At 65.0% G+C, this 230686-nt stretch carries 193 protein-coding genes, 1 tRNA gene and 5 pseudogenes (2 of these 199 running past the window's edge); 100 read left to right on the top strand and 99 right to left on the bottom strand.

Annotation, left to right across the window (positions count from 1 at the left end):
* The 3 genes from dnaN to rpsT form a co-directional block, all read right to left on the bottom strand.
* On the bottom strand, positions 1 to 889 hold the 5' portion of the coding sequence (gene dnaN, locus XI08_RS45865) for a DNA polymerase III subunit beta (RefSeq protein WP_011083651.1). It extends 230 nt beyond the left edge of the window; 889 of the gene's 1119 nt are visible here — the first part of the coding sequence; the start codon lies at positions 887 to 889; its stop codon lies off the left edge, out of view.
* Between the two features lie 258 nt (positions 890 to 1147).
* Positions 1148 to 2560, bottom strand: a complete 1413-nt coding sequence (gene dnaA / locus XI08_RS45860) for a chromosomal replication initiator protein DnaA (RefSeq protein ID WP_271579484.1) — start codon at positions 2558 to 2560, stop codon at positions 1148 to 1150.
* A gap of 1270 nt (positions 2561 to 3830) precedes the next feature.
* Positions 3831 to 4097, bottom strand: a complete 267-nt coding sequence (gene rpsT / locus XI08_RS45855; RefSeq protein ID WP_011083654.1) for a 30S ribosomal protein S20 — start codon at positions 4095 to 4097, stop codon at positions 3831 to 3833.
* 363 nt (positions 4098 to 4460) lie between these two features.
* On the opposite strand from rpsT, the gene XI08_RS45850 reads away from it, so the two are divergent.
* The 3 genes from XI08_RS45850 to XI08_RS45840 all read left to right on the top strand — a co-directional run bounded on the left by XI08_RS45850 (position 4461) and on the right by XI08_RS45840 (position 6465).
* On the top strand, positions 4461 to 4778 hold the full coding sequence (locus XI08_RS45850) for a hypothetical protein (protein WP_027542083.1): 318 nt from the start codon (positions 4461 to 4463) through the stop codon (positions 4776 to 4778).
* A gap of 145 nt (positions 4779 to 4923) precedes the next feature.
* Positions 4924 to 5580 (top strand): peptide-methionine (S)-S-oxide reductase MsrA, encoded by a 657-nt coding sequence (gene msrA, locus XI08_RS45845; RefSeq protein WP_271579483.1) that lies wholly within the window; start codon positions 4924 to 4926, stop codon positions 5578 to 5580.
* A 150-nt stretch (positions 5581 to 5730) separates the two neighbouring features.
* Complete coding sequence (locus XI08_RS45840; protein WP_027542085.1) at positions 5731 to 6465, top strand: polysaccharide biosynthesis/export family protein; 735 nt, start codon at positions 5731 to 5733, stop codon at positions 6463 to 6465.
* A 142-nt stretch (positions 6466 to 6607) separates the two neighbouring features.
* Here the strand turns inward: XI08_RS45840 and XI08_RS45835 are convergent, their stop codons facing one another.
* From XI08_RS45835 to XI08_RS45820, 4 genes are all read right to left on the bottom strand, one after another.
* Complete coding sequence (locus XI08_RS45835; RefSeq protein WP_271579482.1) at positions 6608 to 7090, bottom strand: hypothetical protein; 483 nt, start codon at positions 7088 to 7090, stop codon at positions 6608 to 6610.
* Between the two features lie 226 nt (positions 7091 to 7316).
* Positions 7317 to 7988 (bottom strand): dienelactone hydrolase family protein, encoded by a 672-nt coding sequence (locus tag XI08_RS45830; protein WP_271579481.1) that lies wholly within the window; start codon positions 7986 to 7988, stop codon positions 7317 to 7319.
* 171 nt (positions 7989 to 8159) lie between these two features.
* A complete protein-coding gene (locus XI08_RS45825; RefSeq protein ID WP_271579480.1) occupies positions 8160 to 8501 on the bottom strand; it encodes a hypothetical protein in 342 nt (113 codons plus the stop codon).
* A gap of 25 nt (positions 8502 to 8526) precedes the next feature.
* A complete protein-coding gene (locus XI08_RS45820; RefSeq protein WP_271579479.1) occupies positions 8527 to 9291 on the bottom strand; it encodes an alpha/beta fold hydrolase in 765 nt (254 codons plus the stop codon).
* A 360-nt stretch (positions 9292 to 9651) separates the two neighbouring features.
* On the opposite strand from XI08_RS45820, the gene XI08_RS45815 reads away from it, so the two are divergent.
* The 3 genes from XI08_RS45815 to XI08_RS45805 all read left to right on the top strand — a co-directional run bounded on the left by XI08_RS45815 (position 9652) and on the right by XI08_RS45805 (position 14012).
* Positions 9652 to 10143, top strand: a complete 492-nt coding sequence (locus XI08_RS45815; protein ID WP_135175104.1) for a (2Fe-2S)-binding protein — start codon at positions 9652 to 9654, stop codon at positions 10141 to 10143.
* A complete protein-coding gene (locus XI08_RS45810; protein ID WP_271579478.1) occupies positions 10140 to 12425 on the top strand; it encodes a xanthine dehydrogenase family protein molybdopterin-binding subunit in 2286 nt (761 codons plus the stop codon). The genes XI08_RS45815 and XI08_RS45810 overlap by 4 nt, the downstream gene beginning before the upstream one ends.
* Positions 12426 to 12917: 492 nt before the next feature.
* Positions 12918 to 14012, top strand: coding sequence for an HD-GYP domain-containing protein (locus XI08_RS45805; RefSeq protein WP_271579477.1), 1095 nt, complete (start codon positions 12918 to 12920; stop codon positions 14010 to 14012).
* A 189-nt stretch (positions 14013 to 14201) separates the two neighbouring features.
* Here XI08_RS45805 and XI08_RS45800 read toward each other — a convergent pair.
* Together XI08_RS45800 and XI08_RS45795 are read right to left on the bottom strand one after the other, a co-directional pair.
* A pseudogene (locus XI08_RS45800) lies at positions 14202 to 14492 on the bottom strand (AMP-binding enzyme); the annotation flags it as partial.
* A gap of 26 nt (positions 14493 to 14518) precedes the next feature.
* Positions 14519 to 14929, bottom strand: coding sequence for a VOC family protein (locus XI08_RS45795; RefSeq protein ID WP_027542094.1), 411 nt, complete (start codon positions 14927 to 14929; stop codon positions 14519 to 14521).
* A 126-nt stretch (positions 14930 to 15055) separates the two neighbouring features.
* On the opposite strand from XI08_RS45795, the gene XI08_RS45790 reads away from it, so the two are divergent.
* The 5 genes and pseudogenes from XI08_RS45790 (at position 15056) to XI08_RS45770 (ending at position 18100) form a co-directional block, all read left to right on the top strand.
* Positions 15056 to 16030 carry a Bug family tripartite tricarboxylate transporter substrate binding protein gene (locus XI08_RS45790; protein ID WP_271579476.1) on the top strand — a complete coding sequence of 325 codons (975 nt, stop codon included), beginning with the start codon at positions 15056 to 15058 and terminating at the stop codon, positions 16028 to 16030.
* Positions 16031 to 16190: 160 nt separating this feature from the next.
* Entirely contained in the window at positions 16191 to 16412 is a 222-nt protein-coding gene (locus XI08_RS45785) for a DUF3551 domain-containing protein (RefSeq protein WP_271579475.1), read from the top strand.
* A gap of 107 nt (positions 16413 to 16519) precedes the next feature.
* The gene (locus XI08_RS45780) at positions 16520 to 16996 is read left to right on the top strand and encodes an ArsR/SmtB family transcription factor (protein ID WP_271579474.1); all 477 of its coding nucleotides are present in this window, start codon (positions 16520 to 16522) and stop codon (positions 16994 to 16996) included.
* An 11-nt stretch (positions 16997 to 17007) separates the two neighbouring features.
* Positions 17008 to 17340, top strand: a pseudogene (locus XI08_RS45775) (SRPBCC family protein); the annotation flags it as partial.
* 22 nt (positions 17341 to 17362) lie between these two features.
* Entirely contained in the window at positions 17363 to 18100 is a 738-nt protein-coding gene (locus tag XI08_RS45770; protein ID WP_271579473.1) for a DUF899 domain-containing protein, read from the top strand.
* A 223-nt stretch (positions 18101 to 18323) separates the two neighbouring features.
* Here the strand turns inward: XI08_RS45770 and XI08_RS45765 are convergent.
* A pseudogene (locus XI08_RS45765) lies at positions 18324 to 19566 on the bottom strand (S1C family serine protease).
* Positions 19567 to 19759: 193 nt separating this feature from the next.
* Between XI08_RS45765 and XI08_RS45760 the strand changes: the two are divergent.
* The 5 genes from XI08_RS45760 to XI08_RS45740 all read left to right on the top strand — a co-directional run bounded on the left by XI08_RS45760 (position 19760) and on the right by XI08_RS45740 (position 22736).
* A complete protein-coding gene (locus XI08_RS45760) occupies positions 19760 to 20377 on the top strand; it encodes a hypothetical protein (RefSeq protein WP_027542100.1) in 618 nt (205 codons plus the stop codon).
* On the top strand, positions 20364 to 20738 hold the full coding sequence (locus tag XI08_RS45755) for a transcriptional regulator (RefSeq protein ID WP_271579472.1): 375 nt from the start codon (positions 20364 to 20366) through the stop codon (positions 20736 to 20738). The genes XI08_RS45760 and XI08_RS45755 overlap by 14 nt, the downstream gene beginning before the upstream one ends.
* Before the next feature lie 28 nt (positions 20739 to 20766).
* Complete coding sequence (locus XI08_RS45750; RefSeq protein ID WP_092190578.1) at positions 20767 to 21507, top strand: di-trans,poly-cis-decaprenylcistransferase; 741 nt, start codon at positions 20767 to 20769, stop codon at positions 21505 to 21507.
* Positions 21508 to 21628: 121 nt separating this feature from the next.
* Positions 21629 to 22165 carry a GNAT family N-acetyltransferase gene (locus XI08_RS45745; RefSeq protein WP_271579471.1) on the top strand — a complete coding sequence of 179 codons (537 nt, stop codon included), beginning with the start codon at positions 21629 to 21631 and terminating at the stop codon, positions 22163 to 22165.
* Between the two features lie 82 nt (positions 22166 to 22247).
* Entirely contained in the window at positions 22248 to 22736 is a 489-nt protein-coding gene (locus XI08_RS45740) for a Crp/Fnr family transcriptional regulator (protein ID WP_027542104.1), read from the top strand.
* Here XI08_RS45740 and XI08_RS45735 read toward each other — a convergent pair.
* A complete protein-coding gene (locus XI08_RS45735; RefSeq protein ID WP_271579470.1) occupies positions 22675 to 23502 on the bottom strand; it encodes a metallophosphoesterase family protein in 828 nt (275 codons plus the stop codon). The two genes, XI08_RS45740 and XI08_RS45735, sit on opposite strands and share 62 nt — an antisense overlap.
* Before the next feature lie 210 nt (positions 23503 to 23712).
* Between XI08_RS45735 and XI08_RS45730 the strand changes: the two genes are divergently transcribed.
* The 3 genes from XI08_RS45730 to XI08_RS45720 all read left to right on the top strand — a co-directional run bounded on the left by XI08_RS45730 (position 23713) and on the right by XI08_RS45720 (position 25230).
* Positions 23713 to 24411: a DNA-3-methyladenine glycosylase I gene (locus XI08_RS45730; RefSeq protein ID WP_271579502.1), complete on the top strand. Its 699-nt coding sequence runs from the start codon at positions 23713 to 23715 to the stop codon at positions 24409 to 24411.
* Between the two features lie 25 nt (positions 24412 to 24436).
* Positions 24437 to 24730: a DUF1330 domain-containing protein gene (locus XI08_RS45725; protein WP_271579469.1), complete on the top strand. Its 294-nt coding sequence runs from the start codon at positions 24437 to 24439 to the stop codon at positions 24728 to 24730.
* Positions 24731 to 24936: 206 nt separating this feature from the next.
* Complete coding sequence (locus XI08_RS45720; protein WP_027542108.1) at positions 24937 to 25230, top strand: hypothetical protein; 294 nt, start codon at positions 24937 to 24939, stop codon at positions 25228 to 25230.
* Between the two features lie 152 nt (positions 25231 to 25382).
* Here the strand turns inward: XI08_RS45720 and dinB are convergent, their stop codons facing one another.
* A complete protein-coding gene (dinB, locus tag XI08_RS45715; protein WP_271579468.1) occupies positions 25383 to 26483 on the bottom strand; it encodes a DNA polymerase IV in 1101 nt (366 codons plus the stop codon).
* Positions 26484 to 26657: 174 nt separating this feature from the next.
* On the opposite strand from dinB, the gene XI08_RS45710 reads away from it, so the two are divergent.
* Positions 26658 to 26867, top strand: coding sequence for a hypothetical protein (locus XI08_RS45710; protein WP_271579467.1), 210 nt, complete (start codon positions 26658 to 26660; stop codon positions 26865 to 26867).
* Between the two features lie 27 nt (positions 26868 to 26894).
* Here the strand turns inward: XI08_RS45710 and XI08_RS45705 are convergent.
* The 13 genes from XI08_RS45705 to XI08_RS45645 all read right to left on the bottom strand — a co-directional run bounded on the left by XI08_RS45705 (position 26895) and on the right by XI08_RS45645 (position 43855).
* A tRNA-Arg gene (locus tag XI08_RS45705) sits at positions 26895 to 26971 on the bottom strand.
* Between the two features lie 13 nt (positions 26972 to 26984).
* Positions 26985 to 27212, bottom strand: a complete 228-nt coding sequence (locus XI08_RS45700) for a hypothetical protein (protein ID WP_271579466.1) — start codon at positions 27210 to 27212, stop codon at positions 26985 to 26987.
* Between the two features lie 43 nt (positions 27213 to 27255).
* Positions 27256 to 30366, bottom strand: coding sequence for a bifunctional diguanylate cyclase/phosphodiesterase (locus XI08_RS45695; RefSeq protein ID WP_271579465.1), 3111 nt, complete (start codon positions 30364 to 30366; stop codon positions 27256 to 27258).
* 174 nt (positions 30367 to 30540) lie between these two features.
* On the bottom strand, positions 30541 to 31626 hold the full coding sequence (locus tag XI08_RS45690; RefSeq protein WP_271579464.1) for a branched-chain amino acid ABC transporter permease: 1086 nt from the start codon (positions 31624 to 31626) through the stop codon (positions 30541 to 30543).
* The gene (locus tag XI08_RS45685) at positions 31623 to 32633 is read right to left on the bottom strand and encodes a branched-chain amino acid ABC transporter permease (protein ID WP_271579463.1); all 1011 of its coding nucleotides are present in this window, start codon (positions 32631 to 32633) and stop codon (positions 31623 to 31625) included. Before XI08_RS45685 ends, XI08_RS45690 begins: the two co-directional genes overlap by 4 nt.
* Positions 32630 to 33352 carry a branched-chain amino acid ABC transporter ATP-binding protein gene (locus XI08_RS45680; RefSeq protein WP_027542115.1) on the bottom strand — a complete coding sequence of 241 codons (723 nt, stop codon included), beginning with the start codon at positions 33350 to 33352 and terminating at the stop codon, positions 32630 to 32632. Before XI08_RS45680 ends, XI08_RS45685 begins: the two co-directional genes overlap by 4 nt.
* Positions 33349 to 34113 (bottom strand): ABC transporter ATP-binding protein, encoded by a 765-nt coding sequence (locus XI08_RS45675; RefSeq protein ID WP_135175082.1) that lies wholly within the window; start codon positions 34111 to 34113, stop codon positions 33349 to 33351. The genes XI08_RS45680 and XI08_RS45675 overlap by 4 nt, the downstream gene beginning before the upstream one ends.
* Before the next feature lie 178 nt (positions 34114 to 34291).
* Positions 34292 to 35476 carry a substrate-binding domain-containing protein gene (locus XI08_RS45670; RefSeq protein WP_271579462.1) on the bottom strand — a complete coding sequence of 395 codons (1185 nt, stop codon included), beginning with the start codon at positions 35474 to 35476 and terminating at the stop codon, positions 34292 to 34294.
* 111 nt (positions 35477 to 35587) lie between these two features.
* Entirely contained in the window at positions 35588 to 37636 is a 2049-nt protein-coding gene (locus XI08_RS45665; RefSeq protein WP_271579461.1) for an acyl CoA:acetate/3-ketoacid CoA transferase, read from the bottom strand.
* 123 nt (positions 37637 to 37759) lie between these two features.
* Entirely contained in the window at positions 37760 to 39070 is a 1311-nt protein-coding gene (locus XI08_RS45660; protein ID WP_271579460.1) for an MFS transporter, read from the bottom strand.
* Between the two features lie 195 nt (positions 39071 to 39265).
* Complete coding sequence (locus XI08_RS45655) at positions 39266 to 40708, bottom strand: sigma-54 interaction domain-containing protein (protein WP_027542120.1); 1443 nt, start codon at positions 40706 to 40708, stop codon at positions 39266 to 39268.
* 234 nt (positions 40709 to 40942) lie between these two features.
* Positions 40943 to 42679, bottom strand: a complete 1737-nt coding sequence (locus tag XI08_RS45650) for a putative bifunctional diguanylate cyclase/phosphodiesterase (RefSeq protein ID WP_271579459.1) — start codon at positions 42677 to 42679, stop codon at positions 40943 to 40945.
* Between the two features lie 210 nt (positions 42680 to 42889).
* Entirely contained in the window at positions 42890 to 43855 is a 966-nt protein-coding gene (locus XI08_RS45645; RefSeq protein WP_135175076.1) for a sensor histidine kinase, read from the bottom strand.
* Positions 43856 to 44034: 179 nt separating this feature from the next.
* Here XI08_RS45645 and XI08_RS45640 point away from each other — a divergent pair, with 179 nt between their 5' ends.
* Positions 44035 to 44874, top strand: coding sequence for an SDR family NAD(P)-dependent oxidoreductase (locus XI08_RS45640; RefSeq protein ID WP_027542123.1), 840 nt, complete (start codon positions 44035 to 44037; stop codon positions 44872 to 44874).
* Between the two features lie 109 nt (positions 44875 to 44983).
* Here the strand turns inward: XI08_RS45640 and XI08_RS45635 are convergent, their stop codons facing one another.
* The 3 genes from XI08_RS45635 to sthA form a co-directional block, all read right to left on the bottom strand.
* On the bottom strand, positions 44984 to 46357 hold the full coding sequence (locus XI08_RS45635) for a cytochrome P450 (protein WP_271579458.1): 1374 nt from the start codon (positions 46355 to 46357) through the stop codon (positions 44984 to 44986).
* A gap of 244 nt (positions 46358 to 46601) precedes the next feature.
* Positions 46602 to 47837: an LLM class flavin-dependent oxidoreductase gene (locus tag XI08_RS45630; RefSeq protein WP_271579457.1), complete on the bottom strand. Its 1236-nt coding sequence runs from the start codon at positions 47835 to 47837 to the stop codon at positions 46602 to 46604.
* Positions 47838 to 48281: 444 nt separating this feature from the next.
* Positions 48282 to 49673 carry a Si-specific NAD(P)(+) transhydrogenase gene (sthA, locus tag XI08_RS45625; protein ID WP_271579456.1) on the bottom strand — a complete coding sequence of 464 codons (1392 nt, stop codon included), beginning with the start codon at positions 49671 to 49673 and terminating at the stop codon, positions 48282 to 48284.
* 159 nt (positions 49674 to 49832) lie between these two features.
* Between sthA and XI08_RS45620 the strand changes: the two genes are divergently transcribed.
* Together XI08_RS45620 and XI08_RS45615 are read left to right on the top strand one after the other, a co-directional pair.
* Entirely contained in the window at positions 49833 to 51245 is a 1413-nt protein-coding gene (locus tag XI08_RS45620; RefSeq protein ID WP_271579455.1) for an MFS transporter, read from the top strand.
* A gap of 129 nt (positions 51246 to 51374) precedes the next feature.
* Entirely contained in the window at positions 51375 to 52550 is a 1176-nt protein-coding gene (locus XI08_RS45615; RefSeq protein ID WP_271579454.1) for an extracellular catalytic domain type 1 short-chain-length polyhydroxyalkanoate depolymerase, read from the top strand.
* Between the two features lie 194 nt (positions 52551 to 52744).
* On the opposite strand, the gene XI08_RS45610 is transcribed toward XI08_RS45615, so the two are convergent.
* Entirely contained in the window at positions 52745 to 53047 is a 303-nt protein-coding gene (locus tag XI08_RS45610; protein ID WP_271579453.1) for a hypothetical protein, read from the bottom strand.
* Between the two features lie 200 nt (positions 53048 to 53247).
* On the opposite strand from XI08_RS45610, the gene XI08_RS45605 reads away from it, so the two are divergent.
* A complete protein-coding gene (locus tag XI08_RS45605) occupies positions 53248 to 53616 on the top strand; it encodes a winged helix-turn-helix transcriptional regulator (protein ID WP_271579452.1) in 369 nt (122 codons plus the stop codon).
* A gap of 4 nt (positions 53617 to 53620) precedes the next feature.
* Here the strand turns inward: XI08_RS45605 and XI08_RS45600 are convergent, their stop codons facing one another.
* Entirely contained in the window at positions 53621 to 54325 is a 705-nt protein-coding gene (locus XI08_RS45600) for an MBL fold metallo-hydrolase (protein ID WP_271579451.1), read from the bottom strand.
* Positions 54326 to 54496: 171 nt separating this feature from the next.
* Between XI08_RS45600 and XI08_RS45595 the strand changes: the two genes are divergently transcribed.
* Positions 54497 to 56098, top strand: coding sequence for an alpha-amylase family glycosyl hydrolase (locus tag XI08_RS45595; protein ID WP_271579450.1), 1602 nt, complete (start codon positions 54497 to 54499; stop codon positions 56096 to 56098).
* 171 nt (positions 56099 to 56269) lie between these two features.
* On the opposite strand, the gene XI08_RS45590 is transcribed toward XI08_RS45595, so the two are convergent.
* Complete coding sequence (locus tag XI08_RS45590) at positions 56270 to 57970, bottom strand: alpha-amylase family protein (protein ID WP_271579449.1); 1701 nt, start codon at positions 57968 to 57970, stop codon at positions 56270 to 56272.
* A 296-nt stretch (positions 57971 to 58266) separates the two neighbouring features.
* Here XI08_RS45590 and XI08_RS45585 point away from each other — a divergent pair, with 296 nt between their 5' ends.
* Positions 58267 to 58758 (top strand): MmcB family DNA repair protein, encoded by a 492-nt coding sequence (locus XI08_RS45585; RefSeq protein ID WP_027542133.1) that lies wholly within the window; start codon positions 58267 to 58269, stop codon positions 58756 to 58758.
* Between the two features lie 93 nt (positions 58759 to 58851).
* On the opposite strand, the gene XI08_RS45580 is transcribed toward XI08_RS45585, so the two are convergent.
* Together XI08_RS45580 and XI08_RS45575 are read right to left on the bottom strand one after the other, a co-directional pair.
* On the bottom strand, positions 58852 to 59406 hold the full coding sequence (locus XI08_RS45580) for an ActR/PrrA/RegA family redox response regulator transcription factor (protein ID WP_008141807.1): 555 nt from the start codon (positions 59404 to 59406) through the stop codon (positions 58852 to 58854).
* Between the two features lie 103 nt (positions 59407 to 59509).
* Positions 59510 to 60832 (bottom strand): ActS/PrrB/RegB family redox-sensitive histidine kinase, encoded by a 1323-nt coding sequence (locus XI08_RS45575; protein WP_271579448.1) that lies wholly within the window; start codon positions 60830 to 60832, stop codon positions 59510 to 59512.
* Between the two features lie 106 nt (positions 60833 to 60938).
* Here XI08_RS45575 and XI08_RS45570 point away from each other — a divergent pair, with 106 nt between their 5' ends.
* The 5 genes and pseudogenes from XI08_RS45570 to XI08_RS45550 all read left to right on the top strand — a co-directional run.
* Complete coding sequence (locus XI08_RS45570) at positions 60939 to 61742, top strand: ABC transporter ATP-binding protein (protein ID WP_027542135.1); 804 nt, start codon at positions 60939 to 60941, stop codon at positions 61740 to 61742.
* 109 nt (positions 61743 to 61851) lie between these two features.
* Entirely contained in the window at positions 61852 to 62670 is an 819-nt protein-coding gene (locus XI08_RS45565; protein WP_271579447.1) for an ABC transporter permease, read from the top strand.
* A 122-nt stretch (positions 62671 to 62792) separates the two neighbouring features.
* Positions 62793 to 64121, top strand: a complete 1329-nt coding sequence (locus XI08_RS45560) for a polyhydroxyalkanoate depolymerase (RefSeq protein ID WP_027542137.1) — start codon at positions 62793 to 62795, stop codon at positions 64119 to 64121.
* A 311-nt stretch (positions 64122 to 64432) separates the two neighbouring features.
* Entirely contained in the window at positions 64433 to 65272 is an 840-nt protein-coding gene (locus XI08_RS45555) for a M48 family metallopeptidase (protein ID WP_271579446.1), read from the top strand.
* Between the two features lie 195 nt (positions 65273 to 65467).
* Positions 65468 to 65695 (top strand): annotated as a pseudogene (locus XI08_RS45550) (IS481 family transposase); the annotation flags it as partial.
* Between the two features lie 291 nt (positions 65696 to 65986).
* Here the strand turns inward: XI08_RS45550 and XI08_RS45545 are convergent.
* Positions 65987 to 68200, bottom strand: coding sequence for a transglycosylase domain-containing protein (locus tag XI08_RS45545; protein WP_271579445.1), 2214 nt, complete (start codon positions 68198 to 68200; stop codon positions 65987 to 65989).
* Between the two features lie 180 nt (positions 68201 to 68380).
* Between XI08_RS45545 and XI08_RS45540 the strand changes: the two genes are divergently transcribed.
* A complete protein-coding gene (locus XI08_RS45540; protein ID WP_271579444.1) occupies positions 68381 to 68806 on the top strand; it encodes a DUF1330 domain-containing protein in 426 nt (141 codons plus the stop codon).
* 294 nt (positions 68807 to 69100) lie between these two features.
* On the opposite strand, the gene XI08_RS45535 is transcribed toward XI08_RS45540, so the two are convergent.
* A complete protein-coding gene (locus tag XI08_RS45535) occupies positions 69101 to 70327 on the bottom strand; it encodes an ABC transporter substrate-binding protein (protein ID WP_271579443.1) in 1227 nt (408 codons plus the stop codon).
* 161 nt (positions 70328 to 70488) lie between these two features.
* Positions 70489 to 70902, bottom strand: coding sequence for a DUF1304 domain-containing protein (locus tag XI08_RS45530; RefSeq protein WP_271579442.1), 414 nt, complete (start codon positions 70900 to 70902; stop codon positions 70489 to 70491).
* A gap of 38 nt (positions 70903 to 70940) precedes the next feature.
* On the opposite strand from XI08_RS45530, the gene XI08_RS45525 reads away from it, so the two are divergent.
* Positions 70941 to 71471 carry a methylated-DNA--[protein]-cysteine S-methyltransferase gene (locus tag XI08_RS45525; RefSeq protein WP_271579441.1) on the top strand — a complete coding sequence of 177 codons (531 nt, stop codon included), beginning with the start codon at positions 70941 to 70943 and terminating at the stop codon, positions 71469 to 71471.
* 161 nt (positions 71472 to 71632) lie between these two features.
* Here the strand turns inward: XI08_RS45525 and XI08_RS45520 are convergent, their stop codons facing one another.
* A complete protein-coding gene (locus XI08_RS45520) occupies positions 71633 to 74422 on the bottom strand; it encodes a [protein-PII] uridylyltransferase (RefSeq protein WP_271579440.1) in 2790 nt (929 codons plus the stop codon).
* Positions 74423 to 74610: 188 nt separating this feature from the next.
* Here XI08_RS45520 and XI08_RS45515 point away from each other — a divergent pair, with 188 nt between their 5' ends.
* The 7 genes from XI08_RS45515 to XI08_RS45485 all read left to right on the top strand — a co-directional run bounded on the left by XI08_RS45515 (position 74611) and on the right by XI08_RS45485 (position 81957).
* The gene (locus XI08_RS45515; RefSeq protein WP_271579439.1) at positions 74611 to 75582 is read left to right on the top strand and encodes an aliphatic sulfonate ABC transporter substrate-binding protein; all 972 of its coding nucleotides are present in this window, start codon (positions 74611 to 74613) and stop codon (positions 75580 to 75582) included.
* A 239-nt stretch (positions 75583 to 75821) separates the two neighbouring features.
* The gene (locus tag XI08_RS45510; protein ID WP_271579501.1) at positions 75822 to 76667 is read left to right on the top strand and encodes an ABC transporter permease; all 846 of its coding nucleotides are present in this window, start codon (positions 75822 to 75824) and stop codon (positions 76665 to 76667) included.
* Between the two features lie 4 nt (positions 76668 to 76671).
* A complete protein-coding gene (locus XI08_RS45505) occupies positions 76672 to 77457 on the top strand; it encodes an ABC transporter ATP-binding protein (RefSeq protein ID WP_271579438.1) in 786 nt (261 codons plus the stop codon).
* Positions 77458 to 77512: 55 nt separating this feature from the next.
* Entirely contained in the window at positions 77513 to 78022 is a 510-nt protein-coding gene (locus tag XI08_RS45500) for an OsmC family protein (protein ID WP_271579437.1), read from the top strand.
* A gap of 168 nt (positions 78023 to 78190) precedes the next feature.
* On the top strand, positions 78191 to 78988 hold the full coding sequence (locus XI08_RS45495; RefSeq protein ID WP_271579436.1) for a hypothetical protein: 798 nt from the start codon (positions 78191 to 78193) through the stop codon (positions 78986 to 78988).
* Between the two features lie 122 nt (positions 78989 to 79110).
* Positions 79111 to 79824: a GrlR family regulatory protein gene (locus XI08_RS45490; protein WP_333929687.1), complete on the top strand. Its 714-nt coding sequence runs from the start codon at positions 79111 to 79113 to the stop codon at positions 79822 to 79824.
* A gap of 456 nt (positions 79825 to 80280) precedes the next feature.
* Positions 80281 to 81957 (top strand): methyl-accepting chemotaxis protein, encoded by a 1677-nt coding sequence (locus XI08_RS45485; RefSeq protein ID WP_271579434.1) that lies wholly within the window; start codon positions 80281 to 80283, stop codon positions 81955 to 81957.
* A gap of 200 nt (positions 81958 to 82157) precedes the next feature.
* Here XI08_RS45485 and mutS read toward each other — a convergent pair whose 3' ends face one another.
* Positions 82158 to 84896 (bottom strand): DNA mismatch repair protein MutS, encoded by a 2739-nt coding sequence (gene mutS / locus XI08_RS45480; protein WP_271579433.1) that lies wholly within the window; start codon positions 84894 to 84896, stop codon positions 82158 to 82160.
* 216 nt (positions 84897 to 85112) lie between these two features.
* On the opposite strand from mutS, the gene pcaF reads away from it, so the two are divergent.
* The 6 genes from pcaF (at position 85113) to XI08_RS45450 (ending at position 91869) form a co-directional block, all read left to right on the top strand.
* On the top strand, positions 85113 to 86321 hold the full coding sequence (pcaF, locus tag XI08_RS45475) for a 3-oxoadipyl-CoA thiolase (protein WP_271579432.1): 1209 nt from the start codon (positions 85113 to 85115) through the stop codon (positions 86319 to 86321).
* Positions 86322 to 86438: 117 nt separating this feature from the next.
* Positions 86439 to 87332, top strand: a complete 894-nt coding sequence (locus tag XI08_RS45470; protein ID WP_271579431.1) for a dioxygenase family protein — start codon at positions 86439 to 86441, stop codon at positions 87330 to 87332.
* A gap of 127 nt (positions 87333 to 87459) precedes the next feature.
* Complete coding sequence (gene pcaH, locus XI08_RS45465) at positions 87460 to 88161, top strand: protocatechuate 3,4-dioxygenase subunit beta (RefSeq protein ID WP_027542156.1); 702 nt, start codon at positions 87460 to 87462, stop codon at positions 88159 to 88161.
* Entirely contained in the window at positions 88162 to 88764 is a 603-nt protein-coding gene (gene pcaG / locus XI08_RS45460) for a protocatechuate 3,4-dioxygenase subunit alpha (protein WP_271579430.1), read from the top strand.
* 271 nt (positions 88765 to 89035) lie between these two features.
* A complete protein-coding gene (locus XI08_RS45455; protein ID WP_271579429.1) occupies positions 89036 to 90727 on the top strand; it encodes a methyl-accepting chemotaxis protein in 1692 nt (563 codons plus the stop codon).
* 50 nt (positions 90728 to 90777) lie between these two features.
* Positions 90778 to 91869, top strand: coding sequence for a phosphotransferase (locus XI08_RS45450; protein WP_271579428.1), 1092 nt, complete (start codon positions 90778 to 90780; stop codon positions 91867 to 91869).
* Positions 91870 to 91943: 74 nt separating this feature from the next.
* Here the strand turns inward: XI08_RS45450 and XI08_RS45445 are convergent, their stop codons facing one another.
* From XI08_RS45445 to XI08_RS45435, 3 genes are read right to left on the bottom strand one after another with little or no spacing between them, the layout of a single operon-like run.
* Positions 91944 to 93500: an MDR family MFS transporter gene (locus tag XI08_RS45445; protein ID WP_271579427.1), complete on the bottom strand. Its 1557-nt coding sequence runs from the start codon at positions 93498 to 93500 to the stop codon at positions 91944 to 91946.
* A 42-nt stretch (positions 93501 to 93542) separates the two neighbouring features.
* On the bottom strand, positions 93543 to 94706 hold the full coding sequence (locus XI08_RS45440; protein ID WP_271579426.1) for an HlyD family secretion protein: 1164 nt from the start codon (positions 94704 to 94706) through the stop codon (positions 93543 to 93545).
* A complete protein-coding gene (locus XI08_RS45435; protein WP_027542162.1) occupies positions 94699 to 95181 on the bottom strand; it encodes a MarR family winged helix-turn-helix transcriptional regulator in 483 nt (160 codons plus the stop codon). The genes XI08_RS45440 and XI08_RS45435 overlap by 8 nt, the downstream gene beginning before the upstream one ends.
* 156 nt (positions 95182 to 95337) lie before the next feature.
* On the opposite strand from XI08_RS45435, the gene XI08_RS45430 reads away from it, so the two are divergent.
* From XI08_RS45430 to XI08_RS45405, 6 genes are all read left to right on the top strand, one after another.
* Positions 95338 to 95832, top strand: coding sequence for a Fur family transcriptional regulator (locus XI08_RS45430; protein ID WP_271579425.1), 495 nt, complete (start codon positions 95338 to 95340; stop codon positions 95830 to 95832).
* Positions 95833 to 95867: 35 nt separating this feature from the next.
* Positions 95868 to 96821 carry a DMT family transporter gene (locus tag XI08_RS45425; RefSeq protein WP_011083757.1) on the top strand — a complete coding sequence of 318 codons (954 nt, stop codon included), beginning with the start codon at positions 95868 to 95870 and terminating at the stop codon, positions 96819 to 96821.
* A gap of 12 nt (positions 96822 to 96833) precedes the next feature.
* A complete protein-coding gene (gene ispG, locus XI08_RS45420; RefSeq protein WP_271579424.1) occupies positions 96834 to 98117 on the top strand; it encodes a flavodoxin-dependent (E)-4-hydroxy-3-methylbut-2-enyl-diphosphate synthase in 1284 nt (427 codons plus the stop codon).
* A 191-nt stretch (positions 98118 to 98308) separates the two neighbouring features.
* Positions 98309 to 99205, top strand: a complete 897-nt coding sequence (locus XI08_RS45415) for a TauD/TfdA dioxygenase family protein (RefSeq protein WP_027542166.1) — start codon at positions 98309 to 98311, stop codon at positions 99203 to 99205.
* A 74-nt stretch (positions 99206 to 99279) separates the two neighbouring features.
* On the top strand, positions 99280 to 100617 hold the full coding sequence (locus XI08_RS45410; RefSeq protein WP_271579423.1) for a Rieske 2Fe-2S domain-containing protein: 1338 nt from the start codon (positions 99280 to 99282) through the stop codon (positions 100615 to 100617).
* Positions 100618 to 100620: 3 nt separating this feature from the next.
* Positions 100621 to 101448: an N-acetylmuramoyl-L-alanine amidase gene (locus tag XI08_RS45405; RefSeq protein ID WP_271579422.1), complete on the top strand. Its 828-nt coding sequence runs from the start codon at positions 100621 to 100623 to the stop codon at positions 101446 to 101448.
* 214 nt (positions 101449 to 101662) lie between these two features.
* Here the strand turns inward: XI08_RS45405 and XI08_RS45400 are convergent, their stop codons facing one another.
* The 3 genes from XI08_RS45400 to XI08_RS45390 all read right to left on the bottom strand — a co-directional run bounded on the left by XI08_RS45400 (position 101663) and on the right by XI08_RS45390 (position 104720).
* Positions 101663 to 103273 carry a Na+/H+ antiporter gene (locus tag XI08_RS45400; RefSeq protein WP_271579421.1) on the bottom strand — a complete coding sequence of 537 codons (1611 nt, stop codon included), beginning with the start codon at positions 103271 to 103273 and terminating at the stop codon, positions 101663 to 101665.
* Positions 103274 to 103318: 45 nt separating this feature from the next.
* Entirely contained in the window at positions 103319 to 104176 is an 858-nt protein-coding gene (gene bla / locus XI08_RS45395) for a class A beta-lactamase (protein WP_271579420.1), read from the bottom strand.
* A 169-nt stretch (positions 104177 to 104345) separates the two neighbouring features.
* Positions 104346 to 104720, bottom strand: a complete 375-nt coding sequence (locus XI08_RS45390; protein WP_027542171.1) for a nuclear transport factor 2 family protein — start codon at positions 104718 to 104720, stop codon at positions 104346 to 104348.
* A 93-nt stretch (positions 104721 to 104813) separates the two neighbouring features.
* On the opposite strand from XI08_RS45390, the gene XI08_RS45385 reads away from it, so the two are divergent.
* On the top strand, positions 104814 to 105242 hold the full coding sequence (locus tag XI08_RS45385; RefSeq protein WP_271579419.1) for a GFA family protein: 429 nt from the start codon (positions 104814 to 104816) through the stop codon (positions 105240 to 105242).
* 175 nt (positions 105243 to 105417) lie between these two features.
* Entirely contained in the window at positions 105418 to 107235 is a 1818-nt protein-coding gene (locus XI08_RS45380; RefSeq protein WP_271579418.1) for a caspase family protein, read from the top strand.
* A gap of 54 nt (positions 107236 to 107289) precedes the next feature.
* On the opposite strand, the gene XI08_RS45375 is transcribed toward XI08_RS45380, so the two are convergent.
* Positions 107290 to 107976: a DUF1345 domain-containing protein gene (locus tag XI08_RS45375; protein ID WP_135175037.1), complete on the bottom strand. Its 687-nt coding sequence runs from the start codon at positions 107974 to 107976 to the stop codon at positions 107290 to 107292.
* Positions 107977 to 107983: 7 nt separating this feature from the next.
* Positions 107984 to 108907, bottom strand: coding sequence for a polyprenyl synthetase family protein (locus XI08_RS45370; protein WP_027542175.1), 924 nt, complete (start codon positions 108905 to 108907; stop codon positions 107984 to 107986).
* Between the two features lie 161 nt (positions 108908 to 109068).
* On the opposite strand from XI08_RS45370, the gene mtgA reads away from it, so the two are divergent.
* From mtgA to XI08_RS45355, 3 genes are all read left to right on the top strand, one after another.
* Positions 109069 to 109743, top strand: a complete 675-nt coding sequence (mtgA, locus tag XI08_RS45365; protein WP_271579417.1) for a monofunctional biosynthetic peptidoglycan transglycosylase — start codon at positions 109069 to 109071, stop codon at positions 109741 to 109743.
* 168 nt (positions 109744 to 109911) lie between these two features.
* A complete protein-coding gene (gene rpmF / locus XI08_RS45360) occupies positions 109912 to 110094 on the top strand; it encodes a 50S ribosomal protein L32 (RefSeq protein WP_271579416.1) in 183 nt (60 codons plus the stop codon).
* 144 nt (positions 110095 to 110238) lie between these two features.
* Positions 110239 to 110892 carry a hypothetical protein gene (locus XI08_RS45355; RefSeq protein ID WP_271579415.1) on the top strand — a complete coding sequence of 218 codons (654 nt, stop codon included), beginning with the start codon at positions 110239 to 110241 and terminating at the stop codon, positions 110890 to 110892.
* 6 nt (positions 110893 to 110898) lie between these two features.
* On the opposite strand, the gene XI08_RS45350 is transcribed toward XI08_RS45355, so the two are convergent.
* Positions 110899 to 111159, bottom strand: coding sequence for a hypothetical protein (locus XI08_RS45350; RefSeq protein WP_027542178.1), 261 nt, complete (start codon positions 111157 to 111159; stop codon positions 110899 to 110901).
* 221 nt (positions 111160 to 111380) lie between these two features.
* Here XI08_RS45350 and XI08_RS45345 point away from each other — a divergent pair, with 221 nt between their 5' ends.
* Positions 111381 to 113069, top strand: a complete 1689-nt coding sequence (locus XI08_RS45345) for a bifunctional diguanylate cyclase/phosphodiesterase (protein ID WP_271579414.1) — start codon at positions 111381 to 111383, stop codon at positions 113067 to 113069.
* A gap of 253 nt (positions 113070 to 113322) precedes the next feature.
* On the opposite strand, the gene XI08_RS45340 is transcribed toward XI08_RS45345, so the two are convergent.
* Positions 113323 to 113691, bottom strand: coding sequence for an antibiotic biosynthesis monooxygenase family protein (locus tag XI08_RS45340; protein ID WP_271579413.1), 369 nt, complete (start codon positions 113689 to 113691; stop codon positions 113323 to 113325).
* A gap of 97 nt (positions 113692 to 113788) precedes the next feature.
* Between XI08_RS45340 and XI08_RS45335 the strand changes: the two genes are divergently transcribed.
* Complete coding sequence (locus tag XI08_RS45335) at positions 113789 to 114253, top strand: MarR family winged helix-turn-helix transcriptional regulator (protein WP_271579412.1); 465 nt, start codon at positions 113789 to 113791, stop codon at positions 114251 to 114253.
* On the opposite strand, the gene XI08_RS45330 is transcribed toward XI08_RS45335, so the two are convergent.
* The 7 genes from XI08_RS45330 to XI08_RS45300 all read right to left on the bottom strand — a co-directional run bounded on the left by XI08_RS45330 (position 114254) and on the right by XI08_RS45300 (position 123986).
* Positions 114254 to 115762 carry a tripartite tricarboxylate transporter permease gene (locus XI08_RS45330; RefSeq protein ID WP_271579411.1) on the bottom strand — a complete coding sequence of 503 codons (1509 nt, stop codon included), beginning with the start codon at positions 115760 to 115762 and terminating at the stop codon, positions 114254 to 114256.
* Positions 115763 to 115766: 4 nt separating this feature from the next.
* Positions 115767 to 116252, bottom strand: a complete 486-nt coding sequence (locus tag XI08_RS45325; RefSeq protein WP_271579410.1) for a tripartite tricarboxylate transporter TctB family protein — start codon at positions 116250 to 116252, stop codon at positions 115767 to 115769.
* A 163-nt stretch (positions 116253 to 116415) separates the two neighbouring features.
* Complete coding sequence (locus tag XI08_RS45320) at positions 116416 to 117393, bottom strand: tripartite tricarboxylate transporter substrate binding protein (protein ID WP_271579409.1); 978 nt, start codon at positions 117391 to 117393, stop codon at positions 116416 to 116418.
* Positions 117394 to 117597: 204 nt separating this feature from the next.
* Positions 117598 to 120465 (bottom strand): PAS-domain containing protein, encoded by a 2868-nt coding sequence (locus XI08_RS45315; protein ID WP_271579408.1) that lies wholly within the window; start codon positions 120463 to 120465, stop codon positions 117598 to 117600.
* A gap of 290 nt (positions 120466 to 120755) precedes the next feature.
* Entirely contained in the window at positions 120756 to 121631 is an 876-nt protein-coding gene (locus tag XI08_RS45310; protein ID WP_271579407.1) for an acyl-CoA acyltransferase, read from the bottom strand.
* 93 nt (positions 121632 to 121724) lie between these two features.
* Positions 121725 to 122705, bottom strand: a complete 981-nt coding sequence (locus XI08_RS45305; protein ID WP_271579406.1) for an amino acid--[acyl-carrier-protein] ligase — start codon at positions 122703 to 122705, stop codon at positions 121725 to 121727.
* A 63-nt stretch (positions 122706 to 122768) separates the two neighbouring features.
* Positions 122769 to 123986, bottom strand: coding sequence for an acyl-CoA dehydrogenase family protein (locus XI08_RS45300; protein ID WP_271579405.1), 1218 nt, complete (start codon positions 123984 to 123986; stop codon positions 122769 to 122771).
* A 353-nt stretch (positions 123987 to 124339) separates the two neighbouring features.
* On the opposite strand from XI08_RS45300, the gene XI08_RS45295 reads away from it, so the two are divergent.
* The 3 genes from XI08_RS45295 (at position 124340) to mtnA (ending at position 126881) form a co-directional block, all read left to right on the top strand.
* Entirely contained in the window at positions 124340 to 124612 is a 273-nt protein-coding gene (locus XI08_RS45295) for a phosphopantetheine-binding protein (protein WP_027542186.1), read from the top strand.
* 268 nt (positions 124613 to 124880) lie between these two features.
* Positions 124881 to 125756: an S-methyl-5'-thioadenosine phosphorylase gene (locus XI08_RS45290; protein ID WP_271579404.1), complete on the top strand. Its 876-nt coding sequence runs from the start codon at positions 124881 to 124883 to the stop codon at positions 125754 to 125756.
* Between the two features lie 18 nt (positions 125757 to 125774).
* Complete coding sequence (mtnA, locus tag XI08_RS45285; RefSeq protein ID WP_271579403.1) at positions 125775 to 126881, top strand: S-methyl-5-thioribose-1-phosphate isomerase; 1107 nt, start codon at positions 125775 to 125777, stop codon at positions 126879 to 126881.
* A gap of 115 nt (positions 126882 to 126996) precedes the next feature.
* Here mtnA and XI08_RS45280 read toward each other — a convergent pair whose 3' ends face one another.
* Complete coding sequence (locus XI08_RS45280) at positions 126997 to 127632, bottom strand: HAD-IA family hydrolase (protein WP_271579402.1); 636 nt, start codon at positions 127630 to 127632, stop codon at positions 126997 to 126999.
* 103 nt (positions 127633 to 127735) lie between these two features.
* Between XI08_RS45280 and XI08_RS45275 the strand changes: the two genes are divergently transcribed.
* Both XI08_RS45275 and XI08_RS45270 read left to right on the top strand, forming a co-directional pair.
* On the top strand, positions 127736 to 128494 hold the full coding sequence (locus tag XI08_RS45275) for a S1 family peptidase (RefSeq protein WP_271579401.1): 759 nt from the start codon (positions 127736 to 127738) through the stop codon (positions 128492 to 128494).
* Between the two features lie 124 nt (positions 128495 to 128618).
* Complete coding sequence (locus XI08_RS45270; RefSeq protein WP_271579400.1) at positions 128619 to 130121, top strand: flavin-containing monooxygenase; 1503 nt, start codon at positions 128619 to 128621, stop codon at positions 130119 to 130121.
* Positions 130122 to 130435: 314 nt separating this feature from the next.
* On the opposite strand, the gene XI08_RS45265 is transcribed toward XI08_RS45270, so the two are convergent.
* Positions 130436 to 131362, bottom strand: coding sequence for a response regulator (locus tag XI08_RS45265; protein ID WP_442869940.1), 927 nt, complete (start codon positions 131360 to 131362; stop codon positions 130436 to 130438).
* The gene (locus tag XI08_RS45260; RefSeq protein ID WP_271579399.1) at positions 131346 to 134717 is read right to left on the bottom strand and encodes a hybrid sensor histidine kinase/response regulator; all 3372 of its coding nucleotides are present in this window, start codon (positions 134715 to 134717) and stop codon (positions 131346 to 131348) included. The genes XI08_RS45265 and XI08_RS45260 overlap by 17 nt, the downstream gene beginning before the upstream one ends.
* A gap of 166 nt (positions 134718 to 134883) precedes the next feature.
* Here XI08_RS45260 and urtA point away from each other — a divergent pair, with 166 nt between their 5' ends.
* From urtA to XI08_RS45215, 9 genes are all read left to right on the top strand, one after another.
* Positions 134884 to 136143 (top strand): urea ABC transporter substrate-binding protein, encoded by a 1260-nt coding sequence (urtA, locus tag XI08_RS45255; RefSeq protein WP_027542194.1) that lies wholly within the window; start codon positions 134884 to 134886, stop codon positions 136141 to 136143.
* A gap of 147 nt (positions 136144 to 136290) precedes the next feature.
* The gene (gene urtB / locus XI08_RS45250) at positions 136291 to 137217 is read left to right on the top strand and encodes an urea ABC transporter permease subunit UrtB (protein ID WP_271579398.1); all 927 of its coding nucleotides are present in this window, start codon (positions 136291 to 136293) and stop codon (positions 137215 to 137217) included.
* 18 nt (positions 137218 to 137235) lie between these two features.
* Positions 137236 to 138378 (top strand): urea ABC transporter permease subunit UrtC, encoded by a 1143-nt coding sequence (urtC, locus tag XI08_RS45245; protein ID WP_271579397.1) that lies wholly within the window; start codon positions 137236 to 137238, stop codon positions 138376 to 138378.
* A gap of 10 nt (positions 138379 to 138388) precedes the next feature.
* Positions 138389 to 139144, top strand: a complete 756-nt coding sequence (urtD, locus tag XI08_RS45240; RefSeq protein WP_271579396.1) for an urea ABC transporter ATP-binding protein UrtD — start codon at positions 138389 to 138391, stop codon at positions 139142 to 139144.
* A gap of 10 nt (positions 139145 to 139154) precedes the next feature.
* Complete coding sequence (urtE, locus tag XI08_RS45235) at positions 139155 to 139844, top strand: urea ABC transporter ATP-binding subunit UrtE (RefSeq protein ID WP_271568163.1); 690 nt, start codon at positions 139155 to 139157, stop codon at positions 139842 to 139844.
* Positions 139845 to 139871: 27 nt separating this feature from the next.
* On the top strand, positions 139872 to 141101 hold the full coding sequence (fmdA, locus tag XI08_RS45230) for a formamidase (protein WP_271579395.1): 1230 nt from the start codon (positions 139872 to 139874) through the stop codon (positions 141099 to 141101).
* 92 nt (positions 141102 to 141193) lie between these two features.
* Positions 141194 to 141571, top strand: coding sequence for an FmdB family zinc ribbon protein (locus XI08_RS45225; protein WP_135179144.1), 378 nt, complete (start codon positions 141194 to 141196; stop codon positions 141569 to 141571).
* A gap of 45 nt (positions 141572 to 141616) precedes the next feature.
* Positions 141617 to 142657: an aliphatic amidase gene (locus XI08_RS45220; RefSeq protein WP_271579394.1), complete on the top strand. Its 1041-nt coding sequence runs from the start codon at positions 141617 to 141619 to the stop codon at positions 142655 to 142657.
* Positions 142658 to 143037: 380 nt separating this feature from the next.
* Positions 143038 to 146019, top strand: a complete 2982-nt coding sequence (locus XI08_RS45215) for an autotransporter outer membrane beta-barrel domain-containing protein (RefSeq protein ID WP_271579393.1) — start codon at positions 143038 to 143040, stop codon at positions 146017 to 146019.
* Between the two features lie 39 nt (positions 146020 to 146058).
* Here XI08_RS45215 and XI08_RS45210 read toward each other — a convergent pair whose 3' ends face one another.
* The 4 genes from XI08_RS45210 to XI08_RS45195 all read right to left on the bottom strand — a co-directional run bounded on the left by XI08_RS45210 (position 146059) and on the right by XI08_RS45195 (position 152568).
* On the bottom strand, positions 146059 to 146880 hold the full coding sequence (locus tag XI08_RS45210; protein WP_271579392.1) for an MlaD family protein: 822 nt from the start codon (positions 146878 to 146880) through the stop codon (positions 146059 to 146061).
* 206 nt (positions 146881 to 147086) lie between these two features.
* Positions 147087 to 149306, bottom strand: coding sequence for an acetate--CoA ligase family protein (locus XI08_RS45205; protein WP_271579391.1), 2220 nt, complete (start codon positions 149304 to 149306; stop codon positions 147087 to 147089).
* 257 nt (positions 149307 to 149563) lie between these two features.
* Positions 149564 to 150133 carry a class GN sortase gene (locus XI08_RS45200; RefSeq protein ID WP_271579390.1) on the bottom strand — a complete coding sequence of 190 codons (570 nt, stop codon included), beginning with the start codon at positions 150131 to 150133 and terminating at the stop codon, positions 149564 to 149566.
* A 173-nt stretch (positions 150134 to 150306) separates the two neighbouring features.
* Entirely contained in the window at positions 150307 to 152568 is a 2262-nt protein-coding gene (locus XI08_RS45195; RefSeq protein ID WP_271579389.1) for a marine proteobacterial sortase target protein, read from the bottom strand.
* A 186-nt stretch (positions 152569 to 152754) separates the two neighbouring features.
* On the opposite strand from XI08_RS45195, the gene XI08_RS45190 reads away from it, so the two are divergent.
* Complete coding sequence (locus XI08_RS45190) at positions 152755 to 153516, top strand: helix-turn-helix transcriptional regulator (protein ID WP_027542206.1); 762 nt, start codon at positions 152755 to 152757, stop codon at positions 153514 to 153516.
* 79 nt (positions 153517 to 153595) lie between these two features.
* On the opposite strand, the gene XI08_RS45185 is transcribed toward XI08_RS45190, so the two are convergent.
* Both XI08_RS45185 and XI08_RS45180 read right to left on the bottom strand, forming a co-directional pair.
* Positions 153596 to 154834 carry an ABC transporter substrate-binding protein gene (locus tag XI08_RS45185; protein ID WP_271579388.1) on the bottom strand — a complete coding sequence of 413 codons (1239 nt, stop codon included), beginning with the start codon at positions 154832 to 154834 and terminating at the stop codon, positions 153596 to 153598.
* 73 nt (positions 154835 to 154907) lie between these two features.
* Positions 154908 to 156458: an acyl-CoA synthetase gene (locus XI08_RS45180; protein ID WP_271579387.1), complete on the bottom strand. Its 1551-nt coding sequence runs from the start codon at positions 156456 to 156458 to the stop codon at positions 154908 to 154910.
* A gap of 265 nt (positions 156459 to 156723) precedes the next feature.
* Here XI08_RS45180 and XI08_RS45175 point away from each other — a divergent pair, with 265 nt between their 5' ends.
* The 7 genes from XI08_RS45175 to XI08_RS45145 all read left to right on the top strand — a co-directional run bounded on the left by XI08_RS45175 (position 156724) and on the right by XI08_RS45145 (position 165609).
* Positions 156724 to 157860: an acyl-CoA dehydrogenase family protein gene (locus XI08_RS45175; protein WP_271579386.1), complete on the top strand. Its 1137-nt coding sequence runs from the start codon at positions 156724 to 156726 to the stop codon at positions 157858 to 157860.
* A gap of 112 nt (positions 157861 to 157972) precedes the next feature.
* The gene (locus XI08_RS45170; RefSeq protein ID WP_271579385.1) at positions 157973 to 159139 is read left to right on the top strand and encodes an acyl-CoA dehydrogenase family protein; all 1167 of its coding nucleotides are present in this window, start codon (positions 157973 to 157975) and stop codon (positions 159137 to 159139) included.
* Positions 159136 to 159792 carry a glutathione S-transferase family protein gene (locus XI08_RS45165; protein ID WP_271579384.1) on the top strand — a complete coding sequence of 219 codons (657 nt, stop codon included), beginning with the start codon at positions 159136 to 159138 and terminating at the stop codon, positions 159790 to 159792. Before XI08_RS45170 ends, XI08_RS45165 begins: the two co-directional genes overlap by 4 nt.
* A 206-nt stretch (positions 159793 to 159998) precedes the next feature.
* Positions 159999 to 160799, top strand: a complete 801-nt coding sequence (locus XI08_RS45160) for an AraC family transcriptional regulator (RefSeq protein WP_271579383.1) — start codon at positions 159999 to 160001, stop codon at positions 160797 to 160799.
* Positions 160800 to 161033: 234 nt separating this feature from the next.
* Positions 161034 to 161900: a 3-keto-5-aminohexanoate cleavage protein gene (locus tag XI08_RS45155; protein ID WP_271579382.1), complete on the top strand. Its 867-nt coding sequence runs from the start codon at positions 161034 to 161036 to the stop codon at positions 161898 to 161900.
* A 119-nt stretch (positions 161901 to 162019) separates the two neighbouring features.
* On the top strand, positions 162020 to 163636 hold the full coding sequence (locus tag XI08_RS45150) for an acyl-CoA carboxylase subunit beta (protein ID WP_271579381.1): 1617 nt from the start codon (positions 162020 to 162022) through the stop codon (positions 163634 to 163636).
* Positions 163633 to 165609 (top strand): acetyl-CoA carboxylase biotin carboxylase subunit, encoded by a 1977-nt coding sequence (locus tag XI08_RS45145; RefSeq protein ID WP_271579380.1) that lies wholly within the window; start codon positions 163633 to 163635, stop codon positions 165607 to 165609. Before XI08_RS45150 ends, XI08_RS45145 begins: the two co-directional genes overlap by 4 nt.
* 196 nt (positions 165610 to 165805) lie before the next feature.
* Here the strand turns inward: XI08_RS45145 and XI08_RS45140 are convergent, their stop codons facing one another.
* From XI08_RS45140 to XI08_RS45110, 7 genes are all read right to left on the bottom strand, one after another.
* A complete protein-coding gene (locus XI08_RS45140) occupies positions 165806 to 166792 on the bottom strand; it encodes an ABC transporter ATP-binding protein (RefSeq protein ID WP_271579379.1) in 987 nt (328 codons plus the stop codon).
* Positions 166789 to 167796, bottom strand: a complete 1008-nt coding sequence (locus tag XI08_RS45135) for an ABC transporter ATP-binding protein (protein ID WP_271579378.1) — start codon at positions 167794 to 167796, stop codon at positions 166789 to 166791. The genes XI08_RS45140 and XI08_RS45135 overlap by 4 nt, the downstream gene beginning before the upstream one ends.
* On the bottom strand, positions 167796 to 168689 hold the full coding sequence (locus XI08_RS45130) for an ABC transporter permease (protein WP_271579377.1): 894 nt from the start codon (positions 168687 to 168689) through the stop codon (positions 167796 to 167798). Before XI08_RS45130 ends, XI08_RS45135 begins: the two co-directional genes overlap by 1 nt.
* An 83-nt stretch (positions 168690 to 168772) precedes the next feature.
* Positions 168773 to 169720 (bottom strand): ABC transporter permease, encoded by a 948-nt coding sequence (locus XI08_RS45125; RefSeq protein ID WP_271579376.1) that lies wholly within the window; start codon positions 169718 to 169720, stop codon positions 168773 to 168775.
* A 42-nt stretch (positions 169721 to 169762) separates the two neighbouring features.
* Complete coding sequence (locus tag XI08_RS45120; protein ID WP_271579375.1) at positions 169763 to 171361, bottom strand: ABC transporter substrate-binding protein; 1599 nt, start codon at positions 171359 to 171361, stop codon at positions 169763 to 169765.
* A gap of 364 nt (positions 171362 to 171725) precedes the next feature.
* The gene (locus XI08_RS45115) at positions 171726 to 173276 is read right to left on the bottom strand and encodes an AMP-binding protein (protein ID WP_271579374.1); all 1551 of its coding nucleotides are present in this window, start codon (positions 173274 to 173276) and stop codon (positions 171726 to 171728) included.
* A gap of 18 nt (positions 173277 to 173294) precedes the next feature.
* Positions 173295 to 174449 carry an iron-containing alcohol dehydrogenase gene (locus tag XI08_RS45110; protein WP_271579373.1) on the bottom strand — a complete coding sequence of 385 codons (1155 nt, stop codon included), beginning with the start codon at positions 174447 to 174449 and terminating at the stop codon, positions 173295 to 173297.
* A gap of 395 nt (positions 174450 to 174844) precedes the next feature.
* On the opposite strand from XI08_RS45110, the gene XI08_RS45105 reads away from it, so the two are divergent.
* The 3 genes from XI08_RS45105 to XI08_RS45095 all read left to right on the top strand — a co-directional run bounded on the left by XI08_RS45105 (position 174845) and on the right by XI08_RS45095 (position 180696).
* On the top strand, positions 174845 to 176062 hold the full coding sequence (locus XI08_RS45105) for an efflux RND transporter periplasmic adaptor subunit (RefSeq protein ID WP_271579372.1): 1218 nt from the start codon (positions 174845 to 174847) through the stop codon (positions 176060 to 176062).
* Positions 176059 to 179223 (top strand): efflux RND transporter permease subunit, encoded by a 3165-nt coding sequence (locus XI08_RS45100; protein ID WP_271579371.1) that lies wholly within the window; start codon positions 176059 to 176061, stop codon positions 179221 to 179223. The genes XI08_RS45105 and XI08_RS45100 overlap by 4 nt, the downstream gene beginning before the upstream one ends.
* Positions 179224 to 179502: 279 nt before the next feature.
* Positions 179503 to 180696 (top strand): ABC transporter substrate-binding protein, encoded by a 1194-nt coding sequence (locus XI08_RS45095; protein WP_271579370.1) that lies wholly within the window; start codon positions 179503 to 179505, stop codon positions 180694 to 180696.
* 182 nt (positions 180697 to 180878) lie between these two features.
* Here the strand turns inward: XI08_RS45095 and XI08_RS45090 are convergent, their stop codons facing one another.
* Genes XI08_RS45090 through XI08_RS45075 form a run of 4 tightly spaced genes read right to left on the bottom strand, consistent with a single transcriptional unit; the run spans position 180879 to position 185477 of the window.
* Positions 180879 to 181265 (bottom strand): MAPEG family protein, encoded by a 387-nt coding sequence (locus tag XI08_RS45090; protein WP_271579369.1) that lies wholly within the window; start codon positions 181263 to 181265, stop codon positions 180879 to 180881.
* Positions 181266 to 181292: 27 nt separating this feature from the next.
* Entirely contained in the window at positions 181293 to 182375 is a 1083-nt protein-coding gene (locus XI08_RS45085) for a lipocalin-like domain-containing protein (RefSeq protein ID WP_271579368.1), read from the bottom strand.
* Positions 182365 to 184827, bottom strand: a complete 2463-nt coding sequence (locus XI08_RS45080) for an ABC transporter permease (RefSeq protein WP_271579367.1) — start codon at positions 184825 to 184827, stop codon at positions 182365 to 182367. The genes XI08_RS45085 and XI08_RS45080 overlap by 11 nt, the downstream gene beginning before the upstream one ends.
* Positions 184824 to 185477, bottom strand: a complete 654-nt coding sequence (locus XI08_RS45075; RefSeq protein WP_271579366.1) for an ABC transporter ATP-binding protein — start codon at positions 185475 to 185477, stop codon at positions 184824 to 184826. Before XI08_RS45075 ends, XI08_RS45080 begins: the two co-directional genes overlap by 4 nt.
* A 143-nt stretch (positions 185478 to 185620) precedes the next feature.
* Here XI08_RS45075 and XI08_RS45070 point away from each other — a divergent pair, with 143 nt between their 5' ends.
* Entirely contained in the window at positions 185621 to 186955 is a 1335-nt protein-coding gene (locus tag XI08_RS45070; protein ID WP_271579365.1) for an MFS transporter, read from the top strand.
* Positions 186956 to 187167: 212 nt separating this feature from the next.
* Here XI08_RS45070 and XI08_RS45065 read toward each other — a convergent pair whose 3' ends face one another.
* From XI08_RS45065 to soxX, 11 genes are all read right to left on the bottom strand, one after another.
* Positions 187168 to 188886, bottom strand: a complete 1719-nt coding sequence (locus XI08_RS45065; RefSeq protein WP_271579364.1) for an N-acyl-D-amino-acid deacylase family protein — start codon at positions 188884 to 188886, stop codon at positions 187168 to 187170.
* Between the two features lie 190 nt (positions 188887 to 189076).
* Entirely contained in the window at positions 189077 to 190282 is a 1206-nt protein-coding gene (locus tag XI08_RS45060; RefSeq protein ID WP_271579363.1) for an MFS transporter, read from the bottom strand.
* A gap of 303 nt (positions 190283 to 190585) precedes the next feature.
* Positions 190586 to 190768 carry a hypothetical protein gene (locus tag XI08_RS45055; RefSeq protein WP_027542232.1) on the bottom strand — a complete coding sequence of 61 codons (183 nt, stop codon included), beginning with the start codon at positions 190766 to 190768 and terminating at the stop codon, positions 190586 to 190588.
* Between the two features lie 89 nt (positions 190769 to 190857).
* The gene (locus XI08_RS45050) at positions 190858 to 191895 is read right to left on the bottom strand and encodes an MBL fold metallo-hydrolase (protein ID WP_027542233.1); all 1038 of its coding nucleotides are present in this window, start codon (positions 191893 to 191895) and stop codon (positions 190858 to 190860) included.
* A 312-nt stretch (positions 191896 to 192207) separates the two neighbouring features.
* The gene (locus XI08_RS45045) at positions 192208 to 192666 is read right to left on the bottom strand and encodes a DsrE family protein (protein ID WP_271579362.1); all 459 of its coding nucleotides are present in this window, start codon (positions 192664 to 192666) and stop codon (positions 192208 to 192210) included.
* Entirely contained in the window at positions 192663 to 194414 is a 1752-nt protein-coding gene (gene soxB / locus XI08_RS45040) for a thiosulfohydrolase SoxB (RefSeq protein ID WP_271579361.1), read from the bottom strand. Before soxB ends, XI08_RS45045 begins: the two co-directional genes overlap by 4 nt.
* Positions 194415 to 194458: 44 nt before the next feature.
* Positions 194459 to 194764 carry a hypothetical protein gene (locus tag XI08_RS45035; protein WP_271579360.1) on the bottom strand — a complete coding sequence of 102 codons (306 nt, stop codon included), beginning with the start codon at positions 194762 to 194764 and terminating at the stop codon, positions 194459 to 194461.
* Positions 194761 to 195624: a sulfur oxidation c-type cytochrome SoxA gene (gene soxA / locus XI08_RS45030; RefSeq protein ID WP_271579359.1), complete on the bottom strand. Its 864-nt coding sequence runs from the start codon at positions 195622 to 195624 to the stop codon at positions 194761 to 194763. The genes XI08_RS45035 and soxA overlap by 4 nt, the downstream gene beginning before the upstream one ends.
* Entirely contained in the window at positions 195624 to 195935 is a 312-nt protein-coding gene (gene soxZ, locus XI08_RS45025; protein WP_271579358.1) for a thiosulfate oxidation carrier complex protein SoxZ, read from the bottom strand. Before soxZ ends, soxA begins: the two co-directional genes overlap by 1 nt.
* Positions 195936 to 195945: 10 nt before the next feature.
* Positions 195946 to 196437 carry a thiosulfate oxidation carrier protein SoxY gene (gene soxY, locus XI08_RS45020; RefSeq protein WP_271579357.1) on the bottom strand — a complete coding sequence of 164 codons (492 nt, stop codon included), beginning with the start codon at positions 196435 to 196437 and terminating at the stop codon, positions 195946 to 195948.
* Positions 196438 to 196462: 25 nt separating this feature from the next.
* Positions 196463 to 196816 carry a sulfur oxidation c-type cytochrome SoxX gene (gene soxX / locus XI08_RS45015; protein WP_271579356.1) on the bottom strand — a complete coding sequence of 118 codons (354 nt, stop codon included), beginning with the start codon at positions 196814 to 196816 and terminating at the stop codon, positions 196463 to 196465.
* Between the two features lie 246 nt (positions 196817 to 197062).
* Here soxX and XI08_RS45010 point away from each other — a divergent pair, with 246 nt between their 5' ends.
* Entirely contained in the window at positions 197063 to 197734 is a 672-nt protein-coding gene (locus XI08_RS45010) for a DUF938 domain-containing protein (protein ID WP_271579355.1), read from the top strand.
* A 242-nt stretch (positions 197735 to 197976) separates the two neighbouring features.
* Here the strand turns inward: XI08_RS45010 and XI08_RS45005 are convergent, their stop codons facing one another.
* Positions 197977 to 200049, bottom strand: coding sequence for a prolyl oligopeptidase family serine peptidase (locus tag XI08_RS45005; RefSeq protein ID WP_271579354.1), 2073 nt, complete (start codon positions 200047 to 200049; stop codon positions 197977 to 197979).
* A 198-nt stretch (positions 200050 to 200247) separates the two neighbouring features.
* Here XI08_RS45005 and XI08_RS45000 point away from each other — a divergent pair, with 198 nt between their 5' ends.
* Positions 200248 to 201495, top strand: a complete 1248-nt coding sequence (locus XI08_RS45000) for an MFS transporter (RefSeq protein WP_271579353.1) — start codon at positions 200248 to 200250, stop codon at positions 201493 to 201495.
* 211 nt (positions 201496 to 201706) lie between these two features.
* On the top strand, positions 201707 to 202945 hold the full coding sequence (locus XI08_RS44995) for an MFS transporter (RefSeq protein WP_271579352.1): 1239 nt from the start codon (positions 201707 to 201709) through the stop codon (positions 202943 to 202945).
* 130 nt (positions 202946 to 203075) lie between these two features.
* Here XI08_RS44995 and XI08_RS44990 read toward each other — a convergent pair whose 3' ends face one another.
* Entirely contained in the window at positions 203076 to 203570 is a 495-nt protein-coding gene (locus XI08_RS44990) for a VOC family protein (RefSeq protein WP_271579351.1), read from the bottom strand.
* A gap of 90 nt (positions 203571 to 203660) precedes the next feature.
* On the bottom strand, positions 203661 to 204206 hold the full coding sequence (locus XI08_RS44985) for a carboxymuconolactone decarboxylase family protein (RefSeq protein ID WP_271579350.1): 546 nt from the start codon (positions 204204 to 204206) through the stop codon (positions 203661 to 203663).
* 137 nt (positions 204207 to 204343) lie between these two features.
* Between XI08_RS44985 and XI08_RS44980 the strand changes: the two genes are divergently transcribed.
* Both XI08_RS44980 and XI08_RS44975 read left to right on the top strand, forming a co-directional pair.
* Entirely contained in the window at positions 204344 to 205543 is a 1200-nt protein-coding gene (locus tag XI08_RS44980; RefSeq protein ID WP_271579349.1) for an acyl-CoA dehydrogenase family protein, read from the top strand.
* A 150-nt stretch (positions 205544 to 205693) separates the two neighbouring features.
* Positions 205694 to 206833, top strand: a complete 1140-nt coding sequence (locus XI08_RS44975; RefSeq protein WP_092186297.1) for an acyl-CoA dehydrogenase family protein — start codon at positions 205694 to 205696, stop codon at positions 206831 to 206833.
* A gap of 611 nt (positions 206834 to 207444) precedes the next feature.
* Here the strand turns inward: XI08_RS44975 and XI08_RS44970 are convergent.
* The 10 genes from XI08_RS44970 to XI08_RS44925 all read right to left on the bottom strand — a co-directional run bounded on the left by XI08_RS44970 (position 207445) and on the right by XI08_RS44925 (position 218863).
* Positions 207445 to 208482: an amino acid ABC transporter substrate-binding protein gene (locus XI08_RS44970; RefSeq protein ID WP_271579348.1), complete on the bottom strand. Its 1038-nt coding sequence runs from the start codon at positions 208480 to 208482 to the stop codon at positions 207445 to 207447.
* A 113-nt stretch (positions 208483 to 208595) separates the two neighbouring features.
* The gene (locus XI08_RS44965; protein ID WP_092186300.1) at positions 208596 to 209189 is read right to left on the bottom strand and encodes a L,D-transpeptidase; all 594 of its coding nucleotides are present in this window, start codon (positions 209187 to 209189) and stop codon (positions 208596 to 208598) included.
* A gap of 385 nt (positions 209190 to 209574) precedes the next feature.
* On the bottom strand, positions 209575 to 210549 hold the full coding sequence (locus tag XI08_RS44960) for a hypothetical protein (RefSeq protein ID WP_271579347.1): 975 nt from the start codon (positions 210547 to 210549) through the stop codon (positions 209575 to 209577).
* Between the two features lie 103 nt (positions 210550 to 210652).
* Positions 210653 to 211216 carry a thioredoxin family protein gene (locus tag XI08_RS44955; protein ID WP_271579346.1) on the bottom strand — a complete coding sequence of 188 codons (564 nt, stop codon included), beginning with the start codon at positions 211214 to 211216 and terminating at the stop codon, positions 210653 to 210655.
* Positions 211217 to 211246: 30 nt separating this feature from the next.
* The gene (locus tag XI08_RS44950; RefSeq protein WP_271579345.1) at positions 211247 to 211945 is read right to left on the bottom strand and encodes a cytochrome c biogenesis CcdA family protein; all 699 of its coding nucleotides are present in this window, start codon (positions 211943 to 211945) and stop codon (positions 211247 to 211249) included.
* A 312-nt stretch (positions 211946 to 212257) separates the two neighbouring features.
* A complete protein-coding gene (locus tag XI08_RS44945; protein WP_271579344.1) occupies positions 212258 to 212869 on the bottom strand; it encodes a sigma-70 family RNA polymerase sigma factor in 612 nt (203 codons plus the stop codon).
* Between the two features lie 450 nt (positions 212870 to 213319).
* Positions 213320 to 214057 (bottom strand): response regulator, encoded by a 738-nt coding sequence (locus XI08_RS44940; RefSeq protein ID WP_271579343.1) that lies wholly within the window; start codon positions 214055 to 214057, stop codon positions 213320 to 213322.
* Positions 214058 to 214067: 10 nt separating this feature from the next.
* A complete protein-coding gene (locus tag XI08_RS44935) occupies positions 214068 to 215813 on the bottom strand; it encodes an ATP-binding response regulator (RefSeq protein ID WP_271579342.1) in 1746 nt (581 codons plus the stop codon).
* On the bottom strand, positions 215783 to 217861 hold the full coding sequence (locus XI08_RS44930; protein WP_271579341.1) for a sensor histidine kinase: 2079 nt from the start codon (positions 217859 to 217861) through the stop codon (positions 215783 to 215785). Before XI08_RS44930 ends, XI08_RS44935 begins: the two co-directional genes overlap by 31 nt.
* A gap of 6 nt (positions 217862 to 217867) precedes the next feature.
* Positions 217868 to 218863: a TRAP transporter substrate-binding protein gene (locus XI08_RS44925; RefSeq protein ID WP_025576603.1), complete on the bottom strand. Its 996-nt coding sequence runs from the start codon at positions 218861 to 218863 to the stop codon at positions 217868 to 217870.
* A gap of 188 nt (positions 218864 to 219051) precedes the next feature.
* On the opposite strand from XI08_RS44925, the gene ugpB reads away from it, so the two are divergent.
* The 10 genes and pseudogenes from ugpB to XI08_RS44875 form a co-directional block, all read left to right on the top strand.
* A complete protein-coding gene (gene ugpB, locus XI08_RS44920; RefSeq protein WP_271579340.1) occupies positions 219052 to 220392 on the top strand; it encodes a sn-glycerol-3-phosphate ABC transporter substrate-binding protein UgpB in 1341 nt (446 codons plus the stop codon).
* Positions 220393 to 220723: 331 nt separating this feature from the next.
* On the top strand, positions 220724 to 221755 hold the full coding sequence (locus XI08_RS44915) for a M4 family metallopeptidase (protein ID WP_271579339.1): 1032 nt from the start codon (positions 220724 to 220726) through the stop codon (positions 221753 to 221755).
* Between the two features lie 32 nt (positions 221756 to 221787).
* Entirely contained in the window at positions 221788 to 222063 is a 276-nt protein-coding gene (locus XI08_RS44910; protein WP_271579338.1) for a protealysin inhibitor emfourin, read from the top strand.
* A gap of 24 nt (positions 222064 to 222087) precedes the next feature.
* Positions 222088 to 223064 (top strand): annotated as a pseudogene (locus tag XI08_RS44905) (aminoglycoside phosphotransferase family protein).
* 404 nt (positions 223065 to 223468) lie between these two features.
* Positions 223469 to 225091: an ABC transporter substrate-binding protein gene (locus tag XI08_RS44900; RefSeq protein WP_271579337.1), complete on the top strand. Its 1623-nt coding sequence runs from the start codon at positions 223469 to 223471 to the stop codon at positions 225089 to 225091.
* A 239-nt stretch (positions 225092 to 225330) separates the two neighbouring features.
* Positions 225331 to 226344: an ABC transporter permease gene (locus XI08_RS44895; protein ID WP_027542264.1), complete on the top strand. Its 1014-nt coding sequence runs from the start codon at positions 225331 to 225333 to the stop codon at positions 226342 to 226344.
* Between the two features lie 62 nt (positions 226345 to 226406).
* On the top strand, positions 226407 to 227306 hold the full coding sequence (locus XI08_RS44890; RefSeq protein WP_271579336.1) for an ABC transporter permease: 900 nt from the start codon (positions 226407 to 226409) through the stop codon (positions 227304 to 227306).
* 130 nt (positions 227307 to 227436) lie between these two features.
* Positions 227437 to 229218 (top strand): dipeptide ABC transporter ATP-binding protein, encoded by a 1782-nt coding sequence (locus XI08_RS44885; RefSeq protein ID WP_271579335.1) that lies wholly within the window; start codon positions 227437 to 227439, stop codon positions 229216 to 229218.
* 17 nt (positions 229219 to 229235) lie between these two features.
* A complete protein-coding gene (locus XI08_RS44880; protein ID WP_271579334.1) occupies positions 229236 to 229415 on the top strand; it encodes a DUF4089 domain-containing protein in 180 nt (59 codons plus the stop codon).
* A 7-nt stretch (positions 229416 to 229422) separates the two neighbouring features.
* A protein-coding gene (locus XI08_RS44875; protein ID WP_271579333.1) for an AtzE family amidohydrolase crosses the window boundary here: on the top strand, positions 229423 to 230686 show its 5' portion. Its footprint extends 131 nt past the window's final position; only the first 1264 of its 1395 coding nucleotides appear in the window; the start codon lies at positions 229423 to 229425; its stop codon lies beyond the right edge, outside the window.

Here is a 230686-nt window from a genome sequence, read left to right as displayed (position 1 = left end):
CCAGCTTGCCCGGCGACAGCGACAGCTTCACCGCGCGGCCGCGCTCGCTCGAGATCGTGGAGACGCGGTCGACCGCGTTCTCGAAATCCTTCTTGTCGACGACGAGCTCCTTGTCGTTGCCTTGCGGGATGACGCGGCCGTAGTCGGGGAAGGTGCCGTCGATCAGTTTCGAGGTCAGCACGACGTTACCGATCGTAAAGCGGATCTTGGCCTGCGACAGCTCGATCGTCATCTCGGCTTCGGTGTCCTCGATCAGGCGCTGCACCTCGCCGACCGTCTTGCGCGGCACGATGACGCCGGGCATGCCGTCCGCGCCCTTGGGCTGGACCAGGTCGAGTTGGGCGAGGCGGTGGCCGTCGGTGGCGACGCCGCGCAGGGTCGCGGCCTTGGCGGTGCCGGCGGCGTGCAGATAGATGCCGTTGAGGTAATAGCGCGTCTCCTCGGTCGAGATCGCGAACTGGGTGCGGTCGATCAGCCGCTTGACGTCCTTGGCGGCGAGCGAGAACGAATGCGACATGTCGCCGGCGGCCAGATCCGGGAAATCATTCTCCGGCAGCGTCTGCAGCGTGAAGCGCGAGCGGCCGGCGCGGATCGCCAGCACGGCGCGGTCGCCGTCGGCCTCGAGCACGATCTGGGAGCCGTCCGGCAGCTTGCGCACGATGTCGTAGAACATGTGCGCCGGCACGGTGGTGGAGCCGGCGGTCGCGGTTTCCGCGGGCAGCGTTTCCGTCACCTCGAGGTCGAGGTCGGTCGCCTTCAGCGACAATTTCGCGTTCTCGGCCCGGACCAGCACGTTGCCGAGGATCGGAATCGTGTTGCGGCGCTCGACGACGCGGTGGACATGGCCCAGCGATTTCAGGAGTTGCGCGCGTTCGACCGTAACCTTCATTGCACTACTCGCCCGATCCCCAAGGAAACCCACGTTGAAAAGCCGGGCGGCCGAAAAGCGCGCCTCGGCACCGAAGACCCCGACAGGCCGGGGTTTCCAGCCGATATGACCAAAGCCGTCAGGGTCGCGCAAGGTGGCGCGGATGGCCCCCGGATTCAAGGGATCGGGGGGCAGTTCCCCACGATTTACAGCCCAAAACGAAGCCGCCGCCCTGGCTTGGCCGGGGCGGCGGGAGAATGGCAGGAGAAGCCTAGGCGTTTATTCCTGAAGCTGGCGCTTCAGCGACTCGACTTCCTCCGACAGCGCGGTGTCCTTGGAGACCAGCGCCTCGATCTTGCGCACGGCGTGCAGCACCGTGGTGTGGTCGCGTCCACCGAAGCGGCGGCCGATTTCGGGCAGCGAGCGCAGGGTCAGCGTCTTGGCAAGGTACATCGCCACCTGGCGCGGGCGGACCACGTTGGCGGTGCGGCGCGAGGACAAGAGGTCGGAGCGGCTGACATTATACTGCCGCGCCACCACGCGCTGGATGTCCTCGATCTTGATCCGCTTCGGCTCCTGCGGCCGGACCAGGTCGCGCACCTCGCGCTCGGCCATCTCCAGCGTCACCGGCTGGTTGTTGAGCTTGGAGTGCGCCAGCAGCCGGTTGATCGCGCCTTCGAGGTCGCGGCCGTTATGGGTGATGGTGCGGGCGAGATAATGCAGCACCTCCTCCGGCACGTCGAACGTCGCATGATGGGCGCGGGCGGCGGCGACGCGCGACTTGAGGATGCCGTGGCGCAGCTCCTCGCCGAGCGAGCCCATCTCGACCACGAGGCCGCCGGCCAGCCGCGAGCGTACGCGGTCGTCCAGGCTCTCGAGATCGGACGGCGGACGGTCGGCCGCGATCACGACCTGGCGGCCGGCGTCGATCAGCGCGTTCAGCGTGTGACAGAACTCCGCCTGCGTCGACTTGCCTTGAAGGAACTGGAGATCGTCGATCACCAGCACGTCGATGCCGCGCAGCGCTTCCTTGAAGGCGAGCGCCGTCTGCGTCTTCAGCGCGGCGACGAAGCCGTACATGAATTTTTCGGCCGTGAGATACAGCACCTTGCGCTCGTTGCCGGAATTGCCGGCCCAGGTCACCGCCTGGAGCAGATGCGTCTTGCCGAGACCGACGCCGGCATGGATGTAGAGCGGGTTGAACATGACGGGATCGCCGCGGCGCCCCTCGGCGACCTGGCGCGCGGCCGCATGGGCCAGCGTGTTGGAGCGGCCGACGACGAAGCTCGCAAAGGTTAGGCGCGGATCGAGCGGCGAGCCGCCGAGCGCGTCATGATTGGCTGAGACCGGCGCGGTCGCGGTCGAGCGCAGCTCCGGCGCCGGCGCACGGCGTGTTTCGACCGGCGCTGGAGCTTCCTTCGGCTGCACGACCGGGCGCACCGCGGAGCGAACGGTGAGATCGATGCGATGCACTTCCGGCATCTCGGCCTGCCAGCACGACAGCACGCGCTCGGCATAATGGGCCTGGATCCAGCTCTTCAGGAAGCGCGTGGGAACCGAGAGCCGCACGCTCTCATCCTGCACGTCTTCGAGATCCATGCGCGCAAACCAGCTCGTATAGACGTCTTCGCCCACGTTCGAGCGCAGCCGACTCTTCACGCGTGACCAGCGATCCTGTTCCGATGTGTTCATCGTCAAAAACTTCTCTTGAGAGATATAGTTGCGTTGTGAGCGCCATGCAGGGTTCCTGCCATAGGGTTCCTGGCATGGCGCGACCTCAAAGCGAGTCCATCGTCAGGCATGGCTCGACCGTTCGGCGAGAACGCCGCGTCCGATCAGCGATGTCAGAGATGGAGGGGTCGCGAGGTCAGCGCGTACTCGGCGCTCCGTCACACGCGGGAGGCTGGATGTCCGACGGATTTAGAACGGCGTCGTTGGAATGGAAAACTTGTTTCAATACCGCGTTCTGTCCGTAAGACATGATACCTCCCCGTCCTGCCGTGATTGCTCACGGCAAGGTCCTGCGTGTCCTGAAGACACCCGCGGCCAAAGTCGCCGATGTCCTGCCCGTCTGCACTGTTCGTTCGCCCGGCTTCGCCAATCACGCCTGTCGTTGGTAGCTCAAGATGTCTCTCGTTTGCGCTTGGATCTCGCTTGGAGACATTCAGACAAAGAACTACCATTCCCATGTTGCTATGGGTTTTGAACCGACAATCGCTTGTTGAAGCGTCGCCAACGTGCACACCGCCGCCGATTTGCACGCTCGCCCCGTTTCCAAAACCGCGCTGGTCTCAAGATCGTGGGCGCCGCGAACGACTTAAGGAATACACTAAGCGGAAAGACTCGCAACGAAATTGATTCACACTTGAGGCATCAAAAAACTTGACCAGCGTTAACGCCGCGCGCGACTTGTGCACAGGCTCGTGAGCAAGTTTTTGGATTCGTGCACAGAATCGAAAATGCACCGCGTCATGTGACAAATCCCCGTCACCGCCAAAAATTTTTTACAAAAGCGTCACGCGCACGACGTGCAAACGAATTTTCCAAATGCTTGTGATCGCTATGTCGATAAGTGATTAGCGAGCCATCGTTTTTTGAGTCTCGTTTCACAGGGTAACTCCACCGCGAGATGCGTTCCGGTGAAACTACGGTGTGCAGAACCTGGCGCGCGTGCAGATGCGAGTTAGCCCTGCCTCGCAAAGGTTTTTCGCACTGCACTGAAAGTTTCCGCTGTTGCAACATCACCCGCCAACAAGACTGCAGGTAAAATTACGGAAGGCATCATAGTGCGGAGATGCAGATCCTCCAATCGAAGATTGGCGCGGCGCGCGACTGCTTGCGTGAATATGACAGGCAGCAAAAAGCCCGGCGCGAGGCCGGGCTGATTGACGAACGCGATGTCGAGCGGATCAACCGATCGAATGATTGCAACCAGATCGCTTGGCGAAGCTGGTTCGCGAAGTTACTTCGCGAGCTTGGCGATCTGCGCGGTGAGCCGCGAGACTTTGCGGCTGGCATTGTTCTTGTGAATGATGTTGCGCTGGGCGGCGCGCATCAAGGCGGGCTCGGCATTGGCCAGCGCCTTCACGGCGGCGGCGCGGTCGCCGGTCTTGATGGCTTCCTCGACGTTGCGCACGGCGCCGCGCATCTGGGTGCGGCGCGACTTGTTGACGGCGGTGCGGCGGGCGATCTTGCGCGTCGCTTTCTTGGCGGAGGTGGTATTGGCCATGGTCTCAATGTCCTTTGCGGGTACCGGTCGCGTCTTGGTCGGGTAGCGCCGGCTTGCTTGACCGCGTAATCGACGCTCGGATTTAGGGTGTTCGGTTCAAGGCTGTTCCCGGAACACGAGGCCTCAAAGAGCCTGCAACTGCTCAAAGAACAGCGGCGGCAGGATTGCGCCCGCCGCCAGTTGGCGCCCTTATAGAGAGGGTCTTTGGCACCGTCAACGCTTTCAAGGCTTGGAAAACCGGCCCCGGGGCGGCCTGGATGGGTGCCGTAACGCCCTGAAGAGGTTGAATTTCTGCCGCCTTGCGGCTATTGGCTGGCGGCGTTTCTTTAGGTCCGCCGATTGGACGACCATATAAGGTGAGGCATGATCCGCGGCTTTTTCCGACTGATTGGGCTGTTGCTGCTCGCCGGCGGGTTCATTTTCATGGTCTATGACGGCGCCCGCTGGGTGGCCGACCAGACCCTCAAATTCACCCGGTTCGGCCAGTTCTGGAACGACATCAATCAGGCCAGCCAGTCGGCGTTCCGGACCTGGGTCGAGGCCAAGGCGCCCTGGCTCTGGACCTCGGTGATCCGCCTCGTGCTGGACCAGCCGGTGTTCGCCGTCCTCGGCATTGTCGGCATCCTGCTGATGATCCTGTTCCGCCCGCGCAAGCCGCTGATCGGCTATTCGCGGGACTGAACGCCGCACATCAGGGCGCCGTAACAGGGCTGCCCCTTCGCGCGTAAATGCCTATATTCCCACCTGATCGCGAGCACGCCGCCTGAGCGCCTGGCTTATCGAGTTGGCTCACGCGACGGACAGCTCGTTCCTCGGAGATCCGTCCATGCTGTTCATGCGCAAGACCACCGCATTGCCGAGCGCAACTGAGGCGCTGCCGGGCCGTGCGCAGGCCATCCCGACCGCGACCACTCATTTCGTCAACGGCAGCAAGTTGCAGCCGCCTTATCCCGCCGGCCTCGAGCAGGCGGTGTTCGGGCTCGGCTGCTTCTGGGGCGCCGAGCGCAAGTTCTGGGAGCTTGGCGATGGCGTTTACACCACCGCCGTCGGCTACGCCGGCGGCCACACGCCGAATCCGACCTACGAGGAGACCTGTTCGGGACGCACCGGCCACACTGAAGTGGTGCTGGTCGTGTTCGATCCGAAGAAGATCTCCTACGAGAAGCTCTTGAAGACGTTCTGGGAGAACCACAACCCGACGCAGGGCATGCGCCAGGGCAATGACGTCGGCACGCAGTACCGCAGCGCAATCTACACTTACTCGGATGCGCAGAGGAAACCGGCCGACGAGTCGAAGGCGCTCTATCAGAAGGCGCTCGCAGCCAAGGGCCTCGGTGCCATCACCACCGAGATCGCGCCCGCCGGCGCATTCTATTTCGCCGAGGACTACCATCAGCAATATCTGGCCAAGAATCCCGCCGGCTATTGCGGCCTCGGCGGCACCGGCGTGTCCTGCTCGATCGGCGTCGGCGTGAGCGCGTAGGCTAACTACAGGCTCCTCATGGCCGCGCTTGTCCCGGCCATGACGGAGTGTGCGGCTGCCATCGCGTTCGCATCGCCGCACCCCGTTCAACGCTTTATTAACCATAACCGGTGCATCACTGGGGCCGTCTCGTTTCGAGGGATAGGTCCGGTGCCGGTTGCACGCGCGTTTCGATGGTCGATCTTGGCAGCGTCCCTGGCAGCGTCCGCCGCGCTTGCCCTTGGCGGCTGCATGCAGACCGCCGGTCCCGTCGCGGTGATGCAGCCGCGTGCCGATCTCGATTCCATGGCCTATGGCCAGCCCTACAACGCACCGCAGCCGGTTGTCGTCGCCGACAGTGGTGGCGCCGTCGGGGCGCTGCGCAATTCCTTTGCCTCCGCGCCTGCGCCGATGCCGGTCGGCTACGCCGCGCCGGCCCGCTATGACGCCTCCTACCATCTCGATGCCGGCGACAAGCTGCGCGTCGTGGTCTACGGCCAGGAAGGTCTCACCAACAGCTACGCGATCGATGCCGGCGGTTCCATCACCATGCCGCTGATCGGCGCGGTGCCGGCGCGTGGCCGCACCACGGCGGGTCTCGCCGGTGAAATCGCCGCGCGTCTGCGCAACGGCTACATCCGCGAGCCTTCGGTCGCCGTCGAGATCGAAGCCTATCGCCCGTTCTTCATTCTCGGCGAAGTCACAGCGCCCGGCCAATATCCTTACGTGCCGAACATGACGGTCGAGAGCGCCGTCGCGATCGCCGGCGGCTTCTCGCCCCGCGCCAAGCGCGACGTCGTCACCGTGACGCACACCGAAGCCGGCGGCGCCATGCGCGCCGTGGTTCCGCTCGGCACGCCGTTGGCACCGGGCGACACCGTGTTCGTCGGCGAGCGCTGGTTCTAGCTCTCTCTCGTCATTCCGGGGCGCGCGTAGCGCGAACCCGGAATCCATTCCGCCACCATTTCTGACGCACGATGGATTCCGGGCCTGCGCCTATCGGCGCATCCCGGAATGACAGCAGGGATGATGTCGGCGACCTCGCGACCTATCTCCTGAAATCCAGCCGCCCGTTCGGAAAACATCCGTCGATGCGTGTCGCATCGACCACGCGCCCGATCCACGGCCGCGTGATCGCAGGATTGGTCAGGTTGATGTACTTGCCGACGAGGCGGCCCGCGTCCTCGCGCGCAGCGTCGATCAGCCCGTGCCGGCGGCCGTTGTCCCAGTCGAAGCGCAGATAGATCCGGTTCCTCGCGACGCGAATTTCCGCGCGGCCCTGCTTCCATGTCTCCGGCGCATCGCCGGCAATGGTCGGATCGGCACCGCCGTTCCAGCGACTGGCCCAGATGCCCTCGAGTGGGTCGATCGATGTTGGAATGGACGCCCAATGCCCCGCATTGACGTCGGCGCCATCGCCGGCGAGCGTTGCGGTTGCGGCATAATCCATGACTTCTGAATCGTCCGGGCCCGGCACGTCCATCGTGCCGAAGGGATTGCGGATGACGAGGTTCGTGTTGACGTGCTGCATGACGTTTCTCCCGGCGTGTGTCGGCTTGATTGGCCAACCCTACCGCCGGGAGTCAGGTCGCGCCCACCCGATTCCCGCTCTGACGGGCCGCGCGACACTCTCTCAGTCATTCCGGGGCGCGACGAAGTCGCGAGCCCGGAATCCATTTCCCCACCAACTCTGACGCACGATGGATTCCGGGCTCGCGCTGCGCGCGCCCCGGAATGACGGCGGTGAGGATGAAGCGCTATTTCAAATGCTTCGCGAAAAACGCCATGCTGCGCGGCCAGGCGATGTCGGCGCTCGCCTTGTCGTAGCTCGCGCGCTCGTCGCAATGGAAGCCGTGCTGGGCACCCGGATAGATGAAGACCTCCACGTCCGGCCGTTTCGTCTTGACGGTTTCGACGTCGGTCAGGGGGATGCCGGCATCCTTCTCGCCGAAATGCAGTTGCGTCGGCACCTTCGGCGTCTCCTCTGCAAAGCGCACGACCGCGCCGCCGTAATAGCCGATCGCGGCCTTGAGGCCGCTCAGCCGCGTCGCCGCGACGAAGGCGACGCTGCCGCCGAGGCAAAAGCCGACGATGCCGACAGGGCCGACGCTTCTGACCGCATCGATCGCGGCTTGCGTGTCGCGCAGCATCGCTTCCCAGTCGGGATTGGCTACGAACTTGCGCGCTTCGGCGATCTCGTCGGGCGTGTAGCCCGACTGGAAGTTCGGCGAGGTGCGGTCGAAGATCGACGGCGCGATCGCGACATAGCCTTCCTTGGCGATGCGATCGCAGACCGAGCGGATGTGATGATTGACCCCGAAAATTTCCTGGATCACCACCACCGCGCCCTTCGGACTGCCTGCGGGATCAGCGCGATAGGCGCCGAGCTGGAAATTGTCGGAGGCGGTCAGTTTGATGTCTTGTCCCACGCGGGTTGTCCTTCTTGCTTGGTCGTTGATCTGAAACGGCGGTTGCTCCGCACACTCGTCATGCCCGGGCTTGTCCCGGGCATCCACGTCTTTGCTTCCGCGCTACAAGAACGTGGATGGCCGGGACAAGCCCGGCCATGACGATGTGGAAATGTCGGTGCGCCTCCGCGCTCACTCCCACATCCAGTTCTCGCCGTAATCCTCCTTCCACCCCGCCAGCCGTCCATGACGGAATTGCAGGAACAGGCGGTGGCGATAGGGGATCAGCCCGCTGCCGCCGAGGTTGCGAAGCGCGAGATAGATCTCGTTGCCGGGGCGACCCCGCACATATTGCAGCGGCTGCCCCAAAGCGCGTGCGGTCTGCTCGGCGTCCATGCCGAAGGCGAGCGGCGCGTTGTTCGACAAGGTCGCGACGAAGGGCTGGCGCGGCGGGATGGTGCCGAACGGCTCGGCCTGCACCGACGCCGGGAAAAGTGTCGCCATGACGCCCGCAACCAACATCGCTCGCTTCATCGCCTCAAGTCCTCGTCCGGCCGGCCTATTGCGGCAAGTTCTTCAGGAAAGGCAGCACCGCGTCAACAAATGCCTTGGGCTGATCGATGTTGACGGCGTGTCCGGCGGCGGGGATCACGACCTTTTGTGCGCCGGGGATCTTGGCCGCCATGTAGTCGGATGCGGCCAGGAACGGCGTGTCGTCGGCGCCGACCACGATCAGGCAGGGCATTTTGATGTCGGGCAATAGCTCGATCACCCGCGCATCGCGCTGGGTCAGCATGCCGCGTGCGGCAAGCGCCAGCCCCTTGGCGTTGCGATGGCTTGCGGTGGCGCGCTCGCGCGTCGCCGCCTTCAGCACGTCGAGACCTTCGCGATCGAGCCTGTCGGCGGTGGCAAGCGCCCGTGCATTCCAGGCCTCGCGTGCATCGTCCTTCTTGAAGCCCGGACCGGTGTCGATGATCAGCAGCGCGCGGACGCGCTGCGGACAGGCACGCGTGAAGGCGAGCGACATGTAGCCGCCGAGCGACAGCCCGCCGATGATCGCGCGCTTGGCACCGATGGCATCGAGGATCGCCGCCATGTCGCCGACCGTGAGTGCTTCGCTGTAGGCCTCGGGGTCATCAGGATAGTCGGACTGGCCGTGGCCGCGCAGGTCCCACAAGACGAGCTTGTGGTCCTTCGCGAGCGCATCGACCTGTTCATGCCACATCGCCGAGGTCGATGAGTAGCCGTGGGTGAGCAGCAGCGGCGGCCCGTCGCCGTGAACTTCGTAATGGATCCCGACGCCGTCCCGGTCGATCCTTGGCATCTCTCCCGTCCTTCTTTTTATTGTCGCTGCGACACAGGTGCACCTTCTCCCACAAGAGGAGAAGGGAAGGGCCGCGCCGGCGGTCGCACTCTAGCTTGCCAAGTTACCTTGAGGAAACCGCCGCAGTCGCGATTGCACGCATGCCTGATGCGTTCTCCGTTGCGTTTAGTGGCTGCGTCGGTGCCGTTGTCGCAACGCACAACACTGAGCTGCCGCGATAGTTTCGAGCGATTCCAAATTGCATTTGCCTCCGCGCCTGAACCCGATCATTCTTGCGGCCAAGGCTGACGCCAGCCCGGTGGGCGTCCGCTACAAGTTGCCGCCGTAAGCGGCTTCATGCACCGGCAGGGGAAGACGCCTATGCCAACTCTCACCATCAACGGGCGGAGTCTGTCCGTGGATGCGGCGAACGACACGCCGCTCCTCTGGGCAATCCGCGAGCAATTGCAGATGACCGGCACCAAGTTCGGCTGCGGTGCCGGCCTGTGCGGTGCCTGCACCGTGCACGTCAACGGCGAAGCCGTGCGCTCGTGCCAGACCATGGTCGGCGACGTCGCCGGCAAGAAGATCACCACCATCGAAGGCCTCTCCGCCAAGGGCGATCATCCGCTCCAGAAGGCATGGATCGCCGAGCAGGTTCCGCAATGCGGCTATTGCCAGTCCGGGCAGATCATGCAGGCAGCCTCGCTTCTCGCGAAGAATCCCAATCCGACCAAGGAGGAGGTCGTCGCACATATGGACGGCAATCTCTGCCGTTGCATGACCTATTCGCGGATCCAGAAGGCGATCATGCGCGCAGCTACCGAGATGCGCACCGCATCCGCCGCGGGCAACGAGCGGAGGCCCACATGAATAAGCACGTGAACGACGTCGCCCCTGAGACGACCGATCTCAGCCGCCGCTCATTCCTCGTCGGCACCGCCGCGACCGGCCTCGTGCTCGGCTATGCCGGCGTGCCCGGCATCGATCCGGCATCGGCCGCTGCGCCCGCCACTTTCGAGCCGAGCGTCTGGTATGCGATCTCGCCTGACGGTCTCGTCACCGTGACCTGCGGCAAGGCCGACATGGGCCAGCACATCGCATCCACCATGGCGCAGATCGTCTGCGAGGAATTGGGGGCGAAATGGAGCGATATGCGCGTGCAGCTCGCCTCCAACGATCCGAAGTTCAACGATCCCGTGCTGGGCGCGCAGATCACCGGCGGCAGCTGGTCGACCATGATGAACTTTGACGCCATGAGCCGCGCAGGCGCCGCGGGCCGCATGGCGTTGACGGAAGGCGCGGCCGCCGCGATGGGCGTGCCGGCGTCGGAACTCGTGGTGCGCGATTCCATGATCGTGCATCCGAAGTCGAAAAAGCAGATGTCGTTCGCCGAATTGGTCAAGAGCGGCAAGGCGACCAAGACCTTCACGCCGGACGAGCTCAAGGCGATCAAGCTGAAGACGCCGGATCAATACGCCATGATCGGCGTATCGGTGCCGCAGCTCGATATCCCCTCCAAGACCAACGGCACGGCCAAATACGGCATCGACGTGATGCTGCCGGGCATGGCCTATGGCGCGGTGGTGACGCCGCCGGTGCGCTTCGGCGCCACGGTGAAGTCGGTCGACGACGCGGCTGCGAAGAAGGTGCCGGGCTTCATCAAGGCCGTCACCCTCGACGACAAGACCGGAACGACGTCGGGCTGGGTCGTCGCGGTCGCCAGCACCTACGCCAACGCCAAGAAGGCGGCGCAGGCGCTGAAGATTGCCTATGACGGCGGTCCGAATGCGAAGGTCTCGAGCCAGTCGCTGCTCGACGAAGCCAAGCGGCTTCAGAAGTTAGAGGATTCCGGCCAGTTCTTCGTCAAGGATGGCGATCCCTCGGCCGCGTTCGGGTCGGCGGCAAAGGTGCTGGAGGCCGAGTACACCACCAGCATCAACATCCACGCGCCGCTGGAGCCGATGAATGCCACGGCGGAGTTCAAGGGCGACATCCTGCACATCTATTCCGGCAACCAGTTCGCGACGCGCTCCGGTGCGATCGCCGCAGGCGCCGCCGGGATCGATCCGAAGTTCGTGGTGATGCACCAGATGTGGCTCGGCGGCGGCTTCGGCCGCAGGCTCGATGCCGACATGATGGTGCCGGCGGTGCAGGCGGCGAAGGCCATCGGCAAGCCGGTGAAGGTGATCTACACGCGCGAGAACGACATGACGATGGATTTCTCGCGTCCGCTCACCTACCAGAAGGTCAAGGCCGGCGTGGACGGCGACGGCAAGCTCGTCGCGCTCAGCCACGACGTCGTCTCGGCCTGGCCGACCGCGCGCTGGGGAATCCCCGATTTCCTGACGCCATCGGTCGACAAGAAGGGCCCGCTCGATTCCTTCACGGTGAACGGGGCCGACTTCTTCTACACCGTGCCGAACCACTATGTGCGCGCGATCAAGAACGAGCTCGCGCACAACGCAACGCCGTCCGGGCAGCTCCGCTCGGTGGCGCCCGGCTGGACCTTCTGGGCGGTCGAAAGCATGATCGACGAGATCGCGGCTGCGACCGGCAAGGACCCGGCGCAGTTCCGCATCGGGCTGCTCGACGGCAAGGGCAAGAACGACGGCGGCGCGCAGCGGCTGCGCAACACGCTGCTCGCCGCGATGGGACTGTCCGGCTACGGCACCAAGCAACTGCCGAAAGGCGAGGGCATGGGCGTCGCATGCGTCTCGTCGCAGGAGCGCGCGACCGCAAGCTGGACGGCGTGCGTCGCCCACGTCGCGGTGGCGCCGTCGGGCGAGGTGACCGTGAAGAAGCTCACGGTCGCAACCGACGTCGGCACCCAGGTGCATCCCGACAACATCCGTGCCCAGGTCGAGGGTGCGGCGCTGTGGGGCCTGTCGCTGGCGATGTACGAGAAGGCGACGCTCAAGGACGGTGGCATCGAACAGACCAATTTCGACAGCTACACGCCCTTGCGCATGAGCCAGGTGCCCGAGGTCGCGGTCGCCGTGATCGCCAATGGCGAGAAAGCCACCGGCGTCGGCGAGCCCGCCGTGACGGTGGTCGCTCCCGCCATCGGCAACGCCATCTTCAATGCCAGCGGCGCCCGCGTGCGGGCATTGCCGATCACGGCCGAAGCCGTGAAGGGCGCGATGAAGGCGTAAGGCCGGTCGAAGGCTGCCAGAGAAAATCCGCCGGAGGGCAACCTCCGGCGGATTTGTTTTGGAGCTTTTGCATCCCCATGGTCGCTGTCATGCCCCGCGAAGGCAGGGCATCCAGTACGCCGCGGCCTATCGATTCACATAGCCGTCTCGGAGTACTGGATCGCCCGGTCCCGGCTCCGCCAAGGCTTCGCCGGGCTCGCGGTGTTGGGCCGGCGTAGCTTTAGCGAAGACGGCAAGCCGGGCGATGACGGCAGGGGGCGGGGACGGACAGCGCCCGAAATTCCCCTTTGTCATCAAGGCCCGTTCTACTGTGCATGGGGTTGTTTTCGCTGTTTTTATTGGAGCCCGTCATGGGAACCGAAATCCGTAAAATTGCTCCCAATCCCGGAAGGTTCCATTGAGCACGCCTCTTAAGGGCCGGAGAACCTGATCGGGCTTAGGCTGAGGCCAGATCCAGTCCCGTGCCCTCGGTCCAGCGCTCTTGGGGAAGTCATGAACGCGTCAGCCAAACCCGCCGCCAAACGCCGGCTTCTTCTCGCCTCCGACCGGAGCGACGAGAGCACCGAGCTTGCCAGCATCTTGAAGGCGGTCGGCGACGTCTCGACGGTGACGACCCAGGACATCCCCGAGACGCCCTCGCGCGATCTCTCCGGCCTTGTGGTCGACATCAATCTGCGCTCGCCCGAGAGCGTGCAGCGGGTGCGCAACAAGCTGCGCGGCGATGCCTATCGTTCGATGCCGCGGCTGTTCGTGCTCGCCGATGCCCTGCACCACGGCACCATGCAGGCCTGGGCGCTCGGCGCCACCGACACGATTTCGCGGCCGCTTCAGCCCGAGGCTATTCTGCAGCGCATCCGCGCCGCGTTTCCCGACACCGCCAGCTATGACGCGACCGATCGCGGCAAGACGCTCAACCGCGGCGTCGAGGCGGCGCACGCGGTGCTCGCCAAGATGTTCGAGAAGCTGCCGCTCGGCGTGCCCCTGACCTTCGACGACGTCATCGCCGCCGAAAGCAAGATCCTGAAGGCGATGAAGCACTCCTCGCTGCGCGAGTGGCTCACCACGGTCGGCTGCCACCATGTCGGCAGCTATCGCCACTGCCTGTTCGTCACCGGTTTTGCCGTCGCCTTCGCGCAGCATCTCGGCATGCGCGAGGACGACCAGCGCCGCCTGACCCGCGCCGCGCTGCTGCACGACGTCGGCAAGGCCTTCGTTCCCTCCGCGCTGCTCGACAAGCCCGGCAAACTCACCGACGAGGAGATGGACGAGGTCCGCCAGCATCCGCGCCGCGGCTACGACGCGCTCGCCGCGCAAGGCGGCTTCCCGCCGGAGATGCTCGATGTGGTGCTGCATCACCACGAATTCCTCGACGGCAGCGGTTATCCCAACGCCCTGTCGTCGAACCAGATCAGCGACATCGTGCGGCTGACCACGATCGTCGACATCTACGCCGCACTGGTGGAGAAGCGCGCCTACCGCATGCCCTTCACCCACTCCCGCGCCTTCACGATGATGGAAGGCATGGGCGGCAAGCTCGACCAGCAGCTGTTGCAGGCGTTCCGCCCGGTGGCGCTGGGGTCGTTCTGATTGATCTGCTGCTGCTGACCTCGCGGCGCTGGCGCCAAACACTCAGTGTCGTCCCGGCGAAGGCCGGGACCCATAACCCCAGGGAGTGGTTTGGCGAAGACTCGTCGTTCGGTACAGGCACCGCGTGCCATCGTTAGATCACGCGGTATGGGTCCCGGCCTTCGCCGGGACGACATTGTGGCGCGAAGCTTACCCCACCATCTTCCTCAGCTCCGCCTTCGCCACCTTCTCCAGCGTCGAGCGCGGCATGTCGTCGACCAGCCTGATCTCGCGCGGCACCTTGAAGTCGGCAAGGCCCTTGCGGCAGGCGGCCATCACGCGGTCATGCAGGTCCGGCGCCGCGCCCGCGACGCCGCCGTGCGGGATGATGAAGACGACCGGCACCTCGTCCAGCATCGGATGCTTCTTCGCCACCACCGCGGCCTCGCGCACGCCGGGGACGAGCGCGATCACCTGCTCGACCTCGGAGGCCGCGACGTTCGACGGAGTGTGTAGCGCGAGGCGCCTCAATCCTCGTACGACGAGATCTCGATCAGGCTGCCGTCCGGATCCCGGCAATAGACCGAGCGCAGCGTGCCGCGGGCGCCTTGCTTGGGAACCGGGCCCTCCTCGATCGCGACGCCATGTGCCTGCAAATGCGCCACCACCTCGTCAGGCGAGGCGGAGGTGAGAAAGCACAGATCCTCGCTGCCGGCGGTCTGGTGGTCGGCGGTGAACCACTCCACCTTGTCGGCATCGCGCGGCCGAACGTTGATCTTCTGGTTACCGAATTGTAGCGAAGTCCGCGGCGCTTTGCCGCCACCGGGGTCGAACACCTTGACTTCCATGCCGAGAATCTTGCGGTACCACTCCGCGGTCACCGCGACGTCGGCGACGTTGATCACGAGATGATCGAGGGCCTCGACCTTGACCGGCATGCCTTATCCTTTCGTCGCCATGTGCGTTGCGCACTTTCCGCGTGCTTCGGGCTTTGTTACAACGCCGCCGACGACGCTTTCAAGATATCCGGCTTTCAAGAACAACACGTTGGGAGAACCCTTCAGATGATCACTCGCCGTACCGCGCTGGGCCTGCTTGCCGCCACTCCTCTTGCAGCCAGCCCGCTGTCGAAGGCGCTTGCCGCCGACTATCCGGCTCGCCCGGTGAAATGGGTGGTCGGCTATCCGCCGGGCGGGGCCACCGACATCCTGGCGCGGCTGATCGGCCAGCGCCTGTCGGAAAAGCTCGGCCAGCAATTCGTGGTCGAGAACAAGCCGGGCGCCGGCAACAATATCGGCACCGAATCGGTCATCAACGCCGAGCCCGATGGCTACACGTTGCAGCTGGTCAATCCGGCCAACTACATCAACGCCTCGCTCTACACCAATCTGAAGTTCAACTTCGTGCGCGACATCGCGCCGGTCGCCTCGTTCCAGCGCGTGCCGAACGTGCTGACCGTCAACAAGGATGTGCCGGCCAAGACCGTCGCCGAGTTCATCGAATACGTGAAGGCCAATCCCGGCAAGGTCAACATGGCCTCGTCGGGCAACGGCACCTCGGTGCACCTGTCCGGCGAGATGTTCATGGCGATGACCGGCTGCAAGATGCAGCACGTGCCCTATCGCGGCGCGGCGCTCGCGATCACCGACATGATCGGCGGTCAGGTACAGGTGATCTTCGACAACATGCCCTCGATCATCCAGCACATCCGTTCGGGCAGCCTGCGTGCGATCGGCGTGACCACCGCGCAGCGTTCGCCGCAACTGCCCGACGTGCAGGCGATCGGCGAGACCGTGAAGGACTACGAGGCGAGCGCGCTGTTCGGCATGGGTGCGCCGAAGAACACGCCGAAGGAGATCATCGCCAAGCTCAACGATGAGATCAACACGCTGTTGAAGGAGCCGGACATGACCAAGCGCCTGGTCGAGCTCGGCGGCGAGCCGCGGGTGCAGACCCCCGAGGCGTTCGGCGAGGAGATCAAGGCCGAGACCGAGAAGTGGAAGAAGGTCGTCGAGTTCGCCGGCCTGAAGGTCGAGTAGCGATCTTGCGATGATCGGAAATGGAGCCCTGCCGTTCGGCAGGGCTTTTTTTCTTGCGCGTGTTGTCTCGTTGATCTGGAATGGAATGGAATGGAACGGACCGGTGAGACCTGATGATGCTTGGCCCGTATCTCGCGCCGTGAAGAGAGGAGTTGGGATCATGCGCAAGACGAAATTGGTCCTGCTGGCACTGGGTGCGGTCCTCGCCGGTGTCGTCACCGTCACGCCCGCCGCGGCGCGCGGCAGCACCTATGAGCAGTGCCAGGCTAGCGTGTCCGGCCGGCTGCCGTTCTGCGGCCTCAATCCGCTCATGGCCTACGGCCAGGTGCCGCAGCGCCAACCTCGGCCGCGCCGGAGCGCGCGGCTCGTTACGCCGCACTAGTCGCGTTTCACGCTGCACATCGGTCGCTGCCTCATCACGCAGTCGTGCAGCTTCACGCGCGCGGGTTCCTGCTTGACGGCTGTTCGTCCGCCTCTATACTAAACCACATGGTTAAGTATCAGGACGAGACGCTGGACCGGACCTTTGCGGCGCTGTCCGACCCGACGCGGCGCGCGCTTCTCGCCCGCCTTGGCGAGCAGGACAGCCTGTCGGTGAGCGAGCTGGCCGCGCCGTTTCCGGTCTCGCTGCCGGCGATCATGAAGCATCTCGAGGTGCTCACGGATGCAGGCCTGATCGTGCGCGAGAAGACCGGCCGCACGGTCTCGTGCCGGCTCACCGCGCAGCCGATGGAGCAGGCGATGAACTGGCTCAATCGCTACGCGCAGTTCTGGTCCGGCAATCTCGATCGTCTTGCCGCCTTCGTGGAGGAAGAGACATGGCCAACCCAGCCGTCAACGCCGATTTCCGCAGCGCCGAACGCGCAAGCGAACGTCCAAGCGAACGTCCAAGCCTCACGCTCACGCGCCGGCTCCGCGCGCGGCCGGAGAAAGTCTTCGCCGCCTGGACGCAGGCCGCGCAGCTAGCGCAATGGTTCGGGCCGCCGAACATGAAGCCGGCGACGCTGAACGCCGAGCTCGACGTCCGCACCGGCGGCCGCTACCGCATCAGCTTCGTCAGCGACGACGGCGAATATTTCGAGGCCGGCGGCACCTATCGCGATGTCGTGCCGAACGAGCTCTTGGTCTTCACCTGGGCCTGGCACTCGACGCCGGAGCGCGAATCGCTGGTCACGATCTCGTTCAAGCCTGACAGCGCCGGCACGCTGATGATCTTTCATCATGCCCAGTTCTTCGACGAGGCCGCACGCGACAATCATCAGCGGGGCTGGAGCTCGTTCCTCGACAAGCTCGATGCCTTCGTCGCCTGATTTCTGTCAGAGGAGGACCGTCATGCAACCCCATCAGATCGTATCGCGCGAGCAATGGATCGCGGCTCGCAAAACCCTTATGGCGCATGAGAAGGAGCTCACAGCGGCGCGCGAGCGCCTCGCCGAGGAGCGCCGCGCGCTGCCCTGGGTCAAGGTCGACAAGGACTACGTGTTCGACGGACCGAACGGCAAGGTGACGCTCGGCGATCTCTTCAAGGGGCGTCCGCAGCTCGTCGTCCAGCACGTGATGTTTGCGCCCGACTGGGAGGCGGCCTGCAAGAGCTGCTCATTCTGGGCCGACGGTCTTGATCGCATGGTGCCGCACCTGGCCGCGCGCGACACCGCGACGGTCGCGATCTCGCTGGCGCCGATCGCAAAGCTCGAGGACTTCAAGACGCGGATGGGCTGGACGTTCGACTGGGTTTCGTCGGGAACCAACGACTTCAACCGGGATTACGGCGTGACGTTCTCGCCAGAGCAGATCGCCACGGGCAAGCCGATGTACAATTTCGGCACCACGCCGTTCTACGGTCCCGAGCTGCCCGGCATCAGCGTGTTCTACCGCAACGAGGCCGGCGAGATCTTCCACACCTATTCCTGTTTCGCCCGCGGCCTCGACATGATGAACGCCGCCTATCAGTACCTCGACCTCACCCCGCTCGGCCGTCACGAGGAGGGGCTGCCCTACCCGATGGACTGGGTGCGCCTGCGCGACCAGTACGAGCCGCAGGCGGCGAAGGATGCGTGCTGCCACGGGTGAGGGGAGGGAACGGCTCTCTCAGTGCAATCAGTGTTGAGAGAGCACTCAGTCTGTCCCCAACGTCGTCCTGGCGAAAGCCAGGACCCATACCGCGGGATCTATCGATGGCGCTCGGTCGTAGTCCCGAACGACGAGACTTCGCCAAACTCCTCCCTGGGGTAATGGGTCCTGGCTTTCGCCAGGACGACATCGAAGGGTGGGGCGCCGCCGATGCCCAACGGCCTCACCGCTTCGCGTCCGCCTGCTCCGTCCCGTTGCACGAGATCAGCATCGTGTAGGGCCGCGCGTTGCCGGCGATGTCGGTGGTCTTGAGCTCGCTCTTCGGCTCGGCGGTCTGGTAGGGCACCACGGAATTGTCGAGGAAGTCGCGCAGCACGCCGGTCTTGATGGCGAAGTTGATGTTCTCGGGAATGTTGCCGGTCGCTACGGCGATGCGGAGCGCGTCGACCTTTCCGGTGACGACGCCCACGATCTGCCCGGTGGCGTCGAACAGCGGGCCCCCGCTGTTGCCGGGCTGCACTGGCGCACTGATCTGCAGGAAGCGCGTGTCGTTGCGCAAGCCGCTGAGCGAGCTCACGATACCGGTCGTCACGGTGAGGTCCGAGGTCAGCATTCCATGGTAAGGAAAGCCGATCGCGATGACGGAATCGCCGGAGCGGATCGAGCGGTCGCGGATACGGGCAAAGTCCTTGAAAGCTGCCGTCGACGGCGCCTGCAACAAGGCGAGATCGTTGTTCGCATCGCTGGACACCACGCGCAGCGCCATCGAGGCCTCGCCGGTGAGGTTGCCCTTGATGTCGCCGACGCAGCCGTCGATCACATGGTTGTTGGTGACGATGTGGCCGTTCGCGCTGACCACGAAGCCGGTGCCGCTCTTCGTTCGAGCAGATTTGCCGCCGGTTGCCGGTGATGCCTGCTTGTCCGGCGCGGCCTGCGGCTTGGCGGCAATCTTTGTAAAATCGCCGGCCTTATCCAGGCCGTCGGCTTTGACTTTGGTTACGCAATTGGTAATCGCGGCCACCAAAGGCGCAGTTGACGTCAGGCTGAACTGAAAGGGCGTACCTCTCGCCACCGCCACCATCAGGCTCGCCTTCTGGAGCGCGCGGGCGACGTTGGTGGGCAGAACTGCCGAGACCATGACCTCGGAAAGTGCCGTTGCGAAGAGTCTCGCCTCGGCCTGGCCGTCGAAGGTTACGTCGATCGTGAGGTTCTCGCCCTTCTTGAAGCGAAATGCCGGATTGGCAGCCGACCAGCCACGAGCTGTTTGCATCCTGGCCAACAAGCAAGGTGACGCCGTTGGCGTAAGGTGTGCTTGCAGCGCAGTGTGAGAATGCGCCGGTCGAATCATTGGAATAGGCGCCGCCGGTCCAGTTGCCGACGCGGATCGCGCCGAAAGGCCCCGCCGCATGTGCCACCCCGGCCAGGATCGTCTGTAGCACGCACGCAACAACAGTCGACTTGAACATCTCCACGCCCCCGGAACGCCATTGACCCATCTTATCCGGCCAGTCCCCATTGACGCAACCGGCAGTTGTTCGGCCGGATCGTGTTTCCTCGGGTCAGCCTTCGGGCTTGCGCTTACTTTGTAATGCGATATACTTTGCAATACAAAGTAACGCGTCCGACAAGCGTGGGTGGAGCGAGGTTCTGGCGTTGCCGATGCGCGATCTCGACAAGGCACTGGCCGACATCGTGGCGATCCGCAGTCAGATTGCGGCCGGCACGGCGTTCCGTGGCTACGGACCGGCGACCATGGCCGCGACCGGCGCCGTCGCGCTGATCACGGCGATCCTGCAATTCTGGCTGCTCGGTGACCCCACCGGCGAGCCGCTCGGCTTCTTCTTCGGCTGGTTCGTCGCCGCCGTGCTCTCCGTCCTGGTGATCGGGATCGAGATGCGCGCGCGTTCACGCCGCCATCATTCCGGCCTTGCCGACGCCATGATCCACCAGGCGGTCGAGCAGTTCCTCCCCGCAGGCGTTGCCGGCGTGCTGCTTGCGGTGGTGATGTGGAAGTTCGCGAGTGAGACTCTGTGGCTGCTGCCGGGTCTGTGGCAGATCCTGGTGTCGCTCGGCATCTTCGCCTCCGTCCGCTCGCTGCCGCGCACCGTCGCGCTCGCCGGCGCCTGGTATTTCGTTTCAGGCTTCGCGGTCGTGGTGCTCGCGAGCCAAACCCACACGCTGTCACCATGGACCATGGGCCTGCCTTTCGTGATCGGCCAGTCGGTGATGGCGGGTATTCTGTATTTTGCGTCCGGAGACCACGATGTCGAAGACTGACAGCGCGCCTTTTTCCTATGAAGGGCTCGACCGCGTCATCCACGAGAAGGCGAGGCTCGGGCTTCTGACCTCGCTGATGGCGCATCCGAAGGGGCTGGCGTTCGCCGACCTCAAGCAGCTCTGCGGCCTGACCGACGGCAATCTCAGCCGGCATCTTGCCGTGCTCCAGGAGGCCGGCCTCGTCGAGGTGACCAAGGGCTATGAGGGCAATCGCCCGCACACCACTTGCCGCCTGACCAAGGCCGGCCGCCGCCGCTTCCTCGATTACCTCGCCGTGCTCGAGCGGCTGGTGCGCGACGCCGCCAAGGCCGCCGGCCGCGAGGCGCCAACGCTCGGCCGCCTCGGTATCGTCTCGACCTGATCGTCCTTTTTTGACCGGAGACTTTGCAATGCAAAGTGAACTTGCGCCCCGCAACGAGAAGCTTCATGTCGGCATCATCATGGACGGCAACGGACGATGGGCGACGCGGCGCGGTCTGTCGCGCGTGCGCGGCCACGAGGCCGGCGTCGAGACGATCCGCCGCATCGTCGAGGCCGCGCCGAAGCAGGGCATCGGCACGCTGACGCTCTACGCGTTCTCGACCGACAATTGGCGAAGGCCGAAGGCCGAGGTCGCCGCGCTGATGACCCTGCTGCGCTTCTATCTCGCCAATGAGGTGCAGAGCCTGGTGAAGAACGGCGTGCGCCTCACCGTGATCGGCCGCCGCGACCGGCTGCCCGACGGCATCGCCAATGCGATTGCGCGCGCCGAAGCGGCCACCGCCCACGGCAGCACGCTTCACTTGCGCATCGCCGTCGATTATTCCGCGCGCGATGCCATCCTCAACGCCGCGGCAAAGGCGGCGGCGCTGACCAGCCTCACCCGCGAAGCGTTCTCGCAGCTCGTCACCGGCGAGGCCGGTTTGCGCGACGTCGATCTCATCATCCGCACCTCGGGCGAGAAGCGGCTGTCGGACTTCCTGCTGTGGGAAGGCGCCTATGCCGAGCTGCACTTCACCGAGCGGATGTGGCCCGAATTCGACGCGGGCGATCTCGCCGAGGCCCTCGCCGCGTTCCACGGCCGCGAGCGACGCTTCGGCGGCCTCCAGGCCATCATGCCCGAGGAGGTGCCGTCACTCTCCCGTGTGTGACGTGCGGCACAGGGAAACGAGCTGTTCGTTTTCAGCCGCATGATTGGCAGCGATGTCCAAGCGCTGCGTGCACGGTCTCGGCTAGGTCTGCGGTCCACGCAACCTGCCGAGAGCGTCACGCATGCTACAGCACCTTCCGGGGGCCGTCGTCGCGCCGGTTGAACCGGCCGAAGCGAAGGGCACGGTCTGCATCAGGACCGCCAGTGCATCCGACGTGGAGAACCTGTCGGTCTATTTCACCGGCCTGTCCACGACATCGCGCAACAAGCGTTTCATGGGTGCGCGCGCCGACCTCGCCGTGGTCGCAGCCGAATGCGTGGCGAAGGCCGACCGTCCGGGTCACTTCACCCTGCTCGCCGAGTTCGGGCAGGAGGGGCAGCGCACCATCATCGGCGAAACGCACTACGCCTACGATGCGGCCGCACGGCACGGCGAATTTGCCATCTCGGTCGCCGATGCGTTCCAGCGCATGGGCCTTGGCCTCCGGATGATGACGGCGATGGAAACGCGCGCGATCGATCTCGGCCACGAGATGATCGCCGGCGAGACCGCGCGAACCAACGCGGAAATGCGCGGCCTGGCGAAGAAGGCCGGGTTCAGGGATACCGGGCTCGGCGACTGGCAGTCGGTTCACCTCGCCAAGCACCTGTCGCGATAGCCATACGCAGGTTGAATTGCCGCGTGGCGCGGATCGTGCTCTAGTATCCCTCGGGTATCCCCAGCGATGGGAGCTTTCGGCGATGCGCGCAGTTTTGGATCATTGCACCGGCGGAACGGAGCGGCAGGTCAAGGCCGGCACGTCGGTCGTCACCGAGGGTGGCACCAGCAGCGGCCACCTCTACGTGCTCGTCGAGGGCAAGCTCGAAGTGCTCAAGAGCGACACGGTGGTCGCTATCATCGCCGAGCCCGGCGCCGTGTTCGGCGAGATGTCCGTGCTGCTTGGGCTGCCGCACACCGCGACGGTGCGGGCCAGCTCGGATTCGGTCATCTATGAGTTCGAGGACGCGGCGTCATTCCTCATCCAGAAGCCGGAGGTGGCGCTGCTGCTCGCGCGCACGCTGGCGCAGCGGCTCAATGCCGCCAATACCTATCTTGCCGATCTCAAGCGGCAATATGCCGGCCACGGCACGCACCTGGCCATGGTCGGCGAAGTGCTTCAGAGCATGATCAACCTGCCGCCGCTTGAGGTTTCGCCAGGCTCGGATCGCCAATCTGATCCAAGAATGTAAGCCAGTCCGGCGGTGCCTCGACAAAGGCTGCCGGCCGCTTCAGCGGCGCGTCGAGGTCGATCCACTGCGCCTCGCCCGCCGCCAGCCAGAACGCCTTGTTGGCATCGAGATCCAGCACGATATGCGTCGGCGGCCGGCCCGGTTGCAGGCCCGCGTTGAAGACCCAGGTCTGGCCCAGCCGGTCGAACCACGAGCCATCGGTAATGAAGGGCGACTGGTGCACATGGCCCGAAATCATGATCGACGGCTGATACTGCATGATCCACTGCACCACCTCGACATCGCCGAAGAAGCGCTTGCCGCCCCAGCTCGTCGGCGAATTCGCCGGCGGCGCGTGATGCGCCCAGATCCAGCGCTGCGGCCGGTTCGCCGCGGCATCGCGGAGCTGGTCGGCGATGCGCTGCTTGACCAGTGGTCCATCCCACCACGGGCACACCGTGAACAGGGTGTCGCCGATGGTGAGGCTGTCGCCGTCGCAGGCAATGCCGAGCTCCCGCACCTCCGAGATCCAGCGCGAGATCTTCTCCCCCTCCGCACTGCGCTCGTCGAGGTCGTGATTGCCGGAGCAGAGGATCACGCGGGTCTTTCCGGCAAGCAGCGCGAGGTATTTTTTCACCACCACGATCTGCGCGCGAAAGTCCACCATCGAGCCGATGTCGAGCGCATCGCCGGCGAAGATCACCAGGTCGAATTGCGGCGCCGCGCTGACCAGCCAGTCGAACTGCGGCAGCGCGTAGTGCAGGTCAGCCACGACCAGGCAGCGCATTTGAAATCCGTTCGCGAGATTGAAAATGTCTGGGAATTCCAAAACGGCAAAAAAGCAAGAAGCAGACCAGCACGGCCGCCCCTTCGCGTCAATCCAATGAGGGCGAGCATGCCGCGGCGTCTCGCGGTATGCAAGGCGCCCGGCGTCGCAGGTCTGGACCGGGCCATCGAATTCTGCTGTCGTGGCGCACCCTCAACCGCGCGTGTCCGCATGACCTCCTTCAAGACCATTCGTGCCCGCGCCGAGAAGCGCAAGGGCGGCCCCAAGGCGCTGGACAGGCTGATGCCTGACAAGCCCGACCTCAAGCGCCTCGCGAAGCTCGGCGACGACCGCATCCTCGCCGAGATGACCAAGCGGGTGTTTTGCGCGGGCTTTGCCTGGAGCGTGATCGATTCGAAATGGGACGGCTTTGAAGAGGCCTTCCTGCGTTTCCAGCCGGCCAAGCTGACCTTCCAGCCGGAAGACTATTGGGAAGGCCTGCTGCGCGATGTGCGCATCGTGCGCATCGTGCGCAACGGCGCCAAGATCATGTCGGTGCGCGACAACGCCGCCTTCGTCCAGGCGATCGCAAAGGAGCACGGCAGTTTCGGCAAGTTTCTGGCGAAGTGGCCGTCGTCCGACGAGATCGGCCTGCTCGATCTCCTCACCAAGCGCGGCAGCCGGCTGGGCGGCAACACCGGCCAGATGCTGCTGCGCTTCGTCGGCTGGGACGGTTTCGTGACCTCCAAGGACGTCGTGGCCTGCCTGCGCGGTGCCGGCCTCGATATCGGCGAAGAGGTGAAGTCGAAGGGCGATCTCGCAAAAGTGCAGGCGCAGTTCAACGCCTGGGCCGAGGAGACCGGTCTGCCCTACACATATCTGTCACGCATCTGCGCGCTCTCGGTCGGCGAGGTCAGAGGCGAGCATTAGGTCACGAGGAGCAAGGAGAACAAAAATGGCAAAAGCCTATTGGGTCGCCACCTACCGCGCGATCAAGAACCCCGACGCCATGGCGGCCTATGCCAAGCTGTCGCGCCCGGCGATCGAGGCGGCCGGCGGCCGTGTGCTCGCGCGCGGGATACCGGCTGCGGCCTTCGAGCTCGGCCAGATGGAACGTGTCGTTCTCATCGAGTTCGACAGCGTCGAGCGCGCCAAGGCCGCGTATGCGAGCCCGGCCTATCAGGCCGCTCATGATTTGCTCGGCGACGGTGCGGACCGCGACATCCGGATCGTCGAAGCCGCCGATTAGAGCCGCGCACAGGCAGATCGTGGACATCGTGTGGCGATCCCGTGCCGTGAGCGCGGCAGATGCCACGCGCGATCACGAAATACATTTCACCGGAACATTTGCGCGCAGCATCCGTTCGGAAATTTGAGCCAGGCGAACCAGGGCGCAGGGAACGCCCGCTCTGGCCCAAATCAATGAAACCCGAAACGACAGAAACGGAGCAGCGCATGAAGCTCACATCCGCGCAGGTGAAGCAGACCATCACGCAACTCGGCGCCCAGGTGCTGCCCGACGAGCATCCCGCCGTGCCCCAGCTCAACAGCATGTTCGGTGAGCACACCTTCTTCGTCGACGAAAGCGGACTCAAGGTCCTCGAGCCCACCCCGTCGCCAGGTGCAGAACGCGAGACCGGCGAAGTCGTCAGCCTCGCCGACTGGGCCGATGCAGACCTGACACGCCTGACGGCGCACGAGCCCGAGCCGACCGGCGTGATCGTGGTGTTCGAGCAGATGAAGCATTGATTGGTGCGGGCCGATCGACACTTCTATTGGTGGCGGGTTTGAAAAATCCCGTCACCGTATCGCGAATGGCCGTATTTGCTGCCTCTACGATAGGTTTGGAGACGCGTCGCGGACAAAGAGGTCGCGTTCGCTGAGCGCCCTGTCCATCCGGTTCAGATGCCGAAAGTCAGCTGCGGCTCCGGATCATCCCCGTCCTGGAGGGCAGACAGCGATACGCCTAAGAGCCGCACGCGCTTGGGCAGCGGCATCTCGACCTCGAGCAGGCCGCAGGCCAGCCGCTCCAGATCGTCCCGGCCCGCAACCGGTGTTGGTGCGGACCTGCTACGTGTGATGATCTCGAAGTCGGCAAATTTGATCTTCAAGGTGACGGTGCGGCCGCGGTTGCCGGTCGCCTCGCAATGGCGCCAGACCTTGTCGACGAGAGGCTTGAGCTCGGCCACCAGCGCGTCGAATTCGTCGAGGTCGGTTGAGAACGTGTTCTCCGCGCCGATGGATTTGCGGATCCGGTTGGCCCGGACCGGACGTTCGTCGACGCCGCGTGATATCCAATAGTAATAGGCGCCAGACTTGCCGAAATTGGCGTTCATGAACTCCAGCGTCTGGTTACGCATGTCGCGACCGGTAAATATGCCGAGCGCATTCATCTTCGCACTGGTCGCCGGGCCAATCCCGTGGAACTTGCCGACGGGCAGCGCTTCGACGAAGGCGGGTCCCATCTCCGGAGAGATCACGAACTGACCGTTGGGCTTGCGATGATCGGAGGCGAGCTTGGCCAGAAACTTGTTGTAGGAGATGCCGGCCGAAGCGTTGAGCCCCGTCTCGGCCTTGATCTTCTCGCGGATCCGCAGCGCGACGTCGCGCGCGAGCGGGATTCCTTGCAGGTTTTCCGTCACGTCGAGATAGGCCTCGTCGAGCGACAACGGCTCGATGATCGGCGTGTGCCCGGCAAAGATGTCGCGGATCTGTCTGGAGATCGCCTTGTAGACCTCGAAGCGCGGCTTGACGAAGATCAGATCGGGGCATTGCCGCTTCGCAGTCACCGAGGGCATGGCAGAGCGAACGCCGAACTTGCGGGCCTCGTAGCTGGCGGCCGCGACGACGCCGCGTTCGGCGGAGCCTCCGACCGCGACCGGCTTGCCACGCAGGTCCGGATTGTCGCGCTGTTCCACGGACGCATAGAACGCATCCATGTCGATATGGATGATCTTGCGCACCGGCGAAGTGTCGCCAGTCACCGTGTCGGATTCGCTCATGGAAGGATGATACAATCGCGCAAGGAGAAGCGCGAGATCGTGAGCAATTGGTTCCCGGCCACGCGTGTCGGAAGCTCCGGAATGAAACAGCTCATCCAGGGGCTTGCAGACTCTCAGGCTTGTGAGTGGCAAGCATGGGCACGCGATCTAATATGAGCCCGCGGAGGACAGCCCATGCAATACAGCTCCGAGCTCATTCAGACGATGCGTCAAGCGCTGGAGACCGTGATGGCGAGCGTACCGGCCCATCAATCGGTCTTTGGTCTGAAAGCGGCTGTGGCCGAATGCATCCTGAAGGCCGCCGCACACGGCCAGACGTCCTACGACGGGCTGGTTACGTCCGCCTCGGATCAGATCCAGGCGATGATCTCGATGCTCAGCTAGGCGCTGGCGTAAAGACGGCCACAAGGCTGGCGCACCCGACACGATTCGAACGTGTGACCTTTGCCTTCGGAGGGCAACGCTCTATCCAGCTGAGCTACGGGTGCAGTGGGGCCTCATTTAGCCGATTGGCGAGGGGCGGGCAACCGCTTCCGCCGTGTTCGGCCAGGCTGATTTGCGGGCAATGCGGCCAGGAACCGGCAGGCTGTCGCGGCCAAGCCGTTTTGCCGCATAAGGCGCCTTGTCGGCCAGGCCCAGCAGCGGGTCGGGGGTGCCGTCGGCCTCGCCGGGAATGTGGCTGGCGACGCCGACGCTGAGGTGCGTGATCGCCGGCTCCCTTGGCGCCATGGGCGATCCGCAAGGCCATGACGGCGATGCGGATCTCGCCATCTCAGGCCACCGCCGCCACCGGCATGGCATCGCTCGGGCCGAACAGCTTTCGCACCTCGCTGGCCGGCTTCGGCGCGCTGAACAGATAGCCCTGCATCTCGGTGCAGCCGAGCGCGCGCAGCAGCTCGCGCTGGGCTTCGGTCTCGACGCCCTCGGCGACCGTGGTCATGTGGCTCGCGGCGGCGATGTTCACCACCGCCTGCACGATCACCGGCGCGCCGCTCGTCTCCGCGATGTCGGCGACGAAGCAGCGGTCGATCTTGATCTTGTCGAACGGGAAGCGCTTCAGATAGCTCAGCGAGGAGTAGCCCGTGCCGAAATCGTCGAGCGCGATGCGCACGCCGATCGCGCGAAGCTGGTGCAGGATCGAGAGCGCCGCCTCGTCGTCGCGGATCAGCACGGCCTCGGTGATCTCGAGCTCGAGCCGGCGCGGATCGAGCCCGGAGGCGGCGAGCGCGCCGGCGATCCTGAGCGCCAGCGTGTCGCATTTGAGCTGCACCGGCGAGACGTTGACCGCAACCCGCACATGCGACGGCCAGGTCGCGGCTTCGTTGCAGGCCATGCGCAGCACCCAGTCGCCGAGCTCGTTGATCAGGCCGGTATCCTCGGCGATCGGAATGAACTCCGCCGGCGAGATCCCGCCGCGTTCGGGATGGCGCCAGCGCAGCAGCGCCTCGCAGCCGGAGACCTCGCCCGAGCGCAAATCGACCAGCGGCTGATAGTGGATCTCGAAGCCGCCGTTCACCAGGGCCTGACGCAAATCCTGCTCCATGGTCAGGCGCGCCTTGGCGCACGCGTCCATTTCCGGCTCGAAGAAGCGGTGGGTGCGGCGTCCCTCGGCCTTGGCGCCGTACATCGCGAGGTCGGCGTTCTTGATCAGCTGGTCGAGATCGTTGCCGTCCTGCGGCGCCAGCGCAATGCCGATGCTGGCATCGGTGGAGAGCTGGTGGCCGAAGCAGTGATAGGGCTGCCGGATCGCCTCGTAGATCCGCGTCACGAAGGACAGCACGTCGGCACGGGACTGGATGGCGGTCTGGATCACCGCGAACTCGTCGCCGCCGAGCCGCGCGATCAGATCACTCTTCTTGAGGCAGCCGCGGAGGCGGGTGGCGATCGCCTTCAACAGCTCGTCGCCGACGTGATGGCCGAGCGAATCGTTGATGCCCTTGAATTCGTCGACGTCGATGTAGAGCAGCGCAAACTGCCCGCCGTCGGCGACCTTCGCCAGCTCGCGTTCGATCTGCTCGCGAAACAACGTGCGGTTCGGCAGGTCGGTCAACGCATCGTAATGCGCCATATGCGCGATCTTCTCGTGGGCGCGCCGCCGCTCGGTGACGTCCTCGACGACATTGATGATGTAGCGCGGCTCGCCGGACTTGTCGCGAATGCCGATCCGGGTCGAGGTGATGTAGCGCCGTCCTGTGGTCGGGGTAGTCCAGACGTGCTCATCCAGAAACAGTCCGTCCGGAGATTGCAGCAGCTTGTCGTCGTCCCGGGTGACGATCTCGGCGGCGTCCGCCGGGTAAAGGTCGAACGCGGTCTTGCCGACGATCGTCTCGGGGAATGCGCCGAGTTGTTCCTCGGCCACGTGGTTGGCCAGGAGGTAGCGCCGCGTCCGGGCGTCCTTCACGGTGATGCGCGAGGGAATATGGTCGATGATCTCGCGCAGGAAGGTGTGGTTGCGATCGCGCTCCTGTTCCAGGCCGCGGCGCTCCGTGATGTCCTCGATCGTGGCGACCCATCCGCCCTGCGCGAGCGGCGTGTTGATGACCTGGAAGGCGCGGCCGTTGGCCAGCTGATGAGTTCGCGTGGAGACCGTGCCTTCGGCGACGATCCTCATGACGTCGGCGCAAAATTCCTCGACATCGCCGTCAAACGCGTCACGTTCCTTGCGATGGTACATCGCCTCGCGGATGTGACAGCCGGGCTTGATGACGTCGTGGGAGAGGCCGAACATGTCGGCGTATTGGCGGTTGCAGGTGACGATGTATCCGGCGGCATCGTACAGGATCAGCCCTTGCGACATGTTGTTCAAGGCCGTGTCGAGCCGCAGCCGCTCCGATTCGATCCGCGCCTGGGCTTCGCGGTTCTGCCGGTTGATCTGGCGGATGATCAGAAAGAGGATCAGCGTGATCACGGCGGCCGATAGCGCGGCGGTCGTGACCATGAAGCCGGTCTGCTGCCGCCAGTCGGCAAGCGCCGCGTCCGTTGTGTTGGTGGCAACGATGACCAGCGGGAAATGCTTCAGCGACACGGCCGAGCCGAGCCGCTCCTCGCCGTCGACCGGGCTCCTGACGCGAAGCGTTTGCTGGCCGCCCTTGGTCAGCACCTTGTGCATCAGCGGCGCAGTCTTGAAGCTCCTGCCGATCAGCTCCTCGACATGCGGATAGCGCGCCAGCATCTTGCCTTCGCGATCGAACAGCGAGATGGCAGTGCCTGCGGCGAGCGCCACCGATGCGAAATAGTTCTGGTAGCTGTCAGGATCGATCCGCCGGACCATCGCGCCGACGAACGTGCCGTCCGGCAGGCTCAGCCGTCGTGCGACGACCGTGGTCCATTTGCCGATGATGAAGCTGCGGACGGATTCCAGGATGACCGATTCGGCCATCGGATCGGATTTGAACGTCTGGAAGTAGGCGCGCGATGAGATGTTGATCTTGGGCAGCGGCTGGGCCCGCGACCAGTTGATCAGTTCGCCGTCGACATCGTAGATCGCGATGTCGCCGAGATAGGAGACCGAGCTGATCTTGCTGCGCAGCATCTGGTTTGTGGCAGAGCCGGACATGCGCTCGCGGAACATCGCGGGCGAGGTGATCCCCGGCAGGTTCATCTGCCCGATCAGATCGGCGGCGACGACGTCGGAATCCTCGAATTGCTGATCGAAATGCCGCGCGATCAGCTGCACCGTGTTTTCCAGCTCGCGCTCGCGGTTGACGAGGGTTCGCTCGCGGAATTCGCCGACGGCCATGGCGGTCACGGCGAAGATCCCTGCCACCAGCAGCGCGCCGCACAGGGTCAGCCACAGGACAGGACCACGCCGCGCCAAGGCCGCCCAGCCGTTCTTCGCGGCTAAGGACATTCCGGCTGCTACCGTGGAAAAGACCTGGCGCATTCCCCCTCCCTGGAGGAACACGAATACACCGCACAAATGGCGTAAACCTTAGGAAAGCCAGTTACCTAAGCATTAATGCGGTTGTGCGGTCCCGGCCGCATGCAGCGGGGCGGGAATCGCTCCGCGGTTGCGCGATGCGCGCAACAATCGCTGCGCTGCATCGTTAGCGGCGGCTTAATGCGAGGTGCCCGCGCTCTTGTCACCGCCGCGATTGCGCAGCCGTCCGACCACGCCGGTCGGGAAGAAGTAGACGCTGGCAATGAACAGCAGCCCGAGCCACAGCAGCCAGCGGTCGGGATGCAGGAGTCCCGGCAGCAGCGGCAGCCCGGCTTCCGACGCTGCCTTGGAGGCGACTCCCATCAGCGATTGCAGGTAGTTCTGCGCGAGGATGAAGATGGTGGCGCCGATGATCGCGCCGTAGATCGTGCCCATGCCGCCGATCACCACCATCAGCAGGATGTCGAGCATGATCGAGAAGCTGAGCGAGGTGTCGGGGCCGGCATAGCGCAGCCACAGCGCATTCAGGATCCCGGCGCTGGCGGCGACGAGGGCCGCGAGGCAGTTGGCGTAGGTCAGGTGGAACACGGTGCGGAAGCCGAGCGCTTCGGCGCGGAAACGGTTCTCGCGAATCGCCTGCAGCACACGCCCGAACGGCGAGTTCACCACGCGCAGCAGGGCGAGGATCATCACGGCCGATATGGCGAACACGAGGTAGTAGGTGAGGATGCGGCCGTTGACCTCGAAGCCGAACAGGTTCCTGGAGATCAGCACCGTGCCGGGGCGCAGCAGTTCGGGCAGCTGGAAGCTGCGGCCATCCTCGCCGCCGGTCAGCCAGGACAGTTGCGAAGCCAGTACCTGGAAGGCAGAGGCGACCGCCAGCGTGATCATGGCGAAGAAGATCGCCGCGACCCGCAGCGAGAACAGTCCGATCGCGAGCGCGAGCAGCGCGGCGAGCGGCAGGCCGACGACGATGCCGGTTGCGACCGCGGCCCAATTCGGACCCATCCCGTACAGCGCGATCGCGATCGCGTAGCTGCCGATGCCGTAGAACATGGTGTGGGCGAACGACACCGAACCGGTATAGCCGAGCAAGAGGTCGTAGGAGGCGACCAGCGCGGCGAAGACGCAGATCTTGGCCGCGACGTTCAGCGCCTTGGCACCCGGGAACAGGAACGGCGTCGCCGCCAGCGCCAGGATGATGAGGACGAGGACGAGCGTGAGCACGCGGCTGCGCGGCGGATCGCCGGAGAGGATCATCATCGGCTGGTCACCGCATAGAGGCCGCGCGGCCGCCACATCAGGACGGCGACCATCAGCAGGATGTTGGACACGAGGGCGAGTTTCGGCACCAGGAAGCCGCCGTAATTGGCGACCATCGCCACCAGGATCGCGCCGATGAAGCAGCCGCCGATCGACCCGAGCCCGCCAATGATGACGACGATGAAGATCAGCACGGTGAGGTCGTCGCTCATGGAGGCGTGGACCTGCTCGCGGTAGAGCGCCCACATCACGCCGCCGAGGCCGGCGAGCGCGGAGCCCGTCATGAAGACGCCGAGGAACAGGCGGCGGATGCGATAGCCGAGCGCCTCGACCATCTCGCGGTTCTCGACGCCGGCGCGGATCAGCAGGCCGAGCTTGGTGCGGTTGAGCACGAGCTGGATCGCGATGAAGACGGCAAGGCCGATCAGTGTCGCCAGCACGCGGTACTTGGCAATCGCGACGTCGCCGAAGATGAAGGAGCCGCGTAGCGAAGTGGGCAGCGGCATCGGGATGATCTGCGGCCCCCACAGCGCATAGAGCGCCTGCTCGGCGACGATCAGGCCGCCGGTCGTCATCAGGATCTGCTTCAGGTGCTGGCCGTAGACCGGCAGGATCAGCCCGCGCTCGACGATCAGGCCGAGCGCGCCGGACACCGCCATCGACAGCAGCGCGGCCGGCGCCAGCACCGCGAGGTTCGTCCAGAGCGAATCGGCCTGAATGGAAGCCGCGAACGGTGCCAGCACCAGGGTTGCGACATAGGCGCCGACGGCGATGAAGGCGCCGTGGCCGAAATTGAGCACGTCCATCAGGCCGAACACCAGCGTCAGCCCGGAGGCCATGATGAAGATCATCATGCCCATGGCGAGGCTCGCGGCGGTCAGCGTCAGCCAGGTGCTGGGCGAGCCGACCAGCGGGATCACCAGGAGGGCGAGCGCGACCGGCAGCAGGATCGGCGCGATGTCGCGCTTCGGCTTCGGCAGCGGATCGTTTGCGGCAAGTTCTGTCACTGATGCGCCTCCAGGCTCAGGCCGAGCAGCCGCTCCTGCAGCGGCACGTCGGCGGCGAGTGCCGCCATCTCGCCGCGATGGACGATGGTACCGTTGTCCATGACCAGCACGTTGTCGCCGAGCTCGCGCGCGGCAAAGAAATTCTGCTCGACCAGGAGGATCGTCGCGCCCTTGCGCTTGATCTCCTTCAGGCACTCGATCAGCGCCATGACGATAGCGGGCGCCAGCCCCTTGGTCGGCTCGTCGATCAAGAGCAGCTTGCGCGGCTCGATGATGGCGCGCGCGATCGACAGCATCTGCTTCTGCCCGCCGGAGAGGCTTCCCGCGCGCGACAGCCAGAACCGGCGCAGCGCCGGAAAGAAGCCGAAGATCCAGTCGAGCTGGGCGTCGTCGAGCGGCCCGTCGCGCGCCGCCAGCACGAGGTTCTCCTTCACCGTGAGATCGGAGAACACCGCCATGCTCTCGGGCACGTAGCCGACGCCGAGCCGGGCGATGTCGGGCGTGGCGCGGCTCTCGATGCGCATCCCGGCGAGGCTGATCTCGCCCTTCGAGGCCTGCCAGAGGCCCATGATGGTGCGCAGCGTCGTGGTCTTGCCGGCGCCGTTGCGGCCGAGCAGCATCGTAGTCTGTCCCTGCGGGACCGTAAGATCGATGCCCTGGAGAATGTGGTAGCGGCCGATATGGGTGTGCACGCCGGAGAGTTTGAGTAGATCGGTCATGCTGCACTCTTCGGAGCGACGCCGAGATAGGCCTCCTGCACGATCGGCGAGGCGATCACCTCGGCCGGCGGCCCGTCGGCGACGAGCTGGCCGTTATGCAGCACGATGATGCGGTCGGCGAGCGAGCGCACCACGTCCATCTTGTGCTCGACGAGCAGAATGATCTTGCTCCTGTCCTGCTTGAGCTGCGCGATCAGGTTGAGCACGACAGGCACCTCGTCGATGCTCATGCCCGCGGTCGGCTCGTCGAACATGAACACCTTCGGCTCCAGCGCGATCATCAGCGCGACCTCGAGCTTGCGCTGGTCGCCATGCGACAGTGCGGTCGCGGCGACGCCGCGGCGGCTACCGAGCGCGACCTGGTCGAGGATGGCGTCGGCGCGCGCGATCAGGTCGCGGCGGACCATCCACGGCCGCAGCATGTCGTAATGGGTGCCGTTCGCCGCCTGCACTGCGAGGCGGACGTTTTCCTCGACCGACAGATTCGGAAAGAGATTGGTGAGCTGGAAGGCGCGCCCGAGGCCCGCACGGGTGCGCAGCGGCGCGGAATGCTGGGTGATGTCGGTACCGTCGAACAGGATGCTGCCGTGTGAGGCACGCAGCTGGCCCGAGATCAGGTTGAAATAGGTGGTCTTGCCGGCGCCGTTCGGCCCGACGATGGCGGTGAGCTCGCCCGGGCGGAACGTGCAGGAGACGTTGTTGACCGCGACGTGGCCGCCAAAGCGGATGGTGAGGTCGCGGGTTTCGAGAGTCAGCGGCATTCGATGTCTCGGCCGAGTTTGGCGAATAGAATGGAGATGTATCCGCGATCACGCTGCGCTCCCTCCCCCGCTTGCGGGGGAGGGTTGGGGAGAGGGTGTCTCCGCGGGCGAGAACCTCCAAGAGGAAAGAGCCCCCACCCGGCCTCCCCCGCAAGCGGGGGAGGCGAAGTCAAACAGCTCAGCGCTTGTTGCGGACGGGGACGTCCATGTCCTCGATCTTCAGCTCGCGCACCGGCTCGAGCACGGCCCAGGCGACGTTCGGATCGACCTTGACCTTGAAGTGATACATGCTCTGGAGCGCCTGATGGTCGTCCTTCCGGAACACCATCTTGCCCTTCGGCGTATCGAACTCCAGGCCTTCCATCGCCGTGATCAGCTTCTCGGTGTCGGTCGACTTCGCCTTGGTGACGGCAGCGACGACGGACATCGCGGCGGCGAAACCGCCCGCGGTGAAGAAGTCCGGCGGTGCGTTGAAGCGCTTCTGGTGCTCGGCGACCAGCCAGTCGTTCACCGGATTCTTCGGGATCTCGTGGAAGTAATAGGTCGCGCCTTCCATGCCGGGCAGGCCCTTGTAGGCGGCGAGCGCCGGCAGGATGTTGCCGCCGGTGGAGAGCTCGATGCCATAGCGCTTCGGATCCATGTCCTGGAGCTTGGCCAGCGGATTGCCGGCGCCAGCCCAGATCACCCAGATCACCTTGCGGCCCGGCTTGTCCTTCAGCGCGTCGAACAGGCGCTGGCCGACCGCGGTGAAGTCGGTGGTCGAGGTCGGGGCATATTCTTCGGCAGCGAGCGTCGCGCCGGTCTTGGCGAGCGCCTCCTTGAAGGCGGCGACGCCGTCGCGGCCGAAGGCATAGTCCTGCGCCAGCGTTGCAACGGTGACGCCCTGCTTGCCGATCGCGACCGCGTTCGAGATCGCGTCCTGCGAGGAGTTGCGCGCGGTACGGAAGATGTAGCGATTCCACTTCTCGCCGGTAATCTGGTCCGCGACCGCCGGCTCGACGATCAGGATCTTCTTGTTCTCCTCGGCGACGGGGAGAATGGCGAGCGCTGCTGCCGACGAGGTCGTGCCGATCGCGATATCAGCCTTGTCGTCCTGATAGGCTTCCGCGAGCGCGGCCTTGGAGAGGTCCGGCTTGCCCTGGTCGTCCTTGGTGATGACGACGATCTTGCGGCCGTCGAGCGTCATCGTGCCCTTGGTGGCGTATTCGAAGCCCATTTGCAGGCCGGTCTCGGTCTGCTTGGCGTAGGCCTCGAGCGGACCGGTCTTGCCGTAGATCAGTGCGACCTTGAGGTCGTCGGCCTGTACGGAGGTGCCCGCGGCGAGGGCGAGGATGGTTGTTGTTATGATGAGTGATCGACGCACGATGGTCCCTCCTGATTCAAAATTTCTCGGTAACAGCGATTTGCACAACGTTACGAACATTGCAATTCAACCTTCCGGCGGACTGCGCCGGCACATCAACATGCATCATTTTTAGGCCTGCCGTGTCATGCGCGTGTCGCCGGATGCGGCGGGGCTGCCGGCCGACTCGATCTGCCGCCAGTCCGACCGCGCCTCTTCCGCGCTCTCGAAGATGTGCGGCGCGACGCCGCGCTTCTCCAGGGCTTCGCCGAGCTTGATGCGCAGGAAGCCCGACGTGGTGTAGCGCGACACACCGGAATAGAAGCGGTCGACGAGACTGCGCACCATGGCCGAATAGTCGTCCATCAGTTCCGGCAGGATCGAGAAGTTGTCGTAATTGACGATGGCGTAGACCCGGCGGCCGAGCGGGGCGAGCCTCGCCTCGACGAGGGCCGCGATCGCGTCGATCTCGGTCTTGCTGCGCAACGGATAGCGCTCCAGGTTGACGAAGAACAGGTTCTGCTGCTCGTCCAGGGTGAAGCGCTGGTCGAGTGGAATGGTCAGCAGCCGCTCGCGCAGGTCCATGGGGCCGTCGCGGAAGATGCGGGCGTCCATCAGGACGGGGTCGCGCGGGATCAATGGCTTGAAATCCATCAGGCGCAGGATGTCGCGCTCGATGTCGATGCCGGGCGCTATTTCCATGAGTTCGATCCCGTCGGGCCGCAACGCGAAGACGCAGCGCTCGGTGACATAGAGCACGCGCTGCCCCCGTGCCGCGGCGAAGGGGCCGCTGAAGGTGACGTGCTCGACGCTGTCGACGAATTTACGCGACCTCGCCTCGTCGAGGATGGCGAGCTTCCCGTCGTTCACCGCGATGCGCTGCTTGCCGGCGCCGAACGTGCCGACGAAGACGACCTCCTTGGCGTTCTGGCTGATGTTGATGAAGCCGCCGGCACCGGCGAGTTTCGGTCCGAACTTGCTGACATTGAGGTTGCCGGCGCGATCGGCCTGGGCGAGCCCGAGGAAGGCGGCATCCAGGCCGCCGCCGTCGTAGAAGTCGAATTGATACGGCTGGTCGATCACCGCCTGGGTGTTGATCGCGGCGCCGAAATCGATCCCGCTCGCCGGGATGCCGCCGATCACGCCGGGCTCCGCCGTCAGCGTGATGAGGTCGATGATCCGCTCTTCGTTCGCGACCGAGGCGATTCCTTCGGGCATGCCGATGCCGAGATTGACGACGCTGTTGGCCTTGAGCTCGAGGGCGGCGCGCCGGGCGATGATCTTGCGCTCGCTGACCGGCATCACCGGCAGGGACGCGGCGCGGACGCGGATCTCGCTCGAGAAGGCCGCATTGTATTGCGTGCCGAAAGTCTGCCAATGGTTCTCCGGCTTCGCCACGACGACACAATCGACGAGGATGCCGGGAATCTTGACCTGGCGCGGATTGAGGCTGCCGCTCTCGGCAACGCGCTCGACCTGGGCGATGACGATCCCGCCGGAATTATGCGCCGCCATGGCGATCGCCAGCGCTTCCAGCGTCAGCGCCTCCTTCTCCATGGTGAGGTTGCCGTCGGGATCGCCGGTCGTGGCGCGAATGATCCCGACCTGAATCGGAAACGTCCTGTAGAGCAGGCATTCTTCGCCGCCGATCTTGATCAGCTCGACCATGTCCTCGGTGGTGCGCGCATTCAGCTTGCCGCCGCCATTGCGGGGGTCGACGAAGGTGCCCATGCCGACGCGGGTGATGTGCCCGGGCCGGTGCGCCGCGATGTCGCGGAACAGGTGCGTGATGACGCCCTGCGGCAGGTTATAGGCCTCGATCTGGTTGGCGATCGCAAGCTGCTGCAATTTGGGCGCAAGGCCCCAGTGCCCGCCGATCACCCGCCGAACGAGGCCTTCATGGGCGAAATGGTTGACGCCGCGATGCTTGCCGTCGCCCTGGCCGGCGGCATAGACCAGCGTCAGATTGTGCGGCTTGCCTTGCGTGTAGGGCGCGTCACCCTCGTTGGAGAGATAGAGCTCCTCCAGCGCCACGGCGATCTCCTCGGCAAAGCCAATGCCGACGAAGCCGCCGGTCGCGACGGTGTCGCCGTCGCGGATCAGCATGACGGCTTCCGCCGCGGTGACGACTTTGCCCTTCTCGGCGTTGCGCAGGTAGGGCAAGGCAGGATGCTGGCTCATGGCATTCCCTCCCGTGTCTGTTGCGGACCGCATGCCCGTTCTTCTCGCTTGGCCTTATTCGTATCGCGTGGAGCGGCTGGCGACCAGCCGCTCCAGCGTCGCGGGGTGTCGCGCTCAGCCCATTCAGGGCTGAGCGATCTTGCGGGTTTCGGTGGCGAAATAGACCGAGACGATGGTGATGATCGCCAGCGCGATCATGTAGAGCGAGATCGGCCAGGTTGCCGGCGCGTACGCCGTCATCAATCCCGTCGCGATCAGCGGCGACAGCGCGCCGGCGAAGATCGAGGCGAGGTTGTAGCCGAGCGAGACGCCGCTATAGCGCACCTTGGTGCCGAACAGCTCCGACAGGAAGCTCGCCTGCGGGCCGTACATCGCGGCGTGGCCGATGGCGAGGCCCAGCACGATCGCGATCCAGGCATATTGCGGGTTCTTGGTCGAAAGCAGCATGAACAGCGGGAACGACATCAGCGCGGAGAATACCGCGCCGAAGATGTAGATCGGCCGCCGCCCGAGCCGGTCGGAGAGCGCGCCGAAGGCGGGAATGGTGAAGGTCTCGATCGCCGCGCCGATCAGCACGCCGTTGAGCATGTCCTGCTTGTTCATGCCGAGCGATTGCGTCGCATAGGCCAGCACGAAGGTCGCGTAGATGTAGAAGAAGCCGTTTTCGGCAAAGCGCGCGCCCATCGCGAGCAGGATGTTCTTGGGGTACATGCGGATCGCCTCGAGGATCGGCATCTTGACCTCTTGCTTGGTGTCCTTGACCTTCTGGAACTCCGGCGATTCCGCGATGGTGAAGCGGATCCAAAGGCCGACCAGCACCAGCGCGATCGAGAACAGGAACGGGATGCGCCAGCCCCAAGAAAGAAGCTGTGCGTCGGTCAGCATCGCGGACACCACCGAGAACACCAGCGTGCCGAGCACGAGGCCGAGCGGCGCCCCGAGCTGCGGCCAGCTGCCGTAAAATCCCTTCTTGTCCGCCGGCGCATGCTCGACCGCCATCAGCACCGCGCCGCCCCATTCGCCGCCGAGACCAAAGCCCTGGATCAGCCGGCAGGTCACCAGCAGGACCGCGGCCCAGATACCGGCGGTCTCGTAGGTCGGCAGGAAGCCGATCGCCGCGGTCGCCGCGCCCATGATCAGCAGGGTCAGATAGAGCATGGTCTTGCGGCCGATCTTGTCGCCGTAGTGGCCGAACACCACGCCGCCGAGCGGACGCGCGATGAAGCCGAGCGCGTAGGTCGCGAACGCCAGCAGCGTTCCCATCATGGGGTCGAAGGTCGGGAAGAACAGCTTGTTGAAGATCAGCGCCGCGGCGGTGCCGTAGAGGAAGAAGTCGTACCACTCGATGGCCGTGCCGATCAGGCTCGCGGTGGCGACCGTCACGTGCGAGGGCTGTCTCGCCTCAAGCTGATGGACTGAGATCGCTTCACTCATCTTGCGTCCTCCCTGGTTGCGAATGCGCATGTGCAGCACGCGTCATTGTGCAGAGCGAAGAGCAAGCTCCGCGCCAGATGCCACAGGTTTGCGCAAAATGGCTGAAAACCCAGCAGATTCAGCGGCGGCTCCGGGAAGGAACGGCAGCGCGCCGTGTCAGGAATCCGAGACTCCGGACACGCGATGTCTCGCAATTCAGACGGATGCGGCTCCCGAGGCGAGGCCGAACTTCGCGAGCTTCTTGTAGAAGGTCGCGCGCGAGATCTGGAGCATCTTGGCCGCTTCCGAGATCTGGCCGTTGCTGGCGGCGAGCGCCTGTTCGAGCGTGTGTTTCTCGAACTCGGCCTCGGCTTCCGCATAGGGCAGGACGAGCCCGGCCGGCCGCGATGGTGCCGTGGGCGCCGTCTCCGCGCCAACGGGGAGAATGCGATCGAAGTCGTCGCTGGTGAGGCGTCCCGAATCGCTCAGGATCAGCGCGCGTTCCAGGATGTTGCGCAGTTCGCGGACATTGCCGGGCCAGCCATAGCGCGCAAGCGCAGCCAGGCCGCTCGGCGTGATCCTGGCATTGAGGTAGTCGCCGGATGCGCTGATGTCGTCGAGCAGCCGTCCACAGATCTCGGGCAGGTCGTCCAGGCAGTGGCGCAGGGGTGGCAGCACGATCGAGAGCACGTTGAGCCGGTAGTAGAGATCCGCCCGGAATGTCCCCTCGCTGACCCGCTTGTGCAGGTCGACATTGGTGGCCGCAATCACGCGCACGTCGACCCTGGTGACCTTGTCGGAGCCGAGTGGCTCGATCTCGCGCTCCTGCAGCACGCGCAGCAGCTTGGCCTGCAATTGCAGCGGCATCTCGCCGATTTCGTCGAGGAACAGCGTGCCGCCGTCGGCGATCCGGAATTTTCCGTCGCGACCCTTGCGGTCCGCGCCGGTATAGGCGCCCGGCGCGGCGCCGAAGAACTCCGATTCGATCAGCGTATCCGGGATCGCCGCGACGTTGACGCTGACGAACGGCTTTTCGGCGCGGGCGGACGCGTTGTGGATGGCCTGCGCCATCATTTCCTTGCCGGTGCCGGTCTCCCCGGTGAGCAGAACGGTGACGCTCTGGCGCGCGGCGCGCGCTGCAAGCGTCTTGGCCTGTGCGATGCCTGCGGTTGCACCGACATAGTCGTCGAACGTGAACCGGGCGGCCCGCGCATGCGACAATTGCCGCCGCGCCAGCCGCAAATCGTTTTCGAGCTGGGCGACGCGACCGAGCAGTGGCTTCAAGCCCTCGAGGCGGTCGTAAAGCACGAAGCCGATCGCGCCGATGATATTCCCTTTCTCGTCCTCGATCGGCATGCGGGTCACGACGAGTTGCTCGCCGCCGAGCTCCATGATGTCGAGGATGATCGGTTCACCCGTTTCCACGACCCTTCGCATCAGGCTGTTGGGGATGACCTCCTCGATCGGGCGGCCGAGCGCCTCGGATTCATGCGAGAGGCCCATCGCGGTGACGTATTTCTCGTTGACATACACCACGCGTCCGCTGCGATCGATTGCGATGGCACCCTCGCACAGATGCTCCAGTCGCTCGAACAGCGTCTCCATGGCGCGTGCGCGGATATAGGCGGGATCGCTGACGACGGAAGAGGGACCGGACATGGCGTGCCTCGCGGGAAGCCCGCCTGTTTATTACCAAAAGGGCAGTAATTTCAAAGGGCGAAAACGGGGCTGGCTCCGAACTTGCCGTCGTCCGGCCTAGTGCGCAATTGCGCACGGGGGGCCGGGACCCATAGCCACAGGGAGTGGTTTGGCGATGACAAGTGGTTACCAGCCCGCCTCACGACTACGCCCTCGGAGTATGGGTCCCGGCCTTCGCCAGGACGACACCGAGGGCTACCGCCGATACCCGTTCGCCCGCGAATAGCCCTGCCGGTTCTGCTGCATCGGGCGGCTGGCCACGCTGGCGCGGGACTCGCTGGAGACGGGTGTTGCGAGCTTCAGCTCCTCCAGGAAGATCGGCCGCGAGAAATAATAGCCCTGCGCGTAGCGGATCTTGCTAGCGGCCTGGAGGTAGGCGAGCTCCTCGTAGGATTCGAGGCCCTCGGCGATCACGGTCATGCCGAGCGCTTCGCTCAAGGATTCGATCGCGCGCAGGATGCCCTGGCTGCGAGGCCGCTTATGGATGTCGGTGATGAAGGAGCGGTCGATCTTGATCTCGTCGGCGGTGATGTCGGCGAGCGCCGAGAGCGAGGAATAGCCGGTGCCGAAATCGTCGATCGAGATGCCGACGCCGAGCTTGCGGAACATCGGCAGGATTTCCGACTGGAAATGACTTTTGGCGACGAAGGCCTCTTCCGTCAGCTCGATCATGAAGCGCTGGGGAAAGCCGGTGTCGTCCAGCGCCTGCGCGAAGCTGCGCATGAACTCGGGATTGCCGGCCTGCCTGGCGGCGACGTTGATGCTGATGGAGGCTTCCGCGCCGAACGTCTCGTTGATCAGGTCGATCGACTTGACGATCTCGGCGAGCACGAGATGGGTCAGCTCGTCGATCAGTCCGAGCTCGCCGGCAAGGTTGATGAACGAGCCCGGCGCCTGGATCACGCCTTCGTCGTCGCGCAGCCGCACCAGGGCCTCGATGCCCTTCACCGCCTGCGTGCGGATATCGACCTTGGACTGGAACGCGCAGCAGAAGCGCTTCTCGAGGATGGCGAGCCGCAGCGACTGCTCGATCTTGGTCCGCGCCAGCGCCTCGCGCTCCATGCTGGCGTCGAAGAAGGCGGCCGATCCCTTGCCGTCGTTCTTGATGCGGTACATCGCGATGTCGGCGTTCTGACGCAGCGTCTCGAAGCTGCTTCCGTGGTCGGGATAGAGGCTGATGCCGACCGAGGTCGAGGCGAAGACCTCCGAATGGTCGATGAAGAACGGCGCGGTCAGCCGCTCCAGCGTCGCCTGCATGAATTCGGCGACTTCCTCCTGGCTCTGGATCGGCGACAGCAGCAGCAGGAATTCGTCGCCGGAGATGCGCGACAGCATGTCGGAATCGCGCAGGTCGCGCCCGAGCCGCTTCGCCAGCTCGGCCAGCAGCGCGTCGCCGACGGCGTGGCCGTAATAGTCGTTGATGTGCTTGAAATTGTCGACGTCGAGAAAGGCGAGCGCGAAGCGCTCGCCGCCGTGATCGCGCGCGAGCAGGTTGTTGGCGCGGTGTTCGATCACGCGCCGCGAGGGCAATCCGGTCAGCTCGTCGAAATAGGCCGAGCGGAACAGCTGGTCCTCGAAATTCTTCTGCTCGGTGATGTCGGAGGAGGCGGAGATCAGGAGCTCGCGTCCGGCGAGGCGAACCGGACGATGGGTCGTGAGCAGCACCTGGCGCGCGGCGCCGTCGTGCAGGGCTTCCTCGGTGACGACCGCCTGGCCGGCGCTCAGCGCCTTCCGGCAGGCTTCCCGGCGCGGCGCCAGATCAGGCGAGGGACGGCTGCCGTCCATGCCGAGCTGCGCCGCTGCGGCATCGTTAACCAGCAGAAGCTCGCCATCGGCGTCCTGCACGGTCAGGCCGGCCGGCAGCATTCTAACGATTTCCTTGAGAAATCCGAGTTCGGCCTCGCTCGCGCCGGAATATCTGTTGTCGTTCATAGAAGTCATGAATCTTGTTGTTTCAGCGCGCCTTTGCAATGGGCGCGATCTTGCGTGGTTCCCTCTTAAGTTTGGTTAAGGGGTCCGGAGAAATACGGGAGTGTCTTGCGACGATGCGACGCGCGACGCCCATCGTCATTAACAGAGGGTCAATGCGCCCAGCGAAACTGCGAGCGGAGCGCGAGAGGCTGCCTTCGCTTTGCCGAGCGGCTATTCGCTTCGCGGGATGCGGCATTGCATGATGCAATGCAGCCCGGTCTTCAGATACGAGATCTCGGTCCTGCCGTCGAAGGCCGAAAGTGCCGATTTCAGCAGCTTGGTGCCGAAGCCGGGCTCGGACACCTTGTCCACGGTCGGCCCCTCGGTCTCGTCCCAGGTGACGGTCAGGCGATCGTCGGCGACGGTCCACGACACCTGCAGAAGACCGCGCGGCGCGGAGAATGCGCCGTATTTGCCCGCATTGGTGGCGAGCTCGTGAAACATCAATGACAGCGTCACCGCGAGCTTCGGCGGCAGGAACAGCCGGTCGCCGTTGAGGGTGAAGCGGACGTGGCCGTAGGGGCCGAGCTCCGAGATCAGGAGATCGCGGATGTCGCAGCCAGCCCTGTCGATCCGCGAGATCAGATCGTCGGTTGCGGCCAGCGATCGCAGCCGCGGATCGACCCGGGCCCAGACTTGCGGCTGGTCATGCAGCACCTGGTGAATCACGGCGTGCACTGTCGAGAGCTTGTTCTTCAACCGGTGCTGGAGCTCGTCGACCAGCAGCTTGCGATAGTCTTCTTCCTCGATCAGGCGCTTGGAGATCCGGCGCTGCTCCACCAGCATGGTGCGATAGTGCTCGACCCCCCAGATCGTCAGCGCGCTCACGGCCCAGTAGAGCGCCAGCAGGGCAAAACGCGCGTGATCGGCAATCGCATCGCTGAAATTCACGACGACGCCGAGCACGCCGCCGACGATCGCCGTCACGACGCCGATCCGGAGGCCTCCGAACGCGGCGGCAAAGAACACGGCCGGAAAGTACGGGGTGAAGTAGACGTCGGGCCGCACCTGCGCGAGACCCCAGCGCGCCAGCGTCGCAACCAGCAGGCAGGCCACCGCAAAGGCAATGCTTAAGCCGAGCGACGGCGGCGCCGCGCCCTGCCAGCCCTTGCGGAATTCGTCGATCAGCTTCTCCATGCGCCGCCCGGTTGCGATGTGCGTTCGTTGCGATTGTTGCGCATCTCCCCAGCGCAAGCAAAGCTTGCCTTGTTCGGAGCCGGCAGGAATAGTGACTGTCGCGGCGCTGTCCGTCGCGGCGCCGTGGTCGATCGGTATCCGCCATTTGGCGTCAATGGGTTCGAAAACAGGGACATTCCATGGGCAGGCTGGACGGAAAGGTCGCGGTGATCACGGGCGCGACGAGCGGGATCGGATTGCGGACCGCTGAAGTCTTCGTTGCCGAAGGTGCCAAAATTGTGATCGCGGGGCGGCGCATACCGGAAGGCGAGGCGCTGGCGAAGCAGCTCGGGGCAACTTGTGTCTTCCGCCAGACCGATGTGACGGTCGAAGCGCAGATGCAGGCGCTGATCGCGCTCGCGGTGGACAAATTCGGCCGCATAGACTGCCTGTTCAACAATGCCGGCGGGCCGGCGCAGACCGGCGGCATCGAAGGTCTCGAGGTCGAGCGCTTCGACGCGGCGATGGCGACGCTGGTGCGCAGCGTCATGCTCGGCATGAAGCACGCCGCGCCCTACATGAAGAAGCAGGGGTCCGGCAGCATCATCAACAATGGCAGCATCGCTGGCCGGCTCGCCGGCTTCTCCTCGTCGGTGGTTTACGGCGCGGCCAAGGCGGCGGTGATCCATCTCACCAAATGCGTGGCGATGGAGCTCGGCGAATCCAACGTTCGCGTCAACTCGATCTCACCCGGCGCGATCGCGACCGGCATTTTCGGCAAGGCGCTGGGGCTGCCGACCGATGCCGCGGAGAAGACGCCGGCGGTGATGCGCGAGGTCTACAAGACCGCGCAGCCAATTCCGCGCGCCGGCATCCCCGACGACATCGCCCAGGCCGCGGTGTTCCTGGCGAGCGACGAATCCAGCTTCATCAACGGCCACGACCTCGTCATCGACGGCGCCATGACCGGCGGCCGCAACTGGAGCCAGCAGCAGCAGGGCTACGTGGCGCTGCGCAAGGCGTTCGATCAGGGGGCGTAAGGCGGCCCAGCTATTTGCTGTCATTCCGGGGCGCACGAAGTGCGAACCCGGAATCTCGAGATTCCGGGTTCGATGCTTTGCATCGCCCCCGGAATGACGGTGTTTGTCATCACACCGCCTTCACCCGCACCCGCAAGCCGTCCCGCGGCTTCGGGATCGGCCACATCTGCCAGTCCGGCTTGTAGCCCGGCTCCAGCGACACCTCGATGTTCTGGAGGAAGTGCCGCGCGAAGCATTTGGCCTGCATGTAGGCGAAGTGCAGGCCGAGGCACATATGCGCGCCGCCGCCGAACGGCACCCAGGCGAAGCGGTGGCGGTTGCGCTGGGCCTCCTCGGTGAAGCGCAGCGGATCGAAGCGGTCCGGCTCCGGCCAGATGTCCTTCATGTGATGCGTATAGAGCGGATTGACGCCGACCGCGGTGCCGGCGGGAATCCTGAAGCCCTTGAAGGTGAAATCGCGCATCGCGCGGCGCGGCATCGACGGCACCGGCGGCTTGATCCGCAGCGCTTCCTTGAACGCCATTTCGGATAGCGGCATCTTTTCGAGATCGTCGAAGCTGCTGGGCGCGCCCGGGGCAAGACCGAGCGCGAGAACCTCCGCGCGCAGCCTGTCCTGCCAGTCCGGGTTGGCGGCAAGCTCGCCGATGAAGGAGGTCAGCGACGAGGTCAGCGTGTCGTGCGCCGCCATCATCAAAAAGCTCATGTGGTCGATGATGTCCTGCTCGGACAGCAGGGCGCCGTCCTCATGGGTGGCGCGGCAGAGCTGCGAGAACAGATCATCGCCGCCGTGATTGCCGCGGCGGAGCGGAATCTGCTGGCGGAAATAGGCGACGATGCGCTTGCGGCCCGCGACACCGCGCGCCATCTGCGTGCCGGGCAGGGGGCGGCGGATCGGAGCGACGGCGGCCGCGACCATGTCGACGAAGGCACGGTTGATCTCGTCGACCTCCGGCCCGATGTCGGCGCCGAGGAAGGACGCGGCGGCGAGATCGAGCGTGAGCTGCTTCATCGCCGGATAAAGCTGCATCTCGCCGGGCCCGGCCTTCCACTGCGCGACGCGCGCGGAGATGCCGCGGTCGAGATCGCCGAGATAGGATTTCATCGGCCCGGACTTGAACGCGACCGACAGCGCCTTGCGGTGCAGCCGGTGCTCGTCGAAATCGAGCAGCATCAATCCGCGCGGAAACAGCAGGCCGAGCACCTTGTTCCAGCCGTGCGTCGACGAGAACAGCTTTTGCTGGTCGAACATCACGAGCTCGTTCGCTTCGGGTCCGAGCAGCACGACATTGGTCTCGCCGAAAACATGGGTGCGGTAGACCGGGCCGTATTTGGCGCCGTTCGCCTCGATATGCCCCTTGGGGTCGGCCAGCACCTGGAAGGTCTTGCCGATGATCGGCCAGCCCTCGTCGCCGGGGATGTGCGTCAGCTCGTTGCGCCTGGGCGCGGTGAAGCCGAGCGCGGGGGCCACATTCTGCATCGACATGACGATTGCTCCGGTTGGCTGACCGGATCAGCATAGCACAATACTGATACGATGACGTGCCAGTCGTCCTGTGTGCAAGTCGCCCGGCACACTGTCGTCGTCCCGGCGAAGGCCGGGACCCATACCCACAGCAGGCAGTTTTGCGAAGACTCGGAGTGGGAGTGTTCGCGCCACCAACAGTCGTGGTTATGGGTCCCGGCCCCCCGTGCGCAATTGCGCACTAGGCCGGGACGGCAAGTGCGGCCTACCGCTTCGCCGCTTCCTTCTGCAAATCCGGGGCGTTGACGGCGGGAATGGCGACGCGGCCGGGACCGGTGACCTTCAGCGCTTCGGCAGCCTTCTCGTTCTCCATGATCTTGGCCATCACGGCCTGCCCCGCGCGCTCGAAGATCGCGCGATTCTCGATCACGAATTTTTGCGACCTGCGGAGACCATCGATATAGCCGTTGATCTCCGGCACCACGTAGCGCGCGACCAGGTCCCAGCTCCGGCGCGTGTTCTCCGGGTTGGCCCAGTCGTGCACGAAGCCGATCACGGCGCCGACGCCCCCGGAGACCTGCATCACGTTCTTGATCATTTTCACGAGATCGTCCGGCGTGCCGATGACGGAGGCGGCGCCTTCGACGAAGGCGGTCTTGTCCACGGCCTCGTCGGGCGAGGCGAACGCGGTGAGGCCCGGCCGCTGCAACGTGCCGACATTATATTCGTTGTGCCAGCGCATCAGCCCGGCGCCGGCCTCTCGGCGGGCCTGCTCGCGGGTCTCGGCGACGTGCCAGGTCAGGAGCACGCGCCAGTCGGCGCGGTTGACCTTGGTGCCGTGCTTCTTCGCGGCATCCTCGGCGAACTGCCATTGCTGCTGCAGCGACATCAGGCCCTGCGTCGTCATCGAGCCCAGCGAGATGATGCCGATGCCGTATTTGCCGGCGAGCGTCATGCCGGAGGGCGAGATCTGCGAGGCCACCACGAACGGCATTTCTTCCTGCAAGGGCAGGAGCTGAAGCGCGGCGTCGTTCATGGTGAACCAGTCGCTCCTGGCGGTGACGCGCTCGCCGTTGAACAGGCGGCGGATCACGCCGATCGCCTCGTCCTGGCGGTCGCGCTGCGTCATCGGGTCGATGCCGAGCGTGTGCGCGTCGGAGGCAAGCGCACCGGGCCCGGAGCCGAAGATGGCGCGGCCGCCGGTCATGTGATCGAGCTGCACCATGCGCTGGGCGACGTTGAAGGGATGGTGATAGGGCAGCGACACCACGCCGGTGCCGAGCTTGATCCGCTTGGTGCGCTCGCCGGCCGCGGCCAGGAACATCTCAGGCGAGGCGATCATCTCCCAGCCGGAGGAATGATGCTCGCCGCACCAGAACTCGTCATAGCCGAGGCTATCCAGCTGCTCGACGAGGTCGAGATCGCGCCGGAACTGGAGCATCGGATGCTCCCCGATCGGGTGATGCGGGGCAAGAAAGGCTCCGAACTTCAGGCGCGCCATGGCGTTCTCTCCGGCTGAATTTTCTGTTTGTTGAGACGGTGAGGCTAGTTGCCTGACGGCACGAACGCAATCGCGCGATGTCCCGCGCGGCGGAATGCAGGCATGCGATGAAGTGAGGCGAGATGCCTCTTCTCCCCCCGCTCTTGTCCGCCAGAGCCTTGGCGAAGGCGGATGCGGGGAGAGGGTCGGGGTGAGGGGGAGTCTCCGCGGGGACGGAGGTCATTGGGTTTTTCGAGATGGCCCCACGCCGTCATTGCGAGCGCAGCGAAGCAATCCAGAGTCGTTCCGCGGAGGGATTCTGGATTGCTTCGCTACGCTCGCAATGACGTGTCGAGAGGGGTCGTTCCAGTGGACAATCGACTCGCGGAGGCTCCCCCTCACCCGGAATTCAAACTGCGTTTGAATTCCGACCTCTCCCCGCAGGCGGGGAGAGGTGAAGGACAATCACCGCGTCATCCTGTTCCACGCATCGAGGCCGGCGATCTTGTATGCCTCCGCCAGCGTCGGGTAGTTGAATGTGTTCTGGATGAAATAATCGATGCCGCCTTTGAGGTTGAGCACGGCCTGGCCGATATGAATCAGCTCGGTGGCGCCTTCGCCGAGGATGTGCACGCCGAGCAGGCGACGCGTCTTGGTGGAGAAGATCATCTTCATCATGCCGCTGTTCAGCCCCATAATGTGGCCGCGCGAGGTCTCGCGGAAGCGGGCGATGCCGACCTCGTAAGGAATGCCGCGCGTGCGCACCTCTTCCTCGGTGAGGCCGGCGGTCGAGATCTCCGGCACCGAATAGATGCCGTAGGGAAAGAACTCCGGCGGCGCCAACGGCTCCATGCCGAGCGCGTGGCAGGCCGCGACGCGGCCCTGCTCCATCGAGGTCGAGGCCAGGCTCGGAAAGCCGATGACGTCGCCGGCCGCGTAGATGTGCGGCACGCTGGTCTGCAACGTCACGGGATCGACCGTGATGCGCCCGCGATGGTCAACCGCGATGCCGGCGGCCTCGAGGTTGAGGCGGTCGGTGGCGCCGACGCGCCCCGCTGCGAACAGCAGCATTTCCGTGGTGACGTGCCGCCCGTCCGACAAATGCGTGACGATGTTGCCCTGCGCATTCTTCTCGATCGCGTTGACCTTGGCGCCGAGTCGCAGCGCGACGTTGCGGTCGCGCAGCTCGTGCATGAACTCGTCGATCAATTCCTTGTCGATGAAATCGAGGAAGGTCGGCCGCGGCTCGATCAGGGTCACGGGCACGTCGAGTGCGCTGAAGATGGTGGCATATTCGACGCCGATCACGCCGGCGCCGATCACGGCAAGGCTGCGCGGCAGCTTCGGCAGCTCGATGATCTCGTCGCTGTCGAGCACGGTGGTGCCGTCGAACGGCACGTAGTCGGGCCGGAACGGGCGCGTGCCGCAGGCGATCAGGATGAAGGCGGCCGACACCACCTTGACCTCGCCGATCGCGCTCGTGATCTCGACCTGATGCGGCGCGACGAAGCGCGCCTCGCCGTTGGCGGTGCGCACCAGGTTGCGGCTGAACTGATGCTCGAGAACCTCGACCTCGTGGTCGAGCGTCTTCTGCAACCGGGTCATCAGGTCGCTGGCCGCGATGTCCTGCTTCACCCGGTAGGAGCGGCCGTAGAAGCCGCGCTCGCGCCAGCCGGACAAATTGAGCACGGTCTCGCGCAGGGTCTTGGAGGGAATGGTGCCGGTGTGGACAGAGACGCCGCCGACCCGCCGGCCCTTCTCCACCACCAGCACGGCCTTGCCGAGCTTGGCGCATTGCACCGCGGCCCGGCGCCCCGACGGGCCCGAGCCGATCACCACCATGTCGTAGTCGTACATCGGAAGACTTCCGAACCCCACGGGACCAGCGGGAACCGATATGCAGCAATCGGGCCAAAGCGGCAAGAAGGCGGCAAGTCCTACCTCGGAGGTAATCGCGCGGATGACGCCGATCTGGGAGCATCGCGCGTAAATAAATTCCCGAAGGGCCGCGCGCCGATGCATCAAACCGTCACAAAGCAGATCGATTCGTCGCGCCGCTGGTGGGTTCTCTCCATCGTCGTCGCTGCCCAGTTCATGTTCGGCGTCGACGCCTTCGTCGTCAACGTCGCCATTCCGACCATCGCCGTCGATCTGCAGGCAACGCCGGCGCAGATCGAATCCGTCATCGCGATCTATCTGATCGCCTATGCCACGCTGGTCGTCACCGGCGGCCGCCTCGGCGACATCCACGGCACCAAGAACGTGTTCCTGGCCGGCGTGCTCGGCTTCACCCTGACCTCGCTGTGGTGCGGGCTGGCGCAATCAGGCGCGGAGCTGATCATCGCGCGACTGGCGCAGGGCGCCACCGCCGCGCTGATGGTGCCGCAGGTGCTGGCGACGCTGCATCTGTTGTTCACCGACGGCCAGCGCAACCGCGCCTTCGCCGTCTACGGCATCGTGCTCGGGCTTGCGGGCGCCGCGGGCTTCCTGCTCGGCGGGCTTCTCGTCACGCTCGATCTCGCCGGCACCGGCTGGCGCTCGGTGTTCTTCGTCAACGTGCCCTGTGGCCTCCTCATCGCGGTTGCCGCCTGGCGCATCATGCCGTCGGTGCCGCGCCGGGCCGGTACCAAGCTCGACATCAAGGGCAGTGTAGTGCTGTTCGCAGGGTTGCTGTGCCTGATCGGGCCGCTGCTGTTCGGCCACGATGTCGGCTGGGCGCCGTGGCTGTGGGCGGTGATGGCGATCGGCGCTGTGATCCTCGCGGCGTTCCTGAAGCTCGAGCACGCGGTCGGGCGCGCCGGCGGCATGCCGCTGATTGATCTCACGCTGCTGGCGGATGCGGCGTTCCTGCGCGGTCTCGGCGCCGCGTTCTTTTTCTTCCTTGCCAATCTCTCGTTCTACCTCGTCATGACGCTGTTCATGCAGCGCGGCCTGAAGATCCCGCCGCTCGAAGCCGGCATGGCCTTCGTTCCGCTCGCGCTCGCCTTCGTCGTGGCCTCGCGTCACAGCGGCGCGCGGGCGCGCCATCGCGGCACCAAGGTGTTGATCGAGGGATGCGCGCTTCAGATCGCCGGTCTCGCCGCGCTTGCGCTTGTCGCAGTCTATGTCGACGCGCCGACGCCGATCGGGCTTGCGCTCACGATGATCATCTTCGGCTACGGTCAGGGCCTGGTGATGGCGCCGCTGTCCAGCGCGGTGCTCTCGACCGTGAAGCCCGTCGCCGCAGGCTCGGCGTCCGGCATGTACGGCACCATTGCGCAGATAGGAAATGCGGCCGGAGTGGCCGCGATCGGCGCATTGTTCTTCGCGATCGAAGCTCTGCAATCACCGCGCGCAGGATTTCTCGTCTCGCTCGCGCTGTTTGTGACATTAATCATGATCTGCGCCGCATTTCTGGCGTGGATGCGCCGCGCATCTGCACGAAGTTGAGGCATTGCGGTGAATGTGTGCGGATTCCCCATGAATTTCCGGTAATTGACAGCACACACACTTTTCATTTCGCACTGCAGCAACTATCTGGTTTGGGTTGACGTTGGAAGTCGCCCACCAGGAGTTGCCGTGTCGTTAACCAGAAATGTCGAGCTCTTAAGACGTCTGCCCAAGATGGACGGTCTGCGCTTTGCCGACTTCGGCCGCAGCGCGGATGCGTCCAGTCCGTTGGAGGAAGTCACGGACTTCGGCGACAATCCCGGCAATCTTCGCATGTTCGCATTCGCGCCGGCGCAGTTGCAGATGCCGCGCGCGCTCGTCGTGGTGCTGCATGGCTGCGGACAGACCGCAGCTGCTTACGATCTCGGCGCGGGCTGGTCGACGCTCGCACGGCACTACGGCTTCGCGCTGTTGATGCCCGAGCAGCAGCGCGTCAACAACGGCAACACCTGCTTCAACTGGTTCAATCCGGAAGATACCGCGCGCGACAGCGGCGAGGCGCGCTCGATCCGCGAGATGATCGCGCATATGGTCAAGACGCACCGCATCGATTCCCGGCGCGTCTTCATCACCGGCCTCTCCGCCGGCGGCGGCATGACGTCGGTGATGCTCGCGACCTATCCGGAAGTCTTCGCGGCCGGCGCGGTGATCGCAGGCCTGCCTTATGGCATCGCCTCGAATTTGCGCGAGGCGTTGGACGGCATGTTCCATTCGCCGGCCCGTCCCGCGCGCGAGCTCGGCGATCTCGTGCGCAACGCTTCCGATTATCGCGGCCCCTGGCCGAAGATGTCGGTGTGGCACGGCAGTGCCGACCGCACCGTCAATCCCGGCAATGCCAACGAGATCGTCAAGCAGTGGCTCGATCTGCATGACCTGCCAGACGTGCCGATGGCCGAGACCAATGTCGACGGCTATCCGCGCCAGGCCTGGTGGAACAAGGACGGCGAGACGCTGGTCGAGTCCTACGCCATCACCGACATGGCGCATGGCACGCCGCTCGGGCTAGCCGACAACGACCAGCGCTATGGCGTCGAGGGCGCGTTCCTGATCGAGGCCGGCATCTCCTCGTCCTATCACATCGCAAAGTTCTTCGGCCTGACCGGCTGGATTCCGGACGCGGCGAAGAAGAAGGCGGAGGCAAAGCCTGCAACGCCGAAGCCGGCGCTGACGCCCGCGCCGCATCTGGCCCGCTCGATCCGCGCTGCTGTTGCCGAACCGGCCGAGCCGAAGCGCGAGGACGCCCGCGGCTTCGACCTCGGCCAGATCATCACGCGCGCGCTGACCGCCGCGGGGTTGATGAAGTAGCTCCGCAGTCGTCCCGGCGAAGGCCGGGACCCATACCGCGAGGTCTATCGATCGCGGATGGTGCCAATCCCGAACGACCAATCCTCGCCAAACTGCGGCCTGGGGTTATGGGTCCCGGCCCCCCGTGCGCAATTGCGCACTAGGCCGGGACGAGCGGAATTCGTGGCGACGCCGTCGCATCACTCCTGCAAAGGCTACGCCGTCTGATCGACCCACTCGATCGGCGCTACCGTCACCTCGCCGCCGGCGACCTGCCGCGTCATCTCCTGATAGGCCCTAAAGAAGTCGCGCGATTGCAGCGCTTTTTGCGCGGCATCGTCGGTGGCGCTGGCGAGGTGGAAATAGCTGCCGTCGTCGCGGTTCTTGAGGACACGATAGCCGATCCGTCCCTTGAGCTCCGGATCGCCGTCGATCGCCTTGATGAAACGGCTGATCTCCTGGTGCCAGGCCTCCGTGGTGCCGTTCCTGAATTCGTATCGGATCATGAAGTGCTTCATGTGACGCTCCCTGTTCGTCATGTGCGTCATCATCTGCGCCTTACGTGCGATCCTGCAAGTATGGACAAAATTGATAGTATGGACTTTTTCGCCGTCGCTCCTATCCTTGTCGCATAGCGTTTTCGAACGAAGTGGATGCCGGTTCGCGTGAAGAAAACGCGTCAAAAAAGAATGGTCTGGCCGCGCATGGAGGAGACCACATGGCAAAGGTAATTCCGGCGCGCACCTGCCCGATCGCGGCCTTTCAGAAAATGATCAGCGGCAAGTACAAGCTGCGCATCGTCTGGGACCTCAAGAACGGTCCGCGCCGCTATGGCGAGATCAGGACCGGCCTGTTGCGCGGCAGGGCCGGCAGCGCGGAGATCACCCCGCGCGTGCTCAGCCGCGAATTGAAGGCGCTGACGCAAAGCGGCCTGATCGACCGCAAGGATTTCGGCGAGGTGCCGCCGAAGGTCGAGTATCGCCTCACCCGCAAGGGTAAGAGTTTCGTGCCTGTGGTCGCCGCGATCCGCGACTGGGGCGACCGTAACCTGAGTGAACGCGCGGCCCTCGCAGACGCCGCGGAATAAGCGCTCACATCTCGCCGGTGATGAACGGATTGGTCATCCGCTCCTGGCCGATGCTCGAGCCGGCGCCGTGGCCGCAGATGAAGCCGACGTCATCGCCGAGCGGCAGCAGCTTGGCCAGAATCGAGTCGATCAGTGTCGCGTGACTGCCGCCGGGCAGGTCGGTGCGGCCGACCGAGCCTGCGAACAGCACGTCGCCGACATGGGCAAATCGTAATTCCTTGTTGAAGAACACCACGCTGCCGGGCGAATGGCCGGGGCAGTGCAGAATGTCGAACTGCAAGCCGCCGATCGACACGGTGTCGCCCTCCTCTAACCAGCGGTCCGGCGCGAAATTGCGCACGCCGGTCATGCCGAAGCGCGCGCCGCTCTCCACCACATTGTCGAGCAGGAACTTGTCGGCCGCATGCGGTCCCTCGATCGGCACCTTCAGCGCATCGCGTAACTCCGCGGCGCCGCCGACATGGTCGATATGGCCGTGGGTCAGCCAGATCTTCTCCACGGTGACGCCGGTCTGCTTGATCGCGTCCAAAATCTTCGGCACGTCGCCGCCGGGATCGATCACCACGGCCTTCTTGCCGGGCTCGTCCCAGATGATGGTGCAGTTCTGCTCGAACAGCGTCACGGGGACGATGATCGCGCCGGCCTTGGCTTGCGAGGATCCTTGCGAGGACTCTTGCGAGGATCCTTGGGTGTCATTTTGCTCGGTCATGGCGCCACAATGCCGATTTTTGCCATGCCGCCAAGCAAAAGATTCGTGGCCCAGCCCCGGAACGGCCGCCTCGGCGGTCACACGGCCGTCCCAATTCGCCTGCTGGTTTGAACCGGGGGCGTTGCTTCCGCGTTCTCTCGCGCGAGGCAGTTTTCGGGTGGGTTCTCCGACATGGCACAGGGCGAGGTGAATTGGTGGCGCGACGGCATCTTCTATCAGGTCTATCCGCGCTCGTTTCAGGACAGCGACGGTGACGGCGTCGGCGATCTCGCCGGCATCTTGCGGCGGCTGCCTTATGTGAAGTCGCTCGGCGTCGACGCGATCTGGCTGTCGCCGATCTTCTCTTCGCCGATGGCCGATTTCGGCTACGACATCTCCGACTATACCGGCATCGATCCGCTGTTCGGCACGATGGCGGATTTCGACGCGCTGCTCACTGCCGCGCACGAGAACGGTCTGAAGCTGATCCTCGACCTCGTGCCCAACCACACCTCGGACCAGCATCCCTGGTTTGTCGAGAGCCGGTCCTCGCGCGACAATCCCAGGCGTGACTGGTACGTCTGGCGCGATCCGGCGCCCGATGGCGGCGTGCCGAACAACTGGGTGTCCGAGTTCGGCGGCAGCGCGTGGCAGTTCGACGAGACGACAAGTCAATATTACTACCACGCCTTCCTCGCCCAGCAGCCGGACCTCAACTGGCGCAACCCGGATGTCCGCGCCGCGATCTACGACGTGATGCGGTTCTGGCTTGAGAAGGGCGTCGACGGCTTTCGCGTCGACGTGATCTGGCACCTGATCAAGGACGCCGAGTTCCGCGACAATCCGCCGAACCCGCATTATGTCGAGGGCCGGCCGGCGCACGAAAAGATCATGACGCAATATTCCACCGACCAGCCGGAGGTGCATGACGTCATCGCCGAGATGCGGCGCGTCACCGATGCGTATCGCGCCCGCGTGCTGATCGGCGAGATCTATCTGCCGCTGCACCGGCTGATGGCCTATTACGGCAACGATCTCACCGGCGCGCAGATGCCGTTCAACTTCGCGCTGCTCTCGACCTTCTGGAGCGCGCGCTCGATCGAGAAGATCATCGACGATTACGAGAAGGCGCTGCCGAAAGGCGCCTGGCCGAACTGGGTGCTCGGCAATCACGACCGTCCGCGCGTCGCAAGCCGCGTCGGGCCGGAGCAGGCCCGCGTCGCCGCCATGCTGATGCTGACATTGCGCGGCACGCCGACGCTCTACTACGGCGACGAGATCGGCATGCATCAGCTCGCGATCACGCCCGAGGACGTGCGCGATCCCTTCGAGAAGAACGTGCCCGGCATCGGCGTCGGCCGCGACGGCTGCCGCACGCCGATGCAGTGGGATTCCTCGAACTTCGCCGGCTTCTCGGACGTCCGGCCGTGGCTGCCGCTGCCCGAGGATCATATCCACGAGAACGTCGTCAATCTCGAAGCCGATACGCGCTCGATCCTCAGCCTGTACAAGCGGCTCATCGTGCTGCGAAAGAGCAGCCCGCCCCTGTTGGCGGGCAGCTATCGTCCGATCGCGGCGCAGGGCGATCTCTTGATCTACCGCCGCGAGGCCGAGGGCAGGGCGGTGATCGTGGCGCTCAATCTCGGTCCCGACTCGATCGCCGTCACCACCAGCGCGATCCGCTTCGGCAGCGAGATCCTGCTGTCGACGTTTCTGGATCGTGAGGGCGAGCGGCTGGAAGGGGTGCTGGATTTGCGCGGCAATGAGGGGGTGGTGGTCGTGCCGCCCGCCTAATCGTCGTCCCGGGGCGCGCGAAGCGCGAGCCCGGGACCCATAGCCACAGGGAGCGGTTTTGCGAAGACTCGGAGTTACCAGTTCGCGCCACACTCTTCCCTGTGGTTATGGGTCCCCGCCTTCGCGGGGACGACGGCGGAGGGTGTGGCGACAGTGGTGCGCGCGGCCACGTCATCCCGGATGCTTGTTCCCTCGCACCGTGGTCTCGTCGATATCACTGCGCTTCAAGAGATAGTCCAGCCCGCCGACCCGGTACCAGCGATAGCCATAGGGCTCCAGCACGACGCGGTGCTGGCCGCGCTTGTCGGCGTGGCTGTGGTCTTCCGCGAGCAGATTGATCAGGTGCGCGCCGGCATCATCGGGCAACCCCGTTGAAAACGCGATCTCGCGCGGCTTCTCATCGAGATTGTGCACGAACAGCACGGAATTGTTGCGCCAGTCGTAGCGCATGATGAAGACGGCGGGATCGCGCGTCGCAATGATGGCGAAATCGCCCCAGCCGATCTCCGGCACCTCCTTGCGCATGCGGACGATGCGTTCGGTCCAGTTCAGCATGGAATTGGCATCGCGCCGCTGCTTGGCGACGTTGACGTGCGGAAAGCCGTAAGGGCCCTTGTCGATGACGGGACACGCCGGTCTGTCGTTCTTGGTGAAGCCGCCATACGGCTCGGTCGACCATTGCATCGGCGTGCGCGCGCAATTGCGCTCCGGCAATGAGAGATCGTCGCCCATCCCGATCTCGTCGCCATAGCGGATCACGGGCGTTCCCGGCAGTGTGCACATCAGGCTGTAGGCAAGCTCGAGCCGCCTGCGGTCGCCGCCCAGCATCGGCGCGAGGCGGCGGCGGATGCCGCGGTCGTAGAGCTGCATGTCCTTGTCGGGGCCGAAGCTTTTGAACACGGTGTCGCGCTGCGCCGGGGTCAATCGCCCGAGATCGAGCTCGTCGTGATTGCGCAGGAACAGGCCCCATTGCGCCGAGGCTGGCCGCGGCTTGGTCGCCTTCAGCGCTTTTGCCAGCGGACGCGAGTCGCCGGATGCCAGCGCATAGAACAGATGCTGGTTGACGTGGAAGTTGAACATCATGTGCATGCGGTCGCCGTCGCGGCCGAAATAGTCCATGTCGGTTTCCGGCAGCACATTGGCCTCGGCGAGGATGATGGCGTCGCCCCGGCGCCATTGCAGGAACTCGCGGAACGCGCGCAGCATGTCGTATTGCTCGACCGGCTTCTTCACCTTGGCGCCCTTGGTCGCGATCACGAAGGGCACGGCGTCCATGCGGAAGCCGGAGACGCCGAGCTGGATCCAGAAGCCCATGATCTTCAGGATCTCGGCCTGCACGTGCGGGTTCGAGGTGTTGAGGTCGGGCTGGAAATCGTAGAAGCGATGAAAATACCAGGCGCCGGCGTCCTTGTCGCGCGTCCAGGTCGATTTCTGCACGCCGGGAAACACCATCCCCTTGTTGGCATTGGCCGGCTTCGTGTCGGACCAGACATACCAGTCGCGATAGGGCGAATTCCTGTCGCGCCGCGCTTCCTTGAACCAGTGATGCTGGTCCGAGGTGTGGTTGACGACGAGGTCGATGATGATGCGGATGCCGCGCTGCTTGCAGCCATGGGCGAACTCGACGAAGTCGCCGAGCGTGCCGTAGCGGGAATCGACGCTGTAATAATCGGCGATGTCGTAGCCGTCGTCGCGGCCCGGCGAAGTCTGGAACGGCATCAGCCAGATCGTGGTGATGCCGAGGCCGTGCAGATAGTCGAGCCGCCGCAGCAGGCCCTTGAAATCACCGACGCCGTCGCCGTCGGCATCCATGTAGGTGCCGACCGAGAGGCAGTAGATCACGCCGTTCTTGTACCAGAGATCGTCGATCATGCGCGAGCAGCCTCGATGCTCCGCCGAGGTGCGGCGGCTGCGTGATAAGTGCGAGGGCAGGGGGAGGTTCCCGCGCCACCGTCGTCCCGGCGAAGGCCGAGACCCATACCGCGTGATCTATCAATGGAGCGCGGTATTCGTAGCGCGAAATGGCCCACTATAAGTCTTCGTCAAACTCCTCCCTGTGGGTATGGGTCCGGCCTGCGCCGGGACGACGGCGGAGAGTGAGGCTACAGCTCGCCCCAAGTGGCGCGCCGCGGAATGACGGGTGGAACGGAATCGGCTAAACTCCCTCCATGGACAACAGTGCCCGCAACATCGCCCTCGTGCCGCCGCCGGACCGCCGTCAATCCGAGACCGCGCTCGCGATCGCGCGCGGCACGGCGCGGCTGCTGCGCTCGCTTGGTTTCTCCTGCATCAGCGAATTGCCGCTGCCCTCGGGCCGGCGCGCCGATCTGGTGGCGCTGAACGAGCGCGGCGAGATCTGGATCGTCGAGATCAAGTCGTCGGTGGAGGATCTGCGCGCCGATCAGAAATGGCACGAGTATCGCGCCCATTGCGACCGGCTGTTCTTCGCCTTCACGCAGGACCTGCCGTGCGAGATCTTTCCGCAGGACACCGGCCTGATCATCGCCGACGCCTACGGCGCGCACCTGCATTGCGAGGCGCCCGAGCACAAGATCGCGGCCGCCACGCGCAAGCAGATGACGGTGCGCTTTGCGATGGCGGCGGCGCTGCGGATCAACCGGCTGGTCGATCCGCAGGGGCACGCGGATTTCTGGGAGTGAATGCGTAGGGTGGGTTAGCGTAGCGTAACCCACCACTTCTGCCGCACGAGAAAAGGTGGATTACGCCTTCGGCTAATCCACCCTACGAAACCGTTACCTCGGCGCGCGCTTGGCCAAAATCCGCTGCAACGTGCGGCGGTGCATGTTCAGCCGCCGCGCCGTTTCCGAGACGTTGCGGTTGCACATCTCGTAGATGCGCTGGATGTGTTCCCAGCGGACGCGGTCGGCGGACATCGGGTTGGTCGGCAGCTCGGATTTCTCTGCGCTGGTCGACAGCAGCGCGGCGACGACGTCGTCGGCATCCGCGGGCTTGGAGAGATAATCGATCGCGCCCATCTTCACCGCGGTCACCGCGGTGGCGATGTTGCCATAGCCGGTCAGCACGATCGCGCGTGCATCCGGGCGCTTCTTCTTCAGCGCCGAGACCACGTCGAGGCCGTTGCCGTCGCCGAGGCGCAAGTCGACCACCGCGAAGGCCGGCGCCGCCTTGCCGATCTGCGCAAGACCGTCCGAGACGGTGTCACACGACGTCACCGCGAACCCGCGGGTCTCCATGGCGCGCGACAGCCGCTCCAGAAACGGCTTGTCGTCCTCCACGATGAGAAGCGAGCGGTCGGTCTGTTCGTTCAGTTCGGCGATTGCGTTCAAGGTTTGGTCCTCTCTCCTGCGCGTCCACATATGGCCTCGCAATCGGCCGGCGCCAAGGCCGCCAATGGTCGATCGGGCCCTCTGTGCGACGCAAGGTCGCGCCCTATCCTATTGTTTCTTCAAGCGTCTCGATAGCCTCAAAACGCTGTCGCGGCCACGTGATCTGGACCACCGCTCCGTGTTCCGGGAAGATCCGGTTGGTAAACGAGACCTTGGCGCCGGTGCGTTCGAGCAGGGTGCGCGCGATGAACACGCCCAATCCGAGCCCGCGCCGTTCGCCACCGGCATCATCCTGGGTGCGCCGCCGCGACAGATAGGGCTCGCCGATCCGGTTGAGGATATCGGGCGGAATGCCGGGGCCGTCGTCGGAGATCAGGAGCTCGATCGTGTCCTTGTTCCACCAGGCGTTAACCTCGGCGGTGGTGCGGGCGAAATCGACTGCGTTCTCGACGATGTTGCCGACGCCGTAGAGGATCGCCGGGTTGCGCGAGCCGACCGGCTCGGCGAAGGCGGCCACCGCGATCCTCACCTTGATGTCGACGCCGAAATCGCGATGCGGGGCCACCACCTCCTCGATCAGCTCCGACAGCTTCATGCGGTCGAACGGCGCACCGGTGGAGGAGAGCTGGGTGATCTTGCTGAGGATGTCGCGGCAACGCTGGGTCTGCTCGCGCAGGGTTTTCAGATCGGCGGCAAAGCTCGGGTCCTTCACCGTCTTTTCCAGCTCGCGCGAGATCAGGAAGATGGTCGCAAGCGGCGTGCCGAGCTCGTGCGCGGCGGCGGCGGCGAGGCCGTCGAGCTGGGTCAGATGCTGCTCGCGCGTCAGCACCAGCTCGGTCGCGGCCAGCGCATCCGCGAGCTTGCGCGCCTCCTCGGTCACCTGGAACGAGTAGAGGCTGGTGACCCCGATCGCGAGCACGATCGAGAGCCAGACGCCGACGAGATAGATCGGCGGCAGCACCAGCGGATCGTCGGAATCCCACGGCAGCGGCAGGTGGTAGAAGAACAGCACCGAGGCGCAGGCGACCGCCAGCACGCCAAGTCCGAAGGTGAAGCGGGCCGGCAGCGCGGTCGCCGAGATCAGCACCGGCGCGAGGAACAGGAACGAGAACGGGTTCTGGAGCCCACCGGTGAAGAACAAGAGTCCGGCCAGCTCCACGATGTTCAGCGCGAGCAGTCCGGCCGCCTGCATCGGCTCCAGCCGCTGCAGCGGATTGGAGACGGCCTGGAGTCCCAGATTGAGCGCGGCCGACAGGGCGATGATGCTGACGCAGGGGACGATCTCGACGTTGAACTCCAGCCCCTGCGCCACGATGAAGATCGCGGCGAGCTGGCCGAGCACCGCGAGCCAGCGCAGCCGCAGGATGGTGTCCAGGCGGATATGCCGCTGCGCGGGACGAAAGTCGGAAGCGGCAATTTCGGTCATGTCGGCCAATGTGGCGGTGCCTTCTGGTCACAAACGCGCGGCTGGTGGAACCACCCGGATTACAAGCCTTGCGCTGTCAGCTGCAATAGCAGAAGAACGGCCCAGCATGACCGGGAACGACAAAGCTTCAAGTCCGCCGACTGTCGCGGAGCGCAGCTCCTCTGCGGCAATTGCGGTCGATCACCTCGTCAAGGTCTACAAGCAGACCCGCGCCGTCGACGACATCTCCTTTTCGCTGCCGCGCGGCAGCATCACCGGGCTCTTGGGCGGCAACGGTGCCGGCAAGACCACGACCATCGCGATGATCATGGGCCTGGTGCTGCCGACCTCCGGCCGCGTGCAGGTGCTCGGTCACAGGATGCCCGAGGAGAGCGCTTCCGTGCTGGGCCGGATGAATTTCGAGAGCCCCTATGTCGACATGCCGATGCGGCTCACGGTGCGTCAGAACCTCACCATCTTCGGCAAGCTCTATGCGGTGAAGAATCTCGCGGGCCGCATCGCCAGGCTCGCCGACGATCTCGACCTCACCGAATTCATCGACCGCGCCAACGGCAAGCTCTCCGCCGGCCAGAAGACCCGCGTCGCGCTGGCGAAGGCGCTGATCAACCAGCCCGAGCTGCTCCTCCTGGACGAGCCGACGGCTTCGCTCGACCCTGACACCGCCGATTGGGTGCGAGCCCATCTGGAGCGCTATCGCAAGGAGAACAACGCCACCATTCTCTTGGCCTCGCACAACATGCTCGAGGTCGAGCGTCTCTGCGACCGCGTCATCATCATGAAGCGCGGCCGCATCGAGGACGACGACACGCCCGAGGCCATCATGGCCCGCTACAACCGCACCACGCTGGAGGAGGTGTTTCTGGACGTCGCCCGCGGCCGGGTGAACGGAGCTCAGGAGGCGGCGCGATGAGCAAGCCCATATATTTCGGCCGTAGCCCGGGTGAGCGGAGCGATACCCGGGAACGCCGCCAGCAAAATCCCGGATGTCGCTTCGCTCATCCGGGCTACGCGGTGCGCCGATGAGCGAGATCTCCCTTCACCGCGGCATCTCCATGCAGCGCATCGGCGCGATGATCCTGCGCTATTGGTACCTGTTGATGTCGTCCTGGCCGCGGCTGCTCGAGCTGCTCTACTGGCCGGCGCTCCAGGTCATCACCTGGGGCTTCCTCCAGCTCTACATCGCGCAAAACGCCAATTTCTTCGCGCGCGCCGGCGGCACGCTGATCGGCGCCGTCATCCTCTGGGACATCCTGTTCCGGGGACAGCTCGGCTTCTCCATCTCCTTCCTGGAGGAGATGTGGGCGCGCAACCTCGGCAACCTCATGATGAGCCCCTTGAGGCCGATCGAGTTTCTGCTGTCGCTGATGATCATGAGCCTGATCCGGCTCGCGATCGGCGTGATCCCGATGACGCTGCTCGCGCTGTTCCTGTTCCACTTCAACGTCTACAGCCTCGGCCTGCCGCTGATCGCGTTCTTCTGCAATCTGATCTTCACCAGCTGGTCGGTCGGCATCTTCGTCTCGGGCCTCGTGCTGCGAAACGGTCTCGGCGCCGAGAGCATCGTCTGGACCCTGATGTTCGCGATCATGCCGCTCGCCTGCATCTACTATCCGGTCAGCGTGCTGCCGGCCTGGCTGCAAGTCGTCGCCTGGGTGCTGCCGCCGACCTACGTGTTCGAGGGGATGCGCGCGCTGCTGATCGAGAACACCTTCCGCACCGACCTCATGCTGGAGGCGCTGGTCATCAATGCAGGCCTTCTGGTTGCATCTTTTGGGGCATTCCTTGCCCTTTTGCGCAGCGCCAGGAAGAACGGCTCGCTGCTGTCCGCCGGCGAATAGTTTCACTTTCCCGTGGATTCAGGCTGATTTAACCGTCCCCGCTACGTAGATGTACGGGGACGATGCATTGACGCAATATTACGCATTCGGCAGTATGCTGCGATGCGAAGAGGGATATAGCGATGCCTATTGGTGAGTTTGGCGGCGCGCCGCCCCTGGCTGCAGAAGGCAGTCCGGTTCTGACGACGCCGATGTACTGGATGTACGAGATGGCGCACGCCTCTCTCAATCCGGCACGCGCGGTCACCGACGCGACCAAGCTCCTGTTTCAGAATCCCCTCAATCCCTGGGCGCGCACCGAGGTCGGCAAGTCGGTCGCAGCGGCCTGCGAATTGTTCGAGCGCACCACGCGCCGTTACGGCAAGCCGGAATGGGGCCTCAACGACACCGAGGTCAACGGCATCCGCGTCCCCGTCGAGATCCGTTCGGTCTGGGAAAAGCCGTTCTGCCGGCTGCTCTATTTCGATCGCAAGTTCACCCGTCCGCTGCGCAGCCCGCAGCCCCGCGTGCTGATCGTAGCCCCGATGTCCGGCCACTATGCGACGCTGCTGCGCGGCACGGTCGAGGCCTTCCTGCCCGCGCATGAGGTCTACATCACCGACTGGGCCGATGCCCGCATGGTGCCGCTCAGCGAGGGCCGCTTCGATCTCGACGACTACATCGACTACGTCATCGAGATGCTGCACGTTCTCGGCGGCAACACCCATGTCATGGCGGTGTGCCAGCCCTCGGTGCCCGTCGTCGCCGCCGTCTCGATCATGGAGGCGCAGCGCAATCCGTTCGTGCCGACCTCGATGACGCTGATGGGCGGCCCGATCGACACCCGCCGCAATCCGACCGGCGTGAACGACCTCGCCCAGCAGCGCGGCATCGACTGGTTCCGCAACCACGTCATCACCAAGGTGCCGTTCCCGCATCCGGGCATGATGCGCGACGTCTATCCGGGGTTCTTGCAGCTCAACGGCTTCATCAGCATGAATCTCGACCGGCACATGGATGCCCACAAGCAGCTCTTCGCCCATCTGGTGAAGGGCGACGGCGATCTCGTCGACAAGCATCGTGAGTTCTATGACGAATATCTCGCGGTGATGGACCTCTCCGCCGAGTATTACCTGCAGACGGTCGACACCGTGTTCGTGAAGCACGCGCTGCCGAAGGGCGAGATGACCCATCGTGGAACCCGCGTCGATCCCTCCAAGGTCAAGCGTGTGGCGTTGATGACGGTCGAAGGCGAGAACGACGACATCTCCGGTCTCGGTCAGACCGAAGCAACGCACACATTGTGCAGCTCGATCCCCGATCATCGCCGCGTTCATTACGTCCAGAAGGGCGTCGGACATTACGGCGTGTTCAACGGCTCGCGTTTCAAGTCGGAAATCGTGCCGCGGATTCACGACTTCATGGTCTCCGCAGCGAATCCGAGCTCGTTGCAGGCTCTCGCAGCCGAATAGAGCGTTTTCGAGCGAAGTGGCGACCGGTTCGCGTAAAGAAAACGCGTCAAAACAGGAATCCAGAGCCGTTCCGATTCGATCGGAACGGCTCTGGGCGCGTATTTCGGCTTTCCCGTCGAAAATTCGGGTGCTGCCGGAGGTTCCGGCAGGGCCTGTTGCCGTCCAGATTCGCGGTATTTAGGTAGCCTTATAGGAGTGAGTCCCCCCTCACCCCTTGGGGGTGTCGCATGCATCCAGCGGGGGCGAAAAAAGCGGGTTCCAACCCCAGTCTGTAGGGTCTCCCGGACGCCAGACCCCTGTATATTGGGCAAATGATTTGTTTTTGCGCCGAGCGCTTTCCCTGGCGGCGGTTATGGCAGAATCCGGGCGAACTCCTGCTCCCCGGACTCACAGACATGGCCACTCGCGCACTCCTCTATCGGCGGCCCCACGAGCCAAAGACCCTCGTCATCACCCATGGATCGCAGTTTTTTGCGATTCGGCTGCGTCGGCACAGACGCGCGCGCCGTTACACGCTCAGAATTCATCCGAGCGATCGCGAAGCCATCCTCACCATGCCGCCGCGCGGCACGCTCGCGGAAGCCAAGGACTTCGCACAGCGTCACGGTGCATGGATAGCGGCACGTCTCGGGCGTTTGCCGAAGGCCGCGCCGTTCCAGCCTGGCACAGTGATACCGCTTCGCGGCGTTTCCCATCGCATCGTTCATCGCGCCGGTGCGCGCGGCACGGTGTGGACCGAGGTGCGCGACAGCGGTGAACGCATTCTCTGCGTCGCCGGCGGGGCCGAACATGCCGACCGCCGCGTCCATGACTTCCTCAAGCGCGAGGCGCGCCACGATCTCCAGCGTTCGGCCGAAGCCTATGCCGGCGAGCTCGGCGTCAGGGTCAAGCGGCTGTCGATCCGCGACCAGTCCAGCCGCTGGGGCTCCTGCACCTCGGCGGGCTCGCTGTCGTTCTCCTGGCGCCTGATCCTCGCGCCGCCCTTCGTGCTCGACTATCTCGCCGCCCATGAGGTCGCTCATCTCGTCGAGATGAACCACTCGGCGCGGTTCTGGCGCGTCTGCGGCAAGGTCTGCCCCTCGATGGAGCGCGCCAAGAAGTGGCTCGACACGCACGGCAATGACCTGCACCGGTACGGGGTCGAGGATTAGAGCCGCTGTTGGCACAGCAAGGGGTGTCATCGCCCGCGAAGGCGGGCGATCCAGTACGCCGCGGCCGCCATTATAAATCTCGATGTCTCGGAGTACTGGATTCCCCGCCTTCGCGGGGAATGACAGCGGAGAATGAGGCGCGCACTCCGCTCACGCGCTGATATCCGCGCTCATCCCCGGCTGCGTGCGTGACGCGAGATCGTGCGCAGGGTCTCATCGACAAGACCCTACCTCTCCTTCAAGGGACGCTTCTGGAGAATTCCGCAAGCCTTCGCGCGCGAAGATCTCGCCATCCGACCTTTGGATCATGACGGCCATTACGGCATCTTCTTCGCAAGCTGGCAGGTCGCATCAATCGACTTGAGCTGCGGCCAACCTGTCAGTGATGTGTCCGAACAGGTGTCAGCCATGTCTCCGGACTAAACAGAAGGGGGGCGATCCAGTATTCCAGAGACGGCGGTGATTGAACCTAGAAGCCGCGGCGTACTCGATTCCCCGCTTTCGCGGGGAATGACAGTTGAGAATGCGGCGACTTCCTCGCGTCTCGCTCGATTCTCGCCGCACGTCGCGACGATGCGCGGTTCGCTCGATTTGCCACGTCTCATCAAGCGCTTCGCACAATCCACCGCGCGTCACGCCGGACGTCGCGCTCTACTGTGCATGGGGTTGTTTTCGCAGTTTTTGTTTTGAGGCCATGGCGACCTCACGACGAACCTATCGGTTCCCGCCAAACAGCCGGTCCATCAGCCAGCCGTCGAGTCCTGCGGCGGCTTCCGGCCGCGCATTGGCGCGCGTGGGGGGCGGGCGATAGCCGCCATTGTTCGCCGGTGCGGGTCCGGGCGCGGCAGCTGTCGGAGGCGACACTTGCGATGCCGCCTGCGCGAGGTTCGACAGACCCCAGCCACCCGGCGAACTTGGTAGGTTCGCCACCTGCACGCCCTCGTGCGCGGTGCGCATGAAGCGCGACCAGACTTCCACCGGCAGGCCGCCGCCGGTGGCCTTCTTGGTCGGCGAGTTGTCGTCATTGCCGAGCCAGACGCCGGTGACGAGGTTGGCGGTGTAGCCGATGAACCAGGCGTCGCGGTAATCCTGGCTGGTGCCGGTCTTGCCGGCCGCCGGCCAGCCCGGGATCTCCGCCTTCTTGGCGGTGCCTGATATCAGCGTCTCCCGCATCATCGTGTTCATCATGCCGACATAGCGCGGGTCGATCACCTGGTTGCGCTCGTCCGCCTGGCGCATGTAGAGCAGCTTGCCACTGAGCGTCCTGATCCGCGTGACGACATGCGGCGTCACCGTGAAGCCGCCATTGGCGAACGGCGCATAGGCGCCGACCAGCTCCACGACCGAGACCTCGGACGTGCCGAGCGCGATCGAGGCGTTGGGCTCCAGCTTGGAGGAGATGCCGAGCCGGTGCGCGGTGCGCACCACGTTCTTCGGCCCGACCTCGAGGCCGAGGCGGATCGCGACCGTGTTGAGCGACATCGCCAGCGCCTGGGTCAGCGTCACCGCCCCGAAATATTCATGGGTGTAGTTCTCAGGTCTCCAGCCCTTGACCTCGATCGGCGCGTCCTGGCGCACGGTGTCGGGCGTCAGGCCCTGCTCGAGCGCGGTCAGGTACACGAATGGCTTGAACGAGGAGCCCGGCTGGCGCTTGGCGGTGACCGCGCGGTTGTACTGGCTCTCGGAATAGTTCCGCCCGCCGACCAAGGCGCGCACGGCGCCGTCGGGCGTCATCGCCACCAGCGCGCCCTGGCTGACATTGAACTTCACGCTCTTGGCCGCGAGCTCGTCGATGATGGCGGCTTCCGCCACGCCCTGCAGCTTCGGATCGATCGTGGTCTCGACCTTGATGCTCTCGTCGATCTGGCCGACGAGGTCGTCCAGCACCTCGCCGATCCAGTCGGCGACGTAATTGACCGTGCCGGCACCGACCGGCTTCACGTTGTATGAGGGATGGCCGATCGAGGCCTGCGCCTGCGCTTCGGTGATGAATTTTGCATCCGCCATCGCCGTGAGCACGATCTGCGCGCGCGCTTCCGCGCCTTCCGGGTTCCGGTTCGGCGCGAGCCGCGAGGGCGATTTGACGAGGCCGGCCAGCATCGCGGCTTCTGCGATGGTGACGTTCTTCGCCGACTTGCCGAAATAGCGCTGCGCGGCGGCCTCGACGCCGTAGGCGCCCGAGCCGAAATAGACGCGGTTGAGATAGAGCTCCAGGATCTCGTTCTTGGAATGCTTGCGCTCCAGCCAGATCGCGAGCTCCGCCTCCTGCAGCTTGCGCTGCATGGTGCGCTCCTGGGTCAGGAACAGGTTCTTCGCGAGCTGCTGCGTCAGCGTCGAGCCGCCCTGCGACACGCCGCGATGGAGCACGTTGGTGACGAGGGCGCGCAGGATGCCGACGGGATCGATGCCGAAATGCGAATAGAAGCGGCGGTCCTCGATGGCGATGAAGGCCTTGGGCAGGTACGGCGGCAGATCCTTCAGCGCGATATTGGCGCCGGCCATCTCGCCGCGCTGCGCCAGCATGCTGCCGTCGATGCCGACGATCTGGATCGTCGGCGGACGCTTGGGAATCTCCAGCGACTGGATCGGCGGCAGATGGGCGCCCACCCAGACCACGACGCCGATCACGGCGATCGCGCCCCACAGGCCCAGCACCGCGCCCCAATAGACCAGGCGCCCAAGGCTGGCGCCGATGCGCGACTTCGACCGGCGCTTGGCGCCGCTGCGGCCGGCCGATGCCTTCCGCTCGCGCGGCGGCTCGTCGGTAGAATCCTCAGTTTTGCTCTTGGCGGATGATTTCGCAGACTTCTTCGGCTTGTCCTCGCCGCCCGGGACGCGGTCGGCCGCGGTCAGGCGCAGGTCGGCGAGCGCCGCGGGCAAGCCGAACAGCGGCTCCTTCCGCCCACCCTTTTTCTTTCCCCACGCCATACGCAAAACGCCCGGTCAGTCCGCCCCGCCGCACGCTAGCGGTCGCTGTTTAAGGCCCGGTTACCCGGACGTTAACGCGCGATTAGGAGGTGCGGCATTCGCCCGCCGCAGTTCCGCTCATCGGACGGTGAAGCTAGGATCGCCGCCACAAAACAAGAGGGAACACGCGAGGGAGTACCTATGGGCCACATCGATCCGACCAAGGAGATTTTTGCGCAATTCCGGGACAACGACCGTCCGGGCCCGATCCAGATGCTCAATCTGGTGCGCTTGCGCAAAGACGCCGCCTATCCGGACGGCCGCAAGGCGAGCGGCGCGGAGGCCTATGCGGCCTATGGCCGCGAGAGCGGCCCGGTGTTCGAACGCCTCGGCGGCCGCATCGTCTGGCAGGGCAGGTTCGAGCTGATGCTGATCGGCCCGCAGGAAGAGCGCTGGGACCATTGCTTCATCGCCGAATACCCGAGCGTCGCCGCCTTCGTCGAGATGATCCGCGATCCCGTCTACCGCGAGGCGGTGAAGCACCGTCAGGCCGCCGTGGAGGATTCGCGGCTGATCCGCCACGCGGTGCTGCCGGTGGGGAAGAACTTTGGGGAGATACCGAAGTAGACGCCACAAGGCGGCGGTCCCTCTCCCCGTCATCCCCGCGCAACGGCGAAGCCGTTGTCGCTGGAGGTGCGAGACCTACGATGCGAATGCATCGTGGGGCGAGCCTCGAAGGATGCACGGCCCCGATGTCTCTACGCGACCACCAGCCGGGCCGTCGCCCTTCGAGGGCCGCTGAAGAAGCGGCCACCTCAGGGTGACGGTCATGGATGTGAGCTCGCGATCAATTCGCGCAGTGCGGCCCAAAAAAAACGGCGGCCCTCAGGCCGCCGATCGCGTTTCAGAATCAAGCAACCGCTAGCCCGCCGGGCCGTTGTCCTCGATGATCGGGCCGAACAGCTCCCAGCGCTCGCCGTTGAACTTCATCATCTGCATCTGCTTGTTGACGCGATAATCGTTCGGTCCGGTGTTGATCTTGATGCCGGGCAACGCGAAGCTCGGGGTGAAGTCCTTGATGTTGGCGACCTGCTTCATCACGTTCTCGCGCGACAGGTCGTCGCCGCACTGTTTCAGCACCTGCGTCAGCAACTCGGCGACCGAATAAGCATAGGTGTTGACCGTGTTGAGCTTGTCGCCTTCGGGGAAATACTTGTCCATGAAGGCGAAGAAGGCCTTCACGCCCGGATCGTCCTTCCACTGCGGGTCACTCGGCTCCTTGCCGTATTGGGTCGAGATGATGCCCTTGGAAATGTCGAGGCCGGCCGGCTTCAGCGTCGCCGAGATCGGACTCGCATTGATGTCGAGGATGTGCACCGGCGTCCAGCCGAGCTCGGCCACCTTCTTGATGGCCTGCGCCGCGAACTTCGGCGTCGAGGCATCGTAGAAGAGATCGGCGCCGAGCGACTTCAGCTTGACCACCTGCGAATCGACGGTCGGGTCGGTGACCTCGTAGGACACTTCGCCGACGATCATGCCGGCGGCCTTGTCGCCGAGGCCGCTCTTGAGGCCGGCGAGATAGTCGCGGCCCATGTCGTCGTTCTGGTAGAGCACGCCGATCTTGGCATTGGGGTGATTGGCGAGAATGTACTTGGCGTAGATGCGTCCCTCGGACACGTAGTTGGGATTGTAGGCGATGGTCCAGGGATAGTTCTGCGGATCGTTGAAGCGTGCGGCGCCGGTCGAGGCCAGCAGCTGCGGGATCTTCTTGCCGTTGAGATATTTTTGCACGGCGGCGTTCGCGGCCGTGCCGATGATCTGGAAGGTGAACAGCACTTCGTCGCCTTCGACGAGCTTGCGCACCTGCTCGACCGTCTTCGGCGGCGAATAGGCGTCGTCGTACTGGATCAAATTGATCTTGCGGCCGTTGATGCCGCCCTGATCATTGATCATCTTGAAGTAGGCGGCCTGGGTCTTGCCGATATTGGCATAGACGGAGTAGGCGCCGGAGAACGGCACGGTCTGGCCGATCTTGATCTCGGTGTCGCTCGCACCGGTGTCATATTTCTTCTGTGCGAGGGCTTGGCTGGCGGAGAACGCGAAGGCGAGTGCCGCCGTGGCAGTTATGAAGGCTCTGCGATTGCTCATGTTGGGTTGTTCCTCCTGACGGAATATCCGGTCGACGGTCTTTTTCCGTTGATTGCAACGGTCGCCATCGCTGCCGCGGAGTGTGGAGGAACGTTCGCCGCCGCGCAAGGATCGCGGCGCTGCGCCGTAGCGTCTCAGGCCAAGGATGTTAACCAGCAGTCCTAGGCCAGGAACAATGCCACCAGTGCGAGGGCCGCCGGCAGCGCCTGCACGATCAGGATGCGCGTGCTGACGGTCGCCGCGCCATAGGCGCCGGCCACGATCACGCAGAGCAGGAAGAATGCCTTGATCTGGAATGCGAAGGCCGGGTTGCCGTGAAGCAAGCCCCAGATCAGGCCGGCGGCGAGGAAGCCGTTATAGAGGCCCTGATTGGCAGCCATCACCTTCGTGATCGCGGCCTTCTCCGGCGTATTGCGAAAGACCTTCAAGCCCTGCGGCTTGTCCCAGAGGAACATCTCCAGGATCAGGAAGTAGGCGTGCAGTGCGGCGACCAGCGCCACCAGGATATTGGCGATCAGGATCAAGTTGAGCTCCCCCAGCGTCAGCTTTCGGGTGGACGGTAGCACGTCCGGCATGGCAATTGCGACGCCTGTTCCGAATTGATGGTGTCGCAATGGCCGGTCGATCAGCAACTCCGCCCGAGAGTTTCGGCCTCGATCGTCTGGCGACGCCGATCGGAACCGCACTGCTCGTCACCGATGCCGAGGGCGCCCTGCGCGCGCTCGACTGGGACGACTACGAGCACCGCATGCGCGAGCTGCTGCGCCTGCATTACGGCGCGGTGGATCTGAGCGAGCGCTCTGCGCCGGCAGCGATGAAGGCCGCGCTGTCGGATTACTTCGCCGGCGATCTCGGAAGGCTTTCGGCCATCGCATGGCGCATCGCCGGCACACCGTTCCAGCAAAAGGTCTGGACCGCGCTTGCCAAGATCCCCGCCGGCACCACGATGAGTTACGGCGCGCTCGCCGCAAGGATCGACATGCCCAAAGCCATTCGCGCCGTCGGCCATGCCAACGGCTCCAACCCGATCAGCGTCGTGCTGCCCTGTCATCGCCTGATCGGCGCCGACGGCTCGCTGGTGAAATACGGCGGCGGTCTGGAGCGCAAGCGCTGGCTGCTGCGCCATGAGGGGGTGGAGGTTTGAAGGCGTAGAGCGCGCAACCTCTCTCTCCTCGTCATTCCGGGGCGCCGCGCAGCGGCGAGCCCGGAATCTATCGCGCCACCGACTCCGCGGATGAATGGATTCCGGGTTCGCGCTATGCGCGCCCGGGAATGACGAGGGGAGAGAGGGGCGCGCGACCGACCTCACGCCGCCGGCTGAACCGCCTTGTCGCCGGCCATCACATGGGTCAGCGCGCTCTTGATCGCGGACTGGCGGGTCGGTGCGTTGATCTGCGCGCCGAGCAGGTCGGTGACGTAGAACACGTCGCGCGCGCGCTCGCCGAAGGTCGCGACGTGGGCGGAGGCGATGTTGAGGTTGAGCTTCGAGATCGCGGTGGTGAGCTCGTAGAGCAGGCCGGGCCGGTCGAGACCGGACACCTCGATCACGGTGTAGCGGTCGGACCACTGGTTGTTGATGGTCACTTCCGGCTCGATCACGAAGGGCCGCGCCTTGCTGCGCACGGTGCGCCGCGCCACCACCTCGGGCAGCCGCAGCTTGCCTTCGAGCACGTCCTCGATCATCTCGCCGATCCGGGTGGCGCGCCGTCCCTCGTCCTCGTCGCGGTCGTATTCCCGGGAGATCGAGATCGTGTCGAGCGCGCGGCCGTCGGTCGTGGTGTAGATCTGGGCGTCGACGATGTTGGCGCCGGCGGAGGCGCAGGCGCCCGCGATGATCGACAGCAGCCAGGGATGGTCGGCGGCGAAGATGGTCAGCTCGGTGACGCCGCGCACTTCGTCGAAGCCGACATTGATCGCGAGCTTGTGGCCGGCCTGCTCGCTGGAGCGGACGAAGCGGGCGTGGCGGATCTTGCGCGGCAGCTCGACCTTGAGCCAGTAGGCCGGGTAGTGCCGGGCGATATAGGCATCGAGCTCGTCCGCCGGCCATTCGGCGAAGGCCATGCGGAATTCGGCATGTGCGGCCACGAGGCGTTTTCCCCGATCGACCTCCGAGAAGCCGCCGGTCAGCACCGGCTCGGTCTCATAATAAAGCGAGCGCAACAGCTGCGCCTTCCAGCCGTTCCAGACGCCGGGACCGACGCCGCGGATGTCGGCGGTGGTGAGGATCGTCAGCAGCTTCATCTGCTCGACCGACTGCACCACGGCGGCGAAATTCTCGATGGTCTTGCGGTCCGACAGGTCGCGCGACTGCGCGACCGTGGACATGGTCAGATGCTCCTCGATCAGCCAGGCTACGAGCTCGGTGTCGGCCGCGCTGAAGCCGAGCCGCGGGCACAGCCGCCGCGCGACCTTGGCGCCGGCGATCGAGTGATCCTCCGGCCGGCCCTTGGCGACGTCGTGCAAGAGCGTGGCGATGTAGATCACGGAGCGGTGCTCGGGCCGGGACTTGCGCATCAGGTCGCTCGCCAGCGCGAACTCCTCGATGCCGCCCCGCTCGATGTCCTGGAGGAAGCCGATGCAGCGGATCAAATGCTCGTCGACGGTGTAGTGATGATACATGTTGAACTGCATCATCGAGACGATCTTGCCGAAGGCGCGGATGAAATGGCCGAGCACGCCGGTCTCGTTCATGCGCCGCAGCACGATCTCCGCGTTGTCGGAGGTCAGGATCTCCATGAACAGCCGGTTGGCTTCGGGGTTCTCGCGAAGCTGCGCGTTGATCAGGCCGAGCGAACGCGTCACGTCGCGCATCGCATCCGGGTGGAAGGCGAGGTTGTTCTTCTGCGCCAGGCGGAAGATGCGGATCAGGTTGACCGGATCGTGCTTGAAGACGTCGGGCGCGGCGACGTTGATGCGGTTGTTGTCGACGATGAAGTCGTCGCTGTCGGGAACGCGTCGCTTGGCCGGGGTCGGGCGCAGCCGCGCCATCATCCGGCTCAAGACCGGCGCGGGCTTGGCCTGCTGGTCCTCGAGCTTGGCGCAGAGAATGGCGGTGAGATTGCCGACTTCCTTGGCGACCAGGAAGTAGTGCTTCATGAACCGCTCGACGTCCTGCATGCCGGGATGCGAGGTGTAGCCGAGCCGGATCGCGATCTCGCGCTGGAGGTCGAAGGAGAGGCGCTCCTCGGCGCGGCCGCAGTAGAAATGCAGATTGCAGCGCACCGACCAGAGGAAATCGGCGCAGCGGCGGAAGCTGCGATATTCCTGCGCGTCGAACACGCCGCGCTCGACCAGCTCGTCGGTATCGCGGACGCGGTAGACGTATTTGGCGATCCAGAACAGCGTGTGCAGGTCGCGCAAGGCGCCCTTGCCGTCCTTGACGTTGGGTTCGACCAGGTAGCGCGACTGGCCGCCGCGGCGGTGCCGCTCCTCGCGCTCGGCGAGCTTTGCGGTGACGAATTCGGACGCGGTGCCCTGCACCACTTCCTTGTCGAAGCGTTCGACCAGCTCGTCATAGAGCGGCTGGTCGCCGGTCAGGAAGCGCGTCTCCAGGATCGCGGTGCGGATCGTCATGTCGCCGCGCGCCTGCCGGATCGATTCGTCGACCGAGCGCGTGGCGTGTCCGACCTTCAGCCCCATGTCCCAGAGGCAATAGAGGATCGCCTCGGCGACCTGCTCGCCCCAGGCCGTCTGCTTGTAGGGCAGGATGAAGAGCAGATCGATGTCCGATTCCGGTGCCATCAGGCCGCGGCCATAGCCGCCGGTCGCCACCACCGCCATGCGCTCGGCGCCGCTCGGGATCGGCGATCGGTAAAGATGGCGGGTCGCCGCCGAATAGAGGATGCGGATGATCTCGTCCTGCACATGGCACAGCCGCTCGGCGCAGCGACGGCCATGGCGGTCCTTCAGAAGGATCGCCTGTGCGGCGGCGCGCGACGCGATCAGCTCGGCCTTGAGCAGTTGCGCCATGGCGGTGCGGAACGCGTCCTCGCGTCCGTGGTGCTTTTCGGCAAGCGCATCGACCGCGGCGGTGATCCGCGCGGTGTCGAAGCGATCGTCCACCTCTTGCTTGTGCTGTGTCGCGACGCTGTCCATGCCTCACCGGATATAAGAGGTGACAGGCGCTGTCACCCGCCATTCGCTGGCAATAGTCGTTCCATGCTTGAAAAGCCCGGCAGCGGGCAAAGTTGTTCTCGGGCGACCCGCCTTCAGGGGTGGGATTTTCTCGTTGACCTCTAGATATAACTCATTGAAAAACAATGAAGTTTTTGAGGAGGCCGGGCATGACCAAGGTGACACGACGCATTCTGTTGGCGGGAGCAATGGCGCTCGCCATGACCCCCGCCGCGCGGGCGGCCGATCCGCTCAAGGAAATCCGCATCGACTGGGCGACCTACAACCCGGTGTCGCTGGTCCTGAAGCAGAAGGGGCTGCTGGAGAAGGAGTTCGCCAAGGACGGCATCACCATCACCTGGGTGCAGTCGGCCGGCTCCAACAAGGCGCTCGAATTCCTTAATGCCGGCTCGATCGATTTCGGCTCGACCGCGGGCTCGGCGGCGCTGGTGGCGAAGATGAACGGCAACCCGATCAAGTCGATCTACGTCTATTCGCGTCCCGAATGGACCGCGCTGGTCACGGGCAAGGAGTCCAGGATCGCGAGCGTTGCGGATCTCAAGGGCAAGCGCGTCGCGGTGACGCGCGGCACCGATCCGCACATCTTCCTGGTGCGCGCGCTGCTTGGTGCCGGCCTCACCGAAAAGGACATCACGCCGGTGCTGCTCCAGCACGCCGACGGCAAGACCGCGCTGATCCGCGGCGATGTCGATGCCTGGGCCGGGCTCGATCCGATGATGGCGCAGGCCGAGGTGGAGGAGGGCGCCAAGCTGTTCTATCGCAAGGCCGACGCCAACACCTGGGGCATCCTCAATGTGCGCGAGCAGTTCCTGAAGGACTATCCGGACATCGCCCGCCGCGTGCTCGCAACTTACGAAGAGGCGCGCAAATATTCGCTGGCGAACTACGACGATCTCAAGAAGACCTTCATCGCCGTGACCAAGCTTCCCGAGGCCGTCGTCGACAAGCAGCTCAAGGAACGCACCGAGCTGACGCATAGCCGCATCGGCGCGCCCCAGCGCGAGTCGATCCTCGCCGCGGGCCTGGCGTTGCAGCAGGCGGGAGTCGTCGACGCCAAGGTCGACGTGAAGGCGACGTTGGATGCGCTGATCGACGACCAGGTCCCGCTGCCGACGAATTAGTTTGGCGCGGAGAGGGCATGCGCAAGCAACATACTCAGCTGTCGTCCCGGCGAAGGCCGGGACCCATAACCACAGGGAGTGGTTTGTGGCAAAGGCGGTAACTCCGAGTCACCGTAACCACACCTCCCTGTGGTTATGGATCCCGGATCGGCGCTCCGCTTCGCTGCGCTTGTCCGGGACGACAGCCTAGAATGCCGCACGCCCTTGCATTCCCTGACCAGACGCGCTTCCTACCGGCCATGATCTCCGACGCGCCTGTCTTGCAACGATCCTCTGATACGGCCGAGAGCGCCGCCGCGCCCTCGCGCGTCGCGCGTTACGCGCGGCCGGTGCTGGGTGTGCTGTTGCCGCTTGCGCTCGCGCTCGGCTGGGAGCTCGTGGTGTGGTCTGGCTGGTCCAACGGCCGGCTGGTGCCGCCGCCCTCGCGCGTCTTTGTCACCATCGCCGATCTCGCCCGCTCCGGCGAACTCGTCCGTCACATCGCCGCGACGCTGTGGCGCGTCGGCCTCGGCTTCGCGTTCGGCGTCGTCGCGGGCACGCTGCTCGGGGCGATCTCAGGCTATTGGTCGCTGGCGCGCCGGCTGCTCGATCCGACCGTGCAGGCGCTGCGCGCGATACCCTCGCTGGCCTGGGTGCCGCTGTTCATCCTCTGGCTCGGCATCTTCGAGACCTCGAAGGTCGCGTTGATCGCGGTCGGCGTGTTCTTCCCGGTCTATCTCGGCGTCATGGGCGCGATCCTCTCGGTCGATCGCAAGATCGTCGAGGTCGGCCGCACCTTCCGCTTGTCCGGACCGGCGATGATCCGCCGCATCCTGCTGCCCGCGGTGCTGCCGGCCTATGTCGTCTCCTTGCGCGTCGGCCTCGGTCTCGGCTGGATGTTCGTGGTGGCGGCCGAATTGATCGGCGCCTCCGAAGGGCTCGGCTATCTCCTGCTCGACGGCCAGCAGCTCGGCAAGCCTGCGCAGATCCTCGCCGCGATCGTGATCTTCGCCATCCTCGGCAAGCTCACGGACTGGCTGATCGAGGTCGGGTCCGCGCCCTTCCTGCGCTGGCAGGACGCCTTCGGGCGCGCCGGGGGGGCATAACGCGATGCTGGCGCTCGACCGGGTCGGCAAGACCTATCCCAACGGCGTCGAGGCGCTGGCGCGCTTCTCCGCCGAGATCAGGCAGGGCGAGATCGTCGCCATCATCGGCGGCTCCGGCTGCGGCAAGTCCACGCTGCTGCGCGCCATCGCCGGCCTCGACCGCGCCAGCTCCGGCACGGTAACGCTCGACGACGAGGCGATCAGTTCGCCCCATGCCAAGATCGGCATCATCTTCCAGGAGCCGCGGCTTTTGCCGTGGCTCAGCGTCGCCGACAATATCGGCTTTGGCCTCGCCGATCTGCCCGCGGCCGAGCGGCGCGAGAAGGTGGCGCGCGCGCTCGAGCGCGTCGGGCTCGCCGACAAGGCACAGGCCTGGCCGCGCGAGCTCTCCGGCGGGCAGGCGCAGCGCGTCGCGATCGCCCGCGCGCTGGTGCCGCAGCCTGAGGTGCTCTTGCTCGACGAGCCGTTCTCCGCGCTCGACGCCTTCACCCGCAGGGATCTCCAGGATCATCTGCTCGACCTCTGGGCCGACACGCGCCCGACCTTGATCCTCGTCACACATGACGTCGACGAGGCCGTGGTGCTGGCAGATCGCGTGCTGGTGATGCGGCCGCGGCCAGGGCGCTTGTTCGACCAGATCGAGATCAATCTCGGGCGGCCGCGCGACCGCAATTCGCCGCTGTTCGAGAACTTCAAGCGAAGTGTGCTGACGTCACTCGACCGTTCGCTCGACCGCAGCGTGCCCGACCGTGACGCAACCCTGGGTCCCGGCCAGGCCATGTGGTGGTGACAATCTCTCCCCAAGCCGGTACATCGAGAGGCGATTTTTCCGGGAGAGAACGAAGATGGACGCTGCCCAACTGCGCCAGATGCAGGCCCCGATCAAGGAACGCTACAAGACCGATCCCAAGACCGCGCTGATCACGTTGAAGGCGAAGGGCTCGACCGACAGCGATGGCATCGCCTGCAAGGTCGAGACCGGCCGCGCCATCGCGCTTGCCGGCCTGCATCCGGCCACCGACGGCTCCGGCCTCGAACTCTGCTCCGGCGACATGCTGCTCGAGGCGCTGGTCGCCTGCGCCGGCGTCACGCTGAAATCGGTCGCGACCGCGATCGAGGTGCCGCTCAAGACCGGCAACGTCTATGCCGAGGGCGATCTCGATTTCCGCGGCACGCTCGGCGTCGACAAGGAGACGCCGGTCGGCTTCGCCGAGATCCGTCTCCGCTTCGAGGTCGACACGCCGGCGCCGCAGGACAAGCTCGATCTCCTGCTCAAGCTCACCGAGCGCTATTGCGTGGTCTACCAGACCATCAAGAACGGCCCGAAGGTGTCGGTGTCGATGCAGCGGATGTGAGTAGCGAAAGCCGCTACTCCACAGATGGTGTCGTTCCCGCGTAGGCGGGAACCCATAACCCCAGGCCGTCGTGATTTCGGACGGTCGTTGCTCCAGCTCTTAAACCACTACGGCCTGTGGTTATGGATTCCGGGCTCGCGCTTCGCGCGCCCCGGAATGACAGACAGAATGTCCCCCGACCTCCACTTCATCCTCTTCCTCCTCCTGCGCATGGCGATCGCGGCGGCGTTCGTCGTGACGGCCTCGATCATCACCGAGCGATCGGGTCCCGTGATCGGCGCACTGATCGCGACCCTGCCGGTCTCGGCCGGTCCGTCCTACGTCTTTCTTGCCATCGACCATGACGCCGGCTTCATCGCGCAGGGCGCGCTGGCGAGCCTGCCGGTGAATGCGGCGACCATCTTCATGTGCCTCACCTATGTCGTGCTGTCGCAGCGGCACAATCTCGCGGTGAGTTGCGGCAGCGCCGTCGCGGTGTGGATCGTGCTGGCCTCGATCATCCGCCAGTTCGACTGGTCGCTCACCGCCGGGCTTGCCGCCAATCTGATCGCATTCGGCATCTGCATTCCGCTGCTTGCAGGCTATCGCCACGCGAAGATGCCGCTGGTGACACGGCGCTGGTACGACGTCCCCATGCGTGCCGCGCTGGTCGCGATCCTCGTCGCCATCGTGGTTTCGACGTCGGGCTGGGTCGGCCCCCGCATCAGCGGTATCATCGCGCTGTATCCGGTGGTGTTCTCCAGCATCATGCTGATCCTGCATCCACGCATCGGCGGTCCGCCGACCGCTGCCGTGCTCGCCAACTCCGCCTGGGGCCTGCTCGGATTCGGCATGGCGGTCGCGGTGCTGAATGTCGCCGTCACGCAGTTCGGCTCGGCGATTGGCTTGAGTTGCGCACTCGCCACCTGCATCGGCTGGAACCTGACGCTGTGGCGGATGGGGCGACGGAAGAGGGCGGTGCATTAGCCGCCCCGCGCTTCGTAAGGCGAGGTACGCTACGCTTTGGACCTCAGCCCTGCGTCAGGATAGATAGTTACCGGGGCTGGCAGACCCGCTAAGCTGGCAACAGAGCAAGATCGGGGCGTGTGATGGAGGGATTGTACAAGGTCGTATACGATATCAACGACGGCTCCGGCCGCAGCGTTCTGTACGCCCATGCCGGGAAAATGCTTGGCGGCAACACGGCCTTCGCCCACTTCGGCACCTACGAGATTGTGGACGGCGAAATCGTCGCCAGGCTCCGGACGAAGCGCCACAGCCGGTCGCTGCAGCACAGGTCGCTGGTCAGTTCCGACGCCGTCACAATCAGCATTCGCGGTCGACAGGAGGGCAAGCTCTGCCGCTTCGAGGGAGAAGTGGTCGAGGACGCCTCGGTGTTTCGCGCCGTGATGACGCCGCTCGGTGAGGATGACGTTCCCCCGCCCGGTGCGGTCGGCGAGGGCGGCATCGTCAGCGGACTCTATTCGATCGACATCCGGATGCTGGATGGAATTGCCGGTGGCCATACCGGCGTGATGTTGCTGCGCTACGGCCGCATCCTCGGCGGCGATGCCTTCTTCTATTATCTCGGTGCCTATTCTTCGGCGAACGGTCGCTGGAAAGGCGAATTCGTCAATCAGGAACACACGCCGGCGAAGAGCGAGCATCCCTTGTTCGGTGGCTACGAGGTGGGCATCGGCTTCTCCGGCCACTGCGATGACAAGGGCGCCGAAATGGAAGCGACCGCGCTCGCCGGCAAGCGCAGCATCCGCATCGCCGCTACGTTGAAGCTGATCGAGCCGTTTGCCAAAGCGGACCGCTGACGGCCGCGAGCTGTGGTGGAACGGGCGACGGAAGGCGTTGCGTTGATGGGTCAGCATCCTGGACAGTAGTCTCGCGGAAATGCGGGCGCGGGACCGCATCCCGTCATGTCGCGACGTTGCTAAGTATCGATTCGATCGTTGCTAATTCGCGTTTCTCCGCTCCTTCCGCCGGCCATTCTCGGCTCCAGTACTCCGTATTTCTTCTGAGATGGGCTGCCCGATTTCGATAGGTGCATTAATCTAAATTTGGTGCATTCACCGTAAAGATACTTGTCGGCTGTCGCTTCCGCGTTTGGGCGGAAATCGGCATCGAAGTGGGTCCCCTGTACGCGTGAACGGACCCACATAGTTCACAGCTAGTCATACTCGAACGCCCGGTCTGTCCGAGAGCGTCGGCTCGCCTGTCTGAGGCGTGCTGCGCTGCGGCACCATGCGATCCATTCTGGAGATGTTTTGATGTTTGGTCGTAATCCCCAAGGCAATGCCCAGGCGCAGCTCGACGCCATCAGCCGTTCGCAGGCGGTGATCGAGTTCGCGATGGACGGCACCATTCTCACCGCGAATGAAAACTTCCTGAAAGCGCTGGGTTATGGGCTGGAGGAGATCAAGGGCAAGCACCACTCGATGTTCGTGCCGGCCCATCAGCGCGATAGCGCCGCCTACAAGGCGTTCTGGGCCGCGCTGAATAGCGGCCAGTTCCAGGCGACCGAGTTCAAGCGGATCGCAAAGGGCGGCCGCGAGATCTGGATTGAGGCGTCGTACAACCCCGTGCTCGGCGGCGACGGCAAGCCGGTGAAGGTCGTCAAGATCGCGACCGACATCACCGCCAAGAAGATTCGCGCCATGACGGAAGCCTCCAAGGTGTCCGCCATCAGCCGCGCCCAGGCCGTGATCGAGTTCAAGCTCGACGGCACCGTCGTCACGGCCAACGAGAATTTCTGCAAGGCGCTCGGCTATTCGCTGGCCGAGATCGAGGGCAAGCACCACAGCCTGTTCGTGGCTCAGTCCGAGCGTGACGGCGGCGCCTATCGCGAATTCTGGGCCAAGCTCAACCGCGGCGAATACCAGGCCGGCGAGTTCAAGCGCATCGGCAAGGGCGGCCGCGAGGTCTGGATCCTCGCCTCCTACAATCCCCTGCTCGACGAGAACGGCAAGCCGTTCGGCGTCGTCAAGTTCGCGACCGACGTCACCGCGGAGAAGCTGAAGAACGCCGATCTCGCCGGTCAGATCGCGGCGATCGACAAGGCGCAGGCGGTGATCGAGTTCAACATGGACGGCACCATCATCACCGCCAACGCCAACTTCCTCGGCGCGCTCGGCTATTCGCTCGCCGAGATCAAGGGCAAGCATCACAGCATGTTCGTCGACCCGTCGGAGCGCGACGGCGCGGCCTATCGCGAGTTCTGGGCCGCGCTCAACCGCGGCCAGTACCAGGCGGCGGAGTACAAGCGCATCGGCAAGGGTGGCAAGGAGGTCTATATCCAGGCGTCCTACAACCCGATCCTCGATCTCAACGGCAAGCCGTTCAAGGTCGTGAAATATGCCACCGACACCACGCGGCAGGTGCTCGTCCGCATGGGCAACGAGCGCGTTCGCGGCATGATGGAGTCGGTCGCCGCCGGTTCCGAGGAACTCAACGCCTCGGTGCGGGAAATTTCCGAGGCGATGACCAAGTCGCGCGAAACCGCGTTGAGCGCGGTGGATCAGGTCGCGGCCGCCGACGCCCAGGCTCAGCGCCTCACCGAGGCCGCGCAGGCGATGAGTGGCATCGTCGAGATGATCAACAGCATCACCGGGCAGATCAACCTGCTCGCGCTCAACGCAACGATCGAATCCGCCCGCGCCGGCGAAGCCGGCCGCGGCTTTGCCGTGGTCGCCTCCGAGGTGAAGAGCCTCGCCAACCAGGCCAAGCAGGCGACCGACAAGATCGGCCAGGAGATCGGCAGTCTCAACGGCATCTCCGGCGACGTCGTCAGCGCGCTCGGCTCGATCAAGCAGGCGATCAACAATGTCAGCGAATACGTGACATCGACCGCCGCGGCCGTCGAGGAGCAGAGCACGGTCACGAACGAGATGTCGACCAGCATGCAGCGTGCCGCGGCGGAAGCGGCGGCGATCGCGGCGCGGGCGTAGGCCAAACGTTCGGATGCGTAGAGTGGGTTAGCGCAGCGTAACCCACCAGCTTTTCTCGCTGCGGCAAAAGTATCGTAGCCCGCATGAGCGAAGCGACATGCGGGATCAGGTGTCCCGGATATCGCTTCGCTCATCCGGGCTATGGCTGCGGTGACAGAAGCGGTGGGTTACGCCTTCGGCTAACCCACCCTACGGCGCCGTCACTGCTTCGGCAGCTTGGCCTTCAGCGCATAGAGCGCATCCAGCGCCTCGCGTGGCGACATCTCGTCCGGATGCAGCGCCTTCACCGCGTCCATCAGCCGCTCCGCCTCGCTCGGCGGCGCGGCTTCCGCGGCGGCGCGTGAGGGCACGGCGAACAGCGGCAGATCATCGGCGAGGGCGCGGGCGGTCTGGCCGCGGTCCTGGGCTTCGAGCTTGGCAAGCACCGATTTGGCGCGCGTGATCACGGCCGGCGGCAGGCCTGCGAGCTTCGCGACCTGGATGCCGTAGGAGCGGTCGGCCGAGCCCGGCAGCACTTCGTGCAGGAACACGACGTTGCCCTGCCATTCCTTCACCCGCACCGTGGCGTTGAACATCCGCGGCAGTTTTGCCGAGAGCGCGGTCAGCTCATGATAATGCGTTGCGAACAGCGTGCGGCAGCGGTTGCTCTCGTGCAGATGCTCGATCGCGGCCCAGGCGATCGAGAGGCCGTCGAAGGTCGCGGTGCCACGGCCGATCTCGTCGAGGATCACGAGCGCGCGCTCGCCGGCCTGGTTGAGGATCGCAGCCGTCTCGACCATCTCCACCATGAAGGTGGAGCGGCCGCGGGCGAGATCGTCGGCGGCGCCGACGCGCGAGAACAGGCGGTCGGTGATGCCGATGCGGGCGCGCGTGGCCGGCACGAAGCTGCCGATCTGCGCGAGCAGCGCGATCAGCGCGTTCTGGCGCAGGAAGGTCGACTTGCCGGCCATGTTGGGACCGGTGAGCAGCCAGAGCTGGCCGGACTTTTGCGCAGGTCCCGGCGACAGGTCGCAGGCATTGGCGATGAACGGCTCGCCGTTGCGCTTGAGCGCCTGTTCCACAACCGGATGGCGGCCGGCCTCGATGGCGAAACCGAGCGACGAATCCACCTCCGGCCGCACATAGTTCTCGTCGACGGCGAGCTTCGCCAGCGACGTTGCAACGTCGAGCAGCGCGAAACCCTGCGCGGCGGCGCGCAAGTCGTCGCTGATATCGAGTGCCTTGGCGCAGAGCCGCTCGAAAATCTCGAGCTCGAGCCCGAGCGCGCGGTCGCCGGCATTGGCGATCTTGGCTTCGATCTCGCCGAGCTCGGAGGTGGTGAAGCGCACCTGGCCCGCCAGTGTCTGGCGATGGATGAAGGTGGCGTTGAGCGGCGCCGACATCAGCTTGTCGCCGTGCTGCGCGGTCACCTCGACGAAATAGCCGAGCACGTTGTTGTGGCGGATCTTCAGGCCCTTGACGCCAGTGTCGTCGGCGTAGCGCGCCTGCATCGAGGCCACCACGAGGCGCGAGGCGTCGCGCAGGTTTCGTGCTTCGTCGAGGGCAGGCTCGTAACCCTGGCGAACGAAGCCGCCGTCGCGCTTGATCAGCGGCAGTTGCTCGTCGAGCGCCGTCGCAAACTCGGCCGCGAGCTCGCGCGATGGTCGCGTCAAGGCCGCCATCACCGCCGCGATCTCCTGCGGCGGCTGGTCGAGTTCGCCGAGCCGCGCCAGCACCTGGTCGGCGGCGATGATGCCATCGCGCAGGCCAGCGAGATCGCGCGGTCCGCCGCGGCCGACCGAGAGACGGGCCAGCGCCCGCGACATGTCGGGCGCGCCGCGCAGGATGCTGCGGATGTCTTCGCGCGCGGCCGAATCGGCAACGAAGGCGCCGACCGCATCGAGCCGCCGCGCGATCGCCGGCGCGTCCGTCAGCGGCGCCGCCAGACGCTGCGCCAGCAGGCGCGACCCCGCCGAGGTCACGGTGCAGTCGATCGCGTCCAGCAGCGAGCCGCGGCGCTCGCCGGCGAGCGTCCGCGTCAGCTCGAGATTGGCGCGCGTGGCGGGATCGATGGCCATGGTCGCGCCCGAGGCTTCGCGTGCGGGCGGCGACAGCGGCGGGTGCTTGCCGACCTGGGTGCGGTCGACATAGGTGACGGCGGCGGCCGCGGCGGTGGCTTCGAGCCGGGTCAGCTGCGCGAGCCCATCCATGGTCGCGACCGCAAAATAGTCGCACAGTCGCTTCTCGGCGGTGGCGCCGTCGAAGACGTCGCGGGTCAGCGGTGTCACCGCCGGCAGTTCGCGCAAGGTCTGCCCGAGCTCGTTGTCGTTGTAGAGCGCGTCGGTGACGATCGCCTCGTTCGGATTGATCCGCGCCAGCGTCGCGGCGAGCTCGCCGCCCGAACATTCCGTCACCATGAATTCGGCGGTCGAGATGTCGATCCAGGCAAGCCCGAAGCGATCGCCTCCGGAAGACGAGCGGGCGCGCGCGATCGCCAGCAGGTAATTGTTGGCGCGCGCATCGAGCAGCGTGTCCTCGGTCAGCGTGCCCGGCGTCACCAGCCGCACTACGCCGCGGCGCACCACGCTCTTGTTGCCGCGCGCTTTCGCGGCGGCGGGATCCTCGGTCTGCTCACAGACTGCGACCCGGTGGCCGGCCGAGATCAGGCGGTGAAGATAATCCTCGGAGCGCTCGACCGGCACGCCGCACATCGGGATGTCCGCGCCCTGGTGCTTGCCGCGCTTGGTCAGCACGATGCCGAGCGTCTTGGAGGCGATCTCGGCGTCCTCGAAGAACAGCTCGTAGAAGTCGCCCATCCGGTAGAACAGCAGCAGGCCCTGATGCGCCGCCTTTATTTCAAGGTACTGTTCCATCATCGGCGTGACCCGCGCGGCAGCTTCCGCCTGCGGCGCGGGCGTGGGTTCAGGGTCTGGCGCGGGAATGGGCTGTTGCATTGTCATGGGCGGCGCAACCTACAAAATTTCGTCCCGCGCTCCTATCGCTTTGGCCGGGGAGGGCGGGTTTTCCACGTTGTCCGCACTGCGGCATGCGTGGCAGGCGTGCACGTCCCTCGGAACACGCGCGTATCAGTCAATTGACCTGCCGCGGGCGCCCTCCTAAAACTCCGCCGACATTGAAGAATTTGGGCCGGATCGCGGCATTCAGGGAGAACAACGATGCGTGACGTCTTTATCTGCGATGCCGTGCGGACCCCGATCGGCCGTTTCGGCGGCTCGCTCGCCAAGGTGCGCGCCGACGACCTCGCTGCGGCCCCGATCAAGGCGCTGATGGCCAAGCATCCCAATCTCGATTGGGCACAGGTGGACGAAGTCTTCTTCGGCTGCGCCAACCAGGCCGGCGAGGACAACCGCAATGTCGCGCGCATGGCGCTGCTGCTCGCAGGCCTCCCGGACTCGGTTCCCGGCCAGACCCTGAACCGGCTCTGCGCCTCCGGCCTCGATGCGGTCGGTGCGGCCGGCCGCGCCATCCGCTCCGGCGAGATCGAGCTTGCGATTGCCGGCGGTGTTGAATCCATGACCCGCGCGCCGTTCGTGATGGGCAAGGCGCCGGAAGCTTTCTCGCGCTCGGCCGAGATCTTCGACACCACCATCGGCTGGCGTTTCATCAATCCGCTGCTGAAGGCGCAGTACGGCGTCGATGCGATGCCTGAGACCGGCGAGAACGTCGCCGAGGAATTCCAGGTCTCGCGCGCCGACCAGGACGCCTTCGCCATCCGCTCGCAGCAGCGCGCGGGCGCCGCGATCGCAGCCGGCTATTTCGCCGAAGAGATCACGCCGATCACCATTCCCGGCGGCAAGGTCGGTCCGATCACGGTCGACAAGGACGAGCATCCGCGTCCCGAGACCACGCTGGAGGGCCTCGCCAAGCTGAAGCCGATCGTGCGCAATCCCGGTACGGTGACCGCCGGCAACGCCTCCGGCGTCAATGACGGTGCCGCCGCGATGATCCTGGCCTCCGAAGCCGCCGTGAAGAAGCACGGCCTGACGCCGCGCGCCCGCATCCTCGGCCTTGCCTCGGCAGGCGTGCCGCCGCGTATCATGGGCATTGGTCCCGTGCCGGCGACCCGCAAACTGATGGAGCGGCTCGGCAAGAAGATCAGCGATTTCGACCTGATCGAGCTCAACGAGGCCTTCGCCTCGCAGGGCATCGCCTGCATGCGCCAGCTCGGCGTTGCCGACGATGCCGATTTCGTCAATCCGCATGGCGGCGCCATCGCGCTCGGCCATCCCCTCGGCATGAGCGGCGCGCGCCTGGCGCTCACCGCCGTGCACGGCATGGAGAAGCGCGGCGGCAAGCTCGCGCTCGCCACCATGTGCGTCGGCGTCGGTCAGGGCGTTGCCGTGGCGATCGAGAAGCTGAATTGACGGTCCACGCAGTGGACCGTCATCCCGGGGCAGCCCGAAAGGGCTGAACCCGGGATCTCGAGATTCCGGGTTCGGCCCTACGGGCTGCCCCGGAATGACAGGGAGAAGGATGGCGCCATGATCATCGAGCGCGAGCAGGACGTCACGGCCGCGGCATTGGCGGTGATGGAGCGGACGTCCGATCCGCGGCTTCGCCAGATCATGGTCTCACTGGTCAAGCACTTGCACGCATTCGTGCGCGATATCAGCCTGACCGAGGCGGAATTCCGCGACGCCACCGCGATCGTGGCCGAGCTCGGCAAGCTGACGACCGACACGCATAACGAAGTCGTGCTGATGGCGGGCTCGCTCGGCGTCTCGCCGCTGGTGTGCCTGCTCAACAATGGCGATCAGGGCAATACGGAAACCGACCAGTCGCTGCTCGGACCGTTCTGGCGGTTGAATTCGCCGCGGGTCGAGAATGGCGGATCGATCGTCCGCTCCGAGACCCCGGGTGCGCCGCTGTTCGTCAGCGGCCGCGTCGTGGACAAGGACGACCGTCCCCTCGCGGGCGCGGAGGTCGATGTCTGGCACGCCTCGCCGGTCGGCCTCTACGAGAACCAGGACCCCGAGCAGGCGGACATGAACCTGCGCGGCAAGTTCACGACCGACCAGGAGGGACGCTTCGCCTTCCGTTCGGTGATGATGGTGGGCTATCCGATTCCGACCAATGGTGTGGTCGGCCGCCTGCTGAAAGCGCAGAGCCGGCACCCCTATCGCCCCGCGCATCTGCACGCCCTGATCTTCAAGCCCGGATTCAAGGTGCTGATCTCGCAGGTCTACGACCCCGCCGACCCGCATATTGACAGCGACGTGCAGTTCGGGGTGACGCAGGCGCTGATCGGCAAGTTCCTGCGCCACGATACGCCGCATCCGGCCGCGCCCGACGTCGCGACGCCCTGGTATTCGCTCGACCACACCTACCGGCTCGAGGCCGGTGAAGCCGTGCTGCCGCGTCCGCCGATCAAATAGGGCGCGTCTGTGCCATGCGCCGGCCCAGAGAGGCTGCTAAACTCGCTTCCAACAATTAGTTATATCCTATAATGATTGGCGGAAGCGTTGACCGGCCGGACTAAAATGGCCGGGGAGGAGTTCGCCAATGACATTCATCTATCCCGTCGACAGCAACAAGGCGCATCCGCTGCCGCTGTCGCCCGAGTATAAAAGCTCGGTCAAGCGTGCCCCGAACAAGCCCTTGATCCCGATGCGCCACACGCTGTCGGAATTGACCGGCCCGGTCTACGGCCACGAAACCGTGCGCGAGGGCGACAACGATCTCACCACCCAGCACAGCGGCGAGCCGATCGGCGAGCGCATCATCGTGCACGGCCATGTGCTCGACGAGGACGGCCGCGGCGTGCCGAACTCTCTGGTCGAGATCTGGCAGGCCAATTCCTGCGGCCGCTACGTCCATGTCCGCGACCAGCATCCGGCGCCGCTGGATCCGAACTTCACCGGCGCAGGCCGCACCCAGAGCGATGCCGCCGGCTACTACCGCTTCGTCACCATCAAGCCCGGCGCCTATCCGTGGGGCAATCACCATAACGCCTGGCGTCCCGCGCACATCCATCTCTCGGTGTTCGGTCATTCCTTCGTCACGCGTCTGGTGACGCAGATGTACTTCCCGGCCGATCCGCTGTTCCCGTTCGATCCGATCTTCAATTCGGTGCCGGACGAGAAGGCGCGCGCGCGGATGGTCTCGTCGTTCGATCTCGAGAACACCCAGCCCGAATGGGCGCTGTGCTACCGCTTCAACATCGTGCTGCGCGGCAAGAACGCCACGCCAATGGAGAACCATTAAGTGCAGGACAACGTGAAGGACAACGGGATCACGCCATCGCAGACGGTCGGTCCGTTCTTCAAATACGGGCTGACGCCGACCGGTGACTATGCGTGGAACGACGCGTTCACCAACTCGACGCTGACGCCCGACGTCACGGGCGATCGTGTCCGCATCGAGGGCCGCGTGTTCGACGGCGACGGCGTCGCCGTGCCGGATTGCATGCTGGAGATCTGGCAGGCGGATGCCCAAGGGCGCTTCGCCGACCCGCAGGACAAGCGCGCGCTGCCGAATGCCAGCTTCCGCGGCTTCGCCCGCTGCGGCACCGACAAGGACGGCAATTATGCCTTCGACACCGTCAAGCCGGGCGTGGTGCCCGATCCCGACGGCAAGCCGCAGGCGCCGCATATCCTCCTTGCGGTGTTCGGCCGCGGCATGCTGCGGCATCTCTACACCCGGATCTATTTCAGCGACGAGGCCGGCAATGCCGCCGATCCCGTGCTGGCGCTGGTGCCGGCCGATCGCCGCGCCACGCTGATTGCGACGCGCGAGGCGGGGAAGGCGGTCTATCGCCTCGACCTGCGTTTGCAGGGCGACGACGAGACGGTGTTTTTCGACGTCTGAAGCGAAAGCGTGCCGGCGATATCGACAGCCGGCACGCGTTTCTCATCCAGCGCAACCGAGCTGGCTGCTGCGCTGCATCGGGCCTGAGTCGTTTCACTTCGCTCTCTTCGCGCCGTGAGTCGGTCTCGCCGACTCAAAACCGGCCGTTCGACGTTCAATTCCCGTAATTTTCCGGTGTCCGCGGGATACAATTTCCGCGCGAAGCAATCCCGTGTTTACCGCAATTGTTTAGGGTCCATTCGGATTTCGACCAGCGGCATTGGATTGTTCCATGAAAATTCGTCTCTCCCTTTCTTCTGCGGTCATTGCATTCGGGATCGTGCTCGCCATCGGCTTCACGGCGGTCGTTTCCACCAGCCTCTACGCCCTGCGCGAGCTCAAGGTCGGCGGGCCGCTCTATTCCGACATCAAGCTCGGCAACGACCTCATCGCGGACGTCCTGCCGCCCCCGGAATATGTCATCGAGGCCTATCTCGAGGCGACCCTCGCCATGCGCGAGCCGGACCAGCTGGCGGCCCATGGCGAGCGCCTGGTCCAGCTCCGCAAGGATTACGACGAGCGCAAGGCATTCTGGATCGCTTCCAGCCTCTCGGCCGACCTGAAGACGGCGCTGGTGTCAAAGTCCGATGCCGAGGTGCAGAAGTTCTGGAAGCTCCTGTCGGACCAGTTCCTGCCGGCCCTCAAGGCCAAGGACATGGCTGCCGCCGAACGCGCCTACGCGCAGCTCAAGGACGCCTACACCGCGCATCGCGCCGTCATCGACAGCATCGTCGAGAGCGCCAACAAGCAGAATGCCGACATGGAGAAGCTGGCCGCGGAGCGCGACAGCTCGATCCTCTACATCCTCCTCGGCGTGACCGCCGCCGTCCTGGCCTTCATTGCCGCCGGGCTGCTCGGCGTTGCCCTCGGCGTGGTGCGCCCGATCGTGCGCATGACGGATACGATGCAAAAGCTCGCGACCGGCGATATCGCCGCCGACATTCCGTTTGCCCACCGTCAGGACGAGGTCGGCTCGATGGCGGGCGCGCTTCTGGTGTTCAAGCAGGCCGCGATCGAGAATACGCGGCTGCGCGAGGAGCAGTTGCAGAAGGAGCAGGAGGCCGCGCGCGCCAAGCGCGGCGCCCTGCACCAGATGGCCGAGACCGTCGAGTGCGAGACCGGGCGCTCGGTCGACACCGCGAGTGCGGCGAGCCAGGGCGTCGAGCGGGCCGTCTCCAGCCTGTCCGAGATCGCGCGATCGCTGTCCTCGGAGTCGCAGGCGGTGGCCGCCGCCTCCACCCAGGCACTCGGCAGCTCCCAGACCGTTTCGGCCGCGGCCGAAGAACTGAGCGCCTCGATCCGCGAGATCGCGGGCCAGGTCGCGCGGACCAGCACGGTCACCAGATCGGCCGTTGCCGGCCGCGAGCAGGCGCGTTCGACCATTCAGGCGTTGGCGGGATCGGTGAAGAAGATTGCCGAGGTCTCCGACCTCATCGGCGGCATCGCCGGCCAGACCAACCTGCTGGCGCTCAACGCCACGATCGAGGCGGCGCGTGCCGGCGAGGCCGGCCGCGGCTTCGCGGTGGTCGCCGCCGAAGTGAAATCCCTGTCCGACCAGACCGCCAAGTCCACCGAGGAGATCGGGCGGCTGATTGCCGAGATCCAGGCCTCGACGCAGGCCGCGGTCGATGCCGTCGAGACGATGGGGGGCCACATCGTCGAGATCGACGGTGTAGCGACCTCGGTTGCCGCCGCGATGGAACAGCAGGACGCCGCGACGCGGGAGATCGCGCGGTCGATTTCCGAATCGGCGTCCGCCGCGAAGGAGGTCTCGGCCAAGATCGGCAATGTCAGCCGCGACGCCGCCTCCGTGAACGAGCGCGCCGGCGAGGTCAGGCAGGCGATCGCCGGCATGGCGTCCAATCTCGAACAGCTGCGGTCGGTCGTGGTCCGGACCGTGCGCGACTCGACGGCTGCGGCCTGAAGCCGGGCGCCAGGTCCCCCCGCTGGTGCCCGGGATTGTGATCGTGCAGGATGGCGCGGGGCAGGGGCATCGTGGCTATGACACCTCCACAACTGCCGGCGGTCGTTGAGCCCGCCCAACTGACGGCCGCGCTACGCAGGGGCGGCGTGCTGGACGCTGGCGCCGTCCGCGAGGTGAAGGTGCTGCATCAGCGTGACACCGTCGTGTCACACATCATCCGCCTTGGCCTGCGCTATGTCGGAGAATCCGCCGGTGCCCCGCAATCGCTGATCCTGAAGACTGCCAATTCCGCATTCGCGCAGACGCTGGCAAATGGCGGCCGGCACGAAGTGGCCTTCTACACCCAGCTCGCACCGAAAATGCCGCCGGGACTCGCGCCCCGCTGCTTCGACGGACATTTCGACGAGGGCAGCCTCACTTGGCATCTTCTGCTCGAGGACCTCACCGACAGCCACGAAATCGCGACGGCTTGGCCGCTGCCGCCATCGCGCGATCAGGCGGTTGCGATCGTTACGACCCTCGCACGCTGGCACGCGGCGTGGTGGGACCATCCCGGACTTGGCGACACCGCCGGCACCTGGGCGAGCACCGAGGACAGCGCGCAACACATGGAGACGTTTGCGGGCCATTATGACCGCTTCGCCGACCTGCTCGGGGATCGCCTCAGCGAGGAGCGGCGCATCCTCTATCGTCGTCTCATCGATCAGTCGGACCGCCTGTCCCAGCGCTACCATTCACGCCGGCACCTCAGCATCACCCACGGCGACGCCCATATCTGGAATTTCATGCTGCCCCGCGCCGGCGTCGCAGACACCGTGCGCATCTTCGATTTTGATCTGTGGAGTATCAACGTTCCGACCAACGACCTCGCCTATATGATGGCCATGCATTGGTATCCGGAACGCCGGCAGGCGCTCGAACGCTCGCTGCTCAATCTCTACCACGACACGCTGATTGAGAGCGGCATCACCGGCTACACGCGCGGTGCGCTCGATCGCGACTACCGCTGGTCGGTGCTCTGGCACATCACCAGGCCGGTCTGGCAGTGGAGCATCAACATCCCGCCGTTGATCTGGTGGAACAATCTGGAGCGGGTGATGATCGCGGTCGAGGATTTGGGGTGTGAGGAATTGTTGGGGTAACTCGCCCCACAGATTCGGAGATTGATGCTCCGGCTCAACTCCCAACGACAGCGTAGCGTGCTCCGCAGAGCCACCTACTCCATCACCGCATGTTCCGGCCCCGCGGCCTGCTTGCGCAGCGTGGCCTTGGTCGAGCCGATCAGCAAAGCGAGCGGGATGGTGCAGAGGATGAAGACCATCACCAGCATATAGTCGTGCGCGAAGGCGATGATCTGCGCCTGCACGCTGACCATCCTGTCGGCCATGGCGCGGCCGGCATCGGTGGAGAGATTGATGAGGCCGCTGACGTCGGGCATCTGGAGCGCGTGGTTGAACGGGTTGATGTGCTCGGAGAGGATCGCATAGGTCCGGCGCGTTCCCTGCGTCAGCTGGGCGATGACGACGGAAATGCCGACCGAACTCGCGACGTTGCGCATCAGGGTCAGCATCGCGGTGCCGTCGGTACGCAGCTCGTTCGACAGGGTCAGGAACGCCACCGTCGAGAGCGGCACGAAGACGAGGCCGAAGCCAAAGCCCTGGATGACGCTGACCGTCACGATCTCCGGCACCTGGGTGAGGTCGGTCCAGCCGGTCATCTGGAACAGCGAGCCCGCGGTCAGCGTCAGGCCTGAGATGATCAGGGTGCGCGCCTCGAAATAGCGCATCATGCGGCCGACCAGCATCATGGCGAAGAAGGTGCCGAAGCCGCGGCTTGCCAGCAGCAGGCCGGCGGTGATGATGGGGTAGCCGATCACGTTCTGCATGTAGGGCGAGGCAAGCGCCATGGTCGAGAACAGCACGAGCCCCATCACGACCATGAACATGCAGCCGGTGACGAAATTGCGATCCTTGAACAGCGCGAAGCGGATGAACGGCGTCGACGTCGTGAAGGAGTGCGCGACGAAGAAGTAGAACGCGACGGCGGAGACGATGAACTCCGCGACGATCTCGTTGGATTCGAGCCAGCCCAGTTGCTCGCCGCGGTCGAGCGCGAGCTGAAGCGAGCCGATCGCGACCGCCAGCGCGGCGAAGCCGAACCAGTCGAATTTGAGGCTGATATCCTTCCTGGTCTCGTCCATGAAGATGATCAGCCCGAGCACGGTGATGGCGCCGAACGGCAGATTGACGAAGAACACCCAGTGCCAGGAATAGGTCTCGGTGAGCCAGGCCCCCAGCGAGGGCCCCATGATCGGGCCCATCATCACGCCCATGCCCCAGATCGACATCGCCTTGGCGCGTTCCTGGAGCGTGTAATAGTCGAGCATCACCGACTGCGACAGCGGCACCAGCGCCGCGCCGAACACGCCCTGCAGCAGGCGGAACAGCACCATCTGGTTGATGTCCTGCGCGAGGCCGCACAGCACCGAGGCCATGGTGAAGCCGGCCGAGCAGATGATGAAGATGCGCTTGCGGCCGAAGCGGTTGGCGATCCAGCCCACCGGCGCCGTCATGATCGCGGCGGCGACGATGTAGGAGGTCAACACCCAGTTGATCTGGTCCTGCGAGGCCGACAGCGTGCCCTGCATGTAGGGCAGGGCGACGTTGGCGATGGTGGTGTCCAGCGCCTGCATGATGGTCGCGGTCATGGCGCAGATCGTCACCATGTTCCGGCGCAGGCCGGGGACCATCAGGCTGGCATTGGGGCCGGACATCGGATCAGTCCTTGTTCTTGGTCTTTGGCTTAGTCTTTGGGCTTAGTCTTTGTCCTGGCCCGCGGTCGCCGACAGGCCGAGCAGGCCGGCGAGCGAGCGCCGATGTCCGGTGTCGATGGTGGCGTAGACGCTCATGCCGGCTTTCAGCTTCCGCACGTATTTGTCGGTCTCGTCGAAATAGATGCGGATCGGCACGCGCTGCACCACCTTGACGAAATTGCCGGTGGCGTTCTGCGGCGGCAGGATCGCGAATTGCGCACCGGTGCCGGGCGAGAGCGAGCCGATCTTGCCCTTGAAGACGTGGCTCGGGAACGCGTCGACCTCGAGGGTAACAGGCTGGCCTTCGGTGACGTAGGTGAGGTCGCTTTCCTTCGGATTGGCGTCGACCCAGGGATGGGCGATGTCGATGATGGAGAACACCGGCGTGCCGGCGCTGACATAGCGGCCGAGCTGGATCTGCTCGACCTGCGTCGCGACGCCGCCCATCGGCGCCCGCACCACGGCGTGATCGAGATTGCGCTCGGCGTTGTCGAGCTTGGACTTGGCCTGCGCGTAGGGCGGGAATTTCTCCAGCGGCAGGTCGGTATCGCCGAGCAGCTGCGTCTTGGCCGTCGAGATCTGCTGCTTGACGTATTGCGCGATCGAGCCTGATGTGACCAGCGCGTTCGCCGCGTTGTCGAGGTCGAGCTGCGAGCCGTAGCTGTTCTTGACCAGCGCCTGCTTGCGCTCGACGTCGCGCTGCTTGAGGTCGACGCCCTGCTGGGCGAGATTAAGCATGTCGCCGTAGATCTTGATGTTGGCGCGGAGATTGTCATAGGTCGACTGCGCCTGCGCGAGCTGCGCCCTGGCCTCGTCCACCGCGAGGCGGAACGGCACGGGATCGATCTCGAACAGCTCATCGCCCTGCTTGACGAGCTGACCTTCCCTGACGACGACCTTCTCGATTTTGCCGGAGATGTCGGGCGTCACCAGCACCTTCTGCGCGCCGACATAGGCGTCATCGGTGCCGACATAGCGGCCGCCGTTCAGATAGAAGGCCAAGCCGGCAATGGCGACGACGATCGGCAGCACGACCAGGAGCAGGAAGCGGCGATAACGGCGCAGGCCGGCGATCAGGCGGCGGCGCGGGTCGGTGCCGGCCTTCTTGGTGGGCTTGCCGCTGTCGCTCTTCTGCTCCGGCGGGAACTTGATGACTTGATCAGCCATAGCGCTGCTCCTTACGCGCTTGTTCCGCTCCGGATGTCTGGATCGCGGTACGCACGTTTTCCTTGATTGCTTCGAGTTGGGTGAGGAGACGGTGAGCGTCCGCCGGATTGATGCCGTCGAGCGCGTTGGCGGTGATTTCGGACCTGAGCCCGCTCATCTTGCCGAGCAATTGCCGGCCGGCCTTCCTCAGGTAGAGGCGCTTGACGCGCCGGTCCGAGGCGTCATTGCGGCGCTCGATCCAGTCATTGTCGCAGAGCTTGTCGATCAGGCGCGTCAGCGTGATCGGCTGCACCTCGAGGAGCTCGGCGAGCTCCGACTGCTTCATGCCCTCGCTGCGCTCGACCTTGGCCAGCACCGCCCATTGCGCGCGGGTGATGCCGAAGCGCGACGCCTCCTTGTCGGCGTAGACACGCAGCAGGCGATAGAGCTCGGCGAGCGTAAACAGGAAGTTCTGGTCCACGGGCCCGCGGCTCATGAGCTTGGTCTCCTATAAGCTTGGGATACTATAAGCAAGCTTATGATTTTTTCATGGCGGGGTAACGGGACGCTGTCCCGCAGCAAGAGCATGGCTGACCGCCGTTCGCCGGTCGTGCTTTGGGTTCCCTCGCCGAAATGCTAGAAGGCAGGCCAAATGACCCTCGCAAAGCCGGCATTTCCCGCGCCCGACCACGATCACGGCCGCTGCACTGCGGACGCGCTGGCGCATGCCGAGGAGGTCTGCGAGCAGCGCGCGCAGAAATTCACGCCGATTCGCCGCCAAGTGCTCGGGGCGCTGCTCTCCAGCCACCGGCCGCTCGGCGCCTATGAGGTGATCGACGAACTCGCCAAGTCGATGCCGCGGCCGGCGCCGATCACGGTCTACCGTGCTCTCGATTTCTTGATGGCGAACGGCCTCGTGCACCGCATCGAAAGCCGCAACGCTTATCTCGCCTGCGCCGCCCACGACCACGATGCGACCTCGGCGGTGGCTTTCCTGATCTGCGAGCGCTGCGGCCTGGTCGGCGAGATCCCGTCAGCGTCCTTCGCCAAGGATATCAACGCCGCCGCGCGCAGCTCAGGCTTCGCCCCCAAATTGTCCGTGGTGGAGATCACGGGCGTCTGCACTCATTGTCAGAAAACTGCATAAAGCAACAACGGCGCCAAGCCGGTATTCGGGAAGAAATGTCCTCACCTCAAGCCATACCGTCCGCCGGGCGCCCCCTCAGTGCCGGCGCCATCGCCCTGATGCTGATGCTGTGCCTGACCTGGGGTTTCAACCAGATCGCGGTGAAGCTGGTGCTGCCGGACATCCCGCCGATGCTCCAGGCGATGATCCGCTCGATGGGCGCGCTGCCGGTGCTGTTCATCATCGGCACGCTGCGTGGCGTCAAATTCTTCGAGAAGGACGGGACCTGGAAGCCCGGCCTGATCGCCGGGCTGATGTTCGGCATCGAGTTCGTGCTGATCTTCCAGGGCCTGCGCCTCACGCCGGCGTCCCGGGCCGTGGTGTTTCTTTACACCGCGCCGTTCTTCGTCGCGCTCGGCTCCTACCAGGTGCTCGGCGAACGGCTCGGCGGCACGCAATGGCTGGGACTCGCGGTGAGCTTTGCCGGCGTCGCGCTCGCCATCGGCGTGCCCCAGCCGGATGTCGATGCCAAGGTGCTGCTCGGCGACCTCATGATCGTCGGCGGTGCCGCGCTGTGGGCGGCAACCACCCTGGTCGCCAAGGGCACGCGGCTGCGCTTCGCCGCGCCGGAGAAGGCGCTGGGCTACCAGGTTGCAACCTCGATCCCGATCCTGGGCCTGGCGGCCTGGCTGTTCGGCGAATCCATCACCCACACGCCGGCGCCGCTGTCCCTCGCCCTGATGGCTTTCCAGGCGATCTGGGTGGTGGGAACCACGTTCACGCTTTGGTTCGCGCTGGTGAAGGCCTATTCGGCCAGCAAATTGTCTGCTTTTACCTTCATCACCCCTTTGTTTGGCGTGGTGGGTAGCTATTTCATCATGCACGACACCTTGAGCCTGACGTTCGGGGCCGCCGCGGTCCTTGTAATTGCTGGGCTTTTTCTGGTTAACCGTCCCAGCCAAACGGCTGCGGCGCCGCGCGATGCATTGCTGAACGTCACCAAAACCTGATATTTGGACCCCATGAACAAGCTCGAGAACACCATCGATTCAGACATCGCGGGCCCGGCGCCCCGGCACCGGACCACCCAGGTCAAGGTCGGAGACGTCGCCGTAGGCGGCGGGGCGCCGATCGTCGTGCAGTCGATGACCAACACCGACACCGCCGATATCGACGGCACCATCGCCCAGGTCGCAGCGCTCGCGCGCGCCGGCTCCGAAATGGTCCGCATCACCGTGGACCGCGAGGAGGCCGCAGCCGCCGTCCCGCACATCCGTGACGGCCTCGCCAAACGCGGCATCACCACGCCCTTGATCGGCGACTTCCATTATATCGGCCACAAGCTGCTCGCAGCCTATCCGGCCTGCGCCGAGGCGCTCGCCAAGTACCGCATCAATCCCGGCAATGTCGGCTTCAAGGACAAGCGCGACACCCAGTTCGCCGACATCATCGAGATCGCGAACAAGAACGGCAAGCCGGTCCGCATCGGCGCCAATTGGGGCTCGCTCGACCAGGAGCTGCTGACCAAGCTGATGGACGAGAACGCCGCCTCCGCCAATCCGCGCGACGTGCGCGCGGTGACGCGCGAGGCCATGGTGCAGTCGGCGCTGCTCTCGGCCGCGCGTGCCGAAGAGCTCGGCATGCCGAAGGACCGCATCATCCTATCCGCAAAGGTCTCGGCGGTGCAGGACCTCATCGCGGTCTACCAGGACCTCGCGTCGCGCTCCGACTACGCCATCCATCTCGGTCTCACCGAGGCCGGCATGGGCTCGAAGGGCATCGTCGCCTCCTCGGCCGCGCTCGGCATCCTGCTGCAGCAGGGCATCGGCGACACCATCCGCATTTCGCTGACGCCGGAGCCCGGCGGCGACCGCACCCGTGAGGTGCAGGTCGGCCAGGAGCTCTTGCAGACCATGGGCTTCCGCACCTTCGTGCCGCTGGTTGCGGCGTGCCCCGGCTGCGGCCGCACGACCTCGACCACGTTCCAGGAGCTGGCGCGCTCGATCCAGGATTTCATCCGCGACGAGATGCCGGCCTGGAAGACGAAATATCCGGGTGTGGAAGAGCTCAACGTCGCGGTGATGGGCTGCATCGTCAACGGCCCCGGCGAATCCAAGCACGCCAATATCGGCATCTCCTTGCCCGGCACCGGCGAAGCGCCGGCCGCGCCTGTTTTCGTCGACGGCAAGAAGTTCCGCACGCTGCGCGGCCCGACCATCTCCGCCGACTTCAAGGCACTGGTGATCGACTACATCGACCAGCGCTACGGCCAGGGCGCGAAGGTGCCGGTGACTGCGGCGGAGTAGGCGTCCCCAAACATTGGAATCGTAAGGCGGGTTCGCGAAGCGTAACCCGCCTTATTTTTTTGCGCGACCGTAGCCCGGATGGAGCGCAGCGAAATCCGGGGCCCTGCCGAACGCGGGGCGACCGTTCCCGGATTGCGCTTCGCTCCATCCGGGCTACGATGTCTTCAATCAAAACGATCGGGAGACACGCCATGAGCTCACTCGCCGGCAAGCAGGGCCCGCGCTACCGTCACATGGCCGAAGACGGCGCGCCTTACGAAACGATCGCGGTCGAAAAGCTCACACCGATCATCGGCGCCGAAATATCCGGCGTCGACATCGGCAAGCTCGTCGATGGCGATGGCCGTTCCAACCGGCAGATGGATGAGGTTCACCGCGCGCTCGCGGAAAACCTCGTCATCTTCTTCCGCGACCAGCACATCACGCCACAGCAGCATCTCGCCTTCGGCCGCAAGTTCGGCGAGCTGCATTTCCATCCCGCCGCGCCGCACGAGGACGAAGACCCAGCGCTGATGAAGATCTACGCCGACAAGAACTCGCCGCGCGCCAATGGCGAAGGCTGGCACTCCGACGTGTCCTGCGACCTCGAGCCGCCGATGGGCTCGATCCTCTACATCAAGCAGTGTCCGCCACGCGGCGGCGACACGCTGTTCGCCAACATGTATGCGGCCTATGAGGCGCTGTCGGATCGGATGAAGGCCTATCTCGACGGTCTGACCGCGCTGCATGACGGCGAGCCGATCTATCGCGGTCTCTATGCCAATTATGGCGTCGCCGATCGTCCGTCCTATCCGAACGCGGAGCATCCGGTGGTGCGCACGCATCCGGTCACGGCTAGGAAGGCGCTCTACGTCAACCGCGGCTTCACCCGCCACATCAACGGCATCCCGCGCGACGAGAGCGACGCGATGCTCGCCTATCTCTACCAGCACGCCGAGAACCCGCTGTTCCAGTGCCGCTTCCGCTGGACCGAGAACGCCATCGCCTTCTGGGACAACCGCTGCACCCAGCACCGCGCGATGTGGGACTACTGGCCGCACACGCGCTCGGGTACCCGCGTGACGGTGAAGGGGGAGCGGCCGGTGTAGGCGCCGCTTCTTGCGTTGACGTCCTCCCCCTCCCGCGCCAATCTTCCCAAAAAAACAAATCGGGAGGATCCGCAATGCTCCGCGCCGAGGATAACAAATTCCTGACCGAGGCCGGTCCGGGAACGGGCATGGGCGAGCTGTTGCGCCGCTTCTGGATTCCCGTCCTGCTGTCCGAAGAACTGCCCGAGCCCGACAGCGAGCCCAAAAAGATCGTCGTGCTCGGCGAGGAGCTGCTCGCCTTCCGCGATTCGCGCGGCGTTGTCGGTGTCATCGATCAATACTGTCCGCATCGCGGCGCCAATCTGTGGCTGGGGCGTAACGAGGAATGCGGCATTCGCTGCGTCTATCACGGCTGGAAGTTCGATACCGATGGTCGCTGCTTGGACATGCCGACCTCCTATCCCGATCTCAACGCCAAGGATCTCATCCGCATCAAGTCCTATCCGGCGCGCGAATGGGGCGAGATGATCTGGGCCTATATGGGCCCGGCGGACGCCATGCCCGAGCTGCCCGATCTCGAAATGGCGCTGCTGCCGGCCTCGCATCGTTACGTCAGCAAGAAATGGCAGGACTGCAACTGGGTGCAGGCGCTGGAGGGTTCGATCGACACCGCGCATTTCACCTTCGCCCATCTCTCCTTCGACAAGGAAGAGGACGAGATTCTGGACATCAAGAAGCACTTTGTGAATCCGCTTGTCCGCGTCAGCACCGATCACATGCGCTGGATCGCCGAGGATCCGCGCCCGGTGATCAAGGTTAGTCCGCACGAGGCGGGGCTGACGATCGCCGGTGGCCGGCTCACCGGCAGCGACAACATCTATTGGCGGATCGCGCAGTTCCTGATGCCGTTCCACGCCTACGCGCCGAGCGCGATGCCGGGTGAGAACATCTTCGGCCAGACCTTCGTGCCCGTCACCGACACCAATTGCTGGATCTACACCTATGCCTGGAATCCCGTGCGGCCGCTGACGCAAGCCGAACGCGACGCGTTCGATCGCGGCAACGGCGTGATCGCGGAGGTCGACGACAATTACGTGCCGTTGCGCCACAAGGGAAACGATTACCTGATCGACCGCAAGCTCCAGAAGACCAGGAGCTACACCGGCATCAAGGGCGTCTCCGAGCAGGACGCCGCCGTGCAGGACAGCCAGGGCCCGATCGCCGACCGTACCCGGGAGCATCTCGGCCCGACCGATCTCGGCATCATGCATTTCCGGAAAGTCGTGATGGAGCTGGCGCGCGCGCTTCAGCAGGGCGAGCCGCCGCCGCAGGCCGCACACCAGGATCGCTACGCGGTGCGCTCCGGCGCCTGCGTCGCCAGCAAGGCCAAGGACCTGCCGGCGGTGATGCTGGAACGTTTTGGCGACGCCGCAGGCTTCGTCGGCCGTCCCAAGGTCGCGGCAGCGGAGTAGCGCTTGGGGCAGTTGCGCAGCATCATCGCTGGATTGGTCGCGTCGACCCTGCTGTCGTCGCTGGCCCCCGTTGAGCGCGGACATGCCGCTGCCGCGCGAACAATGGCGAAGCCCGGGCCCAAGTTCAGGCCGAAGCCGCCGGCGCCATCGGCCAGATGTGAAATGCCGAAATTCCGGATCGTCGTGGATGTCGGGCACACCCCGGACTCCTACGGCGCGCTGAGCGCGCGCAATGATCCGGAGTTCGGCTTCAATTTCCGGCTCGGACGACTGATCACGGCGAAACTCAGGGACCAGGGCTTTGCCGCAACCCGCCTGCTCGTCACGGACGGCAAGGCGCGGCCGAGTCTGTTCAAGCGCGTCAGTGCCGCGAATGACGGTCGGGCCGATCTCCTGCTGTCGATCCATCACGACTCGGTGCCGGACAAGCTGCTCGAGACCTGGGAATTCGACGGCGCGATGAGTTATTTCAGCGATCGGTTTTCAGGCCATTCGCTGTTCGTATCCGAACGCAATTCGCACTTCACCACCAGCCTGTTGCTGGCCCGGATGATCGGCCGGCAGTTGAAAGAGCAGGGCCTGCACTATGCCAGCCAATACACATTGCCGGTGATGGGCCGCTATCGGCGCCAATTGCTCGACAAGGATCTCGGTGTCTACCGTTATGACGGGCTCGTCGTGCTGTCGCGAACGAACAGCGCCGCGGTGCTGCTCGAAGCCGGCTCGATCATCAACCGCGACGAGGAGATGGCGATGAACTCCCTGGAGCGGCAGGAGCTGATCGCGGGAGCCGTCGCGGCGGCAATGGGGGAGTTTTGCGGGAGGCGGTAGTTTGCGCAGCCGGTTCAGTAAGCGTCATTGCGAGCGTAATAACGAGGTGATGACGCTGACCAATCGCTCCGCCGTCGTCCCGGCGAACGCCGGGACCCATAACCCCAGGGAGCAGTTGTGGCGCGATGCCGATAACCACGAGTCTTCGTCAAACCACTGCCTGTGGTTATGGGGGCCCGGATCTGCGCTTCGCTTGTCCGGGACGACAGTGTGCCTACAGCGGCACGCCCCGATACTCCCGGTTCGCCAAACTCGCCTCCTCCAGATCCAGATCGCGCTCGATCCGGCGCCGCGTCTCGTCGGTGATCTGGCCGTCGCGCAGGAGGTCGTGGATGAATTTGCGTTCGGCGACGATCAGCTGGCGAGTCAGCGCGGTGCCGGCGGCGGAGACGTCGTGGTGCGCGGGATCGAGGGAATCGGGAAGCTGGTTGGCGCGGATCTCGTGGCGGGCGCGCAGAAGCCTCATCACTTCATCCGAGACCTCCTTTCCCTCGGCCAGAGCGTCGAGCGACTTCAGCGCGGCGTCGAGCGCTTGGCGCCGCGCCGTGATCTCCGCCTCATGCTCGGCGACATGCTCGTTGCGGCCGGCTTCAGCGACGCCGAGCCAGCGCACCACCGGCGGCAGCGTCAGTCCGACGCCGATCAGCGTGACGAAGATGACGCCGAAGGCGACGAACAGGATCAGGTCGCGATACGGAAAGGCCTCGCCGCCCGGCAGCGTGAACGGCAGCGCCAGCGCCGCCGCCAGCGACACCGCGCCGCGCACGCCGGTGAAGGCGAGCACGAACGGCCATTGCCATGGCGGCGACGGGTCGCGCTTGCGCAATGATTTGGAGAAGATCCGCGGCAGATAGGTCGCGGGATAGAGCCAGGCGAAGCGCGCGGTCACAATGATCGTCAGCACGACGGCGGTCGCGATGAGGATGTCGTCGAGCGGGAACGCCTTCGATTTCTCGTAGAGCGCGCGCATCTGGAAGCCGGTGAGCAGGAACAGCAAGCCCTCGATCAGATAGATGATGAGGTCCCAGAAGAAGATGCCTTGCAGGCGCGTCGCCGAGGAGATCAGCAGCGGGCCGTTCCAGCTCACATAGAGCCCGCAGGCGACGGTGGCGATCACGCCGGAGCCGCCGACATGCTCGGGCAGCCAGTAGGAGACGTAAGGCGTGATCAGCGACAGCGTGAGCTCGACCTGCTGATCCTTCGCCCATTTGCGGAAGCGCAGCGAGAGCCAGCCGACGCCGATGCCGAAGGCGATCTCGCCGGCGACGATGAGGGCAAACTCGCCGGCCGCCAGCGGCAGCGATAAATGGCCGACCATGATGGCGGCGAGCGCAAAGCGGTAGAGGATCAGTGCGGTGGCGTCATTCGCGAGCCCTTCGCCTTCGAGTATGACCAGGAGGCGGCGCGGTATGTTGAGCCGTCGCGCGATCGCGAGCGGCGCCACCACGTCGGGCGGCGCGACGATGGCCCCGAGCAGGAAGCCGATGGTCCATGGCAGGCCGATCAAATAATGCGTGGCGGCCGCCACCATCGCCGCGGTGAAGATCACCGCGCCGACCGCGAGCAGCACAATTGGGCGCAGATTGTTCCGGAACTCGCGCCAGCTCATGGCGACGCTCGCCGAGTAGATCAGCGGCGGCAGCACCATCAGCAGCACCAGCTCCGGCGGCAGTTCCACCGGTGGCATGCCCGGCACGAAGGCGAGGCCGACGCCGGACAGCATCAGCAAGATCGCAGGCGCGATGTTGAAACGGCGGGCGACGAGCGCGGTGCCAGCCAGCACGGCGAGCAGGATGAGGAAGGTCTGGAATTTCGCTGCGATCATGGCCTGTCTTCGCCCGGAAGCGGCCAAGAGGTCAATGCGGCGGCCTTACGCCAGGCGCCCTGCCACCATGCGTCCGATGCGCGCGAACGCGGCCTCGATCTGCGGGCCAGTCGGCGAGCCGCCCTGGGTGTAGGCCGCGATCAGGATCGGCGTGTCCGGCTTGGCCCAGGCGACTGCGATATCGCCCGATGCGTCCTTGCCGTTGTTGCCGGTCTTGTCGCCGATGGTCCAGCTTGCAGGCAGGCCACCGCGCAGCCGGTTCGCGCCGGTCTTGCAGCCCACCATCCATTCGGTGAGCTGGGCACGTGACGCCGGCGACAGCGCTTCGCCCGTCACCAGCCGCCGCAGATTGCCGGCCATCGCTGCCGGCGTCGTGGTGTCGTGGGGATCGCCGGGCGCGGAGCGATTGACCTCAGGCTCGTTGTGGTCGATCCGTGAGGTGGTGTCACCAAGCGATCGCCAGAACGCGGTGAGGGCGGCCGGCCCGCCGATCCGCGCCAGCAGCAGATTGGCGCAGGTGTTGTCGCTGAGCTCGACGATCGCCTTGCACATCTCGGCGACCGACATCTTGCCGGCCGCGAGATTTTGCTTGGCAACAGGCGCATAGCTCAGCAGGTCGGCCTGGCCGTAAGGGATCGTGGCCGCGAGTTGCTCCTGGCCGCGGTCGACCCGCGCCAGCACGCAGGCCGCAAGTGAGGCCTTGAACGTCGAGCACATGACGAACCGCTCGTCGGCGCGCCAGGCGATCTTCGCGCCGGTCGCAAGGTTCTCCGCATAGAGCCCGATCCGTCCGCCGCTTTCGCGCTCATAGGCCTCGAGCTCAGGCGGCGCGGCGGCGGCAAGCGCGGGAGAAGCGGCCATCCAGCACAGCGAGGCGAGCAGGGAGCGGCGGTCGAGATGCATGGGGGACCTATGGACGAGATGGAATAAGGGGGAAGGGAATGTCGCGCGGGATGTTCCCACGTCGTCATTGCGAGCCAACAGGTCCGCGCGCAGCGCGGCCCCGTTGGCTCGCAATTACGGAGGATGGGAAGCGAGTGCACCCGATTTCGGGTAGCGGAAGGTCGAGATCTCACTCCCTCAGGTCATACCGGTACGATTTCGATACGATCTGCCAGCCGTCGGCGAGCTTCATCGCCACCAGGTAGTCGGTGAAGAACCGTGGCGGCAGCTGGCACCGGACCTTGATGAAGGCGGTCTTGTCGTCCGAACGGTCGATGGTGACGATGAAATCCTCGCGCGGCTTGCCTTCGGCCTTGCCGGAGGGACGCTTGCGCACGCGGTCGAGCCAATCCGGCACGGTCAGTACCTGTAATTCACCCTTCTCGACCCAGCGCAGATCGGCGGAGGGATGGAAGATGGCGCCGAGTTTGTCGGCGTCGCCCTCGTAGAGCCCGTCAAAATAGCTTTGCACGACGGCTTCGACGCTCGACCGATTCTGGCTCATGGGTCATCCCTTTGAATGATGGCTCGGGGGAATTTAGTCGTACGCATCAAAATGCGCTATGGGTGTGTCAGCCATTTGCGCGCAGGCGTTGCCATGACCGGATCAGAAAACTCGAACGCTCGTATTCTCACCGGCGAATGCTATTGCCGCGCCGTGCGCTACGAGGTAGCGGACCAATTCTCTTACGCAATGAACTGCCATTGTTCGAACTGCCGTCGCACCACCGGCTCCGCTTTCAAGCCGTTCGCCGGCATTCCGCAAGAGAAGCTCCGCATCGTCCGGGGTGACGACCAGCGGATCATTTTCGGGGACGACACCACCCATGACGCCCACTGCGCCCGTTGCGGCTCGCTGCTTTATTCCCGGGTGCGCGACGGAAAATGGGTCCATGTCGCCATGGGAACCCTGGTCGATGCCCCCTCGATCCGGCCGAGCGCCCATATTTTCGTCGGCTCGAAGGCGCCCTGGCATGAGATTACGGACGATCTGCCGCAATATCGGGGGCACGTCGGGGATGGATGAGGGAACCCAACCTACGCCTCAGCGAACCGGGACGGCGCTTGCGCGGCAAACCAGAGGGGGCATTCGGTCTGTCGTCGGCGCCGCCTTGGTGACCACCATCACGAGCACCGGCGCTGGAGCTTGCTAGAACGATCCCAAAGGGCTCGAATGGTCCTGAACTTTCGGAAGTCGTGTCATGCGCAATTTGCTCAGACTTTGCCCGCTTCTCCTCGCCCTCGCGCTGCTGTTCGGCGCCGAACCTGCTTTTGCCGGAAAGCGCGTGGCGCTGGTGCTGGCCAATTCGGCCTATCAGCATGCGCCGTCACTCACCAACCCTGTCAATGACGGTTCGGTGATGGCGAAGACGCTGAAGGATGCCGGTTTCGACACTGTCGATTACCGGCACGATTTGTCGGCCCTGGATACGCGGCGCGCGCTGCGCGACTTCGCGGACGCGACCCGCGATGCCGACATCGCCGTGGTCTATTATGCCGGTCACGGCATCGAGGTCGAAGGCTCCAACTATCTGATCCCCGTTGACGCCAGGCTCCAGCGCGATACCGACGTCTACGACGAAGCACTCTCGCTCGACCGCGTCCTGGTCGCCGTCGAACCCGCCAAGCTGCTCCGCCTGGTGATCCTGGATGCCTGCCGCGACAACCCGTTCGGCAAGACCATGAAGCGCACAGTGGCCTCGCGCGGCATCGGCCGGGGCCTCGCCAAGGTCGAGCCGACCAGCCCCAACACGCTGATTGCCTATTCGGCCAAGGCTGGCTTCACGGCGCAGGACGGCGACGGCGCCAATAGCCCCTTTACGGTTGCGCTGTCTAAGCACCTGACGACGCCGGGCCTCGATGTCCGCCGTGCCTTCGGCTTCGTGCGCGACGACGTGCTCAAGTCGACCGGCAACAAGCAGGAGCCGTTCGTCTATGGCTCGCTCGGCGGCGACGATGTCCCGCTGGTGCCGGTCAAGGTGGTGGCTGCAGCGGCGCCTGTGGCGAACCCGCAGGCTGACATCCGCCGCGACTACGAGCTCGCGCTCCAGGTCGGCAACAGGGCGGCATGGGATGCCTTCCTCGCCCAGCATCCCGACGGCTTCTATTCCAGTCTCGCCAAGCTCCAGCTCGAGAAGATCGGTGCCGAGCAGGCTCATGCGGCGGCGATCGAGAAGGCCAAGCAGGCCGAGGCCGAGCGCGATCGTCTTGCCGCCCTCGGTGCGCAGAAGGATGCGCAGGCCAAGGCTGCGGCCGACGCGAAGGCCGCCGAGCAGGCGCAGCTTGCCGCCCAGAAGGCGAAGGAGCAGGCGCAGCAGCAGGCGGCCGCCGCCGAGCAGCAGCGCGTCAACCTTGCCGCCACGGCCCCGGCCGCTGCGCCGGCCAGCACGGCGAGCCCGGCCGGCACCAACGTCGCGTCACTGACGCCCGCGACTGCGCCGGCCGATCTCAGCCGCTCGGTGCAGACCGAGCTCGGCCGCGTCGGCTGCTTCTCCGGGCAGGCCGACGGCAATTGGAATAACTCCTCGCAGCGGTCGCTGTCGCAGTTCAATCGCTATGCCGGCACCAAGCTGGACGTGAAGGTGGCGAGCACCGATGCGCTCGATGCGGTCAAGTCAAAACCGTCGCGCGTCTGCCCGCTGGTCTGCGAGCACGGTTTCAAGGCCGACGGCGACAAATGCAGCAAGATCGTCTGTCGTGACGGCTATGCGGTCAACGACGACAACGAGTGCGAGAAGCAGCGTGCCGCCAAGCCCGCAACGGCCAAGCCGACGACGGCCAAGCGCGACGACGGCGATGAGCGTCCCGCACGGCAGGGTCGTCAGTCCGGCGGCGCGGCTGCTGGTGCGGCGGGCGGCTATGGTGCCGCTGCGGCGGCCGGCGCGGGTCGCGCCTCGAGCGGCGGCGGTCGGATTTTTTGCAACGATCTCCTCTGCCGGCCGGTCAGGCCCGGCTGCCGCCTCGTATATCGCGGTGGCGGCGGCCCTCACGTCGATGCCAATGCCGAGGTCTGCAACTGAGAAGGCTACTGCTTCCCGACATCGTCCTGGCGGAGCCGGGACAATGTCGGGGGATCACGTCGCAATCGCGCTTGCCGCGATGTTCACCGTCAGCGCCAGCAATGCCGTGTTGTAGATGAAGGACACGATGCCGTGCGCCGTCGCCGTGCGGCGGATGGTCTTGTCGGTGATGCCGACGTCGGAGACCTGCGCGGTCATGCCGATCACGAAGGAGAAATAGACGAAGTCCCAATAGTCGGCGTGGTCTTCCTTGTCGCCGCTGGGGAACTGCAACCCGCCCGGCGGGTGCCGGTAATAGTCGTGGGCGTAATGCAGCGCGAAGGTGGTGTGCACGGCGGCCCATGACAGCGCGATGGTGGTGATCGCGATCGTCAGCTCTGCGGCGCCGCGATGGGCGCCGAGCTCGGCGACGATCGCCGCGATGCTCGCGAACGCGCCGATCGCCGTCACCAGCAGGATCACGAAGCGGCCGTCGTCCTGCATCGCTGCGTTGCGGCGGATGTGCTGGTGGTCGTTGTTCAGCATCATCACGTAGACCAGCACCAGATAGACCGCGATCAGCGCATCCCAGCCGAGCACGAGCCGCGTCGCCAGCCGCAGGGTGCCGGGCAGCAACAGAAACACCAGAATGCCGAAGCCGAGTGAAATGAATGTTCGCGGCCGCGCGTAAATCACGCGCATCGGCCGCGACATTTTTTGGAAGCGCGCGAGGACGGGATCGTCTTTGTCGATGCCCGTCATCGCAGGGTCAGTTCTTGCGCTCGGCGACAAACCGCGCGGCGGCTTGCAGCACGGCGGCGCGATCGCCGAAGATCGAGACTGCGCTGTCGGCCCGCGCGAGCAGGTCGCGCACGCGCTGCTTGGCGCCTTCGATGCCGAGCTGGGTGACGAAGGTGGTCTTGCCCATCGCTGCGTCCTGGCCCGAGGGCTTGCCGAGCGCGGCCGCATCGCCTTCGACGTCGAGCAGATCGTCGGCGATCTGGAAGGCCTCGCCGAGCGCGCGGCCGTAGTCGTCGAGCGCCTGATATTCCTTTTGCGTGGCCTGGCCGAGGAGCGCGCCGGCGATGCAGCCGTAGCGCAGCAGCGCGCCGGTCTTCATCTGCTGGATGCGCGCGACATCGATCGGCTCGTTGCCGCCAAAGCGGCCTTCGCCGGCGAGGTCGAGGATCTGGCCGCCGACCATGCCGCCGATGCCGGCGCAGCGCGCCAGCGCGCGCGTCAAGAGCAGCCGCACATTGGCGTCACGATGGATCTCGTCGCGGGTAATGATGTCGAAAGCGAGCGTGAGCAGGCCGTCGCCGGCGAGGATCGCGGTCGCGTCGTCGGTCTTCTTGTGCAGGGTGGGACGGCCCCGGCGCAGGTCCGAATTGTCCATCGCGGGCAGGTCGTCATGGATCAGCGAATAGCAGTGGATGCATTCGAGCGCCGCACCGGCGAGCAGCGCCGCCTCGCGCGGCACGCCGAACACGGCCGCGCTTTCGACCACCAGGAACGGCCGCAGGCGCTTGCCGCCGTTCAGGCTCGAATAGCGCATTGCGTCCATCAGTCGCTTGGGACGGGCGATTTCATCGGGCAGGATGTCGTCCGCCAGGAGGCGCCCGAGCAGGGCCTCGGTGTCATCAGCGGTCTTGTCCAGACGTTTGGCGAAATCGGACGGGGACGTGCCGGTCATCAAGAAGGGCTCCAGAACTAAAATTCGGCGGGACAATCCTTTATGAGCCCGCCTCAGTCAATCGTTTGGAAGGCCTAAAAAGTGCTGGAAAAGACCCGAATTATCACAGACTTAATGGCTGGGCCCGTGGCCGCGTTTCATTTTGCGCCGGAAAGGTCGATTTGCGCATCGTTAAAATCCTGCTGCTAGCGCTCGCGGTCGTAGTTCTCGCGCCCTATGTGATCGCGCCGTTCTACCGCGCCGGCCATCCCGTTTCGACGCTGATGGCCTGGCGAAGCTTGCGGGGCGCGCCGATGCAGCGGGAATGGATCGATCTCGCGGCGATGTCGCCTTACCTGCCGCGCTCGGTGGTGGCGGCCGAAGACGCTCATTTCTGCAAGCATCACGGCATCGACTGGGGCGCGCTGCGTGAAGCGATCGACGACGCGAAGGAGGACGGTACGCCGTTCCGGGGCGCCTCCACCATCACCCAGCAGGTGGCGAAGAACCTGTTCCTCTGGCAGGGGCGGGACTTCATCCGCAAGGCGCTGGAATTCCCGCTGGCGTTGTGGATCGATTTCGTCCTGCCCAAGCCGCGGATCCTGGAAATTTACCTCAACATCGCCGAGCTCGGTCCGCAGGGTCAGTTTGGGGTGGAGACGGCCAGCGCCTATGCCTTCGGCAAATCGGCCGCCAGCCTCTCCCCCCGGGAGGCGGCACTTCTGGCCTCGATCCTGCCGAATCCGGTCAAACGCAGCGCCAGGAACCCTGGGCCGGGTGTCCGGCGGCTGGCCGGGACCTATGTGGCAAGGGCGCAGGCAACGACGCTTGCGACCTGTTGGCGGGAAAATCGCTGATTTCGGGCCCTTTTCGGGCGCATTTTCCGGCCCAAGAGCCTAGCTTTGCGGCCAGCCTTCCTCTATAAGCGCGGCCTTGATCGGCATTCAGCTCGCCTCGTATTGCGGGTGCTGAGCCGTCCCTCGCGGACGATGCCCTGATAACACCAATCCCTAGAGGATATTGAAATGGCCGTTCCGAGAAGAAAAACCTCGCCGTCGCGCCGTGGCATGCGCCGCTCGGCAGACGCCATCAAGAAGCCGACCTACGTGGAAGACAAGGACACCGGCGAGCTCCGTCGTCCGCACCATCTCGACCTCAAGACCGGCATGTACAAGGGCCGGCAGGTCCTGAAGAAGAAAGAGTCCTGAGGTCAGGACTTTTTCTTCAGGCGGGACGATTTGACCTGCCTGATTTCGGCCACCCCATGAGATATGACGGTGACGGCGGCGGAGCGAATGCTTCGCCGCTGCGTTGTTCTGTCCGGATATCTTGATCGAGAAGGCATTTTGCCGATGGTCGGTTTCCCGCTGCTTCTGATTCCGCTCGCGGTCTACAACATTATCGCCTTCCTGATGCCCAGCGTGTCCTTCTCGGACGTGCTGTTCAAGGTGCCGATGATCACGGGCGAGACCTGGCCGGTCACGCTCTCCGATCTCCTGCTCGCGCTTGGCGTGGTGCTGCTGCTGCTCGAAGTGGTCAAGGGCGCGAGGCCCGGCGCGAAATTCCTGATGGATCACTTGCTGTCGCTGATCCTGTTCGGCGCCGCCGCGGCCGAATTCGTGATGTGGCCCAAATTCGGCAACTCCACCTATTTCCTGCTGGTGCTGCTAGCGATGGCCGATTTCCTCGGCGGCATCGCCCAGCGCACGCGCCGCCGCGTCACCTATGTCGCCGAGACGACGGTGCCGGCGCCGCGCAAGGCCAAGCGCCAGGCCGAGGCGCCGCCGGAGGACGTTGCGTCCGAGCCCAAGTTCGAGCCGGTCTCGGTACCGCAGGCAGCCCCGGTGCCGCCCGCGCCCTCCGCGCAATCGGTCGCCGAATCCGTGCTGATGGACCATCCGGCGCCGAAGCCGGTGCAAGGCACGTCCTCGCCGGAAATCCCCTCGCCGCATTTGCAGCCGGGCAACGGCAACGGCACGCCGTCTTCGCCTGAAGCGCCGCGCTGATCGATCTCAAGCCACCTGCCGCGTGCGCGCGCTGACGCTTCCGAGCGGGCGCTTGCTGCCATAGGCCATCCGCGCATCTTCGGAGGAGGCACGGCGCAGCCGGCTGGCCTGGGGCAAATGCTCGGCATTGGCGATGAGCTGGGTGACGAAGCTCGGATCGGGGCGAGGCATCGGCGCCTTGTTAACCCACTGTAACGTCGGCAGCAGCGGCACCAGGGCCGAGCCTGTGCCGTAGTCCGCCAAGTCCGATCGATCGGTACTCAACATCGCAATCACCGTTGATCCGGCGAAGATTGTCGCGTTTCGGGACGCGGGCGCCGGTGCGAGTGATGTACTCGCAAGGCCTATGCCGGCCGGGCCGGTTTGGTTCCGCACCGCTCCGAAACATGGTTTCCAAATTGTTTATCAACTTTGCCTAGGGTTGGGGGCGAATCTGGCTCTATCCTGTGCCGGCACAGGACTCCCCGCTGTCCCGAAACGAGGCGATATTGACCCCCGCATTGCCGCAAGCCTCCGACATCCTGGCCGCGCTCGGCCAGGCCGTGTTCGCCTGGGACATCGCCAGCGACGTCATCGTCTGGGGTGAGCAGCTCAGTGCCGTCTTCCCCGGCATCCCCGCCAAGCGGCTCGCGACCGGCGCCGAATTCGCCAAGCTGATCGAGCCCGCGCCGTCGCTGCGGACCGCCGCGCTGGCGCAGACATCCGCCGTGCACGGCGCCGACGGCACGCCCTACCGGCTCGAATACGGCGTGCGCATGAGCGCCTCCGATCCCGTGGTCTGGGTCGAGGAGACCGGCCGCTGGTTCGCCGGCCCCGACGGCCGCCCGGTCCGCGCGATCGGCTCCGTCCGCATCAACAATGAGCGCCACGCCCGCGACGAGGAATTGACCAGGCTGGCCCGGCTCGATCCGCTGACCGGCGAGCTCAACCGCTCCCACCTGATCGCGGCGCTGGCCGAGGCGATCGAGGAGACGACCCGCTTCCGCTCGACCGCGGCCTTCATGCTGGTCGGCATCGATCATCTCGCCCGCGTCAACGACGCCTTCGGCTTCGACGTTGCGGACGCCGTGATCCTCGACGTCGGCAAACGCATTCGCGCGCGGCTGCGCGGCGGCGACGTGCTCGGGCGCTTCTCCGGCAACAAGTTCGGCCTGATCCTGAAGAACTGCACCATCGACGACATGAACGTCGCAGCCGAGCGTTTCCTCGCCGGTATCCGCGACGAGGTGGTGCCGACGAAATCCGGTCCGGTCTCGGTCACCGCCTCGATCGGCGCGGTCAGCGTGCCGCGCTATGCCCGCAATACGGACGAGGCGGTCAACCGTGCCCATGAGACGCTGGACGCGGCAAAGCGCCGGCGCTCCGGCTCGTTCGCGGCGTGGCGTCCGGATGCCACGCGCGACGCGCAGCGCCGCGTCAACATCCGCGTCACCGACGAGATCGTCACCGCACTGAACGAGCGCCGCATCAAGCTCGCCTATGAGCCGGTGGTCTCGGCCGTCTCGCGCGAGCGCGCGTTCCACGAATGCCTGGTGCGGATGGACCAGGGCGACGGCCAGGTGCTACTCGCGCCCGACATCGTGCCGGTCGCCGAGCGGCTCGGCCTCATCCGCCTCGTCGATCACCGCGTGCTCGAACTCGTGGTCGCCGAGCTCGCGGCCGCGCCCGATGTCAGTCTCAGCCTCAACATCTCGCCCGACACCACCATGGATCCGGACTGGTGGGCGGGAATCGAGTCGCTGATGCTGGCCCATCCCGGCGTCGCCGAGCGGCTGATCGTCGAGATCACCGAGACGGTCGCGATCCAGGACATCGACGATGTCCGCGGCTTCGTCACCCGGCTGAAGAATTTCGGCAGCCGCATCGCCATCGACGATTTCGGCGCCGGCTACACCTCGTTCCGCAATTTGCGCAAGCTCGGCGTCGATATCGTCAAGATCGATGGCGCCTTCGTGCAGAACATCACCCGTTCCGCCGACGATCGCGCCTTCGTGCAGACCCTGATCGACCTCGCCCGCCGCCTCGACATCAAGACGGTCGCCGAATGGGTGCAGGACGACGAGGCCGCAAACATGCTGCGCGACTGGGGCTGCGACTACATCCAGGGCCGTCTCATCGGGCTGGCGTCAGCCGAGCGCCCGTGGGGCGCGCCCAGCGTGCTGCCTGCGGCGGGCTGAGACATCGTAGGTATCGTAGGGTGGGCGAAGCGGCTTGTCCGCCGTAGCTCGAAGAGCGAAGGCGGAGGCGCGCCCACCTTTTCCCTTGCATTCGGGGCGCGATGGTGGGCACGGCGCAATGCGCCTTTGCCCACGATTGTTCTCGTGGTCTCGACTCTCCCCTCCGTCATTGCGAGCGCAGCGAAGCAATCCAGAAACTTTCCGCGGCGGCAGTCTGGATTGCTTCGCTGCACTCGCAATGACAATGTGGCAGCTACGCCACGCAGATACCCGGCACCGCGACCTTCTGAAACAGATGCGGGCTCGCGACGGCGGATGCGGGGTAGACCGCAATCTTGGTGCGGAATTCCGGGTGCGTGAACGCAGCGCGGAAATGTGCGTTGGATTCCCAAATTGCGTAATTCAGATAGGTCGGGCTGTCGCCGATTGCGCGGTGAAGCTGGGTGGAGATGAAACCGGGCTGGCGCTTCATGAAGGCGGCGTCGTCCTGCCACGTCTTGAGGAAGCTCTGCTCATCCTGGGCGTCGAGCGTGAACACGTTCACGAGCACCACGGGACCGGTTTCGAGCGCGATTTGACGGTCGATCGGGAAGGCAGGGTCGAGGGGGCGCATTTGAGGCATAACATTGCTCCGGTCAATTTGGTATCATCATGTCAATTCGACAGTCTGGGACATAGCTAATTGACATGATGATGTCAATACGGAATAGTAGTGCCAAATGAACAAGACCAAGCGGACCCCGGCGGGCGAAGCCCTGACCGGCCTCATCCTCGACCTGTTCCGTGCCAACAGCCTGCTTCTGACCGCCGGCGATCGGCTGGTGACGTCGCTTGGCCTCACCAGTGCGCGCTGGCAGATCCTGGGGGCGATCGCCGACGCCGAGCGCCCGGAGCCGGTCGCCTGGCTCGCCCGCAATCTCGGCGCCAATCGCCAGAACGTGCAGCGCATCGTCAACGACCTCGAGCGCGATGGTCTCGTTGTGTTCGAGGTCAACCCGCATCATCGCCGGGCGCAGCTTGTGGTGCTCACTGAAAAGGGCAGGCAGGTCTACGATGCGGCCGGCCGCCTGCAGGTCCCGTGGGTCAACGGCCTGTCGGATGGGCTGTCAGTGAAGGAGGTCGAGACGGCCCATCGCGTGCTCAACGCTCTGCGTGATCGACTCGAAGGAACCGGCGAGGATTGATCACGCCCCCTCATCCAGCGCCACCAGCTCGCGCTTCTTGCGGAGCGCGGGCAGCAGCGGCGCGACCAGCAGCGCCAGTGCCAGCGCAAGACACGCCGCCGAGATCGGCCGCTGCACGAAGGTCCAGAGATCGCCCTGCGACAGGATCAGCGACTTGCGCAGATTGTTCTCCAGCATCGGTCCGAGCACGAAGGCGAGCACCAGCGGCGCCGGCTCGTAGCCGAGCTTGCGCATGAAATAGCCGATGATCCCGAACGCGATCATCACATAGACGTCGAACACGTTGTTGCTGGAGCAGTACACGCCCAGGATCGTGAACAGGATGATGAGGGGGAAGAGGATGTTGTAGGGCAGCTTCAGGAGCTGCACCCACATGCCGATCATCGGCAAATTGAGGATCAGCAGCATCACGTTGCCGATATACATGCTGGCGACGATGCCCCAGAACAGGCCGGGGTTTTGCGTGATCAGCAGCGGCCCCGGCTGCAGGCCGTGAATGACGAAGGCCCCTAACAGCAGCGCCATCACCACGTTCGGCGGGATGCCCAGCGTCATCAACGGGATGAACGCGCCGCCGGCCGCCGCATTGTTGGCGGACTCCGGGCCCGCGACACCCTCGATCGCGCCATGGCCAAACCGCTCCGGCGTTTTCGACAGCCGCTTCTCCAGCGCATAGGACGCAAACGAGGCCACCACCGCGCCGCCGCCCGGCAGGATGCCGAGCAGGAAGCCCAGCAGCGTGCCGCGCGCGACGGGGCCGGCGCTGGCCTGCCAATCGGCCTTGTTAGGCAACAGCTGCGTGATTTTGGCGTTGATGATGTCGCGCTTGATCGCCTGCTCGGTGTTGAGCAGCACCTCGGCGACGCCGAACAGGCCCATCACCACGGGCACGAGTCCGATGCCGTCGATCAGCTCCATGCGGCCAAAGGTCAGTCGCGGCTGCGCCGTGATGCTGTCGAGCCCGATCAGCCCGAGCACGACGCCGATGCAGGCCATCAGCAGCGCCTTCGGCATCGAGCCCTGGGTGAGGAAGGTGAGCACCACGAGGCCGAGCACCATCAGGCTGAAATATTCGGCCGGGCCGAACGCGATCGCGATGCTGGCAAGCCTCGGCGCCACCAGCATCAGCGCCACCAGCGCAAACGTGCCGGCAATGAAGGAGCCGAAAGCGGAGATGCCGAGCGCGGGGCCGGCGCGGCCCTGCTTGGCCATCTGGTGGCCGTCGATGCAGGTGACGACGGAGGCCGCCTCGCCGGGGATGTTGACCAGGATCGAGGTGGTCGAGCCGCCATACATCGAGCCGTAATAGATGCCGGCCATCATGATGATGCCGGATTCCGGCGTGCCCGACAGCGTCACGGGCAGCAGCAGCGACATCGCCGAGATCGGCCCGATGCCCGGCAGGACGCCGACCAGCGTGCCGATGAAGACGCCGATGAAGCAATAGAGCAGGTTGATCGGCAGCAGTGCGACGCCGAACCCATGCGCGACGTTGACGAGCGTATCCATGCGATCAGCCGATCCCGAACAGGCCGGAGGGCAGCTGGATCAAGAGCAGGCGATTGAGCACCCACCACATGCCTGATGGCACCAGCACGGCGATCGGGATCGCGAGCGTCCAGCGCACGGGGTCGATCAGCCGCAACATCAGCAGCATCAAGGGGGCCGACGACAGCAGAAATCCCAGCGGCTCCAGCGCGAAGGAGAACGCGGCGAGGCAGGCGATGACGAGAAGCGGCTTGCTCCAGCGCACATTTTCCCAGCGCGAGGCCAGCGTCGGCCCGCCCTCGGTGACGGCCGAGACGATGATGAAGGTCGCGAACACGCACATCAGGATGCCGGTGTAGAACAGCACGTAGCCGGAGCCGGGATCGTTGATGGTGCCGAGCTTGAGCCTCAGGCCCTGCCAGATCACGAAGCCGCCGAGCCCGAGCCCGATCAGCCCGCCCCAGAGTTCGGAGTTGGAGAGGCGGAGTTTGACGTTGCTGTCATTGTCCATCTGAAGCGCCTTTTAGATCACCGTCACCCTGAGGTGGCCGCTTCTTCAGCGGCCCTCGAAGGGCGACGGTGCCCGTGTCCATCCTTCGAGGCGAGCCGCAAGGGTGGCTCGCACCTCAGGATGACGTCAGAATTTGCAGTAACCCAAATTGTTCTTCGCTATTCTACTTCTTCGCAAGCCCGAGCGTGTCGATGACCTTACGTTCGGACTCCGTGACCTCGACGACGAACTTCCTGTAGTCCTCGGTGTTCTTGTAGTTCGGCACCATGTCGTATTTGGCGAGCGTGGCGATCACGGCGGGATCTTCGACCGCTTTCTTGAAGGCGTCGTGCAGCTTGGCGACGATCTTGGGGTCCATGCCCTTCGGGCCGGCGATGCCGAACGGCGAATCGTAGACCATGGGATAGCCGAGCTCCTTCAGCGTCGGCACGTCGGGATAGTTCGGCGATCGCGCGCCGGTCCACACCATCAGAAGCTTCAGCTTGCCGGCGTCCACCAACGGCCGCCATCCGGTGGAATCGGCCTGAAGCATGGTGTGTTGCCCCAGCACCGCGGCGTTGGTCTCGGCGCCGCCCTTGAACGGCACCTGCGTGAGCTTGATGCCGGACATCGCCGCGATCTGCTCCATGCCGATATGGAGCGAGGTTCCTGTGCCCGGTGTCGCATAGGTCACCTTGCCCGGATTCGCCTTCGCGAACTCGACCACGTCCTTCCAACTCTTGAACTGCGACTCCGCGTTGGTGGTGACGCCGAAGGTGTAGCCGGTGAGGTGAATGATATAGGTGAAGTCCTTTGCCGGATCCCACGACACCTCCTGCATCAAGGGCAGGCGGAAGACGGTGATCGGGATCTGCGAGATGGTGTAGCCGTCCGGCTTCGCGGCCGCCGCCATGGTCGCAGGGCCCACCGTGCCGCCGCCGCCGGCCTTGTTGTCGATCACGATCGGCTGCCCCAGCACTTTCGAGGCGCTGTCGGCGATCGCGCGCATCGAGATGTCGGTCGAGCCGCCGGCCGGCCATGGCACGATCAGCGTGACCGGCTTGCTCGGATAGTCCTGCGCGCCGGCCGCGGTCGCGAGCAGCGCTCCCACGGCAACATGTATGGCGGCAAATACAGCCGTCCTCAGCCCGAACCGCGACATCGGATACCTCCCTCGCAGCGGCCTCGTTCGGGCCGCCGTCGCTCTTTGTTATGACGGGATTGTCCCCGAAATCACGAGAGAAGAAAAGCGCATTGCGCGGACCGTGCGCAGCGGTCGACGCGGCTATCCCGCCGGAAACGGCATGTGCGACAATTGGCCGTTTGGGGGCGTGCCGAGACACGGAATTTGATGTGGGCGGCGCCCTTACGCCACGCGGCGAACCGCGTTCAGCGTCTCGATGGTGCGCCCGACCTCGGTCGCCGGGCACGGTCTGCCGAAGTAATAGCCCTGCACCGCGGTGCAGCCGCATTCGCGCACGAAGTCGAGCTGCTCCTCGGTCTCCACACCCTCAGCCGTGGTCTCGACGCCGAGCACGGAGCCGAGGCTCGCGATGGTGCGGACGATAGCGACGCTCTCCGGGCTTTCGCCGAGGGTGCCGACGAAGGAGCGGTCGATCTTGATGCGGTCGAACGGAAACTTGCGCAGATAGCTCAGCGAGGAATAGCCGACGCCGAAATCATCGAGGCTGACGCGCACGCCGAGTGCGCGAAGCTGGTGCAAAATCTCGATCGTCGCCTCGCTGTCGTCGAGCAGTGCGGTCTCGGTGACCTCGAGCTCGAGCCGCTGCGGCGGCAGGCCGGCCTCCGCGAGCGCGCTCGTGACCATCGCCGCCAGCCCGCGCGAGCGGAACTGCACCGGCGACAGGTTCACCGCGACCGTGACATCGGGCCAGGACGCCGCGGTCGCGCAGGCCGTGCGCAGCACCCATTCGCCGATCGGAACGATCAGCCCGTTCTCTTCGGCGATCGGAATGAACTCGGCCGGCGAGACGAAGCCGCGCGAGGGATGCTTCCAGCGCAGCAGCGCCTCGAAGCCGGTGAGCTCGGAGGAGTCGAGCCGCACCTGCGGCTGGAACACCAGGTGGAATTCACGCGCCTCCAGTGCGCCGCGCAGATCGTGCTCCAGCGCGTGCCGGCTGCGGGCTTCTTCCTCCATCTCGGGTTCGAACAGCTGATAGGCGCCGCGCCCCCTGGCCTTGGCCTGGTACAGCGCGAGGTCGGCGCATTTCATCAGCTCGTCGGCATCGAGCCCGTGATCGGGCGCGATCGCGATACCGACGGAGGCGCCGACATGGATCGACTGGCTTTCCAGCGGTGGCGGGTGGCCGATGATCTCGACCAGGCGGCGTGCGAGCTTTTCGGCCGACTGTGGCTGCGGGCCGCGCTGGAGAACGGCGAACTCGTCGCCGCCGAGGCGCGCGACGGTGTCGTGCTCGCCGACATTCTCCTTCAGGCGCGCGGCGACCCAGCGCAGCAGGCGATCGCCGGCGGCATGGCCGAGCCTGTCGTTGACGGTCTTGAAATTGTCGAGGTCGAAGCACAGCACCGCCATGGCGCCGCCGGCGATCGCGACCTGGTTCAGTCCCTCGCCCATCTTCTCGCGGAACAGCGTGCGGTTGGGCAGGTCGGTGAGTGAATCGTGCCGAGCCATGTGCGCGACGCGGGCCTGGGCCTTGTGGCGCTCGGTGACGTCCTCATAGGTGACGACCCAGCCACCAAGCTCCATCCGCTTGTGATTGAGCTTGATGATACGGCCGTCGCTCAAATGGCGGTGCAGCGTGTGCTCGCCCTCGCGCAGCCTTTCGACATAGTCGGCGTAGAGCCTGGCGCTGGTCGTGTTCGGATGGATGCCGAGCTCGCAGCTGTGATCCATGATCTCGCGCATCGAAATGCCCGGCTTCACAACGTCGGGCGATAGCCCGTACATCTCGATATAGCGGCGATTGCAGACGATCACGCGCAGGCTCGAATCGAGCATGCACAGGCCCTGGCTCATGTTGTTCAGCGCCGCGTCGAAGCGGCGATACTGCTCGCTCAGCTCCTCGATCGCGCGCTCGCGCTCGGTGATGTCCTCATAGGTGGCGACGAAGCCGCCCTCGGCCAGGGCGCAGTAGCGCACCGAGATCACGGTGTCGTTCGTCATGCGCCGGCGCATCGGCGAGGAATCGCGGTTCGCGATCCGCGCGCTGGCGGCTTCCAGGAGCTGTTGGGGGCTGTATTCCGAAGCGAACGCGCCGTTCGCCATCGACCGTTCGATCAACTCGCCGAGATGCGTGCCGGGCCTGGTTTCCTCCGGCGACAGCCAGTAGATCTTGCGGTAGGTGGTGTTGCAGACGCGCAGGCGCATGTCGCTGTCGTAGAAGGCGAGCCCGTGCGCCATGTTCTCCATCGCCGCGTCGAGGATGAAGTTCTGCTGCCTCAGCGTCTCCTCGTATCGCAGCCGTTCGGTGACGTCTTCGTGCACCGTCACCCAGCCGCCGTCGGGCAGGAAGCGGGAGACCGCCTGCACCATCCGCCCGTCGTAGCGCATCACCAGCAGCGTCTTCGCCTTCTGGCCGCGCACGTCCTCGAGCCTGGTGTCGCGGAATTCGTCGGCCGACATGCCCGGCGTATTGCCGCGCGAGAGCCAGTGTTCGATGGCCGCGCTGTGCGTGACGCCCGGCTTCACGATTTCGGGGTCGAGGTTGTAGAGGTTCAGGAAGCGTTCGTTGCAGACGACGAGGCGGCTGTCGGCGCCGTACATGATGAGGCCGTGGGACATGTTGGCGAGCGCATGCTGGCTGCGTTCGGTCTGCACGCGCAATTCCGCCTCGAGCCGGGAGAGGCGGCTGACGTCGTCGCAGATCGTCATCCAGCCGCCGCCGGGAAGCGGCTTCAGCTCGAGTGCCATGACGAGGCCGGTCGACAGCCGTTGCTCGGTACGGAACGGCTTGCCGCCTGCGATTTGCGCGATCCGCGTCGAATACAGCGTGTCGAGCTCGCTTTCCGGAAAATTCCCACGCGTCGCGCTGTGCGCGAGCACCTCGCGATAGCTCGTGCCCACCCGCACGACATCGGCCGACATGCCGAACAGGCTGAGGTAACGCTGGTTGACCAGCACGATCCTGTTGTCGGCATCGTAGACGCAGACGCCCTGCTCCATGTGGTCGAGCGCAAGCTGGCTCAGCGCGACCAGGGCCTCCGGGCCCTGCTCGCGGCGTGCACCAAGCTCGTTATCGCAGGTCGACGTCATGGGGTCGGCGTGATCTCGGCGGGCAATCGACTTAACGCAGCGTAATTCGAGCACCGAGGGTAACGAAGACCCCGGAAAATTCCCTTAAGCGCAGTAGTTTACGGAGGGTGACTGGCAATGCGGAGAGTGCGCGACACGAGCGCGCGAGTGCGAAGGTAGCTGCAAGCCAGAGTTGGCCGGGAGCGCGCGACAAATCTCAGTCCCGTAGCCCGGATGAGCGCAGCGATATCCGGGGCAGTCGTTCCCGCATGTCGCTACGCTCATGCGGGCTACAGGGACGGATCGATCTCCTACGGCCCGTAGAGCACGAGTTCCGTGTCGGTGAGATCGGCGAGCTGCGGCTGGTGCGGGCCCTTGTAATATTTGCGGCCACGCCGCTCAGTATAAATACCGACGAGGCCGGGAACCGGGCCGTTGGCATCGAGAGCCACCGCGATCTTGCCGAGCCGCAGCAGCAGCCGGCCGATGCGGCCTGCGCAGGCGGCGTACTCGGCGGCGCTGCGGCAGTAGATCAGCTTCATCGCGGGCGGCGCGATGAAGCCGCGGCGGATGCGCACCGGTTGCAGGATGAAGGGGAAGGTTCCCTGCGGCGTGCGGCAGACGAGGCTGAGGCAATTGTAGCGCGCATGCCGCGTCAGCAGTTCGGTCTCGGCCTCGGAAAGTCCCTCGATCGTCTTGGCGTGCTGCGAGACGACTTCGATCTTGCTCCAGCGCGGGGGCCGCGCCAGTGCAGGCACCGAAAAGAATATGCCGCGGCAATAGGCGCGAAAACCCTGCGTCTCGATGATCGGCCAGGTCCAAGGCGCCGGGCTGATGTTGAGATAGGTCACGTCCTTGTGCCGCTGCGCGATCTTGGTCAGCAGCGGGGCGTAGTTGCGATAGGCCGGATCGACATACCAGCTCGACAAATTGCACTGGATCGCGGTCTCTTCGCAGTCCTTCCGTGCCGTGTAGATCAGCAGCAGCACGCCGACCGGCGTGCCGTCATTGTCGAGCATGTAGCCGAAGCGCGGATAGCCCTCCGGCACGGGCCGGAAGGCCTGCCGGCGCAGGCCCTGCATCCAGTAATTGCGCGAGCGGCCGACGAAGCCGCGCGTCAGCAGGTCCGCGACCGCATCGACGTCGGCCTCGGTGATCTCGCGGCATCTGACCTTGGTGTGGATCACGCTCGTCTTACCCGTGGAAATGGCAGGCCTCGTTCGGTCTATCGTTTCAGCATGATCTTTTCGGAAAACCGCTTCGCACTTTTCCGGATCATGCTAGCGCCAGCCCTCGCCATGGGCATCGGCCGCGAGATGCGGCTGCAGGCCGAGGATGTCCCGCACCTTGGCGGGCCAGGCCGAAAGGTCTGTGCCGTGCGTGTGGAACATCGCGACGGCGAGCCGGTCCATGCCGAAGGCGACGCAGCCGGTGTGGGCCGGCTCGCCATTGGCGTCCTGGATGCCCCAGGTCGTGCCGAAATGCTCGCGGTGATAGTTGAAGCTCATGCAGGCGGTCGGCTGTTCTTCCGAGCGCAGCGGGATCAGGAGCTCGAACTTGAGCTGCTGCTGCTTCTGGCTCACCGCCTTCATCTGGCCGACGCGGCCGAAGAAGGGATCGCTGGCATAGTCGACGCGGAAGGTCAGGCCGAGATCGCGGGCGATCGCCTGCGCGCGCACCATCCAGCGCTCGCGGAAATCGGAAACGTCATCGGGCGTGCCGATGCAGACATATTCGCGCATCCGGAACGATTGCAGCCGGTCGAGATGTTTCGACGGCTCGCGGCGGAAGCAGTCCGCGGCGACGTCGAAGCGGAGGCCGCCCTTCGGCAAGGGTCCGCGGCTGGCCGCGATCGGATAGACGGGGTAGCAGGCGGCCGGCGACAGCACGAGGTCGGCCGGCGAGAGCGACGTGGTCCAGTCGCCTCCGGCGTCGAAGCGGCTGACCGCGGCGTTGATCTCGCGCTCGGTGCCGTGCAGGCCGCAGACGCAGCCGAGCAGGTTCGGAAAGCTCTTGAGATAGCCGGACTTCTCGAGCTGTGCGCGGCTCATCACCGGTGGAAAGCGCAGCGCTTCGGTGCCGGCTTCGCGATGGCTGGTGATCAGCGCGGCGAGACGCTCGACGATGCCCTCGTAGAGCGCGGTGCGGGCATAGACGCCGTCCGAGCCCATGCTGTGGAACAGCTTGTCGGCGAGATGATCGAGCGGATCTGAGATTTGCGGCGCGGTGTCAGGCGAGTTGGGGAGAACAGCAATGTTCATATTCGACTTCCTGCTATCTGAAATTGTTCTTATTGGGCGAAGGCACGTCAGTCTCGAAAAGTGTCAGTCCCGAAGGCTCGCCGGAATGCCGCTCATCAGCGTCGCGGTCGCGGCGTTGGCCAGAATACGGTCGTTGTTGATCATGATCGGCGACGACAGCACGTCGCGCAGGTGACGGCCCATGGTGAATTCGCCGTCGTTGCGGTAGCCGGAAAGACCCGCGGTGCGCATCGCATGCATCACGGTCTCGACTGCGAGCTCGGAGGCCTGCACCTTCAGAAGCGTGATCGACGACTGGAAGTCGAGCGAGCCGAGTGCGCGCTCGTCGTGCTCGGCGCGGGCGAAGGCGTCGATATTGGCAGCGATCAACGCGCGCAGCTTTGCCAGCGACATCTTCGCGGCCGTGAAATGCGCAGCCGCCGGCGGCATCTGGCCGCCGGAGCTGCGGGCCGCCTTGCGGATGAAGGCCTGCGCGCGCGTCACGGCCGCAGCGGCAATGCCGGCCCAGGCGGAGGACCAGCACAGATGCGCGAACGGCGTCATCGTCTGGGCATGGATCTTGTCGTAGGCTTCCGGGAAGACACGGTCGGACGGGCAGTCGACCCTCAGCTCGAAACCGGTGGAGCAGGTGCCGCGCATGCCGAGCGTTTCCCAGCCCAGCGTCCGCTTCAGCGAGTAATCGTCCTTGGCGAGCGCCAGCAGCACCTGGTCGGAGGCGGCGGCGTCGGTGGCGCGGCGGGCGATGGTGACGAGGCCGTCGGCCTCGGCGCCGTAGGAGATCACGGTGGCGTCGCGCAGTAGCGAGACGGTGTCGCCGGCGACGTCGACGGCCGCCGCGCTGGCGCGGATGTTGCCGCCGTTCTGGCCTTCGGTGGTGGAGGAGGCGAGCAGCCACTGGTCGCGGGCGACCCGGCGCATCATGGTTTCCATCCAGGGAATGCCGTGGCCGTGCCTGACGACGCAGGCGACCTTGGTCTGGTGCATTGCGTAGATCATCGCGGTCGAGGCACAGGCCCGCCCGAGCGTGTAGCAGATGTCGGTGACGTCGTAGATCGAGGCGCCGAAGCCCCCGAACTCGACCGGGATCATGACGCCGAGCAATTTCTGCTCACGCGCGATGTCGAAAGCCTTGTGCGGGAAGCGGGCGTCGCGATCGACCCCGTCTGCGTCGGCCGCTGCCGCTGCAGCGGTTCGGGTGGCGCGCTCGATCAGGGAGGGACCCTGCTCGAGGAGGATCGTCTGCGTTTCGTCGACAGTGAGGACTGCTTCACGCACGTTCATGCTCGTCCGCCTCCGGTTTGCCGTTCGAGATCGCCGGCATCATTCGCGATGCCGTGTAAGCGATCCTCCGACCATCTTTGCTTGTGAGACGAGGCTAGGGATTTAATTCAAATTCGTCGATGAAATACAGGGTAAACAAAGCCAAATTCCGAACGAACAGTTAAGGGCCGGTTGTTGGCATGGTCGGAATTTCCGTGATCACGTTAGGGATCTGGAAGAAGCCAGGATTCCAGACAATCTGAGTCATCGTTTACTAAGAAACGCGAAGTAATGGTGCCGGCCATTGCGAGATCGGCCGTCCCTGCCCATCGTAGGCGGCAGTCCGGTCCGACTAGACAAACGGGAATTTGCCGATGCAGGCCTTCAATACCGACGTGCGCAATCGCATCATCAAGCTGGTGAAGGGCATCCTCGAACAGAACGCGCTCGCCGCGGACGTCACGCCGTCGGCAAAGCTCGTCGACGTCGGCCTGACCTCGATGGACATGGTCAACCTGATGCTCGGCGTCGAAGCCGAGTTCGACTTCACCATTCCGCAGTCGGAGATCACGCCGGAGAATTTCCAGTCCGTCGAGACGCTGGAGCGGATGGTGATGACCCAGTTGCAGCCGGCGACCGCGGCTTAGTCAAATCTATCGGCGTCGTCCCGGCGAAGGCCGGGACCCATACCGCGGAATCCATCGATCGCGGATGGTTGTAGTCCCGAACGACCAGTTTTAGCCAAACCACTCCCTGTGGCTATGGGTCCCGGCCTTCGCCGGGACGACATTGAATGTGCGGCGAGCGCCTCACGCTCCTCATAGCACCGCCCCCACCCCCAACCCCCGTTCCAAAACCGCCGCAAAACTGGCATAGCTTAACCATGTCTCGTGGAGCAGACAGGGTGGAACAGGCATGACGCAGGCGGTATTGGGCATCATCGGCGGCTCCGGCATCTATGACCTGCCGGGCCTCGAGGGTGCGCGCGAAGAGGTGATCAAGAGCCCGTGGGGCGAGCCGTCGGCGCCCCTGCGGCGCGGGACCATTGCAGGCCTGCCGATCGTGTTCCTGCCGCGGCACGACAAGGGGCACAGGCTGTCGCCCTCCGACATCAACTATCGCGCCAATATCGACGTCCTGAAGCGGGCCGGTGTCACCGACCTGATCTCGCTGTCGGCCTGCGGCTCGTTCAAGGAAGAGATGCCGCCCGGCACCTTCGTGCTGGTCGATCAATTCGTCGATCGCACCCACAAGCGCGAGAGCTCGTTCTTCGGCCGCGGCTGCGTCGCGCATGTGTCGATGGCCCATCCGGTCTCGCCGCGGCTGCGCATCCACCTCGCCGCGGCTGCCGAGGCCGAGGGCATCGCAATCGCGCGCGGCGGCACCTATGTCTGCATGGAAGGGCCCCAGTTCTCGACCCTTGCGGAGAGCATGATCTACAAGACCCTTGGCTATTCCGTGATCGGCATGACCAACATGCCCGAGGCGAAGCTCGCGCGCGAAGCAGAGCTCTGCTACGCCACGGTGGCGATGGTGACGGATTTCGACTGCTGGCATCCCCACCATGACGCCGTCACCGTGCAGGACATCATTCGCGTGCTGACCTCGAATGCCGACAAGGCAAAGGCGCTGGTGGCGCGGCTGGCGCAAGACTTTCCGCGTGAGCATGAGCCGTGCCCGATCGGTTCGGATCGCGCGCTCGATACCGCGCTGATCACCGCGCCCGAGGCGCGTGACCCGGAGCTTCTGAAGAAGCTCGATGCGGTGGCAGGGCGCGTGCTGCGGGCGTGATACGAAAGGCAGAACGCCATGAAGGTCGACGGCAAGCATTTCCGCAGCATCTGGCGCGAGCGCGACGGCTGGTCGGTCGGCGCGATCGACCAGCGCCGGCTGCCGCATGAGTTCATTGTCGCGCGCCTGACCTCGTGTGACGACGCGGCAGTGGCCATCCGCGACATGCTGGTGCGCGGCGCGCCGCTGATCGGTGCCACCGCGGCCTATGGCATGGCGCTCGCGATGCGCGAGGACGCTTCCGATGCCGGCCTGAAGCGCGCCTACGAGACGCTCGTCGTGGCACGCCCGACCGCAATCAATCTGAAATGGGCCCTGGACGAGATGCGTGCGACGCTCGCGCCGATCGATCCCGTTGAACGGGCGGAGGCGGCCTATGCCCGCGCCGATGAGATCGTCGAGCAGGACGTCGAGATCAATCGTGGCATCGCCGCCAACGGCCTGACGCTGATCGAGGCGATCGCGGCGAAGAAGCCGGGCGAGACGGTCAACGTGCTGACCCATTGCAACGCCGGCTGGCTTGCGACCGTCGACTGGGGCACGGCGACGGCACCGATCTATCTGGCGCATGAGCGCGGCTTCAAGATCCATGTCTGGGTCGACGAGACGCGGCCGCGTAACCAAGGGGCCTCGCTCACGGCCTGGGAGTTCGGCCATCACGGCGTGCCGCACACGGTAATCCCCGACAACACCGGCGGCCATCTGATGCAGCACGGCATGGTCGATCTCGCCATCGTCGGCACCGATCGCGTCGCCGCCAATGGCGACGTCTGCAACAAGATCGGCACGTATCTCAAGGCGCTCGCCGCGCACGACAACGGCGTGCCGTTCTACGTCGCGCTGCCGTCGCCGACGATCGATTTCGCCGTCCATGACGGCATCCGCGACATCCCGATCGAGCAGCGCAGCGGCGTGGAGGTCACCGACATGACCGGCCGCACCGCCGACGGAAGGCTGGAGACGGTGCGCATCGTGCCGGAGGGCTCGCCGGTCGCGAATTACGCGTTTGACGTGACGCCGGCGCGTCTCGTCACCGGCCTCATCACCGAACGAGGTGTGCTGAAGCCCGACCGCGCCTCGCTCGCAGCCGCGTTTCCCGAGCGGATCGCCGCCGCGGCGGAGTAGGGCGTTTCACGAGACAGTCGCCCCGATCTCGTCATTGCGAGCGCAGCGAGGCAATCCAGACTGTGGTGGGATTCTGGATTGCTTCGCTGGGCTCGCAATGACGGAGAATGGCGCTCTAGCGGAGTTTGAGCCCTGTCGCCTTCTCGAGCTCGGCGATCGCCTGGGCGCCGCTGGTGACCTTGATGGTGGTCATGCCCATCTCACGCGCGGGTTTCAGATTGACGCCGAGATCGTCGAGATAGACGCAATTCCTTGGATCGACCTTCAGTGTTTCGACCATCATTTTGTAAATGCGTGGGTCGGGTTTGCGCAGGCCGATCTTGGCGGACTCGATGACGTGGTCGAAGAGCACCATCACCTCGGCGATGTAGAGCGAGCGCCCGGTCATGCTGCCGATGGCGTTGGCGGGCAGATTGTTGGTGATGCAGCCGGTCTTGAGCCCGGCCTTGATGCGCTTCAAAGCTTCGACCATCTCGGGACGCAGATCGCCCTGGAGCAGCGGCAGCACGTCGCGGCCGCGCACCTCCGCGCCGAGCGCGCGCGACTCCTCCGCGAACAGCGTGTCGAAGATGTCGATGTCGACCTCGGCGCGCTCGAACCTGGCCCAGGCGTTCTCCAGATGATTGGCGGCGTTGGTGCGCCGGATGATGTCGATCGGCAGTCCACGCTCGGTCTCGAACCGCGCGAACGCCTCGAACGGCGAGCTCGTCAGCACGCCGCCAAAATCAAAGATCACAGCCTCGATCGCCAATGTCCTGCCCTCGTCAATTCCTTTCCAAGACGGCTAGCATGCGCTATCGGCAAGGGCCAGTCCGAAGCAACCCCACCCAAGGCCGCGGCCAAGGCGTGTTCCCATGAAGAAGCTTGCAATTCTCATCGTCGCTGCGCTGCTGCTCGCCACGCCCGCCGATGCTATCGTCGGTGGCGGCACGCCGCAGACCGATGGCGTTGCGCGTGCCGTCGTCACCATCGTCGGCTCACGCGGCAATTTCTGCACCGGCAGCCTGATCGCGCCAAGACTCGTGCTCACCGTCGCCCACTGCGTGCAGCCCGGCGCGGACTACAAGATCGTCGATCGCGGCGCCGACGGCCAGCCGCAATTGCTGAATGTCCGCACCGTCGCGATCCATCCAAGCTTCAACATGCAGGCGATGCAGGCACATCGCGCCACCGCCGACGTGGCGCTGCTGCAACTGGAAATTCCACTCAAGGGAAAATCGACGGTGCCGGTCGGCATGCCGAATATTCCAATCCAGGTCGGCAACCGCTTCGTCATCGCCGGCATTGGCGTCACCGTGCGCGGTGACGGCAAGAGCGGCGGCGCGACGCGCGTCGCGGGCCTCGTCGTCACCGGCCAGCCCGGCACCCTTCAGATCCGGCTGGTCGATCCCGTAACCAACGGTGTTCGCGACGGAATTGGCGCCTGCACCGGTGATTCCGGCGGTCCCGTGTTCGAGGACAAGCCGAACGGCGCCGTGCTCGTCGGCCTCATCAGCTGGTCCACGGGGCCGAACGGCGCCGCCGGTTGCGGCGGGCTGACCGGCGTCACGCCGCTCACGCTATACCGCGACTGGATCTTGCAGACCGCGCGGAGCTGGGGTGCGGCGCTGTGATTTGACCGCAACTTGATCTGTGCCATGTTGAAGCGGAAGCGCGGCGGGTGATCATGCCTGTCGCGGAGGAAACGCGTCGCTCATCAAGGGCGGCCAAAAAGACAAGCAAGGCATAGAAGCAACAATGAATGTCGCTGTTCGCAGTCACGCCACGGCCAAACAGGTTTCAGAGCATTTCGACGTGCTGATCGTCGGTGCCGGCATCTCCGGCATCGGCAGCGCCTATCACGTCACCAAGCAGCTTCCGGGCACAAGCTACGTGATCCTGGAGACGCAGGAGACGTTCGGCGGCACCTGGACCACGCATCGCTATCCCGGAATTCGCTCGGACAGCGACCTCCACACTTTCGGCTACAGCTTCAAGCCGTGGGTCGGGCCGCCGATCGCGACCGCCGAAGAGATCCTCGCTTACATGAACGAGGTGATCGAGGACAACGACATCGCGCGGCATATCCGCTACAAGCACAAGATCAATTCGGCGAGCTGGTCGAGCGAGCAGAATCTCTGGACCATCGAGGCGGTGACGACCGACACCGGCGAGCCCAAGACCTTCACCGCAAACTTCCTCTGGATGTGCCAGGGCTATTATCGCCATTCCGAGGGTTACACGCCCGAGTGGAAGGGCATGGACCGCTTCAAGGGCCGCATCGTCCACCCGCAGACCTGGCCTGATGACATCGACCTCACGAACAAGAAGGTCGTCGTGATCGGCTCGGGCGCGACGGCGGCGACGCTGGTGCCGAACATCGCCGACACATGCGCGCATGTCACCATGCTCCAGCGTTCGCCGACCTATTTCAGGCTCGGCCGCAACGCCATCGAGATCGCGGAGGAGTTGCGCCGGCTCCAGGTCGACGAGGAATGGATCCACGAGATCGTCCGCCGCAAGATCCTGTTCGAGCAGGATGCGTTCACAAAGCTCTGCGTGTCGAAGCCCGAGCAGGTGAAGAAGGAACTGATCGGCCAGATCAGCGCGGTTCTTGGTCCGGATTACGACGTCGAGACGCACTTCACGCCGAGCTACCGGCCGTGGCGGCAGCGCATCGCCTTCGTGCCGGATGCCGACCTGTTCAAGGGCATCGCCAGCGGCAAGGCCTCCGTCGTCACCGACGAGATCGAATGCTTCGTCGAGAACGGCATCCAGCTCAAATCGGGCAAGCTGCTCGAAGCCGATGTCATCGTGACCGCGACCGGCTTCAACCTTGCGGCGCTGGGCGACATTGCCTTCGAGATCGACGGCAAGCCGCTCGCCTTCGGCGACACCGTCACCTATCGCGGTATGATGTTCACGGGTGTGCCGAACATGGTCTGGGTGTTCGGCTATTTCCGCGCCAGCTGGACGTTGCGCGTCGACCTCGTCGCCGATTTCGTCTGCCGCCTGCTCGGACACATGAAGGCGAAGGGCAAAAAGAAGGTCGAGGTGAGCTTGCGTCCCGAAGACCACAACATGCCGATCCTGCCCTGGATCGATCCGGAAAACTTCAATCCCGGCTACATGATGCGCAACATGAATCTGTTGCCCAAGCGCGGCGACAAGCCGGAATGGCAGCACAGCCAGGATTACTGGACCGAGAAGGACGAGATCCCGAAGACGGATCTGGACGACAAAGCGTTCGTTTACGGGTGAGGTGGGGCGTCCGTGCAAGGGGCGGCTAGCGATCGCCCAATATTCCGCTGTCGTCCCGGCGAAGGCCGGGACCCATACCGCGAGGTCTATCGATTGCGGATGGTGCTAATCCCGCACGACCAATCTTCGCCAAATCTCTCCCTGTGATTATGGGTCCCGGCCTTCGCCGGGACGACACCGTCTGTTGGGCATGCGGCGCCTCAACTCATTCACGCCGCAGCTACGAATTCCACTGTCGTCCCGGGGGCGCGAAGCGAGCCCGGGACGACCACAGTTGGTTGGGTGAACGGCGTCTCAACTCATTCGCAGTACCGTCACGAATTCCGCCTTGTCGCATTCGCCGCAATCGCCGCCGCCGCCGTCCGGTTCTCGACCCCCAGCTTCGAATAGATCTGCTCGAGATGCTTGTCGACCGTGCGCGGGCTCAATCCCAGGATCTGCGCGATGTCGCGGTTGGTCTTGCCTTTGCTGAGCCACGCCAGCACCTCGCCTTCGCGGGTGGTGAGACCGAGCTCGCTGGTGAATTCGGGGGGCAGCGCCGAGCCGGACTCCTTGGACAGCCGCAGCAGGAACTCGTTGGGCGCGGTTTCGCCCATGTAATAGAACCGGAGCTGCGGATTGTCGGGCAGGGAAGCACCTTGCGACTTCGAGCTGCCCTTGCCCTTGGCCTGCTCCAGCCATTGCAGCAGTGATGGCGGCAGGGCGAAGTCGTCGGCCTGTGCGCCGTGGTGGTCGGACAGCAGCTTCTGCGCCTGCGGGGTCGCCCAGAGGATGTTGCCCTGGCGGTTGACCGCGAACAGGAAGCGGCCGGAGACGTCGAGCGCGGCGCGCGCGCTCTGGGTCAGGCGGGCGTTGCCGAGATGGACACGGATGCGCGCCAGCATCTCCTCGATCACGATCGGCTTGGTCACGTAGTCGACGCCGCCGGCGTCCAGCCCGCGCACGATATGCTCGGTCTCGGCAAGGCCGGTCATGAAGATCACGGGGATGTTGGCAAGGCCCGCATCGCGCTTGAGGCGGCGGCAGGTCTCGAAGCCGTCCATGCCGGGCATTACCGCATCGAGCAGCACGATGTCGGGCGTGATCTGGTCGACGATGCGCATCGCGGCCGCGCCGTCGAGTGCCACCATCACCGTCATGCCGGCGCCGTCGAGCGCGTCGGTGAGCAGTCGCAGCGTTTCGGGAGAGTCATCCACAACGAGCGCGACGTCGCGCTTCTTCGACTCAATGCTCATGCGCATGCAACGTCTTCAATGTGGCCATGTACTGGTCGAGATCGAAGCGGTCGACCAGCGATCGCATCTGGGCGACGAAATCGGCATGCTCCGGATGCTCGCTGCCGATCTCGTCGAGCTTCAGCTGGATGCCCTTGACGTAGCCGATCTGGCCGAGCCCGATCAGCTCCTCGATGTGTCGCGCCGGCGGCCTTGAGCCGCTCTCGGGCTGCCAGAACGGCACCGCGATCTCGTCCGGGCCGTACTGCCACTCGATCTTGAGCAGCTGACGGATCGTCTCCAGCAGCCGCGGAATGTCGATCGGCTTCATCAGATAGCCGTCGTGGAACGGCTGTGCCAGCGGCGTGCCGTGAGCCTCGAGCGCACTTGCCGAGACCATCAGGATCCGGGCCTGGTGATGGCCGCTCGCGCGCAGCGTCTCCGCGACCGTCCAGCCGTCCATGCCGGGCATGGAGATGTCGAGCAGGAACAGATCGGGCCGGCAATGCTGCGCCAGCGCGAGGCAGCCCGGGCCGTCGGTGGCGCTGAGCAGGATGAAGCCGAGCGGCGTCAGCACCTCGCGCAGGAGGTCGCGATGAACGGGGTCGTCGTCGGTGATCAGGATCGTCTTGCGCGCGCCGTGATAGCCGGAGACCGGTGCCTCCACCGGCGCGATGCGCTGGGGATTGGCGACCTCCGACAGCAGGATCTTGACCTTGAACGTGCTGCCGGTGCCGACCGTGCTCACGACCTTGATGTCACCGCCCATGACGCCGGCGAGCAGCCGGCTGATGGTCAGCCCGAGGCCCGTTCCGGTCTGCGGCTGCGAGACACCGAGGGCGCCGCGTTCGAACGGCGCGAAGATGCGCTCGAGATCGTCGCCCTGGATGCCGGGACCGGTGTCGATCACCTCGAACTCGGCAACGGGGCTGCGATAATGTACGACGAACTGCACGCTGCCGGCCTGGGTGAATTTGATCGCGTTGGAGAGCAGATTGATCAGCACCTGGCGCAGCCGCTTCTCGTCGGCATACACGACGACCGGTAAATGCGCCGGACGCCTGAACACGAAGTCGATGCCCTTGGCGGCGGCCTGAAGCCGGAACATGCCGACGAGCTGGTCGAGGAATTCGCTGAGGCGCACCTCGTCGCGCGAGAGATACAGCCGCCCCGCCTCGATCTTGGAGATATCCAGAATGCCGTCGATCAGACCGGAGAGATGGTCGGCGCTGCGGCGGACGACGCGGACCTGGTCGCGCGGCTTGGTGTTCAGCGTCGCATCCTGCTCGAGGAGCTGCGCATAGCCGCTGATCGCATTCAGCGGCGAGCGCAGCTCGTGGCTGAGGCCGACGACATAGCGGCTCTTGGCGAGGTTGGCGGATTCGGCGACCTCCTTGGCGCGCTGGAGCTCGGCGTCGGTGCGCTTGTGCGCGTCGATCTCCTGGATCAGCAGCGTGGTTTGCCGCCGCGTCTCGGCCTCCGCGGCGCGGCGGCTCTGCTGCGCCAGCACGAACAGCCAGGCCACCACGCCGATGATGATGCTGAGCGAGAAGAACACCTTCCACAGCACGTCGGAGACGAGCATGTTCTCGCCATGCACGCTCGCGGAGGTCTGGAGATAGATCAGCCCCAGCACGAGCGCGACGAGCCCGGCCGAGATCACGAACACGCCGATGTAATGGCCGAGCTGCGAATTGATCCGCTGGTAGATCGGCTGCGGCAGGATCTTGCCGAGCGTCTCGGAGAACTGCGTCTGTGCGCGCGCATGCGGCTTGCAGAGGTCGTGGCAGCGGGCGTCGAGCGAACAGCACAGGGAGCAGATCGGCCCGGCGTAAGCGGGGCAGGAGGCCATGTCCTCCGGTTCGAACGAGTGCTCGCAGATGCAGCACTGGATCGCCTCGATGTTCTGCCAGCTCCGCTTCGGTTTGCGCGCGATATAGTATTTGCCGCCGGTCGCCCATGCGATCAGGGGGGCGGCGAGGAAGGCAACCGCCAGCGCGATGAAGGCCGACAGCGCCTTCGCGGTCGGCCCGAACAGGCCGTAGAAGGCGCTGATGGAGAGAATGGTCGCGATCGTCATCGCGCCGACGCCGACCGGATTGATGTCGTAGAGATGCGCGCGCTTGAACTCGATCTGCTGCGGCCGCAAGCCAAGCGGCTTGTTGATGACGAGGTCGGCGACCAGGGCGCCGACCCAGGCGATCGCGACGTTGGAATAGAGCGCCAGCGTCTGCTCCAGCGCCTTGTAGACGCCGATCTCCATCAACAGCAGCGCCACGATGACGTTGAAGACCAGCCAGACCACGCGGCCGGGATGGCTGTGGGTCAGGCGCGAGAAGAAGTTCGACCAGGCGATCGACCCGGCATAGGCGTTGGTGACGTTGATCTTGACTTGCGATAGGATCACGAAGGTGCCGGTCAGCGCCAGCGCGAGGTCGGGCTGCGACAGCACGTATCGAAAGGCTTCGAGATACATATGCGCCGGCTCGGCGGCCTCTTCGGGCGGCACGCCGTGGCCGAGCGCGAAGAAGGCGAGGAACGAGCCCGCCAGAAGCTTCAGCGCGCCGAGCACGATCCAGCCGGGCCCCGCGCTCATCAGTGCGATCCACCAGGAGGTCCTGGAGGCGCGACGGTCGCGCGGCAGGAATCGCAGGAAGTCGACCTGCTCGCCGATCTGCGCCACGAGCGAGAACACGACCGAGGCCGCAACACCGAACAGCAGCAGATCGAAATGTCCGTTGAGGTCGCCGTGCTCGCCCGAGAACTTGCGCCACTCCGTAAAGGAGTGTGGGTTGTGCCAGGCGATCGCTGCAAACGGCATGATGTGGAGCACGATCCAGAGTGGCTGGGTCCAAAGCTGGAAGCGGCTGATCAGTGTGATGCCGTAGGCCACCAGCGGGATGATGACGACGGCGCTGATGAGATAGCCTACGGGGCGCGGAATCCCGAAGCACATCTCGAGCGCGGACGCCAGGATCACCGCTTCGATCGCAAAGAAGATGAAGGTGAAGGACGCGTAGATCAGCGAGGTGATGGTCGAGCCGATGTAGCCGAAACCAGCGCCGCGCGTCAGCAGGTCAATGTCGATGCCGCATTTGGCGGCATAATAGGCAATCGGCACGCCGCAGCAGAAAATGATGGTCGAAACCACGAGGATCGCGGCGGTGGCGTTGGCGACGCCGTAGTTCAGGGTGATGGTGCCGCCGATCGCCTCCATCGCCAGGAACGAGATCGCGCCCAGCGCGGTGTTGGCGACGCGGGCGGTGGACCAGCGGCGCGCGCTCTTGGCCGTGAAGCGCAGCGCGTAGTCTTCCAGCGTCTGGTTGGCGACCCATTGGTTGTACTGGCGCCTGACGCGGTCTATTCGCTGCCGCCCTGCCACTTAACCCCACTCCGATACGACCCGGATCCCTCGCAAAACCCGTGCCAAAAGCCTACGTCGGCATTTTGCGGTGCAGTATACGCGATCTTGCGTATGCTTGCGTTGCACAAATTCGAGCCATCCTCACGGCACCAATCGCGTGTCCTCGAACAAAAGTGGGGTGCTCATGTCAGACGAAGCAAACAAGGGCCTGTTGTCGCCGCTCCGGCGCAAATTATTGATGGGAATGGCGGCCGTGCCGGCCATCACGATGCTGCCGCGGGCGTCTTTTGCGCAGGCCCCGGCGACCTCGGCGGTCAATACCACGGGTCTCGCAGTCACCGACACCGAGGTGACGGTCGGCATCCTGCATTCGGCGACCGGCACCATGGCCATCTCCGAGACCGGCTCGATCGAAGCTGAAAAGCTCGCCATCGAGCAGATCAACGCCATGGGCGGCGTGCTCGGCCGCAAGATCAAGTTCATCCAGGAAGACGGCGCCAGCGACTGGCCGACCTTCGCCGAAAAGGCCAAGAAGCTGCTCGTCAACGACAAGGTCGCGGCGATCATGGGCTGCTGGACCTCGGCCTCGCGCAAGGCCGTGCTCCCGGTCATGGAGCAGTACAACGGCATGCTCTACTACCCGACCTTCTACGAAGGCCTCGAGCAGTCCAAGAACGTGATCTACACCGGCCAGGAGGCGACCCAGCAGATCCTCGCGGGCCTGAACTGGATCGCGAAGGAGAAGGGCGCGAAGTCGTTCTTCTTCATCGGCTCCGACTACATCTGGCCGCGCACCTCGAACAAGATCGCGCGCAAGCACGTCGAGAACGTGCTGAAGGGCAAGGTCGTCGGCGAGGAGTATTATCCGCTCGGCAATACCCAGTTCAATTCGGTCATCAACAAGATCAAGCTGACCAAGCCCGACGTGATCTTCACCGACGTCGTCGGCGGTTCCAACGTCGCGTTCTACAAGCAGCTCAAGGCTGCCGGCATCGACCTCGCCAAGCAGCCGCTCTTGACGATCTCGGTGACCGAAGACGAAATCGACGGCATCGGCGGTGAGAACATCGCGGGCGCCTATGCCTGCATGAAGTACTTCCAGTCGCTCGACAACCCGAACAACAAGACCTTCGTGCCCGCGTTCAAGAAGCTGTGGGGCGAGAAGACCGTGATCGGAGACGTCACCCAGGCTGCCTATCTCGGCCCGTGGCTGTGGAAGTTGACGGTCGAGAAGGCCGGCTCCTTCGACGTCGACAAGATCGCGGCGGCTTCGCCGGGCGTGGAATTCAAGGGTGCTCCGGAAGGTTACGTGCGCATCCACGAAAATCATCACCTCTGGTCGAAGACCCGGGTGGGGCGCGCCAAGCTCGATGGCCAGTTCGAGCTGATCTACGAGACCGCCGATCTCGTCGAGCCGGATCCGTTCCCCAAGGGCTACCAGTAGGAAGCGCTACAGTAAGAAGCGCAGCCTCTGCCGCGGTCTCCCTCAAGGCAAAACCGCTCCCTGGCGTGGATCGCAAGTCCATGCCCAAGACCCCCGCGTCGCGAACCTGTTCGCGACGCGGGACCCTTTCCCTGACGGAGGACATCGATGTTCGGCGACTACTCGATTGGCGACCTTGGCTCCATCTTCGTCATGCAGGGTTTTGCGGGACTGATCCTGTTCTCGGTCTACGTGCTGATGGCGCTTGGTCTTGCGATCATCTTCGGCCAGATGGGCGTCATCAACATGGCCCATGGCGAGTTCATGATCCTCGGGGCCTACGTCACCTGGATGACCTCCAATCTATTCCAGACCTATTTGCCGAGCCTGTTCGGCGGCTACTTCTTCCTCGCGATGATCCTGGCCTTTGTCGCGTCCGGCGCGCTGGGCATGCTGGTGGAATGGGTGCTGATACGGCACCTCTACAAGCGCCCGCTCGATACGCTGCTCGCCACCTGGGGCCTCAGCCTCATGCTGCAGCAGGCCTATCGTTCCGTGTTCGGCGCACGCGAGGTCGGCGTCGAGCTGCCGCAATGGATGCTCGGCTCGCTGCACGTGACCGACAGCATCGAGGTGCCGATCAACGGCGTCTTCGTGATGTGCCTCACCGTGCTGATCACCATCGGCGTCGCCTATGTCATGTACAAGTCGCGCTGGGGCCGTCAGGTCCGCGCCGTCGTGCAGAACCGCATCATGGCTGGCGCGGTGGGCATCAACACCGAAAAGGTCGATCGCTACACCTTCGGTCTCGGTTGCGGCATCGCCGGTGTCGCCGGCAGCGCCTTCACGATGATCGGCTCCACCGGGCCAACCTCTGGGCAGCTCTACATCGTCGATACGTTCCTGGTGGTCGTGTTCGGCGGTGCCGCCAGTTTGATCGGCACCATCGCCTCGGCCTTCTCGATCTCGCAGACGCAATCCACCCTCGAATTCTTCATGTCGGGCTCGATGGCGAAAGTGCTGACGTTGCTCGCGGTTGTCGGAATCCTGATGCTGCGGCCGCAAGGGCTGTTCGCCCTCAAGGTCCGCAAGTGAGAAACTGGGGCTGATGCAATGACCGACAATCGCTTCTTCAACCGATCGGAGCTCATCGGAATTCTGGTGCTCGCGGTCTTCCTGGTGGTGATCCTGCCGCTCACACTTGATGTCTTCAGGCTCAATCTGGTCGCGAAATACCTGACCTATGCCTTCGTCGCGCTGGGGCTGGTGATCTGCTGGGGCTATGGCGGCATTCTCAGCCTCGGTCAGGGCGTGTTCTTCGGGCTCGGCGGCTACTGCATGGCGATGTTTCTCAAGCTCGAGGCGTCGAGCGTGGAGAACACCAAGATCCAGTCGACGCCCGGCATTCCCGATTTCATGGACTGGAATCAGATCACCACGCTGCCGCTGTTCTGGAAGCCATTCAGCAGCCTCACCTTCACGATCGCCGCAATCGTTCTCGTGCCTGGCATCTTCGCTCTCATCATCGGCACCGCGATGTTCAAGCGCCGGGTCGGCGGCACCTACTTCGCCATCATCACCCAGGCGGTCGCGGCCATCCTCACCATCCTGATCGTGGGACAGCAGGGCTACACCGGCGGCATCAACGGCATGACCGACCTGCGGACGTTGAAGGGCTGGGACATCCGGCCTGATCACGCCAAGATCGTGCTGTACTTCTTCGAGGTCGGACTGCTGTTCGCCTGCATCATGATCGCGCAGTTCGTCCGTCACTCAAAGCTCGGGCGCATCCTGGTCGCGATGCGGGAGAAGGAGGACCGGGTCCGCTTCTCCGGCTACAGCGTCGCGAACTTCAAGATCTTCGCCTTCTGCATCGCCGCCGTGTTCGCTGCGATCGGCGGCGCCATGTTCGCGCTCAATGTCGGCTTCATGTCGCCGTCCTTCGTCGGCATCGTGCCGTCGATCGAGATGGTGATCTACACCGCGGTCGGCGGCCGGCTCTCGATCCTCGGCGCGGTCTACGGCACGCTGCTGGTCAACTTCGCCAAGACCAGCCTGTCGGAAACCTTTCCCGATTTGTGGCTGTTCGGTCTTGGCGGATTGTTCATCGCCGTGGTCCTGGCCTTCCCGAACGGTCTCGCTGGGATCTGGGGCGACTACGTGCAGCCGCGCATCGATCGCCTGATCTCGTCGCGCAAACCGAAACCTGACGGCTGGACCGACAGTTCGGTCGCCGACGGCGCCCCGGCAGAGTGAGGAGATCATCATGCTCGTAGGTCACCAGCCCAAGGAATTCCTGCTCGCCGTCGAAGCGCTGACCGTCTCGTTCGACGGCTTCAAGGCGGTCAACGATCTCTCCTTCTATGTCGACGAGAACGAGATCCGCGTCATCATCGGCCCCAACGGTGCCGGCAAGACCACCGTGCTCGACCTGATCTGCGGCAAGACCAAAGCAACGTCGGGCTCGATCCAGTTCCGTGGCAAGGAGCTGACGCGGATGAAGGAAAACGAGATCGTCAAGACCGGCGTCGGCCGCAAATTCCAGAACCCCTCGATCTACGACGATCTCACGGTGTTCGAGAATCTCGAGATCTCGTATCCGCGCGGCCGCTCGGTGTTCGGCGCGCTGACCTTCACCCGCGACGCCGCCGTGCGCGACCGGGTGCACGAGGTCGCCGAGATGATCTTCCTGAACGACCGGCTCAACGTGAACGCCGATCTGCTCAGTCACGGCCAGAAGCAATGGCTCGAGATCGGGATGCTGCTGATACAGGACCCGGACCTCTTGATGCTGGACGAGCCCGTCGCCGGCATGAGCGTGTCCGAGCGCGCCAAGACCGCCGAGCTTCTCAACCGCATCATCAAGAACCGTTCGGTGCTGGTGATCGAGCACGACATGAAATTCGTCGAGGATATCGCGCACAAGGTCACCGTGCTCCACCAGGGCCAGATCCTCTCCGAGGGCACCATGGAGAAGGTGAAGAACGATCCCAAGGTCGTTGAAGTCTATCTCGGTCACTAGGAGCGCGATGATGCTGGCAATTTCCGATCTTCACGTCGCCTACGGCCAGAGCGAGGTGCTGCACGGGCTCAACGTCAAGGTCGCGCCGAACGAGATCGTCGCGATCATGGGCCGCAACGGCATGGGCAAGACCACGCTGATGAAATCGCTGATGGGCATCCTGCCCGCCAAGAGTGGCTCGGTGACCATGGACGGCGCCGAGCTCGGTGGTCTGCCGAGCTACGAGCGGGTGGCCAAGGGCCTCGCCTATGTGCCGCAGGGCCGCATGATCTTCTCCACCATGACGGTGAAGGAGAACATCGAAACCGGCCTCGTCGTCTCCGGCGGGACCGAGGTGCCTGAAGACATCTATGAATTATTCCCGGTGCTGCTTGAGATGAAGGGCCGCCGCGGCGGCAATCTCTCCGGCGGCCAGCAGCAGCAGCTCGCGATCGCACGCGCACTCGCGACCAAGCCGAAGGTGCTGCTGCTGGATGAGCCGACCGAAGGCATCCAGCCTTCGATCATCAAGGATATGGCGCGCACCCTGAAACGCATCCGCGACGAGAAGGGCCTGTCGATCGTCGTGTCCGAGCAGGTCCTGAGCTTCGCACTCGATATCGCCGACCGTGTGCTGGTGATCGAGAACGGCGAGATCGTGCGCGACGATCCGCGCGACAGCGTCGATGCCGCGCAGGTCTCCAAATATCTGTCCGTCTAACCAACCGTGTAAAAGGGGAGCATCTCGATGCCAGAGACACTGATCAAGGTCGATCTCACCAAGTCGGCTTACGAAAATGACATGGTGCATAACCGCTGGCACCCCGACATCCCGATCGTGGCCTGGGTCAATCCCGGCGACGATTTCATCATCGAGACCTATGACTGGACCGGCGGCTTCATCAAGAACAACGATTCCGCCGACGACGTGCGCGACATCGACCTCTCGATCGTGCACTTCCTCTCCGGCCCGATCGGCGTCAAGGGCGCCGAGCCCGGCGATCTCCTCGTCGTCGACCTGCTCGATGTCGGCCCGATGAAGGAGAGCCTTTGGGGCTTCAACGGCTTCTTCTCCAAGCAGAATGGCGGCGGCTTCCTCACCGACCATTTCCCGCTGGCGCAGAAGTCGATCTGGGACATCAAGGGCCTCTACACCTCGTCGCGCCACGTGCCCGGCGTGAATTTTGCCGGCCTGATCCATCCCGGCCTGATCGGCTGTCTGCCCGATCCGAAGATGCTGGACACGTGGAACAAGCGCGAGGCCGAGCTGATCTCGACCAATCCGACCCGCGTGCCAGGCCTCGCCAACCCGCCGTTCGCGCCGACCGCCCATGGCGGCCGCGCCAAGGGCGACGTCAAGGCCAAGATCGGCGCCGAAGGCGCGCGCACCGTGCCGCCGCGCGAGCATGGCGGTAATTGCGACATCAAGGACCTGTCGCGCGGATCGAAGATCTACTTCCCGGTCTATGTGCCCGGCGCCGGTCTCTCGATGGGTGACCTGCACTTCAGCCAGGGCGACGGCGAGATCACCTTCTGCGGCGCGATCGAGATGGCCGGCTGGCTGCATCTGAAGGTCGAGGTGATCAAGGACGGGATGGCGAAATACGGCATCAAGAATCCGATCTTCAAGCCGTCGCCGATCACGCCGAACTACAAGGACTATCTGATCTTCGAAGGCATCTCGGTGGATGAAGCCGGCAAGCAGCACTATCTCGACGTCCACATCGCCTATCGCCAGGCCTGCCTCAACGCCATCGAGTATCTGAAGAAGTTCGGCTACTCCGGCGCGCAGGCCTACTCGATCCTCGGCACCGCGCCGTGCCAGGGCCACATCTCCGGCGTGGTCGACGTGCCCAACGCCTGCGCCACGCTGTGGCTGCCGACCGAGATCTTCGACTTCGACGTGATGCCGTCGGCGGCTGGACCCATCAAGCACATCACGGGCGATATCCAGATGCCGATCTCGGCGGACAAGTGATCCCTGCGCGACGGGATGCGGGACGGCGCGTATTTGCCGCCCCGCATCCGCCGCGAGGTGCGTTGAACAGGCAAGAGCGTGGGGATGATGCGATGCCGGTCTATGAATATCTCTGTGACGACTGCGGTCCGTTCAAGGACCTGCGCCCGATGGCGGAATGCGACGATCCGCAAAGCTGTCCGCATTGCGAGACCATGGCGCCGCGGGTGATCCTGACGGCACCGAATTTCTTCTGCATGCCGGCGGAAAAGCGCAAGGCGCACGCCGTCAACGAGCGCAGCACGCACGCGCCGCAGACGCTCGCGCAATACAAGGCCTCGCACGGTCCCGGCTGCGGCTGCTGCTCCACGGGCAAGACGGTCAAGGACAAGGGCACGGCGGACAAGAAGAAACCCGCGCGGCTGATGACCAAGAGCAAGAGCGGCGCCAAGGGTTTTCCCACCGCGCGCCCCTGGATGATCAGCCACTGACGCCACGCGCCAACATCAAACAAGCAAATTACAGGAGCGTCCAAAATGCTTCACGGTGACATTTCCAGCAGCAACGACACCGTCGGCGTCGCTGTGGTCAACTACAAGATGCCCCGCCTTCACACCAAGGCAGAGGTGCTCGACAACGCCCGCAAGATCGCCGACATGGTGGTGGGCATGAAGGTCGGCCTGCCCGGCATGGACCTCGTGATCTTCCCCGAATACTCCACTCAGGGGATCATGTACGACTCCAAGGAAATGTATGAGACCGCTTCGGCGGTGCCCGGTGAAGAGACCGCGATCTTTGCCGAGGCCTGCTGCAAGGCGAAAGTGTGGGGCGTGTTCTCGCTGACCGGCGAGCGCCACGAGGAGCACCCACACAAGGCGCCCTACAACACCTTGATCCTGATGAACGACAAGGGCGAGATCGTCCAGAAGTACCGCAAGATCATGCCGTGGGTGCCGATCGAGGGCTGGTATCCCGGCAACTGCACCTATGTCTCCGACGGCCCGAAAGGCCTCAAGGTCAGCCTGATCATCTGCGACGACGGCAACTACCCGGAAATCTGGCGTGACTGCGCCATGAAGGGCGCCGAGCTGATCGTGCGCTGCCAGGGCTACATGTATCCGGCCAAGGAGCAGCAGGTCCTGATCTCCAAGGCCATGGCATGGGCGAACAACGTCTACGTCGCGGTCGCCAACGCCGCCGGCTTCGACGGCGTCTATTCCTATTTCGGCCACTCCGCGATCATCGGCTTCGATGGCCGCACACTCGGCGAGTGCGGCGAAGAGGATTACGGCATCCAGTACGCCCAGCTGTCGAAGCATCTGATCCGCGATGCGCGCCGCAATGGCCAGTCGCAGAACCATCTCTACAAGCTGGTCCACCGCGGCTACACCGGCATGATCAATTCCGGCGACAGCCCGCGCGGCGTTGCGGCGTGTCCGTATGATTTCTACAAGAACTGGATCGCCGATCCCGAAGGCACGCGCGACATGGTCGAGGCGATGACCCGCTCGACGCCGGGGACCGACGAGTGTCCCATCGACGGCATTCCGAACGAGGCGGCGGCGTCGAATTACTAGCCACCGCCGCCGGTACAGGTTGAGCTCGATGCCTGGATGATCGGCCATGGATGTGAATGGCCGTCCATAAGCGCCGACGTTCCGAGAGGTCTGCGCATGCGCGGAATGGGAATAGTGCCCCGGCAAACCGTGGCGCTGTTGCAACATGGACGGTTGAATCTGTTCAGGTTGCTTTGCCATTGGCGGATTCTCGACGCATACCGGTTCTACCGATCATCCTCATGGCCTAAGTTCCGCGCGGTGCCGCCAGGAGCGCCGTCCGTGAGGGGAAGAGTGTGGAAGTTTGGTTGCGATCGAGCGGGCCGGGTTGCTCGCACCTGAGCACTGTCGCAATTCGCACGGCATTCTGGGTCGGCCTCACCTTGGGCGCATCTGCCGCCATGACCTCCGCCGGAGCGCAGCAATTCTTCAACGGATCGCAGACCACGCCGAACGGTGCCGTCAATGGCGGCGGCGGCGTGTGGGACACGACCACCACCAATTGGACGGATATCTCCGGTTCGACCAGCACCGCTTACGATCCGTCGTCATCCGGCACAACGTTCGGCAGCGGCGGTCCCTCGACGCCGGCCACAGGCGGCACGGTGACGGTAACGCCAGGCGGCGTGCAGCTCACCAGTCTCGTGGGCTTCGATCTCACCGGTGATGGTTCGATCTATACCATCCAGGGCGGCGACCTCAGGCTGGCCCCGGGCGGCACCCCGTTCGTCACCAACGATGTCACGGGCAGCGGCGCCCCCTCGGCCGCGATTGCTTCCCGCGTCACGGGCAGCGGCGGCATCTCCGTGCAGGGGCCCGGCATCCTGGCCCTGCTCGGCGCCAACACCTATACCGGCAACACGTTCATCTGCAACTGCGGCTCGCTGCAGCTTGGCGATGCGACCCATACCGCCAGCATCATCGGCGCCGTCACCAACGAGGGCCTGTTCAAGATCGTCAATGCCGACACGTCGGGCATCACGTCGCTGCTCAACGACTTCTCCGGCACGACGACGTTTCTCAACGCGACCTCCGCGAGCGCGATGGTGATCACCAACAGAGGTCAGTTGTATTTCGGCGATCTGGCCGGCGGCGGGACCGATACCGCGACGGCTGGCCGGGCGACCATCATCAATGATGGCGGTTTGACCGGCTTCTTTGGCCGCACCAACGCGGGCACGGCCAGCATCACCAACCAGAATGGTGGCGGCGTCGCGTTCCTCGAGCAATCTTCGGCCGGCTCGGCGACCATCGTGAACAATGATCTCAGCGGGACTGTGTTTGGTACGCTGAGTGGATCCGACACCGCGACCGCGGGCAACGCGACGATCATCAACGAGTTCGGCGGCCGGACCAATTTCGGCGCGTTCACCACGGCCGGCAATGCCACCATCGTCACCAGGGACGGCGGCAAGACCGAGTTCTTCGACAATTCCACCGGCGGCAATGCGCGGTTCATCACCACCGGGACAGGCATCGTGGATTTCGGGGTCAGCGTCGGTCCCAACAGCGACGGCCGCATCACGGCCGGCTCGATCGAAGGCAGCGGCTTCTACTATATCGGCGGCGGCAACACGCTCGTCGTCGGCGGCAACAACCGCTCGACCGAGGTCAGCGGTGTCATCGGCGACTACGATCCCTGCAGTTGCGGTCCCGCCGGTCCGGGCTCGCTGGAAAAGGTCGGCAGCGGCACGCTGATCCTCTCCGGCACGAACACCTATACCGGCACCACCACGGTCAATGGCGGCATCTTGCGGGTCGACGGTAATATCTCGCAATCGAGCCTGACCACCGTGAACGCGGGCGGCGCGCTGTTCGGCGCAGGAATCGTCGGCAATACCGTTATCGCCGGCGGTGGCATCTATGCGCCTGGTGACGGTGACCCCGGCTCGAGCATGCTGGTTCTGGGTGACCTCGCCTTGCAGTCCGGTGCGCTGTACCTCGTGCAGGTCGGCAGCGGAACCACCGCGAGTTTTGCAAACGTTGTTGGCAACGTTACCCTGAATGGCACCGCCGGCGTCTCGCTCTATGCCGGCAGCACCATATTGCCCCACTACAAGATCATGCAGTTTTCCGGCTCGGCTACCGACAACTTTGCCGGCGTTGCCGCGCCCGGTGGTCTCATCGGCACGACCAACGTGGATCCTGGTGGCACCGTCTATCTCAATTTCACGCTCGACTATGGCGCGAAATACGCTCTCAACATCAATCAGAAGAACGTCGCCACGACGCTTCAGAACTTCTTCAACGCCAATGGTTTCCTGCAAGCCGAATTTGCGGGCCTCGGCCCCAACGGCCTGACGCAGGCCTCCGGCGAGTCGGCGACAGGTTCGCAGCAGACGACATTCAACGCGATGAATCTGTTCCTCGGCCTGCTGACCGAAATCTACGGCTCGGGACGCAGCGGCGCTTCAGGTGCGACGCCATATGCCGATGACGCGAGCGCAAGTGCCTATGCCGCGACCGGCAGGACCCCGCGTGACAAGAGCGCGCGCGACGCGTTCGCCTCGATCTACCGCAAGGCACCGGCCGCGACTTTCGAGCAGCGCTGGGACGTGTGGGCGGCCGGCTACGGCGGCTCCCAGACGACCGACGGCAATGCCGGCCTCGGCTCGAACAGCACCACCAGCAGCGTCTACGGCACGGCCGTCGGTCTCGACTACCGCTTCTCGCCGTCGACCATCGCCGGTTTCGCGCTTGCCGGCGGCGCTACCGGCTTCGGCGTCAACGGCCTCGGCTGGGGCCGCTCCGATCTGTTCCAGGCCGGCGCTTTCGTGCGTCATACCGCCGGACCGGCCTATATCACGGCTGCGCTGGCCTATGGCTGGCAGGATGTGACCACCAATCGCATCGTCACCGCCGCCGGGTTCGACCAGCTGCGCGCCCAGTTCAATACCAACGCGTTTTCGGGCCGTGTCGAGGGTGGCTATCGCCACGCGATGTCATGGATCGGCGTCACGCCCTACGCGGCTCTGCAGGCCACCATGTTCAGCCTTCCGAGCTATTCGGAGTTCGCCGTGGCCGGCAGCAACGTCTTCGCCCTCAACTATGCCGCCAAGGACGTGACCAGCAGCCGCACCGAGCTCGGCCTGCGCGCGGACAGGTCATTTGCCGCTGCCGGCGGCCTGATGACGCTGCGCGGCCGCGTCGCCTGGGCGCATGACTACAATCCGGATCGTACCGTCGGCGCGGTGTTTCAGACCCTGCCTGGATCGGCTTTCGTCGTGAATGGCGCCGCACAGGCACGCGATTCCGCGCTGACCACGGCGTCGGTGCAGGTGAACTGGATGAACGGCTGGTCCGCATCGGCGACCTTCGAGGGCGAGTTCTCGAACGTTACGCGTTCCTATGCCGGCAAGGGCCTCGTGCGCTACGCGTGGTAGGCGCGGCTTATCCTCCCCCAGGGAGGATAAGCAAGAGAATCACTGCTTCTTCTGCGCGGGCTTGCGCGGCGGCCGCGGCGCCACGGGCGTGCCGGCCATCTTGTTGGCGGTCTCGCTGACGTCGAGCAGCGAGCGGCGAATGTCCTCGATGTAGCTCGCCGACTTCTTCCTCATGGTTTCGGTCAGCTCGCGCAGCCCCTGTATCTTCTCGAACAGCTCGTCGGCCTTGCCATTGACGAAGCCGGGCACCACGCCCTCGATCTTCGTGACCGCCTTGTCGAATCCCGCAAAGGCGCTGTCGACCTTGGCCATGACGGAATCGATTTCGCCGCCCTTGCTCCTGAGGTCGGCGCTATAGTTCTCGAATGTGCGAAGCCCTTCCTTGATCGCGGGGGCATTGCTCACGATCGTGCGGTCGACACTGTGCAGGGTGTCGACGATGGATTCGGCGTCGCTGAGATCGGCGGTCAGCACGGGAACGCCGTCCACATCCAGCGGCACCGGCGGCGCGGAAGGCGCCCCCCCGATCAGCGAGATCGCGGCGACGCCGGTCAGGCCCTGGAATTCGATGCCCGCGACGGTGTCCTTGCGGATCGGCGCGGTGTTGTCGAGCATCACCAGCGCGACGACCTTGCGAGGATTGTCCAGCTTGATCGACAGGATCTGGCCGGCGGGCACGCCGTCGAAATTGACCGGCCCGCCGCGGCGCAGGCCGCTGGCGGAACCGCCTTCGAACACCACGCGCAACTGGCTGCGACTCTGGATGGTGCGCCATTTCTGTACGCCGAGCAGGCCGCCGAACGCCACGGCGATCACCGCCAGCGTCGCCGTTCCGATCACCAGATTGCTCGCGCGTGCCATAAGCCTGAGTCTAGGGCCAAAGCGGGGAAGTTGGAAGGAGCCCGGATGCTGCTCCGGCCGCAATGGTACGTAGGGCGGGTTAGCGAAGCGTAACCCGCCACTGCTCTCCGCATTCGCCGTGCAAAATGGCGGATTACGCGGAGCCTGTCATCGGGCCGCGCATAGCGCGGACCCGGTGGCTAATCCGCCCTACGCGACTACGGCTCTCAATGCCCGGCCGCGCGCTTTGCCGCAGCATTGTTCAGTACGATCAGGGCATCGACGGCGACACCCGTCCTGGTGTTGATCAGGAACGGATTGATGTCGATCGAGGCGATCCGGTCGCCGGCATCCGCGATCAGGTTGGACAGGCCGACCAGCGCCTTCACCGCCGAGGCCTCGTGCAAGGCCGGCTTGCCGCGATAGCCGCGCATCTTGATGCCGGCCTTGGTGCGACCGATCAGGAGCCGCGCCTCGGCCTCGTCCAGCGGCGCGCCGGCGAGCGCGACGTCCTTCATCAGCTCGATGTCGATGCCGCCGGTGCCGAACAGCACGACCGGACCCATCTCGGCGTCGAGCGAGGCACCGACCACGAGTTCGAGGTCGGCCTTGACCTGCTGCGCGATCAGGATGCCGTCGAGCCTCGGCTTGCCCTTCAGCCTCTTCACCCGCGCGGTGATGTCGACGAACGCCTTCCTCACCTCGGCCGCATTGTTCAGGTTCAGCACCACGCCGCCGATGTCGGACTTGTGCAGGATCTCGGCGCTGACGACCTTTGCCACGACCGGGAAGCCGATCTGTTTCGCGATCTTCACGGCTTCCACCGCCGTCTGTGCGATCGCTTCCTTCGAGATCGGGATGCCATACGCCTTCAGGAGCTTCTTCGAGGCGACTTCGTCGAGCGCGGCGCCGCTTGCCGAAGCCAGCGCCTTTTCCAGCTCGGCACGCGCGGCGGGTTTCGAGCTCGAGACGATGTCGGGGACTTCCTTGCGCAGCTTCGCATAGGCGAGCAGCGACTTGATCGCGGTCACCGCGCGATCCATGCCCTGCATGACCGCGAGATGCGGCAGCGATTTGCGCAAGCTCTTGGTGAACTCGGTGAAGCCGATCGACATCGCGCTGATGTAGATCACGGGCTTTGAGGCCCGGCTCGCCATCTCGTCGACGATGCGCAGGTTGCGCTCGCGCAGCTCATGCGGCGCCTTTGGCAGCTCGGCATCGACGATGACGATGTCGATATCGGGGTCGTCGATCATCAGCTTGATCGATTTCATGTAGACGGAGGGATCGACGACCGCGGCAAAGCCGGCGTCGAGCGGGTTGCCGACGATCGATCCGGGCCCGAGCATTTTCGCCAGCTCCGAGCTGACATGCGGGCTGAGCGGCGCGAAGTTCAAGCCCTCGGCGTAGAACGCGTCGATCAGCATGCCGCGCTTGCCGCCGGACAGCGTGACCGCGGCGAGCCGGTCGCCTTTGGGCACTGCGGCGTGGACGAAGCATTCGGTGGTCTCGATCAACTCGTCGAGCCCGCCGACCCGGATGACACCTTCACGCGTTGCGATGGCGTCGAACGTCTCGATCGAGCCCGCGAGCGCGCCGGTGTGCGCCATCGCCGCGGCGCGGCCGCCCTCGGATGCGCCGAGCTTGAGCGCGATCACGGGCTTGCTCGCTGCGCGCGCCGCCTTGCAGGCATCGCGAAAGGCCTTGGTGTTGCGCACGCCCTCGAGGTAGACGACGATCACCTTGATGCTCGGATCCTCAGCGAAATATCGCATCAGGTCCGGCGTCTCGAGCCCGGCCTCGTTGCCGGTCGTCACCATGTAGCCGACACCGACGCCACGGTCCTCCAGTGCCTGGCGGATCGCCATGACGATGGCGCCGGATTGCCCGGCGATCGCCACCGCGCCCTGCTCCATGGTGACGACACGGTCGTCGATATTGGTGAAGAGCTTTTCGCCGGCGCTTAAGTTGCCGAGGCAATTCGGGCCGGTGACGGCGAGGCCCGTCTCGCGCACCGCCGCTTGCAGTTCGGCGGCGAGCTTCTGGCTCTCGTCATCCTGCAACTCGCTGAAGCCGGAGGTGACGATGGTGGCCGAGCGCGCGCCGGCCGCCGCGGCATCGCGGATCACCTGCACGGCGAAGCGCGCAGGTACCAGCACCAGGACATGATCGGGCCTTTCCGGAAGGCTCGCAAAGTCCTTGTAGCAGGGCACACCCCAGATCGTCTCGCGCTTGGCGTTGACCGGATAGAGCCCGCCCTCGAAGCCGTATTTGACCAGATTGTTCCAGATGCGCTCGGCATAATTGCCGGGCTTGTCGGTCGCGCCCACCAGCACGATGTTGTGCGGGTGCAGCATGGCATGGATGCCCTTCACGATATCGCTGGCGTCGGGCGATGGAGACCATGGGCGGGAAGAGAAGGATGCAGCAGACACCTGGGCTTCCATGGCGCAATCCTCAATTTTTATTGTTGTTGCAGCGCGTCGTTCTGTTCGATGGCGGGGTCTGGCAAGGCAATCACGAAGGACGCAATGCCACCAGACGGAATGGGCAGGGCTTCATGCAGGAAGGCTAGCATCACCGGACTTTGGGCGAAAGTGCGAACGGTTCGCCGACGCGGCAGCCAGCGATCGTCGAGATGGCGCTCGTTCGATCGATGGCATCGACAGGAAGCATCCCGCAGGATGGAGATGGATGAGGGAACCTATTCGTCGGCGCCGATCAAGATCGCGTGCAAGATGTAGCGTTCGGGACCGGACGTGACGGCGTCAAACGGCCAGCAGGTTGTGAGCACGAGCTCGAAACCCTGCGTCGCGGGATCGATGCCCGACGCGTCGAAACGGACCACAGCCGAAGAATCCGCACGATAGCGGAAATGCTTGCCGTCGCGGCGGGTGATCTCGATCACGTCACCCATGGCAACATTCCGCAGGAAACGGAAATGTGTGTCGCGATGTGCGGCATAGACGGCAACGCCGCGCTCGCCGGCATCGACCGTTTGCTGGATGTGGCCGGGTCCGAAAGCAAGTGCCTGGCCGCTCGCGCCCTCCAGCACGATGGCGCTGGCGCCGATCCGCTTCACCTCGATCCGGGCGACCGGCCAGGTGTCGGCCCATGACCATGGCTTGACCGCCTGGCCCGTCGCAACGCTTCTGTCGAATGCGCGCTCCAAGAGCACCTGCGCGAGCCAGGCCTTGGCGTGGATGTAGGCGCCGTCGCCGAACAGGATGAGGCCGATCAGCGCGAGAACCAGGGGAGAGATGAGGCGGGGCATTCTATCCACGATCGTCATTGCGAGCGAAGCGAAGCAATCCAGATTCTTTCCGCGGAGGCAGTCTGGATTGCTTCGCTGCGCTCGCAATGACAGTAGGAAAAAGGCGCGCGCGGCCGTTGGGTCGGGGACGGGCAGCCGCGCGCGCTAACAGAGGAGTTCGGGGGGCTCCTCTCTCAAGCGGCGTCGGTGAGCAAGGGCCGACGCCGGTTGAACACGAACAGGATCAGGGCGAGCACGATCAGGATCAGACCTGCGATCATCTTCAGCTCGGCCGAGGTGGCGGTCTTGGGCAGGCGGATCGCATCGGGTGCGGCGGGTGTCGGCCGCCTCGTCGCCGGCTGGTTGCGCGCATCGGCATGACGTTCGCGCAGCTGCGTCGGTACCTGCTGCGGCCGTTCGCCGAAGATCTTCTCGAAATCCCAGCCGGCCGGCAGGTTGACCGGCAATTCGCTGAGCTTGAGCGGCGCGCCTTCGGGACGGCTCGGCGTCTTGTCGACCGCGACGAGGCTGGTGAGCCGCGTGACGATCTGATGGTCGAGCGCCAGTGCCAGGATCGCCTTGTCGGCCTCTTCCGGCGTCATCTCGCGCATCGTGCGCGCGACTTCGGCATCGCCGATCTTGCGCTTGGCCCAGAGCTTTGACAGGCCCTTGCCTTCGGCGGCGTTCTGCAACGGCAGCGTCACCGACCACGGACGGTCGCCGACGCGTCCCTTGATCTCGAGCGAGCCTGCGAGCTTGTCGAGCCTGGCCGCCAGCACCAGAGGCTCATCGCGATAGACGTCGGGAATGATCGCCGGCGTAACGTCGGCCGTTGCTTCGGAGAACTTTGCGCTGAGACCGGTCACCGCCGGATTTTCCAGCTTGGCGAACAGGCCGCGCATGCGCTCCTCGACCTGCTCGACAGAGCCGATATGGGTGAAGGCGCCGCGGCCGAGCTCGGAAGCGCGCGTCATCAGATGGGTGTTGGGCGCGGACCCGATGCCAACCATGAACACGCGCGAGCGGCCGCGCATCGCCGTGATCGTCTCGAACAATTGCTGCTCGTTGCCGATCGCGCCGTCGGTCAGGAACACGACCTGGCGAACCATGCTGGTGTCGCTGAGCTTGTCGGTCAGCGCAGCCCGCATCGCCGGCACCATCTCGGTGCCGCCACGTGCCTGCAACGCGCTGACGAACGAGGTCGCTTCGCCGACATGTGCGGCATCCGCCGGCACGGAGGCCGGAAACAGCACGTCCATGGTATCGTCGAAACGGATGACGTTGAAGCGGTCGGCCGGCTGGAGGCGGCCGAGTGCGTAAAGCAGGCTCGCCTTGGCCTGGACCATCGAGGTGCCGCCCATCGAGCCGGAATTGTCGATCACGAACACGACTTCGCGCGGCAGCGGCTTCTGCGTCGCCTGCTCGGCGCTCGGCGGCGTGACGAAGGCGAGCAGGTAATCGGCATCGCCGACATGCTCGCGGAACAGGCCGACCGACGGTGCTTTCTGGGCCGCCGGCTTCCACGTCAGTTCGAAATCGCGGTCGGCGGGCACCGCGCCGTCGGCGAGCGTGACGATGCGCGTCGCGTTGTCCGGGCTCTCGGTCTTGACGTTGTGATGGTGGCTCTTGACCTCGCCGAGCGCAAAGCCGGCCTTCAGACGCACCGTGATGCTGGTCGGGTTAACGGGTGCATTCCTGGCGGGATCCAGCACCGTCGGGGAAATACGGTCGCGGTCGGGCACGGGATCGGACGTGGCGCCCCAGCCGGAGCCGTCGTTGCGGAAGTCGACACTCTGCACGATCGGCGCCGGATTGTAGCGCGGCGCGACCACCAGCGGCACGCGCAGCGAATATTCGTTACCGGATTGATGCACCGGCTCCTGATATTCGATCTGCACCAGCACGGTTTCGCCGGGACCGATATTGGCAACCGAGTTGGTGAAGATGTTGGGCCGCTCCTGCTCGGTCAGCGCGGCCTTCTGGCCGGCGTTGCGCGCCTGTTCGTAGATCACGCGCGCCTGCTGCCGCTCCTTGATGTCGCCGACGATGACGCGGTCGCCGACCACCATCTTCATCGTATCGACGGCGCCATTGGTCGCGAGCGGGTAGACATAGGTGGCCTCGACCCAGTCCTTGGTCGGATTGCGAAACGCCTGGGTGACGCGTGTGCGCAGCGTCGGGCCTGATACCGTGATATCGACATCGATGCCGAGACGGATCGCTTCGGTGTAGGCGCCATCTTCCTTCAGGAGGAGGGTGCCGGACCTGGCATCGCCGGGCTGGAGCAGGCTGGCCTGTTCGGCCGTTGCCGACCAACTCGTCCCGAAGCTCACCAGCAGGGCCACGAAGGCGACCAGCATCACCGCGATGCCCTGCGCGAGAAGGAACAATCCGAGCTTGATCAGCCGGCCCAGCAGGGGGTGTTCGTCGTGGTCGGCTGTGTCGTAGGTGTTCATTTGCCTGCTCCCGAAGGATGTTTGCTGGCTCTCAGCATCCGCCGGGAGAGCCTGATTTCGCGAGCAGAATGATCGGCAATGTTCCGCCGGGGCCGGCCCGGGGCGGGCCACGGCCGGGTGGCCATGTGCGGTTTTGTGCTGGTTTGTGCGCCCTGCTAGAATGGTGCTCCAAAGGCAGGGTTGACGATGCAGATGCAGGCCGACAAGCAGCTTTCGGACGAGCAGAGCCGCGAGATCGCGGAGACCATTCGCGAGGAGCTCGCCAGACGCCGGATCTCCCGGCAGGCGCTGGCCGAACAGGCCAAGCTCAGCCTGTCGACGCTGGAGAAGGTGCTCGGCGGGCGCCGGCCGTTCACGCTGGCGACGACGGTCCGGCTGGAGCAGGCGCTGGGCGTATCGTTGCGCAAGAGCGCCATCGTCGTGACGCCTCCGGCCGCAAACGATGTCGCGCCCGACAGCCTCGGCTCCTATGCGCATCGCGCGGTGACCTGGCTCGAGGATGCCTACATCACGCTACGGCCGTCATTCGGCGACAAGAACGCGATCTTCGCCTACCGCACCGAGATCGTATGGGAGCCGAAAGTCTCGTCGCTGGTCTTCCGTGAGGGCGATCGGACCGATGCCGCCTATGAGCACACCGGCGAGGTCGCGGTGCCGCATCAGTCCGGCTTCATCTATCTCGTCATCATCAAGCACGGCCAGCACCGCGTGATCACGGTGTCGCGGCCGACGGTCGCCGGCGAGATGTACGGCATCATCTCGACGCTCCGCGCCGGCCCCGGCTCGCAGCTGACGCCGATCGCAGCGCCGATCGCCTATGTGCCGCTCAGGAATGTTCCGAAGCCGTCTTTGGGACGGGTTGCGCCTGACGACGCCAACTATGAGCTGTATCGAAAACACCTGCGCCGCACGGTGGAAGAGCCGTTCGCACTATTCCTGCCGGCATAGGTTCACCCTGGAAATCCGCGGATAAAGAGATGGCGGCCTCGCGGCCGCCATCTCCCATGCACGGACAGTTCGCCGAGAACTAGCCGCTCGGCTCCGCGCTGATGATGGGGCCGAACAGCTCCCACTGGCCGTTCTTGAACCGCCACATCTTGAGCTGCTCGATCGGTGCGAAGTCGGTCGGCGAGGTGTTGATCTTGATTCCCGGGATCAGCGTATCAGGAGCGAAGTCCTTCAGGCTGGCGGCCTGCTTCATCACGTTTTCGCGGGTGAGATTGTCGCCCGCCTGCTTCAGCACCTGCACCATCGTCTGGGCCGCGGCATAGCCGTAGACCAGATTGGCGTCCGAGATGTTCGCGCCGGGCATGTACTTGTCGATGAAGGTCATGAACTTCTTCATGCCCTCGTCGTCTTTCCACTGCGGATCCGACGCGTCCTTCAGATAGCCGGCCGACAGCACGCCCTCAGAGGCTTCGAGGCCGGCGGGCTTCATCACCGCGCCGATGGACACCGAAACGTCCGTCATCAGGTGCATCGGCTTCCATTCCAGCTCCGCGATCTTCTTGATGGCCTGCGCCGCGAATTTCGGGGTCGAGATGTTCACGAAGACGTCCGCGCCGGTGCCCTTGAGCTTGACGATGTGCGAATCGATCGATGGCTCCGAGGTCTCGTAGCTCTCTTCGGCCACGATCAGCTTCGATGCCTTGTCGCCGAACACGTCCTTGATGCCGGCGACGTAGTCCTTGCCGAAATCGTCGTTGGCATAGAAGATCGCGACCTTCGCGTCCGGTTTCTCCTTCAGAATGTACTTGGCGAAGATCCGCGCCTCGACCCGGTAGCTCGGCTGGAAACCCATGGTCCACGGGAAATTTTGCGGGTCGTTCCACTTGCTGGCGCCGGTGGCGAGGAAGAGCTGCGGGATCTTCTTGGCGTTGTGATATTTCTGCACGGCGGTCTGGGTCGGCGTGCCCAGCGCGTTGAACACCAGGAACACTTCGTCGCTCTCGATCAGCTTGCGGACCTGCTCCACGGTTTTCGGCGGCGAATAGCCGTCGTCATAGGAGATCCAGTTGATCTTGCGGCCGTTGATGCCGCCCTGATCGTTGATCATCTTGAAATAGGCCTCTTCGGTCTTGCCGATGACGCCGTAGGCGGAGGCGGGACCGGAATAGGCCTCGACATTGCCGATCCTGATTTCGGTATCGCTGGCGCCCGTGTCGTATTTCTTCTGCGCCTGGGCGCCTTGGACCGAAAGCAACTGGGCCGAGAGCAATGTCAGGGCCGCTGCCGCGGCGAGCAGGGCGAGTTTCTTGTTCTTCATGGAAATTCCTTGGGTTTCTTGTGGTCTGGGGCAGGCACTTCAAAAAAGAAAAGCGCCCGCAAGGGCGCTTCGATCAGGCGTTGGCGACTTTCCTGTCGATTTCGGAGGCCGCTGAAAACTCCTTGCGCAAGGTCGGCTTGTGGATCTTGCCCGTGGCGTTGCGCGGCAGCGCGTCGACGAAGCGAATTTGGCGTGGGCATTTGAAGCGCGCCAGATTGGCCGCGCAATGTTCGAAGACGTCGGTCTCCGTCAGCCTTTGTCCCGGCTTGACCGCGACGATGGCAAGGCCCACCTCGCCCCATTGCGGATCGGGAATGCCGATCACGGCGGCTTCGGCGATCGCGCCAAGCTGGTGCAGGACGTTCTCGACCTCGGCCGGATAAACGTTCTCGCCGCCGGAAATGTACATGTCCTTCCATCGGTCGACGATGTAGTAGAAGCCTTCCTCGTCGACGCGCGTCGCATCGCCGGTGTGCAGCCAACCATCGGTAAAGGAGGATTTGTTCGCCTCCGGCCTGTTCCAGTAGCCGGGCGTGATGTTCGGTCCCTTCACCCAGAGCTCGCCAAGCTCGCCGACATCGGCGTCGCTGCCGTCGGGCCGCACGATCCGCACCTCCGTGTGCAGCACCGGCTTGCCGGCGGAGCCGGCCTTGCGCGCCGCATGCTCGCGGTCGAGCACCAGCACGGCCGGCGAGGTCTCGGTCATGCCGTAGCCCTGCTGGAGCGCGACGCCGCGCGCCTCCCAGATCTTCAGCAGCGGCACCGGCATCGGCGCGCCGCCGACACCGCCGACGATCAGCCGGGTCAGGTCGGTCGTCGCGAAGGCGGGATGCTGCGCCATGAACTGGTAGATCGCGGGGACGCCGAAGAACACGTTGATGCCCTGCGCGGGATCGTTGATCAGGCCGAGCGCCGTGCCGGGATCGAAGGCCCGCATGATCATCACGGTGCCGCCGGCATGCAGCACCGGATTGGTGTAGCAATTCAGCCCGCCGGTATGGAACAGCGGCAGCACGGTGAGCAGCACCGAGGACGGCCCGATGCAGGCGGGGCCGCCGAGATTGACGCAATTCCAGAACGTCATGCCATGGGTGATGGTCGCGCCCTTCGGATGACCCGTGGTGCCTGACGTGTACATGATGGTCGAGACGTCATCGAGCGTGACCTCCTCGATCCGGTCGAGCGGCTTTGCCGCGGCGATGCCGGCCTCGTAGGCGCCGCCGGGACCGAGCAGCAGGCTGGTCGCGACATCGCAGAGTCTGGCAACGCTCAGCGCGGTCTCGGCGAGGTCGGCATCATGGATCATCACCTTCGGTGCACAGTCGGCGGTGATGAACTGGAGCTCGGGAACGGTAAGGCGGGTGTTCAGCGGCACGAAGATCGCACCTAACCGCCCGCAGGCGAACTGCACCTCCAGCGTATCGGTCGTGTTCAGCGCCAGCACCGCGACGCGGTCGCCGCGCGAGACCTTCAGCGTGTGGCGCAGGAAGGAGGCGAGACGCGAGACTCTCGCATCCATCTGCGAATAGGTGAAGCGGCGCTCGCTCGCGAGGTCGATGACCGCGACCTTGCCAGGCGTACGGCGGCCATGATGGGCGATCCAGTCGTAGTAACGAACGGCCAAAAGTTCCTCCTTCGGCGGTCTTGTGCCGCCTGCGCCCCTATTGCCGTGCACCATGCCCGGCGTGGCCCTGGGGCCAGCCGGAGTTTGTGCATCACGTCTTTTTTTGATTTGGAGTTGGCGCGCGAGGGGCGAAAATCGTCTTGCGTTGAGTTGCTAGGTAATGACCTGCTGAATGGCCTTCCCGGGTCAGCCACTCCGCGCAAGTGAGCTGCCCAGGTTGCAGCCATGGTGGATGAGACGAATCCGTCCGCGAGGCGAGAGTGCGATGAAGAGCCCGTTCTATACCGCCGAGCACGACGCCTTCCGCGAAATGATGCGTCGCTTCGTCGAGAAGGAGATCACGCCCTTCGCCCATGAATGGGACGAGGCCGGCGAATTTCCCCGCGCGCTCTATCGCAAGGCGGCGGAGATCGGGCTGCTGGGGCTGGGATTCCCCGAGGAATATGGCGGCATTGCCGCCGACCAGTTCATGAAGATCGTGGCGAGCCAGGAACTGGCGCGGGCCGGCGCCGGCGGCGTCAGCGCCAGCCTGATGAGCCATACCATCGGCTCGCCGCCGATTGCGCGTGCGGCGCGGCCGGAGGTGAAGGCGCGCGTGCTGCCGCAGGTGTTGGCAGGCGAGAAGATATCCGCGCTCGCGATCACCGAGCCGGGCGGTGGTTCTGACGTTGCGGGCCTCCGCACCCGAGCGCGGCGCGACGGCGATCACTACGTCGTGAGCGGCGAGAAAACCTTCATCACCTCGGGCGTGCGCGCGGACTATCTGACCGTTGCGGTGCGTACCGGCGGCGAGGGCGCCGGCGGTGTCAGCCTGCTCCTGATCGAGGGCGACACGCTCGGCCTGTCGCGCACGAAATTGAAGAAGATGGGCTGGTGGGCCTCCGACACCGCGACGCTGCATTTCGACGACTGCCGCGTGCCGGCCGAAAATCTGATCGGCGAGGAGGGCCAGGGCTTCAAGATCATCATGCAGAATTTCAACAGCGAGCGCATGGGCATGGCGGCGAGCTGCACCGCGTTTGCGCGCGTCTGCCTCGACGAGGCGACTGCCTATGCCAAGGAGCGCAAGACCTTCGGCAAGCCGCTCGCCCAGCACCAGGTCATCAGGCACAAGATCGTCGACATGGCGCAGAAGGTGGCGGCGTCGCAGGCGATGCTGGAGATGCTGGCCTGGCGTCTCGAGCAGGGCGAAAGTCCGGTCGCCGAAATCTGCATGATGAAGAACCAGGCAACGCAGACCATGGCGTTCTGCGCCTCGGAAGCCGTGCAGATCTTTGGCGGCGCCGGCTTCATGCGCGGCATCAAGGCCGAGCGCATCTACCGCGAAGTCAAGGTCAACGCCATCGGCGGCGGCACCGAGGAGATCATGAAGGATCTGGCCTCGAGGCAGATGGGGCTGTGACAATCGTCGTCCCGGGGCGCGCATAGCGCGAACCCGGGACCTGGAGATGAGTCCAACATATCGAGATTCCGGGTTCGACGCTTCGCGTCGCCCCGGAATGACAGGAAGAAAAATGCTGTTCACCGCCGACCATGACGACATCCGCCGTTCCCTGCAAAGATTCATCGCGGGCGAGATCAACCCTCATGTCGATGAATGGGAAAAGGCTGACATCTTCCCCGCGCATGAGCTGTTCAAGAAGATGGGCAGCCTCGGCTTCCTCGGGTTGAACAAGCCGGTCGAATTCGGCGGCTCTGGGCTCGACTATTCCTATGCGCTGATGATGGCGGAGGAGCTTGGGGCCATCACCTGTGGCGGCGTGCCGATGGCGATCGGGGTGCAGACCGACATGGCGACGCCCGCCCTGGCGCGATTCGGCTCCGACGAGGTGCGGCGCGAATTCCTGGCGCCGTCGATCTCCGGTGACTATGTGGCCTGCATCGGCGTTTCCGAGCCCGGTGCAGGTTCGGACGTTGCCTCGATCAAGACCAACGCTCGCTCGGACGGCGACGACTACGTCATCAACGGCGGCAAGATGTGGATCACCAACGGCACCCAGGCCGATTGGATCTGCCTGCTCGCCAACACCGGCGATGGGCCCGTTCACCGCAACAAGTCGCTGATCTGCGTGCCCATGAAGGCCAAGGGCGTCACGGTGGCGCGAAAGCTCGACAAGATGGGGATGCGCTCATCCGACACCGCGCAGATCTTCTTCGACAATGTCCGCGTCCCCAAGCGCAACCGGATCGGCGAGGAGGGCAAGGGCTTTACCTACCAGATGATCCAGTTCCAGGAGGAGCGGCTGTGGGGCGCGGCGGCCTGCCTGAAGGCGCATGAATACATTATCAACGAGACCATTGAGTACACGCGCAACCGCAAGGCGTTTGGCCAGAGCATCCTCGACAACCAGGTCGTGCACTTCAAGCTCGCGGAGATGCAGACCGAGGTCGAGCTGCTGCGCGCGCTGATCTATCGCGCCGGCGAGGCGCTGGTGGCGGGAGAGGACGTGACCAGGCTTGCGACCATGGCCAAGCTCAAGGCCGGCCGGCTCGGCCGCGAGCTCACCGACGCCTGCTTGCAATATTGGGGCGGGATGGGCTTTACCAACGAGACGCCGGTCAGCCGTGCCTATCGCGACAGCCGTCTGACCTCGATCGGCGGCGGCGCCGACGAGGTCATGCTGATGGTCCTGTGCAAGATGATGGGTACGCTGCCTGGCAGCAAAGGGAATGCATCATGATCACGCTCTATCATTGTGACGCCGCACGCTCGTTCCGTCCGCTCTGGATGCTGGAGGAGATGGGGCTGCCGTACGAGCTCAAGATGCTGCCGTTCCCGCCGCGGGTGTTCGCCAAGGAATATCTCGCGCTCAATCCGCTCGGCACGATTCCGTTCATGATCGACGGCGAGACGAAGATGACGGAGTCCTCCGGCATCTGCCACTACCTCGGCACCAGATACGCCCCGACGCCGCTGATGGTGGACGTCGAGGATCCCGCCTATGGCGCGTTCCTGAACTGGATGTATTTCAGCGATGCCACGTTAACCTTCCCGCAGACGCTGGTGCTCCGCTACACCCAGCTCGAGCCTGAGGAGCGCCGCAATCCGCAGGTCGCCAGCGACTATGCAAAATGGTTCCTGGGCCGACTGCGCGCCGTTGAGGCAGCAACCGCGAATGCCGAAACCTTGTGCGCCGGCCGTTTCACCGCCGCCGACATCGTGATCGGCTACGCGCTCCGCCTCGCCGACAATATCGGCCTCGCCAAGGACTTTGGGCCAAATGTCGCAGCCTATTGGGCGCGATTGCAGCAACGCGAGGGCTTCAAACGCGCGGTTGCTGCAGAGCAGAAGGCCGGCGTCGAGCAGAATGTCGCGCCAAGGGCGAGGGCGTAAGGGAGGCTGTCATTCCGGGGCGATGCGAAGCATCGAACCCGGAATCTCGCGCCGCAATCTCCAGGTTCCGGGTTCGGTCCTGCGGACCGTCCCGGAACGACGACGCATGTTTCCGTGACAGCGCTATCCCGTCGTGACAGCGCCCAAATTTGCGCTAAGGTGACCTTCGTCCGCAGCGGCCAGAGAGCCGCGCGAGGAGGACCCCAATGGAAGATATCGGTCGCGAATCCGACCATCTGATGCTGATCACGCCGGAACGGGTGTTTTATGCCGGCCTGCTCGGCCGCCCCCGCAAGCGGACCCCTGGCTGTTGCCATGTCTATGTGGCGGTCAAGGGCAACCTGCACCTGACGATCGACGACGTTCTCGCCACCGGCGAGCTGTTTGTCACCCTGCCGAACCAGCGGCATTCCATTGCCAGCGACTACCGCACCGCAATCAGCGTGACGCTCGAGCCGGAAAGCATGCCGGATGGCGTGATCGAGGCTTTGGCCGAGCGGCTGACCGGGCCGGACCGGGCCGTCTATGCCCGCAAGATCCTCGCCGCCTACGCGCTGCTGCGCCAGCGCCGCTACGGCGACATCACCACCGCCGAATTCGACGAGATGTGCTTTGGCGAGGCGCTGCCGCGCCGTGTGCTCGATACGCGGGTGACGCGTGCGGTCGCGCGCATCGGGCGCTTCTCCGGCGAACCTGTGACGGCGGATACATGCGCGGCCGAAGCAGGCCTCTCCGCCTCGCGTTTCCTGCACCTGTTCAAGGAGGAGACCGGCATCTCGTTCCGCTCCTTCCGCGCCTGGAAGCGCGCACGGCACCTGCTGCACTTCGCCAATCAGGACCTCAACCTCGCTCATCTCGCGCAGGACATCGGCTATCCCGACTCGACCCATTTCAGCCATTCGATCCGCCGCTTTTACGGATTGAAGCCGCGCGCGATCTTCGTCGGCTCGCGCGATCTTGCGATCTATCGCAGCACCGAGACGGTGAGGCTCGCGGAAGCGAGCTAGGCTCGCCCTCGTAGGGTGGGTTAGCTCGCGGCTGCGCAAAGCGCAGTCCGCCAGCGTAACCCACCGCTTCTGCATTCGCGGTAAGAGGCGTTGGTGGGTTACGCCTTCGGCTAACCCACCCTACAACTCGCCCTTTTCCAGCTTCTCCGCGCAAGAAGCCGCATGCCGCGCGTCACATGATCGCAAGCGTTGAATTCTCAACCTGCGAGACATCCAAGCCATGAGCGTCAAGGCATGAGCGACAAGGCCGTCATCACCTGCGCGCTGAACGGCGTGCTCACCGACCCCAAGCAGCACAATGTGCCTGTGACGCCCGAGCAGATGGCACGCGAGGCCAAGGCTGCGTTCGACGCCGGCGCCAGCATCATGCACATCCATCTGCGCCAGCAGGCGCCCAACAAGGGGCATCTGCCGTCCTGGGAGGTCAGCGTCAGCAAGGAGATCCAGCAGGCGATCCGGGAGGCCTGCCCGGGTGTGATCATCAACCACACCTCGGGCGTATCAGGGCCGAACTACAGCGGCGTGCTCGACTGCATCCGTGAGACGAAGCCGGAGATCGCCGCCTGCAACGCCGGCTCGCTGAATTATCTGAAAGTGAAGGCCGACAATAGCTGGGCCTGGCCACCGATGATGTTCGACAACGCCGTCGAGAAGGTGAAGGACTATCTCGACGTCATGAACGCGGTCGGCACCATCCCCGAATTCGAGTGCTTCGACGTCGGCATCGTGCGCTGCGTCGGCATGTACACTCAGGTCGGCATGTACAAGGGCCCGCTCGAATATAACTTCGTGATGGGCGTCGCGTCCGGCATGCCGTCGGATCCCGACCTGCTGCCGATCCTGATCAAGCTGAAGCGCCCCGAGGCGCATTGGCAGGTTACGGCGATCGGACGCGAAGAGATCTGGCCGCTGCACCAGCGCTGCGCCGAGCTCGGCGGCCATCTGCGTACCGGTCTCGAAGACACCTTCTATCTCGCCGACGGCACGAAGGTGACGTCGAACGGCCAGCTGATCGAAGCCGTCGCCGCCTGTGCCCGCCGCGCCGGCCGCGAGATCGCAAGCCCCGCCGAGGCGCGGAAGATTTTTGGGACGAATCGGTAGCCACATCTCGTCATTCCGGGATGGCCCGAAGGGCCAGGCCCGGAATCCATAACCACGATCGGAAGTATGGATTCCGGGCTCGCGCTTCGCGCGCCCCGGAATGACGAGCAGGAGCAACAATGTCTACAATCGAAAACACCATTTCCCCCGGCAGCGCCGCCTACCACGCCAACCGCGACGGCATGCAGGGTTTGATCGACCGCATGCGCGCGCTGGAAGAGCGCACGCGGGCGGCGTCGGCCGCGGCAAAGGATCGTTTCCACAAGCGCGGCCAGCTGCTGCCGCGCGAACGCGTGGCGCTGGTGCTCGATCCCGGCGCGCCCTTCATCGAGCTGTCGACGCTGGCCGGCTACATGTTCGACGTGCCGGATGCGAACAAGAGCGTGCCCGGCGGCGGCGTCATCGCCGGCATCGGCTTCGTCTCGGGCATCCGCTGCATGGTCAGCGCCAGCGATTCCGGCATCGACGCCGGTGCGCTGCAGCCTTTCGGCCTCGACAAGACGCTGCGGGTGCAGGAGCTCGCGCTGGAGAACAAGCTGCCTTACGTGCAGCTGGTTGAAAGCGCCGGCGCCAACCTACTGCGCTACCGCGTCGAGGATTTCGTTCGCGGCGGTAACATCTTTCGCAATCTTGCGCGGCTCTCGGCGGCGGGACTGCCGGTCGTGACCGTCACGCACGGATCGTCCACCGCGGGCGGTGCCTATCAAACGGGCCTGTCCGACTACATCGTCATGGTGCGTGGCCGTACCCGCGCCTTCCTCGCAGGTCCCCCGCTGCTGAAAGCCGCAACCGGCGAGATCGCGACCGAGGAAGAGCTCGGCGGCGCCGAGATGCATACCCAGATCTCCGGCCTCGGTGACTACCTCGCCGAGGATGATCGCGACGCGCTGCGCATCGCACGCGAGATCATGGCGGCGCTGGAGTGGGAGCGGCCGGGCAGGGCGGCTCTTCAATTCAAGCCGCCGCGCTACGACCAGGACGAGCTGCTCGGCATCATGCCGATGGACCACAAGCGCCCCGTGGACATGAAGCAGGTGATTGCCCGCATCGTCGACGATTCCGACTTCACCGAGATGGCGCCGAATTACGGCCCCGCCACCGTCTGCGGCCATGCCCGCATCGAGGGCCAGGCCATCGGCATCATCACCAACAACGGTCCGCTCGATCCCGCCGGCGCCAACAAGGCGACGCACTTCATCCAGGCCTGCTGCCAGACCCGCACGCCGATCCTCTATCTGAACAACACCACCGGCTACATGGTCGGCAAGGCCTATGAAGAAGCCGGCATGATCAAGCACGGCTCCAAGATGATCCAGGCGGTGACGTCAGCGACGGTGCCGCAGATCACCATCTATTGCGGCGCCTCGTTCGGCGCCGGCAACTACGGCATGTGCGGGCGTGGCTTCCATCCACGCTTCTGCTTCTCCTGGCCCAACGCCAAGACCGCGGTGATGGGCGGCGAGCAGGCCGCCGAGACCATGGCGATCGTGACGGAAGCCGCCGCCGCGCGGCGCGGCAAGCCGATCGAGAAGGACAAGCTCGATGCCATGAAGGCGCAGATCGTCGGCGTGTTCGACGGCCAGATGGACGTGTTCTCGACCAGCGCGCGCGTGCTCGACGACGGCGTGATCGATCCGCGCGACACCCGGGCGGTCCTGTCCGAAGTGCTCGCGATCTGCCGCGAGGGCGACGCACGCACGCCCCAGCGCATGCAGTTTTCGGTGGCCCGGCCATGAGGAACGGATCAGTGCAGCACCGGCCGTTCTTCAAGGTCCTGATTGCCAATCGCGGCGAGATCGCGCTGCGGGTGATGCGCAGCGCGCGCGAACTCGGCCTCGGCGTCGTCGCAGTCTATTCCGACGCCGATCGCGATGCGCTGCATGTGCGGCAGGCCGATCAGGCCGTGCGCATCGGCGAAGCCCTGCCGGCGCAGTCCTATCTCAACATCCCCGCGATCATTGCCGCGGCGAAAGCCAGCGGCGCGGATGCCGTCCATCCCGGCTACGGTTTCCTCGCCGAGAACGAGGACTTTGCGCAGGCCTGCAAGGACGCGGGTCTCGTCTTCATCGGCCCGTCGCCCCAGGCGATCCAGGCGATGGGCAACAAGGCCGGCGCCAAGGAGATCATGCGGAAGGCCGGCGTGCCGTGCGTGCCCGGCTATCAGGGCACCGAGCAGGGCGACGAGGTCATGCTCGCGGAAGCCAAGAAGATCGGCTTCCCCGTGATGATCAAGGCGGTCGCCGGTGGCGGCGGCCGCGGCATGCGGCTCGTGACCGATGCTGCATCCTTCCCCGATGCGCTGCGCAGCGCGCGGTCGGAGGCCAAGGCTGCGTTCGGCGATCCCACGGTCATCCTCGAACGCGCGATCCAGAATCCCCGTCATATCGAAATCCAGGTGTTCGGCGATAGCCACGGCAACGCCATCCATCTCGGCGAGCGTGACTGCTCGGTGCAGCGCCGCCACCAGAAGCTGATCGAGGAGGCGCCGTCGCCCGCGGTGACGCCTGAACTGCGTGCGAAGATGGGCGAGGTCGCCGTCGCCGCGGTCAAGGCATTGCGTTACGAGGGTGCCGGCACGCTGGAGTTCCTGCTCGATGCGAGCGGCGAGTTCTACTTCATGGAGATGAACACGCGCCTCCAGGTCGAGCATCCCGTGACCGAAGCCATCACCGGGCTCGATCTCGTCGAATTGCAGCTGCGCGTCGCGCGCGGCGAGCCGCTGCCGGTAAAGCAGCAGGATATCCGCTTCGCAGGTCACGCCATCGAGGTCCGGCTGTGCTCGGAAGATGCCGCGCACGATTTCATGCCGCAGTCCGGCCGCATGGCGCGCTGGCAGGTGCCTGACTGCATCCGCGTCGAGCATGCGCTGCACTCGGGTGCGGAGATCCCGCCGTTCTACGATTCGATGATCGCCAAGGCGGTCAGTCATGGTGCCACGCGCGAGGAGGCGAGGGGACGGCTGATCGTCGGCCTGGAGCAGCTCACCGCCTTCGGCGTGACCACCAACCAGGCTTTCCTGATGGCGTGCCTGCGTCACCCCGGCTTTGCCAAGGGCGAGGCGACGACGGCGTTCATCGGCGCACATCGCGACGAACTGTTGGCGCCATCGGCGAATGCTGCATTCGATACGGCGCTGGCGGGCCTGCTGCTCTACGTCACCAATCCGCGCGCGCCGTCATGGCAATGCGGACGAAGCCTGGCGGCAACATTCCCGCTGCCGGCGAAACTCGAGGTCGCCGGCCACACCCACGAGTTCGAAGTCACGCGTGAGCGCGATGGCGGCTACATCGTCGCCATCGACGGCCGCCAAGACAGGTTCGAGATCGAGCAGCTCGATCCTGACGCCATCCGCTTCCGCCACGATAGCGTGATGGACAGCGCCAAATTCCTGCGCGAGGGTGACCGGCTCTATCTCCAGCACCGCGGCATCCCGCTCGCGGTGACTGATTTCACCCTCGCCGCGCCGAAGGCCGCTGCAAGCAACGGCGGTGACGGCAAGATTCGCGCCGCCCTGAACGGCCGCGTGGTCGCCGTGCTGGTCAAGCCCGGCGACCGCGTCGCCGCCGGCCAGCCGGTGCTGACGCTGGAAGCGATGAAGATGGAGCATATCCACAAGGCCGGCATCGACGGCGTGGTCGCCGTGATCGACGTTGCCGAAGGCGAGCAGGTCACGACGGGACGGATCGTGGTGGAGATTGGGGCGGGGTAGCGCGGCAAAGGCGCAATCGTAGGGTGGATTAGCGCGGCAAACTCAACCCGTCGTCCCGGCGAAGGCCGGGACCCATAACCACAGGATTGGGTTTGGCGAAGACTCGGAGTTGCCAGCTCGCGCCGCAACTTCTCCCTGGGGTTATGGGTCCCGGCCCCCGTGCGCAATTGCGCACTAGGCCGGGACGACGGCGGAATTATTGTCCTCGCCCCGTCCCCTCATTCAGCAAACACGCCACCTGATGTCCGGCGCCAGCATCCATCAGCGCCGGCCGCTCGATCTTGCATCGATCCATCGCAAACCGGCAGCGGGTGTGAAACGCGCAGCCTGATGGCGGATTGACCGGGCTCGGCACGTCGCCATCGACCAGCGGCGCGAGCTTCTTTGCGAGCGGGTTGGCAACCGGCACGGAGGCGAGCAGGGCCTGCGTGTAGGGATGCCGCGGATTCCTGAACAGCTCGTCCTTGCTGGCGATCTCGACGATGCGGCCGAGATACATCACGGCGACGCGGTGGCTGATATGGGCGACCACGGCGAGGTCGTGGGCGATGAAGAGGTAGGAGAAGCCGTGCTGGCGCTGGAGATCGATCAGCAGATTGATCACCTGCGCCTGGATCGAGACGTCGAGCGCGGAGACCGGCTCGTCGCAGACGATCAGGCGCGGCCCCAGCGCCAGCGCCCGTGCAATGCAGATACGCTGGCGCTGGCCGCCGGAGAATTGATGCGGGAAATTACGCATCTGGTCGGGCCGCAGGCCCACCTGCTCGAACAGTTTTGCGGTGCGCGCCTCCAGCGCCTTGCCGGTCGCAAGCCCATGCACGGCCAGCGGCTCGCCGACGATGTCGCCCGCGGTCATGCGTGGATTGAGCGAGGCGAACGGGTCCTGGAACACGATCTGCATCGAGCGGCGGTGCGGGCGCAGCGCCGCCTTGGAAATATGCGTGATGTCCTCGCCCCCGAGACGGATCTGTCCGGAGGTCGGTTCGACCAGCCGCAGCACGCTGCGCGCCACCGTCGACTTGCCGCAGCCGGATTCGCCGACCAGCCCCAGTGTTTCGCCGACACCAACCGCGAACGAGACGCCGTCCACCGCGTGCACGGTGCCGACCTGCCGTCGCAACACGCCGGCGCGCACCGGGTAATGCTTCGTGAGGTCGGTGACTTCCAGCAGCGCTTCGGTCATGCGACCTCCGCGACGTCAGCCGCGCGCCAGCAGGCGGCAAGATGCCCTCCGCCCCAATCCATGAGCGGTGGATATTCGTCCTGGCAGCGTTTCACCGCGAGCTTGCAGCGCGGCGCGAAAGCGCAGCCTGGCGGCAGCCGCACCAGCGACGGCACGGTGCCGGGAATCTCGTTGAGCCGCGCCTGCGTCGCGGCGCCGGACACCGGCACCGACGGAATCGAGGCCATCAGCCCGCGCGTATAGGGGTGTCTGGGATCGGCGAACAGCGCCTCGACGCTGGCTTCCTCGACCTTCCGGCCCGCATACATCACGATCACGCGCTGCGCGGTCTGCGCGACGACGCCGAGATCATGCGTGATCAGCACGAGCCCGGTGCCGAGTTCCTTCTGGAGGTCGAGGATCAGCGCCAGGATCTGCGCCTGGATGGTGACGTCCAGCGCGGTGGTCGGCTCGTCCGCGATCAGCAGCGCGGGCCGGCAGGCCAGCGCCATCGCGATCATCGCGCGCTGGCGCATGCCGCCGGACAATTGGTGCGGATATTCCCGCGCGCGCCGCGCCGGCTCCGGAATCCGCACCAGCCGCAGCATCTCGACTGCGATGTTCCAGGCTTCTTTGGCCGACATCGCCCGGTGCAGCCGCACGGCTTCGACGATCTGGTCGCCGATCCGCATGACGGGATTGAGCGACGTCATCGGCTCCTGGAAGATCATGGAGATGCGGTTACCCCTGACGGCGCGCATCTGTGCCTCATCCAGCGCCAGCAGGTCGGTGCCTTCAAGCGTGACGGTGCCGCCGACGATGCGGCCGGGAGGATCGGGCACCAGCCGCATCAGCGACAGCGCGGTGACGCTCTTGCCGCAGCCGGACTCGCCGACGATCGCCAGCGTCTCGCCGCGTTTTACCGTGAAGGAGACGTCGTCGACGGCCTTGAAGAGACCGGAGTTCGTGAAGAACACCGTCTTCAGGTTCTTCACTTCGAGCACGAGATCGGATTTATCAGCCATCAACTGCGCTGCCGGGGATCGAGGATGTCGCGGAGGGCGTCGCCGAACAGATTGGCGCCGAACACGGCGAGGCTGATGGCGATGCCCGGGAAGATCACCAGCCACGGCGCGGTGCGGGCATATTCGGCCGCGGATTCCGACAGCATGCGGCCCCAGGACGGATAAGGCTCGGGAATGCCGAGGCCGAGGAAGGAGAGCGAGGCTTCGGTCAGGATCGTCGAGCCGAGCTGCGCGGTGGCGAGCACGATCAGCGGCGCCAGCGTGTTCGGCAGCACATGGCGGAGCGCGATGCGCACGTCGCTCATGCCGATCGACCTGGCAGATTCGATAAAGGGCAGTTCGCGCAGCGCCAGCGTGTTGGCGCGAATGACGCGCGACACAGTCGGGATCAACGGAATGGCGATGGCGATGATGACGTTCGGCAAGGACGGACCGAGTGCGGCAGTCATGATCAGTGCCAGGACCAGCAATGGAAGCGCCTGAAGAACGTCAGAGACACGCTGGAACACCAGATCGACCCAGCCGGAGAGATAACCGGACGTCAGCCCGACGATGACGCCGATCGTGCCGCCGAGCGCGGTCGAACCGATGCCGACGGCAAGCGAGATTCGCGCGCCGTGGATGATGCGGCTGAAGACGTCGCGGCCGAAGGAATCCGTGCCCATCCAGTGCGTCAGGCTCGGGCGGGCCAGCGCGCGGGCGGAGTCGATCGTCAGCGGATCATAGCGTGCGATGAAATCGGCGAAGACCGCCGTGAGGACGAACGCCGTCATGATGACGAGCCCCGCAGCACCCAGCACATGCCGCTGCGCCAGAAACAGCACGCGCCGCCACCCCCCGGTCGCATGCACGCCGGCGCGTCTGAGTTCAAGATCATAGTCGATCGTGGCCATGCGGCTCCTACCTTCTCCCTCTCCCCCGCAGGCGGGGAGAGGTGAACGAACGCGCGAACGCTGCGTGAGTGATGATCATGCGACTAATCCGTGTACCGGATACGCGGGTCGAACACCGCATACAGCATGTCGACGATGAAATTCGCGCTCACCACCACGACGGCGATCAGCATCACGAGGTTCTGCACGATCGGATAATCGCGCCAGCGGATCGCCTCGACCAGGAAGCGGGCGACGCCGGGGATGTTGAACACGGTCTCGGTGACGATCAGGCCGCCGATCAGGAACGCGGCCTCGATGCCGATCACGGTGATGACGGGCAGGATCGCGTTCTTCAGCGCATGCTGGTAGTTCACCGCGGCATCGGATGCGCCCTTGGCGCGCGCGGTGCGGATGTAATCCTGCCGCAGCACCTCCAGCATCGAGGAACGGGTGATGCGCATGGTCAGTGCCGAACTGCGGAATCCGACCACCATCGCCGGGATGCAATAGGTTGCGACCACCTCGCCAAAACTCTGGGGGTTCGGATTGAAGAGCGGCATCTGGCCGAACATCGCCACCGACGCCGTGAGGACCAGCAGCCCCAGCCAGAATGACGGCAGCGACAGGCCGGACAGACTCACGACACGCAGCGCGTAGTCGAGCCGCGTTCCCTGCTTCACCGCGCTGATGACGCCCAGGGGAATGCCGATGGACGCCGAAAACAGCAGCGCCAAGCCGGCGAGCCGCGCCGTGATCGGGATCCGCGGCAGGATCTCCTGAAGCGCCGGCTTCTCGGAGACATAGGAGTAACCAAAATCGCCGCGCAGGAAGCCGCTGATCCAGTGCCAATATTGCACCACCAGCGGCCGGTCGATGCCGAGCTCCTTCTCCAGATTGGCCTTGTCGGCGGGATCGACATAGCCGGCCGCGGCGAACAGGATGTCGACGATGTTGCCCGGCACGATGCGCAGCAGGAAGAAGATGACGACCGAGATCCCGAACAGGGTCACGAGCATCAGAAACAGGCGCCGCACCAGATAGGCAAACATTTTGCGCTCTCCCGTCGAGCCGTTAGCCGCCCGTCCGCCGCGCTACTTGTCGAGCCACACGTCCTCGTAGCGGTAGCCGTTGTAGGAGCTGTTCGACATCACGGTCACGCCCTTGACATAGGGCTGCCAGCAGGTGCCCGCGCGCGCATGGAAGATGATCGGGCGCGCGACGTCCTCCTGCAACTTCTTGTCGATGTCCCACACCAGCTTCTTGCGTTTGGCGATGTCGGTCTCCTGCGACTGCACGTCGAACAGCTTTTCGATCTCCTTGTTGCAGTAGTTGGTGTAGTTCCGCTCGGAACCGCAGGAATAGTTCTCGTAGAACGACTGGTCGGGATCGTCCACGGCGTTGCCGGTCAGGTTGAGGCCGAGCATGTAGTCCTTGCGCGCGACTTTCGGGAACCAGTTGGCCGTTTCGACGACGTCGAGCTCGCCGTCGATATAGATGCTCTTGAGCTGGTCGATCAGGATCACCGCGGGATCGCGATATTCGGCGAGGTTGCGGGTCGAGACCTTGACCGCGAGATGCTTGTCCGGACCGTAGCCCGCCTTCTGCATCAGCTTGCGCGCCTCCTCGCGGTTGGCGTTCACGTCGGGACCATAGCCCGGAATGCTCTCCAGCATCTCCTTCGGCATGCCCCACAGCCCGTTCGGCGCCGGCAGCATGGTGCCGCCGATGTCGGCCTGGCCCTCGAACAGGATCGATACGAAGGCCTTGCGGTCGAGCGACATCGCCATGGCGCGGCGGATTTCGATATTGTCGAACGGCGGCGCGGTCGAATTGACGATGATGTTGGTCGAGACATTGGTAGGCTCGACCTTGCAAACGGCACTAGCTGCCTGGGATTTCACATCCTTCAGGAGCGGGATGGTGATGTGCGTCGGGAATGTCATGTCGAACTTGCCAGCGACGAAAGCGAGGATCGCCGTCGAGCGGTTCGGGATGATGGTGAACTCGATGCCGTCGAGATAGGGCCGGCCCTCGCGCCAATAGTCGGGATTGCGGGTCAGCTTGATCGATTCATTGGCCTTGAACTCGACGAATTTGAACGGGCCGGTGCCGATCGGGTGCGTGCGCATGTCGCCGGGCGAGACGTGACACGGGTACACGGGCGTATAGCCCGAGGCGAGCAGCGCCAGCAGTGACGGCTGCGGCCGCTTCAGATTGAACGAGACCTCGAGATCGCCGTTGGTCGAGATGTCGCTGACCTGGTCGTACCAGGATTTTCGGGGATTTTGCCGGAACTTCTGCTGCGACTTGCCCATCAGCATGTCGAAGGTACATTTGACGTCCGCCGAGGTGAACGGCTTGCCGTCGTGCCATTTGACGCCCTGGCGCAGCTTGAAGGTCAGCGTCTTGTTGTCGTTCACCCAGGCCCAGCTCTCCGCGAGCTCCGGCACGATGGTGTCCATGCTGTTCTGCGCCACCTCCTGCTTGTAGATGACGAGGTTGTTGAACACGGGCATGAAGGGAACGTTGAGCGAGTAGGTCGCGCCTTCATGGATCGAGGCATTGCCGGGGCTGTCGCGGTGATACATCCGCAGGATTCCGCCCTGCTTGGGCCCGCCGGCCAATGCGATGGTCGAAAACGCCAGCAAAGATAGCGCCGCCGTCGCGGCGAGCGCCCGCACGCTCCGCATCCTCGTCCTCCCTGGACAACAGCCTTTTTCAGCCTGTTTGAAGCGACGATAGCGAGGCCCTCGCAGCGAGGCAACCGGCAAGGGTGGCGGCGCTCTCGACAATTCGGATGACGGAAGGCCGCACGCAGCGTCCTCGCATAACGTGAGAGTGCAGGTGCGAAGGTGGTTCCTCTGCGCGTGTTGTGCTCAGCTGCATCCACAAACTCCGCCGTCGTCCCGGCGAAGGCCGGGACCCATACCGCGTGATCCATCGATTGCGGTAGGCAGGAGTACCGAACCACCAATCTTCGCCAAATTGCTCCCTGGGGTTATGGGTCCCGGCTTTCGCCGGGACGACGGCGAGCGTGTACGATTTCTGAAGGCCTCACACAATCCGCGACGCCTTGTTCCCCCAGTACCGGTCCCTTAGCAACCGCTTGTACAGTTTGCCCGTCGGCAGGCGCGGCAGTTCCTTCTCGAAATCGACCGAGCGCGGCACCTTCTGCCGCGACAGCGACGCCCCGCAGAAGGCGATCAGCTCCTCGGCGAGCGCCTCGCCCGGCACCACGCTCGGCATCGGCTGCACCACCGCCTTCACCTCTTCGCCGAGATCGGGATTGGGCACGCCGAACACGGCGGCATCGGCGACCTTCGGGTGGGTGATCAGCAGATTTTCGCATTCCTGCGGATAGATGTTCACGCCGCCCGAGATGATCATGAAGGTGGCGCGGTCGGTGAGGTAGAGGAAGCGATCGGCGTCGACATAGCCGACGTCGCCGACCGTGCTCATGCTGCCGTCGGCGGAGCGCGCCTCCCTGGTCTTCTCCGGATCGTTGAAATATTCGAAGGGCGAGGCGGTCTTGAACCACACCTGGCCGGGCGTGCCGGTCGGGCATTCCCGCATGTTCTCGTCGAGAATGTGGAGGTCGCCCAGCAGCACCTTGCCGACGGTGCCGCGATGGGCGAGCCACTCCTCGCTGTTGCAGGCGGTGAAGCCGAGGCCCTCGGTCGCGCCGTAATATTCGTGGATGATCGGCCCCCACCATTTGATGACGTCGTCCTTGACGAGGGCCGGGCAGGGCGCCGCGGCGTGGATCGCGATCTCGAGCGAGGACAGGTCGTAGCGCTTTCGCACCTCCTCAGGCAGCTTCAGCATGCGCGAGAACATCGTCGGCACCAGCTGGGTGTGCGTGATGCCCCACCGCTCGACGAGCTCGAGATAGCGCTCGGGGTCGAACGTCTCCATGATGATGACGGTGCCGCCCATGCGGATCGTGAGGTTCACGGCGGCTTGCGGCGCGGAGTGATAGAGCGGCGCCGGCGACAGATAGGCCATGCCCTCGCGGTAGTGCCAGAGCTTCGTCAGGAAATCGAACAGCGGCAGATTGTGTTTCGGCGGCTCCTCCGGCAGCGGCCGCAGGATGCCCTTCGGCCGTCCCGTCGTGCCGGACGAGTAGAGCATGGCCGTGCCCAGCCATTCATCCGCGATCGGCGCCTTCGGCAGATCGGCGGTCACCTCGGCAAGGCCGACGATGCGGTCACTCTCACCGGGGCCGTCGGCGACGATACAGAGCTTGATATCGGGGCAGGCCTTGATCGCCTCGCGCGCGATTTCGAGCTTCGCCACGGAGGTGATCAGGATCTTGGACTGGCTGTTGACGAGGAGATAGGCGAGCTCGCCCGGCGTCAGGAAGGAGTTGATGCAGGTGTAGTACAGCCCGGACCGCTCGCCGGCGCCGCAGGCCTCGAGATAGCGGGAATTGTTCTCCATGAAGATCGAATAATGGTCGAGCCGCTTCAAGCCGTGCTTGCGGAACAGATGCGCCAGGCGGTTGCTGCGCGCCTCCAACTCGCGATAGGTGACGGTCTCGCCGGTCGCGGCCATGATGAAGGCGGGCTGCAGCGGACGCAGGCGGGCATGGTGACCAGTGTACATCGATTCTCCGGCTTGAGGTTATGCGGCGAGAAGCAGGATTTCGCGCAATTGCGCGGGGCCGTCGATCTTGCGCGGGTTGCGGGGCACCCAGGGCGTGCGCATCGCCTGTTCAGCGATGGCGTCGAAATGCTCCGGCGACACGCGCACGTCCGCAAGGCTCCGTGGCATGCCGAGCGAGCGGATGAAGGCATCGAGCACATCGGCGGCGTTGTGGCCGGGAAAGCCCATGGCGGCAGCCACGATCATCTGGCGCTCGGCATTGTCGCGCGCGTTCCAGCGCATCACCGCCGGCAGCATGATGCAGGAGGTGTAGCCGTGCGGCACGTCGAAGGCCGCGCCCAGCACGTAGCCGATGCCATGGCTCGCTCCCATCGGCACGCCGGCCGCAAGCGCGCCCATCGACAGCCAGGTGCCGATCTGCGCATCCATCCGCGCGTCGAGGTCGGCAGGATCGGCCTTCACCCTCGGCAGCGCGTCGGCGAGCATGGCAAGGCCCTTGACCGATTGCGCGTCGGCATAAGGGTGCGTCTCGCGCGAGCAGATCGCCTCGACACAATGGTCCACGGCGCGGATGCCGGTGGACAGAAACAGCCATTCCGGCGTGTGCACGGTGATGGCGGGATCGAGGATGGTCGCGCGCGGCACGGTGAGCGGATGCCGCAGCATCTGCTTCACATGGGTGCTGCGGTCGGTGACGCCCGCGATCGAGCTGAACTCGCCGCCGGCAATGGTCGTCGGCACGCTGATCTGGCGCACGGCCGGCGCGTTCATCTCCGGCGCGACGCCCTTGTGCACGCGGATGCGCTCGATGCCGTCGATATCGACGATGCCGTTGGCAAGACAAAGCTGCACCGCCTTGGCGCCGTCGGTGATCGAGCCGCCGCCGACCGTGACGATCAGATCGGCGCCCACCTCGCGCGCCGCATTGGTAGCTGCGATCACCGCCTCGCGCGGCGTGTGCGCCGGCATGGCGTCGAACACGCCCGCGCAGCGCGCGCCCAGCGCCTCTCTGATCTTCTCGATCTCGTCGGTCTGCCGGTTCAGCGTGCCGGAGACCATCAGGAAGGCACGGCGCGTCCCCAGCCGGTCCATCTGCGCGACGATGGCGCCTGCCGCAGGATGGCCAAAGACGACCTCCTCGATCGCGCCGTAAACGACACGTCCCTTGTGCACGCCTGTCCTCCCGGACAATTCGTCTTGTTTTTGTAGAGGTAATCTAGCCGAGCGGCCGGCATCCGTCATGTGCGAAGACGCTGGCTTCTCTTCTCCCTCTCCCCGCCTGCGGGGTCAGGGTTGGGGTGAGGGGGCTCTCCGCAAGGGAGGCGACAGTCGGACTCGCGGAGACTCCCCCTCACCCCGATCGCATCTTGCGATGCGATCCAGCCTCTCCCCGCGAGCGGCGAAGGAGCGCCGTCTCTCTCCCTGTCAACCCATCATCCGGCTAGGTCCCCTCGCCGAGCATTGCGCGAGCCATCGTCTTGAAGATTTCATTATGGCAGCCCATCTTGTGTCCCCCGCGGGTAGGCGCGTACCCTGCGTTTTCTGCGGCTTTTATGCGAGGACCTGGGATGAGCGGACCGGACGGAAGCGAGCAATTTGTCAAAACGCACGATTTCGTTCGGCCGCGGCCTTACGCCATCGCCGGCCTTCTCGCCGCGGCGTTCGCGCTCACCGGTTGCGGACAGCCGGCCTCGCAAGCCTCCGCGCCGCCGCCTCCGCCGGTGACGGTCGCGCAGCCGGTCAAGCGCACCGTCACCGATTGGGACGAATTCACCGGCCGCTTCGAGGCGGTCGAGGAGGTGCAGGTGCGTCCCCGCGTCGGCGGCTTCGTCAACTCCGTCGAATTCCAGGACGGCGCTATCGTGCACCAGGGCGATCTGCTCTATGTCATCGACCCGCGTCCGTTCGAGGCGGTGGCGGAGCAGGCGGACGGCCAACTCTCCGATGCGCGCGCCAAGGTGGAGCTTGCCAAGCGCGAGCTCGACCGCGGCCTCAACCTGGTGCAGACCAGCGCCGTCTCCGAGCAGGTCGTCGACCAGCGCCGGCAGGCCCTGCAGGCCGCGCACGCGGCGGAAGTGCAGGCCGCGGGCGCGCTGAAGGCTGCCAAGCTCAACATCGAATTCACCCATGTGACCGCGCCCCTCACGGGCCGCGTCGGCCGCCATCTCGTCAGCCCCGGCAATCTCGTGCAGGGCAGCGATACCGGCACCTCGACGCTGCTCACCTCGATCGTCGCGCTCGATCCGATCTACGTCTATTTCGACATGGATGAGACGACGTTCATCAAATACAGCAAGCTGTGGTTCGAAGGTAAGCGCCCGAGCTCGCGCGATACGGCGAACCCTGTGCAGGTGACGCTGGCCGGCGAAACCAAGCCCTCGCATGAGGGCACCATCAACTTCCTCGACAACCGCCTCGATGTCTCCACCGGGACCCTGCGCAGCCGCGCGGTGATCAAGAACACCGATCTGTCGATCCTGCCCGGCCAGTTCGGCCGCGTCCGTTTGATCGGCAGCGCACCCTATGAGGCGCTGCTGATCCCGGATGTCGCCGTTGCGACCGACCAGTCCCGCAAGATCGTGTTCGTGGTCAAGCCTGATGACACCGTGGAAGCGCGTCCCGTGGTGCTTGGGCCGATCGACGACGGCCTGCGGGTGATCCGCGAAGGGCTGAAGGCCGACGACCGCATCATCGTCAACGGCATCCAGCGCGCCCGCGTCGGCGCCAAGGTGGCGCCGTCTCCCGCGCCAGCGCCGGCCGGCGGCAAGCCCGGTGACAAGTCATGAATCTTGGCCGTCTCTCCATCAACCAGCCCATCCTGGCGATGGTGCTGTCGATCGTGCTGCTGATCGTCGGCGCGTTGGCCTACACCACGCTGCCGGTCTCCGAATATCCGCAAGTGGTGCCGCCGACGGTCGTCGTCACCACGCAATATCCCGGCGCCTCCGCGCAGACCGTGTCCGACACGGTCGCAGCTCCGATCGAGCAGCAGATCAACGGCGTCGAGGACATGCTGTATCTCTACAGCCAGGCGACCTCGAACGGACAGCTGACGATCACCGTCACCTTCAAGCTCGGCACCGACCTCGACAAGGCGCAGGTGCTGGTGCAGAACCGCGTCGCGATCGCACAGCCGCAATTGCCGGACGAAGTGCAGCGCAACGGCGTCGTCACCCGCAAGAACTCGCCCGACATCCTGATGGTCGTGTTCATGCTGTCGCCCGACGACAGCTTCGACCAGCTCTACATCTCCAATTACGCGCTGCTCCAGGTCCGTGACCAGCTGCTGCGCATCGACGGCGTCGGCGACATCCAGATCTTTGGTGCGCGCGACTATTCGATGCGGCTGTGGCTCGATCCGGACCGGATCGCCAATCTCGGCCTGACCTCGACCGAGGTGCTGGCGGCGATACGTGCCCAGAACGTGCAGATCGCGGGCGGCCAGATCGCCGAGCCGCCGATCGCCGACCGCGCCTTCCAGCCGAATCTCGTTTTCACCGGCCGCCTGAAGGACCAGAAGCAGTTCGAGGACATCCTGATCAAGGCCGGCTCGGACGGCCGCACGGTGCGCCTGCGCGACGTCGCCCGCATCGAGCTCGGGGCGCTGGCGTATTCCACCAACAGCTTCCTGTTGCGCAAGTCGGCGGTCGCGATGCTGGTGACGCAGCGGCCGGGATCGAACGCGCTCGCGACGGCCAAACACATCTCCGACACGATGACGAGGCTCAAGGAGAGTTTTCCGAAAGGCCTTGACTACAATATCGGCTACAACCCGACCGAATTCATCGCGCAGTCCGTCCATGAGCTGATCAAGACCATCTACGAGGCCATGCTGCTCGTGGTCGTCGTGGTGCTGGTGTTCCTGCAGGGATGGCGACCCGCGATCATTCCGATCATCGCGATCCCGGTGTCGCTGGTCGGCACCTTCGCGGTGATGGCGGCGCTGGGCTTCTCCATCAACAATCTCACGCTGTTCGGCCTCGTGCTCGCGGTCGGTATCGTGGTCGACGACGCCATCGTGGTGGTGGAGAATGTGGAGCGCCATCTCGAGCACGGCCTGAGCCGGCGCGATGCCGCGCTCAAGACCATGGAAGAGGTCGGCGGCGCGCTGGTCTCGATCGCGCTGGTGCTGTGCGCGGTGTTCGTTCCGACTGCATTCATCGGTGGCATTTCCGGGCAGTTCTTCCAGCAATTTGCCGTCACCATTGCGGTCGCGACCGCGATCTCCTGCTTCTGCTCGCTGACGCTGTCGCCGGCGCTGGCCTCGCAGATTCTCACCCCGCATGAAGAGAAGCGGCCGCCGGCGAGCTGGAATGTTATCGCGCGCGGCTGGAATGCCTTCACCGGTGTGTTCAACCGCGTGTTCGACCGGCTGGCGCATGGCTATGCCGGCCTTGCGAATTTCGTGATCCGGCACTCGGTGGTGATGATCCTGATCTATGTCGTGCTGATCGGCAGTGCGGGCTGGCTGATCGTGACCACGCCGCAGGGCTTCATCCCGGCGCAGGATCGCGGCTACGTCATCATCTCCGTGCAATTGCCCGGCGCGGCCTCGCTGGCGCGCACCACGGAGGTCGTGCGCGAGATCGAACGGATCTCGCTGGATACACCGGGCATCATCCGCGTCGCTGCTTTCGCCGGCTTCTCCGGCGCCACGCGTACGCAGTCCGGCAATGCGGCCGCGCTGTTCCCGGTGTTCGACGAGCCCGAGGTGCGGCTGAAGAAGGGGCTGACCGCAAATGCCATCACCGGCGAGCTGCGCAAGCGCCTCGCCGTGATCCAGGGTGCCTTCATCATCGTGATTCCGCCGCCGGCCGTGCCCGGCATCGGCACCGGCGGCGGCTTCACCATCCGCATCCAGGACCGCCAGGGTCGCGGGCCCGAGCTGCTCGCCGCGGCCACCGACGAGCTCGTCGCCGCGGCGCGCAAATCGCCCTTGCTGCTCGCTCCGACGGTGTTCTCGCCGTTCTCAGCCAACACGCCGCAGCTGTTCGTCGACATCGACCGCACCAAGGCACAGAAGCTCGGCGTGCCCATCGCCAACATCAATGACACGATCCAGACCTATTTCGGATCGACCTATGTCAACGACTTCAACCTGTTCGGCCGCACCTATCACGTCACCGCGCAGGCGGACTTCCCGTTCCGCAAGGAACCCAGCGACCTCTCGCGGCTGCGCACGCGCAACGCCTCGGGCGACATGGTGATGCTCGGCAGCGTCGTCGAGTTCAAGGACGTCTCCGGCCCCGATCGCGTCGCGCGCTACAATCTCTATGCCGCGTCCGAGCTCCAGGGCGAGCCGGCGCCGGGCACCAGCTCGACCACCGCGCTCAACACCATCAAGCAGCTCGCGGACACCACTCTGCCGAGCGGCTTCACCTTCGAATGGACTGACCTCTCCTACCAGCAGGTCACCGGCGGCAATGCCGGTCTGCTCGTGTTCCCGATCTGCGTGCTGTTCGTCTATCTCGTGCTCGCCGCGCAATATGGCAGCTGGACGCTGCCGTTCGCGGTGATCCTGATCGTGCCGATGTGCCTGCTCGCCGCCACCATCGGCGTGCGCATCATGGGCCAGGACGTCAACATCCTCACCCAGATCGGCTTCGTCGTGCTGGTGGGACTGGCGGCGAAGAACGCGATCCTGATCGTTGAGTTCGCGCGCGACATCGAGAACGAAGGCAAGCCGCGGCTCGAGGCCGTGATCGAAGCCTGCCGCCTGCGCCTGCGGCCGATCCTGATGACGTCCTTCGCCTTCATCCTCGGCGTGCTGCCGTTGGTGATCTCGAGCGGCTCGGGCTCGGAGATGCGCCAGGCCGTCGGCGTCGCCGTGTTCTTCGGCATGATCGGCGTCACCCTGTTCGGCCTTCTGTTCACGCCGATCTTCTATGTGGTGGTGCGCAACCTGGCCGAGGGGAAGAACGACGGGAAGCCGAAGGCCGTTGGCTGACGGTAGTTCGTGTGGCCACCAGCGCATCAACACCCCTGGTGTCGTCCCGGCGAACGCCGGGACCCATAACCCCAGGGAGGAGTTGTAGCGCGAACCCGGCAACGACGAGTCTTCGCCAAACCCAATCCTGTGGCTATGGGTCCCGGCCTTCGCCGGGACGACACGATTTGTTCGGTACGCACCTTCATACTAACGGCCAACACGCAATGGATGGGCATTGCCGGGGTTCTTCACTAGTATCCGCGCGATTTCAAAACAGAACACTGCTGGAGCCAACACATGAAATCAGCCCTTCTCGCCGCCGTCGCAGCCTCGGCCCTGTTGCTGGCAGCGCCGGCCTCCGCGCAAGGCGTCAAGATCGGCATCCTCAACGACCAGTCCGGCGTCTATGCCGATTACGGCGGCAAATGGTCGGTCGAAGCCGCCAAGATGGCGATCGAGGACTTTGGCGGCGAGGTGCTCGGCCAGAAGATCGAGCTCGTCACCGCCGACCACCAGAACAAGCCGGATCTGGCGAGCTCGATCGCGCGGCGCTGGTACGACGTCGAGAACGTCGACATGATCACGGAGCTGACGACCTCCTCGGTCGCGCTCGCGATCCACGAGCTCTCCAAGGAAAAGAAGAAGATCGACATCGTGGTGGGCGCCGCGACCTCGCGTCTCACCGGCGATGCCTGTCAGCCCTACGGATTCCACTGGGCCTATGACACCCACGCGCTCGGCGTCGGCACCGGCGGCGCGCTGACCAAGGCCGGCGGCGACACCTGGTTCTTCCTCACCGCGGACTACGCCTTCGGCTACGCGCTGGAGAAGGACACCAGCGAGATCGTCATGGCCAATGGCGGCAAGGTGGTCGGCTCCGTGCGCGTGCCGCTCAATTCCTCGGACTTCTCCTCCTTCCTGCTGCAGGCGCAGAGCTCCAAGGCGAAGATCGTCGGCCTTGCCAATGCCGGTCTCGACACCACCAACTCGATCAAGCAGGCATCCGAGTTCGGCATCGTCGCCAGCGGCCAGAAGCTCGCCGGCCTGTTGATGACGCTCGCCGAGGTGAACGGCCTCGGCCTGCAGGCCGCGCAAGGCCTGGTGCTGACCGAGGGCTATTACTGGGATCTCAACGACAAGACCCGCAATCTCGGCGAACGCTTCCTCAAGCGCACCGGACGGATGCCGAGCATGATCCACGCCGGCACCTATTCGGCGACGCTGAGCTATCTGAAAGCGGTCAAGGCCGCCGGCACCAAGGATCCGGAAGCCGTCGCCAAGAAGCTGAAGGAGCTGCCTGTTGACGACGACTTCGCGCAGGGCGGCAAGGTGCTCGCGAACGGCCGCATGGTCCACGACATGTATCTGTTCGAGGTCAAGAAGCCCGCGGAGTCGAAGAAGCCCTGGGACTATTACAAGCTGCTCGCCACCGTCCCCGGCGACAAGGCGTTCTTCACCGCCAAAGACAGCGGCTGCCCGCTGACGAAGTGAGGGTGTGCATGTCGTCCTGGCGAAAGCCAGGACCCATACTCCCAGGGAGAAGTTGTGACGTGAGCTGCCAACCAAGAGTCTTCGCCAAACCACTCCCTGTGGTTATGGGTCCCGGATCGGCGCGCGCCTAGGGCGCGCTTGTCCGGGACGACGGCGGTATTTGTAGTCGCAGCTCGGCCCCCTCACACCATCCGCAACACCACCGCCCCGATCGCCCCCACCCACAGCGCAATGGCTGCGATGCCCTGGATCAGGAAGCCCAGGCCGCGCTTTGCGGCGGCCTTCGAATAGCCGATGAAATAGACGATGCGGCCGACGATCCAGATCGCGCCGATCCCAGCTGCGACGGCGTCGCTGATGTAGATCGCGAACAGCCAGAGCGAGGGCAGGACAATCGGCATCCATTCCAGCGTGTTCATCTGGATACGGAAGGCGCGCTCGAAATCCGGATGGCCCGACATCGCCGGCACCTTGACGCCGGTCTTGGTGCGCGAGCGAGACACGTTGATGCAGGTGAAGAGGTAAAATGCAATCGCCAGCAGCGTGACGAGGGCGGTGAGGTGATACATCGCTCGCTTCCTTGAAGAGGTCGCGCTTCAATAGCCGGTCAGCTCGAGATAGCCAACACCGTCATGCGTGCCGGCGAAGCTGATCGGCCCTTCCCAATAGGAGAAGCCGGTCCCCATCCAGGCCCTTGGATTGAGCGGCTTGCAGGAAATCGACAACGAGCGCGAGGGGATCGCGATCTGCCACTCCACCGGCAGCTTGCGTCCCGCGACCTCCGCCGTTGCCTTCGGCGTCATCTGGATGTCGCTACCCGCGATCATCTGCGTGCTGCCGGTGGCGGTGATCCAGTTGCCGAACGGATAGTCCTTGCCGTCCTTCTGCCGCAGCCGGTACAGCATCAGCTTGTCGCCGGATGCAAGATGCAGCGACAGCCAGTCCCAGCCGGTCTGGTCGGCGTCGAGCGGCTGGCTGCTCCACTCGCGGTCCATCCAGGCCTGCCCCGACACATCGACCGGCTTGTCGTCGATGGCGAGCGTGCCGCGCGCGCGGTAGAACGGCTGGCTGTAATAGTAGGAGGCCTGGCCGCGCTCGGACTTGCGGCTGAAGCCGCCATCGCCCTGCAATGCGACCGCACGATCGGCTTCCAACGTGAGCGCATAACTGAAATCGGGGCCGGAGGCCTTCAGCGTCAGCGGCGCCAGTGTGCGATCGTCGGTGCGCTCAAGACCCTTCATCTCCCAATCGTCGATCCACGCCGCGAACGGCTGTGCCGTGACGCCTGCCTGCCCGATCCCGCCGCGCGAAAACAGCTCGTTGAAGCGATGGGTGTCGGCGCGCGTCACCGCCGCATGCGCCATCCAGATTTGCTGATTGGCCCAGCCTTCCCCTTGCGGTCCCGGCTGCGCCGCCTGGCGGAACAGCGTCCATTGCAGGCCGCAAGGTGCGCCTCGGCTATCGACGAGGTTCGCCGTGAGATACCACCACTCGATGCGAAACTCCGGGTGCGGCCCGTGATCGGCGGGGAAGGTGAACGTCTTCCCCGGCGTGACCTTCGCAAAGCCGTCGGCGGTCTCGCCGAGCCCGGCATAGCCTTGCGCGCCGGCGCGGCGCGCAAGAGCGAGCGCGGCAATGCCGCCGGCAAACGCGCGCCGCGAGATCTTGTCAGCGCTCATTGGCAAACACCTTGACGAGGTTTGCCGGCTGCATCCGCGCCAGCCGCGCGACCGGCAGCGCTGCGGCAAGCAGCGAGGCGACCAGCGCGACCGCGACCAGCTCGACGAGTTGCAGCGGAAACACATGAAACGGCAGCCGCCAGCCGAACGCCTTCACATTGACGATCGCGATCAGGCACCACGCCACGAGCAGCCCGAGCGGCACGGCCAGCAGCGACGTGAACAGCGCCACCGACAGCGTCTTGGTCAACTCGATCGCGGCGAGGCGCGGCCGCGTGATGCCGACCGCCCACAGCGGCGCGAGCTGCGGCAGGCGGGAGTTGGCCAGCGTCAAGAGGCTGGTCAGCAGTGCGATGCCGGCCACACCGAGCGTGAACGCGTTCAGCGCCGATGTCACCGCAAAGGTGCGGTTGAAGATGCGGATCGACTCTGCCTTCACCGTCGCCTGGTCGGCAACGCTGCGGTCGTCGAGCGCAAACTGCTTCTGCAAGGCCGCGATCAGGCCCGGAATCTTGTCTCGTGGGACAATGAGCCCGATTCGAGTCTGCGGCGTCTGCGGAAATTGCCGGATCAGCGCCGCGACATTCACGGCGAGCTGTCCCTTGGGATTGCCGTAATCGGCATAGATGCCGACGATGTCGAGCTCCCAGATCCCGCCCGGCGCCGGCACCTCGACGACGTCGCCGACGCGAACGTTCAGGCGGCGGCTCAGCTGCTCGCTGATAAAGGCGGCATTGCCCGGCACGAGCCGGGTCCAGGCGCGCGGCGCAGTCTCCAGCAGCGGCCAGCGCTCGCGATAGAGTGCGTGATCGGGCAGGCCGAACAGCTCCACGGGTTGGCCTTGGACCTGCGTTTCGGCGCGTCCGCCCGAGAGAATGGCTTGAACCTCGCTGCGCTCCTTCAGCCAGTTGCGGATCGCGACGCCTTGCGCGTTGTCGGAGGCGCTGATGTAGACGTCGGCCGCGAGCCGTCCGTTGAGCCAGCCGACGAACGTGCGGCTGAACGTTTCCACCATGGTGGACACCCCGACATTGACGGCGAGCGCGAGCAGCAGCGCCATCAGCGCCAGCGACAACCCGGAGAGCTGCTGCCGGCTGTCCGCCCAGAACCACAGCGCGAGCGGTCCTCGCGCTGCGCGCTGGCCCACGCGCAGGATGATGTCGAGGAAGGCCGGCAGGATCAGCGCCGCACCCAGCATCAGCGCCGCCAGCACGCCAAAACCTGCGATCAGCGACTCGCCATAGCGAAGCAGCAGCAGCGCGACCGCGAACACCATGCACGCCGCAATGCTTTGCAGGATCAGCCAGCGGCGCTGCCTCTGCTGCCAGGCGTACGGCTGCGCCGTGGCCAGCACCGGCATCCGGATCGCCTTGATCAGGCTGGTCGCCGCCGCAACAAGCGCGCCGGCAACGCTGATGCCGATGCCGGCGAGCCACCATTCGGGCCGCAGCGTGAGCTCTCCAGGGATCTGCGCGCCATAAAGCCCGCGCAGCGACGCCGCGACGTCGGGCAACAGCGCAGCCGCGATGAAATAGCCGCAGACGAGCCCGATCAGTCCGGCGACCAGCGCCAGCGCCACCAGCTCGATCACCAGCACCGTATTGACCAGGCGCGCCGAGGCGCCGCAGGCCCGCAACGTGCGCAGCATCGGCAGCCGCTGCTCGAAGGCGAGCCCGACGGCCGAGTTGACGATGAAGAGGCCGACGAAGAACGACAACAGGCCGAAGGCGGTGAGGTTGAGATGAAAACTGTCGGTCAGGCGTTCCAGCTCCGTCTCCGCATTCGGCTCGACGCGTTGCAGCCGGTCACCGACGACGCTCGCCAGCGGCGCGGGCTTGCCCTTCGGCTTGCCGATCAGGAGGCGAGACACCTGGTCCGGCTTGTTCAGCAGCTTCTGCGCCACGCCGATATCGACCACCAGCACGCCGGGCACGAGTTGCGGCTGCACGTGCAGTGGCGGCAGCTTAGCGCCGCTGCTGATCGGCGGCGCCGCGCCTTCCTGCTCCTGCAAATCGCTCAGCGTCTCCTTCGCCACCAGCGTCCGGCCGGGCGGCGCGACGAAGCTGCTCAAATCCGCGGCACCAAGGCGCGGCGCGTTGCCGACATCCACCGGCAGCGTGACCGGCTCGATGCCGAGCAGCCGCACCGAGCGCCCGTTGATCTGGACGCGGCCTTCCAGCACCGGCGAGACCGGCCAGCCCGCGCGGCGGAGTTTTATGAACAGCTCCTGCGAAAAGGTCGCGGCATCAGGCGCGACCAGCATCGCCGTGCGCACGCCGCCGAACGTCGCCGCGGCGCGGTCATAGGCATTGCGGGCCTGCTGGTTGATCGCCTGCACGCCGCTCCACAGCGCGGTTGCGGCGATCAGCCCGATCAGAAGCGTCGCGAACTGCATCCTGTGCCGCCGCCAATGGCTCAGGAGCACCGCGAGGACCCACAGCGCGCGCTTCATGTGATCCGCCCCGCATGCAGAGTGAGGTGGCGGTCGAGCGTAGCGGCCAGATGCAGGCTGTGCGTCACCATCAGGAAGCCGCAGCCGGTGCGCGTGACGAGGTCGCGCGTCAGCGCCAGCACGTCCTCGGCGGTCGCTTCGTCCAGATTGCCGGTCGGCTCGTCCGCGAGCAGCAGCGAGGGTTTTGTCGCCAGCGCCCGGCCGATCGCGACGCGCTGCTGCTGGCCGCCGGACAGTTGCTCGGGATAGCGCGTCAAGAGGGTGCCGAGCCCGAGCCGTTCGACCAGTTCCCTGGACCAGGCCGCGTCATGCCGGCCGGCGATCCGCGCCTGGAAAGCCAGATTGTCCGCGACCGACAGGCTCGGGATCAGGTTGTACTGCTGGAATACGAGGCCGATCCGGTCGCGCCGCAAGCTCGCGCGCCCCGCGTCCGACAGCTTGGTGACCTCGGTGTCCGCGAGCCGGATCGAGCCGCCGTCGGCGGCGTCGAGCCCGGCGATCAGGTGCAGCAGCGTGCTCTTGCCGCTGCCGGATTCGCCGGTCAGCGCGACGCGTTCGCCGGCCTTGAGGTCAAGGTCGACGCCGCGCAGCACGTGGACCGGTTCGGCGGCCGAGGAGAACGTCTTGGAGAGATTTCGGATGCTCAGCACGATGAATGGCGCCGGACGGAATTAACGGAAATGCTGCGTAGCACACCTGCTGCGGAAATGCCGGGGTTGCGTTGCCGTCGAAGCCGTTGTTAGCTCCAACAACGGCCAAATCAAAAAACTGCCAAAAAGACACGGGGAGAACGATGAGCGCTCAGGGAACGCCCATGGTGGCGGGCAAGACGACGACATCCGGGGAAACACCGAAGGGCGCCTGGACGGTCACCTTTCTGCTGTTTCTGTTCATGCTGGTCAATTTCGCCGACAAGATCGTCGTCGGCCTCGCCGGCGTGCCGATCATGGCGGACCTCAAGCTCACTCCGGAGCAGTTCGGCCTGCTCGGCTCCTCGTTCTTCTTCCTGTTCTCGATCTCGGCCATCGTGGTCGGCTTCATCGTCAACAAGGTGCCGACGCGCTGGGTGCTGCTGTCGCTCGCGGTGGTCTGGGCGCTGGCACAGTTTCCGATGGTCGGCACGGTCTCCTTCACCACGCTGCTGATCTGCCGCATCGTGCTGGGCGCCGGCGAAGGCCCGGCGGCTTCGGTGGCGATGCACGCCATCTACAAATGGTTCCCCGACGAGAAGCGCACGCTGCCGACCGCGATCCTGTCGCAAGGCTCGGCCTTCGGCGTCATCCTGGCGGTGCCGGCGCTGAACTGGATCATCGTCAATCATTCCTGGCACTATGCCTTCGGCGCGCTCGGCGTCGTCGGCCTGATTTGGGTCGCGGCCTGGCTCGCGCTCGGCAAGGAAGGTCCGCTGGAGGACACGCGGGCCCTTGCCGCCACCGAGGCGAAAATTCCCTATCTTCAGCTTCTCACCTCGCGCACCTTCATCGGCTGCGTCGCGGCGACCTTCGGGGCTTATTGGGCGCTGTCGCTCGGGCTGACCTGGTTCACGGCCTTCATCATCAAGGGCCTCGGCTTCTCGCAGAGCCAGGCCGGCTGGATTTCGACCCTGCCCTGGGTGTTCGGCGCCACCATCGTCATCCTGACGGGCTGGATCTCGCAACTGATGATGGCCCGCGGCTCGACCACGCGCGTCGCCCGCGGCGTGCTCGGCTCGGTCCCGTTGATGGTCGGCGGCCTGATCCTGGCTGCGATGCCGCATGTCCAGGGCGCCGGCCTTCAGCTCGCCTTGCTCGTGGTCGGAACCGGCCTGTGCGGCGCGATCTACGTCGTCTGCCCGCCCATGCTCGGCGAATTCACGCCGTCGTCGCAGCGCGGCGCGATCCTGGCGATCTACGGCGCGCTCTACACGCTCTCGGGCATCATCGCGCCCGCCGTGATGGGCAGCGTGATCCAGCGCGCCGGCACCATGCTCGACGGCTACATGACCGGCTTCACAATCAACGCCGTGATCATGGTCGGCTCCGGCCTGCTCGGCCTGCTCCTGCTCTGGCCGAACACGGAAAAGGCCAGGCTGACGCGCGGTGCCGCCCCGAAGGCAGCGGCGCTGAAGGGTGTGGTGTCGCCGACGTAAGGTTGGCTGGCGCGCCACCTGCCCCAACCACAATTGTCGTCCCGGACAAGCGAAGCGCCGATCCGGGACCCATAACCACAGGCGGTGGTTTGGCGAAGACTCGGAGTTACTAACCTAGCTCCACAACCACTCCCTGTGGTTATGGGTCCCCGCGTTCGCGGGGACGACACTGGGATTGAGGCGCGGCTTTCGCGCCTCAGGCGCAGTCCCAGCTAGTTCGCCACTCCCTGCGCGCCCCGAATCAATTTTCCCGGCCGACGCCCAGTCGCCTCGCCGTGCCGCCGCGTCACCACGCCCGACACGATGGTCGCCTCATAGCCGTCGACGTCCTGCAGCAGCCGCCGTCCGCCGACCGGCAGATCGTAATGCACCTTCGGCGGATGCAGATGCAGGCGGTCATAGTCGATCACGTTGACGTCGGCCTTGTAGCCGGGCGCGATCAATCCGCGATCGGTGAGGCCGACCGAGCGCGCGGTCTTGCGTGATTGCGCCGCGACCACGAACGGGATGGTCAGCTTCTCGCCGCGCTTGCGGTCGCGCGTCCAGTGCGTCAGCAGATAGGTCGGGAAGCTCGCATCGCAGATGATGCCGCAATGCGCGCCGCCGTCGGACAGGCCCGGCACCGATTGCGGATCGATCAGCATTTCGCGCGTCGCATCGAGATTGCCGTCGGCATAGTTGAGGAACGGCACGTAGAGCATGCCGCGGCCTTCGTCCGACAGCATCGCGTCGTAGGCGAGCTCCTCGGGCCGCCGTCCCTGCTTGCGCGCCTGCGGGCCGAGCGCGTTCTCCGGCGGCTGCTCGTAATCGGGGGGATCGCCGAGCAGGAACATCTTGTCGTAGTTGGGCCGGAAGAACAGCGGATCGTCGGTCGCGGTCGCCGTCTCGCTCAGGATCGCCTGGCGGACCTCGCTCTGATGCAGCCGCGCCAGCCGCTCCTTCAGCGGCAGATGCGCGATTCGCGCGTAGCTCGGATGGGTTTGGAACGGATTGCGCGACAGCTCGAGGCCGAGCAGCAGGCCGACCGGGCGCGCCGCGATCTGCGCGGTGATGGAGAGGCCGCGCCTGGCCGCGGCATTGATCTCGTCCAGCGTCTGGCGCCAGCGCTGCGGCGCCTTGTCGTTCTGCGTGATCGAGAACGAGATCGGGCACTTCGTGGCATCAGCCACCCGCAGCATCATCGGCAGGTCTTCGTTGATGGTGGAGAGATCGAGCACGAATTGCAGCACGCTGCGGCCCTCGGCATGCATCGCGCCTGCAATCGCGGTGAGCTCGTCCTCGCCGGCCTTCAAGGTCGGCGTGAAGTCGCCGGTCGAGGTACGGTGATTGAGCGTGCGCGAGGTCGAGAAGCCGAGCGCGCCGGAACGCACCGCCTCGCTTGCGAGCTTCGCCATCGCGGCATTGTCTTCCGCCGTGGACGGATCGCGGCGCGCGCCGCGCTCGCCCATCACATACACCCGCAGCGCCGCATGCGGCAGTTGCGCGCCGACATCGATGTCGAAATCGCGCCTGGACAGCCAGTTCATGTAGTCCGGAAAACTCTCCCAGGCCCAGGGAATGCCGGCGCTCAGCACCGGCTCGGGAATGTCCTCGACGCCTTCCATCAGCTGGATCAGGCGGGTGTGGTCGGCAGGCTTGCACGGCGCAAAGCCGACGCCGCAATTGCCCATGATCGCAGTGGTGACGCCGTTCTGCGACGACGGCGTGATGTCCTGGCTCCAGGTGACCTGCCCGTCATAATGGGTGTGGACGTCGACGAAGCCCGGCGTCACCAGCTTGCCGCGCGCGTCGATTTCCTCGTTGCCTTTGCCGGAGACCTTCCCGACCTCGGTGATCCTGCCGCCGGTGATGGCGACATCGGCCTCGAACAATTCGCCGCCGCTTCCATCCGCGACGGTGCCGCCGCGGATCACGAGATCAGGATTGGTCATGAGGTTTCTTCCCGTTTTGTTTTGTTTCTTTTCGTCGTCCCGGACAAGCGCGCCCCAAGCGCGCGCCGATCCGGGACCCATAACCACAGGGAGCAGTTTTGCGAAGACTCGGAGTGACTAGTCTCGCGCTACAACTTCTCCCTGTGGCTATGGGTCCCGGCCTTCGCCGGGACGACGATCAAATTTGTAGCTACGCCTTGGCAGGCTTCCGCTCCGTGAACGGCGACAGCACCACGGTCGCCACCATGAAGATCACGGACGCCCCGAACACCCAGTGCGGCGCGCTCTGGTCCATGATCCAGCCGAACAGCAGCGGGCTGACGATGCCGCCGAGATTGAAGCCGGTGGAGACGATGCCGAAGGCGCGGCCGGCCGCGCCGGCAGGAGCCGCATTGCGGACCAGCATGTCCCGCGAGGGCGCGATCACGCCGGAGAGAAAGCCCGCCGCCATCATCGTCGCGGTCAAAGCCCAGCCTGGCAGCGTCACCAGTGCGATCAAGAGCACGATCGCCGCGTTCGCGGCAAAGCAGGCGGCGGCGACATAGCCGTGACGCTCGGTGTGGTCGGCGAGGAAGCCGCCCGCGAGCACGCCCGCGGCGCTGGCGGCGAGGAACGCGGTCAGTGCGACGTTGGCGATCGAATAGGAAGCGCCGTAGCCGCTCATCAGCGCCACCACGCCGAAATTGTTGATGCCCGCCACCGAAAGGCTGAGCAGCATGAATAGCGCGGTCAGCGTGATCAGCGCCGGCGTGATCACGGCCTGCTTCGGCGCGGTTTCGTTGCCCGGCTTTTTCTTGTGTGCGCCGGCCTCGGGGATGCCCATGGCCACCAGCAGCAGCGCCACCAGAATGGCGATCGCGCCCGATGCGATCAATGCACCGACGCCGCCGGAGATTGTGACCAGCGCGGCGACGATCGCCGGCGTCACGGCGCCGCCGAGATAGCCGGCAAAGGTGTGGATCGAGAAGGCGCGGCCCATCCGCGCTTCGTCCATGTGCTCGGCGAGGATCGCATAGTCGGCGGGGTGATAGACGCTGTTGGCGAGCCCGAGCAGCACGGCGCAGGCGATCAGCGAGGCGTAGCTCAAATGCAGGCCGAGCAGGATCAGCGCGAGGCCGCCGAGCGTGAGCCCGATCAGCAAGATCCTGCGCGCGCCAAAATGGTCGACGAGATAGCCGGTCGGCGCCTGCGTCAGGCCCGATACGACGGCAAGGGTGGTCAGCGCGAAGCCGAGCTCGACATAGCCGACGCCGAGCCGCTCCTTCAGGAACGGGAACAGCATCGGCAGGACCAGCAGATGGAAATGGCTGACCCAATGCGCGATCGAGATTCCCGTCAGGGTGCGCAGCGCGCTGTCCGCCTTGCCTTGCTGCGGTGCGGCGAGAACGTCGACCATTGCGGTGGTTTCACTCCCTGGGGGAGCGCAAACTATCGGGGACAGCGGTTATTTGTCCATGAACGCAGGCGCATGGCAGGTAGCGCGGGCGGGGCGTGAAGAACCACAGGGTGCCCCCACATCGTCGTCCCGGCGAAGGCCGGGACCCATAACCACAGGGCGTAGTTTGGCGAAGATTCGTCGTTCGGTATTGCGACCGATCACAATCGAGCGATCACGCGGTATGGGTCCCGGCCTTCGCCGGGACGACGGCGGAATTTGAAGCGCGAGCAGGTGCTTGAATCTCGTGTCGCCGAACGCCCCTCACAACGGCTCGTCATCGGGACCGTACCGGTCGCGCTTCGGTGTTGCGATGTCGCCGTCTTCGTAATCGTCGTCGTCGAGATCGCGCGGCAGCGGCTTCTTCGCCTTGTTGTCCGCCAGCTTCTCGCTGGCAGTCTTGGGCGGCTCGCTCGGCTTGGCGGTCTTGTTGGCGATCTTGGCCATGGCTGCTCCCGGATGGTGATGCTGCATCCGATCCTAGTCGCAATATGTGGGCAGTGCCCGACTTATCTCAAGAATGGCGCGCCGGGCCGTCAGTGCACCACCGGCCCGCCCGCCTTCTTCCAGGCATCGATGCCGCCGGCGATATGGGCGGTATTGGCGAGGCCTGCTTCCTTTGCCGCCGCGACGGCCATCGCCGAGCGTTCGCCGAAGGCGCAGAAGAACACGACGCGGCGGCCGGTGGCGGCTGCGACCTCGCGCAGCATGCCGCCGGGCTTCAGGCTCTCCTCGACGGACGGATAGGGCGTGTGCAGCGCGCCTTCGAGCATGCCGTGCTTGGCGCGCTCGTTGGTCTCGCGCAGATCGACCAGCAGGATGTCGGGCCGGCCGAGGATGCGGATCGCCTCGCCAGCGCTCAGCGCGCGGCCCTCCTTCTCCAGCTCCTCCTGATGCAGGCCGACGCGCATGTTGGCGGGCACCGCCACGTCCATCATCTTCGGATTGGGCAGCTTCAGGTTCGCCATCAGCTCGATATATTCGTCGACCGAGCGCACCTGGAGCCGCGGATTGTAGCGCTTCTCCTCGCCGATGGTGGAAACGGTGTCGCCCTTGTAGTCGTGCGCCGGGAACACCATCGTCTCGTCCGGCAGCTTGAGCAGGCGGTTGAAGATCGAATCGTACTGTGCGCGCGAGGAGCCGTTCTGGAAATCGGTGCGGCCGGTGCCGCGGATCAGCAGCGTGTCGCCGGTGAAGACGCGGTCGCCCATCAGGTAGGAATAGGAATCATCGGTGTGGCCGGGCGTGTACATCACGTCGAGCGACAGTCCCTCGATCGTCACCTTGTCGCCGTCGGCGACCCGCATCGCCACCACGTCGGCCTTGGTCTGGTCGCCCATCACGGTCATGCAATGGGTGCGGTCGCGCAGCTCGCCGAGCCCGGTGACGTGGTCGGCATGAAGGTGGGTGTCGACCGCCTTGACCAGCTTGAGGTCGAGCTCGCGCAGCAATTGGCAATAGCGGTCGACCTTCTCCAGCACGGGATCGAGGATCAGCGCCTCGCCGCCGGGGCGGCTGGCAAGGACGTAGCTGTAGGTGCCCGAAACACTGTCGAAGAGCTGGCGGAAGATCATGGCAAGACCCCGGCGTGGAGCTGATTGCAAATTCTACTACGGTTCGGGTCAAAAAGAGAAGTAATCCACTGTGAGTATGAGAAAATTTAGAAGATTCCTATTGCGGGGTAGTGGGCCCTTGGCGGTCATTCCGGGGCGATGCGGAGCAGGTGCCACAAGCTCGGCGTCGTCCCGGCGCAGGCCGGGACCCATAACCCCAGGGAGGAGTTTGGCGAAGATCAGCCGTTCGGTACGCCTATCGCCCCCATCGATAGATCGCGCGGTATGGGTCCCGGCCTGCGCCGGGACGACGGGGAGGGTGTTGCGAGCGCCCTACGGCCGCACCACCGTGTACCCATTCTCTGCCAGGAACAGGATCTGCCCGACCCCGACCTGCACCGGGGTGGCGGAGGGGATGAACTCGGGCCGCTTGCCCGTCTCCCGCTCGATCGTGTCGACCGTGTTGAGGCAGATGTCGAAGCGCACGCCTTGCGCGATCAGGCTCTCGACCTGCTTGCGGCGCTCGCTGCCCGGCAGCAGCAGGTCGATGCCGGGGCCGAACGCCACCACCTCGATCGCGACCTTGTCGGGGTCGTAGGCCTTCAGCAGATTGTTGGCGACGCTGAGCACCAGCGCCTGCTTCCGGGCATCGCCGTCGGAGAGCTGGAGCACGATCCTGTGCTCGGCGAACGGCTTGTCCTGAAGCGGCACCTGCTGCGCCAGAGCCGGCGGCGTCGCGGCTAAGGCGAGCAGCGCCAGCATCAGCGCGCGAAACATTTGCAAGCGCGTCATCCCTGTCCTGCAATCCCGGGATTGTCCTCGACGCCCCTCAGCGTGACGCCGGAGCCGAGCCGTTCCTGAAGCATCCGGCCCGAGCGCAGATATCTGGCCACCACGTCCCACACCGGCGCGCCCTGCTGGCCGTTGACCGAGGCCCAGCCCGCGACCTTGTAGCGGTGGTTGGCGCTGATCGCCTTGCCGTTGTTGAGCTTCAGCTCCGAGATGCGGCCGCCGATCGCGCCCGCCGGCGTGCAGGTGTAGCTGAGGCCGCCGGCGCGCACCATGTCGCCGCCCTGCTGGTAGTAGGGGTCGGCGTTGAAGAGATTGTCGCAGATGTCTTCGAGCACGTCCTTGATCTGCGCGCCGGTCATCTCCTGCACATAGGTCTCGGGATAACTGATCGCGGTTTCCGCGAGCACATCCTCCATGGTCAGCGCCTGGCCGGACAGCGCGGTGACGCCCCAGCGGAAGCCCGGCGACAATGCGATCTCGGCATCGAGCTCGGTGCGCAGCGCCGAGCAGATCAGCTCGTCGACCGGTCCGGTGAAATTGCCGCGGCGATAGAGCAGCCGGTCGGGCGTTGCGATCTTCTCCGACCAGTCGGCCACGTGCGGCGCACGAACCCGGCCGATCAGCTCGGCCATCGCAGGATCAGGCTTCAGCAACTCGGAATAGACCGGCAGCAGATGATATTTGACGTCGCTGACCTTGCCCTTGTCGAGCGCGAGATCGAGCACGCCCAGGAATTTCCCGTTGGAGCCGGCATTGGTGACGAGCGTCGTGCCGCTGGCGTTCTTCACGGGAATCGGCTGCGGCACGGCGTCATGGGTGTGGCCGCCGAGGATGACGTCGATGCCGGTGACGCGGCTTGCGAGCTTGAGGTCGACGTCCATGCCGTTGTGCGAAAGCAGGATGACGGCATCGACCTTCTCGGCGTTGCGCAAGGCATCGACATGCTTCTGAAGCTCTTCCTCGCGGATGCCAAAGGTCCAGTCCGGCGTGAACCGTTTTGGATGCGCGATCGGCACGTAAGGGAAGGCCTGGCCGACGATCGCGACGCGGTGACCGCCGAGCTCCTTGATGACGGAGGGCTTGAAGACGCGCCCTTTGGCCTTGTCGAAGGCGGAGGCGTCGTTGAACGCGGCTTCCTCGGTCAGGAATACGTTCTGCGCCAGAAACTCACCCTTGAAGCGCTCGAGATTGTCGCGTAGCGCCTGCTCGCCATAGGTGAATTCCCAATGCCCGGTCATCGCCTCGATGCCGAGCAGATTGGCGACCTCGACCATGTCGCGGCCCTGCATGACGTTGGCGAGTCCCGTGCCCTGCCAGAGGTCGCCGCCATCGACGAGCAGCGAGTGGTTTTCGCCGACGTCGCCGCGCAAGCGGTCGATCAGCGTCTTCAGATGGGCAAAGCCGCCGAGCTTGCCGAAGCGGCCCGCGGATTTCTCGAACTCGAAGCAGGTGAAGGCATAGGCATCGGCGCTGTCGGGCCGGATGTTGAAGCGCTCCAGGAAGGCCCGCCCGACCAGATGCGGCGGCCGCCCCGCCATCTCGCCGATGCCGATATTGACGCTGGGCTCGCGGAAATACACCGGATTGAGCTGCGCATGCGTATCGGTGATGTGCAGGATCCGCGCACGGCCGAAACGCTCGATGTCGTAGATGCTCGCCGCTTCAGTGCCGCGCGCGAGCCGCGGCAGGCTGAGCGATGCTGCGGCAACGCCTGCACTCTTCAGGAAATCACGGCGGCGGATCGCCATCCAGAATCCTCCGCGCCTCATCGGCAGTTCAGTTGAGGTCCAGTCTAGCGGATTTCCATCGCCTTCCAGGCGTCTTTTTCGGACGTGGCCTGGAAGATCGACGCCTTCGCCAGCGCCTCGGCCTCCTGGGCGGCGGCCACGGCACGGTCGAAATCGCCGCCGTCGGCCGCCTTCTTCGCCGCCGCCAGCGTCGAGACGGTCACGGTCCACTGATTGCGCATGCCGGCTGCCTCCTTGGAGGCGGCTTCGGCGGCGGCATAGGCCGCCTTGTAATCCGCCTCGTTTGCCGCGCGCGCCGCCGGCGCGAGGCCCAAGGCGAGCAGGATGGCGAGAGGAAGTGACCGCTTCATGGCCTCGCTCCCGGCCCTGATATCGGCAGGCCATTGGCGACGTAGGAGAGGAAATATTCGACGTCGCGATATTCATCCGCCTGCGGCTCCAGCGGAACCGCCCGAGTCTGGCTGTTGCAGGTGACGAAGCGGCGGCTGGTCGTGCCCATGCCGCTCCATTCGGAGCGGTAGATCGGCATCGCGTTCAAAATGCCGAGCGCCGGCGCCAGGATCTCGGCGCGGATGCGCTCCCCCGGGCTCTGCACATGGCAGCTCGCGCAGGAGAAATTCATCTGGCCGCGCCTTGTGTAGAAATAGCGCTTGCCGTTCTCGAACGCGGCGAGCGCGCGGGGATCGTCGGGGATCTTGATGTCCATCGGCTTGCCGCGCGAGGTGAAGGCCATATAGGCGGTCAGCGAGGCCATCTCGTCCTTGACGTAGGAATACGGCGCTTCGCCATTGGCCTCGCGGCAGCGGTTGAGCGCGAGCTCCAGCGTGACGACCTTGCCTTCCTTCGTGTCGAAGTAAGGATAGTTCTGGCGGATGCCGATGCCGCCATTCGGAAAGCAGTCGGCATAGGTCTTGCCGTTCTTGAACGGGGTGGCGAACATTTCCTTGCCGGCGTCGAGCGCGAACTCGTAAGGCGGGAATTCTTCCTTCTCCTGCCATTGCCGCTTCATGTCCTCGTTCATGGAATAAGGACCGTTGACGAAATCCTCGTGCTTCACATCGGGAAATTTCTGGAAGTAGAAATTCTGGAACGCCTTTGCGTCGGCAACGGGATCGACCTTGTCGGCCGCGATCACACGTGGAGAGGTGAGGGCGAACGCGACAAGCGCGGCGCTCAACGCGCCAAGCAGGAGGGCAGACCGGGCCTTCATCACGAGATCTTCGCGGTCGTCGTGTCCGACCCGCCCTTGTTGTCGGTCCAGGAGATCTTGAGGTCGTCGCCCTTCTTGGCGCCCTTGAAGCTGAACTTGACGTAGGGGTCCTTGGAGACCGCGGCGCCCCAATTGGCGACGAAGACGTCCTTGCCGTTACATTCGAACTTCAGTTCCTGGATGAAGTGCGCGGGAATCAGCTCGCCCTTGGAGTCCTTGACGAAGCCGGAATCCATGGGGTGCTGGATCAACGCCTGCACCTCGGTGATATCGCCGTTGGCGGTGGCACGTACGCGAATGCTGGATGCCATGTTGATCTCCCTAGCCGCCGCAGCCGCCGACGGTGACCTTGACCTCTTTGGTCGCGCTGTAGAGCTTGCCGTCGGCTTCCACGATCGCGGTCACATTGGTGGTCTTCGCCATCTTCAGCCGGTTGGCAACGCTCGGGGTCGTGCCGTCCGGAATCTTGTAGGAGGCCGCGAGCGCGTTCGGGTTCTCGGCCACGAAGAACGAGATCGAGGTGACCTTGTCCAGCGTCGTCGTCACCGAGATCGGCACCACGCCGCCATTCTCCGCGATCTCGGGCGCATCCAGCTTGACCTTGTCGGACGGCTCGGCGGTCTTGCCGTAGAGCGCCTTGATGGCGTCCGCCTCGCTCTTCTGCTTGAAGGCCTCTTCCGGATATTTGTCGTTGGCCGCGGCGCGCGCGGGAGCCGCGCCGAACGGCAGATTGCCGAGGCCGAGCAGCGCGACGCCGGCCGCGCCCTGAAGGATCAGGCGCCGCGTCGGATGAGGGCCGGTGGTCGTGGTCATCTGAACTCTCCTGGCGTGCCGGAAGTCACAGGGTTTGCAGGAAATCAACGATCGCGCTGATCTCCTGGTCGGTCAAAATCCGGTTCCGGCCGAACGGCGGCATCATGGTCTGCGGATTGCGCTTGGTCTCGTCGAAGATGATCGCGACCAGCTCGTTGCGATCAGGGTATTTTGCCTTGAGGTCCTTCAGCTCCGGGCCGATCGTTCCCGGCAGGTCGCCGCCCTTTATGACGTGGCAGGTCAGGCAATTGCCCTTGCCGCGGTCGAAGGTGAGCTTCCGGCCCTCGGCCACGGCGGATTGCGCCTGCGCCGGGCTGGCGAGGCCGGCGGCGAAGGCCAGCAGGAAGAGCAGGGCAGGCGTCCGGGAAAAGGCGGTCAAGGCGTCATTCCGAGGCGTTATGGCGATGGTCTCGATCGCGGAAATAGCAGCGTTCCAAAGCACAAAGGGCATCGCCTGACAATCAAGACTATGCACGCGGCAAAATGGAGTTAATATCTTCCGCATTGCAACTAAAGAGATTATTTGTTCGGCCGATTGGCTCGCGGGTGCGGGCCGGCTGTTTCGAGGGCGTTTGGGCGCTCATCCCGTTTTTATCGTGTTCTCGTTTTTTCAAGGGGACCTCATTTGGCTGAATATGTCGTCGAATTTGGCAAGGACGGCGGACGGGTTGAGTCCGATGGGCGGCTCGATGCGCCGGCATTCCATCGCAATCACGAGCCGCTCTGGGCGGCCCTGGAAAAGCATCTTGCCGGGTGTTCCGGAAACGTGGTCGAGGTCGGCAGCGGAACCGGCCAGCACGTGGTCCATTTCGCCCGCCATACGCCCGATCTCGTCTGGTGGCCGAGCGACCTCAACCAGCGGCACGTGAAGAGCATCGAGGCCTGGCGCGTCCATTCGGGCCTGCCAAACATCCGCTCGCCGTTGCGGATCGATCTCTCCGATCCCGGTTGGTGTCCGGAGATGCGAAGCGGGCTGGGGCCGACCAACCTTGCCGCCGTGTTCTGCGCCAACGTCATCCATATCGCGCCATGGACCGTGGCCGAGGGCCTGTTCGCCGGCGCCGGCCGCTATCTGCGCGCCGACGGCAAGCTGTTCCTCTACGGCCCGTTCAAGCGCGACGGCAAGCACACCGCGCTCAGCAACGCCGTGTTCGACACCTCCTTGCGCGAAGGCAATCCCGACTGGGGCGTGCGCGACATCGGCGATGTCGAGACGCTGGCGCGAGGCGCGGGCCTTAGCCTGATCGATACGATCGAGATGCCTGCGAACAATCTGACGCTGGTGTTTTCGCGCTGAGTTGAGCGCGATGAGATCCGGACCATAGCCAGGAAAATGGTACGCTCCCTCCCCCTTGCGGGGGAGGGCGGGGGAGAGGGGTAGCCCAGGAAGCGGTTTATCCTTCAGCAACTGTACTGCGCGCAAATCGAGAGAGTCCGTGGGAAACCCCTCTCCCTGCCCCTCCCCCGCAAGGGGGGAGGGAATGAGAGAGCGGTGCCCGCCTCACGTGGTGATGGTGAGAGTTCGAAGAGGCAGCGCAATCACGCCTCGCCGTCCCGCCACCCGATCTTCTCCTGCAAGAACCGGAAGCCCAGCACCTCGAAGCCGGCGCGCTCCTTGTTGTCCTTGCCGTAGCCGTGGCCACCCGCTGCCGGCTCGTAGAACCAGGCCTCGTAGCCCATCGCCTGGAGTTTTGCCGCCATCTTGCGGGCGTGGCCGGGATGGACGCGGTCGTCGCGCCGCGTGGTGGCGACCAGGATCGGCGGATAGGGCTGGCCGGGCTTTGCGGTGTGATAGGCGGAGTAGGTCTTCAGCCACTCCCACTCGTCGGGCTTGTCGGGGTCGCCATATTCCGCGACCCAGCTCGCGCCTGCGAGCAGCTTGGTGTAGCGGCGCATGTCGATCAGCGGGATGGTGCAGAACAGCGCGCCGAAGCGCTCGGGGTAGCGCACCAGCATGTTGGTGATGAGGATGCCGCCGTTCGAGCCGCCTTGCGCCGCGATGCGCTTCGCGCGTGTCACGCCGCGGCGGACGAGATCGGCGGCAACGGCGGCAAAATCGTCATGCGACAGCTTCTTGCCGGCGAGCCGGCCGGCATCGTGCCAGCGCGTGCCGAATTCGCCGCCGCCGCGCAAATTCGCCTGCACCGTTGTGCCGCCGCACTCCAGCCACAGCTTGCCGAGCGAGGCGTTGTAATACGGCTTCACCGCGACGGCAAAGCCGCCATAGGCGCTCATATAGACCGGCGCATCGCCGGTCTCTTTGGCCGGACCGGTCTGCACATAGGGAATGCGCTCGCCGTCGATCGAGATCGCCTCGTGCTGGGTGACCACGAGGCCGTCGGCGGTGAACGTCTTCGGCGCCTGCTTCAGCACGGTCGGGCTTGCGACGCCGCGTTCGATGAGCAGCAGCGAGGGCGGGGTGAGCGGATCCTGCACGTTGGCGAGCAGGTCGCCATTGCTCTCCGAGGGATGACGGTCGAGCGGCCAGATGTCGACGACGCCGATCTGCGGAAGGCCGCCGAGTGTGGCGGAGCTCCAGCCCGCGGCGGACGGCGTGCAGATCTCGAATTGCGGCTTGAGCTCGTCGAGGATCGACAGCACCAGCCGGCCCGCGGCCCAGAAGAAGCCCTGCACGGCCCGGCGAGGCGCCGGCTCGAACAGCACCGTGAATTGGCGGCGGCCCGCCAGAAAGTCCGAGAGCGAGATGCCGAGCACGGTGTCCGCCTTGTGCATCTGTCCGGCCACGGACCAATCCTCGCGTGGCTTGATCGCGAGCCAGTCGCCATGCGCCTGCAGCTCTATGTTGGTGGGAAGTTCTATCTTCGAGACGGGGCCGGTCCGGTCTCCGATCGAGACGCTGATGTTGAAGAAATCCAGCAGACGACCGAACCATATTCTTCTTGGGTTTGCCGTCATGTGGTCGACATGGCAGTACACCGCCATATCGATCGCCGAGGTCTCGAAGAGCACCGCCGCTTGTTCAACCGATTGGCCGCGACGCCACAGCCGCACTGTCCGCGCATATCCGGAGCTCGTGGCCATGCCCTCGCCATGGGCGCTCGACAGCAGCAGCGTGTCCTGATCGAGCCAGTCAACGCCGCCCTTGGCTTCCGGCAGCGTAAAGCCGTCCGCCACGAAGCTCTTCGTAACGAGGTCGAATTCCCGCAAGGTGACGGCGTCGCTGCCGCCGCGCGACAGGCTCAGAATCGCCCGCGAGCTTCCCGGCATCGTGACGATCGAGCTCAGCAGCCAGTCTTCGCCCTCCTTCGCCGCGAGCTGGTCGATGTCAAGCATGGTCTCCCATGCCGGGCTCGCCTTTCGAAACTCCGCCAGCGTGGTTCGCCGCCACAGGCCGCGCGGGTTGGTGGCGTCCTTCCAGAGATTGTGCAGGTCGTCGCCGCGCCGGCTGACATAGGGGATGTTGTCCTTCCGGTCGTAGATCGCAGCGAGGATATCGCGATCGCGCGCGAAGGCCGCTCCGCCGAACGCAGCGAGCGTCAGGCTGTTCTGCCGCTCCACGAAATCGAGCGCCTGCTTGCCTTCGATCTCCTCCAGCCACAGCCAGGGATCGTCGTCGGGAGCGCTGGGCGTGGGCCTGTCGTCGACCGTCATGAACGAAACTCCCAAAAATCGCGGCGGATAGGATTTGATCGAGCGCAAGCCGTCAAGAGCGCAGCCCGCTATCATCTGCCCGATTGCGTCAGAGGCATGGCCTGCGCCCGTTTGCGCCGGTTGCCCGCCCTCCCGCGCCCCTCCACAGTGCCGGGAATCAACAAGGCTCCTCGAAAGCCCCTTGGGGCGGAAATGCCGATGCTAGACGTGACTTCAGCCAATGAGATCGCCGCCGACGCCCGCGTGCGTGCCAATGTGGTGCGCCTTGCAGCCGCGCAGGCGCTGACCGGCGCCAACTCGGCGGTCATCTTCGCCACCGGTGCGATCGTCGGCGCCACGCTCGCGCCCGACATGTCGTTCGCGACCGTGCCGATCTCGATGTATGTGGTGGGCCTTGCCGCCGGCACGCTGCCGACCGGCGCGATCTCGCGCCGCTTCGGCCGCCGCGCCGCCTTCGTCATCGGCACCGGGTTGGGCACACTCACCGGCCTGCTCGGCTCGTTCGCCATCCTGCACGGCTCGTTCGCGCTGTTTTGTGCTGCGACCTTCCTCGGCGGCCTTTACGGCGCGGTGGCGCAGTCCTATCGCTTCGCCGCCGCCGATGGCGCCAGCGCGGCCTACCGGCCGAAAGCGGTGTCCTGGGTGATGGCCGGCGGCGTGTTCGCCGGCGTGCTCGGTCCGCAGCTCGTACAATGGACCATGGATGTCTGGCAGCCTTATCTGTTCGCCTTCAGCTTCCTGGTGCAGGCTGCGGTGGCGCTGATCGCGATGGGCATCGTCGCCGGCGTCGACATGCCGAAGCCGGCGCCGGCCGATCTGCATGGCGGCCGGCCGCTGATGACGATCGTGACCCAGCCGCGCTTCATCGCGGCGGCGCTGTGCGGCGTCATCTCCTATCCCATGATGAATCTGGTGATGACCTCTGCGCCGCTCGCCATGAAGCTCTGCGGCCTCAGCGTCAGCGATTCCAATTTCGGCATTCAATGGCACATCGTCGCCATGTACGGCCCAAGCTTCTTCACGGGCGCGCTGATCGCGCGCTTCGGCGCGCCGAAGATCGTCGCCGCCGGCCTGCTGCTCGAAGCCGGCGCGGCCACCATCGGTCTCTCCGGCATCACCGCCATGCACTTCTGGGCCACGCTGATCGTGCTCGGTGTCGGCTGGAATTTCTCCTTCATCGGCGCGTCCGCTCTGGTGCTGGAGACGCACCGGCCGCAGGAGCGCAACAAGGTGCAGGCCTTCAACGACTTCCTGGTGTTCGGCATGATGGCGATCGGCTCGTTCTCGTCAGGGCAATTGCTCGCCAATTACGGCTGGTCCGCGGTGAACATGGTGGTGTTCCCGCCGGTCGTGCTGGGGCTTGCCGTGCTCTCGCTGGTCTCCTGGGCGCGCCGCCGCAAGGCGCAGCTGGAAGCGGCCATGGGCGAGTTCCCGGATGCGGTCTGATGGCGGGAGGCTGTCAGCAGTCTCGATAGTTCGATCACCATCGAAGTGATTTTTGGGTGAGGGCTATTTAGATGTCGTCATGGCCGTGCTTGTCCCGGCCATCCACGTCCTTCAATTGCTGCCGTCATTCCTGGGCACCCGAAGGGTGAACTCTCGAGATTCCGGGTTCGATGCTTCGCATCGCCCCGGAATGACGGCAAGGAGCGAAGAAATGCTCGACAATCCCCGCCACGCAGCTCCGATCGACGAATCCTCGCTCCGCTACGAAGGCTGGCGCATCGTCGCGGTGTGCTTTCTGCTCGCGACCTTCGGTTGGGGGTTGGGCTTCTACGGCCAGAGCGTCTATGTCGCCGAGCTCCAGCGTGCGCGGGGCTGGCCGGCCTCGCTGATTTCTTCGGGCACGACGTTCTTCTATCTGTTCGGCGCACTGCTCGTCGTCTTCGTCGGCGAGGCCGTTAGAAAATACGGCCCGCGCCTCTGCCTGATCGCGGGCACGCTGGCGATGGCCGCCGCGGCGGTCGCGATCGGCGCGGTGCGTGAGCCCTGGCAGCTTTATCTCGCCAACGCCGTGCTCGCCTTCGGCTGGGCCGGCACCAGTCTCGCCATGATCACCAACACGATCAGCCTGTGGTTCGACCACAGGCGCGGCATGGCGATCAGCCTCGCGCTGAACGGTGCCAGCTTCGGCGGCATCGTCGGCGTGCCGCTGCTGGTGACCATGATCAGCCATGCCGGATTCGCGACCGCGATGTACGCCACATCAGGCGCCATGCTGGTGCTGCTCGTGCCCGTGATCCTGCTCGCCGTCGGCCGCCCGCCCGACCTCCATGGCTGGCATGCGGCGGTAAAGGCAAAGCCGCAATCGTCGGCGCAGATCCGCGCGCATGCGCTGCGCGACGTCGGCTTCCTCACGGTGACGATCGCCTTCGCGCTGGTGCTGTTCGCGCAGGTCGGCTTCATCGTCCACCTGATCTCGTTCCTCGATCCCGTGATCGGCCGCGAGCGCGCCGCCGTGGCGGTTGCGGTGCTGACGGCAATGGCGGTGGTCGGCCGCGTGCTGTTCTCGATGGTGATCGACCGCCTCAACCAGCGTCTCGCCTCGGCGCTGTCGTTCCTCAGCCAGGCGGCGGCGTTGTGCGTCGTGATCAACCTGCACAACGACTATGTGCTGATCGCGGCCTGCGCGGTGTTCGGCTTCTCGGTCGGCAACCTCATCACGCTGCCGTCGCTGATCGTGCAGCAGGAGTTCGATTCCGCCTCGTTCGGCGTGCTGATCAGCCTCAACACCGCGATCAACCAGGTGACCTACGCGTTCGGCCCCGGCGTCGTCGGCTTCCTGCGCGATTTCTCCGGCGGGTACGCGATGCCGTTCTATCTCTGCATCGCGCTGGAGGTGGTGGCTGCCGCGCTGATCATGGTGCGGGGGACTAGCCACACGAAGACTGCGTAGAGACGCGGCGACGCCTCAACACACTCCGTCATTGCGAGGAGTTCTTGCGACGAAGCAATCCAGACTGTCTCTGCGGCACCAGTCTGGATTGCTTCGCTGCGCTCGCAATGACGTGGGGAGAGTGCGGAGTTCACGCTTCCCGCTGCCTCAGCAACGCCTCGACATCGAGCCGCTTCGTAATCATCGCCAGCTTGCCGTCCGGCCCGAACGGCCATTGCTCCTTGGGTCGGTCCCAGTACAGCTCGACGCCATTCTGATCGGGATCGCGCAGGTACAGCGCCTCGCTGACGCCGTGGTCGCTGGCGCCGTCCAGCGCGATGCCGGCGGAGAGCACCCGGTGCAGCGCATCCGCCAGCGCCGGCCGCGTCGGATAGAGGATCGCGGTGTGGAAGAGCCCGGTCGTGCCCGGCGGCGGCGGCGAGCCGCCCTTGCTCTCCCAGGTGTTGAGCCCGATGTGGTGATGATAGCCGCCGGCCGAGATGAAGGCCGCGCCCGAGCCCATGCGCTGCATCAGCTCGAAGCCGAGCACGCCGCAATAGAAGCCGAGCGCGCGATCGAGGTCGGCGACCTTGAGATGGACGTGGCCGATTCGGGTGCCGGCATGGACGGCTGGGTTCTGCGACATGGCAATGCTCCGTTGATCAACCCCAGATAGGTCGAGCCCCGGGACAGTGCTACGGGCCTATCCCGAAACCCATCGTTTCCGAATAGGAAACTAAGCCAGCTCCGACACCTCGCCCTCGGGCAGCCCGAACTCGAACGTGTTCAGCGTCATCGATACCAGCGTGTAGTAGCCGCACAGCCCGATCACCTCGACGACGCCGCGCTCGCCGAGCAGCTCCACCGCCTGATCATAGAGGCCCTTCTCGACGCCGTGGCCTTCATGCAGCGACTTCGCGACGTCATAGATTATCTTTCCTTTGGGATCGTCGAACTCAGGCGTGCGGCGGTCGCGGATCGCGTCGATGATCTCCGGCTTCATGCCGCCCTGGAGCGCCAGGCGCTTATGCGCGTACCATTCGTAATGCGCGGTCCAGTGCCGCGCCGTCACCAGGATCGCGATCTCCGAAAGCTTGGCGGGGAATATCGTGTCGTAGCGCAGGACCTCGCCGAGCCGCGTGGCGTGACGGGCCATGTCGGGGCTGTTGAGCCAGGCCATCATCGGCGCCGGCGGCTTGCCACGCTTGCCGGCGATCGACTCGTCATAGGTCTGCCGCTGGCTCTCGTTCATTTCGCCAGGCGAAAGAAGTGTCAGGCGCATTCTCTTTTCCTCTTTGTTTTCAAGCACCGCCGTGGCGGCGACTATAGCCGAATGCGCCTGCGGAAGTGGTTGAATTCCACGAGGCGATGGCCCAGAGTCCGTGACAACAAGTCGATTTTGATTGATGGAAACGACCCATGAGCGACACTGAAACCGCCGATCTCGAAACCTTCCGCGCTGAGACGCGCGCCTGGCTGGAAGCCAATTGTCCGCCGGAGATGCGCAAGCCCGCAACCTCGGACGCCGACGTGTTCTGGGGCGGGCGCAACGCAAAATTCTCGTCCGAGCCGCAACGCATCTGGTTCGAGCGCATGCGCGACAAGGGCTGGACCGTGCCGGATTGGCCGAAGGAATATGGCGGCGGCGGATTGAGCGCGGCCGAGCACAAGGTGCTGCGCGCGGAGATGGGAAGAATCGGCGCGCGGCCGCCGCTGTCGAGCTTCGGCATCTGGATGCTCGGCCCGGCGCTGCTGAAATACGGCAACGAGGCGCAGAAGAAGGAGCATCTGCCGAATATCGCAGCTGGCCTGATCCGCTGGTGCCAGGGCTATTCCGAGCCGAACGCCGGCTCGGACCTCGCTTCGCTGCAGACCCGCGCGGAGAGCGACGGCGATGATTTCGTCATCACCGGCTCGAAGATCTGGACGTCCTACGCCAACTATGCCGACTGGATCTTCTGCCTCGTCCGCACCGATCCCGCGGCGAAGAAGCACGACGGCATCAGTTTCATCCTGTTCGACATGACCTCGAAGGGCGTGACGACCAAGCCGATCCTTTTGATTTCCGGCTATTCGCCGTTCTGCGAGACCTTCTTCGACGGCGTCCGCGTGCCGAAATCGCATGTGGTCGGTACCGTCAACCGCGGCTGGGACGTCGCGAAATATCTGCTCCAGCACGAGCGCGCGATGATCTCGGGCATGGGCGAGCGCGGCGTCGGCCGTCCGCTCGGCCAGATCGCAGCCGATTCCGTCGGTACCGATGCGCAAGGCAAGCTCGATGACTCCATGCTGCGCGGGAAGATCGCGAGCTTCGATGTCGATGAGGCCGCGCTCGCCGCCTGCGCCGAGCGCGCGGTCGATCTCGCCAAGGCGGGGCAGGCGCATCCGGCGTTCTCCTCCGCGATGAAATATTACGGCACCGAGCTCAACAAGCGCCGCTACGAGATCCTGATGTCGGCCGGCGGCGTCGATGCCCTGGAATGGGAGAGCGAGCGCTCGAAGCAGGGCGCCCGTCCGCGCGCCTGGTTGCGCACCAAGGCCAACTCGATCGAAGGCGGCACGACGGAGGTGATGCTCGGCATCGTCGCCAAGCGCATCCTCGATCTGCCGGGGGCGTGAGGCGTCCCTCACCACCCGTCATTCCGGGGCGCGACGAAGTCGCGAGCCCGGAATCCATACTCCCGATCGTGGTTATGGATTCCGGGCCTGGCCCTTCGGGCCATCCCGGAATGACGAACGAAGAATAGATTTCGAATCGGAAACACCACCATGCCCCTCGTCCTCACCGAAGAACAATCGATGCTCCGCGACTCTGCGCGCGGGCTGATCAGCGACAAGGCGCCGGTGTCGCACCTGCGCCACTTGCGCGATAGCAAGGATCCCACCGGCTTCTCCAAGGAGTTCTGGCATTCCTTCGCCGAGATGGGCTTTGCCGGCCTGCTGGTGCCGGAAGAGTTCGGCGGCTCCGGTCTCGGCTTCGTCGAGGCCGGGATCGTGATGGAGGAGATCGGCCGCACCTTGATGCCCTCGCCCTTCCTCGCCACCAGCGTGGTCGCGGCCTCGGCGCTGAACCGCGGCGGCAATGCCGCGCAGAAGTCGGAGTTCCTGCCGAAGATTTCGAACGGCTCGCTGCTGGCGACGCTCGCGATCGACGAGGGCGCCAAGCATCGTCCGCTTCAAACCAGCCTCCAGGCCGTGCGCGCCGGCAACGGCTTCAAGCTCTCCGGCGCCAAGGCCCTGGTCGTCGACGGCCACGTCGCCGATCTCCTGATCGTCGCCGCGCGCACCGCGGGCTCCGCCGGCGAGCGTGACGGCTTGACGCTGTTCCTGGTGAACCCCAAAGCCAAGGGCGTCGCGATCGAGCGCACCATCATGGTCGATGCGCACAACGCGGCGCGGATCGAGCTCGCCAATGTCGAGGTCAATGCCGACAGCGTGCTCGGCGAGGTCGATCAGGCCGCCGGCCTGCTCGACGGCGTGCTCGACATCGGCCGCGGCGCGGTCGCCTCCGAGATGGTGGGCCTGAGCGACGAGGTGTTCGGCCGCACCGTCGAGTATCTGAAGAGCCGCAAGCAGTTCGGCAAGCTGATCGGCGAATTCCAGGCGCTCCAGCACCGCGCCGCCGAGCTCTATGTCGACATCGAGATCACCCGCGCCGCTGTGATGAAGGCGCTCCAGGCGCTGGATGCGGACGTTGCCAAGGCCGCATCAAGCGTCGCCGTGGCCAAGGCCCGCGCCGGCACCACCGCCACGCGCGCGGTGCAGGAGGGCGTGCAGATGCATGGCGGCATGGGCATGACCGACCAGTTCGACATCGGCTTCTTCATGAAGCGCGCGCGGGTGTGCGAGGAATTGTTCGGGGATGCGAACTACCACACCGAGCAGCTGGCGCGGGCGCGGGGGTATTGAGCTCTAACCCCTCATGGTGAGGAGCCGCGCGCTTGCGCGGCGTCTCGAACCATGAAGGCCCCCGCTGCTGCATCTCGGCCTTTCATCCATCGAGACGCGCGCAGGGCGCGCTCCTCAGGATGAGGGGAGAGGGCGGTTTGTTAGCAACAAAGACGGTGTCGTCGCCCGGCTTGACCGGGCGACCCAGTACGCCGCGGCCTCGCGGCCGATCACAACCGTCTCTGGAATACTGGATCGCCCGCTTTCGCGGGCGATGACAGTTGAGATTGTTGAGAGCGCCTGCCCCAATCTCGTCATTGCGAGGAGCGCTTGCGACGAAGCAATCCAGCGCGTAGCCCGGATGAGCGAAGCGACATCCGGGATTCTGTCCGCGCGGTAAGGCCATCCCGGATTGCGCTACGCTCCATCCGGGCTACGGTCCTGAAGTGAGATGTGGTCGCGCCTCATCCTCGGTGTCGTCGCCCGGCTTGACCGGGCGACCCAGTACGCCGCGGCCTCGCGGTCGATCACAACCGTCTCGGAGTACTGGATCGCCCGCCTTCGCGGGCGATGACAGTGAGTGACTGGATCGCCCCCGACCCAGACTCGCAACGACGGCGGAGAACCCGCCGTTACCGCATCGGCGGCGCGTACTGCACGCCACCCGCGTTCCACAGCTGGTTCATGCCGCGCGGGATCTTCAGCTTCGACTTCTCGCCGATGTTGCGCTCGTACATCTCGCCGTAATTGCCGACGTTGCGGATGATGCGGACGACCCAGTCCTTGGTGAGGCCGAGCTGCTCGCCGTAATTGCCTTCGGTGCCGACCAGCCGCATCACTTCCGGCTTCTTCGACTTCAGGGCCTCGTCGATGTTCTCCGAGGAGACGCCGAGCTCTTCGGCGTTGATCATCGCGTAGAGCGTCCACTTCACGATCATCATCCAGTCGTCGTCGCGCTGGCGCACGACGGGCGCGAGCGGCTCCTTGGAGATCATGTCCGGCAGGATCATGTGGTCGCCGGGCTTGCCGAGGTTCAGCCTGAGCGCATAGAGCTGGGAGACGTCGGCGGAGAGCGTGTCGCACTTGCCGGTGTCGTAGGCCTTCACCACGTCGTCCAGCTTGTCGAACTTCACCTCTTCGTACTTCATGTTGTTGGCACGGAAGTAGTCGGAGACGTTGAGCGCCGTCGTGGTCCCGGTCTGCACGCAGACCTTGCTGCCGGTCAGGTCCAGCGACGTTTCCTTGTTGCGCGAACGCGGCAGCATGAAGCCCGCGCCGTCGTAATAGGCGACGGCGGGGAAATAGAGGTCGTAGTCGAGCTCACGCGCCATGCTCCAGGTCGAGTTGCGCGAGAGGATGTCGACCTTCCGGCTCTGCAATTCCTTGAAGCGCTCGCTGGCGTCGAGCGCGACGAACTTGGCCTTGGCCGGATCGTTGAAGATCGCCGCCGCCACCGCGCGGCAGAAATCCACGTCGAAGCCGGTCCAGTTGCCCTTGTCGTCGGGGATCGAGAAGCCCGGCAGGCCCTTGTTGACGCCGCACAGCACTTCGCCGCGGCGAACCGTGCGCTTCAGGGTGCGGGTGTCGTAGAACTCGTAGATGACGGCGAGCACGCCGACCAGCACGGCGACCGCGAGCCCGATCAGCAGGCCGCCTCGAAATGTGCGCATGATGTCTCTCTCTCGAAATAATCGGGAAGAAATGGAAGTGTTGCGTAGGCGGGAGGCATGATCCGGAAAAGTGCGAAGCGGTTTTCCGGAAAGATCATGCCCAAACGATAAGCTTAGAGTTCTGGCTTCTGCCGGATGACCACCTTGGTGCCGACAGGGACGCGATCGTAGAGATCGGCGACGTCATTGTTGACGAGACGGAAGCAGCCCGAGGACACCTTGGTGCCGATCGTGTCAGGACGGTTGGTGCCATGGATGCGGTAGACGGTGGTGCCGAGATACATGGCGCGGGCCCCGAGCGGATTGCCGGGGCCGCCGGCCATGAAGCGCGGCAGATAGGGCTGGCGCTGGATCATCTCCGGCGGCGGCGTCCAGTCCGGCCACTCCTTCTTGTTGGTGATGTTCACCAGCCCCTGCCACTGGAAGCCGTCGCGGCCGACGCCGATGCCGTAGCGGATCGCGCGCCCGCCCGGCTGCACCAGGTAAAGGTGACGCTCGGCGGTCGAGATGATGATGGTGCCCGGCGATTCGGTGGTGCGGAAATAGACCACCTGCTTCTGCCATTCCGGATCGAGCTGGTAGCCGTCGTCGGCGATCAGGCCCGGCTCGTCGCCGCGGTCGGGCTGCTGGGCGAAGGCCTGGGGCATCGACAGGGCGAGGCCGATCGCAGCCGCAAATATCCCGGTCAGGCGACGAAAATCCGTCATTTCAAGCTCTCCCCGCTGCCACAGCGCAAATCATTCAAAGCCATCAAATCTCAGGGGCATGTTCATGGCAAGTTGATGGCGCGCCCGGCTGGTATGTCACGAGAATGCTTTGCTTTTTTGACGGGCCCACGGCAACGCCACAAACAGGGGATGGCGCGAAAAGCAGTGGCAGTGGCATCCCTTGCCGGGTGGTGGGTCTGTCGAATCCAAGTATTCACAAATGGTCGTCATGCCCGGGCTTGTCCCGGGCATCCACGTTCTTCGTGCAGCGGGTGAGGCGTGGATGGCCGGGACATAGGCGAGCGGAAGCGACGCCGTCCTTCGGACGGCTATGCCCGGCCATGACGTTGCGGAAGCTTCAATGCCCCAATCTTCCACACCGATGTCAGATCTTGTTGCTCTCCGCGGCGATCCCGAGCCGCCGCACGATCTCGGCTGCCACGGCGCGGGCCTCGAGCCGCGAGCCGATGCGGGGGCTGCGAAACCTCCGTCCGGAGCGCAACCGGATCACCACGATGCAATGCTCGTCCTCGGACCGGCCGCGGCGCTCGACGGTGATCGCCTTCACGTCACGCCCCTCGATATGGTCGGCGCGCAAGCTGCCGTCGCCCCACAGGCGCTCGACGCGGATATCCGCTTGCCGGACGACCCAGAAGGCACCGGTCACGAGGTTGGCGTATCGGTAGACGGCGAACGCGGCGAGCGCGCCGATCGGCAGCAGCAGGATATCGACGTGGCTGGGCGACAGCCCGCGCCAGAGCTTGTAGGCGTAGGGAACGGCAGACAGTGCAACGGCGATCAGGGCAACGATCCGGATGTCCCGTGCGGCAAACGGCTCGAGGGGCTCGCCGAGACGCATCTCGGGATTGCTGGCATCGAGCGGATTGCTTGGCGCCTCGACGTCGGGAACGTCGAATTGCGCGGCGATCCTAGCCACGGTGTCGCGAACATGCGTGACATCGGAGATCGGTGGGGACGTCAGGCGTTCCCCCGAGGCCAGCGCGAACGCGAGCTGGAAGCGGGCTTTGGCGGCCTTGTTGCCCAGAACCTGCAATCCCGTGATGTCGTCTTTCGCGACGATCCGCGTGCGGAGTTTACCGAAGGGGCGCTGTTGCCCGATCAGGATCTCGTCGGGTGTGATGATCCACACCACCGCCGGCGCCAGCATGACGCCGCCGATGAACGCCGCTCCCAGCAGCAGTGCGATCACGGAGATGATCACTTCCAGGGTGTCGTGCGTGAACAGGCCGGGCGTGAAGCAGAGCGCAACGGCCGCCGCAGAGCCGGCCACGACCAGCCGCTGCGCGACCGAGGAGCCTTCACGAAGGCGGATGTCGTTGCTGGTGGTCGCGTCGTCCATTGCGGGCGGCTGATTGCGTCGGTTGCGAACCTCCACGGACGGGTCCGTGGAGTCAAGCAACAAGGCCGTCAGGCGAAACCAGCCGCGCGATGTCCGTGCCGCATCAGCTGCTGGCGTTGAGCAATCGGCCGACGGTGCGGTCGATCTCGTCGTAGCGGCCTTCGCCTGCGTGCTGGAACACGATCTTGCCGGTCTGGTCGATGATGTATTGCGCCGGCCAATACTGGTTGCTGTAGGCGTTCCAGGTCTTCGAATCGTTGTCCTGCGCCACCGGATAGGTGATGCCGTGACGCTTCAGGGCGGCCTGCACATTGGAGGCCGAGCGCTCGAACGGGAATTCCGGCGTGTGCACGCCGACCACGACCAGGCCCTTGTCCTTGTATTTTGCGTAGAGGTCGGTGACGTGCGGCAGCGTGTTGACGCAGTTGACGCAGCCATAGGTCCAGAAGTCGACCAGCACGACCTTGCCGCGGAGATCGGCGATGCTGAGCGGTTTCGAGTTGAACCAGGTGCTGATCCCGGTGAAGTCGGGCGCGGTCTGCTGGCTTGCGGCGACGGTGACGACAGGCGTGGCGCGCGCGGCCTCGTCGCAGATGCCGGGGATGACGGCGCCTGACACGGCCATGCCGATCAGGGCGGCGGATACGGCGAGCAGTTTCAAGGTCATGGAAGCGTCCTCCGTTGCAATGCGAAGCGATCACAGGCCGATCTGGCCGGTGGGATAGAATCCGGTGAGCCACGCCACGATCAGCGTGTCGTATTGGAAATAGGCGGCGAGGGCGAAGCCGATCACGACGACGCCAAAACCCCGCTGCAGCCGCGGCGAGATGCGCGCGAGGCTGCGCACGCGCGTCGTCGCGGCCTGTCCGCCATAGGCGATCGCGAGCATCGGGATCGCCGCGCCGATGGCGTAGGCGATCAGCAGCGTGCTGGCCCAGGCAAGATTCTTCGACGTCGCCACCAGCGTCAGGATCGAGCCGAGCACGGGCCCTGCGCAGGGCGTCCAGACCAGGCCGAGCGTGGTGCCGAGAATGAGCCCGCCAAGCGCGCCCTCGCGTTGCACGGCGCTGGAAGCCCCGAGATCGAGCCAGCCATTGAGCCGGATCGACAGCCATTCGAACGGCGCCGGCCACAGCATCAGGAGGCCGAAGCCGAGCAGCAGGATCGATGCGGCCTCGCGCAGCACGTTCGGATCGAAATCGAACAGCCGCGTGATCGCGCCGAGCAGCAGCGCGGTTGCGGAGAACGACATGACGAAGCCGAGCGCGATCATCGCAGGGCGCAAATGTCCCGCGCGCCCGATCGAGGCGCCGAGCAGGATCGGCAGCATCGGCAGCGTGCACGGCGTGGCGATGGTGAGGATGCCGGCAAGGACGGCGAAGATCAGGTCGAACATGGGGCACTCGTGAAGGCGGTCACGAGAGCAGTTCGGGATGGATGCGTCCCTCGTTACATGGCGTCACGCCTTCGTGACGGAGGATTTGCGCAGGTCGTCATGCCCCAAACACAAAACGACCCGGAGGGGGGCATCCCGTCCGGGTCGTTAGAGGTCTTGGGAGGTTTAAGCAAAATCGTATGAGAGCTTTATAGGAGGGAAGTTTTTCCGCCTGATGTTGTGCTTTGTTTCAATTGTTTCGTCCGCGGTAACACTTCCGTGTCCGGGGATAGGGCCGATAAACAGGTCCTATCCCTTTGAAATCATGAGCTTTCAGGCAGCGAAGCGGTCGACGCCGCAACCCTTAAGCAAATCGGCCAGCTGCTTGCGGGCATAGAACATCCGCGTCTTCACCGTGCTCTGGGGGATGCCGATGATCTGACCGACCTCCTCCACCGACTTCTCATGGTAGTAGACGAGAGTGATGATCTCGCGATGCGCGGGCGACAGTTTCTGCACGCAGGCGCGCAGGATGGCGCTGGTGTCGCTGCGGTCGAGCGAGGTCTCCGGCGTCTCGCAATCGTCGGGAATCTGGCGCACGTCTTCCTGGTCGATGTCCTCGAAGCGGCGCTGGCGCATCGCGGTCAGCGCCTTGAAGCGGGCGATCGACAGCAGCCAGGTCGAGACCTGCGAGCGGCCCTGGAACTGGCCGGCGGTCCGCCACACGTCCAGAAACACCTGGCTGACCAGATCTTCCGCCGTGGTGGCATCGCGCACGATACGCAGGATGAAACGGTAAACCCGCACATTGTGCCGGCAATAGAGGATGTGCATCGACGTCCGGTTGCCGTCGGCAATGCTCTCCAGAAGCATATCGTCCGAAGTCGCCTGAGCGGCGATGATGCTCTGGCTGGCCTGGGCGTTGATGGCGATGACGTTCCGCATAGACTTGGCTCCCCGTAGCGCCGCAACCGAGCGGCGTTTCCTTGGACCAAAGTGTTAATGAGCCAACGTTTCGGGACGTCTGCACGAAAAGCGGAAAATGGTTTCGTGCGCCGCCAAATTGTTTCGTCGGCCAGGGCGCGACGAAACATTCGGGGTAAAAAAGCGTGTAATTTCAATGTACGGAAAATACGGGGGTGGGGATTTGGAGACAGACGGACGCGCCGGGAACGTATTTCGGGCTTTTGCGTTCGGTGCCGCCGCAAACTCGATGTCGTCCCGGCCTAGTGCGCAATTGCGCACGGGGGGGCCGGGACCCATAACCACAGGGAGAGGTTTGGCGAAGACTGGCAGTGAAGGGTCGTCCCGCGGTACGCGCGGCTGCGCTGATCGAGAGATCACGCGGGGGTCCCGGCCTTCGCCGCGACGACAGCTGTATTTGCCGCCTGCCCCTTACGCCTTCTCGCCAGCCGGCGAGAACAGATAGCCGCCGCCGCGGATGGTGCGGATCACGGTGGGTTTTGTCGGGTCTGGCTCGATCTTGCGGCGGATGCGCATAATGCGCAGGTCGACGGCGCGGTCGAACGCCTCGGCGTCGCGCGCATTGGCGAGTTCGAGCAGACGCTCGCGCGACAGCACGCGCTTCGGATTGGCCGCGAACACCTTGAGCAGCCCGAACTCCGATGCGGTCAGCGGATGCTCGTTGCCCTCGTCGTCGCGCAGCGCCTGCGCTTCGAGGTCGAGCCATTTGGTGCCGAAGCGGACGAGCTGGTCCTTGTCCGATTTCGCCGCTGCAGCTTCCGGCGCCGCGGCCTTGGCCGGCACGCTTCTGCGCAGCACCGAGCGGATGCGCGCCATCAGCTCGCGCAGCTCGCAGGGCTTGGCGACGTAATCGTCGGCGCCGAGCTCGAGGCCGACGACGCGGTCGATCGGGCTCGCGGTCGCCGTCAGCATGATCACGGGCACGTTGATGCGGCTCTTGAGGTCGCGGATGATCGACAGCCCGTCTTCCTCGGGCATGTTGAGGTCGAGCACGACGAGATCGGGCATGCCGCCGTCGATCGCGGCACGCAACGACTTGCCGCCGTCGCACAGCGTCACGGTGAAGCCGTGCATCTTGAGGTAATCGCCGACCATCTCCCGGGCCGGGGCCTCGTCGTCCACGATCATGATGTGCTGGCTTTGGGTCATGGTCTCTAAGTCACGGTAGTTCGGTCGCAGGAAGGGTGATGGTGAAGGTCGAGCCCTTGCCGGGGCCGTCGCTTTCGGCGGTCACCTCGCCGCCATGCATGTCGATAATACGCTTGACGATGGAAAGCCCAAGCCCTGTCGAGCTCTCGCCGGCGGTCGGTTTTGCCGACAGCCGCTGGAACCGGCCGAACAGGCGGCCAAGATCCTCCGGCGACAGGCCGGCGCCCTCGTCGCTGACGCGGACCATGGTGTCGCTCCCCTCGTGGGTGACGGCCACGCTGATCTTGCCGCCGATCGGCGAGTATTTGATGGCGTTGCTGATGAGGTTGTCGATCGCCTCGCGGATGCGGTCGGTGTCGCACATCGTGACGATGTTGGACGGCGCGGCGACGCTGATTGCCTGCTGCTTGTTGACGGCGAGCGGATGGTTGGCGTCGGCGACCTCCTTGACCAGGGCGGCGACGTCGACCGGCTCGCGGCGGATGGTGATGTCGAAGGCATCCGCCATCGCGTCCGAGATCAGGTGGTCGACCATCGTGGTCAGGCGCTTGGTGGCGTCGCGGATGTGATCGACCTGGGCGACCACGCCGCTGGACGAGGCGCCGGTCGAGATCAGCTCCTTCAGCATCTCGGTGCGGCCGAGGATGACGCCGAGCGGATTCTTCAGATCGTGCGCGACGGTGCCCAGAATCTCGTTCTTGAAGCCGTTGGCGCGCTGCAGCCGCAGCCATTGCGCCGAGAGGCGGCGGTTGGCCTGCATCAGGGCGCGGGTGCGCTGGGCGACGCGGTCTTCCAGCTGCGTGTTGGCGTCCTGGAGCTGCTGATAGAGGATGACGTTGTCGAAGGCGATCGAGAGCCGGCTGGAGAAGATCTCGACCAGCGAGCGGTCGGTCTCGGACAGCTCGCGCTCGGCCTGGAGCAGCACCACCACCTCGCGGCCGCTTCCGGTGCGCAAGTAGATCACGCTGCGGTGGTCGGCGAATTCGTTCTTGCGGCGCTGGAAGGCGGCCTCCACCATCTCGCGCAGATCGGGGTCGAGCGCCTTCGACGTCGTGGTGCCGATGAAGCGGCTGTAGCAGCCGCTGCCGGCGAGCACCGAGAGCTCGGGGTCGATGCCGCCATTGTCGCGCAGGACCAGTATGCCGGCGCAATCGACATTGAGCAGGGAGGCGAGCTGCGTCAGCACGCCCTCGGCGAGCCGCTGCATCGACTTGAAGTCGTACAGCGTCGAGGCCGCGTCGATGATGATCTCGAGGCCGCGGCGCGTCTGCACCATGCGCTCGAGCTGCTGATAGGAGCGCAGCGCCGCGGTCAGCGAGGTGAACAGCTTGTCGGCGGTGAGCTCGGTCTTGGCCTTGTAGTCGTTGATGTCGTACTGCACGATCACGCGCCGCTCGGGCGCCTGGCCGGGCTGGCCGGTGCGCAGGATGATGCGCACGGTCTCGTTCCTGATCTCGTTGCGGATGAACTCGACCAGCTCGAGGCCGGCGACGTCGGTCTCCATGATGACGTCGAGCAGCACGGCGGCGATGTCGCTGTGCGCGGCCATCAGCTTGCGACCTTCGGCCGCGGAATAGGCGGAGAGGATCTCCAGGCCCTGGCCGTTGAGGCTGTAATCGGACAGCGCGAAGCGGGTGCCGTCATGCACGGCCGGATCGTCGTCGATGACGGCGATCTTCCATTTCCGGGCGTCCGTGTCCTCCGACGCGGTACCGGTGTCGTCGATCAGGTGGAGGACATCGTCCTGTTCGGCCATTGAGAAGTCCCGTCAGTCTCTGTGCTTTGCGCGCCGCCCTTGGCGACCCGGGGCATGATAATGCGAAAAGTGGTGCCTTGTCCCAGCTTGGATTCCAGCATCATCCGTCCGCCGAGCTGCTGGGTGACGAGGTTATAGACGATATGGAGGCCAAGTCCCGTACCACCTTCATTGCGCCGGGTGGTAAAGAATGGGTCAAAGGCCTGGCGCTGCACGTCCGGGGTCATGCCGGCCCCGTCATCGGTGAAGATGATCTCGATATCGTCGGTCCCGCGCGGCCGCGCCGAGATCGTGATCGTGCCGGCGCGCCCGTCGGCGAAGGCGTGGTTGGCTGCGTTAAGGAAGAGATTGGTCAGGATCTGGCCGTAGGAGCCGGGATAGCCGTCGAGCAGCAGCCCCTCGGGCACGTCGACCTGGAGCGTGATCGGCGAGCGCTTCAGCACCGGGCGCAGGCTGGCGATGATCTGGTCGGTGGCTTCGCTCAAGCTGAACTGCCGCCGCTCGGCATGCGAGCGGTCCACCGCGACCTGCTTGAACGACTGGATCAGCTCGCCGGCGCGCTGGAGGTTGGCGACCAGCTGCTGCGAGGCATCGCGCGAGGCCTGCACGAACTCCTCGAGCTGCGAGCGGCGCAGGCCGCCCTCGCCCTTGAGCTGGGCCTCGAAGATATCGCTGCGCCGGGCAAGGCTGGACGCGACCGTGAGGCTGATGCCGATCGGGTTGTTGACCTCGTGCGCGACGCCGGCGACGAGGCCGCCGAGCGCTGCGAGCCGCTCGGCGTCGATCAGATTCTGCTGCGCGGCGTTGAGCTCGAGCAGCGCGCTCTCGGCCTTTTCCTTGGAGGCACGCAGCTCGTCCTCGGTCTCGCGCTTCGCGATCGCGTTCTCGCGGAACACCTCGACCGCGCGCGCCATGGCTCCGACCTCGTCTCGCGCGCGCGTGCCCTGCACCTCGCGATCGAGGTCGCCGAGCATGATCGCGCGCATCGCCGTCATGATCTGCTGCAGCGGCAGGCGGATCGACAATGCGATCAGCACGCCGGCGGTGAGGATGATGCCGAGGAAGATCACCGCGATCGACAGCACGCGCCGCGAAATATCCGCCAGCGTGCGGTCGAAGGTCTCCTGCGCCTTCTGCTCGCGCTGGCGCATCTTGGTGGAGAGGTCGTCGATGGCGCCGATCGCCTCGGCCTGGCTGGCGTCGATGGTGTTGCGCAGCAGCTCGGTGCGGTTCGTCAGCTGCTCGGAGAGTTTTGCAAAACCCTCGCGCAGTGCCATGGTGCGGGCCGCAAGCTTTTGCAGCGCCATGCGCTGGAGGTCGTTGTCGGCGAGGTCGATCATCACGGGGATGGTCTTCTCGATCGTCTCGGTGTTGCGGCGCGCGTCGTCGGCCGCGCCTGACGACAGCGACAGATAATAGGAATTGGCCGCGACCAGCATCGCGGTGAAGGCCTCGCGCGACTTGCCGAGCGAGGGCCAGATCAGCGCGTCGCGATGGCCGGTGGCGCCTTCGATGATGGAGTAGAGGCCCGCCATGTCCCTGGCCGGGCCCTGCACCTGGTCCTCATAGGTCTTGGCGATGGTGGCCTGGACGCTGCGCAGCTCGCCGAAGCCGTTGAGGAAGCGGTCGGTGGTGCGCTCCAGTTCCTCGACCGAGCCTGACAGCATCGGGTCCTTGGCGGCGCGGTTGGTCAGGGTGCCCAGCACCGCCTCGCGCAGCAGCAGGATCTCGGCGAACAGGTCCGGGCTCGGCTGGTTGATGTAGCGGTGGATCAGATTGTGCAGCCGCCCGGTCTCGCTTTCGAGCAGCGCCAGGATCCGGTCGGATTCGCGCACCTGGCGGACGTCGTCCCAGGCCGAGCCCAGCACCTGCGATCCGTTCCAGATCAGCGCCACCAGCACCACCACCACGGCGGAGTTCAGCGCCGCGATCGACAGGATGCGCCAGCGGATCGGCACCGCGCGGAGCGCGCCGACCAGGCGCACGCGCAGCCGCCCGAGCGGGCCCGGCGGCCTGTCTGCGTGCTCGCTGTGTCCAGGCGCGGCCAAGAGGGCTCACTCCACCTTGCGAATGCGTTCGATCAGTGCGGCCGCCGCGGGATCGCGCCCGGCCTTGGCGTAGATCGCCGCCATCGCGTCCTCGAACGGCTTGCGGTCGATATCCCTGACGATACGGACGCCCGCTTCCTCGGCCTTGCGCTGCGACTGCTCCTCGAGGTCGCGCCACTTCTCGCGCATGAAGCGGCTGGAGCGCTGCGCGGCCTCCCTGAAGATGGTCTGGTCGTCCGCCGAGAGGCTGCGCCAGGCCTTGAGCGAGATCACCAGCACTTCGGGGCTCATCGTGTGCTCGGTGAGTGCGAGGTAGCCGGCATGCTTGTAATGGTCCGTCGTCACGAAAGATGGCCAGTTGTTTTCGGCGCCGTCGATCAGATGATTGGCAAGTCCGGCGAGCACCTGCCCATAGGGCATCTCGACCGGCTCGGCGCCGAGCGAGCGAATCATCTCGCTCATCAACTCCGACTGCTGCACCCGGATCCGCAGGCCCCGGAGGTCGGCGACGTTCGTCACCGGGCGGACGCCGTTGTAGATCGACCGCGCGCCGGAATCGTAGAAGGCGAGCCCGACGAAACCGTAGGGCTCGAAGCTGTTCAGGATCTCGCTGCCGATCGGCCCGTCCAGCACCTTCTGCATGTGCTCGATGGACCGGAACAGGAACGGCATGGCGAGCACGTTCATCGCCGGAACGAAATTGCCGATCAGGGCCACATTGGTCCGGTTGAGGTCGATCGCGCCGGCCCGGGTCTGTTCGATGGTCTCCTTTTCCTCACCGAGCTGGCGGGAGTGGAACACCTTGATCTCGTGCCGGCCGCCGGTGCGCTCGGCGATCAGCGCGCCCATGTAGCGCAGCGCCTGGACGGTCGGGTAATTCTCGGTCTGGGTGTCGGCGGCGCGAAATTCGCGCGCAACGGCGCTCGTCGCGCAGATGGCGATCAAAAGCGCAACGAAACCCACCCCGGTCCGTGAGAGTTCGGCACGGTTCAACACTGGCACACTCAACCCCTCAGTGGTGGAGTCTATGGCAGGACCAAAAGGTTCAATGCAATCTAGCAGATGGTTGAGGGAAGGCCCATCCCGCCCGGCCCCGCGGGGTGATTGTGCGGCGCGGCCGGCCCTCATTCCCGGTTGAAACTGGAAATGCCGCGCCGTAAGCAGGATAGGGTCGCCTTTTGCCGCGCGACATGGAAAGGGCCATCGTGATTTCAGCATTGCGCTGTTTGCAGGTCGTTGCCGCCGCCGCGGCCCTCACGTTCACCGCGCAGGCAAACGCCGCCACCGACATCGCGTGGTGGCACGCCATGTCGGGCGAGCTCGGCCGGCAACTGGAAAAGCTCGCCGCAGACTTCAACGCCTCGCAGTCCGATTACCGGATCGTGCCCGCTTACAAGGGCAATTACACCGAGACGGTGACGGCCGCGATCTTCGCCTTCCGCTCGCGCAGCCAGCCCGCGATCGTCCAGGTCAACGAGGTCGCCACCGCGACCATGACCGCTGCCAAGGGCGCGATCTATCCGGTGTTCAGCCTGATGCGGGACCAGGGCGAGCCGTTCTCGCTCAACGACTACCTTCCCGCCGTCTCCGGCTACTACACCGATGCGGCCGGCAATCTGCTGTCGTTCCCATTCAATTCGTCGACACCGATCCTCTACTACAACAAGACCATGTTCCGTGACGCGGGCCTCGATCCGGAGACGCCGCCGAAGACCTGGCCCGAGCTTGGCGCGATCGCAAAGCGCCTGCGCGACCGTGGCGCTCCTTGCGGCTTCACCACGTCCTGGCCGTCCTGGATCCACATCGAGAATCTCTCGGCCTTCCACAATCTGCCGCTCGCGACCCGCACCAACGGTTTTGCCGGGCTCGATGCCGAGCTGACCATCAACAATCCGGTCGTTGTCAAGCACGTCGCCCAGCTGGCTGAGTGGCAGAAGACCAAGCTGTTCGACTATGGCGGCCGCGGCCAGTCGGCCGAGCCGCGCTTCCAGAGCGGCGAGTGCGGCGTCTTCATCGGCTCCTCGGCGACGCGCGCCGACATCAAGGCGAATTCCAAATTCGAGATCGGCTACGGCATGATGCCGTACTGGCCCGAGGTGAAGGACGCGCCGCAGAACTCGATCATCGGCGGCGCCACGCTGTGGGTGCTGCGCGACCGGCCGCGCGCCGAATACAAGGGCGTGGCGCGGTTCTTCGCCTATCTGTCGCAGCCCGGGGTGCAGGCCGCCTGGCACCAGAACACCGGCTATCTGCCGATCACCCGCGCCGCCTTCGAGCTGACGCGCGCGGAAGGCTTCTACGAGCGCAATCCGGGCTCGGCGATCTCGTTCGAGGAGATCACGCTGCATCAGCCGACGGAGAATTCGAAGGGCATCCGGCTCGGCTCCTTCGTGCTGATCCGCGGTGCGATCGAGGACGAGCTGGAGCAGGCCTTTGCCGGCCACAAGAGCGCGCAAGGCGCGCTGGATTCCGCGGTCGAGCGCGGCAACAAGCTGCTCCGCCAGTTCGAGCGCGCCAGCCCGGAGCGATAGAGCATGATCCGGAAAAGTGCGAAGCGGTTTTCCGGAAAGATCATGCTCAGGTAATAACCTGAAGCGCGATTACGATTCATCCCAATCCCATCGCGCTTTAGGCGCGGCGCTGATCGCGCATTGGGCGTGACGTTCGCTGCACCAGCGAACGCAATCGACATCTTGCAACCGGAAGGACCGTGCGAATCTGCGGCGCAACGGGCCGCGGCTCCACGCTCTCGAAACAGTGACGCCCGTGTGAGCCACATCACTTGTGGCGCGGGCGCGCAGCGATAATCTTGAGGTTGTTTTACCTATCATTTTTTCGGAAAAGTTGTGATGGAGATCGTCTATGACTTGCTCATGTTGCATCATCCCGAATGACGTTCTGACCAAGCTCTCCCAGGACAAGAAGCTGTCCGCCGTGCTTCGCAAGCAGCTGGTCGACACCGTCCAGGTCAGTCATGAACTGCGCGAATTGCGGACACAGACGGCGAAATTGACCAACGTCGTGGCGGCGCGCGCCGCAGGTTTGGTCACGCTGGCTGCGGCGCCGTCGGTCACGGTCTACGACTGCAAGCACACGCAGACGCTGCCGGGGACGCCCGTGCCGAAGCCGAAGACGTCCTCGGACGGCTCCGTCAAGCGCACCTTCAACCAGACCACCAAGGTGGCCAAGTTCTACCAGCAGGTCTTCAACCGGAATTCGATCGACGATCACGGCATGACCATGATGTCGTCGGTGCATTTCGGCGAGAAGTACAACAACGCGATGTGGAACGGGTCGCAGATGATCTATGGCGACGGCGACGGCAGCATCTTCGTCGACTTCACCCGGGGCAACGACGTCATCGGCCACGAGCTGACCCATGGCGTCACCCAGCACAGCCTCCAGCTCGCCTATAGCGGCGATGCCGGCGGCCTGAACGAGAGCATCTCCGACTGTTTCGGCTCGATGTTCCGGCAGTGGGAGGCCAAGCAGGATGCCAAGAGGGCCGACTGGCTGATCGGGCGCGACATCATGGGACCGGGGGCCAAGAAAAGGGGGTTCACCTGCCTGCGCGACATGGCCGATCCCGCCGCCAAGCACTGCCTGGCGCCGCAGCCGACCAAATATTCGCAAGTGACGCCCGGCATGGACCCGCATTACGCGAGCGGGCCGCCGAACCTCGCCTTCTACACGGCCTGCACGACGCTCGGCGGATACAGTTGGGCCAAGATCGGGCAGGTGTGGTACCATTCGCTCACCGGTTTCGGGCCGATGCCGAACATGACGATGAAGACTTTCGCGGCGCGGACCCGGCAAGGTGCCCACACGTTGTATCCTGGCGATGCCGCGATCCTCGCCGCCGTCGATACCGGATGGAAGAAGGTCGGGCTGTAGAGCCAGTCGCCGCGTTACGAAAGGAAGGAAGCGTGGATCGCCTAAAGATCGAGCGCGTCGGAGGGTTCGCCGGCTTCGGCGGCCCTCATCTCAAGAGCCGCGGTGAAGTGGCGTTGTCGGATCTATCGCCCGCCGATCAGAAGACGGTGGAGCAGCTGTTTGCCGATCCGAAGAAGGTCGCGCCCGCGCATCCGGGCCAGGCCGACGCGTTCAGTTACCGGATCACGCGCGGTGCGCAGACGATCGAAGTCCCCGAGCATGCGGTCCCCTCGGCCATCAGGAACAGCGTCAAGGATGTCCTGGAATAACACCGGGCGGAGCCGGGCGCTGTGATGGAGGAGACGCTGCCGCCGGATTCCGCGGGCGCCTGGGGCGCGTCCGCGTCGACGAGCCTCGAGGCCTACCGCGCCTTGCGCGCCGACCAATCCCGATGGCTGCCGGTCGCGCTCGACATCGCGCGAGCCATGGCCTCGATATCGGCTCGCCGCATGTGTTTTCGACCGGCACCAATCTCGTGGTCGGCCTCGGTGAGCGCCTGATCCTGAAGATCTTCCCGCCGCTGCTCCACGCGCAATTCGTCTCCGAGCGCGGTTCGCTGACGCAGCTCGCAGGCCGGCTTCAGGTGCCGATTCCCGAGATCGTCGCAGAAGGCGCGCGCGACGGCTGGCCCTATCTCGTCATCACGCGCCTTGCCGGCACGCTCGGCTCGGAGGTGTGGCCGTCTTTGCCGGAAGACCAGAAGGAGCGCCTGCTGCGCCGGATCGGCGAGACCATCGCGGCCGTGCAGCGCGCGCCTCTTGGTCCTCTCGCGGCAATCGAGCCGCGCTGGGACGAGTTCATGCGCAGGCAGATGCAGGGGTGTCGCGCCAGGCACCAGCGACTCGGGCTTGCGCCCAAATTCCTTGGAGGCCTCGACGATCTCCTGCGCGATGCGACCCGCCTCATTCCGATGGACGCGCCGCCGGTGATCCTGACCGGCGAATACATTCCGGAGAACTTTCTGCTCGCCTGCAATGACGGGCAATGGTCGCTCGCCGGCCTGTTCGACTTCGGCGACGTGCGGGCGGGATGGCGCGACTACGATCTGCTCGGCCCCTGCGCCTTCATGGCGGCAGGCCGGCCCGGCCGGGTGCGCAGCCTGCTCGAAGGCTTCGGCTATGCGAAGCTGGACTATGCGCTCAAGCGGCGCCTGATGGCCCTGATGCTGCTGCACCTCGCCAGCGATCTCAACAGCCACATCTGCATCGAGGGCTGGCAGGACAAGGCGAACGATCTCGTCGAGCTGCAGGAGCTGATCTGGGCGGAATAACGCACCGCCGCCGACCTCATCAAAGCTGTCGTCCTGGACAAGCGCAGCGAAGCGGAGCGCCGATCCAGGACCCATTACCTCAGGGAGGAGTCGTGGTGCGGACTCGCAACCACGAGTGGTCGCAAAACGCCTCCCTGGGGTAATGGGTCCTGGCTTTCGCCAGGACGACGGCGGTTGAATGGGCCGCCCACCAAATAAGCCGTGGCTCCGCGCAGCTCATTTCATGAGCAAATGCGTCTCTTTGTATGCAATGCCAGAGGTCGGGGCGCCAGCGCCGCGCCCCTCTATCGTTCAATTTCCATCATGAAATCAATTAATTAACCGCGAAATAAGCTCCCGTTAAGCTCTGGCACGAACCTTGCGAATCCAGTTCCAACCAGAAACTTTTGTGTTGGAGCGATTTCATGAAGCGCCGCGATTTCCTCAAGTCCGTTTCCGGATTGGCCGCTGGCGCGGCGCTTCCGGCCATGCAGTCGGTCATCTCGTCCGCCAAGGCCGATGCGCGTTCGGAGACGCTGCTGATCGTCTCCGAAGGTGGTCCCAACAATCTCGACATCCACGGCGTCGGCACCAACGTGCCCGGCTATGAGGTGTCCTGGAATTGCTACGACCGGCTGATCAGCCACGAGATGAAGAGCGGTCCCGGCGGCGTGCCCTATTACGACCGCGACAAGTTCAAGGGCGAGCTCGCCGAGGACATGAAGATCGACGACATGTCGGTCACCTTCAAGCTGAAGAAGAACGCCAAGTTCCACGACGGCACGCCGGTCACCGCCAAGGACGTGAAGTGGTCGCTCGACCGCGCCGTCAGCGTCGGCGGCTTTCCGACCTTCCAGATGAGCGCCGGCTCGCTCACAAAACCCGAGCAGTTCGTGGTGGTCGACGACGGCACCGTGCGCGTCGATTTCGCCAAGAAGGACAGGCTGACGATTCCCGATCTCGCGGTGATCGTGCCGTGCATCGTCAACTCCGAGCTGGTGAAGAAGAACGCCAGTGAGAAAGACCCGTGGGGTCTCGAGTATACGAAGCAGCAGACCGCGGGCTCCGGCGCCTACAAGGTGACGAAGTGGACCGCCGGCACCGAAGTCATCATGGAGCGCAACGAGGATTGGGTCGGCGGTCCCTTGCCGAAGATCAAGCGCGTGATCTGGCGCATGGTGCCGCAGGCCGGCAACCGCCGTGCGCTGCTGGAGCGCGGCGACGCCGACATCTCCTACGAGCTGCCGTTCAAGGATTTCCAGGAGATGAAGGCGAGCGGCAAGCTCAACGTGGTGTCGCTGCCGTTCTCCAACGGCATCCAGTATATCGGTATGAACGTCACCAAGCCGCCGTTCGACAACGTCAAGGTGCGGCAGGCGATCGCCTATGCGCTGCCGTACCAGAAGATCATGGACGCGGTGTTGTTCGGGCTCGGCAATCCCATGTTCGGCGCCGCCAAGGACAAGCCGACGGAAGTCGCCTGGCCGCAGCAGCACAAATACAACACCGACATGGAGAAGGCGAAGGCGCTGCTGGCCGAGGCCGGCTACGCCAACGGCTTCGAGACCACGATCTCGTTCGATCTCAACTTCGCCGGCGTCAACGAGCCGCTCTGCGTGCTGGTGCAGGAATCACTCGCGCAGCTCGGCATCAAGACCACCATCAACAAGGTGCCCGGCGCCAACTGGCGCACCGAATTGAACAAGAAGGAGATGCCGCTCTTCACCAACGTGTTCTCGGGCTGGCTCGATTACCCCGAGTACTTCTTCTACTGGTGCTATCACGGCAACAATTCCGTCTTCAACACCATGAGCTACAAGTCGGCGGAGATGGACAAGCTGATCGACGGCGCGCGCGTTGCGGCCGCGAGCGGCGATACCGCGACCTACGACACCGACGTGAAGGGCTTCGTCGATCTCGCCTACGCCGACGTCCCGCGCATCCCGCTGTACCAACCCTTCGTCAACGTCGCGATGCAGAAGAACATCAGCGGTTACCAATACTGGTTCCACCGCCGCCTCGATTACCGCGCGATGGCGAAGGGGTGAGTTGCCATGCTGATCGTCGGCGACGCATCGGCATGTGTTGGTTTCTGGAGTGAGGCCGCCACCGCTCTCTCACTCCCTCCCCCCTTGCGGGGGAGGGGCGGGGAGGGGGGTAGCCACGAACTCCGACCTCGCTTGGGGCCACCCCCCTCCCTAACCCTCCCCCGCAAGGGGGGAGGGGACGCAGCGGTGCGAGCCGTGCGAGTCAGCTCCCGATTGCAAGGCAGAAGGAGAGCGCTTCCATGCTGACCATGATCGGCAAGCGCCTGATGTTCGCGATCCCATCGCTCATCGGCGTCGTCATCGTCACCTTCCTGCTGACGCGCGCGCTGCCTGGTGATCCCGCCGCGTATTTCGCCGGTCCCGCGGCGACGAAGGAAGCCGTCGAGCAGATCCGCAAGAAGCTCGGTCTCGATAGGCCGCTGATCGAGCAGTTCTTCCGCTACACCAACGACCTCGCCCATGGCGATTTCGGCAACTCGCTCACCACGGGCCAGCCGGTCGCGGCCGAGATCCGCAATCGCCTGCCGGCGTCGGCCGAGCTGACGCTGCTCGGCCTCATCGTCTCGATCGTCATCGCCATTCCGCTCGGCGTGCTGGCGGCAACGCGGCCGGGGTCATGGGTCGATCATCTCTGTCGGGTCACGACGACAGCGGGCGTGTCGCTGCCGGTGTTCTTCACCGGCCTCGTTCTCGTTTACGTCTTCTATTTCCGGCTCGGCTGGTCGCCGGCGCCGCTCGGCCGCCTCGACGTGTTCTACAGCGCGCCGCCGACGGTGACCGGCTTCTATCTGATCGACACGCTGATCGCGCGCGACTTCGAGGCGTTCCGCTCGGCGCTGAGCCAGCTCATCTTGCCGGCGACGACGCTCGCGATCTTCTCGCTGGCGCCGATCGCGCGCATGACGCGCGCCTCGATGCTCGCCGTGCTCGCCTCCGAATTCGTCCGCACCGCGCGCGCCAGCGGGCTGTCGCCGGCAACCGTCATCGTCACCTACGCCTTCCGCAACGCGATGCTGCCTGTGATCACCACGCTGAGCATGGTGTTCTCGTTCCTGCTGGGCGCGAACGTGCTGGTGGAAAAAGTGTTCGCCTGGCCCGGCATTGGCTCCTATGCGGTGGAAGCGCTGATCTCGTCGGACTTCGCGCCGGTGCAGGGTTTCGTGCTGACCATGGCGGTCATGTACGTGCTGCTCAATCTTGTGATCGACATTTTGTACGGCGTCATCGATCCGCGCGTCAGGTTGGAGGGTTAGCGCATGATCCGGAAAAGTGGAGGCCGGTTTTCCGATCAGATCATGCGCAAAAGGAGAGTCACATGAGCTCCGTTGCGCCTGCTGTTGAACCCGTCGGCCCTGCGCGAACCTCGGGCCTCGTCGCGATCCTCGAACAGACCCGCTACGTTCTCGGCGAGAACAAGGTCACGGGCTTTGCCTTCGCGCTGCTGATCGTGATCCTCATCGCCGCGATCTTCGGTCCCTATGTGGTGCCGTATGATCCGTTGGCGTCCGACACCGCCGCGTCGTTGAAGCCGCCCTCGGCGGCACACTGGTTCGGCACCGATCAATTGGGACGCGACATCTTCAGCCGCGTCGTGGTGGCGACACGGCTCGATACTTTCATCGCGGTCGCCTCCGTCGTGCTGGTGTTCCTGATGGGCGGGCTCGCCGGCATCGCGGCGGGCTATTTCGGCGGCTGGACCGATCGCATCGTCGGTCGCATCGCCGACACCATCATGGCCTTCCCGCTGTTCGTGCTGGCCATGGGCATCGTCGCAGCGCTCGGCAACACCGTGCAGAACATCATCCTGGCGACCGCCATCGTGAACTTCCCGCTTTATGCGCGCGTTGCGCGTGCCGAGGCGAACGTCCGCCGTAACGCCGGCTTCGTGCAGGCGGCTCGGCTATCGGGCAACGGCGAATTCCGCATCCTGCTGGTGCATATCCTGCCCAACATCATGCCGATCATGATCGTGCAGATGTCGCTGACCATGGGCTACGCCATCCTCAACGCCGCCGGCCTGTCCTTCATCGGCCTCGGCGTCCGTCCGCCGACCGCCGAATGGGGCATCATGGTCGCGGAAGGCGCCGGCTTCATGGTGTCAGGGGAATGGTGGATCGCGCTGTTCCCCGGCCTTGCTTTGATGATCGCCGTGTTCTGCTTCAACCTCCTCGGCGACGGCCTGCGCGACATCGTCGACCCGCAGCGGAGGACGTGATGGCTGCTTTCCTGCGCGAGAGAGCCGGGCCCGGCCCATGTGCAAATTTCCGGCCGAAATTCGCCAATGAAATCAACCCCGTTCTACTGTGCATGGGGTTGTTTTCGCCATTCTTGATCGGGAGGCCCTCATGACCGCCCAGCCCCTGCTCGACGTCCAGGACCTCACGGTCGAATTCACCACCCGCCGCGGCATCGTGAAGGCGGTGCAGCATGTCAACATCTCCGTCGCCAAGGGCGAGACCCTCGCCATCGTCGGCGAGTCCGGCTCCGGCAAGTCGGTGACGTCATACGCGGTGATGCGCATCCTCGACCGAGCGGGGCGGATCGCCGAGGGCTCGGTGATGTTCTCGGGTATCGACGTGAAGGCGGCATCGGAAGACCAGATGCGCGATCTGCGCGGCCGCGAGGTCTCGATGATCTTCCAGAACCCGCGCGCGGCACTGAACCCGATCCGCAAGGTCGGCGACCAGATCGAGGACGTGCTGCGCACTCATGTGCAGCAGGCTCAGGTCGCTGATCACGGCGAGAAGGCGATCGAGGCGCTGGAGCAGGTCAAGATCGCCCGTCCGCGCGAGCGCTACCACGCCTATCCGTTCGAACTGTCCGGCGGCATGTGCCAGCGCGTCGTCATCGCGCTTGCGCTGGCCTGCAATCCGCAGCTGCTGATCGCGGACGAGCCCACCACCGGCCTCGACGTCACCACGCAGAAGGCGGTGATGGACCTGATCGTCGAGCTGACCAAGCGCCGCGCGATGTCGACTATCCTGATCACCCACGATCTCGGTCTCGCGGCGGCCTATTGCGACCGCGTCGTAGTGATGGAGAAGGGCCGGGTGGTCGAGACCGCGAAAGCCGCCGACATCTTCGCCAATCCGCAGCATCCCTACACCAAGAAGCTGATGCGCGCGACGCCGCGGCTCGGCGTGAGCTTGCGGGATCTGCTGCCGGAGGAGGAGGGGGCATCCCAATCCGCATCCGTCATGGCCGGGCCTGACCCGGCCATCCATCACGCTTCGCATGACTCGTCCCGATCGATGGACCCCCGGGTCAAGCCTGGGGGTGACGTGACGTCAAAGCCCCTCCTGCTCATCGAAAAGCTGGTCAAGGAATATCCCCGCCAGGGCGCCACCGCCGTGCTCGGAAAACTGTTCGGCCGCAAGCCGCCGCCGGAGCCCGATGTGTTCCGCGCCGTCGACGGCATCGGCTTCTCCATCGGTCATGGCGAGAGCGTCGGCCTCGTCGGCGAATCCGGCTGCGGCAAATCGACCACCTCGATGATGGTGATGCGGCTCTTGGACCAGACCTCCGGCCTAATCCGGTTCGACGGCGAGGACATCGGCGGCATTCAGCCGGCCTCGTTTGCCCGGCTGCCCCAGCGCAGCCGCATCCAGATGGTGTTCCAGGACCCGACCGACAGCCTCAATCCGCGCTTCACCGCCGCGCGCGCCATCGCCGACCCGATCATGCAGCTCGGCGACATCAGGGGCCGTGACGCGCTCCGCGCCCGCTGCGAGGAACTCGCGACCATGGTCGGCCTGCCGCATAATCTGCTGGATCGGTTTCCGCACCAATTGTCCGGGGGCCAGAAGGCCCGCGTCGGCATCGCCCGTGCCATTGCCCTGCATCCGAAACTCGTCATTCTCGACGAGCCGACCGCGGCGCTCGACGTCTCGGTCCAGGCCGTGGTCCTCAACCTGCTCCAGGACCTCAAGGCGCGTCTAGGTATGAGCTATCTGTTCGTCTCGCATGATTTGAACGTAGTGCGCTTGTTGTGCGATCGTGTCATTGTGATGCGGACGGGTCGAATCGTCGAGGAAGGCTCTTCCGAGAAGGTCTTGAGCGATCCGCAGGACGACTACACCAAGGAGCTGCTGACGGCGATCCCGCATCCGCCGTTGCCGGCGCACTGAGATTGTTTGGGAGCGTGATGGCCGAGCCGCTGGACGATTATATCGACGCCGTATCGAAAGCGCTGGCATTGCCGATCGAGGAGGCCTGGAGGCCGGCGGTTCGCACCAATCTCGAAGTGTCGCTGCGGCTCGGCCGCCTCGTCGACGAATTCGCGCTGCCGGACGAGACCGAGCCGGCGCCGATCTTCACCGTCTGACGCCGCCATGACCACCAAGCCAGAGACGAGTGCTGCCGACATCGCGAAAGCGGTGGCGGGCGGCAAGATGTCCGCCCTCGCTGCCACCGAAGCCGCGCTTGCGCGCATCAAGCAGCACGACACCATCCTCAACTCCTTCACCGACGTCACTGCCGATCGCGCTCGCGCCAAGGCGCGTGCGATCGATGCCGACATTGCCGCGGGCAAGACGGTTGGTCCGCTCGCCGGTGTCCCCTTCGCGGTGAAGAACCTATTCGACGTCGCGGGCCTCTCCACGCGCGCGGGCTCGAAGATCAACCGCGATCTCGCACCCGCCAGGCGCGACGCCACCTTGATCGAGCGCATGGAGGCCGCCGGTGCCGTGCTGGTCGGCGCGCTCAACATGGGCGAGTACGCCTACGATTTCACCGGCGAGAACGTCCACGACGGTCCCTCGCGCAATCCGCACGACACGACGCGGATGAGCGGCGGCTCGTCCGGCGGTTCGGGGAGCGCCGTCGGCGGCGCGCTGGTGCCGATCGCGCTGGGCTCGGACACCAACGGCTCGATCCGCGTGCCGTCCTCGTTCTGCGGCATTTTTGGCTTGAAGCCGACCTATGGCCGGCTGTCGCGCGCGCGGTCGTTTCCGTTCGTCGCGAGCTTCGATCATCTCGGTCCGTTCGCGCGCACCGTCACCGATCTCGCGCTCGCCTACGACGCGATGCAGGGGCCGGATGCCGACGATGCGGCCTGCACCACGCGCGGTCTGGAGCCGACGGTGCCGCTGCTCGCCAATCCGGTTTCGGACCTGCGCATCGCGATCGCCGGCGGCTACTTCCAGAAGAACGTGTTTCCTGAGGCGGTCGAAGCCGTGAGCCGCGTCGCCAAAGCGCTCGGCACGACGCAAATCGTCGATGTGCCTGAAGCCGCGCGTGCCCGCGCGGCGGCTTACGTCATCTCCACCACGGAGGGCGCCTCGCTGCATCTCGATCGCCTGCGCAAGCGTCCGAACGATTTCGATCCCGCCGTGCGCGACCGGCTGATCGCGGGCGCCATGGTGCCCGCGCCGCTGGTCGATCGCGCGCAGAAATTCCGCCGCTGGTATCGCGCGCAGTTTTCCGAGATCTTCAGGTCGGTCGACGTGCTGCTCGCACCGGCAACGCCCTGCACCGCGCCGAAGCTGGGACAGGTGAATTTCAAGCTCGACGGCGTCGAATTGCCGGTGCGCGCCAATATCGGCATCCACACCCAGCCGATCTCCTTCATCGGGCTACCCGTCGTTGCCGTGCCGG

The organism is Bradyrhizobium sp. CCBAU 11361, assembly GCF_028128935.1.
Lineage (GTDB): Bacteria > Pseudomonadota > Alphaproteobacteria > Rhizobiales > Xanthobacteraceae > Bradyrhizobium > Bradyrhizobium niftali.
Note: the sequence above shows the minus strand (reverse complement) of the source record. Positions and strands in the feature narration are given on the sequence as shown.

Coding starts and splice junctions, on each gene's coding strand:
- dnaA (WP_271579484.1), bottom strand. CDS start 2,560: ATGAACACATCGGAACAGGATCGCTGGTCACGCGTGAAGAGTCGGCTG.
- rpsT (WP_011083654.1), bottom strand. CDS start 4,097: ATGGCCAATACCACCTCCGCCAAGAAAGCGACGCGCAAGATCGCCCGC.
- XI08_RS45850 (WP_027542083.1), top strand. CDS start 4,461: ATGATCCGCGGCTTTTTCCGACTGATTGGGCTGTTGCTGCTCGCCGGC.
- msrA (WP_271579483.1), top strand. CDS start 4,924: ATGCTGTTCATGCGCAAGACCACCGCATTGCCGAGCGCAACTGAGGCG.
- XI08_RS45835 (WP_271579482.1), bottom strand. CDS start 7,090: ATGCAGCACGTCAACACGAACCTCGTCATCCGCAATCCCTTCGGCACG.
- XI08_RS45825 (WP_271579480.1), bottom strand. CDS start 8,501: ATGAAGCGAGCGATGTTGGTTGCGGGCGTCATGGCGACACTTTTCCCG.
- XI08_RS45820 (WP_271579479.1), bottom strand. CDS start 9,291: ATGCCAAGGATCGACCGGGACGGCGTCGGGATCCATTACGAAGTTCAC.
- XI08_RS45815 (WP_135175104.1), top strand. CDS start 9,652: ATGCCAACTCTCACCATCAACGGGCGGAGTCTGTCCGTGGATGCGGCG.
- XI08_RS45810 (WP_271579478.1), top strand. CDS start 10,140: ATGAATAAGCACGTGAACGACGTCGCCCCTGAGACGACCGATCTCAGC.
- XI08_RS45805 (WP_271579477.1), top strand. CDS start 12,918: ATGAACGCGTCAGCCAAACCCGCCGCCAAACGCCGGCTTCTTCTCGCC.
- XI08_RS45795 (WP_027542094.1), bottom strand. CDS start 14,929: ATGCCGGTCAAGGTCGAGGCCCTCGATCATCTCGTGATCAACGTCGCC.
- XI08_RS45790 (WP_271579476.1), top strand. CDS start 15,056: ATGATCACTCGCCGTACCGCGCTGGGCCTGCTTGCCGCCACTCCTCTT.
- XI08_RS45785 (WP_271579475.1), top strand. CDS start 16,191: ATGCGCAAGACGAAATTGGTCCTGCTGGCACTGGGTGCGGTCCTCGCC.
- XI08_RS45780 (WP_271579474.1), top strand. CDS start 16,520: ATGGTTAAGTATCAGGACGAGACGCTGGACCGGACCTTTGCGGCGCTG.
- XI08_RS45770 (WP_271579473.1), top strand. CDS start 17,363: ATGCAACCCCATCAGATCGTATCGCGCGAGCAATGGATCGCGGCTCGC.
- XI08_RS45760 (WP_027542100.1), top strand. CDS start 19,760: ATGCGCGATCTCGACAAGGCACTGGCCGACATCGTGGCGATCCGCAGT.
- XI08_RS45755 (WP_271579472.1), top strand. CDS start 20,364: ATGTCGAAGACTGACAGCGCGCCTTTTTCCTATGAAGGGCTCGACCGC.
- XI08_RS45750 (WP_092190578.1), top strand. CDS start 20,767: ATGCAAAGTGAACTTGCGCCCCGCAACGAGAAGCTTCATGTCGGCATC.
- XI08_RS45745 (WP_271579471.1), top strand. CDS start 21,629: ATGCTACAGCACCTTCCGGGGGCCGTCGTCGCGCCGGTTGAACCGGCC.
- XI08_RS45740 (WP_027542104.1), top strand. CDS start 22,248: ATGCGCGCAGTTTTGGATCATTGCACCGGCGGAACGGAGCGGCAGGTC.
- XI08_RS45735 (WP_271579470.1), bottom strand. CDS start 23,502: ATGCGCTGCCTGGTCGTGGCTGACCTGCACTACGCGCTGCCGCAGTTC.
- XI08_RS45730 (WP_271579502.1), top strand. CDS start 23,713: ATGACCTCCTTCAAGACCATTCGTGCCCGCGCCGAGAAGCGCAAGGGC.
- XI08_RS45725 (WP_271579469.1), top strand. CDS start 24,437: ATGGCAAAAGCCTATTGGGTCGCCACCTACCGCGCGATCAAGAACCCC.
- XI08_RS45720 (WP_027542108.1), top strand. CDS start 24,937: ATGAAGCTCACATCCGCGCAGGTGAAGCAGACCATCACGCAACTCGGC.
- dinB (WP_271579468.1), bottom strand. CDS start 26,483: ATGAGCGAATCCGACACGGTGACTGGCGACACTTCGCCGGTGCGCAAG.
- XI08_RS45710 (WP_271579467.1), top strand. CDS start 26,658: ATGCAATACAGCTCCGAGCTCATTCAGACGATGCGTCAAGCGCTGGAG.
- XI08_RS45700 (WP_271579466.1), bottom strand. CDS start 27,212: ATGGCGCCAAGGGAGCCGGCGATCACGCACCTCAGCGTCGGCGTCGCC.
- XI08_RS45695 (WP_271579465.1), bottom strand. CDS start 30,366: ATGCGCCAGGTCTTTTCCACGGTAGCAGCCGGAATGTCCTTAGCCGCG.
- XI08_RS45690 (WP_271579464.1), bottom strand. CDS start 31,626: ATGATGATCCTCTCCGGCGATCCGCCGCGCAGCCGCGTGCTCACGCTC.
- XI08_RS45680 (WP_027542115.1), bottom strand. CDS start 33,352: ATGACCGATCTACTCAAACTCTCCGGCGTGCACACCCATATCGGCCGC.
- XI08_RS45675 (WP_135175082.1), bottom strand. CDS start 34,113: ATGCCGCTGACTCTCGAAACCCGCGACCTCACCATCCGCTTTGGCGGC.
- XI08_RS45665 (WP_271579461.1), bottom strand. CDS start 37,636: ATGAGCCAGCATCCTGCCTTGCCCTACCTGCGCAACGCCGAGAAGGGC.
- XI08_RS45660 (WP_271579460.1), bottom strand. CDS start 39,070: ATGAGTGAAGCGATCTCAGTCCATCAGCTTGAGGCGAGACAGCCCTCG.
- XI08_RS45655 (WP_027542120.1), bottom strand. CDS start 40,708: ATGTCCGGTCCCTCTTCCGTCGTCAGCGATCCCGCCTATATCCGCGCA.
- XI08_RS45650 (WP_271579459.1), bottom strand. CDS start 42,679: ATGAACGACAACAGATATTCCGGCGCGAGCGAGGCCGAACTCGGATTT.
- XI08_RS45645 (WP_135175076.1), bottom strand. CDS start 43,855: ATGGAGAAGCTGATCGACGAATTCCGCAAGGGCTGGCAGGGCGCGGCG.
- XI08_RS45640 (WP_027542123.1), top strand. CDS start 44,035: ATGGGCAGGCTGGACGGAAAGGTCGCGGTGATCACGGGCGCGACGAGC.
- XI08_RS45635 (WP_271579458.1), bottom strand. CDS start 46,357: ATGTCGATGCAGAATGTGGCCCCCGCGCTCGGCTTCACCGCGCCCAGG.
- XI08_RS45630 (WP_271579457.1), bottom strand. CDS start 47,837: ATGGCGCGCCTGAAGTTCGGAGCCTTTCTTGCCCCGCATCACCCGATC.
- sthA (WP_271579456.1), bottom strand. CDS start 49,673: ATGTACGACTACGACATGGTGGTGATCGGCTCGGGCCCGTCGGGGCGC.
- XI08_RS45620 (WP_271579455.1), top strand. CDS start 49,833: ATGCATCAAACCGTCACAAAGCAGATCGATTCGTCGCGCCGCTGGTGG.
- XI08_RS45610 (WP_271579453.1), bottom strand. CDS start 53,047: ATGAAGCACTTCATGATCCGATACGAATTCAGGAACGGCACCACGGAG.
- XI08_RS45605 (WP_271579452.1), top strand. CDS start 53,248: ATGGCAAAGGTAATTCCGGCGCGCACCTGCCCGATCGCGGCCTTTCAG.
- XI08_RS45600 (WP_271579451.1), bottom strand. CDS start 54,325: ATGACCGAGCAAAATGACACCCAAGGATCCTCGCAAGAGTCCTCGCAA.
- XI08_RS45595 (WP_271579450.1), top strand. CDS start 54,497: ATGGCACAGGGCGAGGTGAATTGGTGGCGCGACGGCATCTTCTATCAG.
- XI08_RS45590 (WP_271579449.1), bottom strand. CDS start 57,970: ATGATCGACGATCTCTGGTACAAGAACGGCGTGATCTACTGCCTCTCG.
- XI08_RS45585 (WP_027542133.1), top strand. CDS start 58,267: ATGGACAACAGTGCCCGCAACATCGCCCTCGTGCCGCCGCCGGACCGC.
- XI08_RS45575 (WP_271579448.1), bottom strand. CDS start 60,832: ATGACCGAAATTGCCGCTTCCGACTTTCGTCCCGCGCAGCGGCATATC.
- XI08_RS45570 (WP_027542135.1), top strand. CDS start 60,939: ATGACCGGGAACGACAAAGCTTCAAGTCCGCCGACTGTCGCGGAGCGC.
- XI08_RS45565 (WP_271579447.1), top strand. CDS start 61,852: ATGAGCGAGATCTCCCTTCACCGCGGCATCTCCATGCAGCGCATCGGC.
- XI08_RS45560 (WP_027542137.1), top strand. CDS start 62,793: ATGCCTATTGGTGAGTTTGGCGGCGCGCCGCCCCTGGCTGCAGAAGGC.
- XI08_RS45555 (WP_271579446.1), top strand. CDS start 64,433: ATGATTTGTTTTTGCGCCGAGCGCTTTCCCTGGCGGCGGTTATGGCAG.
- XI08_RS45545 (WP_271579445.1), bottom strand. CDS start 68,200: ATGGCGTGGGGAAAGAAAAAGGGTGGGCGGAAGGAGCCGCTGTTCGGC.
- XI08_RS45540 (WP_271579444.1), top strand. CDS start 68,381: ATGGGCCACATCGATCCGACCAAGGAGATTTTTGCGCAATTCCGGGAC.
- XI08_RS45535 (WP_271579443.1), bottom strand. CDS start 70,327: ATGAGCAATCGCAGAGCCTTCATAACTGCCACGGCGGCACTCGCCTTC.
- XI08_RS45530 (WP_271579442.1), bottom strand. CDS start 70,902: ATGCCGGACGTGCTACCGTCCACCCGAAAGCTGACGCTGGGGGAGCTC.
- XI08_RS45525 (WP_271579441.1), top strand. CDS start 70,941: ATGGCCGGTCGATCAGCAACTCCGCCCGAGAGTTTCGGCCTCGATCGT.
- XI08_RS45520 (WP_271579440.1), bottom strand. CDS start 74,422: ATGGACAGCGTCGCGACACAGCACAAGCAAGAGGTGGACGATCGCTTC.
- XI08_RS45515 (WP_271579439.1), top strand. CDS start 74,611: ATGACCAAGGTGACACGACGCATTCTGTTGGCGGGAGCAATGGCGCTC.
- XI08_RS45510 (WP_271579501.1), top strand. CDS start 75,822: ATGATCTCCGACGCGCCTGTCTTGCAACGATCCTCTGATACGGCCGAG.
- XI08_RS45505 (WP_271579438.1), top strand. CDS start 76,672: ATGCTGGCGCTCGACCGGGTCGGCAAGACCTATCCCAACGGCGTCGAG.
- XI08_RS45500 (WP_271579437.1), top strand. CDS start 77,513: ATGGACGCTGCCCAACTGCGCCAGATGCAGGCCCCGATCAAGGAACGC.
- XI08_RS45495 (WP_271579436.1), top strand. CDS start 78,191: ATGTCCCCCGACCTCCACTTCATCCTCTTCCTCCTCCTGCGCATGGCG.
- XI08_RS45490 (WP_333929687.1), top strand. CDS start 79,111: ATGGAGGGATTGTACAAGGTCGTATACGATATCAACGACGGCTCCGGC.
- XI08_RS45485 (WP_271579434.1), top strand. CDS start 80,281: ATGTTTGGTCGTAATCCCCAAGGCAATGCCCAGGCGCAGCTCGACGCC.
- mutS (WP_271579433.1), bottom strand. CDS start 84,896: ATGACAATGCAACAGCCCATTCCCGCGCCAGACCCTGAACCCACGCCC.
- pcaF (WP_271579432.1), top strand. CDS start 85,113: ATGCGTGACGTCTTTATCTGCGATGCCGTGCGGACCCCGATCGGCCGT.
- XI08_RS45470 (WP_271579431.1), top strand. CDS start 86,439: ATGATCATCGAGCGCGAGCAGGACGTCACGGCCGCGGCATTGGCGGTG.
- pcaH (WP_027542156.1), top strand. CDS start 87,460: ATGACATTCATCTATCCCGTCGACAGCAACAAGGCGCATCCGCTGCCG.
- XI08_RS45455 (WP_271579429.1), top strand. CDS start 89,036: ATGAAAATTCGTCTCTCCCTTTCTTCTGCGGTCATTGCATTCGGGATC.
- XI08_RS45450 (WP_271579428.1), top strand. CDS start 90,778: ATGGCGCGGGGCAGGGGCATCGTGGCTATGACACCTCCACAACTGCCG.
- XI08_RS45445 (WP_271579427.1), bottom strand. CDS start 93,500: ATGTCCGGCCCCAATGCCAGCCTGATGGTCCCCGGCCTGCGCCGGAAC.
- XI08_RS45440 (WP_271579426.1), bottom strand. CDS start 94,706: ATGGCTGATCAAGTCATCAAGTTCCCGCCGGAGCAGAAGAGCGACAGC.
- XI08_RS45435 (WP_027542162.1), bottom strand. CDS start 95,181: ATGAGCCGCGGGCCCGTGGACCAGAACTTCCTGTTTACGCTCGCCGAG.
- XI08_RS45430 (WP_271579425.1), top strand. CDS start 95,338: ATGACCCTCGCAAAGCCGGCATTTCCCGCGCCCGACCACGATCACGGC.
- XI08_RS45425 (WP_011083757.1), top strand. CDS start 95,868: ATGTCCTCACCTCAAGCCATACCGTCCGCCGGGCGCCCCCTCAGTGCC.
- ispG (WP_271579424.1), top strand. CDS start 96,834: ATGAACAAGCTCGAGAACACCATCGATTCAGACATCGCGGGCCCGGCG.
- XI08_RS45415 (WP_027542166.1), top strand. CDS start 98,309: ATGAGCTCACTCGCCGGCAAGCAGGGCCCGCGCTACCGTCACATGGCC.
- XI08_RS45410 (WP_271579423.1), top strand. CDS start 99,280: ATGCTCCGCGCCGAGGATAACAAATTCCTGACCGAGGCCGGTCCGGGA.
- XI08_RS45400 (WP_271579421.1), bottom strand. CDS start 103,273: ATGATCGCAGCGAAATTCCAGACCTTCCTCATCCTGCTCGCCGTGCTG.
- bla (WP_271579420.1), bottom strand. CDS start 104,176: ATGCATCTCGACCGCCGCTCCCTGCTCGCCTCGCTGTGCTGGATGGCC.
- XI08_RS45390 (WP_027542171.1), bottom strand. CDS start 104,720: ATGAGCCAGAATCGGTCGAGCGTCGAAGCCGTCGTGCAAAGCTATTTT.
- XI08_RS45385 (WP_271579419.1), top strand. CDS start 104,814: ATGACCGGATCAGAAAACTCGAACGCTCGTATTCTCACCGGCGAATGC.
- XI08_RS45380 (WP_271579418.1), top strand. CDS start 105,418: ATGCGCAATTTGCTCAGACTTTGCCCGCTTCTCCTCGCCCTCGCGCTG.
- XI08_RS45375 (WP_135175037.1), bottom strand. CDS start 107,976: ATGACGGGCATCGACAAAGACGATCCCGTCCTCGCGCGCTTCCAAAAA.
- XI08_RS45370 (WP_027542175.1), bottom strand. CDS start 108,907: ATGACCGGCACGTCCCCGTCCGATTTCGCCAAACGTCTGGACAAGACC.
- rpmF (WP_271579416.1), top strand. CDS start 109,912: ATGGCCGTTCCGAGAAGAAAAACCTCGCCGTCGCGCCGTGGCATGCGC.
- XI08_RS45355 (WP_271579415.1), top strand. CDS start 110,239: ATGGTCGGTTTCCCGCTGCTTCTGATTCCGCTCGCGGTCTACAACATT.
- XI08_RS45350 (WP_027542178.1), bottom strand. CDS start 111,159: ATGTTGAGTACCGATCGATCGGACTTGGCGGACTACGGCACAGGCTCG.
- XI08_RS45340 (WP_271579413.1), bottom strand. CDS start 113,691: ATGCCTCAAATGCGCCCCCTCGACCCTGCCTTCCCGATCGACCGTCAA.
- XI08_RS45335 (WP_271579412.1), top strand. CDS start 113,789: ATGAACAAGACCAAGCGGACCCCGGCGGGCGAAGCCCTGACCGGCCTC.
- XI08_RS45330 (WP_271579411.1), bottom strand. CDS start 115,762: ATGGATACGCTCGTCAACGTCGCGCATGGGTTCGGCGTCGCACTGCTG.
- XI08_RS45325 (WP_271579410.1), bottom strand. CDS start 116,252: ATGGACAATGACAGCAACGTCAAACTCCGCCTCTCCAACTCCGAACTC.
- XI08_RS45320 (WP_271579409.1), bottom strand. CDS start 117,393: ATGTCGCGGTTCGGGCTGAGGACGGCTGTATTTGCCGCCATACATGTT.
- XI08_RS45315 (WP_271579408.1), bottom strand. CDS start 120,465: ATGACGTCGACCTGCGATAACGAGCTTGGTGCACGCCGCGAGCAGGGC.
- XI08_RS45305 (WP_271579406.1), bottom strand. CDS start 122,705: ATGAACATTGCTGTTCTCCCCAACTCGCCTGACACCGCGCCGCAAATC.
- XI08_RS45300 (WP_271579405.1), bottom strand. CDS start 123,986: ATGAACGTGCGTGAAGCAGTCCTCACTGTCGACGAAACGCAGACGATC.
- XI08_RS45295 (WP_027542186.1), top strand. CDS start 124,340: ATGCAGGCCTTCAATACCGACGTGCGCAATCGCATCATCAAGCTGGTG.
- XI08_RS45290 (WP_271579404.1), top strand. CDS start 124,881: ATGACGCAGGCGGTATTGGGCATCATCGGCGGCTCCGGCATCTATGAC.
- mtnA (WP_271579403.1), top strand. CDS start 125,775: ATGAAGGTCGACGGCAAGCATTTCCGCAGCATCTGGCGCGAGCGCGAC.
- XI08_RS45275 (WP_271579401.1), top strand. CDS start 127,736: ATGAAGAAGCTTGCAATTCTCATCGTCGCTGCGCTGCTGCTCGCCACG.
- XI08_RS45270 (WP_271579400.1), top strand. CDS start 128,619: ATGAATGTCGCTGTTCGCAGTCACGCCACGGCCAAACAGGTTTCAGAG.
- XI08_RS45265 (WP_442869940.1), bottom strand. CDS start 131,362: ATGCGCATGAGCATTGAGTCGAAGAAGCGCGACGTCGCGCTCGTTGTG.
- urtA (WP_027542194.1), top strand. CDS start 134,884: ATGTCAGACGAAGCAAACAAGGGCCTGTTGTCGCCGCTCCGGCGCAAA.
- urtB (WP_271579398.1), top strand. CDS start 136,291: ATGTTCGGCGACTACTCGATTGGCGACCTTGGCTCCATCTTCGTCATG.
- urtC (WP_271579397.1), top strand. CDS start 137,236: ATGACCGACAATCGCTTCTTCAACCGATCGGAGCTCATCGGAATTCTG.
- urtD (WP_271579396.1), top strand. CDS start 138,389: ATGCTCGTAGGTCACCAGCCCAAGGAATTCCTGCTCGCCGTCGAAGCG.
- urtE (WP_271568163.1), top strand. CDS start 139,155: ATGCTGGCAATTTCCGATCTTCACGTCGCCTACGGCCAGAGCGAGGTG.
- fmdA (WP_271579395.1), top strand. CDS start 139,872: ATGCCAGAGACACTGATCAAGGTCGATCTCACCAAGTCGGCTTACGAA.
- XI08_RS45225 (WP_135179144.1), top strand. CDS start 141,194: ATGCCGGTCTATGAATATCTCTGTGACGACTGCGGTCCGTTCAAGGAC.
- XI08_RS45220 (WP_271579394.1), top strand. CDS start 141,617: ATGCTTCACGGTGACATTTCCAGCAGCAACGACACCGTCGGCGTCGCT.
- XI08_RS45215 (WP_271579393.1), top strand. CDS start 143,038: ATGACCTCCGCCGGAGCGCAGCAATTCTTCAACGGATCGCAGACCACG.
- XI08_RS45210 (WP_271579392.1), bottom strand. CDS start 146,880: ATGGCACGCGCGAGCAATCTGGTGATCGGAACGGCGACGCTGGCGGTG.
- XI08_RS45205 (WP_271579391.1), bottom strand. CDS start 149,306: ATGGAAGCCCAGGTGTCTGCTGCATCCTTCTCTTCCCGCCCATGGTCT.
- XI08_RS45200 (WP_271579390.1), bottom strand. CDS start 150,133: ATGCCCCGCCTCATCTCTCCCCTGGTTCTCGCGCTGATCGGCCTCATC.
- XI08_RS45195 (WP_271579389.1), bottom strand. CDS start 152,568: ATGAACACCTACGACACAGCCGACCACGACGAACACCCCCTGCTGGGC.
- XI08_RS45190 (WP_027542206.1), top strand. CDS start 152,755: ATGCAGATGCAGGCCGACAAGCAGCTTTCGGACGAGCAGAGCCGCGAG.
- XI08_RS45185 (WP_271579388.1), bottom strand. CDS start 154,834: ATGAAGAACAAGAAACTCGCCCTGCTCGCCGCGGCAGCGGCCCTGACA.
- XI08_RS45175 (WP_271579386.1), top strand. CDS start 156,724: ATGAAGAGCCCGTTCTATACCGCCGAGCACGACGCCTTCCGCGAAATG.
- XI08_RS45170 (WP_271579385.1), top strand. CDS start 157,973: ATGCTGTTCACCGCCGACCATGACGACATCCGCCGTTCCCTGCAAAGA.
- XI08_RS45165 (WP_271579384.1), top strand. CDS start 159,136: ATGATCACGCTCTATCATTGTGACGCCGCACGCTCGTTCCGTCCGCTC.
- XI08_RS45160 (WP_271579383.1), top strand. CDS start 159,999: ATGGAAGATATCGGTCGCGAATCCGACCATCTGATGCTGATCACGCCG.
- XI08_RS45155 (WP_271579382.1), top strand. CDS start 161,034: ATGAGCGACAAGGCCGTCATCACCTGCGCGCTGAACGGCGTGCTCACC.
- XI08_RS45150 (WP_271579381.1), top strand. CDS start 162,020: ATGTCTACAATCGAAAACACCATTTCCCCCGGCAGCGCCGCCTACCAC.
- XI08_RS45145 (WP_271579380.1), top strand. CDS start 163,633: ATGAGGAACGGATCAGTGCAGCACCGGCCGTTCTTCAAGGTCCTGATT.
- XI08_RS45140 (WP_271579379.1), bottom strand. CDS start 166,792: ATGACCGAAGCGCTGCTGGAAGTCACCGACCTCACGAAGCATTACCCG.
- XI08_RS45135 (WP_271579378.1), bottom strand. CDS start 167,796: ATGGCTGATAAATCCGATCTCGTGCTCGAAGTGAAGAACCTGAAGACG.
- XI08_RS45130 (WP_271579377.1), bottom strand. CDS start 168,689: ATGGCCACGATCGACTATGATCTTGAACTCAGACGCGCCGGCGTGCAT.
- XI08_RS45125 (WP_271579376.1), bottom strand. CDS start 169,720: ATGTTTGCCTATCTGGTGCGGCGCCTGTTTCTGATGCTCGTGACCCTG.
- XI08_RS45120 (WP_271579375.1), bottom strand. CDS start 171,361: ATGCGGAGCGTGCGGGCGCTCGCCGCGACGGCGGCGCTATCTTTGCTG.
- XI08_RS45115 (WP_271579374.1), bottom strand. CDS start 173,276: ATGTACACTGGTCACCATGCCCGCCTGCGTCCGCTGCAGCCCGCCTTC.
- XI08_RS45105 (WP_271579372.1), top strand. CDS start 174,845: ATGAGCGGACCGGACGGAAGCGAGCAATTTGTCAAAACGCACGATTTC.
- XI08_RS45100 (WP_271579371.1), top strand. CDS start 176,059: ATGAATCTTGGCCGTCTCTCCATCAACCAGCCCATCCTGGCGATGGTG.
- XI08_RS45095 (WP_271579370.1), top strand. CDS start 179,503: ATGAAATCAGCCCTTCTCGCCGCCGTCGCAGCCTCGGCCCTGTTGCTG.
- XI08_RS45090 (WP_271579369.1), bottom strand. CDS start 181,265: ATGTATCACCTCACCGCCCTCGTCACGCTGCTGGCGATTGCATTTTAC.
- XI08_RS45085 (WP_271579368.1), bottom strand. CDS start 182,375: ATGAGCGCTGACAAGATCTCGCGGCGCGCGTTTGCCGGCGGCATTGCC.
- XI08_RS45080 (WP_271579367.1), bottom strand. CDS start 184,827: ATGAAGCGCGCGCTGTGGGTCCTCGCGGTGCTCCTGAGCCATTGGCGG.
- XI08_RS45070 (WP_271579365.1), top strand. CDS start 185,621: ATGAGCGCTCAGGGAACGCCCATGGTGGCGGGCAAGACGACGACATCC.
- XI08_RS45065 (WP_271579364.1), bottom strand. CDS start 188,886: ATGACCAATCCTGATCTCGTGATCCGCGGCGGCACCGTCGCGGATGGA.
- XI08_RS45060 (WP_271579363.1), bottom strand. CDS start 190,282: ATGGTCGACGTTCTCGCCGCACCGCAGCAAGGCAAGGCGGACAGCGCG.
- XI08_RS45055 (WP_027542232.1), bottom strand. CDS start 190,768: ATGGCCAAGATCGCCAACAAGACCGCCAAGCCGAGCGAGCCGCCCAAG.
- XI08_RS45050 (WP_027542233.1), bottom strand. CDS start 191,895: ATGATCTTCCGCCAGCTCTTCGACAGTGTTTCGGGCACCTACAGCTAC.
- XI08_RS45045 (WP_271579362.1), bottom strand. CDS start 192,666: ATGACGCGCTTGCAAATGTTTCGCGCGCTGATGCTGGCGCTGCTCGCC.
- soxB (WP_271579361.1), bottom strand. CDS start 194,414: ATGGCGATCCGCCGCCGTGATTTCCTGAAGAGTGCAGGCGTTGCCGCA.
- XI08_RS45035 (WP_271579360.1), bottom strand. CDS start 194,764: ATGAAGCGGTCACTTCCTCTCGCCATCCTGCTCGCCTTGGGCCTCGCG.
- soxA (WP_271579359.1), bottom strand. CDS start 195,624: ATGAAGGCCCGGTCTGCCCTCCTGCTTGGCGCGTTGAGCGCCGCGCTT.
- soxZ (WP_271579358.1), bottom strand. CDS start 195,935: ATGGCATCCAGCATTCGCGTACGTGCCACCGCCAACGGCGATATCACC.
- soxY (WP_271579357.1), bottom strand. CDS start 196,437: ATGACCACGACCACCGGCCCTCATCCGACGCGGCGCCTGATCCTTCAG.
- XI08_RS45005 (WP_271579354.1), bottom strand. CDS start 200,049: ATGACGGTCGACGACAGGCCCACGCCCAGCGCTCCCGACGACGATCCC.
- XI08_RS45000 (WP_271579353.1), top strand. CDS start 200,248: ATGCTAGACGTGACTTCAGCCAATGAGATCGCCGCCGACGCCCGCGTG.
- XI08_RS44995 (WP_271579352.1), top strand. CDS start 201,707: ATGCTCGACAATCCCCGCCACGCAGCTCCGATCGACGAATCCTCGCTC.
- XI08_RS44990 (WP_271579351.1), bottom strand. CDS start 203,570: ATGTCGCAGAACCCAGCCGTCCATGCCGGCACCCGAATCGGCCACGTC.
- XI08_RS44985 (WP_271579350.1), bottom strand. CDS start 204,206: ATGCGCCTGACACTTCTTTCGCCTGGCGAAATGAACGAGAGCCAGCGG.
- XI08_RS44980 (WP_271579349.1), top strand. CDS start 204,344: ATGAGCGACACTGAAACCGCCGATCTCGAAACCTTCCGCGCTGAGACG.
- XI08_RS44975 (WP_092186297.1), top strand. CDS start 205,694: ATGCCCCTCGTCCTCACCGAAGAACAATCGATGCTCCGCGACTCTGCG.
- XI08_RS44970 (WP_271579348.1), bottom strand. CDS start 208,482: ATGCGCACATTTCGAGGCGGCCTGCTGATCGGGCTCGCGGTCGCCGTG.
- XI08_RS44965 (WP_092186300.1), bottom strand. CDS start 209,189: ATGACGGATTTTCGTCGCCTGACCGGGATATTTGCGGCTGCGATCGGC.
- XI08_RS44960 (WP_271579347.1), bottom strand. CDS start 210,549: ATGGACGACGCGACCACCAGCAACGACATCCGCCTTCGTGAAGGCTCC.
- XI08_RS44955 (WP_271579346.1), bottom strand. CDS start 211,216: ATGACCTTGAAACTGCTCGCCGTATCCGCCGCCCTGATCGGCATGGCC.
- XI08_RS44950 (WP_271579345.1), bottom strand. CDS start 211,945: ATGTTCGACCTGATCTTCGCCGTCCTTGCCGGCATCCTCACCATCGCC.
- XI08_RS44945 (WP_271579344.1), bottom strand. CDS start 212,869: ATGCGGAACGTCATCGCCATCAACGCCCAGGCCAGCCAGAGCATCATC.
- XI08_RS44940 (WP_271579343.1), bottom strand. CDS start 214,057: ATGACCCAAAGCCAGCACATCATGATCGTGGACGACGAGGCCCCGGCC.
- XI08_RS44935 (WP_271579342.1), bottom strand. CDS start 215,813: ATGGCCGAACAGGACGATGTCCTCCACCTGATCGACGACACCGGTACC.
- ugpB (WP_271579340.1), top strand. CDS start 219,052: ATGGAAAGGGCCATCGTGATTTCAGCATTGCGCTGTTTGCAGGTCGTT.
- XI08_RS44915 (WP_271579339.1), top strand. CDS start 220,724: ATGACTTGCTCATGTTGCATCATCCCGAATGACGTTCTGACCAAGCTC.
- XI08_RS44900 (WP_271579337.1), top strand. CDS start 223,469: ATGAAGCGCCGCGATTTCCTCAAGTCCGTTTCCGGATTGGCCGCTGGC.
- XI08_RS44895 (WP_027542264.1), top strand. CDS start 225,331: ATGCTGACCATGATCGGCAAGCGCCTGATGTTCGCGATCCCATCGCTC.
- XI08_RS44890 (WP_271579336.1), top strand. CDS start 226,407: ATGAGCTCCGTTGCGCCTGCTGTTGAACCCGTCGGCCCTGCGCGAACC.
- XI08_RS44885 (WP_271579335.1), top strand. CDS start 227,437: ATGACCGCCCAGCCCCTGCTCGACGTCCAGGACCTCACGGTCGAATTC.
- XI08_RS44880 (WP_271579334.1), top strand. CDS start 229,236: ATGGCCGAGCCGCTGGACGATTATATCGACGCCGTATCGAAAGCGCTG.